Below are 218,070 nucleotides of genomic sequence, written 5' to 3' on the forward strand. Positions count from 1 at the left end.
ATTGATCATTCCTCGCTCCTTTTTTTCATATTCTCATAAAATTGATGCATGACCTTGAAAAAGATGGCCAATTCTTCTTCTGATACGCCAGCCATCATCTTCTGGTCCACTTCCTCAAAGAATTGTTTCATGTCATTCAACTTGTTTTTCACACTGTCTGTTAGGTAGACATACTTGGCCCGTTTATCGGTCGGACTAGGCTCTAAATAAATAAAGCCATTTTTCTCCATCCGCTTGATCAGGTTACTCGTCACTGATTTTGCGATATGAAGTTCCTGCTCAACATCCCGAATCAAGGTCACTTTTCCCTCCTTTTCACGATGAGATAAGAAGCTCAATACCTGACCTTGGGGTCCTGCGCTAAATTCAAGCCCCTGCTTCTTGGCCTCTCTTTCTACCATGAGGTGAATGAGATGACCGATCTTTTTAAATTCTAGTAAAGGTTTGTCCATCATTTCCTCCAAATAGTTCTCTTAAGAACTTTAAAGTTACTATGAGAACTATTTTAACACAAAAAAGATCCCTGTCAAGAAAAAGTTTCCATAAGAACTAAAAAAATGGAGCCGAATCGACTCCATCCTTCATCTTTAGATAATAATGCCTTCTAGATGATCCATTTCATGCTGACAGATCTGAGCCGGAAAGCCTGACAAATGAATTGTTTTTGCTTTCCAATTCACATCTCGATAGGCCACTGAAATCTCCTCATAACGAGTGGTCGGTCGACTCCCCACCAAGGACAAGCATCCTTCTTCTGTTTGATAGGGCTTTTTCTTTTCAAGGAGAACAGGATTAAACAGGACCAAATTTTCACTTCCCATTCGGATAATAATCGCCCGCTTTTTCACCCCGATCATATTAGCCGCTAAACCGACACACTCAAGGAGATGAGCATTTAAGGTGTCCTGCAAATCCAAAGCCAAGGTGCGATCCTCAGGTGTCGCTTCTTCTGACTTTTGACCCAAGAATAAGACATCTTTTACAATATTCTTTTTCATTCCTTCCTCACTTCTTGATAGATAGACGAAAGAAGTGAGTGGGACAGAAATCGATAATTCGTTAGAATTCGATTTCGTCGTCCCACCTCCGCACAGTTGAGTAGGGCTGTATAAGCTGATGAAATCAGCGTAGTAGAGCCCACTCAACCACTGCGTCTTGCTCGACAATCCAAAAATAATTGAGAGGCTAGGACTTTTGTCCCAGCCTCCTCGCTCTTGTTTCTAACCTTTAAGAGACAATTGCTTCTTATTTTTTAAGCTTCTCGCTCACTTCTTTTGCAAGGACAAAGTTCCCCAAGGTCGCTGAACCATTGCCAGCAACTGCAGGTGTCACAATATAATCTCTCACATCAGGTACAGGGAGGTAACCGTTCAAGAGAGCAGTAAATTTCGTGCGAACACGATCTAACATATGTTGTTGAGCCATTACTCCTCCTCCAAAGACAACGACGTCTGGGCGGAAGGTAACTGTCGCATTCACTGCTGCTTGTGCGATGTAGTAGGCTTGAATATCCCATACATTGCTGTTGAGTTCAATGTTTTCCCCACGAATACCTGTACGAGCTTCCAGACTAGGACCAGCCGCAAGACCTTCCAAACAGCCATTGTGGAAAGGACAAACACCCTTGAATTCTTTTTCCACATCCATTGGGTGTTGAGCCACATAGTAGTGCCCCATTTCTGGGTGTCCAGCTCCCCCGATAAACTCGCCACGTTGGATGACACCAGCTCCGATTCCTGTTCCGATTGTATAGTAAACCAAGTTTTCGATATGGCCACCCGCATTATTGCGAGCGACCACTTCTCCATAGGCAGAGCTATTTACATCTGTCGTGAAATAGATAGGTACATTCAAGGCACGACGGAAAGCCCCAACGATATCTACATTGGCCCAATTTGGTTTTGGAGTCGTTGTGATGAAACCATAAGTGTTTGAATTTGGATCGATATCAATTGGTCCAAATGAACCAATCGCAAGCCCAACTAAATCCTCAAATTTTGAGAAAAATTCAATACACTTATCAATCGTCTCAATTGGCTTGGTTGTTGGAAATTGTACTTTTTCCACAACATTATAGTTTTCATCACCAACTGCACAAACAAATTTTGTACCGCCAGCTTCCAAACTTCCATATAATTTTGTCATGTTGGCTCCTTTTTTATTATGAAAAATATCCTGTATTTATTATAGCATATTTTGTAGTCAATCTTTTTCTCTTCTCTAAAGAAAAAACACACCTTTTTTTGAGAAATAAAATTCAAGGACTGGAGATAATAGACCAGTCCTTGAGAACTTATTGTTTCGATTAAGCTTTGACTTCGATGATCGCATCACCCTTCGCAACAGATCCAGTTGCAACAGGTGTGACAGAAGCAAAGTCAGCTGTGTTAGTGACGATCACCATAGTTGTGTCTTCCAGACCAGCTGCGGCAATTTTCGCTGCATCAAATGTACCAAGGACATCACCAGCTTTGACTTTATCGCCTTGAGCTACTTTTTGATCAAATCCTTCACCATTCATTGATACCGTATCAATACCAACGTGGATCAAGATTTCAGCACCATTAGCTGTCTTCAAACCGTAAGCATGACCAGTTGCGAAAGCAATGGTTACTTCAGCATCAGCTGGTGCATAGACAACGCCTTCAGTTGGTTTGATGGCAATTCCTTGTCCCATCGCTCCACTTGAGAAGACAGGATCATTCACATCAGCAAGTGCTACTGTACTACCAACGATAGGAGTTACAATCACTTCATCCGCAAGTGTTGCTTCAACTTCTTCAGAAGCAGCTGCTACTTCTTTGGCTTCTGCTTTATCAGCAGTTTCTGCTGCTGCTACATTTCCTTCAGCCGCAAACACAGCTGCTGCTTTTGTCTTACCATAGAAGTAAGTCAATGCAAAGGCTACCGCAAAGGCAATCACTTCACACAAGAGGTAGAATGGGATGGATGTTGCATTGATTGAAAGGAATCCAAGGAAACCTGCTGATCCAAGGGAAACAGCAGCGACTTGGAGAAGACCCGCAAAGAGGGCACCCACAGCTGAACCGATAAGGGCACAGAAGAATGGGAATTTGTATTTCAAGTTAACCCCGAAGAGGGCTGGTTCTGTAATACCAAGAAGAGCTGACACACCTGCAGAAGATGCAAGACCTTTGGTTTTTTCGCTCTTCGTTAAGAACAAGATGGCAAAAGTTGCAGCACCTTGGGCTACGTTGGCCATTGATGCAACGACGAAGATGAAATCTCCATGACCCGCACCTTTTTGCCAAGCTGAAAGTAATTGTGTTTCAATGGCTGGGAATGATTGGTGAAGACCTGTCATAACGATCAATGAGTAAGTTCCACCAAAGACTGTCATACCGATAAAGCTTGTTGTGTTATACAACCATACAATAGCGTCTGTGATTCCGTTTGACACCAAAAGCATCACTGGACCAACCACTGTAAAGGTAAGGAAACCAGTAATCATCACAGAAAGCAATGGAGTAAAGGTAAAGTCAACAGCTGATGGCAATTTCTTGTGGAAGAATTTTTCCAAATGTGCCAAGATCCAGATCGCTGCTAAGACAGGAATAACTTGGTAGGCATAGTTTGTTTGTGCTACATTGTAGCCAAAGATATCCCAGAATTTAGTAGCCCCACCAAGATCTGGCGTGGTCATGATCATACCGATCGCAGCACCCAAGAAGATGTTTGCTCCAAAACGTTTGGCTGCAGAAATACCAACCAAAATTGGCAAGAACATAAATGGTGCAGCTGACATCAATTGGATCATAGCTGAAAGACCCTTGATAGCTGGGTACATTTCTTCCAATGATTTAGGTCCAAACAAACCAGCTGAAGTCAAGAAGTTCCGAAGGGCCATCAAGAGACCACCTGCAACCAAGGCAGGGATGATTGGAACGAAGATATCAGACAAGAGTTTAATCAAGGCCATCAATGGGTTGAATTTCTTATCTTTTGCAGCGATTTGTTTCAAATCGTCTGTTGATACTTCTTTCAAACCAGTAGCTTTAATTAGCTCTTCATAAACAAAGTTTACATCTCCAGGTCCGATGATGACTTGGTATTGACCATCTGATTTGAAGGTTCCTTTGACATCTGCATTGTTATCAAGTGCAGCTTGATCAACTTTGCTATCGTCTTTCAATACCAAACGTAGACGTGTCGCACAGTGTGCTGCCGCAACAAGGTTATCTTTACCGACTGCTTCGATAACCTCTTTGGCTACTTTATTGTAATCCATAAAGTAAATCTCCTTATATTTTGTAATGTAAACGGTTCACCCGTCTCTACGTTTTTAATTGTACCACGTATTGAAAATATGTCAACCGTTTTGCAGGATTTTTTTGAAACTTTTTTGGACTTTTTGACACCTTTTGACAGTATGAAACTATTTTCACTTCAATAGAGGCCTGGAGCACTGTGTTTGTCTCTTTAAAGCTACTCTTTATTTTCATTTTCTTTCATTTTTTCATGGATTTTCAATTTCTCCTCTTTTCTTCGAGCCGCAAAATAGATGTCAAGCGTTTGACATTTTTTGCCATTTTTTTCATTTATCGCTTGCATTTTTAATAGGAAATCGGTACTATGGAAGTAAGAAAAAATTCGGAGGAATAAAATGGAATGGACAACTGAACGTCGTTACAGACGTTACGAAGACTGGACAAAAGAAGAAAAGCAAGCCATCCAAGATCATATGGCCAAATCTCCTTGGCATACACACTATCATGTTGAGCCAAAAGCTGGTCTCTTAAATGATCCTAACGGTTTTTCCTACTTTGATGGAAAATGGATCTTGTTTTACCAAAATTTCCCATTTGGTGCAGCCCATGGGTTAAAATCATGGGTACAAACAGAAAGTGAAGACTTGGTTCATTTCAAAGAAACCGGTGTAACGCTTCTTCCAGACACAGATCTGGATAGCCATGGAGCTTATTCCGGATCAGCCATGCAGTTTGGTGACAAACTATTCTTATTCTACACCGGAAATGTTCGTGATGCAGAATGGGTTCGTCATCCTTACCAAGTCGGTGCTTTGATGGACAAAGATGGAAAGATTGAAAAATTTGACAAAATTTTGATTGATCAACCAGCTGACTCTACGGATCACTTCCGCGACCCACAGATTTTTAATTTCAAGGGTCAATACTATGCTATCGTTGGTGGTCAAGACCTTGAGAAGAAAGGATTCATCCGTCTCTATAAGGCTGTAGATAACGACTATACCAACTGGGTTCCAGTCGGTGACTTGGATTTTGCAAACGATCGGACCGCTTATATGATGGAATGTCCCAACCTCGTCTTTGTTGGAGACCAACCCGTTCTCCTCTACTGCCCTCAAGGCTTAGATAAATCGGTCCTCGATTATGACAATATCTATCCAAATATGTACAAGATCGGGGCAAGCTTTGATCCAGAAAATGCCAAAATGGTTGATGTATCTGAATTGCATAATCTCGACTATGGTTTTGAAGCTTATGCGACTCAAGGATTTAATGCTCCCGATGGACGTGCCTATGCTGTTAGCTGGCTAGGTCTTCCAGACGTTTCTTATCCAACTGATTCCTATGACTACCAAGGAGCTCTCTCACTAGTCAAAGAATTAACCATCAAAGATGGCAAGCTCTACCAATACCCAGTTGAAGCCATCAAGGACTTGCGAGCTGAGAGTGAGGAATTTGCCAACAAGGCTCAAACCAAGAACTGCTATGAATTGGAATTGCAGTTTGAAAAAGATAGCCAAAACGAAATCGTCCTCTTTACCGATGCAGAAGGAAAGGGCTTAGCTCTCTCATTCGATCTCTCTAAGGGATTGGTCACAGTCGATCGAAGCCAGGTTGGTGAGCAATATGCCCAAGACTTCGGTACGAGCCGTAGTTGCACAATCGCTAACCAAGCAACAACCGCTAATATTTTCATTGACAATTCGATTTTTGAAATCTTTATCAATAAAGGAGAAAAAGTATTTTCTGGTCGGGTCTACCCACATGCAGATCAAAATGGAATCTTGATCAAGTCTGGAACCCCTACTGGAACATACTACGAACTTGATTATGGTCGCAAAGCTAACTGATGTCGCTAAACTCGCCGGTGTCAGCCCTACTACTGTCTCACGGGTTATCAATAAAAAGGGATACCTGTCTGAAAAAACGATCCAAAAAGTCCAAGAAGCCATGCGAGAATTGGGCTATAAACCTAACAATGTTGCTCGTAGCCTCCAAGGAAAATCAGCCAAGTTAGTCGGCTTGATCTTTCCCAACATCAGCAATGTTTTCTATGCTGAATTAATCGACAAACTAGAGCACCAACTCTTCAAACACGGCTATAAAACCATCATCTGCAATAGTGAGCACGACTCCGAAAAAGAGCGCGAATATATTGAGATGTTGGAGGCCAACCAGGTAGATGGCATCATTTCAGGAAGCCATAATTTGGGCATTGAAGATTACAACCGGGTAACTGCTCCTATCATTGCTTTTGACCGCAACCTCTCCCCAGAAATTCCGGTTGTCTCTTCAGACAACTACGCTGGCGGGGTGCTTGCAGCAGAAACTTTAGTAAAAACCGGAGCCCGAAAGATTATCATGATCACAGGGAATGACAACTCCAACTCCCCAACAGGCTTGCGTCATGCGGGGTTTGCATCGGTTCTACCTGAGTCCATGATCATTAATGTTTCCAGTGATTTCTCCCCTATTCGCAAAGAAATGGAAATCAAACAGATTTTAACCCACCACAAACCAGATGCCATTTTCGCCTCCGATGATTTGACGGCGATCTTGATCATGAAAGTCGCTAGAGAATTAGATATTCAGATTCCCCAGGTTTTGAAAGTGATTGGTTATGATGGAACCCAGTTCATTGAGACCTATACACCTGAACTGACAACCATCCAACAACCCCTCGAAGACATTGCTATCCTCATGGTGGATCTTTTACTCCAAAAGATCGAAGGAAAAAAAGTAGCGACTACCGGTTATTTCTTGCCCGTTAGTCTCCACTCTGGAAAAAGTGTCTAAAACAACGATGCTGGGACAAAAGTCCTAGCCTCTCAATTATTTTTGGATTGTCGAGCAAGACGCAGTGGTTGAGTGGGCTCTACTACGCTGATTTCATCAGCTTTTACAGCCCTACTCAACTGTGCGGAGGTGGGACGACGAAATCGAATTCTAACGAATTACCGATTTCTGTCCCACTCTCATATTTTTTTACCAAAAAAAGAGCCAGTAGGCTCTTTTTACTTATTCTTCTGTCACAAATTGACTGAGGACACCGTTGACAAATCGTGAAGAGGTTTCATCCGAAAAAGCCTTGGCCAATTCCACCGCTTCATTGACTGCGACGATCTGTGGCGTATCAAACTCTGTCATTTCGTAAATTCCCAGACGAAGGATGTTTTTCTCTACCAAGGTCAAGCGCTCAACAGTCCAGCCGGTTTTCAAATGTTGACCGATTTGCTGGTCCAGTTGATCTTTGGATTGGTAGACGCCCGTCACGAGATTCATGAGAAAGGCAGGAAGATCGACTTCTTTGTCTTCTGCTAGGTCCTTGTCATGTAGATAAGCAAAGCGACAAGCTTCAACAATGTTTCCATCGTATTCCAAGGCCATCAAGGCTTGGAAGGCGCGCTCACGCAAATCTCGACGTGATTCTAATAAAATTTCATCAGTCATTGAGGAAGTCCTCATTAAACAAATCTTTCAAGTCTGGTTTTGGAGATTTTTCCGTTGCGATACCAACAACGTGAATGTTGACAGCATCCAAGGTTACATCTGCCATATCATAAACTGCAGACTTAACCGCTTTTTGAATGGCTACAGCGACAGATGGTACAGCGACTCCGTACTCCAAATAAAGATAGATGTCTACTGAAACTTGACCATCTTCTTCTGTATGAAGGTAGACGCCACGTCCAAGTGAGCGTTTGGACAAGCTATCTGAAACACTCTTGTTTTCAAGCGAATAGACACCCTCTACTTTTGCTGTCGCAATCGCAATAATTTTTTCTAATACACGTGGTGCAATAACGATGTCACCAAATTGTTCAGTTGCCATAGAAGTTCCTTTCTATTTGACACCCTGAGATGTCTCTTATGCACGAGAAACGTAAGTTCCTTCAGCTGTATTGATAATCAATTTTTGTCCTGCTTCGATGAAGTCTGGAACGTTTACCACAAGGCCAGTTTCCATTGTAGCTGGTTTACCAGAACCTGTCACAGTAGCACCTTTGATAGATGGTTGAGTTTCTGCAACAGTCAATTCAACAGTTGTAGGAACTGTTACACCGATGACTTCGCTTCCGTAGAATTGAATTTTTACTTCTGAGTTTTCAAGGATGTAAAGCAATTCTTGTTCTACGTTCACAACTGGAATTTCATATTGGTCATATGTTTCTGTGTTCATGAAGTAAGCTGTATCATCCATTTTGTACAAGTATTGAGCTGGAACAGTTTCAATAATAGCTTGCTCAAATTTTTCTTCTGGACGGTAGCTTGTATCAAAAGTTGAACCAGTACGGACATCACGCAATTTCATACGCATGATGGTGTTTCCTTTACCTGGTTTGTGGTGGCTAGCTTCCAAAACGCGGATCAATTTTCCATCAGCTGTTTCAAAGGTCATACCAGCTTTCAACTTACTTGCTTCAATCATGTTTTATTACCTCTTTTTAAAAAATAGATTACTCTTTATTGTAACACACTATTTGATTTTTCTCAAACAGCAATTTTCTCTTTTTAGGAAGGCTAGAAGGCGGAGAGAGATTACAGGAACGAGTCCTTAGAATCTCTGTATCTCCAACTCCATCTTCACTATTCCTTATTGGTCCAAGGGCACAATATTGCCATCGGCATCTTTGGTGACATGGACATATTTTCCATCTACTTCAATGTAGAAGGTATGAGGCTTGTCTTGCGCTGGAGAGGCTTGTTTTTGAAGGTCATTGCCAAGGGCTTGACCCAAGTTCATCCCCATAATCATGTTCATGCCATTGCCACCTTCATTTTTAGCAGCTGCGACCAAGGCTTCATTGCGAGCACGACGCTCTTCGATTTCAATGGTATTGTACTTCATCGCTGCCAATTCACTGTCCAGTTTATTGACCTTGGCCATACTGTCTGCATCGTAGCTCAAATCTTCGATGAGGACATTGGTTAATTCGATACCATATAATTCTGTCCACGTTTTGTTGACTTCGCGTTTTGCAACTTCATTGAAGACATCTTGGTCCGCATTGATATTGTAGATGTCTGCCTTATTTTCAGCCGTATATTTTGAAATGGCCACTGCAATTTTTGGTGCTAGATTTTGGCGCAAGGTTCCCTGAGCCACATCTTCCAAGGTAAATGGCTTATCTGCAGTGATTTGACGACTGACTGCACTGATGTAAAAGAGTACAGGATCTACCACTTTAACATCATAAAGACCATAAAAACGAATGCTAAGAAGTTGTTGGTAACGGTCGCTAAAGTACTCGACTGGATTTTGAGTGCCAAATTTATTTCCTGTAAAAGGTTGCATCCGCACAAAAATAATTTCTTGTTGGGTGACCACTTGGCCACCAAATGAGAAGCGATTCTTGAACTGGTCCCAAGTCCCTTTAACGCCACCCTTTTCAAACAACCAGGCATTTTCACCAGCTTGCCATTCGTGGCTACCTGCTTCTAGAAGGTCTCCTAGAAAAGTTCCATTATTGACCAAGAGAGCAACATAGCCTTGAGGAACAATGACGACAGATCCATCTGTCAATAGCCCCGTATTTTGGTTGCTCTGACGAGAGCGTCCATCTGGATCTTTGGTCAAGAGCTGTCCCTTAATGGCCAAAGCTGTTGCCGGAACAGCTTCTGGCAATGTAATGGCTTCCTTAAATTTACTATCTTGAAAACTTGAAATGCCCGCTGAAAGGGCTGCTTTAATAAATCCCATACATTCTCCTATCTGTAGAATTCAATTTCATCCACGACTTCGTAGACATCCAAGACCCAATCTTTTGGATTGTGCTTCAAGGACGCTTGGCAATATTCACACTTGTCGATTGAATCGATCGTCAATGGCGCACCACAGTTCGGACAATGATCACTAACAACTTCTGAATTCTTAATAATCTCTGTCTGAGCTCCATGTTCACGGAGGAAGACCATGCGGTATACCGTAAAGAGATCTTTGGTCGGATCTCCTTCGATCACACGACCCGATTCATCATTTCGGATGTAATCTCTCATCGTCGAAGACAGAATAACTTCAATGCGGTCATTGCCTTCTGGATTTTCGATAAAGTCTTTGATCTTCGAATCTTCCACACACACGCGCTCAAGAACATTGGTTGTTTTGGCACGAATATGCTCTTGCAACTGCGTCAAGTGTTGCTCATAAAGACTGGTACTTTCTAAGTTCCGTACGGAATTCCAATCTTTTTCTGTCCAGGCAGACTGCAATTGAAGATAAACCAGCTTGACTTGCGACAAGAAGCGGTCTTCATCAAACATTGGATCCAGTTTACGGATACGACGAATCGCTTCATAGTTGTTTTCAATTGGTCGACCCGCCCGTTCTTCGGTTGTCCGTTTTGGACCACTATTTGAATAGGACGAATCATCACTCTCATTAGCCTCTTTTGCAATATTATAGACAAATCCAATCAATCCAATGATGGCGACAACTGCTACCGCCCCACCAGAGTCTGATCCAGAACTAGAACTGTAGCTACTGGATCCACCAGACCAGCTGCTACCACCAGACCAGCTACTTCCGCCACCAGACCAGCTGCTACCACCACCACCGCCAGAATGAATAGTGCTACTGCCACCACTATGCGTATTGCCGACACCAGCATGAGCAGAAGGAGCAAATGCAAATAGAAGGGCTACTAGAAGAATTCCCAATACTAAAATTCGTTTTTTCATAGGCCTCATTTCTTATCTTTGTTGGTTACACAGGGGTTAAGAAAATACTGTCTATTTTATAGGACAATCAATTCTTTAGGTGCAAGTGTCAAGACTTCACAGCCTGTTTCTGTGATCAAGAGATCATCTTCGATCCGCACACCAGAGAGACCTTCAATGTAAATCCCTGGTTCATCTGTCAAGACCATCCCTGCTTGAATGGCTTCTTTAGACATTTGGCTGAAGTAGGGTTCTTCATGGATATCAAGCCCAATTCCATGACCGATTCCATGAGTAAAGTATTGGCCATAGCCGGCTGCTTCGATCACATCACGTGGGATTTTATCAAAATCACGGAAGCCAAGTCCATCTTTTGCAGCAGCAATCAAGGCTTGATTGGCTTTCAAAACGGTTTCATAAATTTCTCTTTCCTTGTCGCTGACATGTCCAGCATAGATGGTCCGTGTCATATCGCTGACATAGTGGTCATACAAGCAACCAAAATCAAGGGTCAAGGCATCTCCTGCTGAAATCACCCGATCACTTGGAGTTGCGTGTGGCATGGCAGAGCGTTCACCTGCTGCTGAGATAATATCAAAAGATACACCAGAAGCTCCCAACTCCCGCATTCTAAAGTCGAGGAAAATCGCTGCTTCCAACTCTGTCGTTTTCCCTACCTTGATATAATCCAAAATATCATGGAAGGCTTGGTCAGAGATGCTACAAGCTTTTTTAATGGCCGCAATCTCAGTTTCATCTTTAATCAAGCGCAATTCCATCACAAAGTTCGCTAGGGATTGAAGGCTGATGCCACTGAAAACAGAAGCCATGCGGGCATGGTAGGCTACCGTCACTTCGTCCTCAAAACCAAGTTCTTTGATTTCAAGGTCCTTAACGACCTCTGCCGCTGCAGTCAACTCATCGCGGGTTTCCACAATCTCTACAAAGGGGAAACAAGTCGCATGGGCATGGATGGTGTAGCGCGAATCTGTAAAGAGTACCACGCGTTCTTCTGTCACCAAAGCGGTCCCGTTTGAACCCCAGAAATTGGTCAAATAATAAACATTTTTCAAATTGTTAATCAATACCGCTTTGAGGTTTTGGGCTTTCATTTTGTTTCTTAAGTTGCTGATCCGTTGATTCATTGTAATTTTCCTTTCAAATATTGTCCTGTGTAGCTAGCAGGATTTGCTGCTACTTCTTCTGGTGTTCCGGTCGCAATAATGGTTCCACCACCGACACCGCCTTCGGGCCCTAAATCGATGATATGATCTGCTGTCTTAATGACATCCAAATTGTGCTCAATCACAAGGACCGTATTGCCATCATCTACAAATCGCTCTAAGACTTTGATCAAGCGAGAAATGTCTTCGGTATGGAGTCCAGTCGTTGGTTCATCCAAGATATAGAAGGATTTTCCTGTAGAGCGCTTGTGCAATTCAGAAGCCAACTTCATCCGTTGCGCCTCCCCACCTGAAAGAGTAGTCGCTGGTTGGCCTAGTGTTACATAGCCCAAGCCCACATCTTGGATGGTCTTGAGTTTGCGTTCAATTTTTGGAATGTGCTTGAAGAATTCAACTGCCTTGTTGACCGTCATATCCAGCACTTCTGCAATATTTTTTTCCTTGTAGTGGACTTCAAGGGTCTCACTATTGTAACGACGTCCATGGCAAACTTCACAAGGAACGAAGACATCTGGCAAGAAGTGCATTTCAATCTTGATGATCCCATCTCCTGAGCAGGCTTCACAACGCCCGCCCTTGACATTGAAACTAAAGCGGCCTTTTTTATAGCCCCGAATTTTGGCTTCATTGGTCTGAGCAAAGAGATCGCGAATGTCATCGAAGACGCCTGTATAGGTCGCTGGATTGGAACGAGGAGTCCGACCAATCGGGCTTTGATCAATGTCGATCAAGCGATCGATATGCTCAATCCCCTGAATCGTCTTGTATTTCCCTGGTTTTTCCGAATTGCGGTTGAGTTTTTGAGCGATGGCTTTTTTCAAGATGCCATTGATCAAGGTCGATTTTCCAGAACCGGAAACTCCAGTGACTGCGATGAATTTGCCCAGAGGAAAGCGTGCTGTGATGTCTTGTAAGTTGTTCTCACTGGCCCCTGTTATTTCAATAGAACGACCATTCCCCGAACGGCGCTCTGTCGGAACCGGAATCTTGCGCTTGCCGGACAAATACTGGCCAGTGATGGATTTGCTGTTGCGTGCTACCTGCTTTGGAGTTCCTGCTGCAACGATCTCTCCCCCAAAGACACCGGCACCTGGGCCGACGTCGATCAGGTAGTCTGCCTCTCTCATGGTATCTTCATCATGTTCGACGACGATCAAGGTGTTGCCTAAATCGCGCATCTTCTTGAGACTGGCGATCAGGCGGTCATTGTCCCTTTGGTGGAGGCCGATAGACGGCTCATCCAAGATGTAAAGGACACCAGAGAGGTTGGAACCGATCTGGGTTGCCAAGCGAATGCGCTGGCTTTCTCCACCTGATAAGGTCCCAGCAGATCGTGACAAGGTCAAGTAATTGAGCCCCACATTGTTTAAGAAGGTCAAGCGATCCTTGATCTCTTTTAGGATCGGTCTTGCAATCGTAGCTTCATTGTCTGTTAAGATCAACTGATCTACGGCTTTTAAGTGGTCCGCAATCGATAGATCTGACACTTCCCCGATATGCATCCCCTTCTCCCCGCCGACACGAACAGAAAGAGCCTGGTCATTGAGGCGGTAGCCATGGCAGGTCGCACAGGTCAATTCGTTCATATAAGAGCGCATTTGATTACGGGTGAAATCACTATTGGTCTCACGGAAACGACGGTGAATGTTGTTTACGACCCCTTCAAAAGGAATTTCGATATCCCGAACTCCACCAAACTCATTTTCATAGTGGAAGTGGAATTCCTTCCCGTTTGAACCATAGAGGACCAAGTCCTTTTCTTCTTGAGAAAGATCGGAAAAAGGTCGGTCCATATCAACGCCAAAATGGATCATGGCCTGCTCCAACATCTGTGGATAGTAGTTGGAAGAGATCGGATTCCAAGGAGCGAGTGCTCCTTCGCGAAGGGTTAAGCGATCATCTGGCACCACCAAATCCAAGTCCACCTCTAGCTTAATCCCCAGCCCATCACAATCTGGACAAGATCCGAAAGGCGCATTGAAAGAAAAGAGGCGGGGCTCTAATTCAGGAACGGTAAAGCCACAGACTGGACAAGCATAATGCTCAGAAAAGAGCAATTCCTTGCCATCCATGGTATCAATCACCACATAACCATCCGCAATCCGAAGAGCTGCTTCAATCGAATCAAAGAGCCGCGAGCGGATGCCCTCTTTGATCACGATTCGGTCCACTACTACTTCAATCGTGTGCTGCTTGCTTTTAGACAGTTCTGGAACCTCTGTCACATCATAGATCTCACCATCGACCCTCACCCGGACATAGCCGTCTTTTTGCACCTTTTCAATGATATTCTTGTGCTGGCCTTTTTTCTTGCGAATAATGGGGGCTAGAATTTGCAGGCGTTGGCGCTCTGGTAATTCCAAGACTTGATCGACAATTTGCTCAACTGAAGAAGCTGTAATCGCTCCATGCCCATTGATACAATAAGGCGTCCCTACACGCGCATAGAGCAAGCGCAGGTAGTCATTGATCTCTGTTGCCGTCCCCACTGTAGAACGGGGGTTTTTACTGGTCGTTTTTTGGTCGATGGAAATGGCTGGACTCAAGCCGTCAATGGAGTCCACATCTGGTTTTTCCATATTTCCCAAGAACTGCCGGGCATAGGCCGATAAGCTCTCCACGTAGCGGCGCTGGCCTTCTGCATAGAGGGTATCAAAGGCCAGACTGGACTTTCCAGATCCAGACAAACCCGTCACCACGACTAATTTGTCCCGTGGAATTTCTACATCTATATTTTTTAAATTATGGGCGCGTGCCCCATGAATGACAATTTTATCTTGCATGTTCTTACTCTAATCACCTTTTTGTTAACCTCCATTATAACAAATTTTTTAGTATTCTTTTATCCAAAACCGTCCTTTTTCTGATATAATGTTAAGGTGTAAAAAAACAAGGGGAGGCACCATGAAACAGGTCTTTTTATCGACAACGACTGAATTTAAGGAAATAGAGACGCTGGAACCCGGTAGCTGGATCAACCTTGTTAACCCTTCTCAAAGTGAATCGATGGAAATCGCCTCTGCTTTTAATATCGATATTGCCGACTTACGGGCACCACTCGATGCGGAAGAAATGTCCCGTATGACCATCGAAGATGAATATACCTTGATCATCGTCGACGTTCCCATCAAGGAAGAGCGGAACAATCAGACCTACTACGTGACCATTCCGCTAGGGATTATCCTGACAGAAGAGGCTATTATCACGACTTGCTTGGAGAAATTGCCACTTCTCGATATCTTTATCAACCGACGCTTGCGGAATTTCTATACCTTTATGCGGTCGCGCTTTATCTTTCAGATCCTCTATCGCAACGCTGAACTCTACTTGTCAGCGCTTCGTACCTTGGATCGCAAAAGCGAGCAGATTGAAAGCCAATTGCACAAATCAACGCGTAATGAAGAGCTGATTGAGTTGATGGAGTTGGAAAAAACCATCGTCTACTTTAAGGCCTCTCTGAAAACCAATGAGCGCGTGATCAAGAAATTGACCAGTGCTACTAGTAACATCAAGAAATACCTAGAAGACGAAGATCTGTTGGAAGATACCCTGATCGAAACCCAGCAGGCCATCGAGATGGCAGATATTTATGGAAATATCCTGCACTCCATGACCGACACCTTCGCATCGATCATCTCCAACAACCAGAACAACATCATGAAGACCCTGGCCCTCGTTACCATTGTCATGTCCATTCCGACCATGATCTTTTCGGCCTACGGGATGAACTTCAAGGACAATGAGCTTCCGCTCAATGGCGAACCCCATGCCTTCTGGCTGATTATTTTCATCGCCTTTGCCCTGACCGGGTCTCTCGTCGTCTACCTCATCCATAAAAAATGGTTCTAACCAAACTTGTACATCAAAGGAGTAACTATGTCTCAAACCGACCTTCATCAACTTAGTAAGAAAAATCAAGAATTTATCCGGATCGCCAAACACCAATTGCTTGAAAACGGAAAGACAGAGGAAGAAGCAGAAAGCCTCATCCAAGAAATTCTTCCAGCTATCCATGAAAACCAAGGAAAAGGAATTCCGGCACGGACCCTTTTTGGAGCTCCAACTGTATGGGCGAATTCTTTCAGCGAGAAAGAACGCTATGAAAAAGAGCATCCGAAATTAAACGATGCTCCCTCTCTCATGATTTTGGATTCCTTCCTCTTTATCTTTGGTGTTTTTGCTGCGATTAGCGCCTTTATGAACTTGGTCGCACCGCGTCGTACTGGCTATGGGTTGATCACCTTGATTCTTGGAAGTTTGACAGGGGCCCTGCTCTTGTATCTCATGTACTACTTCTTCTATCAGTATATGGATGGCACCAAAGATCGCAGCGAGCGTCCCTCTCTTTGGAAATCCATGCCGATTCTTGTTGGAGTCATGTTCCTTTGGGTCATTGTCTTGTCCTTTACTTCCCTACTCCCACAGGTTCTCAACCCAACTATTCCAGATGTCCTTGCCATCGTTTTAGGAGCTTTAGCACTTGTCCTTCGCTTCTACCTCAAGAAACGCTTTAATATTAAAAGTTCGAGCACAGCACCCGCAACTCGTCGCTAAAAAGAAACGGATGAAGTTTTCATCCGTTTTTGTTTTACTGTATTTCCCTGTTCAATCTTTTTGAAAAATAGAGGACTAAGTCATCATTGTTTTCACAAGAACTGTAAGGGGCTAAGGGGTGATCACTAAACCAAACCCCAGATCCATCTGGGATATAGCCCCGTTTGACATACAGTCTTTGAGCTGGGCCATAACCCGAGTGTAAACCAACCCCTAAAGTAACAATCTCTGATAGTAGCCGGACTCTTTTTTCTGCCTCCTCTAAGAGTTGATTCCCAATCCCTCGATTTCTAAATGGTTCAAAAACATTAAAATCAGATAGTTCAGGATAGACTCCCACGAAAGGGCCGTGCTTGGCAGCAGGCAATATAGTGATATAGCCTGCCACAAATCCATCCGACTCAGCTACTAATACGTCCCTCTCTCTATTCTCCTGCTCTTGAAAATAGCTAGTCAAGATATCCTCTCTACCTGGCCACCCTTGGTGGATAAAGGCTTGAGAGATGTGCTCAATATCTGCCTTTATCATCCTCCTGATGATTACACCTTCCTTCATGTTGCGCTCCTTGATACCTTTCTCCCCATCATTATAGCATAATTAGAGCTTGGGAAAGGTCAAAGAGCTTCACACGGACCTAACTCACTATCATATTTCTATGCTCGCAAAAAAGATCCAAAAGGGTCTGAAAAAGAGGTCCACTGGACCTCAACTCGCTCTTACATTTCTAGGCTCGTGAAAAAAGATCCGTTAGGGTCTTAATTCGCTCTCTTGTCTTCAAGCTCATGAAAAAAAGACCCTAACGGGTCTTTTTTTAATCTTCGTTTACGAAAGGCATCAAAGCCATTACGCGAGCGCGTTTGATAGCTGTTGTTACTTTACGTTGGTTCTTCGCTGAAGTTCCAGTTACACGACGAGGAAGGATTTTCCCACGTTCTGAAACGAAACGGCTAAGAAGCTCAGTATCTTTGTAATCGACATATTCGATTTTGTTTGCTGCGATGTAATCAACTTTTTTACGGCGTTTGAATCCGCCACGACGTTGTTGAGCCATGTTTAATTCTCCTTTATAGTTTTAATTCGTTAAACCCATTCTTAAAATGGAAGATCGTCGTCTGAGATATCCATTGGATTCGCTCCAAATGGATTTTCTTCACGACCAAAGTTTGGCGCTGCATTGCTTGGTTCAGATCCACCAAAGCTTGGGGTTGCATTTCCAGCAAAACCACCGTTGCCTGATGAATAGCCACCACCTGCATGCCCTTCGCGTGCTGCACGGCTTTCCAATAGTTGGAAGCTGTCTGCTACGACTTCAGTGACATAAACACGTTGACCTTGCTGGTTTTCGTAATTACGTGTTTGAATGCGACCGGTAATCCCAATCAAAGCACCTTTCTTAGCCCAGTTGGCTAAGTTTTCTGCTTGCTGACGCCAGATCACACAGTTGATGAAATCGGCTTCGCGCTCTCCATTTTGACTCTTGAAGTTGCGGTTGACAGCTAGGCTGAAAGTAGCAACTGCTTGATTGCTTGGAGTGTAGCGAAGTTCAGCATCACGGGTCATACGACCGACAAGTACAACATTGTTAATCATAAGTCACCTCGGATGATTTCTTACGCGTCAACTTTTACGATCATGTGACGAAGAATGTCACCGTTGATTTTTGAAAGACGGTCGAACTCGTTAAGAGCTACAGCGTCGTTCGCTTCAACGTTTACGATGTGGTAAAGTCCTTCACGGAAATCTTGGATTTCGTATGCAAGACGACGTTTTTCCCAATCTTTTGATTCAACAACAGTTGCACCGTTGTCAGTCAAGATAGAATCGAAACGTGCTACCAAAGCGTTTTTAGCTTCTTCTTCAATGTTTGGACGAATAATATAAAGAATTTCGTATTTAGCCATTGATAATGTTCCTCCTTTTGGACTAATGACCCCCTGTCTTTGCAAGGGGTAAGTGAGGTTTACTCACAAGAAACTATTATACCAGACTTTGCGAACAAAGGCAAGAATTATCTTTAGGATTTAAAAAATGATTCTGGACGTCCCCTTCGAGAAAAAAGAAAGAAATGTCCTAAAAAATGACATTTTATAGAAGAAACTATTCCCACTCTTCCTCTCCTTTCCTTAAAGAAAACTGATATCAGTTAGCTTTAAGCTTGAGTCTTTATACTAGCTACAACAAATCTCAAGAAACGAGGAACGATTATGAATTATCTTATCATCCCCGCCTATCAACCGGATCTGAATCTTGTCAAACTGGTTCGCTTGGTTCACGCTAAGAGCGATCTCCACATCATCGTCATCGACGATGGGAGTGACGCTGACAAGAAAGTGATCTTTGACAAATTAGAGGGTCTTGCGACAGTTCTGACTCATGAGCACAACCAAGGAAAAGGACAAGCACTCAAGACTGCTTATGCCTACATCCTAGAAAGAGGCACCTATGGAAGCATTGTTACAGCTGATGCAGACGGTCAGCACAAAATTTGGGATATTTTCAGGGTTGTTAACCAATCTCAAGAGCATCCTGGAACACTTATTCTAGGAGCACGCGCCTTCTCTGGAAAAGTTCCTTTGCGTTCTGCTTTCGGAAATAAATTGACTCGTTTCTTGTTTAAGCAACAAACAGGGGTGGCGGTCAGCGATACCCAAACGGGCTTACGGGCTTTCACTACGAATCTCTTGCATTTCATGCTTGAGGTTGACGGTCAGCGTTATGAATATGAAATGAATGTTCTCCTCGCAGCAAGCAAGTCCTTCCCCATCGTGGAAGTTCCCATCGAGACGGTCTACATCAATGACAACGAAGGCTCCCACTTCCGACCTATTCGAGATGGCCTCATGATCTACAAGGACATGTTCAAGTTTGCCCTCTCCTCTCTGAGTAGTTTTATCGTTGACTATCTGGTCTACGCCTTCTTCCTTTTCGTGATGATGGCCGTGCCCATTAGTCTACGTATTCTCCTAGCCAATGGGATCGCTCGTGTGACGAGTTCCATCTTTAACTACTCAACCAATAAGCACCTGGTCTTTAAGAATAAAGACAGTGTCGCTAAAACTGGAAGTGGCTACTTTGGTCTAGCTCTTGGCCTCTTTATTCTCGATACGCTCTTGATTCGACTCTTCTATACTGCTTTCGGGCTCAATCTCCTGATCAGTAAGATTGTCGTCGGCTTCCTCCTCTTTCTGGTCTCATGGGTGATCCAGAAAAAAGTGATCTTCAAAGAAAGGACTGCTACCCACCATGAAATTCTTTAAAAAATCCTACACCTATGCTGCCTGCTTTGGCCTTCTTTTGACCAGCAGTTTTAGCTACTCTATGCTCAAGACCTTTGTCTTATCCGATGCCATCCAAACCGTAAAAGCTACGACTACGGACACCAAGGCAGCCAAAAAAGCAGCTGCATCGGCTACAACGACTGATACTAGCTATTCAGATGACAATATCCAGGTAAGCCTAACAGAAAAAACGGTTGAAAATACCCAGGTTTACATTGCAGATATCACAGTCAGCTCATCTGACTACCTCAAAACAGCCTTTGCACAAAATACTTACGGAACCAACGTGACGGCTAAGACCTCTGTCACAGCTGCCAACAACAGTGCCATTCTAGCAGTGAATGGTGACTATTACGGGGCTAACAGTACAGGATACGTCATCCGAAATGGAGTGGTCTACCGTGATACCGTTCGGGAAGATTCAAGCAATGGTGACCTAGCCATTTACAAGGATGGATCCTTCAAAATTATCTATGAAGATGAGATCTCAGCGGATCAATTGGTCAAAGACGGGGTCGTCAATCTCCTCGCTTTCGGTCCTTCCTTAGTTGAAAATGGAGAAATTACCGTCGATACCAACTCAGAGGTCGGGCAATCTATGGCGTCTAATCCACGGACAGCGATTGGAATCATCGATGAAAACCACTACATTATCGTCGTGTCAGATGGACGGACTTCAGAAAGTGAAGGGCTATCTCTCTACCAATTAGCCGAAGTGATGAAGTCTTATGGCGTTAAAACAGCTTACAACCTGGATGGGGGTGGATCTTCTACACTTTACTTCAATGGCCAAGTTATTAATAAACCAACAACAAATGGTACTATCTCAGAAAGGGCGGTGAGTGACATTGTCTACATCGGTTACTAATCCTATCAAACAACGGTTGAAAAAAACGATTCTCTGGTACACTCTGATTTCAGCTTTCTTCTTTGTCGGAAGTCGCATCTATGAACACTTTAGTTTTGGCGAAACCTCTGCCTTCATGCACTACCTCTTCTTGATTCCTTTGATCGGTGGCGCCCTACTAGTGGCTCTACAGTTGATGGTGAAAGGCTTCTCTCGACTGAGTCTCAATCTTTGGAATTCAGGAGTGGCTACCCTAACAGCCGGAGCCCTCTACCGAGGGATTGTCAACCTCTCTGGTCGATCTACCACAATGGATCAACCCTATTATTACCTTGGAGTTGCCTTTCTAGCACTAGCTCTGATCAGCCTCTTCTTTGTCCGCAATGTCTGGGTGGAGAAAACAGCCTAAGACATCAAAAACGTCCGTTTCTTAAAAGAACGGACGTTTTTTGGGGTAAGTTAACGGATGAACGACTTAGCCTTCACGTTTTTTGCTAGCTACAAATCCTGCTAAAGCTAGTGAGGTCATGCCAAAGAGGCTAAGGACGGTTGAAGCCAATTCATCTTGACCTGTTTTTGGAAGACCAGTTGCTGGTGTAGCAGCTACTTCGGCTTGACCACTCGTATGATAAGTGACAGCAACTGGTTTGTTTGTTGCCACTTCTTTTGTTTCGATTGCAGCTGGTTGAGCTGGAGTTACTGGGCCTTTGGATACCGCTAGTTGGTCTGGGGTCACTGGGGTTTCTGAGTGACGACTTGGCACTTCATCTATCACTAATGTCGGATTTTCTGGTTGAATCCATGGTTCTACAATCGCTCCACTGTGCACCTCTGGGTTTGGCTTGATAACGTCTTTGACCAAAGAAAGAAGATGGTAGTTGATCCGATTGCTCACTTCATAAAGGAAATCATTTTCCGAAACATGATAGCCTGCCGGGAGATCCACATGAACACGATAGGAACCGTTCATCAGCATCGTCTCAAAGCGCAGAAGGTCATAGATGCTTTGTGGGAGAAGTCGGCTGATGCCGTCATTCCCTACCACTTTTACAACCGTTCCGGCTGGGACTGGCTGATCAAATCCAATGGTCAATTTATTTTCATCTAAATAATGGAAGGCAAAGGTTACTTTTGGATGTGGATTCTCAGGTGAAACGGTCACCTTTTTCACCAGCTCTGTTCCCCAATCATAATGGTAATCAGATAGGGTGATCTTGGCTGTATAAGTACCAAAAGGCAAGTCTGGGAAGGTACCACCATTGTAGGAAACATTGAACTCTCCTTCCACTACACGTCCTTGGTCGTCCACCACTTGGTAACGAACGACGGATGGATAATAAGAAATGACTTCGCCACTGCTATCTGTGAAGACGACTTCTAAGGTGCCCTTTTCAGCCTTCAGTTTTTCAGACGCTGTCTCACTTGGTTGTTCATCTGAACCGGCTTCATTCGTCGGAGTCGTTGCCTCTACTTTCTTTCCTTCAATGTCCATCTCAATGGTATTGTAGACCTTATCCCAGATGGTATAACGAACAGTAGAAGGGTCCACTCCTTCCGGAAGAAGATAGCTACCATCCTCTTGGGGTTCCAAGGCCACTGTTTCCCCATCTTTGACGTAGGACAGATAAGTCCCTGCTAAGCCACTACCGGTTTCAAGTACCTTACCTGGGCGGAAAATCCGTGTTGCTGGATCGTACTGAGCACTTCCAGACTCGATGCTTGGAGCCGTATTGTCAATCTTAACCTTAAAGTTAAGCTCTTGTTGCTTGGCCCCTGAAGCAGTTGGACGGTAGGTAATCACAAATTGGTATTCCCCATCTGGTAATTGCTTGCCGTCTTTGTCCAAGCCTTCCCAAGAGATTTCATAAAACTCTTCACTACGATTCCCAATCCGGTAACTCCAGTCTGTCTTACGGTGGACTTCATTTCCGACCTCGTAAATCGGGTTAGTACGAGCTGTGTCCTCCTTCTTGTAAACTGATAGGTGGACATTTTCAACATTGCGAAGCATGACGGCTTTGACCTTGATGCTATCAAAGCTGGAATCATTGTTTGGAGAGAAGTAAAGTTGGTCCCCATCAAAGCGATCCCCATCCTGGCCAAGAGTTTTGGCTACAGATTCTCCATTTTCATAGACATAACTGATCAAAGATGTAAAGTGATTGTCTGGATGACGCTCTGGCGTTTCTGGGACCTTTTCATCTGGATAATCCGTCTTGTCCTTGTAGTAGTAAAACGGCTTGTAGCTACCTGTATATTCGTAGATAGGCTTTTCAATGCCACGCAGATTTTGGTAATCCCCATGGAAACCAACATAAGGGAGGCTGACCAGATGTTTTTGGGTGCTGGCATCTTTAACCAGTACAAAACCTTCTAAGAAATAGCCGTTTGGCATTTGCTTGCTGAGCTCTTCCTTATACTTGCTTGCATCAACTGCTACGTGGATGGTCCGCTGACCATTGGCTGGGATAGTGACCGTTTCCTTACCGTCTAAAGTTTCTAATAGACGAGGATGGAGGGTGAATTTGCCATCTTGAACTTGATCTGTCTGAAGAGTGGTTTCATATCGAACAGACTTATCTTGATTGGAAAGATTGTGGATGGTCACATCAAATTCAAAGGTATCTGTGACATTGCCAAGTGTCAGGCTACTTTTAGCATCTTTTGCCGTCACATAGAGATCACCTAGTGCCGCAGCTGTGACATCCATAACCCCCGCTCCTTGCTGACGAACAGAGGAATAGGCATGCGTTTCCTCATCTACATGAGGGATCGCTGTACTCATAGTCATTTGTTTGACTAGAACCTGTAGTTGTTCTGGGCTAAGATGAGGGAAGCGCTCCTTCAAGGCTTGTTTCACCAGTGCAGTGGCTCCGGCAGCATGAGGAGAGGCCATACTGGTCCCCCTATCCATATAGTACTCTCCATTATTAACAGATGAGTAGATCATCCCTCCTGGAAGGGTGACATCCGGTTTGAGATCCCCATCAGCGGATAGCCCCCAAGAGGAGAAGTCAGATAGTTGATTGGCTGCATCGTAAGGCACCCGTTTGAATTTATTGGCAATATGGAGTTGGTAATCATTGGCATGTTGAGCCAAAACAAGTCCAGCAGCGTGACCAATAACCCCAACCGGGAATCGTTCTCCGAGCCCTTCTAAGTCAAAGCTTACAGGATTATTTCCCTGCTCTTTAGTCTGGTAGAAGATCACCCCTGTAGCACCAGCTCTTTTCAGCTCTTTGACCTTATCCACATCCGAAACTTCGCCACCTCGCTCCGTAAGGACTAAGTGCCCATTGATACTATCAGCTTGGTAGTGGTCGATCCCTCCCTTTTCCACATGGAGATAGCTTTGAGGGATAGTCGTCCGAAAAGCGTCACGTTCTACAAAGGAGTGCATCGGAATTTTGCCCTCTGGGAAGTCTTTTGAATCTTTTAATGCATCTACGGTCAAGCTTGCTTCTGTCGACTCATGCTTGGTCAGACTATTAATAGACGCGACTGAGATGACATTTGGATTGACGGAAGGCGTCCCTGTCATTCCGTAATCTGGTGTGGTGGCCAGTGGCTTGCTGTGCCAGAAGCCATTGGTCGCCATATTGGTAGAGGCGACTGTAATGGTTACTCCCGCCTTTCTTGCTGTATCAAAGGCCTGGCGAGTGATCTCTCCGACATCATAAACAGAGCTTGAAGCTGTTCCCAAACTCATATTGATGGAATCCGCCCCTAATTTGACCGCATCTTCTACCGCTTTAGTGTAGATGAAATTTTGAACTTGACCTCCCTTGGTATCTGAGAAAACACGTAGAAACATCAGTTGGGCTTCTGGAGCAACACCACGGATAATTTCACCATTTGGAGAAGGTTGAGAAGCGTTTCCCACAGCAGTTCCTGCTACGTGAGCCCCGTGTGAAATTGGATCGTCTTCTTTGACATTGTCATCCATATCACTGTAGTTATGAATGTAGACAATTTTATTGTTGTACCATTTGCCATAAGTGATCCCCGCTTTTTTCTTAGCCTCTTCAATTTCCGCTTCACTCTTGTACTTGGCCTTACTGATATCTGTCAGACGAAAAACATCATGAGCAGGGTCCACACCGGAATCAATGATCGCAACTACCTGCCCTTGACCCTTGATTCCCTTATCCCAGAGGGGTTGTAAATTGATCAGACTATTTTCTTCACTGACCTTGGTCGTAGTTGAAGTCGGTGATGCAGGTGTAGGCTGTGTTTCCGCCACTCTGGTCCGACCAAGTGGAGCATAATCTACAGCATCTACACGCGCTAGTCCCCGAATCTTTTTAGCATCTCCATAAGTCGTCTCTAGAGCCAAGCCGTTAAAAAGCAGATTAAAGTCATATAATTTTTTAAATTGAATGGATTGCTTTTCGAGCTCTTTCAAAAACTGTTCATGATCCTGATTGGTTTTTTCGATGCGAGTTTCTTTTGAAGTCGGAGATACTTCTCCAATGCCCTCAGAAACCTTTTCTTTCAAGCGAACCAGCACCTCAACTGGGCTTGTTTCTTCTAAATTTTCCTTTACTGGCTCAATAGAAGTCGTAATTGGAGTAGCAACCCCATTTTCTTTTGGCGCTTCCGCAACAGAAGGCGAAGCCTTCTCTGCTTCTACTTGATTTGTAGCCGAACTGCTTGTATCGATTGAAGATGAAGGTAGAGACTGATTTGTCTTTTCCTTACTCTCAATCTCAGCTGTAGCAAGGTTTTTAGAAGCAGTATCTTCTATAACTGAAGTGGGCATACTGTCCTTAGTAGCCGAAAGTGGTTCTGCTGTTTTCTCATCTGTTGCTGCGGTTTCTGGCACCACTACAGAAGGCTCTACGACAGAGGGTGTTGGTACGATCGTATCAGCTGAAACGGCTGAACCCATTAGAAAGGTACCAATCAAAACAGAAGCGACTCCAATTGCGTATTTACGAATGGAAAAACGCTGTTGTCGATGAAATTCCATAAAAACTCCTTTTTACACACTAGGTTAAGGTAGCTTCACACTACCTTAACCCTTATTTTATTCTTGCAACTAAACTAATAGAAGATTATCCTTGATCTGGACGATTTTTCTTCAAGCGGATAGCACCAAAAGTGAGAAGAAGAACCATCAAACCTACCATCCCTGTTTGTTCATTTTCTTGCCCTGTATTAGGAAGAGAAGGTGATGATTGACTTGAGACCTCTTTAGTCGATGGATCCATTTCTGATACTCTTTCACGATCTTTCTGGAACATTGGACGGATATCTGTCTGTTTCGCGACTATTGGATGCGTCTCGTTTCCATCTGGCCGTTTTCCTTTTTCACCTTCTTGCGTCGTCGTTGACGGTTGAGGAGATGGAATAGGAGAAGATGGGATAATTGGATCTTCTACCTGGTCATCTGAAACTTCGACAAAACTGGTCAAGTAACGATTGATACGCTCACCAACTGTATAGAAGAAGTCGTTTTCCACTGCACGATAACCTTTTGGTAGATCAATATGGATCTGATAGTCTCCATTCTCCAGGATCTTTTCAAAGGTCTTTGGTTCATAAAGAGTTTGTTCCAACTCCACTTTCTGACCGGTCTTTTTATCGATGGCAAAGACGCGGGTACCGTTTGGAAGTTCTTTATCAAAGACGAGATCAAAGCGATTTTTGTCAATATAGTGGTAGACAAATTTGACCACACCTTCTGGATGCTCTTTGCTCAATTCAACTGTTACCGTTGTTGGAGAAGCCCAAGAGTAATTTTGGTCTTGGCTGACAACTTTTACAGTATAGGTTCCAAATGGAAGAGTTGGTAATGGATCTTCATAATAGCTGTTAAATTCCTTGTCAATCCGATTTTCTTTGCTGTCAAACACTTGGTAACGCATCATTTCTGGATATTGATTGGTCGCCTCTCCCTTTTCATTGACAATTTGTACTTCTAAACGGCCGACCGTAGCTTCACTAGTTTCATGTGTTGGACTTGCTTCCTCTGTTCCGGCTTTTTCAGTCGTACTTTCTTCCGAGACAGCCTTTCCATCCAAAGTCAAGGTATTGGTATTATTGACCTGATCCCAAATATAGAAACGCACTGTTTGTAGATCGACTCCTTCAGGGATGAGATAGGTTCCATCTTCGTTTGGAGTGATTTCTACTTCCTGACCATCTTTTTGGTAGGAGAGGTATTTACCAGCTAGCCCACTACCCGTTTCAACAATCTCACCTGGCTTAAAGAGTCGGGTTGTTGGATCATACAGATCCTTGGTGTTGGCCAATTGTGGCACTTGCTTATCGACCTTGACCTTTAAGACAATCTCTTGAGGTTTGGCACCAGGTGTGCTTGGACGATAAGTGACTACATATTGATAGTCCCCATCTGGAACAAGCTGATTGTTATTGTCCTTGCCTGCCCACTGTGTCGCATAAAGAATCTTACTACGATCGTTGATCCGCCAGCCATAATCTGATTTTTTCTGGCTCTCATTGCCTTTTTCAAAAATTGGATGTTCTCTCTTGATGTCATTCGCACGATAAACTGTCAGGTGAATATTGTCCACATTTCTTAAGACCACTGCATTGAGTTTGACACTATCATAGGATCCATCATCATTTGGCGAGAATACGAGACTATTTCCATCGTAATGCCCATCTTTTTCTCCCAGGACAACCTGTACTTCTTTGCCCCCGCGCCAAATAGTGCTGACCAAGGCTGTAAAGTGATCTCCTGAGTCTTTTTCAGGGTGTTCCGCTTTTTCATTTGCGTAATAATAGAATGGTTTTTCATCCCCAGTGAAGGCATAGATAGGTTTTTCAATTCCTGGTAAATCTTGATAGTTCCCTTTAAAACCAATATATGGAAGACTCACTAACTCTTTCTTGGTTTTGGCATCTTTAAAGAAGACAAAACCTTCTAAAAAGTAACCGTTTTTCATTTGATTGGTGAGCTCACTTGTATAGTTACTAGTATTCACAGAAATCGGAACCGTCACACTTCCCATAGCTGGTACATGAATGGTTTTTTCACCTTCTTGATCCAGTAGTTGGCGCATCTTCAAGGTAATACGTCCATTTTCCACTTGATCCGTATTAACGACCGTATGGTAAGTAAATTCTTTTGCTTCTGAACTAAGATTATGCACAGTGACATCAAACGTGAAGGAATCCTTGACATTGCCAAGAGTCAGACTGCTATTTGTTCCTTTTCCACCTGTTACAAAGACATCGCCAAAGGCTGCAGCTGCAGCATCCATAAGACCAGATCCTTGTTGGCGGACAGAGGAGTAGCTCTTGCTTTCCTGATCAAAATGAGGCTTGGCTGTACTCATGACTAACTGGCGTAAAAGCGTATGAATTTGCTCTGGACTATAATTTGGGAATCGTTGTTCCAAAGCTTGCTTGATCAAGGCTGTCGCACCTGCCGCATGAGGTGTCGCCATACTCGTACCTGCATCCATATCATAGGAACCATCTGGAATCGCTGAATAAACCATTCCCCCAGGAAGGGTAACATCTGGCTTGAGTTTTCCTTCAGCAGAAAGCCCCCAACCAGTAAAGAAGAGCATCTTGTTTGCTTCACTATAGGGTACTTTCTTAACTTCTTGATGGAAGGTCAGCTTGTACTCTCCAGCATGAGAAGCTAGCTCTTTTCCGATAGAATGACCAAGTACACTGACAGGATAGAAGGATCCCCAATACCCCATGGAAAGATTTTGAAGAGTATCTCCTTGTTCCTCATTTTGATAAACTAGAACCCCTTTTGCTCCAGCTTGTCTGAGGGCATTGACCTTATCTTCATCTGTTACATCGCCACCACTTTCAACCAGGGCAATTTGGTCTTTTACAGCAGCATTTCGATAAGTGTCTTCTCCGCCTTTTGGTACTGAAACATATGTTTGAGGACCTTCTACTGGGAAGATCAACCGATAAACGTGTAAATCGACCAAGCCGTTTTGGAATTCTTTTTTATCCTTTAAAGCTGGGATTTCAAGGCGAATGGTCGTTTCGTGATTGATATTATTATTGAAGGCGCCAATGGCAAGAACCCCATCTTCAATGGAGGGTTCATCGATCGTTCCTGTATCTGGAGCATCTGCTTTTGGTTTGGCCTGCCAATAACCACTTACAGCATAGTTTCCTGCTGCGGCATTGATAACAACACCGGATTTACGAGCGAATTCAAAGGCTTGACGAGTTAAGGGATTAGTGTCTGCTTCAGACCCATTGACCCCACCAAAACTCATATTGATGGTATCTGCACCTAGTTTAACCGCATCCTCAACTGCTTTGGCTACGATAAATCCTTGTTCCGTCATTCCTTTCTTATCAGAGAAAACACGCATAAAGATAAGCTGAGCTTCGGGTGCGACGCCTTTTAAATATTCACCAGTTGGGACTGGTTTTGTCGCATTCCCCACAGCCGACCCTGCCACGTGGGTCCCATGTGAACGCGGATCATCTTCTCGAATCTCATCGTTCATATCAGAGTAATTGTAGGCATAGACCACCTTATCGTTGTACCATTTCCCATAAGTAATGCCTGCCTTTTTCATTGCCACTTCCATCTGCTCTTTATTCTGGTATTTGGCTTTGCTTTTATCGGTTAAACTAAAGAAATTATGGTGGACGTCAAGGCCTGTATCTAAAACGGCTACCACCCGACCTTGGCCCTTGATTCCTTTGTCCCAAAGGGGTTGCAGATTGATCAATTCATTCTCATCACTCACTTTTGTAGGAAGAAGGGTGTTCTGCTTATTTGAGCTAGGCTCTCCATCCGTTCTAGCCGTCAATGGGGTAATTTCCACCTTTTCAACACGTGCGAGTTGCCGAATCTTCAAAGCATCCTTGTACTTGGTTTCTAAAACGAATCCATTAAAAACCAAATCAAAATCTGCCAATTTTTTGTACTGAATTCCTTTTTCCTTCAATTCATTTAATACAGTTTCCTTGATTGGAGCATTATTCTGGATCTGCTCTGCAATACTTGGAGACGTTGCCGTCTCTTGCTTCTTCGTCTCCAAGCGTACCAAGGCCTGAACAGGGGCTTCATCTGCCACAGTTTCTGAAGTACTTTCTTTATTTTCTACTGGATTCGCTTCTGGAATAGATTGATCCTGCTGCTCTTTCTTTTCAACAGCTTCTTTTTCAGGTATAGGATCCGAGACCGGTTTTGTTGGAGTCTGTGAAGGGGCTATCTCAGGAGTTTTATCAGGTATAGGTTGCTCTTGTGAAGAAGTTTCAATACTGACTTTATCAGTTGGAAGAGCTGCAGCTGAGTCTTTGTCCTGACCAGCTGTCGGATTTACTGCCTGACTTTCTTCTTTTGCTACGATAGCAGGAGTATTCAGTTGCCCTTCCTGCTCCTCAGCCAAAACAGTCGCACCACAAAAAAGGCATCCGACAAGTACCGATACCAAACCGACTGCATATTTACGGAAAGAAAACCGTTGTTGCCTTTCACTTCTCATCTACATGACCTCCTATGTCATTATTATATTTGTAAGCGGTTGCTTGTTTCCATTTTAGCTCTTCTCTCTATCAAAGTCAATAAATTATAGTAAAATTCCTAAGGTATAATAAATGATTGATTCTTCTGAAAATTCCACCCATAAATAAAAAAGGAGCTCCCCGTTGGGAGCTCCTGATTCTTTTTATCGAGAATTTTTTGACCCTTTTTGCTAGTCTCTTTTTCTCTTAACCTTCACGTTTTTTGCTGGCTACAAAGCCTGCTAAAGCTAATGAGGTCATACCAAAGAGGCTAAGGACTGTTGAAGCCAATTCATCTTGACCTGTTTTTGGAAGACCAGTTGCTGGTGTAGCAGCTACTTCTGCTTGACCACCTGTATGATAGGTAACAGCGACTGGTTTGTTTGTTGCCACTTCTTTTGTTTCGCTTGCAGCTGGTTGAGCTGGAGTTACTGGAGTTTCAGGTTGAGGAGTTGGGGTAACAGGAGACACTGGAGCTACAGGATGGACTGGATTTACAGGACTTACCGGATCAACTGGCGCTGGCTGTGGTTGTGGTTCTGGAGTAGGTGTTTCTTCTTCCACTTTTTCCACAAAGGTCTTGTTGCCCAAGATTGAAGCAGACAACTTCTTCCCTGCCTTATTCACATCTTCGATGTATTGGATAAAGACTTCCGTATCTGGATTAATGGCACCGATCAATTTTGTATCACGGAAGACTGAGAATCCATCTCCGCCACCATACAAGAAGTCGTTGATAATTGCCTTGTAGGTCTTGTTGCGATCAATTTCGGTTCCGTCTGCCTTGTAAGCTTTCACGACCTTATATGGATTTTCTTCTGTTGCATCAGCTGGTTTTGTATAGGTGTACTTGATCCCTGCCATTTGCAAGAAGTAGAGCTCTTTTTCATCATATTGTTGGTCCAAAGCTTTGTAGATTTGGTCCCCAGTGATTTCTACTACTTGGAGGATATTTCCAAATGGTTGCACTGCTTGAGCTGCACCCCAAGTTACTGTTCCGTCTGGTTTCACCACGAGGTCTGCACGGATTCCTCCATTATTGGTGAAGGCAAAGTCAACATCTGGATAACCTGATTTTTTGGCAATATCTAGTTGCGCTGCTGTGACCAAATCTCCAACAGCACTTTCTTTTTGTGCATTCAGTTCACGGGTAATATTTTCAGCTTTGTCTGCTGTACCGATTTTTGCTTCTGTTACTTTTTTAACTGTCGCATTGGCATCATCGATGATCGCTTGAACCTTGGCATCTTTTGCTTTGCCTTTCGATGGATCTACAGCAATAATTTTAGCAGTTGGAGCTTTGACAAAGTCAGCTGTATCCGTATCTAGGACCCCACGGACATCCGAGTAAGCTTTCCCTTGAGACGTACCTTGAACGATCAAGGTATTTCCAACCATCCCGTTTGTATATTGGTGGTTGTGACCTGCAAAGACGATATCCACTGAGTTTTCAGGATAGATTTGGTTTAATTTTTTGATCATGTCTGCAGCCGGACCTTCTGCTACACCATTCTTACTAGTGGCAGCAACGTGGGCCAAGACAGCGATCGCATGGACCCCTTGGTCATTTAATTCACGCGCATATTTGGCAATCGATTCTGCTTCATCCAAAACTCGGTATTGTTCATGATTTTTACGCAAAACAAGATTTGGGAATTCTGTCGTAACAACCCCGATAAATCCAACCTTAACGGTCTTGTCATTGACTGGGATTTCTTTGATGGTATAAGGTTTCCAGTCAAATGGGATTTTATTGGTATCTTTGTCAACCAAGTTGGCAATGACAACTTCTTGTTTGGAAGCTTCATGAGGATACTCATCGACGATCTTGTTGAATTGACCAGGTGTTGGGGCTTCTCCCTTCATGATCCGGTTGAATTCACCAAGTCCTTCGTCAAACTCGTGATTACCAAGGGTTCCGTATTCAAAGTTCATTTCATTGAAGACTTTTACAGTTGGTTCATCTTGAAGGAGGGCAGAGTTAGCTGGACTAGCGCCGACCATATCTCCCGCTTGCACACGGATGCTGGCATTAGGCGTTCCTGCATTCTCTGTTTCAAAGTCTTTTTGCGAATCGTTCAAATAGGTTGCCAAAAGCGGGGCTGTTCCTGCGTTTTTCACAGTTTCACCTTCTAAACGAGCTGTCCCTGTTTGTTCCAAGGCACCGTGGAAGTCATTGACGCCCATAAACTGCACGGGCAATTCGTCTGCAAAAACGCTATTGATCGCAAAAACACTAAGACCCGCAGCGACCGCTAGGATACTGCTTTTCAAGATAATTTTTTTCTTCATAGAATACTCCATTTTCTAATGTAGGATACTTCTCCAAAAAGGAGAACGCAGAACAGTTGATTTGCTGCAATCAGCTCTTCCATTTTACTATTTTTTCGTTTTTACTTCAATATTTTCCTGGAAACTCTTACAATTTTATTGGAAAACGCTTGATTTCCGAACATCTATTTTCAGTCTCTTCCTTTTGTTACTTGCTGTTCCTCACAAAAGAGGCTGGGACAAAAGTCCTAGCCTCTCAATTATTTTTGGATTGTCGAGCAAGACGCAGTGGTTGAGTGGGCTCTACTACGCTGATTTCATCAGCTTTTACAGCCCTACTCAACTGTGCGGAGGTGGGACGACGAAATCGAATTCTAACGAATTACCGATTTCTGTCCCACTCTCTTTTCTTATTTATTCACGTTTTCCCATTTCCAGTTTTGAACTTCTGGAATGTCGTCTCCGTTTTCACGGATGTAGTCATGGTGGAAGGCGATTGTTTCATCCATTTGAGCTGCGAATTCAGCTGCTTCTGCTCCAAGAGCTGCATTAGCTGCATCTTGTGCCAAGTGGAAGCGATCCAACTCAGACATCACACGCATATCAAATGGTGTGGTGATATCCCCGTTTTCACGGTAACCATGCACGCGCAAGTTATGGTTGTGACGGTTGAAGAAGATATCACGGATCATGCCTTCGTAACCATGGAAGGCAAAGATGACTGGTTTATCAGTTGTGAAGACTTTGTCAAATTCTTCATCTGAAAGCCCACGCGCATCAACGGATGGGTAACGCAATTTCAAGATGTCGATAACGTTGACAAAGCGGATCTTCAATTCTGGGAAGGCTTTGTGCAAGATTGTAATAGCAGCAAGAGCTTCTAAGTTTGGCTCTGTACCTGCAGCAGCAATAACAAGATCTGGCTCTTCATCTGCTGAAACAGTTGATGCCCAATCGATCACCTTGTATCCTTCACGAACCAATTCTTCTGCTTCAGCTGCTGAGTAGAATTGAGGACGTGGGTGTTTAGAAGAAACGATCAAGTTGATCACATCTTCTCCCTTGAAGGCTTCATCCATTACCGCAAGCAAGCTATTGGTATCTGCTGGCAAGTACTCACGGATGTATTCAGGAGTTTTCTCAGCCAAGTGAGTCAAGATACCTGGATCTTGGTGAGTGTAGCCATTGTGGTCTTGTTGGAAGACCGTTGAAGTTGCAATCAAGTTCAAGGCTGGGTAGTTTTTACGCCATGTTGTATGTGTCTTAGACTTACGCAACCATTTGAAGTGTTGAGTGATCATAGAATCCACAACACGAAGGAAGGATTCGTAAGAGGCGAAGAATCCATGACGACCTGTCAAGACATATCCTTCAAGCATTCCTTCTGCTTGGTGCTCTGACAATTGAGAGTCAATGACACGACCAGCAGGGCTCAAGGCTTCATCGTAGTCTGGTTTCATACGTCCTAACCATTGACGGCTTGTACGAGTGAAGACTTCTTGAAGACGGTTTGATTTGGTTTCGTCTGGACCGAAGATACGGAAGTTATCTGGGTTCGCATCTACCAAGTCTGCCGCATACTTACCAAATTCGATCATGTCTTGAGCCATGATTTCACCTGGTGTGTTAAATTGAAGGGCATGTTTCTTCCAATCAGCTGTGTTCATTGGTTTGATCACACCAGCATTTGTGATTGGGTTCATCGCCATGCGACGGTCACCTTTTGGTGCAATTTCAGCAATTTCCGGAACTAGTTTACCAGTTTCGTCAAACAATTCAGCTGGACGGTAAGATTCCAACCATGAAAGAAGGGCATCGACATGCTCCATGTGGTGAGCATCTACTGGGATTGGAACTTGGTGCGCACGGAATCCACCCTCGATAGGTGTTCCTTCCCATGCTTTTGGACCAGTCCAACCTTTAGGAATACGAGCAATCAAGACAGGGTAAACTGGTTGAGTTGCTTCTTCAGCAGAACCTTTACGAGCTTCTGCTTGGACTTTCTTGATTTCTTCAATTGCTTCGTCTAATTTTTCTGCAAACAAAGCATGAGCTGCTTCGTGGTCGTCAGAAATAGCGGTTACGTCTGCAAAGATTGGTTTCCATCCAAGACCTTCAAAGAAGAGGGCCAATTCTTCGTCTGTTTTGCGTTCGAAGATGGTTGGGTTGTGGATCTTTCCACCATTGAGGTAGAAGATTGGAAGGATCGCCCCATCGTTGACTGGGTTCAAGAAGGTATTTGACAACCAACCAGCCATCAATGGACCTGTTTCTCCTTCACCGTCACCGATAACTGTAGCAGCAATCACATCTGGATTATCCAATACAGCACCTGCAGCGTGAGAAAGGGCATAACCAAGTTCTCCACCTTCGTGGATAGATCCTGGTGTTTCAGGCGCCGCGTGAGAAGCGATTCCTCCTGGGAATGAGAAGATCTTACACAAGTGTTTGAAACCTTCTTCATTTTGTGGGATGTTTGGATTCAATTCAGTATAAGAACCATCTAAGTAAGAGTTCGATACCATTACTTGTCCACCGTGACCTGGTCCTTCAATGTAGAACATATCCAAGTCGTATTTGTTGATGGCACGGTTCAAGTGAGCATAGATAAAGTTTTGCCCTGGTACAGTTCCCCAGTGTCCGATTGGGTGAGCCTTCAAGTCATTTTCAACGACTTTGCGCTTCAACAATGGGTTATCTTTCAAGTACATTTGAGCAGCTGAAATGTAGTTGGCTGCACGCCACCAAGCGTCTACTTTATCCAAGTAAGCTTTGCTGTTATAATCGACAGTCATCTTGTCTCCTCACAATTTCTAGACAGGTCTGTTGAACAACCTGTTCGTTTGATCAATAGTTTAAACAATCTGTTTTCACGACAAACAGATGATATTGAAGAAAATATTCAATATTACTTCTATTCTATCAAGAATTTCCCTTTTTGTACATCAGAAAGTAAGAAAAATATTCTTTGAACGTCAAATTTTAATTTCCCACTAAAGTGGTTCCATTCCCTACAGGGATAGGTTTTAAAAAAAGACTTTGCTGATTTTTGCAAACGAGCAAAGTCCCAAATGAAATGGAGGAGGTTAAATGACTTTTTGACCTTTCTTGTAGACATCTGTCACGAGATTTGTCGCAAAGAAATAGAAGAGATAATCTAGATTAGGTGCATCGTAAATCGTGATGTCTGCCTGTTTGCCAACATCGAAAGAGCCGATTGTTTTAGCACGATCAACTGAATAGGCCGCATTTATGGTCACTGCATTGAGAATTTCTACTGGAGTTAGGCGCATCATGAAGCAACCCAGATGCATGGCAAACTGGAGATTGGCTGTTGGACAAGACCCTGGGTTGCTATCTGTTGTCAGGGTGATGGCCATGCCAGCGTCCAACATCTTACGAGCCGGTGCATAGGTATCTTCCATGAGGCTGAAGGTTGTAGCTGGCAAAAGATTTCCAATCACTTTTGCTGCAGCTAATTTTTGAATGCCTTCATCGGTAATCACCATCAAGTGTTCTGCACTAGTAGATTCCAATTCGGCCGCCACATCCACGCCACCAATGGATTCGATTTCATCGGCATGGATCCGCAGCTTGAAGCCCATCTCCTTAGCTTTTGAAAGAAGATAGCGAGATTCATCTGCTGTAAAGACACCTTTTTCACAGAAGATATCACAGAACTCAGCTAGCTTTTCTTCCTTCACTTTGGGAAGCATTTGCTCCACAATGAGATCTAAATATTCTTGGGAACGGCCCTTGTATTCTATGGGAATCGCATGGGCTGCCATAAAGGTTGATACCAAGTCTATTTGATGATCACGGTCCAGTGCAGCCACAACATCCAACTGGCGTTTTTCAGTTTCCCAATCCAAACCATAGCCACTCTTGGCTTCGACAGTAGTCACCCCATGACGCAACATGTAATCCAACAGTCGTTTGGACTTGTCATAGAGATTTTCAAAAGAAGCTTCCCGTGTCGCCCGAACCGTGCTCAGAATTCCACCGCCTTGGGCGAGGATGTCTAAGTAAGAAACACCCGCTAATTTTTTCGCAAATTCATGTTCCCGACTACCTCCATAGACCAAGTGGGTGTGGCAGTCAATCAGGCCAGGAGTCGCAACTTTTCCTTCACAGGATTTCACTTCCGTATGGTCATCGATCAGTTCAGGGTCTGGTTGACCTGTCCCAACTGCAAGAATCTTTCCATCTTTAATGGCGATATAAGCATCGGAAAGAATTTTTGCCTCTGCCATCTCCTTGCCATAGAGAGGATGACCCAGATCATTCGGACAAAACAATTGGTTAAAGTGGGTTAATAGGATATCAGCAGACATATGAAAACATTCCTTTCTATTTCCATTGTTATTCATTTTACAATTCTACAGGAAAAGCGTCAAAAAAAAGTCAAAAAGTTTTTCCCTCTTTTTTTTTTGCTTTATTAAAAATTATATTTTTTTTTGACTCTTTATTGACGTTTCTTCGATACAATAAAGAAAATATAAATTCACAGTCCAACTATAAGGAGGGTTCTGCTATGTCATTTATAGACGAGAAAGAAATTGCAGCTGCTATGTCTGTCAAACTTGACTTTGATGTCCTACCTGAAAAGGCGACTTTTCAAGAAGGCATCCGTCGTGCACCTGATAGAGGCTTCCGCTTAACGCAAGCTCAGACTGAAATTGCCCTTAAAAATGCTTTGCGTTACATTCCTAAAAAATTCCACCAAGAGTTGATCCCAGAATTTCTGGAAGAACTGAGAACTCGCGGTCGGATCTATGGCTATCGCTTTCGTCCAAAAGATCGGATCTACGGAAAACCAATCGATGAGTACAAAGGAAAATGCACTGCTGCTAAGGCTATGCAGGTCATGATTGACAACAACTTGAGCTTTGAAATTGCCCTTTATCCATATGAATTGGTCACTTATGGGGAAACAGGATCTGTCTGTGCCAACTGGATGCAATACAACTTGATCAAGAAATACTTGGAAGTCATGACAGAAGACCAAACCTTGGTGGTTGAATCTGGTCACCCTCTTGGCCTCTTCAAATCGAAACCAGAAGCTCCTCGTGTCGTCATTACTAACGGTCTCTTGATCGGTGAGTATGACAATATGCGCGACTGGGAAATCGCTGAAGAAATGGGAGTTACCAACTACGGTCAGATGACGGCTGGTGGCTGGATGTACATCGGTCCTCAAGGGATCGTTCACGGTACTTTCAACACCCTTCTTAATGCCGGTCGTCTCAAACTCGGTGTGCCTGATGACGGCGACTTAACTGGTAAACTCTTCATTTCATCTGGTCTCGGTGGTATGAGTGGAGCTCAAGGGAAAGCAGCTGAAATCGCAAAAGCGGTTGCCATCGTTGCAGAAGTGGACCGCTCTCGGATTGAAACCCGTCACTCTCAAGGCTGGATTAGTCAAGTGACAGACAGTGCCGAAGAAGCTGTGAAATTGGCTCAAGCAGCCCTTGAAGCTGGTGAATCAACTTCGATTGCCTACCATGGTAATATCGTAGACTTGCTCGAATATGTCAACGAACACCAAGTCCATGTTCATCTCTTATCTGACCAAACCTCTTGTCACAACGTTTATGATGGTGGCTATTGCCCAGTTGGCATTAGCTTTGAAGAACGGACACGTTTGCTGGCAGAAGACAAAGAAACCTTCCGCCGTTTGGTTGATGAAACCTTGGCTCGTCACTTTGCAGTGATCAAAGCCTTGACAGCTAAAGGTACCTACTTCTTCGACTATGGTAATGCCTTCATGAAATCTGTTTACGACTCAGGCATCAAGGAAATTTCTAAGAATGGCTTGGATGACAAGGATGGCTTCATTTGGCCATCTTATGTAGAAGATATCATGGGACCTATGCTCTTTGACTATGGTTATGGTCCATTCCGTTGGGTCTGCCTCAGCGGTAAACACGAAGACTTGATTGCAACCGACCATGCAGCTATGGAAGCGATCGATCCAACTCGTCGCTACCAAGACCGCGACAACTACAACTGGATTCGCGATGCTGAAAAGAACCAACTGGTGGTTGGTACACAAGCTCGTATTCTCTATCAAGATTGCATGGGCCGTGTCAACATTGCTTTGAAATTCAATGAACTCATTCGCCAAGGCAAGATTGGACCTGTCATGATTGGACGTGACCACCATGACGTATCTGGTACGGATGCTCCATTCCGTGAAACATCAAACATCAAAGATGGTTCGAACGTCACTTGTGACATGGCGGTTCAATGTTACGCTGGTAACGCTGCTCGCGGTATGAGTCTCGTTGCCCTCCACAACGGTGGTGGTACTGGTATCGGTAAAGCCATCAACGGTGGATTTGGTCTCGTTCTAGACGGTAGCCACCGGATCGATGAAATCATCAAGTCTGCCATTGCCTGGGATACCATGGGCGGGGTTGCTCGTCGGAACTGGGCACGGAACGATCATGCTATCGAAACAGCGATCGAGTACAACCGTCTCCATGCAGGAACAGACCACATCACCATTCCTTATCTGGCAGATGAAGATTTGGTCAAAGAAGCCGTTCAAAAATTGTTTTAACATCAAAAAATAAAAACTGAGAAAGGGGAGGAAAATACAAAGACTCCTCCTCCCCAACTTCTCCTATAAAAAGAGGTAATCATATGGCAAAAATTGTTGAGTGTATTCCAAATTTCTCTGAAGGACGCAATCAGGCTGTGATCGACGGATTAGCAGCTACAGCAAAAAGTATTCCAGGTGTTACGTTACTAGACTACTCGTCCGATGCCAGCCACAACCGTAGCGTCTTTACACTCGTTGGGGATGAAGAAAGCATTCAAGAAGTGGCTTTCCAATTGGTGAAATACGCTTCTGAAAACATTGATATGACCAAGCACGAAGGCGAACACCCTCGTATGGGGGCAACAGACGTTTGTCCATTCGTTCCCGTTAAAGATATCACTACAGCTGAATGCGTTGAGATTGCTAACAAAGTAGCCGAACGCATCAATCGTGAATTAGGTATTCCAATCTTCCTTTATGAAGATGCTGCAACTCGCCCAGAACGGAAGAACTTGGCGAAAGTGCGTAAAGGACAATTTGAAGGAATGCCAGAAAAATTGTTGGAAGAAGACTGGAAGCCAGACTACGGTGAACGCAAGATTCACCCAACTGCAGGGGTTACAGCTGTCGGTGTCCGGATGCCACTCGTTGCTTTCAATATCAACCTTGATACAGACGATCTAGAGATTGCCAATAAGATTTCTAAAATCATTCGTGGATCAAGCGGTGGATACAAATACTGTAAAGCGATCGGTGTCATGCTAGAAGATCGCAACATCGCCCAAGTCTCCATCAATATGGTCAACTTGGAACAATTCCCATTGTATCGTGTTGTGGAAACCGTTCGTTTCGAAGCGCAACGCTATGGTGTTCGCATCATCGGAACAGAACTCATTGGACTGGCTCCTGCTAAGGCTTTGATCGACTCTGCTGAATACTACTTACAATTAGAAGACTTTGACTACAGCAAACAAGTCTTGGAAAATCACTTGTTGGGTTAGAAAGGGAGTTCTATGAAACTAGTTGACTTAAGTATTACGGAGTTTGCCAAGGTCCTTGGTTCGGATGCTCCAGCTCCAGGTGGTGGTTCTGCTGCTGCCCTATCCGCTGCAAATGGGATTTCCCTTACAAAAATGGTCTGTGAACTGACCATTGGTAAGAAAAAATACGCTGAATTTGAAGACCACATCAAAGGGGTTCACGAAAAAAGCGCTCAACTCCAAGACCAATTACTAGAAGCCATCGACAAGGATACAGAAGCCTTCAACGTCGTATCAGCTGTCTTTGATCTTCCAAAAGAAACGGAAGAAGAGAAAGCCGCTCGTCGTGAAGCCATGCAAAAAGCTTTGAAACACGCGACAGTATCTCCTTTCTCTATGATGGAGCTCATCGTTGAGGCTCTTGAAACCACCAAAGAAGCTGTTGGCAAGTCCAACACCAATGCGGCTAGTGACCTAGGGGTAGCTGCTCTGAATCTTAAAGCTGGCCTTCAAGGTGCTTGGCTCAATGTCTTGATCAACATTTCAGGAATCAAGGACCAAGACTTCGTCCAAGAATACCATAGCAAGGGACTCGAACTCCTCCAAACCGGTTCTGATCTTGCAGATAACATTTACCAAACCATTTTAGAAAGTCTATCTTAAACCTAGCAAACAAATATAAAGAAAGAAGGGATTCTATGGTTTTATCGGATATTGAAATTGCCAATTCTGTCCAAATGAAGCCCATCACCGATATCGCTGCTGAACTTGGATTGACCGAAGACGATATTTCGCTCTACGGAAAATACAAGGCAAAAATTGATAGCAACCAACTGGAAAAACTCAAGGATAAGGAAGATGGAAAGCTGATCCTCGTGACAGCCATCTCTCCGACACCTGCTGGAGAAGGAAAGACAACCACCTCTGTTGGATTAGTCGATGCTCTCTCAGCTATTGGTGAAAAAGCCGTCATTGCTCTCCGCGAACCTTCTCTTGGCCCGGTCTTTGGGATCAAGGGTGGAGCTGCCGGTGGCGGGTACGCCCAAGTGGTTCCAATGGAAGATATCAACCTTCACTTTACCGGAGACTTCCATGCCATTGGGATTGCCAACAACTTGCTTGCAGCCTTGATTGACAACCATATCCATCACGGCAATGAGTTGGGCATCGATTCTCGTCGCATCACCTGGAAACGGGTGGTCGATATGAACGACCGTCAACTCCGTCATATTGTCGATGGTCTTCAAGGAAAAACAAACGGAGTTCCTCGTGAAGATGGCTTTGACATCACCGTGGCTTCTGAAATCATGGCCATTCTCTGTCTCTCAGAAAATATCCTTGATCTCAAAGAACGTCTTGATCGCATCATTATTGGGTACAACTACCAAGGACAACCGGTCACAGCCAAAGATCTCAAGGCTGGAGGTGCCATGGCAGCTGTCCTCAAAGATGCCATTCATCCAAACTTGGTGCAAACCTTGGAGCATACTCCTGCCATCATCCACGGCGGACCATTTGCCAATATTGCTCATGGCTGTAACAGTGTGCTGGCTACTAAACTAGCCCTCAAATATGCAGACTATGTCGTGACAGAAGCTGGTTTTGGAGCAGACCTCGGTGCTGAAAAATTCATCGATATCAAGTGCCGCATGGCCGGGCTCAAACCTGCTGCCGTTGTCCTCGTCGCAACCATCCGTGCCCTCAAAATGCATGGCGGGGTTGCCAAGGCAGACTTGGCTACTGAAAATGTCCAAGCCGTTATCGATGGTCTACCAAACCTAGACAAACACTTGGCCAACATCCAAGAAGTCTATGGCCTACCTGTGGTCGTCGCCATTAACAAATTCCCACTGGATACAGAGGCTGAACTAGAAGCTGTCTATGAATCTTGTAAGAAACGCCATGTAGATGTGGTCATTTCAGATGTCTGGGCAAATGGTGGAGCTGGCGGCCGTGACTTGGCTGAAAAAGTCATTCAACTGGCTCAAGAAGAAAACCACTTCTCTTATGTCTATGACGAAGAAGACAGCATTGAAACAAAATTGACCAAGATTGTTACCAAAGTCTATGGTGGTAAAGGCATCAGCTTAACACCAGCGGCCAAACGCGAACTGAAAGAATTGGAAGCACTTGGTTTCTCCAACTACCCAATCTGTATGGCCAAAACACAATATTCCTTCTCCGATGATGCCAAGAAGATTGGAGCACCGACAGATTTCACTGTAAAAATCAGTAACCTTAAGGTAGCAGCCGGAGCTGGCTTTATCGTAGCTCTCACTGGTACCATTATGACCATGCCTGGCCTACCTAAAGTTCCTGCCAGTGAAAAGATTGATATCGATGCCCACGGCAATATCACTGGTCTCTTTTAAGAAAGAAGGCGTCCTATGGTGACTCTCCTTCATCTTACCCCCGCAGATTATCAAATTTCTACCTGGTCCGGTGGCCAAACCACCCAACTCTTTCTCTCCCCAGAGGGAGGAAGCTATCCAGATCGGACCTTTGACTTCCGCCTCTCTACTGCAACGGTAGAGGTTGAAAAAAGTAACTTTACCGATCTCACGGGCTACCACCGAATCTTGATGCCCTTGAATGCCTCCATTAGGCTCACCCATCACCATAAAGAAGTGGTTTTGAACCCCTTTCAAAGCTACTTCTTTGATGGGGGAGATCCTGTATCTAGCCAAGGGACTTGTCAAGACTTTAATTTGATTTACAAACCTTCTTATCAGGGGCATATGAGTGCTATATCCCCAAAAGAGAGTGTCAAAAGTCAGAGTCGCTATCAATTGATCTACGCTCTCTGTCCACTAACACTCGAATGGGGAACCAATCATTCTCAAACTCTCCAAACTCACGAGCTCCTGGTGATCGAACAAGCATCTCCTCTTCAAGAGATGACAATCACGTTTTTACCCCATCAGTCTGGGGAGCAACCGATTGCTATCTGGACTGGACTACAATAATGTTCACAAAGGAGAAACATTATGAACGGAGCACATAAACAGTCAATTGAGGAACAAGAAAAAGCGAAATTCAGCTTTAGCGGTGCCACTCTTTACGGTATCAACGCCGTAATCGGATCTGGTATCTTCCTCCTCCCTCAAAAAATTTATTCTGGCCTCGGACCAGCTTCTCTAGCTGTCATGTTCGGAGTTGCCATTCTCGTCATGCTACTATCAGCCTGTCTGGCTGAAACAGCTGGCTACTTCGACAAAAACGGTGGAGCCATGCAATACTCAAAAGCCGCTTTCGGAGACTTCGTTGGCTTTAACGTTGGGATTCTCGGTTGGGCCGTTACTGTTATCGCTTGGGCTGCCATGTTAGCCGGCTTTGCTAAGATCTTCATCATCACCTTCCCAGCATTTGAAGGCTACAACCTTCCGATCAGTATCGGTATGCTGATTCTCTTGAGTCTGATGAACATTGCCGGTCTGAAAACCTCTAAGATGTTTACTCTGACAGCTACTGTTGCAAAATTAATTCCAATTGTCCTCTTCTCACTCTTTGCCATCTTCTTCATTTCCGGTGGCGTGAGCAAAGGCAACTTCACACCTTTCCTTCAATTGGAAAGTGGAACAAACCTCTTCAGTTCTATTTCTAGTACAGCCGTCTACATCTTCTACGGTTTCATCGGATTTGAAACCATGTCTATCGTTGCAGGGGAAATGCGCAACCCTGAAAAGAACGTTCCCCGCGCTATTCTAGGTTCTATTAGTATTGTATCTGTTCTCTACATGTTGATCATCGCTGGAACAATCGCCATGCTTGGTGGTCGCATTATGCAAACCGGTGCACCAGTACAAGACGCATTTGTCGAAATGATTGGCCCTATCGGAGCTCCCCTCGTTTCTTACGGAGCCCTCATTTCAATCGCTGGATTAAACATTGGTGAATCCATCATGGTCCCTCGTTTCGGTGCCGCATTAGCAACTGAAAAACTCTTACCAGAGGGTCTTGGAAAAACAAACTCTAAGAATGCTCCTGTCATTGCCATTATCATTTCTGGTATCTTCGCTTTCTTACTCTTGTTATCTGGCTCTTTTGAATCCTTAGCAACCTTTAGTGTTGTCTTCCGTTTCTTCCAATACATTCCAACAGCTTTGGCAGCCATCAAACTCAGAAAAATGTACCCAGACAAAAAGGTTACCTTCCGAGTACCATTTGGTCCCGTTATCCCAGTTCTAGCCGTTGTGATCAGTATCTTGATGATTGCAGGGGACAACCTAATGAACTTTGTTTGGGGGGCCATCGGTCTCGTGATTGCAAGTGGACTCTACTTTGTTTTCCACGGTGATAAACTACATAAATCGAAAACCCTTCCTCACTAATTTTCTTTACACAGTAGATGGGAACAGAGACGGGAGCGAAGCTCGGTTTTGCTCCCTATCCCATCTAGGACTCCACGAATGTCAAACCTGAGCCCTTTTCTCTATGACTCTTTTCAATTTTTATGATCAATAGACAATGGGCCCATGTTTGGTATTCAAACCGAAGTAAACAACACTACTTCCACAGAACAACTATTCATAATCGGAGGTTTTATATGACTCAATTGATTCATTTAGATGGTAATAGCTTAACACTCGAAGAAGTCATCGCTGTAGCTCGGCACGGTGCCCAATGTGAGCTTGATGAACAAGCCAAAGAAGCCGTTATCGCATCCCGTAAAATCGTTGATGACATTGTCCGGGAAAAACGAGTCGTCTATGGTGTAACCACTGGCTTTGGTTCCCTCTGTAATGTCAGCATCTCTCCAGAAGATACTGTTCAACTGCAAGAAAACCTGATCCGGACTCACTCATCTGGTTTCGGTGATCCACTTCCGGAAGATGCTGTTCGTGCCATCATGCTGATCCGTATCAACTCACTCTTGAAAGGTTATTCTGGCATTCGTCTGTCAACTGTTGAAAAACTGTTAGAATTGCTCAACAAAGGAGTCACTCCTTATATCCCTGAAAAAGGCTCTCTCGGAGCTTCTGGAGACTTAGCACCACTCGCTCATATGGTTTTACCAATGTTGGGTCTTGGACGCGCCTACTACAAAGGAGAACTTCTCAGTGGTCAAGAAGCCTTAGATCGTGCTGGAATTGAAAAGATCCAATTAGCTGCCAAAGAAGGGCTTGCCTTGATCAATGGTACGACTGTCCTAACCGGTATCGGTGCTCTTGCGACTTATGATGGTATCCAATTACTCAAACTCTCTGATATCGCTGGTGCTCTCTCAATGGAAGTTCACAATGGAATTACCAGTCCATTCGAAGAAGACCTTCATTCCATCCGCCCACAAAGTGGACAATTGGCAACTGCTCGCAACATCCGTAACCTTCTTGAAGGAAGCAAGAATACCACTGTTGCGACTCAACAACGGGTACAAGATCCTTATACACTTCGCTGTATCCCTCAAATACATGGAGCCAGCAAGGATTCTATTGCTTACGTAAAAGAAAAAGTTGAAATCGAAATCAACTCTGTCACAGATAACCCAATCATTACCAAAGAAGGACACGTCATCTCAGGAGGTAACTTCCACGGTGAACCAATGGCGCAACCATTTGACTTCTTAGGCATTGCCCTTTCTGAAATTGGGAACGTATCTGAACGTCGGGTGGAACGCTTGGTCAACAGCCAACTCAGTAAATTACCATCCTTCTTGGTCAAACACCCTGGACTCAACTCAGGCTTCATGATTACCCAGTATGCTTGTGCATCCCTTGCATCGGAAAATAAAATTTTGGCTCACCCTGCTAGTGTCGATTCTATTCCATCTTGTGAAAACCAAGAAGATTTCGTCAGCATGGGAACGACTGCCGCTCGTAAAGCAGCAGAAATTCTTAAAAACTCACGTCGCATCGTTGCTACTGAAATCATGGCAGCTTGCCAAGCCTTGGATCTCAAGCCAGAAAATCATGAACTTGGTAAAGGTACAAAACCAGCTTATGAGCTGATTCGTCAAAAACTGAACTTCATTGAATTTGACAAAGATATCGAAATCTTTGAAGAACTTAATAAAGCATCTGCTGTTGTCGAAAGCGAAGAATTCTTAGCAACCATCGAAAAAGCAGTTGACTTAAGCATTCAATACTGATACAGTAAGAATAAAGCAAAACAGAGGCTGGCGATCTTCTCAGCCTCTGCCTGCTTTCAGAAAAATAAGGGAGGCGACAAGCTTGCTCACAAACTACTATCCAATGACCTACAGCTACTACCAAGGTAGCATCGAGGACAATCCCTACACGGCCAAATGGGGAATGGTCACCAAATTTTTAGACCTAAACGACGAGACCCTCACTCCATTTGAGGGTATGACCTTTGGGATCATCGGCTTTAAGAGCGACAAAGGAGTCTATATCAATAATGGGCGTGTAGGAGCAGTCGAGGGTCCTACAGCCATCCGTTCTCAAATCGCTAAACTTCCATGGCACTGGGGAACCAATGTGACAGTGTATGATGTGGGAAATATTGACGGGCCTAACCATTCACTAGAAGAACTCCAAGAAAGTCTCTCACAAGCGATCCAGCGCATGTACCAATTAGGGATCCAACCCATTGTCCTAGGAGGCGGTCACGGAACTGCTTACGGCCACTATCTAGGGATTCAATCCAGTTTAGATAAAGATGAACAACTGGCTGTGATCAATCTGGATGCCCACTTTGATTTGCGACCTTACGACCAAACCGGTCCCAATTCTGGAACAGGTTTTCGTCAAATGGCTGATCATGCTAAAGAAAAAGGTCAGGACTTCCCTTACCTCATCCTGGGGATCCAAGAGCACAATAATAACCTCTTCCTCTTTAATTACGTTGCTAAAACACCAAGCATTGATTTTTTAACTGGCCAAGATCTCTTCCAGATGAGCCACCAAGCCATTCTGGATCGAATCGATCAATTTTTAGAAAACCAAACCGCGATCTATCTGTCTATTGATATGGATTGCTTTGCGGTCGGCTCTGCTCCTGGTGTTAGCGCCATCCAATCGCTTGGTGTCGATCCTAAACTAGCCCTCCTGCTTCTCCAACACATTGCTGCTAGTGGCAAACTAGTCGGATTTGATGTCGTGGAAGTTTCTCCTCCTCATGACATTGATAACCATACTTCAAATCTTGCTGCGACCTTTATCTTTTACTTGACCCAAATATTGGCGCAACAAAAACTGAACTAAGAAGATTTCTACACACGTAAAAAGCATAGAAACACTCATTGCTTGGGTATTTCTATGCTTTTTTCATTTTCAGCACAATGATCTTTGCCTGAAAGGAGGCATGGCCGCTTAGCACTCTCTTATGATTTAGGCAAGAGACACTACAGGTCTTTTAATTTCTTAAGAAACTGGCGATCTCTGTAAGGATTCAAGTGTTGTTCTGCCACCTTCTTGTAGTAATTCTTATCTTCTTTCAAGAAGGTACTCAAGGCAGGAGCGAGCTCTTCTCCCTTCTCCTTTTGATCAGATAAGTAAGCTAATAGATAATGAACCATCCCCTTATCCCGTGAATTAGCAGATGGATTCATCGTCCTTTCTTTTCGAGCCAGATAATCCGCAACCTTCTCCTGATCCCCTTGCTGACAAGCAATCAAGGATTGGTAAAATTCGAGCAATTCTTCCTTCCAAGGGAAACGAACACTGGACAAAATCTTCTGAGCTCTGTCAAAACAGCGGCGAGCTTGGATCAAATCTCCCTTCCAATAATAGGCGATCCCAAGATCAATATCAAAGACGACACGGACGGAATCAACAGCTTGATCCCCCACTAAACGCAGAACCTCTTCTAAGTGGGTGACGGCTACTTGGAAATGACCTCTCACTTGCTCGATTTCAGCGAGGTAGGCCAAAGAAGCCGCAATTTGAATGGCATACTTAGCCTGCATGCTATTGGTCAAACTAAAGCAATCAATGGAGCGATACAGATGCCGGGTTGCCTGCTCCTCATCCCCAACCATCAGGTGATACAAGCCCTTCAAACGCAACTGGATCGCGATGACCTCATGATTATTAGCTTGGATGGCATCTTCCAAAGCTAAATCTGTATAATAGGCCATCTCAGAGATATTTTCCGTTTGAATGCAATAATAAATAATTTGCCGATAACCCTCTAAGAGGAAGTCTAACTGTTTGAGTTCCCGCGCATAGGAGATGACTTTTTGGATATCATGAATCCCCTTTTGATACTCCCCACTTCGAATAAAATAGCGACCTTCTAGGTACAAGTAACGCAGTTGTAAATGCTTGTATTCTCTATCTCTTTGGTGCCTTGAAAAGAGGTTATCTAATTCTTGGCGAATGCGGGATAGCTCTCCAAAAATGTCCAAATGGCTATTTGTACCATCTGATAGGAACCCCTCATCTACCTTGGAATAAATCGGAAACAGCTCATGCTCCAGCTGAAGGATTTCTTCTAAATAGGTCAACTCAAACGATAAGGAGCGCAAGAGATTTTGCGATTGCTTGTATTGGTAGGCAATTTCCTTATAAAGAGGAAGGTCCGTCGAATCTTCTAAAGTTTCTTCCAATTTTTGCGCAATTTGTTGGTGGAAGAGCCGCCGTCTAGCTGGCGAAAGAAGATGGTAAAAGTACATGGCTACCAATTGCTTGCAGAATTGAACCATGAGAGCCTCTCCTTCTTCTACGATTGAGACGATCGCTCTTTCAGATAAAGGCTCGATTAATTCAGTCAAAACAGGAAGCTCTGTAGCGGTCAATTCTGCCAAGATAGACAGGGAGATTGGCTTATGAAAACAAGATAGGTAGTGTAGAAGAGCCTCTTCCTCGCTGCCCATATCCCCAAGCTCCTGAGTAAGATAAGCTTGAATGATATCAGGCAAGGGTTCTAAATTTTCATTTTCTTTCCACTCTTCGATATAGCTGGACAGCAAGAACGGACTGCCTTCACTCCATTCGACCATCTGCTCCATCACTGCCGGCTCTATTGCTCCCAGTTCCCCTTTCAAGAGAGCACGACTTTCACTTGGATCAAAATTGGTCAACTCTAGTTGAGACAGCCTTTTCTCTACCTTCAAGCTCCCCAAGAAGTTGACGAAGGAAGCTGGCAGAGGCTCTTCCGCTGTAAAAATCAGTTGCCATTTCTCCTGGTTTCTTCGCTCCTCTAGTTGTTTCACTTTTTCTAGAGACACTGCATCGATCCACTGGGCGTTTTCAAGCAGGATCAGGAGCGGTTTTTCTTTGCTAAGGCCCTGAAGCTGATTCCATACCGAAATGAGATCATCCTCCTCTTCCAGAAGGGAAATCCCCATCTCATCCCCCAGTTTCTCTAGCGCTTGTCTGAGATCATTCCAGCTGCTTCCTTCGTAGCGCTGACTAGTAGCTTTTCCTTCTACCTTGATAAAGTTAAAACTGCGATTGGACATCAAGACCAACTGCCGCAAGAGACGTTTCTTGCCTGTTCCAGATTGCCCCATCACCAGAAAAGGACCAACCGCTTCACCCGTCTCGACTAAAGAGAGGTATTCCTCGAGTTGCGAGAGTTCTTGTTTCCGACCAAAGAAGGAAAGTTCACGAATATTCAAGCGATTGGTCAGTTTATGAGTTCGTTTGGCTTCCAAAACGGAGTGATAAAGTTCCTCAATCGCTCGACTGGGACGCACACTGAGCTCACGATCCAATAAATCGACCAGCTTATAATAAGTCTCAAAAAATTTTCCTAGCTGGTGATGGAAGCTATAATACTCCATCAAAAGCTGGTAGTTTTTCTCTTCAAATTCATCCAGCTCTACCAAATGATGGAGCAAGAGTTCTATACTAGGATCTGCAAAACCGACCTGCTCAATTTTTTGATAGCAACTTTCGACATAGAGCTTTCTATAAGCATCTCGTTTGCGAGAAGCCCACTGGTCAAAGTCTTCATCATCCTTGACATAGAAGCCCTCTAGAAAGTCTCCCCGATAGAGATCCAAGGCACTTAGTGGATTTCTTTCAAAGAGCTGAACATCCAAAGAAAGACTCAACTCAGGATTAAGAGCCAAACTGCTCCGGCTTGGTGAGACAATGATATCTCCCTCAAAGATTTTATTGGCTTGGTAAACCGTATTCCGTAAGTTTTTGCGAGCTACTTGGTTTTCCTTATCTCCCCAAAGGATACCGGCGATTTCATCACGGTTGACTTGGCCCATGACCGCTAAATAATAAAGCAAGGCCTCCATCTTCGAAAAAGAAAACCGAATAGTTTTCTGATTGAAAACAACCTTAGGGGGTCCAAATAACTTTAACGTGAGATCTTTCTTCATTGCAAGCGCCTCCAAAAACTTCATATTAATACTATAAAAAAAAAGTTGGCTTTTAGCAAGTGATTTATCCAAATAAAAAGAGACTGAGAAATTTTCTTTCTCAATCTCTACACTTCCTACTAAAAGTGTTGATTAATTCACTTCAAAATTCGGTTGATGATCAAATAACGCCTTTGTTGCTTGGTAGACGTGATAAGCGACATCTTCATTGTTCATGGTGTAAAGGTGGACACCTGCCACATCTTGAGTGACCAAATCAACGATTTGATCGACTGCATAGGCAAGTCCTGCTGCTCTGAGTGACTCAGGATCATGCTCATACTTGTCTAGAATGGCTTTAAACTTCCGTGGGATATGAACATTTTCACAAGTCTTAAGGAGACGAAGGGCCTGATTGCGATTGAGAATCGGCATCACTCCTGCATGAATAGGAACATTGATCCCAGCTAAAGTACACTTATCTTGAAAATCATAGAAACGCTCATTGTCAAAGAAAAGTTGAGTGACCAAGCTAGAGCACCCTGCATCTACCTTCTTTTTAAGATTTTGAATATCTGAAATTTGGTTGGGAGAATCTGGGTGTCCCTCAGGATAGCAAGCACCAATCACCTCAAAATGAGGAGCTTCTGTTTTAATAAATTCAATCAGATCTGTTGCATAACGAAAGTCTTTTAAAGGTTCCACACCGGGGATAATATCCCCACGCAGAGCCAAAATCCGATGAACCCCTACTTCATCTAACTCATGAAGAGTATCGGCCACTTTTTCCTTGCTCAAATAGACGGCTGGCAAGTGAGCAATCGTCGGAATAGACAATTCATTTTGAATGTAATTGGCTAAAGCAACCGTCGTCTCTTTGATATTGTATTTATTATTGCTAGCGGTCACACTAATAAAGTGAGGAGCTAGCTCCTGCATATTTGCCAAGGCACGTAAGAGTTTGGCATTGCCTACTTCAGGATTTGGAGGAAAAACTTCAAATGACAGAGACGGTGTGTGTTGTGACATATTCTATCCTTTTCTTTTGTTTTTTTGATCAAGAACTCTGAGCCACTATTTCTAGGATAAGGGAACGATTCGAAAACCCTCTACACGATGATAGAAGGTCCTCGAAACATTTCTTACAAGTGTTCACGCGCTTCTTTAGCAGCATTCACTAGTTTGATCAAGCTTTCTTTTGTTTCTTTAATTCCGCGAGTCTTCAAACCACAGTCAGGGTTGATCCAAACTTTGCCACTTGGTACTTTGGCCAAGATTGCTTCGATGGTGTGATCAATTTCACCGTCTTGTGGGACACGTGGTGAGTGGATATCGTAAACCCCAGGTCCAACTTCTGTTTGGAAGTTTTTGGCTTTCAACTCATCCAAGATTTCAAGGTTTGAACGGCTTGCCTCAAATGAGATAACGTCTGCATCCAAGTTGTCGATAGCAGGGATGATATCTGTAAATTCTGAGTAACACATGTGAGTGTGGATTTGTGTATCTGGCGCTACAGTTGAGTGTACCAAACGGAAGGCTGGAATCGCCCAGTCAAGGTAATCTTCGTACCAGTCGCTACGACGAAGTGGCAATTTCTCACGAAGAGCAGCCTCGTCGATTTGGATGATTTTCACGCCTGCAGCTTCAAGGTCAAGAACTTCATCCTTGATAGCAAGAGCGATTTGAAGAGTAGAATCCTTGATAGAGATATCTTCGCGTGGGAATGACCAGTTAAGAATGGTAACAGGTCCAGTCAACATCCCTTTAACAGGTTTGTCCGTACGACTTTGTGCGTAGCTAGACCATTTGACAGTGATTGGGTTAAGACGAGTCACATCACCCCAGATGATTGGTGGTTTCACCCCACGCATACCGTATGATTGTACCCAACCGTTTTTAGAGAAGAGGTAACCAGACAAGTTTTGACCGAAGTACTCAACCATATCGTTCCGCTCGAATTCACCGTGTACAAGCACGTCAAATCCAACTTCTTCTTGCCATTTGATCCATTCGTCGATCGTTTCAGCAAGGAAGGCATCGTATTCTTCTTGTGTCAATTCACCCTTACGGAAGGCCAAACGTTTGGCACGTACTTCCTTAGTTTGAGGGAAGGATCCGATGGTAGTTGTTGGAAGTGCTGGAAGCTTGAAGGCTTCTTTTTGGATTTCTTCCCGTTCTGCGAAAGCTGGCAAACGAGTGTAGTCTGCTTCTGTCAAAGCTGCGATACGAGCATGAAGTTCAGCATTTGCTCCAACGCGTTCTGTTGCAAAGAGTTCTTTGTTGGCAGCAAGAGCTTCTGCCCCTTGACCATTGCGGATGGCATCCAAGTCACGCAATTCACCCAATTTTTCAACTGCAAAGGCGAAGTGGTTCAAAATAGCTGGTTCAAAATCTTCGTTAGCCGTTGTAAATGGCACATGAAGAAGGGAGCAAGAAGTCGTCAAGACAACCTTTTCAGCTGGAACTTGATCCAAGATTTCCAAGCTCTTTTCATAGTTGTTGCGCCAGATGTTTTTCCCATTGACAATACCTGCATAAAGGGTCTTATCAGCTGGGAAGCCACCTTTCACCAATTCAAGTGTTTTCTTGCCTTCAACAAAGTCAAGACCAATACCATCTACTGGCAAGTTTACAAGGTCATTGTAGACATCACGAACATCACCAAAGTAAGTTTGGATCAAGACTTCAAGACCTTTCTTGTCAGCCAAGAGTTTGTTGTAGAGGTTCAAGAAGAGAGCTTTTTCTTCAGCTGACAAATCTTTGACAAGAGCTGGCTCATCGAGTTGAATACGAGTCGCACCAAGCTCAGCCAATTTGGCAAAGACTTCTTGGTAAGCAGCAACCAAGCTGTCGACGAAGTCCTCATCTTTCACACCATCTTCAAAGTCAGATAATTGAAGGAAAGTGAATGGTCCAACGACTACTGGACGAGTGTTGATCCCCAATTCTTTAGCTTCTTGGTACTCATCAAAAATCTTGTGACCAGCCAATTTCACTTCTGTTGTTTTTTCAAATTTAGGAACGATGTAATGGTAGTTGGTGTTGAACCATTTTTTCATTGGAAGGGCACGTACATCCCCTTTTTCACCTTGGTAACCACGCGCCAAAGCAAAGTATTGTTCAAGGTCTGTCAAATCCAAGTTTTGAACAGATGCAGGTACGACGTTGAAAAGGAAGGCTGCATCAAGGAAATTGTCGTAATGTGAGAAGTCATTTGAAGGAATCTCTGAGATGCCTTGCTCTTTGACAATGTTCCAGTGTTTTGCACGCAAGTCTTTGGCAGCTGCCAAGAGCTCGTCTGCTGAGATTTCTTTTCTAAAGTATTTTTCAGTTGTAAATTTTAATTCACGGAATTCACCCAAACGTGGGAAACCGATAATTGTAGTTGACATGTTGTGTCCTCCAAAAATTCTAATTGACACTATCATATCAGAAGATAGCCATCTTGTATAATTGCTTTTACACGAATTTTGATATAGGCAAAAACTATAACACGGATTTAATAGGCCTTGGGACCAGAGATCAAAAGCAAAAACTAGGACTACTTATAAATATTTCCTATATCCCATGCATCACCGAACCATTTTTGAGCGGATTTCTGAGCGGATTCTGCTAGAAGAACAGTCCCTAAAAAGTAAAGCAGGCCTTCTCAACTGAGAAAGACCTGTGCAAGCATAAACAAATTGCTTCTGTTTACAAATCTAAGAAATTCTATAAAAATGTATTCGTTAGAATGATTCTATCATCTAGTGAAACTTTCCGCCGTGAGAAAAGTGCTAGAAACACTATTGTTTCTAGCACTCGGGAGTTTTGAGAGTAAAACAGTTTGGGAAACTGTTTTAGCCTGAGCCCAGAAATTAAAGAGCGAAGGGGCTCAATACGAATTGAACACGGGCTGCGGATTGTGTCAAAAAGATAAGTTCTCCTAGAATCTAAAGATTCTTCGTCAAACTTCCTATTTTGCCTTTATCCGCAGTCTCCCTTTGTATCTTGATTTAGTCTTGGAACTTCGTAGAAGTTCGCTGACGTCCGTCCTCACCTAAGGAAAGTTTTTTAGATGACTTCGTCCTCATTCTGACAGTCCTTCTCAACTGAGAAAGACCTGCTTCTACGAGGAAGTAATTTCCTCTATTTTTCTTACTTTTATTAGGCTAATTTGACACAGAAGGCATCCCAAGGGGCTAACTTGCCTGATTCGAGGACTTGTTCTACCTTGGTATTGGCAATAAGAACCTCTTCAACCCCATTAACGATCGGCAACTCTTGCTCTTGACTGGAGAGATTGACAACCACCAAATAGGCTTGCTCTCCTTCTACACGCTTGTAGGCAAAAACCTTGTCTGCTGCGTCCACCAATTCATAATCAGCAGTCACAAGCCAAGGATACTCTTTTCTCAAAGCAATGAGGGCTTGGTAGGTATAGAAAATAGAGTCTGGATCTGCTAGGGCAGCCTCCACATTGATCTCTTTGTAGTTTGGGTTGACCGCAAGCCATGGACGACCTGTCGTAAAGCCAGCTTCTGCTTCATCATTCCACTGCATCGGTGTCCGGGCATTGTCCCGACCAATATGGCGGATTTGATCCATGATCACTTCGAGAGGAACCCCTTTTTCTAAGGCTTCATGAGCATAGTTGATCGACTCAATATCTTCTACGTCCTCAAGGCTCTTAAATGGAAAATTGGTCATCCCGATTTCTTCCCCTTGATAGATATAAGGAGTTCCCTTCATCAAGTGAAGCAGAATCGCTAAAGCCTTGGCAGATTTGACACGGTAGTCGCCATCATCCCCCCAAGTTGACACAATCCGTGGCAAATCGTGGTTGTTCCAAAAGAGGGAATTCCAGCCTTCCTCTTCTCCTAATTCCGTCTGCCACTTGGTGAAAATTTCCTTCAATTTAGGCACATCCAATTCCTTAGCGTAGTGCCACTTTGGTTGACCCGGTTGGTATTGAAGGCCTATGTGTTCAAATTGGAAAACCATGGACAATTCTTGATTTTTTGGATTGGAGTATTGCTTGGCAATCTCTGGAGTTGCTCCCCAAGTTTCTCCCACTGTGAGCAGATCCTTATCGCCAAAGGTCGCTTGATTCATTTCCTTCAAGTAAGGATGGAGCATGGGACCATTGCTGATGATTTCCTGATCTGGGATCTTACCGATCATATCGATCACATCCATACGGAAGCCACCAATTCCCTTGTCAATCCAGAAATTCATCATGTCATAGATCTGATGACGGAGCTCCTCATTTTCCCAGTTAAGGTCTGGTTGCTTCTTACTAAAGTTATGCAGGTAGTATTGACCAGAAGCTTCATCGAACTCCCAAGCAGAGCCACTAAAAGCAGAAATAATGCCATTGGGCTCATCGCGCCAAATATAGAAATCCCGCTTTGGACTGTCTGGATTTTCACGCGCCTCGATAAACCAAGCATGCTCATCAGAGGTATGGTTGACCACCAAGTCCATGATGATTTTGATCTTGCGTTTCTGACCTTCTGCGATCAATTCTTCCATATCTTCCATGGTACCAAAGATGGAGGCAATATCCTCGTAATCCGAGATGTCATAGCCGTTATCATCCATGGGACTCTTGTAGACTGGTGAGAGCCAGATGGCTGTAATCCCTAGCTTTTCCAGATAGTCTAGCTTGCTCGTGATCCCCTTGAGATCCCCTATGCCATCGCCATTACTATCCTTGAAACTTTTTGGATAAACTTGGTAAATTACGGCGTTATGCCACCATTTTTGTTCCATTTTTTCTTCTCCTTTATGATTGTGAAATCATTTTCATCATACAAAAATAGGGGTGAAATTGCAAGAGTTTACAAGTCTTCTCCCTCTTCACTGGAATAAATCACTTCAAAGAGACGTTGGCGCAAGCCTTCCTCCAAAGGTGTGATGACCTTCATCAACTGTTTCCAATCCTTCGCTCTTGAACAAGCCGCAAATAATTCATTTTTCCTATCGTAGGCCAGGTTGGCAGATTTCAAGAGTTCAAACATCCGATCTTCTTTTGCAGTAGGACGCGATTGCAGCTCACCCATCGCAATTTCTTGACTTTGATTGTCTACTAAGATAGGGGCTGTCTCTAAGGTATGGAGGAAGAACCGGTGCTGTCTCTTTTCAGGAAGCAAGGCTAGATCACCTGACAGATCCATCCTAATCTTTTTTTCATCCCAATCGACTGTTAGGCGGGTTTCAACCTTGCTAGCTCCTTCTCCTTCGACGAGTACGAAGGAACGATTGTCACCTGGGAAGAGATGCCAGTCCAGCATTTCTGGAAGGTCTACTCCTGTCTGTGGTTGTGCATCCATAGGGATGATGGCTCCTGCACGTGCAAAGACCGGAATATCCTGGCTGGTCCTAAAGACCGTAAGCTTGCCTCTTCCTTCATACTTCCAATCATGGAAGAAATCGTACCAAACGCCGTCTGGGAACCAAACGCTCACAGAAGCACTATGAAAGACAGGATCCAGCGCTTCGGTAATTGGTGCCACCATGAGTTCACTACCAAAGAAATATTGATTCTTCGCTTCATAAGCCTCTTCTTCATTTGGATAGTGGTAATAGAGGGGTTGAACCAAAGGTAGCCCTTCTTCGTGTGTCGCCACATTCATGGTGTAGAGATAAGGTAGTAGGCCATGGCGCAGGCGCAAATACTGCTTCATCAAGCGACAGGTCTCAGGCGAGTAAAACCACGGTTCCTTGCTGTTAAAGGCATTACAAGAACTATGGAGACGATTAATCGGGCTAAAGACCCCAAACTGCAACCATCGAAGAGCCAAGTCTTCATCATAGTAGCCCCGCATATGGCCACCGATATCATGACTCCACCAGGTGTAGCCGATATTGGAAGCTGTGCTAGTAAAATAGGGTTGAAAGGCTAGGGATTCCCAAGTCACAATAGTGTCCCCTGAAAAACCAATCGGATACCGATGGCTACCAGGACCCCCATAACGCGATAAGATGAGACCAGCTTGGCCTTTTCGACAATTGTCTAGATAATGATAGTGATTTAACAACCAAAGGGGATCCATCTTGCCATGACTACCTTGCTGCCAATCAATCCACCAAAAGTCCACTCCTTGATCTTCCAAAGGATGGTGGACATCTTCAAAATAAGCTTCGCGAAAGGCCGGACTATAAAAGTCAAAGCTAGCCGCTTCTTCTTTTTCCGCATCCAGTCCCAAGCGTTTTGCGACCATGGGATAAGCATCTTCGAAGGCGCGAATTCCATCTGCCGGATGGACATTTAAGGTCACCTTTAAACCACGCTCATGCAGGCCATTTAAGAAAGCAGCTGGATCAGGAATCAAATCCCGGTTCCAACTATAGCCAGTCCAACCACTTCCAAAGCGAGCAGGAATCGCCGTCTTGTGCCAATCCATATCGATCACACTGACCGCTAGAGGCACCCCTTCTGCTTTGAAGCGATCCATCAAATCTGTGTACTCCTGACTGGTATAAGGCCAATACCGGCTCCACCAGTTGCCCAGAGCATAACGTGGCAAGAGTGGGGGCTGTCCTGTCAGATGGTAAAAATCTTTTAAGGCACCTAGATAATCGCGCCCATAACCGAAGAAATACAGATCCACTTCTGGATAGGACCGTGCTCTAAAGCCGCTTTCGTCATCATACAAGTAGGAAGCGGAATCGTCTAAAAGAGCATAACCGGCCTTGCTCAAGATCCCATCTTGCAACTCCATAGCCCCATCGACCTCGTCAAGCGTCCGACTGGTCCCCTTTAAGGTCTCCGGCTGATCTCCGTAGTGCCACCGGCTCCCATAGACTGCATACTGACCCTTGAGCTCGATATAAAGCCGATCCGGGGCAAAAGGTCCCTTTTCAAAATGGAGGTGGAGATGCTCTGTATGAAGATCGAGAACAGCTTCTGTCTCTACGACCTCACAGGCAACAGGTCCAAAATCTCGATTTTGTACAACTTGCGTCTGACCATCTTCAAAAATACCATCTTCAGAGTATTCCAAGCGCACCAAAGATTCCGTTAATACGGATATCCGATAGTTTTCTCCCTCTATGACTGATCCTGCCATTTGTCTGTCCTCCTCTTTTTATAGGGCATCTGACTCGCCCTCTTTTCATCTGCTTCGCCTCACTAGGTAAGCGCTTACGATTTTACTATAGCACTCAAAAAAAGGCCTGTCAACACTTGACAGAGCCTTTCCTAAAATTTTATAAGATCAACTTCCCCAATGAATCAAGAGATACATGAGACTCGATCCAAACATATCTGCCAAGGCATGCATGAGGAAAAATGGCAAGAGATTCTTGACGACCTTGAGGACGGACGTTAGGTGAAATTATCCAGTGGATGATTTCAGCAATCCAGGAAGTTCTATGACTAAATTAAGATACAGAGGGCGTCTGCGGAGTAAAAATTAAAAATCATTTTTCTGCAGAATCATTTCACCTATTTCAGTTAAAAAATAGGTGATCAACATTCTGAGGCTGGGACAAAAGTCCTAGCCTCAGAATTGTTTTTGGATTGTTGAGCAAGACGCAGTGGTTGAGCGGACTCTACTACGCTGATTTCATCAGCTTTTACAGCCCTACTCAACTGTGCGGAGGTGGGACGACGAAATCGAATTCTAATGAATTACCGATTTCTGTCCCACTCTCAATTACACGATTAGTCTAACAAGTCTTGGATTCTATCCAGATACTGGTTGTCTGTCACCGCCATCACGCGCACCCCTTCTGGCCAGATAAAGTCGGGAGCAATCTGAATATGAAGCGGTTGATCTTCCGCATCTCGATAACCAATAATGTTGAGATGGTACTCCTCTCTGACAGCCAAGTCCTGAAGACTTTTTCCTACCCAGCTGGATGGAACCGTAAACTCGACTACTACCACTTCTTCATCCAACTGGAAAACTTCAATCCGGTGTTGGAAAAGAACCATTTTAGCGAGGGACATGCCTGCTTCTACCTCTGGCAGGATGACCAAATCAGCCCCAATCTTTTCCAGAATTTCTTTGGTCACTTCATTTTTGACCTTGGCAATGACGTGCTCGACACCTAGTGCCTTACAGTGCATGACAGCCAGCACACTGGACTCCAGGTTTTCACCCGTCGCAATGACGACTGTGTCACAGTTCCCAATATCTGCTGCATCCAAGAGGTCCAACTCCGTAATGTCTCCAACAATTCCAGTCGTAATCATGGATTCATATTGGTTGATCACATCTGCGTGATCATCAATCGCAACAATATCCACATCCTGGTCTTGCAGGGTTTTCAGGACACTCTGTCCAAAAATTCCTAATCCTAAAATTCCAATGGTTCGATTTGCCATAAGTTTCTCCTATCCGATAATGATGTCTGCTTTAGCATATTGCAAGGCATCTGCCTTCTTAGCTTTGTAATTGTTCAAACTGACCATAAGGGTCAAGGGGCCGATCCGACCGATAAACATGAGCACCATGATGATCCCCAAACCTGCTCCATTTAAGGTCGAGGTCACATTGGCTGTCACGCCTACTGTCGCTAGAGCCGATACTGCCTCAAAGACCAGGTACAAAAAGCGTTGACCATCCGGAGTCACGAGACAAAGACCAAAGAGTCCAAGGAGAAAAGTCAACTGGAAAATCACTGCCGTCCCCAAAGAGCGTTGGACCAAGTCTAGTGCGATGGTGCGCTTTCCCAGGTTGGTATGTGGCAAGCCGAGCAACTCTTTGCGCGCTAAGAGAATCAAGACCAAGAAGGTGGTGATCTTCATCCCCCCTGCTGTCCCACCTGGTGCTCCTCCTAGGAACATCTGTAAGAGATAGATAAAGAGCGTTACTGGCCGGACTGCTGTATAATCTAGCGAAGCAAAACCAGCTGTCCGCATACTGACAGTTTGGAAGAAGCTGACCAAGATCTTCTCTCCTAATGGAAGGGACCCAATCGTTGCTGGATTATTAAACTCGGTCAAAAGACTAGTCACTGTCCCAAAGAGAAGGATCGCAGCTGTTAACCAGAGAACCACCTTGGTATGGAAGCGAAGAGTCCGCCGTCCTGATTGATTGCGGGCCTTGGTGGCTAGGTCAAACCAGACCATGAAGCCCAAGCCCCCAGTAATAATAAGGGCAGACAAGGTCAGATTGACCAACCAATCGGTCTGGAAGCTCATCATACTATCACCTCCAAAATTATCAAAGCCCGCATTACAAAAGGCCGAGACCGCAACAAAGATGGAGTTAAAGATCCCATGCCCCCAGCCAAAGCGAGGGATAAAGCGGGTCATGAGGAGCAAGGCCCCCACCCCTTCGATGGTAAAGGTGGTAATAAAGATGGAGCGGACAAAACGGGCCAAGCTCTGGTTATTGCTAAAACTAAAACTGTCTCGAATGGTCTGCCGGTCCTTGTAACTAAGTTTTTGGCGACCTTCCATAAAGAAGAGACCGATAAAGGTCAAGATCCCTAGGCCTCCGATCTGGATCAAGAGCATACAGATGAGTTGCCCCCAGCCATTATAGGTCGAAGCCACCGACTGGGTAAAAAGCCCCGTCACACAAACCATAGAGACTGCTGTAAAGAGGTGATCGATATAGCCTGCTGTTGAGCTTACTTGCTGGACAAAGGGCAAACTCAGTAAGAGCGAGCCCATCAGGATAACCAAGGCAAAGCTGAGAAAGATCCGCCTTGCCGGAGACAGGCGAGTCAGTTTGGCTCGCCATTGTTTAAAATATGATTTCACTAACATAGCTTCATTGTATCATAAAAAGAGAATAGACCTACAAGTAATGAACCATTTCTAGGCATAATTCTAAGGCCTTCTCGAATGCTTCAGAGCCCCAGTCACGCTGGTCATAATTTTCCAGGTCTGCAAGAGAATCTGCGGTAAAGAGGAGCAAGCCCCAAACCGCATCACGAAGCTGGGCGACTGCTGCAAGTGAGGCACACTCCATCTCCACAACACGACACCCTTCTTCAATGCGATAGGCCACCTTGTCAGGTGTTTCCCTATAAAAACCGTCGGTCGACCAGGTCATGACCTCTTGATAAGGAATGGACTGCTGTTTTAGAACTGTTTCAATAGCAGTCAGGGCACGGCCGTCCACCTCTATATAACGGGAGGGCGCCACATAATGGTAACTGGCTCCCTCATCTCGCAAGGCCTTGGTAGGGATCAAGAAGGCATTTTCTTCTATGTCCACCAAGACCCCACAGCTACCTGCCGATATAATCTTCTTCACCCCATAGCCAATCAACCAATCCATGAATTGGGCAGCAGCTGCAGATCCAACTGGCGCTTGGGCCAAGCATATTTCCTCTCCTCGGTGCTCCATAACATAGACCGGATAGGTCTTGGTAGCTGAGACAAAGCTAGCTACTTGTTTGGCTCCAACAACTTCCGCAAAGCGATCAATCTCATCTTCCAAGAAAGCATAAACACTTTTTTCAGGTAGGTGCAGGTCTAACCCCTCATGGGTCGGCATAATGACCGCCTGCGGATTGTCGTCAAACTCTAAAATGGGAATTTCATGTTGATGGATCATTCCTTCTCCTTTTTAACGGGTATTTCTTTAATGACACGGGCTGGGTTTCCTGCAAGGACCACATTGTCTCCAAAGGACTTGGTGACCACTGCTCCTGCGCCAGCAACCACATTGTCACCCAGCGTCACACCAGGAAGAATGGTGACCCCTCCTCCTGCCCAGAAGTTGTCTCCTATCGTAATTGGTGCCCCATACTCGAGACCAGAATTGCGCTCGTCTGGATCCAGTGGGTGTAAGGGGGTCAAAAATTGGCAATTAGGACCAATCATGGCATTCTTTCCGATCGTGATGGGACAGATGTCCAACATGGTCAAATTGTAATTGGCATAGAAATTTTCTCCAATATGGATGTTGACCCCATAATCCACAAGTACTTGACGATTGAGATAGAGGTTTTCACCGGTTGAACCAAACCACTCTTTGATGATAGCTGCCCCTTTTTTAGGATCCACCTCTTGGTTAAAAGCTTCCTGTTTCTCCCGAGAGGCTTTTGCCAAAGCCCGTAATTCAGGGTCCGCAGGTCTATAATAGTCACCTGCAATCATTTTTTCATATTCACTGGCCATAAGGAAACCTCCACGTTATTTTGACATATTATAGCAGAATTTCCCCTTTAAAACAAACGTCAGAATAAGGCTTTACAAGGAAAAAGATCATAAAGGCTTAAAAATAATTAAAAACACTTGCATTAACTTAATAAATGATGTAGAATATAGGCAAGAACAGAAACAAGGAGCGAGCTCATGTATCAGGAACAACGACTCGAAAAAATATTAGAACTCTTAGAAGAGCGAAAACAGCTATCGGCTAAAGAAATGGTCGACTATTTCAAGGTCTCAAAAGATACTATTCGCAGAGACTTCGCTCTCCTTAGTCAACGCCAGCTGGTCCGTAGGACCCATGGTGGACTTCTCCCCTTAAACAAAGAACCTGGCCCTTCTTATCTAGACCGCAGTCAGAAAGACAACAAGGAAAAGACTGCCATGGCTCAAAAGGCCCTGCAATTGATCCAAGATGGACAAGTGATCTTTCTCGACGTTTCCACTTCGATGACCCTGCTTGCCGGCTTGCTTAATAAGGAAGTCACAGTCTATTCGCATTCCCTTGACAATGCCATCCAGCTCAGTAGCCATTCCCAGGTTGACTTTCATCTTTTAGGAGGGAAATTCTACCCTAAAAACCGCTTCTACTATGACGCGAATCAAGCACAAATACTGGACAATCTTCGCTTTGATCTGGCTTTTTTTGGAGCGAGTAGCTTAGCCAATGGAGAAGTCACCTTTGAGGATGCCGAAGACGTTGCCGTCAAATCCCTCGTCTTTGAACGAACTCGTACCAAGATCCTTGTAGCAGAAAGCAGCAAGTTCTCCCAAAATGCCAACTATTATCTCGCTCGTCTCAAGCAATTTGACTATTGGATTACTGATCAAAAACCAAGCCCTGACATCCTGAAACAAGTCGGCAACGAAACCACTATTCTCTATTAGGAGGTAATCTTTATGTCTCACATTCGTCTCATCATCAGCGATATCGATGGCACCATCTTAAATGACCACCATCAGATTGACCCAGAGTTGGCAGCATTGATCCCAGATTTAAAGCGTGAAGAGATCCCTTTCGTGCTAGCCTCTGCTCGCTCCCCCAAAGGAATGGCACCCATTGCCAAAGAACTCGGTATAGAAGACTGCCCCATGGCCTGCTACAACGGGGCCTTGATTCAAAAAGGCGAGCAGGTTCTGTTTGAGCATCCCTTAGACAAGAATGAAGCTCGTCAGTTTATCGACTGGGCCAACCAACACTTCCCTCAAGTTTCGATCAACCTCTATAGCGGAAAAGACTGGATGACCGATCATCTCGACCAATGGAGCCGAGAGGAAGCCCGGATTACAGGGGAAAAACCTCTTATTCTTCCCCTATTGGATCCTTTGCTGGATATGACAAAGCCCCTCCACAAATTGCTCTTAATTGGAGAAGCAGAAGAGATCCAAGCCCTCTATCGTGCTATTTCTGCCGATGACTTCCCTTCTACCGCCTTTTATCTCTCCAAAGCCAACTACCTAGAAGTTACTGCTAAGCACGTCTCTAAAGAGGATGCTCTGGTTGAACTCGCCAACCACTACCACTTGAGCTTAGAAGAAGTCCTCACCATGGGGGACAACTTCAATGACCTTCCTATGCTCAAAAAAGCAGGCATCGGTGTCGCTATGGGCAACGCTCCTCAAGAGGTGAAAGACGAAGCAGCAGTCGTGACAAAGGACAATAATGAAAACGGGGCTGGGCAAGCGGTTGAAACCTATGTGTTGATCTAGTCATCCGTTTAAAAAGGACGTCGAGTATAATACCCGACGTCCTTTTTGACGAATGTATAGCACTAAAACTACATCATTTTCATATAAATGCTATCCCAACAATGTCTGCAGAATTGGAACCACAATCACAAATAAGACTGTGCTGAGAGTGACCACATTCGTTGAAAACTCAACATCGCCTTTACCTTGATTGGCAAGGATAGGAAGAACTGCCAAGGCTGGTGTTGCTGATTGAATCATAAAGGTTCTAAATTCTGGTGCCACCATATTTGGAGAGAAGAACTTCAGAACCAAGAGCATGATGACCGGTGCAAGAATAAAACGACCAACCAGTGTGATAATGGTATCTTTATCAAAGCGAATCGTCTTAAGTCCTGCCTTAGCTAGGACGATACCGATATAGACAAGAGATAAGGGCGTTGTTAAACTACCAATATAAGTCAAGGTACTTTCCGCAAAACTTGGAACAGGAATACGTAACACCAAAAAGACGAGGGCTACGAGAAAACCTAATAAAGGAGCTGGGAAAAGCTTCTTCCAATTAAATTTTTGAGCCTGTTTTGAAGCCCCTTCTTTACTATCAGAAGTCATCAGATAGACACCTAATGTCCAAGTAGATACTGTATTTGTAATATAATAAACCAAGAAGTAAGGAAGGGCTTGATTTCCAAACAAAGCGATATTTAAAGGCAAACCAATAAATATGGTATTGGCATTAACAAAGGTATTAATCATGGTTCCTCGGCGTCCTGGGCGCACTTTAAAAACTTTCACTGCGATAAAGGCCGCTAGGTAACCAAGAATGAAGGCGATAAAGGTATACAACAAACCGCCAGACAAGCTAATCAATTTATCTAAAGTTAAATATTTAAGAACAGAGGTAAAAATTGCAACAGGCATGGCCACGTTCATAATCAGTTTAGATAAGTCATTTCCAAAACTCTCTTGAAACCAACCACGGACTTGCAAGAAATAACCAAGAATGATGATGACGATAATGGGTACAATACTCTGAATTGACGTTAAAAAGATTTCCATAGTCTCCCTTTCTATATAACAGGACATACAAAAAAAGGTGTACGAGGCATCCAGTTGTATTCGTACACCCCATTTCCATTTACTTATTTATATTCTGGATACCATTTCAAATCACGAACTGCTTTAGCCATATCTGTTTCTTGAGCACGCGCAAGACCTTGTTCTTGCGCTTTTTTAGCAACTGCTTCTGCTACTTTGATAGACACATCAGCTACATACTTGAATGGAGGCAAGACTGGTGCTCCTGGTTCGCCTGGATTGACAATACCACTCAATGAATGTGCGGCAGCGCCAATCATTTCATCCGTCAATAGACTCGCTTCAGAAGCCAGCATACCAAGTCCAAGACCTGGGTAAATCAGGGCATTATTCGCTTGACCAATCACATAGTCCACACCTTTATAGGAAACTGTACCAGCTGGAATTCCTGTTGCAACAAATGCTTTTCCGTCTGACCATTCGATCAAATCTTTGGCACTTGCTTCAGCTAGTTTGGTTGGGTTTGACAATGGGAAAATGATAGGACGTTCTGTGTTTTCACACATAGCTTCTACAATTTCTTTTGTGAAAGTATTTGGCTGAGTTGAAGTTCCCACAAGAATCGTTGGTTTAACCGTCTTCACCACTTCAAGAAGGTCTGTCAACTTGTCTGCATTGGCAAAATCAGAACGTTTCTTAGCAAATGGTTTTTGTTGTGGCGTTAAGTCATCCATGTCATCAAAGAGGAGACCTTGTTTATCCACCATAAAGAAGCGTTTATAGGCTTCTTCTTCAGGCAGACCTTCACTAACCATTTCACGAAGGACACGAGAAGCAATCCCTGCGCCAGCAGTTCCACCACCATAGCAGAGGTAAACTTGATCCGTTAATTTTTCACCTGTAATATCCAATGAACCAAAGATACCTCCAAGGGTTACGATACCAGTTCCTTGGATATCATCGTTAAAGGTTGGAATTTGCTTCCGGTATTTTTCAAGGATGTTGGCAGCGTTTAAGCGACCGAAATCTTCCCAGTGCAGATAGAGTTTAGGGAAGAGACGTTCTGCAGTTTGAACAAATTGATCGATAAAATCATAGTAACGATCACCACGTACACGTTCGTGGCGATTTCCCAAGTAATTAGGGTTGTTACGCAATTCTTCACGGTTGGTACCTGCATCAATGACCAAAGGAAGCACCATTGAAGGATCGATTCCTGCAGCTCCAGTATAGACCATCAGTTTCCCAACAGAAATATCGACACCATTTGTTCCCCAGTCTCCAATACCAAGAATACCTTCTGCATCTGTCACAACAATAAGACGAATTTCACGGTCCCCTGCTGCATTTTTCAAAGTTGCTTCGATATTTTCAGGATGATTGATATCAAGATATGCGGCATATTGTGGATCTACAAAGAGGTCGCTATAGCCTTCTATGGTATCGGCAATAGTTGGATCATAAACAATGGGATTAAACTCTTCCAAATGTTGAGCAAATAGGTAGTAAAATAGAGTACGATTTGTATTAAAAATTTCCATTAGGAACAAACGTTTTTCCAAATCATTAACCTTTGTTTGCATTTGCGCATAAGTTTGCGCTGCTTGTTCTTCAATGGTTTGAACGTAAGGTGGTAGGAGGCCAATGAGACCTAGTTGCTTACGTTCCTCTAAAGTAAAGGCAGTTCCTTTATTGAGGAAAGGGTTGTTTAAAATATCATGTGCAGTCATCATGTGACCTCCTTATTAGTTTAATTTATTATACCACTTATTTGCATTAAATGACACTTTGTTCTATATATGATACAATATGAATGAATCACTCAATGAAAGTTCAGGCGATACAACCGAAAATGATGCGATTTCAATAGATAACAAAATAATAGGTTTATCCATCACTTCCTAGATAGTCACGGTCATCTCTTAAAAAAGCCTGTTCCTTTCCACCTTTTAGAAGGTTATTCTCATCAAAAGATCCACTGTTTTCAGGTACTCTTTTTTCCACTTATGATGATCAATACCTATAAAAACCATAGATAATAAATCTAAAATATGTTTGTTATAAAATACTTTGTTTTGTTTAAGGTGTTATTTTTGTCATTTAAAACTTGTATTCTGGTTACATGAAAACAAAACATTATTTACAACGGTATATAGCGCAAAAGGTCAAATATTTGCGAAAAAAACAAAACATGAGTCAAGAGGAGCTATCGGAACGGGCAGATCTTGGATTAAAATACATCAATCAATTGGAAAATCAAAACGTGAATCTGACCATTCACAGTCTTGAAAAAGTCATTTCTGCTCTTGAGTTAACGCCTGAAGAATTCTTCAATTTTGATTCACTCGAAGCGTCTTCAGATCCTACTGACAGCCTTTCACTTAAGAGAGTAAACATGAAAATTAAACAACTTCCAGTTGGAAAAAGGGAAAAGATCCTAACGATTTTTGAAGATCTTTTAGATAGCCTTTAATTGTCCTCTGACTCACCTCAGATTGTAACAAACAAAAAATCATATAGTCAAATTAGCTATCACGGATAATTTTTGCTTATCCATGTCTGTCTATTTAGAAGAGGGAGCCCAATGAATCTTAAGGACTTTTATTATTTTTTTGATCTTAGTCAACAGCAATCCTTTACTGGGGTTGCCCAAAAACACGGGATCAGTCAACCATCCGTTTCCTATGCGATTAAACGACTAGAAAAGGAATTTCACTGCCCATTAATCGCGCACGATCCTTCTCACCGTACTTTCAAATTAACGCCCCAAGGAGAAATCTTGCTACGACATATTCAAAAGGTCCTACCTGAGATTCAAGGAGCTAAAAAAGAGATCCTCCGGAGTCTCTCTCAATTCAATACGATTGGTTTCCCACCAATCATCATTGACTATCTTGTCCGAAAACAACCCGCCTTTATCAGTAATGTTGCAGCTCTTCAAAGTATCCATCCTGTTCAAGAAGGGTCTGTCGAACTTTTGGAATTACTTTCCAAAGGAGAACTAGATGCTAGTTTTTTAGGGAGTTTAGAACCGATTAAAGATCATCGCTTCCAGGTAAGAGAAATGGCCAAACGAGATCTCTTCTATATCCTTCATCACAACCATCCACTAGCCTCAAAAAAAGTATTACAATTTTCAGACGTCATCGATGAAGATTTTATCATTCCAGATGAGCACTTTGTTCATTTAAAAGCCTTTGAACTGTTGAATGAGCGCTATCACCATGAGGCTACGCCCTTCTTTCAGACGGATGATATTCAGCTCCTAAAACAACTTCTTCGTAAACAAGTGGGGATCAGTTTACTAGCAGATCTTGCACTAACAGATGATGAAGAGGAATTGATTGCCATTCCGATGGATGAAGACGAACGGATCAGCTTTTACGTTTCATTAGTTGAACCGAGGGAAAGTAATCTCAAACCGGAGGTCATCCAATTCTTTGAAAAATTACTAAGCTAATCACAACCTCCATTCTTTGTCCTGATTTAGAAACATAAATAAAGTGACTAGCTAGTATTTTTTACGACTAAAAAATATAGTAGAAATGCCGATAAAATAAGGATTCCTGCAAATTTGTGGGAATCCTATTTTCTTTCATACACTTTGTATATTTAAATTGTTTTGTGTATATTTTTCTCATTCAGCTCTTTATCAATAATTAAAGATATAAAAAGCTCGCAAACCCTTGATTATTATACCGTTGACAAGTTTTTCAAAAACCTGTATGATAGAAAAAAGTTTATTAAAAAGGGGACGTATTTTGAAAAAATATACTATTTCACGTAAACAAACTTTAACTTTAGCTTCCGTTGTTTTAGGAACTGTCTTCACAGGAACGACTATTGCTTCTGCTGACGACGTTGCACCTAGCACAAGTCAAGCTGCTCCTGCAGCTACTACAGCCGCAAAATCACCTATCACGGCTGCAACAGAAGAAATCAACGCCAAAGCCAATACACCAGTTGTTCCTGCTGATAAAGCAAAAACTGGGGATATCATCGCTGTGGACGTCAAAAAAACTGGCCCATCTGCTAAAACAGACGGTGCAGACACAACCACTACTTCAACAGCAACTATCAAAACCACTAGCTTAGCCGATCCAAACACACCTGTTGGCACTTCAAAACCAGTCTCTTCTACCAAGACAGCTACATCAACCAAAGAAACAGCTGACTACACTGAGACCACAACAGAAACCGTCAACAAAACAACTGTAGTCGAAGTGACAAAAGAAGCAGATGTGGTCAATAAAAAAGAAGTTCAAGCAACATCAGACATCGTCTTTGTCATCGACAAATCAACTTCAATGGATTCTCACATCAGGGATACGATGAAGAATGTCGAGACCTTCGTTCGCAATCTATCGGCAAAAAATATTCAAGCTCGTTTAGGATTGGTTGAATACGAAAGAGCTAGTGAAGTTAAATACCATGATTTCAATGGATCTAAGTTCACAAGTGATCCAGAAAGTTTCATTTCTGCTTTGAAAACCATCAAAACTAAAGGCTACTATGAAAATGCTACTGTTCCATTGCATCATATTGCTACTTCAGGGGACTACAACTGGGGGGCTGGGGCAAACAACCATCGCTTTGCTTTCTTGATTACAGATGAGGACATTGATCTTACAAAGGATACACCAACCAAAGAAGCGACACTGAAAGCCCTTCAAGATGCTGGTATCTCTTTGACAGTGGTTGGTGAAACACGTGAAAAAAAAGACTTTGATCCATTGGTCAATGGAACAAATGGTCTCTACCTAGATATCGACAAAAACTTTGCTAACTTGTTGAACGTTCAATTTGCCAATAAAGTCGTTGAAACTGTCCAAAAAGGTCGTGTCTTCAAAGTCCAAACAGACAAGTATGAGTTGATCTCAAAATCTCATCGTGTGGCGAAAGCAAAACCACAAACACCTAGCATCCAAACGCCTGCAGCACCGACTCCTACTCCTCAAAAACCGGCTGTTTTAACCCCTGCGAAACCGACTGTATTCACACCTGCTAAAAACGAGCCTGCCAAAACCGCAGTCTATATCGCACCTGCAGCTCTTCCTCAAAAAGAAGCAAGTCTTCCAAATACAGGAAGCAAGACCTCAATTGCCTTGACAACTCTTGGCCTTGGTCTTCTTAGCATGAGCGCTGCCTTTGGCCTCTCTCGTAAAACAAAGAAAGACTAACATGAAAAAGAGAGTGGGACAGAAATCGGTAATTCGTTAGAATTCGATTTCGCCGTCCCACCTCCGCACAGTTGAGTAGGGCTGTAAAAGCTGATGAAATCAGCGTAGTAGAGCCCACTCAACCACTGCGTCTTGCTCGACAATCCAAAAATAATTGAGAGGCTAGGACTTTTGTCCCAGCCTCCTTTTTAGCTCTGTACGAATGATTCCTGTTTGCCATTTTCATCAGGAATGTTAGATTCTTCAACTTCTACCAAGAGATTCTTGTCCTCCGCTATGATATAATGGGGACAGTACAAGGGAGGAAACCAATGTTACAAGAACTAGCCTTTACAGGCCAATGGAGACACTATCAAAAACGCGTTCTCAATAAGAGTGACGCTTTTATGGCGGATGGCCACCTGCATTTGGTAGCAGCTCCCGGCTCTGGAAAAACAACCCTGGGAATCGAATTTATCAGACGCTTTGGCCAGCCAACCCTGATTTTAGCTCCTACAGTCACCATTCGTCAACAATGGGTGGAGCGGATTATCCAGGCATTCCTGAGTGATGAAAGCCAAGCGGAACAACTGATTTCACAAGACTTAAAACATCCTAAGCTGATTACAGTGGCTACCTATCAGGCCCTACACAGCGCTATGAACCAAGTCGTCGGTCAATCACAAGCTGAGGATACCGATGACCAGGCAGAGATTGAAACATTTGATTTCAAAGGTTTTGATATCTTTACTACTTTCAAAGCCATCTCACTTGGGACTCTTTGTTTAGATGAGTGTCACCACCTGCGCAATGAATGGTGGAAGAGTTTGGAAGCCTTTCGTCAAGCCTTCCCTGACTTAAAGATGATCTCTCTTACCGCCACCCCACCCTATGAAGGGGATCCTGCCCTTTGGGATCGCTATATCCGCATGTGTGGTGAGATCGATGAGGAAATTACGGTACCCGAATTGGTCAAGGAAGAGACCCTTTGTCCCCACCAGGACTATGTTTACTTCGCCTTTCCAACCAAGGAAGAGCAAGAGCAATTGGATGCCTTTAGCCAACAAAAGAATGCTCTCTTGCAACAACTGACTTCCGATCCCCTCTTTTGCCAACACCTCCAAAACTGCCAAGCCTTATCTGCTCAGATCAGCGACGATGAATTGCTCAATGAGCCCAAGTATCTCTCTGCTACCCTGATCTTTCTTCGAAGCAAGGGAATTGACTTTCCCAAACGTTTCCAGGACCTTTTAGGAGCCAAGAAACTACCTGCTTTCACCCTGGACTGGCTTGAAATTCTCCTGCAAGGCCTGCTCTTTCAGGTGCCTCACTGGTACAATCTACCTGAGGAATACGAGAAGCAACTGCTTCATGAATTAAAAGCAGCCAGCTTGATCGATCGAAAACAAGTCAAACTGGTCCGCAACAAAAAACAAGACCTTCTGCTCAACCAATCCCTCGGAAAACTAAATGCCGTCCGAGAAATTTTCAAGGCCGAATACCAGGCTCTTGGAAGCCGACTGCGCCAACTGGTGCTAACAGACTATATCCGTCAAGACTTTGAAGTTCATCTAGGAGATAAGGACTCCCAATTCACTCAATTGGGAGTGCTCTCTTATTTCGAATCCATTCACAGGGAAAGCATAGAGCAAGCAACTCCTCCTGCCATCGCTGTTTTGACAGGCAGCATCGTCATCATCCCGACAGTCGCTAAGCCAAGACTAGAAGAGCTACTTGGAGGGAATCGACTGACTTACCAAAACGTCGGCCAATTATCTCCTGATGACTTTCTCAAGGTTCGCTTGGTTGGTTCTCAACATGATTTGGTGACAGCCGTGACCCATCTCTTTCAAGAAGGGCTCATCCAAGTCGTCATTGGAACCAAGTCACTTCTAGGGGAAGGCTGGGATGCTCCTTGTGTCAACTCCTTGATCCTAGCGAGCTTTGTCGGTAGTTTCATGCTCAGCAACCAAATGCGAGGTCGTGCCATCCGAGTGTGGCCCGAAGACCCAGACAAGACCAGTAACATCTGGCACCTGGTCTCCATCAATCTTTCCCTAAAGAAATGGTATGAAAAGTCCGATCTTGAAAAGGAAGAGATCGAAGCCCTCACTGATCAGCTGAAAGAATACAGTCCTGATCTGGAACTCTTAGAAAGGCGGATGAAGCAATTTTTAGGCCTCCATTACAAGGAGCCCTTTATCGAATCCGGTATTGAACGTCTAGCCTTTGACAATATCCGCTATACCAAAAAACAGTTGCAAAAACTCAATGAAGAAACCTTAGAGCGCTCCACCCATCGTCAAGAACTCCGAGACGGCTGGCAAAAAGCCCTTCCGATTCTGGAGAATATGGAGATTGCAAACGAGGTCCAAGTGGATAAACACTTCCTACCCCTGGCCCTATTTTTTGACGCTAGAAAGCTAGCTCGTTGGCTGACGGCCGCCACTTTGACCGATGCTTTCGCCAACCTGATCTACTATTCACATAGAGGAGGATGGAATAAAGCGTCTCTAATTCTTCTAGTCGTTTTAGCTGTTCTCGCTCTCCTTGCTTGGCTCCGCTACTATCTCTATAAGAGTCCTTATAAACAGTTAGAAGTCTTCGGCCAGGCTATCCACCAAGCCCTACTCCGTTCTGGGCAGATCCAGACTCAAGCAACCCGCATCCAAGTCGTACGAGACAGAAAGGATGCCATCAACACGCTAATCTATTTGAAGGGCGGAACCATGCGGGAGAAGGAACTCTTCTCGCAAACCATGATCGAGTTTTTCGCTCCAATTGAAAATCAGCGCTATATCCTGAAAGCACAGGAAAAAGTGTCCGATCAGACAGAATATTTCGCAGTACCAAGCCTCTTTGACAAACGGAAAGAGGATGCCCAAGCCTTTGTGGAACAAATCCGAAAGAGTCTGGGCAAGTATGACCTCGTCTATACCCGAAGTGCCGAAGGCCGTGCCATTCTCCTTGATGCGCGCATCAAGGCCCTAGCCAACAAACAAGAGCGCACCTTCACCAAGAAACAAGTGATGTCGGATTTGAAATAAGATTTTATTTCACTACAAAAAATTCTAGTAGACAGCCTCTACTAGAATTTTTTTGTTAGTCAAGTACAATCATAGCCTTAATAGTCTTACGTTCATCCATGTCCTTATAAGCTTGGTCGATATCTTCCAGTTTATAGCTTGAGGTAAAGACACGACCCGGATTGATATCACCATCAAGGACCGCTTTTAACAAAACTTGTTTGTCATAAGTAGTAACTGAGGCTGCTCCACCTGCCACTGAGATATTTTGAGCAAAGGTCGAACCAAGGGCACGGTTATTGTAATGAGGAACGCCCACAAATCCCATGCGCCCTCCATTATGGAGGACTCCGAGAGCTTGCTCAACAGCTGCTTCTGTACCGACACATTCGAGAGCTGCATCTGCTCCGCCTCCAAGGATTTCACGGACCTTGGCAATCCCTTCTTCACCACGCTCAGCCACAACAGCTGTCGCACCTGACTCCAAGGCCATTTGTTGACGGTCTTGGTGGCGACTCATAAGGACGATTTGCGATGCACCACGCATCTTAGCTGCAATGACAGCACATTGGCCAACAGCACCGTCACCAATAACGACAACCTTGTCACCTTTTTGCACATTAGCTACACGCGCTGCATGGTAACCGGTCGGCATGACATCAGCAAGTGTCAAAAGTGACTTGAGCATGGCTTCTGTATAATCAGATGGTTGACCTGGAATCTTGACAAGGGCCCAGTTAGCATACTCAAAGCGCATGTACTCTGCTTGAACCCCATCAGACCAGTTGGTGCCGATATGGCGGTCACAAGTCCCATCATAGCCAGCACGACAGGCGTCACACTCCCCACAACCATGGGTGAAAGGCGCGATGACAAAGTCTCCTGGTTTGACCGTTGTAATGGCCTCACCGATTTCTTCAACGATCCCAATAGCTTCGTGGCCACTATTTTGATGACCTGCTTCAATATCTGGATTGCGGTAACTCCAAAGGTCTGAACCGCAAACGCAAGTACGGACAATGCGAATAATGGCATCATCTGGTGCTTCGATGTGTGGACGCTCCACTTCTACAAGGCCCACTTGCCCAGCTTTTGTATAGACTGTTTTCTTCATAGGAACAACCTACTTTCTATTGCTTACTTACCTATAGTATACACTTTTTATCGAGCTCTAGCCCACTTCCTGATTTAAAACTCCATCATTTAATCATATTTTTTTCCATACTTCTTTTCTAGCATTTTCTTAATCAGATAGGGCATTTTGACATTTTCGCGGCCTTTCTTGGCAATTAACTTCTTCACAAAATCTGGCATTTGGATATCATTCTCTTCTTCCAAAATCTGACTCGTGCTTGATGGAGCTTCCAACTCATCAAAGGTCTCCAGCTGAGGTTGATAGTCACTATAGTCACCGTCTATATGAGACTGAATTGTCGAAAGAAGTGCCTTGATTAAACGAGGATCGCTATTTGGCATAGGAGGTCTGTGATAGGCTACACCTAGCTCTTGGCAAAGCTCCTTACATTCCACATCATTGTCAAAAAGAACCTCAATATGCTCACTAATAAAGGCAATCGGAACAAAAATATAGTGGTCAGGATGCTCCCTCTCATTACGAAGGTATTCTAAGACATCCGGCTTAATCCAAGGAATACCAATATCACTCTCACTCTGCCAAGTATTGGTGTACTGCTCCTCTTCAAGCCCTAAAATCTCCGCAATCAAGCGACTATTGTCATAAATCTGATCGATATAAGGGTCACCAAAATCTAGTGCCAAAACTGGGACACTGTGGGCTGAAAAAATCACCTTATAACTGTCGTCTCCAATCTGATCTAAAACCTTTTGGATCTCATCAGCCCAATAGTGGAGTAGGTCAGGTTCTCGGTACCAGTCCTTGATAATTTGGAACTTTATCTGACCACTTTCTAAAAATTTTTCATAACCCATGACAGAATAGTAGGAATAATGGGGCTCTAGAATCAAACACAAACACTCTTCAATTCCGTCATTCTCCATCTCTTTAATCGTATCAGTGATGAAAGGACGGGAAAATTTATTAGCAAAGTAGACCGATGCTTGATTTCCAAGAGCAGTAGCAACCAAGTCCACTTCTTCCTTTGTTATCCTTTGGAGCGGCGTTCCACCGATTCGGACATAATTGTCATATAAAGTCTGAATTTCATGCGGTTCAGGACGTACCCCACGGCGTATATTTGTGAAAAATTCCGCTACTCCTTCATAGGTAATCTCTTCTGGCGAACCAAAAGTCATCATCAACACAGCTCTTTTACTCATAATTACTCCTTGTTCCACGTTTGTTCTATTTTATCACGAAAAGGCTTACTTTAGTGAGCTTAGTATCAAAAAAACTCCTAGAGATAAACTCTAAGAGTGAAAATAACTATTCTTAATGGTGATGAATATGTCCATGACTTTGATTCACTTCCAACTCTTCGATCTTGCGTTTGTGAGCTCGGTGAGTTGCCAGGTCTTCATCAACCTCAATGGTAACGTTTTGAAAGCCACAATCTTTGAGCAAGGTGCGAATAGACTCTTTACAGACCTCCATATGGTTGACATGCTCCAGACAAACATGGACAATGGCATTTTTCTCTAAGCCGTCCATGGTCCAAAGATTGAGCTGATTGATACTAGCGACATGGTCCAACTCTGCCAAATCCGTCTTGATCTTCTGGATATCCACTCCTTCTGGTACAGCATCAAGGAATATCTTGAGTGTGCTCCAAAAACGTGGAATGGCTTTTGACAGAATAAAGAAGGAAATCGCAAGAGACAAGAGCGGATCCAGAATATACCAATCGGTAAATCGCAGAACAATCGCCATCAGGATGACGGCCAACCAGCCCAAGGTATCTTCCAAAAAATGCAGGCTGAGAATGGATTCGTTCTTGGTTTGCCCCTTACGAATGACGAGGCTCGCTAGCACATTGATGCTGACGGCAATAATTCCAAGCCAGAGAATCCCCTCATCATTGACAGGTTGTGGGTGAAAGAGTTTCGTTATATTTTCCAAAATAACCAGAACGGACCCTGTCATGAGAATCACAGCTGTTACCATGGCCCCTAAAAGGCTAAAACGCTTGTAGCCCAAGGTATAGTGGCTGTCTTCTTCACGGTTGGAAATACTCTCCAAAAAGGCGGAGATCCCAATAGCGATCGCATCTCCCAAGTCATGGACCGAATCCGCAAGGACTGCGCTGGATCCAAAAATCCCTCCTGCAATAAACTCAACAATGGCATAACTCAAATTCAAGAAAAAAGCGATCCAGACCGCATGTTTTGTACTCATTTTTCCACCTTCCTTTGGTATAATAGTAGTAGAATGATCCCTTTCACTAGTATTATCTCTAACTCTAAAAGGAAAGGATAGAAGCAAACTGTTTAGGCTGTCCGTTACTGAACAGTTTGTTCAAAGTGTCCATATGACAGCACAGGATCGTCGCATCACCAAAACTCGAAAAGCTATCTATCAAGCTTTTTTACAATTACTCAACCAAAAAGACTACGAGCCCATCACGGTTCAAGAAATCATTGACTTAGCCGATGTGGGGCGATCAACCTTTTATAGCCATTACGAAAGTAAGGAATTATTGCTAGATGAACTCTGTCAAAAGCTCTTTCACCATCTCTTCGAGCGTGCTGAACACCTCTCCCCACAAGACTACCTGGCCCATATCTTTCAGCATTTCAAGAAAAATCAAGACCATGTAACCAGTCTCTTGCTCTCTAAAAACGATTATTTTATCCGGCAACTGCGAAAAGAGCTGGAACATGATGTCTACCCAATGGTAGCAGATGAACTCATCAAGGCCCATCCAACTCTCCCTCACTCTTACCTCAAACACTTGGTCGTCAGCCATTTCATCGAAACCCTCAGCTGGTGGTTGAAAAAAGGCAAGTCCTACACCGAACAAGAAGTGATTCAGTTTTATTTGGAGATACTGAAAGTGGGTACTAACTAAGAACCGACTTCACATCATTTATCATAGAAAGGAAACCCTATGTTCTTCCCCATTCTTATCGGCTTTTTTACAGTCTTCTTTGCCCTTGCTTTTGTTCTTCTTCACTTATTGGCTTCTCTTTCTGAAGTTAAAAAAGGGAATCACACTCTAGGAAATACATTTCTCCTCATCGGAAGTAGCCTTGCGACCTTATCACTCATCCTCTACTTCTTTTTACCGATTGTCGCTCTAGTCCTTTGGCTGATCGGCTGTGGTTTGATTTGCTACGGGGCCTATTGGAATGGGAAACACAAAGGAAACCTCCATCCAGCCCACCACCTGATTCGGATGGGCATCGTTCTGGTCCTTACCATCTTGTTAGCCTTGTTATAAGAAAAGCTCAAGTTTGCAGAAAAACTTGAGCTTTTGTTTTTTCTATTTGTTAAGCCATCAACAGCATGAGAAAAGGAATCACCACCATGGTTGCAAGGGTCGTCTCTGTCACCATGACGGCTGCATAATCACTATCAGCTCCGTAGAGTCTGGCAACAACTGGCGCATTGGTCATCACAGGCATGGCAGACTGGATGATAAAGACTTGCTTCATCAGGCTTGGAAGAGGCAACCAGTAGACGATGGAAGCCATCAAAAGAGGGGCAACCAGGAAGCGACCTAGTAGAATCAATAGCTGATCTTTTCCCAGAACCAACTGCTTCACACCTACATGAGACACTGACAAACCGATAAATATCATGGATAAAGGGGTTGTTAAATTACCCAGATACTGCAAATCACTGGCTAGAAAGGCTGGCAACTTGATCTGCAGCATCACCATGACTAGCCCCAAGAGAAAGCCCATCAGGGGCGGAGAAAAGACTTTCTTCAGACTCGTTTTGAGATCAAACTGCGCTTCTCCCTCACCATCTCGCTGAATCAGATAGGTCCCCAAGGTCCAGAAAAAGGTCGTATTGCACATGTAATAGATCAAAACATAGGGAATGCTGGCATCCCCGAAAAGGGCCTGGTTGATGGGGAGCCCCACAAAAATCGTATTGGAATTAAAAAACATGGAAATAAAGAGGCCACGGCGGTCCTGCCTCACTGCAAAGATCCTTGCTACTGCTGTCGCGATGCCAAGTAAAATGACCATAGACAGGGCAGGAAACCGCAAGGCTGGCAACATTATAAGTAGATCCGCTGCTGTGAAGCGCTGCGTGATGGTGTAGAGCATATAGCAGGGAAGAGCAACTTGAGTGACCAATTTAGCGAGTAGGCCACGTGACTTGTCATCAAACCAGCCTTTTTCACCAATGACAAAGCCCACTAAAATCACGCCCAGGATGACGAGGATCCCCGATATGCTCCTCAAAAAGATGTCCATGTTCTCTCCTTTTCTTTTTTAAATTTGAACTAAAAAAATCATTTTTTACAAGGCTCAAAAACTACTCTAGTATATCATAAAAAGAGGTGGGGCAACATGCCCAACCTCATGTATTTTATTAATTGTCACTAATACCCCTTCTTAGCAGCTTTCGTCCATTGGTACCAACCAACTAGACTGTTGATAAGGTAAATAAAGAAAAACCAATAAAATGGTGGGGACTATGGCGAAAATAGATGATTCAGTTAAAAAGAAAGTTCCAGAATTGCGATTTAAAGGATTCACGGATGAATGGGAACAGCGTAAGTTGGGAGACGAAGTTCGAATAGTGATGGGACAGTCTCCTAATTCAGAAAATTATACTGATGATCCTAATGGGCGCTAAAAATGCGAAGACCTATTTTGTATTAGTCAAACAAAAGATCCAAAATAAATGGTATATGATTATGACCATGAAACAAAGTAAAACCAAACCGAGTGATCTGAGGAAGCACCCGATGATCATGAAACGTTATTAAACACAAAAGTCACCCATGTGAGTTCTTGCCAGAAGCTGAAGTTAATCCTTCAACCTGGAAAACCCGCAGAGGTGACTTTTTCTATACATCTCGATTTTTCTGGCAATAATCATTAACCGATAAATATGTCTGTGAATCACCCAGCGACTCCGCTATGTCCATAATCCGCGGTGGTAGTAATCCCACTCGCTGGACAAGTTCGCGATCGCTGAACAATTCCCGTGGACTGCCGGCGAAGCTAAACTTCCCGTGTTCCATAACATACACCGACTCAAACTCGGCGGCGACCCAATCCATGTCATGGGTGATGGTCACAACTTGGTGGCCCGAATCAGCCAACTGATGGAAAATTGCGGTCAACTTGCGCCGGCTTTCCCAATCAAGCGACATCATCGGCTCATCAAATAAATAAATCGCCGGATCCACTGCCAAAACTGTGGCAACGCTCAACAGCTTGCGTTCCGACAATGACAGGTCATATGGACTTTCAGCTATTTTATCATCCAAGCCAACTCTTTTTAGGGCCGCTAAAGCCCGCCTCGTAATCGTGTCGTGGTCATCCATGACCTGCGCGACACTCCACTCCACCTCTCGTTGAACGGTCGGGTTGAAAAGCTGATCGTCAGGATTCTGAAAAGTAATCCCAACCTTCAGTAACTTTTCGACTGGTTTAAGATCATTAAAATTTTCTCCATCGATCTTAATCACACCGGTTTGTGGTGTCAGCAAGCCCGTCAACAATTTGAAGAGCGTTGATTTGCCGGCACCATTTTGGCCAACAATCGCCACCATCGGATCGGCGAAGTGTTTGTCTTCAACATCCAAGCTAAAGGACCGTTCCGGATAAGTGAACGTCAGGTGGTTCAGTTCAATTGTGGACATAAAAAACCTCCTTCAGTTCAGCGTCATTCACCGGATACCGGCCATCAGCCAAGTGCCAATCCATTTTTTGAGCAAGTTGCTGGATTGTCGGGGCTGGAATCTGCCAGTCAGCTGCCAAATGATTAAACACCTCACCCGGCCTGCCCTGGGCTACCATTTGACCCTCGTGCAGCACCCACACAACGTCGGCGACTTCGCACAAATCGTCAATTTCACTGGTGACAATGAAGACAGTCGTCTCTTTGACTTGGGCCAACCATTGGAAAAATTGTCGGCGGCCAAGGGGATCCATCTGACTGGTCGGATCATCCATAATCAAAACAGCCGGGTTAGCCGCAATCGCCGTGGCAATTGCCAACCGCTGGATCTGACCACCGGAAAGGCTCTCGGGACGCGAATTCAGCTGTTCAATCAGCCCCATTTGCATGGCAACTTCTTCAACCCGTTTTTGAATCAGTCCTTCAGCCATTCCCTGATTAATCAAGTCAAAGGCGATTTCATCGGCAACCGTTTCTGCCAACCCGCTTAGTTGGCCAGCTGGATTTTGCAGTACAACTCCATTCATGGCATTATAAACGGGCCAATTGTCGGACACTCGCTGGCCAAACATGTGCCAGTCGCCCTCAATCTCAGCAGACACAATTTTGGGAATGACCCCTGCCAGCACACGGCACAAAGTCGATTTGCCGGAGTGGCTATTCCCGATAATCCCAACCACCTGGCCGGTATGAACCTCCGCGTTAATCTGACGCAGTTGTGGTTGCTCAGTACCCGGATAACGGGTGGTCAAATTTTCAATTACAATCCGTTTATCTTCGTCCATATCTTCCACCCAATCAATAAAATTGCCAATCCAGTCAGACCAATGTGCAGCGTCCGCGACAGGCGATACACGCGCTGGGAGGTTCTGACAGTCCGGTTGGGATTATCAAAACCTCTCAGTTGGAGAGAAATCGACCGCGCCATCGATTGGTCCAAGGTCTTAATCACCAATGGAATTAGAACCGGCAGGACTGACTTTAATTTCTGAATCAACGTTTTTTGCGGATTGGTTCCGCGAACTTTTTGTGCCTGCTGGATTTTCCTCATATTGCGCATCATTTCCGGCAAAATATAACACACCGACATCAGAACGTAGACGGTTTTATAAGACAATCCGGACAGTTCCAAATAGGCCGCGTTTTCTGAAATACTCGTGGTCACCATAAAAAAGCCACTGGTCAAAATAATCACCAATACTCGACAACCCAGAGTGGTGGCGTAAATCAGGCCTTCTTTGTAGAACGACACCCCAAGCACAGAAAACAGCAAAGTTTGATTCCGACTGTAAAATAACCCTTGGATGATCAGCATGGTGCAAATCAGAAACAGGCTGAATCCCAGCGCCTTAAAGATGGTAGAACTCAATTTGGAAAATAACAATAGCAGTGTTGCGACAAGAATTAATCCGGCCTGAAGCAATAAATTCATACTGGCAAAGCTCAACAACGTCATGTCCAAGATGAACAAGAGCTTAGTAATCGGATCGATCACCTGGTACCACTTGAGCTTGACCCGTGGCGCTCCAGAAATCAATGTTTGATCAGTCATCATTTATCACCGCTAAAGAAGTGCACCATCCGCTTCGGCAGCTGACGATAGATGAAGAATGCCAGGTAGGCCACGCAGACTTTATCCAAAATATCCAAGACAAACTCATCGGTAAATGAGGCCAGCCACACTGGTGCATGATTGGCGACCATTACCGCAAACAATGAGTCACCCCAAGCGATACCGGTCTGACCACCCCAAAAGATGACGTTGAGTGGCGTTGAAATGGCAGCTGAAACGATGGCAATAATAATAGCAGAAACAAATACTCGTCGCGCTGACGAGAACCACCCATTGGCGTGCAAAACTCCGACAGCAATCCCAATTCCGATGCTGGTAATCGCATACACGGTTGAAATTGGCGATAAGGTCAGCCCATAGATCACGTTGTTGATGAAACCACTGATGGCACCGGCAACCGGCCCAGCCAACATGCTGGCAAGAAAGGTTCCCAAAGACCCCAGCCAAACGGGCAACTTTAACCCCTCCGCCAAGGCTTTGGCAACATAGTTAATCCCCACGGCAGCGGGAATCAAAGTCATGGTGGCAGCACTTAACTTAAATTTCCACATACTGGTACGATGAATCGGTTCTGTTTTCATAATCTTCTCCTTTTGTTTTTAAAGAGCCGTGTCTGTTTAGACTTTCGGACGCAACGCTCTATAGATTTTTATGGTTGAACTGCCTTCATTCTAGCAGAATCACCTTAGTCGACATCGGATCTTCTCCTTTAAAATGCTTGTTCAACAGTTCACAACTAATCATACTCCTATTTTCATGGAAGTCAAGAATTTTCTGAAATTTTTTTGGAAACGTTCGGGAATTGAAAAATAGAGCAAGCGCCCATGAGAATGATCGCTAGACGATTAAAAGAGGCTACTATAAAAAAACAAACACCATCTCTGGTGTTTGTTTCATTTTATAAAGGAAGCACTAGCTTATTTTTTCTTTTTCTTCAAAATATAAGCTGCAATGCTTGCCAAGACAAAGGCTAAAACAAGGCTAATAATAGAGATGGTCGTACCTGTATTTGGTAAGAATCCTAAGATCTTGCCTGGTTTCTTCGGCTCTGGTTGGCTTGGTTTTTTAGGTTCAGGTTGACCCGGTTTCTTTGGTTCAGAAGAACTTGGAGGAGTTGGTTGTTTTGGAGTTTCTTTTGGAACATGCTTGTTAGTAATCACAACATTTCCTTTACCATCCTCGTCGTTACGAGCTTCATAGCCCTTTGGAACACTGACTTCTCTCACTGTATAAGTGATGGTGTTTCCATTTGCTTTTTCATCTAAATCTGCAAAGGTATGGGTCCACTTGTTTTCAGCTGACAATTCTACTTCTTGACCGACTTTTTGATCATTGGCATAGAGTTGAACGCGAATACTCTTCGGACGAATTCCATCCTTGTCATTCTCATCATCCCACTTCTTAGTGACCGTGACGCTTGTCTTACCAGGTGCATGGGTATTGGTAATGGTATAAGCAGCCTGATCAATTGTAGTCGTATATTCAGCTACCTTCTCTTCTTGAAGAGTATAGACGATTTCTTTTCCATCCTTGAATTTTGGTAGACCTGTGAAGCTTTCTTTCCAATCTGTCGCATTGGTGAGTTCTTTTTGAGCAACTTTTTCACCATTGGCAAGAAGGTTCACCACGATACTTGCTGGACGAAGACCATCTTGATTGTCTTGGTCATTCCAAATCTTGGTCACTGGAATATCGATCACCGCTGGCGTATGCGTATTGGTCAAGATCGTGTGAGCAGCATCAGAGGTATCAGCAGTGACTTGGTAGCCTTCAGGAACAGCGACTTCTTCCACACGGTAGCTGATAGCTTGACCAGCTTTCTTTTCAGCTAATTTGCTAAAGGTATGAGTCCACTGATTGTCCGCTGACAATTCAACTGGATCCCCTACTTTTTCATCACCAGCGTAGAGTTGAACCTTGATCGATTTTGGACGAAGACCATCTTGGTCGTTGGCATCTTCCCATTTCTTCGTAACTTTCATCTCTGTAAGAGCTGGTTCATGCGTATTGGTCAAGACAACATTGGCCTTGTCCTTATCATTTACCGTCACCTTGTAACCATCTGGAACAGCGACTTCTTTCACCGTATAAGTAATTGCTTTTCCAGCTGCCTTGGCATCAAGGTTTTCAAATGCACCTTTCCAGTCATTCGCTGCTGAAAGTTCTACCACTTGATCCGTTGCAAGGCCATCTTTGTACAATTGAACTTGAATGCTGGCTGGACGGAGACCATCTTGGTCGTCTCCATCTTCCCACTTCTTGCTCACTTCTACTTTGGTCTTTTCTGGTTCGTGCGTGTTGGTCACGACTACTTGACCTGGGTTGCTTGCTTCGACGGCTTGTGTGTAGCCTTCTGGAACATCGATTTCTTTGACTGTATAGTTGATAACTTGGCCAGCTTTCTTCTCATCTAGGTTTGAGAAGGTATGGGTCCATTTGTTATCTGCTGACAATTCAACAGCCTTACCAACCTTTTGATCACCAGCATACAATTGAACCTTGATTGTTTTTGGACGAAGGCCATCTTGGTTATTGGCATCCTTCCAGTTTTTCGTAACAGTCAGGCTTGTCTTACCTGGTTTGTAAGTATTGGTAATTGTAGTGCCATCAATCTTAGTGGTGTAATTGTCCACTTTGTCTTCTGTCACTGTGTAGACAACTTTTTGTCCATCTTTATAGACTGGTAGATCTGAGAAGGTATGAGTCCATTCATCTCCTTCACCAGTCAGATCAAGAGCTTGAACCTCTGTTCCATTTGCCAAGAGGTGAACTTTGATGGTAGATGGGCGAAGACCATCTTGGTTTTGTGCATCATCCCAGACTTTCTTGACTGTAACCGTCGTGGTCTCAGGAGTGCGCTTGTTAGTGATGGTGGCTTTTCCATCTGTGAAGCTAGCTTCTTCTGTATCGACCGTATAATGAGTCGGAACTTTCACTTCCTTAACAGTGTAAGTATTGAGCTTGCCATCACTGTCTTTATCTGGAAGATTCGTAAAGTGGGCTTTCCAGTCTGTTGCGGCTGAAACCGTGACTGGTTTTCCTTGAGCTTTGCCATTCTTATAGAGTTGGAATTCCACACTTTCTGGGCGAAGCCCTTCTTGGTTGTCTTGGTCATCCCAAACTTTTGAAGCTTCAAGATCAATATACTTGATATCTGCTTCATTAGCGATCTCAACTGGGACTGCTTTTGATCCAACCGCTTTTCCATCCACCGTGACGTGGTAAATTTGTTTGTCCGCATCATAGGTGACAATCACGGCATGTTCTGTTTCATCCAACTTATAGTTTGCAGGTGCTTTGCTTTCTTTGAGCGTATAGGTTCCTTCTGTTAAGGTGTTAAAGGAAAGTTCTCCATTTTTATCAGAAGTTGCCGTCGCAACAACCGCACCATTCGCATCAGTTAAGGTAAATTCAGCGCCTTCAAGGACTTTCTTCGGATCATCCTTGTCTACCTTCTTGACTTGGAAAGCAGCCGAGAAGATTTGTGCAGTTACGGTATTAGACTCACGATTTCCTTCGTGACCTTTCGCCTTGTAACCAAACTGGTTATGAGCTTGAACAAGACCGGAACGACCGCCGTTGTCTTCATTATCTTTGGTGCGTTTTTGCATCAAGGCCTTGACTTCATCGGTCAATTCACTTGGATTCACGACTGGGACACCAAAGCTGGCTTCACCACGCGCAGGAATCGTAGTACCAGCATTTGCAACTAACTTGATTCCTGTTACTTGACTGTAATCAGACACAGCTGTCGTCCAGATATCCTTGTCAGCAGCCTGTGCCATGGTATCTGTCGTAACGCTTGTATCAGTTGTATAGTAGACCGTCCATCCTTCTGGAGCAGTTACTGGTCCACGAAGACTAACCGTATATTCTGTCATTCGACCAGATCCATCTAAAGTGTTGACATCTTTGACTTTTGGCAATATATCATAGATGACTCCATCTTCTACTGCCTTATCCGTATTATTTTTAATGGTGAGTTTGTAGTTAAAGGTTTCACCTGGTTTGAAGGTACGTGTCACAATCGAAGCGTCTGACAGGTCATCATTTTTAGCAATGTATTTCCGTGCATAGATTCCCTCAGCAGCCACAATTGTATAGTTTGATTGGGCATATGGAATCTTATCTGTTGTTGAACCATTCCCATTCAGATCGTAAACGTCTTCCGTTACCCGATCAGGGTTGGCATTTTCAAGATCGTGGATGCCGTTTCCAGCGACATAGACTTTATTTGTGAAGGTACCACCATCATCTTTCCCTTTCAGATCAGCCACGATAAACGGTAGACGCACGCGATTAAGATCTTTAAGAGAAGCTTTAATAAACTCTTTTTGATCCAAATGCATGATGAGAGCTGTCCGTCCAGAATTGTGGTAGTTTTCAATGACATCGTAGCTCTTTAAGAATTTCATACCTTTTTCATTAGAGGCAAGGTTTCTTTCAAAATCTTTATAGTCGACTTTAAGGGTATTTGGATCATACAGATCAATGATTCGCAGGTCTCCATAATCCTTATCAGGATCCAAGACCACTTTGGTTGCCATCAAACCAAAACGAATATTTTGTCCATCAGTATAACGAACATTATTATAATCCGTCGTTTTTGAAATCTCAAAGCTTTCCTTCAAAGGAATCAGCTTAAAGGTCCAATTTGATGTTTGGTCTTTTGCAACATTTGATTGTGTTTGATAAGTGACACGACCCGTATTCTTGAATTCATTCTTGGTCGCATCATTTTCATCGTAACGAGTCTTTTCTGGATCTTTGAAGCTTGTATAGGTATTGAGGCGAATTCCTTGACCAGATTGAAGGACAAAGTCATCCTTCATTTCCATCCGCCAACCGACAACTGTTCCATACTTGGTTAAATCGATCAAGCCATTGCCGTCTTTATCAGTTTCTGGCTGAATTTTTTTTTTACTACCATCGTCCAAAGTAAGGATCAAGCGTTTCACATATTTGCTAACAAACTCGCCATTTCCATAATTCCCTTGCATGAGACGAGCGTAATCAATTTTGGTAAATTTTAACCGAGAGTCCACTGTCTCATCATAGAAAACAAAATTCTTTTGTGGTGAAGGAGTTTTGTTATCAAAAGCGATGATCCACTTATAGTTTGCTGCTTTATATTCAGTTGAATCATAGACATCACCATCTGCTTTTTTGGCAAAACTTCCAGCCCCTTCCAGGTCACGAGAAGTCAAGCGGAAAATGAGAGAATCTTCAGCTGTAATATCTGGTTCTCCCTCTCCACGGTTAGCAGGGATCCCAACAACACTACCTGCATTTGTCAAATCCTTACTGAGAACATCCTTCAGCGTTTGATCCTTCTCTAATACCAAATCCGGGAATTTCAAGTAGAGGTAACTTGAATTCTTGATTTGAGTCATCAGATCTATGTGATACGTTGCTGGATTATCATTTGCTACGGCTGTAAATGTCTTCGAAACCGTTCCATCTCCATTGTCTACCCAACCTTCAGACTTAGCTGTATCTAGAACTGCTGTCCGGGTATTGCCATTTTTATCTGTATAGGTTGGTAACTTATCGGTGATGGTTGCTGACTCCAATTGACGGTATTGACCTTCATACTGTCCTTGCATTCCCTCCAATTGAAATGCAAATGGGACAGATGATGGCGTTTCAATATAATTTTTCCCGTCAGCCCCTTTGACCACTCCAGGCATGGCTTCCGCATAGTCCTTGGACATGGCTTCATTCAAGTTTTGGTTGATATACTTGGTCAAACGGTAGTCATTGTACTTGGGTTTCCAAATGATATCATTGAGCTTCGTTTCTTGCCCATTGATATTCAATGTTCCTGTAATATCCAATGAATAATTTGTTGGTGCATAACCAAGCTTAAATTTTCCAATAAAAGGCAGAGTTAAGACTTCTGACTTTTGATAGTTGTTAAATCGGAGAGTAACTTGGTAATCATCACCAACTTTTGTAACCGTCGGTTTATCGTGTGCTGAGGCACTATTGAAGTCAGGAATACTAACTTCTCGTAGGTACTTCCCAGGAATATTTAAGGTGACCGTTACCTCATTAATATCCGTTGTCAAATTCTTAGGGGTGATCTGGATATAACCAGACATGGTATCCCCTGTATAATAGGACATTCCACCTGGATGATCTTGTTTATCCCCATACATAAGGGTAACATCCAAGGCCCCATTATCCCCGACTGCTAGCTCATTGGCAAAAGCCGTGATAGCCCCTTGACCAAGCTGACCTAGCATCATGAAAATTGTTAAAATGGCAAAACCTTTTTTCAAAAAGTCTTTCCATAATGAACGAAGCTTTTTCATGTCTTATCTCCTTTACTTTTGTTAGCCTTCCAAAAGGCCCGCCCTTTAATTTTATCACTTATTTTTTAAAATATCCTTTGCTATTCAAATTAAATCATCACTATTCAATAATATAGACATTATTTACAATGATGTCTATATTATAAATCACTATCTGGTACTGATTTCCCCTTTCTTCTATTTCTTATTCTTCCTTGATTTTCTTCATACAAAAAAACTCAAACACATCTGCTTGAGTTTTGTACACCCTACTATTGGTTGATTATTTTATCTAACTCTTCACCATTTGAAGGAATCTTTTGTTTTTCCCTTCTCTCTCGTACCCACAGCATAGCTAGTCCAAAAAGGTGACTACCAAACAAGGCAGTCACAAAAATCAGCTTGCCCCTGTCTGGATAAGAGAGAGGGAGGCTGCTAAAGCCATAGCGAGCCCACTCGATAAAGATCGGATGCGAAAAGTAAAGAGCTATACTCATTTGCTTTAAATACTGTAAATTATAGCTTTTCAAAAAGGACGATCGCAGGCAGGCATTGACAAAATAAACGGTCACAAAAGGAAGAAGAAAGAAAAAGTTCTTATCAATTCCTTGGTGTTGAAAAATAATGATCCCTTCTAGACAGAGCAATCCAAAGGCAAGAGCTAGCTTTTGCCAACGGTGAATTCTAAAAGTTTGTGCATGAAAATGGTCATACAGATAATAACCCATATAAATAAAAATGGGCGTGTAAAAGAGACCATTTCGCGCTGTAAAAAATAAATTGCTGTAGAGCTGGTAACCTTTGAGAAGACTTGTGGTGTCCAGATAAGCCGAATAGGTCTCGATCAAGCCCCAGCAGTAAAGAAGAAAGGTGATCACCCCCGTCCAAACCATACCTAGGTGTTTGACCAATTGATTGACCAAAAACAAACCCAGCAAAAAGGCTGGGATATACCAGAGTTGGTAGCACATCCCCAGATAGATCAGTGCAATGAGAACACCTGCTGGAAAAAGATAGATAGGAAGATGGAGACTAGAGAAAAAGAGCCAGGCATAAGGAAGGTAAACAAAACTCCAAAACAAATAGGTTTTTACGATTTTGGCCAGATAGGTCTTCATTTTCTTAGAATTCCCTAGTGATTGCTTGAGGAAAAAGCTGGCACAGACGATAAAAAATGGCACTGCTAGCCGGCCAAGCATACTCTTGAGACCAAAATGCAGTGGCTCATAAGAGGTCAAGCGACCACTATGCACCAAAATCACTGCAATCGCAAAGAGGTATTGAAAAAAGCTGATACTAGAGGTGTTATAGAGGGGATTCTTTTGCATAGTCCTACTCCTTGCCCAAAGCAGTTTCTATGGTTATTTTAGCATGAAAGGGAAGGCCAAGCAAGGAATCTTACATCCTTATCTACCTTTTTTCCTCTATTTTTGATATACTCAAAGCATGCATAAACAAACCATTATTGATTTTAAAGAGCTTGGATTGCGACACCTTTTCACCAAGCCCATAAAGGAATTAAAAACTAGAAACCTCGACCAGGTAGAGGCTCTTCTTAGAGAAGTCGAAGCATACCAGGAGCAAGGCTTTTATGCGGTTGGCTATGTCAGCTATGAGGCTGCTCCTGCTTTTGAGAAGAAGTTTGCTGTCCATCCAGCACCTCTTATGGGAGAGTATCTCCTCTATTTTACGATCCACGAGGAGGTCGAAACCCTTCCTTTTCCAGAGGACTATGAAGCTGTGGATCTTCCAGCCAATTGGAAGGAAGAGGTAGAGGCACCTGCTTATCAAGAAGCCATCGAGACCATCCATCACCATATCCGCCAGGGAGATACCTACCAGGTCAACTACACTGTCCAGCTTTCTCAAGAGCTAAAGTCTGACCCTTTGGCCATCTACAACCGCTTGGTGGTTGAGCAGAAAGCCCATTACAATGCCTTCATCCAGCACGATGATGTCTCCATCCTCTCCATCAGCCCTGAGCTCTTTTTTGAGCAAGACGACCGGCTACTGACCACGCGCCCTATGAAGGGAACGACGCGCCGTGGTCTCACTAACCAAGAGGATCTTCAAGAAGCTGCTTGGCTAGAAGCCGATCCAAAAAATCGAGCAGAAAACATGATGATCGTGGATCTCCTCCGCAATGACATGAACCGGATTTCGGAGATTGGAAGTGAGCAGGTGACCCGTCTTTGCCAAGTCGAGCAATACTCCACCGTTTGGCAGATGACCTCGACTATTGAAAGTCGCTTGCGAGCTGAGGTCGACCTGGTCCAAACCTTCCGAGCTCTCTTTCCTTGTGGCTCGATTACAGGAGCACCGAAGATTTCTACTATGGAAATCATCCAAAAGACAGAGGTTACTCCTCGTGGCGTCTACTGTGGAACAATCGGTATCCTTCTTCCAAGAGGGAAACGGATTTTTAATGTAGCCATCCGGACCCTTCAAATGCAAGGTAATCAAGCCATCTATGGTGTGGGAGGAGGCATCACTTGGGACAGTAAATGGGAAAGTGAATACCAGGAAACCAAGCAAAAGTCTGCTGTTCTCTACCGTCAAGAGCCTCGCTTTGAGCTCCTGACGACTGGCCGCATCCATCAAGGAGAGCTGACTTTCCTAGAGCAACACCTGATCCGTTTGAGAGAGGCCAGCCGCTACTTTGCCTATCCTTTTGACGAACCAAAACTCCTGAACGACCTTCAAGAAGAGCTCGCTCATGTAGATCCTAGCCTTGACTACCGTTGTCGCATTGCCTTGCAGAAAAACGGAAGCTTCCAACTGACGATCACCGAGCTGACAGACTTGCCAGCTAGCTATCTGCAGACCCAACTGACCGAACAAAAGCTTGATCTAGCAACTCCGTTTACCTATTTCAAGACTAGTCAGAGAAATCATCTAGCAGCTAACCATCACGAGCAGATCTTCTATCTGCCAGACGGAAGCTTGCTAGAGACGACGATTGGCAATCTTGTCCTTGAAATCAAAGGCAAGCTCTATACCCCACCAGCTCATCTCCCATTATTAGATGGCATCTACCGGCGCCATCTTCTTGAGACCCAGCAGGTGGAAGAAAAACTCTTAACTCTGAACGATTTAACAGACGCTGATCGTATTTATGCCTGCAATGCTCTTCGTGGTCTCTACGAACTCAATTTTCAAAGAAAGGATTCCTGATGAAACTTATTTTTTTACATGGACTAGGGCAGGATGTCCTCTCTTGGCAAGGAGTCCAATTTGCACTTTCACCCTTGCACTCCAAAACTTTTGATATTTTCTCCCATCCAAAAGAAAGCTATCAGGAAGTCAAAGAAAGGTTGATGGAGCGCCTCCAGCAAGAAAGCGAACCCTTTATTCTGGTAGGACTCTCACTAGGTGGCGTGCTCGCTCTGGATCTCTCCAGACAAGACTTCCCGCAACTCAAGGGCTTGGTCCTTGCGGGAACTCAATACAAACTCAACACCAATCCCCTCTATCGGCTCCAGATTCTCCTTTTTCGTCTGCTTCCCAAGCATGTCTTTGAAAAACAAGATGCCAATAAACAACAGATGCTTCAAATCTTGACGGAATTAAAAGGGCTCAATTTAACCGATACCGTTAAAGTTTGCCCTCTTCCTAGCTTGGTGATTTGTGGTAGCAAAGATTGGCCAATCTTCTTCTAAAAAATTGGCCAATCTCCTGCCAAAAGGCCGCTATCAAGAAATCGCAGACGGAGGCCATCTACTCAATACCGAGAAACCCTATGAACTCGCGCAAGCCATCAAGGAGTTTGTCGCTGAATTTTAAAATGAAGAGGCTGGGACAAAAGTCCTAGCCTCTCAATTATTTTTGGATTGTCGAGCAAGACGCAGTGGTTGAGTGGGCTCTACTATGCTGATTTCATCAGCTTTTACAGCCCTACTCAACTGTGCGGAGGTGGGACGACGAAATCGAATTCTAACGAATTACCGATTTCTGTCCCACTCTCTTTTTTTAGAAATATTTGAGAATTGCTTGATAGTTATTTGAAAAGCAAGCTGTATACTAAGAGTGTAAAGAAAACAACTAGTCATTTGGACGAAGGAGAAAACCATGGAAAAAGTATTAGAAATTTCCCATTTGAGTAAAAAATTCGGTCATCAATACGCCTTAAATGATGTGAATCTCACCATTCGCAAAGGCGACGTCTACGGACTGATCGGTAAGAACGGAGCTGGGAAAACCACCCTCATCAAGGTCATCACCCAACTAATTCAGGAAACAGACGGAAGCGTCTCTCTCTTTGCTTCTACAAGTCGCTCCCAGTGGACGCAAGCCCTAAAACGGGTTGGTTCCGTCATTGAGAGTCCCGTGGCCCATAAGCATATGACCGCTTATCAAAATCTGGTCTACTATTGCAAGGCTCGCCATATCCCCAATCCCGACCAGGTCATCAAAGAAACCCTGAACTATGTTGGCCTGAATAATACGGGTAAGAAGAAATTCCGTGATTTTTCACTCGGGATGAAACAACGGTTGGGAATTGCGATTGCTCTCATTGCTAAGCCAGATTTCCTTATTCTGGACGAACCCATCAATGGCCTTGATCCAGTCGGAATCAAGGAATTCCGTCAGATGATCAAACGCCTCAATGATGAACTCGGCATGACCATCCTCATTTCCAGTCACATCCTCTCCGAACTCTATCTGGTTGCCAATCGCTTTGGCATTGTCGACCAAGGACGCCTGATCAAAGAAATTAGCAAGGCTGAATTCGAAGAACAAGGAGAAGACTACATCATCCTCAAGACAAGTCAGCTAGCCCTTGCGAGTCAACTGATCCAGGATCAACTCCATCACCGCATCAAGGTCATCGATAAGGATGGAGAAATCCATATCTTCGGACAGACTCACGATATTAAAGTCATTGTCAAAGCCCTCGTTCAAGCCGATATTGACGTGGACGAAATCTACTATGCCCGCCAAGATCTGGAAAAATTCTTTACGGACTTGGTAGACTAGTCCAATCACCGTCTTCCTCTATTACCTATCCCACATATTTCATTTAGGAGATTTATCATGTTGCATACCATTCAAGCAGATTTTTACAGACTTTTTCGCTCCAAAGGTTTTTGGATTACAGAAGCCATTCTCGTTCTCAACATCCTGTCTGGAGTCATCTTTGGAGCTACTGGCCACGTCGGCGTCAATACGGAATCCAAATTGCCCCAAGCGACCGAAGTTTGGACAGGCTTTAAAGCTTTGACCAACTACTCTTCCAGCATCAGTGTGACTATCCTCTTTACCATTATTGTCATCACCTTGGTCCTGGGAACAGACTTAACGCAAAACTTATACAAGAATAGTCTGGCCTATGGCGTTTCGCGCACCAGTTACTACTTTGCCAAAAGCGCCGTTGTTCTGACCATTGCTCTCTTCCAATTTCTTGTTTCTTATGGTCTCGTCTTCTTGATCGCGACGCTCTACAATGGACTTGGCACCATGCCAGAGCACTTCCTTGCTCATTTTGGACTGACCGTGCTGATTCAGTTCCTTTCCACCTTGGCTTGGGTCAGCATCATTTCCTTCCTTCTTTATGCCAGCCAATCCATCACCTTGGCCTTCGTTGGCTACTTCATTGGAAATATCCTCTTAAGCCTTCCTGCGCTCTTCCTTAAAGATATTGATATTCTCCACTATCTAAACTTGGAATTCCAATATTCCATGGTACAGAGCACAACAGCAACAACCAACACCCTCTCGATCGCCCTTGGATTCATCCTTGTTTTCGGCTTCCTAGGACTGGCTACTTTTAAACACAAAGATTTATAACAAAAAGACTTGAGCAGTGCTCAAGCCTTTTTTCTTAGTGTAATGGTCAAGATAAACCAGTCTGCCTCCGTTGCCAGTTGCAAGTCCCCGCCTAAGATCTCTACAAAATTTTGAATGATATAGAGACCCAAGCCAGATGACTCTTCTGTATCCGAGAGATTTTCAGAGTAGAATCGACTAGCCAATTGGTCTAAGTGCTGGATCGGTTGTTGCACAATATTGCGCAGCTCGACTCGAATCGTGTCCGCGTCTGAGGTCAAGGTCAAACGGGCCTGCTCCTTTCCATGCTTGAGGACATTGCTGAGCATATTTTGCAAGAGGCGCTCCCAAAGCTCAGGATCGGTAGCATAATGGAGATGCTCTTCTAGCTCTACCTCTAGGGCAATCCCCGCCTCAGTCAAGCTATCGTAATACTGGAACAACTGCTGGGTCAGGACTTGGCTGAGATCGACGTCTGAAAGCCGAGGCTGAATAGCTCCCTCCATCAAGCGTCTGTATTCCAAGAGAGATTCCAGGCGTTTTGAGACGACTTGAAGATTGGAAGCAATTTTCTTCAGCTTTTCCTCTTCCTGCGTCCCACCCTTGATGATTTGTTGGGTATAGCCCGATGCAATGGTCAAAGGCGTCCGGATATCATGAGCAATATTACTAATGGCCATATCCAAGGTCTTTTTCTCTTGAAAGGCAATCCGATTGGTCCGCTCGATCTGGTCAAAGAGATCACTGACCTGCTTGGTCAAGGCGACCAATTCTTTTTTTGAGACCTGAGAGGTCAGCCGTACCCCACTTCCGCTTTGGAGCTTCTTTTGAATCTGCTCCTGCAAATCCTTTAAGGCAGAAAGCAAGCGAGCATAGCCCAAACCCAAGAAAAGGACAAGGACGACAAGAATTAGAACTAAAACCCACATTACTTGTCTCCTTTCAAGCGAACACCCAAGCCCCAGACCGTTTCAATATAGTCCTCATCTGGATCAAGCTGGGCAATTTTCTTTCGGAGATTGCTCAGTTGGGCATTGAGAGTATTGTCTCCTGGCAGATAGACTTCTTCCCAGACCGCCTCATACAATTCTTCCTTGGTAAAAATCTTCTTTGGATGCGCCAGCAAGGTCTCAAAAATTTGAAATTCTTTTTTGCCCAAGCGAAGCGTCTGTTCGCCGGACTCCAGTTCAAAGGTTTCTGGATTTAAAACCAAATTCTTAAAGGATAGCTTTTGCGATACTTGAGATTCCTGTGCTACCGTTGTTTGATTTCGCAACTGCACCGTCACCCGAGCGGCCACTTCGTCCAGATTAAAGGGCTTGACAATATAATCATTGGCACCTGCAAGGAGATACTGGCTAATGAGGTGTTTGTCTCCCAGAGCCGTCATCATGATAACCGGCACCTGACTCTGCAAACGGATCTCCTCCAGGACCTGGTCCCCATTCTTCCCTGGAAGCATGATATCCAGAAGAACCAAATCAACGGCTTCTTGCTGGAAGAGCCGCAGCCCTTCTGTACCCGAAAAGGCTTGAAGCACCTCATGGTCTTCGCTTAACAAACTATACAAAATTTCTTGGATATCATTATTGTCCTCGATTAATAAAACCCGTGCCACTTGCCTCACTCCTTTTTTCTTTTCTTGCGAAATCAGTTCTATTCCCCTAGCCTATCAAATAAAAGCTCCTTCGTCAATGAAAATCTGACTAAAAGCCTATAGTCCCCAGGTAGATCTGCATGTTAGATCATCACAAGATGAACTTGACGATCCTTTCTTTCAAAGGGTATAATAGGACCAATGACACAATAGGGAGACTCATCTATGAAAAATAATGCTAAAACTAAAATCAGTCTTGTATCCATCCTTGTCATCCTGGGCGTTGCTGCAAGAATGATGCGAGTCATCCACCGACAACAAATCAGGGAGCAAAACAAACAAACCATCCAAACAACTAAAAAGGTTGCAGAGTTTCAGAAAACACTAGACGAGGAAGAAACGAAGAAACGGAACGAAACCTTCAACAAGATTTATAATGAATCCCTTGTTCGGACAAAATTTGAGAACTGGCAAAAAGTCGATGAACTACATGGTTTGGGACAAAGAACTGGGCAATTTTATATCTATAACTTTGAAAAAAAAGAAGAGATTCTCTTAGAGAATACAGATCAAGCATTTGTTCTACCCATTCGAGACAAGAGCAATAACGTCACATTTGAGGCCATCTTTGCCCACAAGGACGGTCAGTGGCACATCATGAAGCCAGACGGAAGTTCTCAGTTGCAACTAGGAGCAGCCAACATTTCCGCTGAATCTAAGTTTGTCATCGAGAACAATGTCTTAGATTACGACCAGTAAATCCGTAATGACTTGGCTAAACTACATACAAAAAGCTTAGAACCCCAGCTTGTGGTTGGGATTCTAAGCTTTTTCGTTTATAGGAGAGAGTCGGCCAGCAAGTACCGAAAACTTTTATTCAACAGAAGCTCCATTGGTCGCAATGACTTCTTTGTACCAATAGAAGGATTTCTTACGGGAGCGCTCCAAGCTTCCCTTGCCTTCGTTGTCCCGATCGACATAGATAAAGCCGTAGCGCTTCTTCATTTCTCCTGTCCCAGCAGAGACCAGGTCAATACAACCCCAAGTCGTATAGCCCCAGAGGACAACGCCATCTTCATGGATGGCCTCCCGCATGGCTTTGATGTGGGCTGCTAAGTAGTCAATCCGGTAGTCATCCTCAATCTCCCCGGCTTCATTTGGTGTATCAACTGCCCCTAGTCCATTTTCAACGATAAATAGAGGCTTTTGATAACGATCCCAGATGGTGTTGAGGGTAATGCGGAGACCAAGAGGGTCAATCTGCCAACCCCATTCTGTGCTTTCTAGGTAGGGATTCTTCAGAGAGGCAAAGATATTGCCCGCTGTTTTTTCCCTTTCAGCTGGATCCCCTGAAGCGACCCGACTGGCATAGTAGGAGAAGGAAATAAAGTCTACCGTGTGTTCTTTCAACAATTGCAGGTCCTGCTCCGTCATCTCAACTGTGATTCCCTGACGCTCCCACTCTTTCTTGGCATAGTTAGGGTATTCCCCACGCGCCTGCACATCGATAAAGAAATAGTTCTTACGATCTTCTTCTAGACCAGCCCATACATCCCGCGGAGCACAGGTATGCGGATAGTTTTGCCCAGCTGCCAACATACAGCCGACCTTGTTGTCAGGATCAATCTCATGGGCTAGCTTGGTGGCAATGGCTGAAGCGACCAATTCATGGTGAGCCGCCTGGTATTTGACTTGCTCCTCATTCTCCCCTTCTTCAAAGCAGAGACCCGCTCCCATAAAAGGCGCATGAAGGATCATATTGATTTCATTAAAGGTTAGCCAGTATTTGACCAAGCCCTTGTAGCGAGTGAAGAGGGTCCGGCAAAGACGTTCATAACATTCCAACATCTTGCGACTACGCCAACCTCCATACTCGGTAATCAAATGCATGGGACAGTCAAAGTGGGTAATGGTCACCAAGGGCTCAATGCCATACTTGCGACATTCCTTAAAAAGATCTTCATAAAACTGTAGACCTGCCTCATTCGGCTCTAGTTCATCTCCTTGTGGGAAGATCCGAGACCAGGCAATGGACAAACGATAGGTTTTAAAGCCCATTTCCCCAAAGAGAGCAATGTCTTCCTTGTAGCGATGGTACATATCAATGCCATCCTTAGCCGGATAAAAATAGCCCTCTTCAAAGTCAAACATCTTTTTCTGACCCGTAATAATGGCGTGACGATCAGGCCCAATCGGCACCACATCCACATTGGCCAAGCCACGGCCATCTTCATTATAAGCTCCCTCACACTGGTTGGCAGCTGTCGCCCCACCCCAAAGGAAACCATCTGGAAATTGAAGTTTGTCGGTCATCTCTCTACCTCACTTGATTTGATAGTTCTATTATACCCTTCTCTTTCCAAAAAATCCTACAAGATCCTATGAAAAACTAAACCTATTCTAAGGTAACTCCTACACTTGGGAACATAAAAAGACCGGATAACTCCGATCTTTTTATGTTCCACTCCAAGAACGTTTAAATTTTTTGATAATAGAATTACCTACTTCATACGATAAAAATCAAGCACTAGACCAGCTGGGCCTTTAACTAGCAGGCTTTCGGTTCCCCAATCGGTTACAACTGGACCGTTTAAAACCTGGATACCAAGATCTTTCAACCGTTTGTAGCTCTGCTCTACATCCTCAACCTCGATATGAAGAATGATTCCTGACTGAAAGTTTTCCAAAGGAATCAAATGGTTTTGGGATAACATGAGACAGTGACTGCCAATCGTGAACTGAGCAAAATTTTGGTCAACATAGTCCGCCTTTTTGTCCAAGATACGTTCCAAGCTAGCACAGACTTGAGGAACATTTGAAACGATGATATCTAACTGATTTAAATTCATTTACTATCCTCCATAAAAAGACCGGATTGCTCCGATCTTTTAAGTTTCTCTCTACAAAATCAAAGAATATAATCTACAATATTTACATTTGATTTTCCACGAGAGGAATTATTTGATTGCGCGTGATTGCAACCCTTCTTCTTCCAAGAAGAGGCGGAATGGTACAAGCTCTTCAGCTTCGTATTTTTCTTTGAAGGCTTTGATTGCTTCTTCTGAGTGTTGTTTTGGATCCAACTCAAGAACTTCCACTGGAAGTGGACGGTGTTGCGTGATGCGAGCATCGATGACAACTGTCTTACCTTCTTTGTTCAATTTAACAGCCTCAGCAACGACTGTGTCGATGTCTTCGATACGGTCAACTGTAAATCCAACAGCACCTTGCGCTTCAGCGATTTTTGCATAGTCAGCATTAGGGAAGTCACAACCAAACAAGTGTTTGTTTGTGTCTTCGTATTTGTCCTTGATGAAGGCATATTTACCATTTGAGAAGACAACGTTGATAACTGGAAGGTCGTATTGAACGTTAGTGATCACGTCTGGGTAGCACATGTTGAATGCACCGTCACCCATGATGTTCCATACTTGGCGATCTGGATTGTCTTTCTTAGCAGCGATACCACCAGGAAGGGCAATACCCATTGTCGCAAAGAGTGGAGATGTACGCCACATGTTCTTAGGTGTCATGTGAAGGTGACGAGTAGATGTTTGAGTAGTGTCACCTACGTCGATTGAATAGATAGCGTCTTGATCAGCATGTTTGTTGATTGCATTGTAAACTTGATACAATTGCAATTCACCCTCAGTTTTACCTTCGAGTTTGTTCATGTAATCACGCCAGTTTTGGTTATTCTTAACGTTTGCACGCCACCATGGAGTAGATTCAACTGGATTCACTTTGTCAAGGATTGCTTTGGCTGCTTGACCTGCATCCCCAAGGATTGAAGCGTCTAGGGCATGACGTTTACCAAGTTTGTAAGGGTCGATATCGACTTGGATGAATTTTTCAGTATTCTTGAAGGCTTCGTAAACTTCAGCAAATGGGAAGTTTGAACCAAGGAAGAGAACTGTGTCTGCTTCAAAGACTACTTCGTTGGCTGGTTTCCAACCAACACGGTAAGCAGAACCTGTCAAACCTTCGTAGTTCCATTCGAAAGCTTCAAAGTTTTTACCAGTTGTGATGATTGGTGCTTTGATCTTACGAGACAATTCAGTGATCACATCACCAGCACCAACACCACCGAAACCAGCGTAGATCACTGGGCGTTCCGCATTGTTCAAGATTTCAACAGCTTTATCGATTTCCACTTCGTTCAAGGCAGGAGCGATAAAGTGACGTTCATAAGAACCTGATCCGTAGTAAGAGTTTTCGTCGATTTCTTGGAAACCAAAGTTTACTGGAATTTCAACAACGGCTGGACCTTTTTTAGAAACGGCAGCACGGCAAGCTTCGTCGATTACTTTTGGTAATTGTTCTGCGTAAGCTACACGTTTGTTGTAAACAGCGATACCGTTGTACATTGGGTTTTGGTTCAATTCTTGGAAGGCATCCAAGTTCAATTCGTTAACTGGACGTGATCCAAGGATAGCAAGGAATGGAGTGTTATCCATAGCTGCATCGTAAACACCATTGATCAAGTGAGTCGCACCAGGTCCACCTGAACCAACTGCAACCCCGATAGAGCCACCAAATTTAGCTTGCATAACCGCTGCAAGAGCACCAGTTTCTTCGTGACGAACTTGCAAGAAACGGATATCTTTGTCTTCAGCCAAAGCGTCCATAAGTGAGCTAAGTGTTCCAGATGGGATACCGTAGATCGTATCTACGCCCCATGTTTTCAATACATTAAGCATTGCTGCAGATGCAGTAATTTTTCCTTGAGTCATTCTAACTCTCCTTTAATTCTATTTTGATCCCTTAAAATGCAGCATAGCGCTTCTACTTCATCTTTGCGATCATCTCGCCTTGAAAATGAGTTTTTTCTGACTTTTCTCATGAAAACGATTTACAAAACGATTACAGTATTAATTTATCACAAAGAGATTCACATGTATAAGGATCTGCTCAGAGATGCTCAATCCCTATTCCATAACAGATCCTCTTTTTGAGAAATTTTCACAAACTATCCTACAATAGGGTATTTTACTATAGTTTTATACCCATCCCTTTTCCTTGTCGTTCTAGGAAAAAGAGAAAAAGAGTGATACAGAATTCTGTACCACTTCTTATTTTCATTAATCAATCTTCGCGACATTGAGAAGCAGTGAGCTAGTCAAAACAGACACAGAACTAAGGGCCATAGCAAGACCTGCTAGTTCTGGATTGAGGGTCAATCCCAGTCCTACAAAGACTCCAGCAGCAATTGGAATCCCAAGGATATTGTAGATAGAGGCCCAGAAGAGATTGAGTAAGATCCGACGGAAGGTCTTTTGACTCATGTCAAAGGCGCGCACAACGCCAAGCAAATCATTTTGCGTGAGCACGATGCCACCGGACTCAATCGCAATATCCGTTCCAGATCCCATAGCAATTCCGACATCGGCGATCGAAAGAGCTGGAGCATCATTGATCCCATCTCCCACAAAGGCTACCTTACTGCTTTCTTGCAGTTTTTGGATGGCGCTAGCTTTTTCTTGAGGGAGCACATCAGCGATCACGGTATCAATGCCCACTTGCTTAGCAATAGCTTGGGCCACCCGTTCATTATCCCCTGTTAACATGACCGTTTTCAAGCCCCGTTCTTTGAGCTTTTTGATCGCTTCTTTTGAGCTGGCCTTCGGAGCATCTTGAATGGCAATCAAGCCAATCACTTGCCCATCCACAGACAAACTGATCACTGTTTTGGCCTGCTCTTGCAACTCTACCATCCGTTTTTCAAGCTCCGGATCCATCAATGTCCCGTCATGAAGTTTGCCATTTCCCAAGGTCACCAACTGCTGGTCGATCTGACCTTGGACCCCTTTTCCTTCAATCGCTTGGAAGTTTTCCACAGGGGTTAGCACCAAACCTTTTTCTTCTGCTCGTGATAAGACCGCTTGCGCTAGGGGATGTTCTGAAAAAGTTTCAAGACTAGCAGCCAGTGTCAAGACACGCGCTTCATCTCCTACAACATCGGTTACAAGTGGTTGGCCAATGGTAATAGTCCCTGTCTTATCAAACACAACGGTTTGAATCTTTTGCACTTCTTGAAGAACGGTTCCATTTTTAATCAGAACCCCCATCTTGGCACTACGGCCGGTTCCGACCATGAGGGCTGTTGGGGTTGCTAAACCAAGGGCACAAGGACAGGCAATAATGAGGACAGAGACTGCGTAGAGCATGGCCTCTTGAAGCGACGCACCCAGAAGCACGGACCAAACCCAGAAAGTCGCAATGGCCAAAATCGTCACCACTGGAACAAAGATACCTGAAATCTTATCCGTCAAATCTTGAATAGGAGCACGACTGGATTGGGCCATTTTGACAAAGTCCACAATTTGAGATAAGAGGGTCTCACTACCGACTTTTTCAGCCTTAAAGAGAATGGTCCCATTGCTGTTGATAGTGGAGCCGATAACTGCATCACCAACTGATTTTTCCACAGGCAAGCTTTCACCTGTCACCATCGACTCATCAATGGTCGTACTTCCTTCTACAATCGTCCCATCAACCGCGATCTTTTCCCCAGGACGGACCCGAATCAAGTCATCAATTTGGATATCTTCTGCCGCCACCTCGACATAGTTCCCATCACGGAGAACTTGAGCCGTTTTTGCCTGCAAATCCAACAACTTTTCCACAGCCTCGGAGGCATTGTTACGCATCCGTTCCTCAAAGACTTGTCCTAAGAGGATAAAGAAGATGATAAAACCCGCAGCCTCAAAGTATACTGGCTGACCAGTAAAAAGGGCAAATACACTATAGACATAGGCTACCAGGGTTCCAAGAGCTACCAAGGTATCCATATTGGAATGGTGCTTCTTAAATGAGGCCCAGGCACTCTTGATAAAAGGAACTCCTGCTACCAACATGATCGGTGTTGTCGCTAGAAAAGTCCCCCAGCGACTGACTGAATGGGATACAAATCCTGCCATCATCCCGATCATCAAGATCAATAAAGGAAGAGTAAAGATACTAGTAATCCAAAAGCGACCCAGTAAACCTAAGACACGACGGCGTTTTTCCACAACCGTGTAGGAACCCTTTTGCATCTTCATTCCACATGAAAACTCGAAGTCCCCTGTTTCTGTCGGGGTAAAGGATATCACCTTATCCACACCGACTTCCAAAGGCTCTAAAATCCCCTGATCTTCAAACAAAATTTCCTTGTAACAGCCGGAAGGATTGACCCGATGGAAGGTGATTTCAGCAGGGATCCCTTTTTGAAGTTGAAATTCTTTGGGACTATAGCCCTTTTCTGCTGTAATACGGATCTTTTGCACTCCGTTTTCCACAACTGCTTTTTGTTTTTCTACCATACCTACTCCTTTATTCCACAATCATATGACCATGCATCATGTTCATTCCACATGAATAACCATATTCGCCCGCTTTTTCTGGCGTAATTTCAATGACATGTTTTTCACCCAAAGGCAAAGCTTCATGCACCCCAAAGTCTGGAAAGATCACTTGATCCAGACATGAAGATGGATCCTTGCGATTAAAGATGATCCGGGCTGGAACATTCTTTTTCAGGACAATGGTTTCAGGCGAATAGCCCCCCATGACTTCGACTTCAATTTCTTGATAACCTGATTTCTGACGAGCGTGGTCGCTTACCTTTTCATGCTCTGCAAAGAACCACCAAGCAATAAAAGCAACCCCAAGTAAACAAACAATACTAATTAACAATCCAAACATTGAAATTCCTTCTTTCTATTACATACAATTGCAAGGGACTGTTTCGACAGCCTCTGCTTTCTTTTCTTCCAGGACCTGCTGCAGCTGATTAAGATCTGCAAGCGTAAAGTCACTCTCCTGAATCAAGTTTTCAAGCACCTGGACAATTCTTTTTGAGCAAACCTTGTCTTTCACATCCTCAACCACCAAGTCTAAACTTTGGTCCTGCTTCAACAAAGCCGAGTAGACAAAGGCTTTGCCAGATTTTTCTCTGGTCAGACAGCCTTTCTCCACCAAGCGCGTCAAGAGGGTCTTGATGGTCGACTTCGACCAGTCAAAGCGCTCGGACAAGACGGCGATCAAATCCGTGCTGGTCTGCTTGCCTTCCATCCAGATAATCTTCATGACGCGCCATTCCGCATTGGAAATTTGCATGGCTTCTCCTTTCTGAATCTACATTTGTAAATCTTATGATGCTATTTTACACCTAAGATTTACATTTGTCAACCAAAAGTTTTTAAAAAAACAAATCTTCCTTTGAAGATTTGTCTGGTTGGGCTTTTTGCTATATCATTCGTATCTCTTCTACATGGAATTTAGAAGGGATTTTCGGAAGACTCTTGAAGTGAATACAAATATAATTATTTCAAAATGGGACAAATTATGATATAAGTTTATTAATGGAAATTATGGAGATAATCCAGGTGATGCTCAGATGATTCAAGACGGAATTAACGACTATAAGGAGACTCACAAATGAGCATGAAGAAAAAATCGAATTGGAATTTAGGTTGTAGTTTAGTACTTGTTGTAGTCATAGTAGCTAGTTTTCTGTTTTATCTATGGGCACAAAAGCTTGGTAAATATACTCTGCAGCCAGGAGAGTCGGTAAACTTTACAGTAAATCCTCGGATACAAGATGTAGAATACTACTCAGAATTAATCTTGAAAAAAAAAGATACTAATAGGCTTAAATTATCAGGTTCAGGAGTTTGGTTTGAGATGCATGGCGATATTTTTTATGATGTTGAAGGGCAAAAACTTGTTCGAAGCCATCAGTCAGAAGATGCTGATGAAGAGTTGCCCAATAATCAAAAAGGTATCCATTTAGTTCATAATGGAATTGTTGTCAGTTACCAGGGGGAAAAAGTTTTTAATGTAACCAATAACAAGCCCTATACAATAACCATCACCAATGTAGACGACAAGCCAGCTAACTTTGAAGCGCGAGTGGTGGATCGGTAACTTTCTAGAAATTGCAAACAGTTGATCCACAAGTTTCTTATTCTAGTTACAAGAAAGGAAGACAAATGATAACACCCCTGATATTTATTATTTCTCTCGTCTTACTTTTACATCGTTTTAAAAGCAAACGTTCACGAAAGATCATTGGATTCTTATGTGCTTCATTTGCAGTTTGGTTTGTTTATTCGATCTTTACTTATGGGAGCTATACCCTCCAGCCTGGTCAAAGCGTTCAATTTAAAGTTTATCCTAATACGGAACAGCTAGAGTATAGTTCGGAATTGATTTTAGAAAAGAAGGATGATCAAAAAATTAAATTATCTGGAATGACTGTTTGGTCTGAACAATTTGGTGATGTGTTATTTGAAGTAGAAGGACAAAAAGTCGTGAAGATCGGTGATACTGAAAATGGTTCTATGGAGATTTCTAACACTCAACAGGCTATTCAATTGGTAGAAGATGGGATTGTCGTCAACTACCTAGGTGAAAAAGTTTTTGATGTCACGAATAATAAGAAATTTACCATCACCATTACAAATGTAGACGATAAACCAGCACACTTTAAAGCTCAAGTGGTGGATCGGTGAACTTGAGAGGCCGTAATTTGCCCGAAGAATAGATGCGTGTGAGAAGAATGATGAAGAAAAAAAGACTACTACTTATTTCAATTTTTATAGCCTTGTGTTTATCTTTTGGTGGCTTTCAGTACTATAAGCATCAGCGGATTCACAATATTTTTGATGAAATATATTATGAGAAGAGTGATTACCAGAATATTGAATTTTTATGGCGTAAAAGTGTGTTTAATAATTTAAATGATGTCCATATTACGGATAATGATTCAAAGGATGTTTATAAACATAGTGTTGAATACACAGCATCATCCTTGCCTAGAAACATTGGGAAATTAGGTTATCAATTTTATTTTTCGAATTATAGAGCACCTGAAGTTTTTATTTTTATGAGAATAAAACTCCCTGAGACAAAAAATACAATAAATGTAAGTTATACATATAGTGTAACAAATAAAAAAATAGAACGCTATATGTGGTATCAGGATGAGAATAGCGTGAGATATTATCAACAGTCTCAAGTGGAAGCCTTTCTGGCAGAGCATGGAAAGACTATTGAAGGCATTCGCAAGGAAGCAGATGATGTCCTCCGCAATAAAGTCCTGAAAGATTGGACCTCCATCTACTCTAGTCGCTTCAGCCCAAAGAATTGGGGGGATGTGACCGTCAAGGATATTTGGAGAGATGATTTATCTAAAAACTAGAAAATAAGTTATTTCTTTCATAACAGAAAAAGCGAGCTTTGTCATGAAGCCCGCTTATTTGTATGTATAAAAAATTGGGTGAACTCTAATTATTTACAAGCCAAAAACCATGTAAACTATGGCTTTTACTGTTAACGCTAGTTGCCTGCTACAGACGTTTTCTCTATAACGTCTCCTGCAGAGCTTGGGCTAGGATGCGGTAACCAGCCACACTTAAATGAAGTCCATCTGTCGTATAGGCTTCTGCCAACTGCCCCTTTTCATCCAATAAAGACGAATACACATCGACATAGCTGACCTGTTGGTAGGCCTGGGCCAATTCGCGATAGGCCTGGTTGAGGGCCTGAATTTTTTCATTGGTCCGCACATAGACCTTTTGTTTGTAGCGCTCTTCTTGACTCACCGGTAAAACCGAGATCAGGTTGATGTGGGTCAGCGGAAAGTCCCTCATAATTGCTTGTAAGACCGCTTCTACATTGTCTAAGGTTTCCTTTTGAGGAATTTCTTTTCCGATATCATTGGTCCCGATCAAGAGAAAGATCTGATCCACCGCCGTTCCAAAGACATGGGCGTCTAGATGCTCACGAAGAAGACCCGTCTTATAGCCTCGCACTCCTCGATTGACCATGTGCTTGGGACTTTGTAATAGTTCATGAATGGGAAAATACTCTACGATGGAGTCTCCGATAAAGATCAAACCAGGCTCTTTCAGAGGGGCTTGATTGAGCTCCCGATAGGTTGTTATGATTTTCTCCTGCTCCTTTAAGAGCCAGTCTTCTAACAGTTGTACTGCCATCTACTTCTTTCCTTTCACTTGTTCCCAGGGGGTCAATCCTAGATACTCTTCGATCACCTGGTAGACACCACCTTCCTGATGACTCGGTGCTAGATGTTTGGCAACAGCTTTGACAGCTTCTTCTGCATTAGCCACAGCATAGGAATGACCTGCCATTTCAAGCATTTCGATGTCGTTTCCACTATCCCCAAAGGCCATGACCTGGCTGGCATCAAGCTGCCACATCTCCATTAATTGAGCCAGACCCCAAGCCTTGTGAATGCCTGCTTGTAAGAGATCCATGCTGCCAAAACCGCTCGAAACCGCCATGAGCTGATCTCCAAAAGCCTGCTGGACTTCCCGACGCACTTGATCGAGACGATCCAAGCCAACAACCAAGCTCATTTTAAGCACCTGATCAAATAGATCTGCTGTCAATTCGGGGACAAACTTCATCCGCTTGTACAAGGCTTCAATCACTTCCGGCTGCATGAATTTCTCAACTTCTGTAAAGAACGTGCCTTCCTTGACAAAGCCACCATTAACTGCTGACACAACCAGCTGGTCTGAAATTTCCCGCCCCTTAAAAAAAGCAAGAACCGCCTCTACTAGTTCTCGATCCCAGAATTTTCCTAGAATCATCTGGTCATCCTCAAAAATCCGAGCTCCGTTGGCTACGACCAGAGTCACCCGCTTGACCAAAGGACCCAAGAGCTGGCGCATGCGATGGATTTCATTTCCCGTCGCAATGACAAAGCGAATCCCTTTTTGATCCAAGTGGTCCAAAAGCCTTTCCAGACGCGGAAGATCCACCTCTCCTCGCTCATCTAATAAGGTTCCATCCATATCTGTAGCAATCAACTTAATCATACAATCTAACCTTTTCCCTTTCAAAGGGTGTAAATTATCTGGTTCCATTATACCACAGATCAAGCAAGTCAAAACCACCCGCGAAAACAGGTGGCTTCCTCTTGGGCTGAAGGTTGCTACTGATGGCCAAGGGATCTTATGAATATAAGCCCTTCTCCACACTTTCCTGAATTAACTCTTCCGTCAGTTTCCACAACTCTTTGGATTCACTTTTTATGAACTTTTTCTTTTCTAATACCATCTCTGAACGGATATGATCGGGATTATAATCGACTTCTGACACTTCCAAGTGATTGATCAGTGGTACCAATGCGTCAATCACTCTTGCATATCTTGCCTCAGGACTCTGCTCTTTTTCAAACTCCAACCACGAATTTTTCATACTCACATATGTTACTTCTGGAAGAAGGCTCATTGTTTTTTCTATAGATGCTAGCTCTCTATCATGAGCATGAAGCTTTTTTTCATCATCAAACACCCAAGTATCTCCGGCATAAATCTCACCTAAATCATGGATCAGTAACATAGAAATCACCTTTTCCATATTCAATTTTTCAGGATAATAATCTTGCAGAACCATCGCAGCTATCGCACCCTGCCAAGAATGCTCGGCACTATTTTCAAACCGTCCATCAAGAGTTCTATTAAACCTTGTTACTGACTTCAATTTCTCTATTTCTTTAATAAATTCAACTGTCTGATTCAAATCACTCATGGCGACTCCAACCTCCCTATTCGAAATTACGACTATCATACCAAAAATCAGGTTTTCCATAAATGAATTCCCGTATTTGCAAAAGAAAAGGAAAATAATTCAGATTGGATACAAAATCATCTTAGAAACTTTCCGTTGTGAGAAAAGTGCCTGAAACAATAACGTTTCAGGCACTCGGAATTATTGAGACCTTAGGCTCAATAATTAGTCATGGAACTTCTTAGAAGTTCGCTGACGTCCGTACTCACCTAAGGAAAGTTTTTAATATGACTTTGTCTTAAATCTGAAACTACTGCTTAGCTTCTATTTTTCACCCAACAAAAGCCCAAATAATGGCAATCAGCACTGCTGGAAGGAGATTGGCGACCTTGATCCGTTTACCCCAGATGAGATTGATCCCTACACAGAGAATGAGGCTGGAGCCAACTAGTGACAGATTCGAAAGGGCTTGTGGAGTCATGATCGGTGCGATCAAATGAGCCAACAGCGTGATCAAACCTTGAAGGATCACGAGTGGTACCACCGCAAAGATTGCGCCCTTTCCTTTTGAAACGGTCAAGACTAGAACGATGACCATATCCAGAATAGCCTTAGCCAACAAGGTCGAGGTGTCACCTGTCAAGCCATCCTGGACTGCTCCGACTACCGCCATAGCCCCGATACAAATGGTCAAGGCCGTGGTCATAAAGGCATCGACAAAGCTGGAATCGCCTTGGTTGCCCGTCTTTTCCTTCAGCCAGGTTCCCAGTCGCTCAAAACCCTCCTCAATCTTCAAGAGTTCCCCGATAACGGTCCCGATTACTAGACTCAGAATCAACATCATACTGCCGTGACTCTCCACATGACTTCCATGCACCACCAGCATCTTTTCCAAGGACCCTGCAATACCCAAGACAAAAACAGCAACTCCTGTCACTTTCAGAAGGGTCTCATGAAAATCTTCTGATAAACGTTGACCAATGAGCAGTCCTAAAAGCCCACCAAATACGACCCCTAAGGCATTATAGAGGGTCCCTAAACCGATCATTAACAAACTCCTTCGTTCATTTTCATTCTTTTTTAATTTCTTTCAAAGACCAGTGGCCCGTCTCTTCATACTGGTCAATCAAGTCCTTGGCTGTTTGCGTAATCTCCTCTGGATAATGCAGGCTTTCTAGGGTATTGACCGCATTCTTAGTCACGGCTGACCCTGGCTTGATCTGGTAGTCAAAGACGATCTTGCCATCCACATAGCGACTGTCAAAATGGTAATTATCATTGACTTCACCGGAGGCTGCGACCAGCTCAATATCATGACTGGAAATCATGTAGAGACAGTTTTGAACAGCCAACCAGCGGACAATCCCAAGGCCTGATCCGATCCGCTCGATGGTATTGGTCCCCTTAAAGAGCTCGTCAATAAAGAAATAGTGAAAACCAGGCTTTTTCAGATGCTGAATCATACGTAAAATAGCTTTACTTTCGGTGATGAAGTAACTATCTCCAACTTCAATGTCATCGCTCACATCCATAGCCGTTAGCACATGACCATAGGGAAGGGCTAATTTTTCTCCATAGGCAAAGCCTAACCCTTGAGCCAGAATGGCATTGATGGCGACAGTTTTCAAATAGGTCGATTTCCCGGAAGCATTGTCCCCACTGATGACCATATTTTTTTGAAAATGCACATCATTCGCAATCGGATTAGACAGCAAGGGATGATAGAGCGTCTCGCCCTCAATGCCACCCGTCTCTGTAAAGACTGGCTGACAGACTACTTCTAGGTCTCGCTTGTGGCGCAAGAGGCTAATAGCAACTTCCATCTCTCCAAGGAGATCCAGAAGCTTCTGGGCCTCTTTTTGATGAGCCTTCACCTGATTGTAAATATAAACCTGAGCGATCTGCGGGAGTAAAAAGAGGACGTTGAGGTAGAGGAGAACAATTTCCATCTCAGAGGTCCCCGTTGGACTCTGCAAGACACTGGCAAGGATCCGCGTTTTCTTAAAGGGTTTGACCGCTTGCTTTAGTTCTTCTTGTTGTGGCAAGGCTAGATCGCTCAAGCGTTCAGCCGAAGCAAAGATGCGAACCAGATAGCTAACATTATCCAGACGGATTTTATTGGACCAATTGCGCAAACTCGAAAAGACAATATTAAAGACCACACTGATAACCAAGAGGGTAATGGCACCGACTGGCTCAAAGGGGATGGCAAAGAGACAGACAATGGGAAGGCAGGCCAAGGCTAGATAGAGGGGCAAACCTGCATAATGCTTGCCGGGATTTGCGACAATGCTCCGCGCCATGTTGTGGTTCTTCTTGCCCAGTTGGTTGAAAATGACCTGGACCTTGAGGCGCAAATCAGGATGCTCTTCAAAGAAGGCTTCTAAGTCATGAAGCTGGTCCTGAGGCTGGAATTCCAGCAGGCGCATTTTTTGATAGAGAGCCTCTGCCCCAAGGCTCGATTGGGTATAGTTGAGCTGATCAAAGACCGCATCCAAAGCCAAATCATGCCAGGTCTGATCATCCACTTGGCTATCGATCGTCCTTCCCTTAGCTGGATAAGTCAGACTATCTATCAAACTTTCTTCTGTGTCTTTCTTGCGAAAGAAAGGCGCTCCATCCCAAGCCTTCTTCAGCTTTTGCTTGAGGCGGATAGCCGTAAGAAATTTGGTTGCCCAAATCACCACTATCAATCCTAGGATCCCAAGCGGGATCCAGTTCACATTTCCTTCCATGCTCTATTCCTTTCCACTCTGAGGCCAGTCCAAGTGAACATGTTCCTTCATTTCTCGGTAGGCCGTATCCACTCTCTCCTTGGTCTCCTCATCCAGCTTGTCGCGGTATTTGCCACCCTGGATAAAATCTTCCAAAATATAGGTCTGGTACTTGTACAAGTCATAGCCTTCAGGAGAATAGGTGCCCTTCGGAGTCCGACTGACCCAGGTTGGATGAGCAGTAGCCGTCTTAATCCGTGTCTTGCGACCAACCTTTTCGATGGTCACATCCATCAAGACCCCTCGCTCTGTCCATTGGGCAGTCTCTACATCTTCCATGGTTTCCAGACGCTGATTGGAAAGGAAATTCCCCATTGAGTAGATGATAAGCTTGTTTTGACCATCTTTATTGACCACTTCAGCAGGCTCTACAACATGGGGATGACCGCCAAAGACGATATCAGCTCCCCAAGAAACCATCTTGTGATAGAGCTCTTTTTGCTCTTCTGTCGGCTCCAACTGGTACTCGATTCCCATCTGAGGCATGACAATAGTAATATCTGCCTCTTGCTCTGCCTTTTGGATCTCCGCCTTCATCCGCTCTTCATCCAAATCAGACAAGACATCCGCCTGCTCTTCTGGAGTGAGCGTCGTTTCCATCCCATTAAAGCCGTAAGCATAGGCTAGAATAGCAATCTTGATGCCATTCACTTCCTTGATCACCAAGGGGGCCTGGCCTCTCTTTTCATGCGTGTAGACACCGACAGGTGTGATGCCTGCATCTTCAAAGGCCTTGGCTGTCGAATAGACCCCTTCTAGACCTGAATCCAGGATGTGGTTGTGTCCCAAATCCATGACATCATAACCAGCATCCTTGATGGCTGGTACGACTTCGCTCGGCGCATTAAAAAGAGGATATCCTGACAAATAATAATTCGGGTTAATGGTTCCCTCAAAATCGCCCAAGGCTAGATCCGCTTTTTGTAGCCAGGGTTTGACATACTCATAATTTTCATGAAAATCATAGCTTCCATCTTCTTTTTGCGCGCTCATATAAAGCAAATCATGGTAGAGCTGGTCTCCATTAGCCATGATCCGCGCTGTATGAGGAATCTGATCAGCCGGTGTTTTTGCCTTGTACACAACCTCTGGCCGTTCGGTTGCGGTAATCGGAAAGCCTTGAAACTTTTGCACCCACAAAATGGCATTGGCCACGATAAAAACGACAGACAAGAGCACATAGACAAACTGTTCATTGGTCAGTCGAATCTTTGAAAAAAGACGATCAAAAGCCCAATCAAAGGCTGCCGATAGCTCTTTTCCCATCGTTTTGATGGTTCCTTTCACACTCTCCCACTTCTCTAACATTCCTACCTCTTCTTCGTACCTAGTTTCTCCAATGATCCGCCAACAGATTGAGCTGTCATTGAAATACTTTCTCTTCATTGTATCACAATTTTTAAGAGGAGAAAAAAAGTTCTGCAAAACAGAACTTTTAAATGATTAATTACTTGAAAAAATAGCTTCGTCACACCAAATAATGCCAGTAGATATAATTGTAGACGAATATCCAAATTGGTTTCCAGTAAACTAAGAAATTACTGAAACTATGTAGGAGGATCACCAATCGTAGATCTCTGTGCTTTTTATAAACTGCTGCTAAGAACACCCCAAAAATAAAATAATCAGTCAACATAATCGGATCTCGAAATCGATAAACAAAATGAGCAGCAGAAAACAAGAAAGCGGATAACAGAATATCGAAGTGAAATCGATTATTTTTAAAGAAACAATTCATTAAATAGGAACGATAAAATAATTCCTCACTGATTGGAGCGATAATGATGGATACTGCAAAATCCAATATTATTGAAATCCCCAACCCTTTTAAATACACCGAATCCGGTAGCTTGATCAGAACAGTTTCTGGTGCAAAAACAATCCGGTCCTGAAATGTAGTTATAACCCACTTCGACACCATACTATATAAAATAACCAGAAGGAAATAAAACAGATAAGACCATTTCCATTTCGAACTATAAAAATTTACGAGAATCCCTTTCTTTTTCATCCACAAAACAAGAGCAAGGATCAACAAAATACGAAGAGCCATTTGAATACAAATAAATAAAGAGGCACTCCCATTAAATAAGGTTGTAATACCAACTGCCGCGAGTTCTAAAACAAATAGATCAAAAAATTCAAAAAGAGTGATCGACAATATAGCCTTCAAGAATTTCGTCATATCCTCACCTCATTCATCTAATCGTATGCTAAAATATAAAGATTTCTCAATCCCACTATTTTATAAAGCAATCTTTATTATAGCACAGCTCACCTACCTTGAGAACACTTCATTTTAATTTCTTTTATCAAAATTATAGGAATTATAGGATAGAAAAAAGAGGCTTCCTCCCCTTAGAATGCAGAGGAACTTTTTGACATAAATCATCTGCAGTAAACCGCCGGAAAACATCATCACGATTTTCAACTGGTGCAAGCATCTACTGAAACTTTCCGCTGTGAGAAAAGTGCCTGAAACATAATTGTTTCAGGCACTCGGGAGTTTTGAAACCTTAGGTTCAAAACTAAGTCATGGAACTTCTTCGAAGTTCGCTGACGTCCGTACTCACCTAAGGAAAGTTTCTAAGATGCTTTTTCTATTATCTCAAAACCTTTAACAAATACCCATAACCTTCTTGCTCCATTTCCTCTTTTGGAATAAAGCGCAGAGAGGCCGAATTGATACAATAGCGAAGGCCACCTTGGTCTTTGGGTCCATCGGTGAAGACATGGCCGAGATGGGCATTGCCTGAGCGGGAACGAACTTCGATCCGCTCCATTCCATGGCTATGATCCTGGTAATAGTGGACGACATCTTTGGCAATGGGACGGGAGAAACTTGGCCAGCCACAGCCAGATGCAAACTTATCCTTGGCAAAAAAGAGTGGCTCCCCAGTCGTAATATCCACATAGATGCCCTCTTCAAAGGTCTGATCATAGGCATTGTGGAAAGGACGTTCCGTCGCACTTTCTTGAGTGACTTGGTACTGTTCTGTTGTCAGTTTCGCTTTTAAGGTTTCTTGATCTGGCTTCTGATAAGCTGCCGGATCAATCAAGGGTTGGGCTGCATCCGTCACATCGATATGGCAATAGCCTCCAGGATTCTTCTTGAGGTAGTCTTGGTGGTAGTCCTCAGCTAGGATGTAGTGGCGCAAAGTCTCTAGCTCAACCGCTATTTTGCTGCTCAGTTGCTTCTCTTCTTCCGCAAACACTTGGACGATCACTTCACGATCTGCCTCGTCTAGGTAATAGACACCGGTCCGATATTGGCGTCCTCGATCATTTCCCTGCTTGTTAATAGACAAGGGATCGATCACACGGAAATAGTAGAGCAGAATCGATCGTAGGGTAATTTTATCTGGATCGTAGATGACCTGAACAGTTTCTGCATGATCCGTTTCCTTGATCAGTTGGTAATTGGTCGTTTCTACCTGGCCATTGGCATAGCCCACCGTCGTCTCTTCTACACCGGGGATCCGTGAAAAATATTCCTCTAAGCCCCAAAAACAGCCACCTGCTAGATAAATCTCTGCCATCTTTTTTCCTCGCTTCCTGCATTCCCCACAGGGAACGCTTGACATCTATTAGCTCCATCATAATCCAAGAGCCTCAGATTTTCAAGGATTCTGCATCAAAAAACCCTTCTACTATACTAGTAAAAGGGATAAAGGCATTCCCACTTATTTTTCAAATAAGAAAAAGAGCGAGTAATAAAAATTCCAAAACGATAGGGTTAACTGATGTAGAAAATCATGAAGGACTACCATGACCAACACCTCCTCTGAATATCTGTGGACAAACTCAAGGCACATCAACTACAAAACCACCGTCGGTCCATAGACCTGTAACTGAGGCTTCACAACCTCGTAATGCCAGTGATCATAAGCTCGCCAAGCTTGAAAGGCCTCTTCGTTCAAAGCTAGCCCACCCAGACCAATCAATAAACTGGCGGTCTGATAAAACTTTTCCAACTCAATCAACAGACGATTGTCTATTCGCTTAGCCTTTGATAAAACTCTTAAAATCCAATCTAGATTTTCCTCAAATCGAAGGGCATCTGGACTGGAGGTGAATCCTTTAGAAAAGGCTGTTTGAAGAAGGGTGATCGTCGTCCTTGCCTCTTGAATCACGTCCCTTTCTTCCATAGAAATCACCTTCCTTTTCACCTCCATTGTACACCTTTTTCTCTCTATAAAAATGGAAAATTCCTAAAACTAGGAACAGAATGATCTCTCTTGATAAGAAACCATAAAAAACTTCCCCAAGTTTCCACTTGAGGAAGTTCTTTTCGAAAGATTAGTCAATGTAGTGCAATTTCCCACGGAAGTCTTCCAGGCTTTGGTAGCCTTTTTCTTCCATGATGGCTTTGAGCTCCGCAGTGATGCGGTCAAAAGCTCCTACTCCTTCTTTATGGAGTGTCGTTCCGATTTGCACCATACTAGCCCCACAAAGAATATGCTCAAAAGCATCGCGACCAGTCAAGACGCCCCCTGTCCCCACAATCTGAATTTCTGGGTTCAGACGTTGGTAAAAAGCATGGACATTGGCGAGAGCCGTTGGTTTGATGTATTCTCCACCAATCCCACCAAATCCGTTTTTAGGACGGATCACCACGGATTCATCCTCGATGTAGAGGCCATTTCCGATCGAATTGACGCAATTGACAAACTTGAGCGGGTATTTGTTAAAGATCGCTGCCGCCTGATCAAAATGAACGATATCAAAATAAGGTGGCAACTTGATGCCAAGAGGTTTGGTGAAATAGGCAAAGACCTCGGACAAGATCCGATCTGTCGTATCAAAATCATAGGCAATCTGAGGTTTTCCAGGGACATTGGGACAAGATAGGTTCAACTCTGTCAAGCCTTTAAAGTCACTGTCTTGCACCTTTTTCAAGATGGTATGGGTTTCCTCTGGAGACATGCCGACGAGAGATAAGAAGAAGGTCCGATCGGGATCTGTTTCTTGCAACTCCAATAGGTAATTCAAATAATAGTCCAAGCCTTGGTTAGGTAGCCCCATCGAATTGATTGAGCCCAGTGGGACATCTTGGTAGCGTGGCTCTGGATTGCCAGCACGGAATTCTAAGGTCGCTGTCTTGGTCACAAACGTCCCAGCAACTGAGTTCTTCACTTCTTCTAATTCCTCAGTGGTCATACAGGCTACACCTGCCGCATTCATCAAGCAGTTGTCAAATTCAAAACCAGCAATTTGCGTTTTTGTCGATACCATCTTGTACTCCTTTTTTGAAACACCACCAACAGAATCGTTCGGGATGCTCTCTATTTTCTTCTTTCATTATACCATCACTTGGAAGCTTCCGGACAATCAAAGCTAAAAATTCTTCCAAACATTCGGACTTTCCTAGTCTCGATAAAGTTTTCAGAAAATTCAACTTTTTTCTTTACAAGCCAAAAAAAGTCTGCTATAATGATCCATGTAATAAAACATGACATTGTTTGTCAACTGTCTCAAAGCCACTCCCCTAGCGGGTTTGCTGGTTTTCGTTTCATTCACAAAGGAGAATTAACATGACAACTGCTAAAGAATATATCCAAAGCACCTTCGAAACTGTAAAAGCTCGTAACGGCCACGAAGCTGAATTCCTTCAAGCTGTTGAAGAGTTCCTCAGCACTTTGGAACCTGTTTTCGAAAAACATCCTGAATACATCGAAGAAAACATTTTGGCTCGTATTACAGAACCTGAACGCGTGATTTCTTTCCGTGTTCCTTGGGTTGACCGTGAAGGAAACATCCAAGTAAACCGTGGTTACCGTGTTCAATTCAACTCTGCTGTTGGTCCTTACAAAGGTGGTCTTCGTTTCCACCCAACTGTTAACCAAGGGATCTTGAAATTCCTCGGTTTCGAACAAATCTTCAAAAACGTCTTGACTGGTCTTCCTATCGGTGGTGGTAAAGGTGGATCTGACTTCGATCCTAAAGGAAAAACAGACGCTGAAGTGATGCGTTTCTGCCAAAGCTTCATGACGGAATTGCAAAAACACATCGGTCCTTCTCTTGATGTCCCAGCTGGTGATATCGGGGTTGGTGGACGTGAAATCGGATACCTTTACGGTCAATACAAACGCCTTCGCCAATTTGATGCTGGTGTCTTGACTGGTAAACCTCTTGGTTTCGGTGGTAGCTTGATCCGTCCAGAAGCAACTGGTTATGGTTTGGTTTACTACACTGAAGAAATGCTCAAAGCAAATGGCGACAGCTTTGCTGGTAAGAAAGTCGTGATCTCAGGTTCTGGTAACGTTGCTCAATACGCTCTTCAAAAAGCAACTGAACTTGGTGCAACTGTTATCTCTGTATCTGACTCAAACGGTTACGTGATCGACGAAAACGGTATTGACTTCGACCTTCTTACAGACGTCAAAGAAAAACGTCGTGCACGTTTGACTGAATACGCTGCTGAAAAACCAACTGCTACTTACTACGAAGGTTCTGTATGGACTTATGCTGGTAACTATGATATCGCTCTTCCATGTGCAACTCAAAATGAAATCGATGGCGATGCTGCAAAACGTTTGGTCGCTCAAGGTGTAAAAGTTGTCTCTGAAGGAGCAAACATGCCAAGTAACATCGATGCCATCAACGTATACAAAGAAAATGGTATCCTATACGGACCTGCTAAAGCAGCCAATGCTGGTGGGGTTGCTGTATCTGCTCTTGAAATGAGCCAAAACAGCCAACGTCTTTCATGGACACGCGAAGAAGTGGACGGACGTTTGAAAGACATCATGACCAACATCTTCAACACTGCTAAAACAACTGCAGAAACTTACGGTCTTGGTAAAGATTACCTTGCAGGTGCCAACATCGCTGCCTTTGAAAATGTCGCAAACGCGATGATTGCACAAGGTCTTGTATAATCAATCGATATTTTTCTTTAAGACCTTCGGGTCAAAGCCTCTCAACTCCTGAAACCAGTATGTTTCAGGAGTTTTTTTATAGCTACCAGCCTCTGTCAAGACAACCCGACCAAGGGAGGAAAGCCATTTTTAAGACAAGGGACTCGACCGTCTCTAGTGAGGAGATGTGAGCCATCTCTTTTTCTGTATCTTTTTCTAAAAAAATTTTATTTTTTTTACTTTTTCCCCTTGCATTTTTAATAAATTAGTATTAAACTGTAGCAAAAGGAGGTGTGCTTATGTTTCTTTTAGCTCAAGAAAAATCAGATACGATCGAATTCCTTAAGTCTGAATTGGTCCAATTACTCTCCAATATGCGACAAGAAATCGCAGCTAGCCGTCAATCACAGACCGGTGCAGCTTGCCATCATATTGAATATTGCATGAATAAGATCCAAAGGGCAAAAAGTTCCGTAGCCATTGCCCTCCCGATCGAATCATTAAATCTTGAAATCACGACTATGCTACGCAAGCAACTCATCGTCTTGCCACCAGAGGCTCGAAAAAATTGGGACCAGATTAAAAAGCTGGACTTCAAATACTGCCACTTAAAATAGACCAAAAAAGAGAGTGGGACAGAAATCGGTAATTCGTTAGAATTCGATTTCGTCGTCCCACCTCCGCACAGTTGAGTAGGGTTGTAAAAGCTGATGAAATCAGCGTAGTAGAGCCCACTCAACCACTGCGTCTTGCTCGACAATCCAAAAATAATTGAGAGGCTAGGACTTTTGTCCCAGCCTCTTTTTTGTGTTAAAAAATATAAAAAATTGGTTCATAAATTAATTTATTCGATAGAATGATTCAATCGTCTACTTAAACTTTCCGCTGTGAGAAAAGTGCCTGAAACAATAACGTTTCAGGCACTCGGGAGTTTTGAGAGTAAAACAGTTCGGGGAACTGTTTTAGCCTGAGCCTAAAAATTAAAAAGCGAAGGGGTTCAAAACGAATTGAACACGGGCTGCGGATTGTGTCAAAAAGATAAGTCCTCCTAGAATCGAAAGATTCTGCGTCAAACTTCCTATTTTGACTTTATCCGCAGACGCCCTTTGTATCTTGATTTAGTCATGGAACTTCTTCGAAGTTCGCTGACGTCCGTTCTCACCTAAGGAAAGTTTCTAAGAGGATCTTATCTACATTCTAATTTCTGAGCTTTTCTTATTACATGATCCCGTTCTTTCCTGTCGGTAGGCTAATCCCTGCTTCCATCAAGGCATCATGGTAGAGTTTATAGTAGGTATGATAGACAGTTGTCTGGGTTCCATTTTGCGCAGTCATAGCAATGCGGAAGGAATAACGACCATTTTTTTCAATCTGTGGGCCTAATATCGTAGGACCTGTCAACACTTCTGGGTGTTTGTCTTGTTGAGACTGATTAACCTGAGCAATCACCTGATAGATCTTGTCGAGATCGGTATTCGCATCTAGCGGAATATCCACCAGCACGCGCATATCACCACGTGAGAGATTGCTGACGACGGTGATATTGCGATTCGGAACAAAGTGGAGAGTCCCATCAAAGTCCCGCACCTGGGTCGTCCGAATCCCGACACTGCTGACGATTCCGGCAATATTGATAGACCCATTCGTGAGACGAACATTGTCTCCCACGTCCAACTGGCGTTCTAAAAGGATAAAGAAACCATTGACCAAATCGGAAAGAAAGCCCTGGGCTCCCATCCCAATCGCCACCCCAGCAATCCCAGCACCAGCCAAGAGACTAGAGACTGGAAGACCCAGAATCGACAAAATCCAGTAGATCAAGATGAAATACAAACAATAGTTTAAAAGGCTCTCAATCAAACGGAGAATCGTATTTTTACGGGCTTCATCCTGCACCGTATATTTAAAGGAAGGAGCTAAAATCCGCTTGACCAGACTATGGATGACCTTTTTAGCGATAAAAAATAAGAGAAAGACAAAAATCAGAGAGATGCATTTTGACATCAGATCATCAAAAATCTTTGTCCAGTCCATTTTACTGAAATAACGTTGGAAAGCTTGACTCATTTATTCGGGCCTTTCTAACAAAGAATAGTATGATTATATCAAATATTCGGAAATAAGGCTATTTTTTGAAAATGTCATTGCTTTTCGTCCTTAACTATCGTATAATATTCCTTAATTATTTTTTTAGGAGTTCTTACATGATTCATCGATTGATTACCACTTGGAATAAAACCAACCTTATGAAAAGGATCGCAATCGGGATTGTACTTGGAGTCATCCTAGCCCTTATCTTCCCGAAAGCAACTGGCATTGGACTCTTAGGAGAGTTCTTTGTTGGAGGGCTCCGTGCGATCGCACCCCTTCTGGTCTTTGCGCTCGTCGCAAATGCCCTCTCCCAACACCAAAAAGGGACAGAGACCAATATGAAAAAGGTCATCGTCCTCTATCTCCTAGGAACCTTTGCAGCTGCCTTCGTCGCTGTTTTGGTCAATTACATTTTCCCTATCACCATTACCCTGACTGGAAAGGCCGCTGAAGGATCCTCTCCAAACGGGATTGGCGAAGTGATTAGTAACCTCTTGCTCAAGATCGTCGACAACCCGGTCAACGCCTTGCAGCAAGCCAACTACATTGGGATCCTTTCTTGGGCAACCGTCTTTGGGATTGCCATGAGAGAGGCGAGTGAACATAGTAAAGACCTCCTCCAAACTCTAGCAGACATCACTTCAAAAATTGTTGAGTGGATTATCAACCTAGCTCCATTTGGGATCTTAGGCTTGGTCTTCACGACCATCGCTGGCCAAGGACTCAGTGCCCTTAGTAACTACGGGATTCTCTTACTTGTTTTGGTTGGTACCATGGCATTTGTAGCCCTGGTCATCAATCCATTGATCGTCTTTTTCATGATTCGCAAGAACCCTTATCCCCTTGTTTTTAAATGCCTCCGTGTCAGTGGGGTAACAGCCTTCTTCACGCGAAGCTCTGCAGCCAATATCCCTGTCAATATGCGTCTCTGTGAAGAGTTGGGGCTGAACCCAGACACCTATTCTGTCTCCATTCCACTTGGTTCAACTGTAAACATGGCAGGCGCAGCCGTGACGATCAATATTTTGACGCTCGCTGCTGCCAATACCCTGCACATTCAGGTTGACTTTGGAACGGCGCTCATTCTGAGTGTGGTAGCGGCTATCTCTGCTTGTGGAGCATCTGGAGTTGCGGGAGGATCTCTCCTTCTCATCCCTGTTGCTTGTAGCCTCTTTGGTATCACCAATGATTTGGCCATGCAAGTCGTCAGCGTCGGCTTTATCATCGGGGTCATCCAAGACTCTTGTGAAACAGCCCTCAACTCTTCGACAGATGTGCTCTTCACTGCCATCGCCGAAATGAGCAGCTGGCCAAAAGAAAAACGCTATTAAATGTTCCTATCTCACATAGACAAGAAAACCCAGACCTCGCGATCTGGGTTTTCTTATTTCTTAAAGTATTGTTTGCTTTCTTTGATGATGACAGGGGAGAGGGCTAAGAGGGCAATCAGGTTGGGCAAAGCCATCAGCCCATTAACAATATCCGCAATCACCCAGACCAGATCCAGTTTAAGGAAACCTCCCAGTCCAACCATAAAAACAAAGAAGGTCCGATAGAGGTTGATATGTTTAACACCAAATAGGAATTCAAAACACCGCTCTCCGTAATAAGACCATCCAAGAATAGTCGTGGTCGCAAAAAGCACCAAACATAGGGTCAGAATGATGCCTCCGACTAGGCCAAAGACGCCTGTAAACGTATCCTGAGTCAGGGTACTAGTGCTGCCCTTAGCCATCCACTCACCTGAAACCAAGAGCGAAAGTCCTGTCAAACTACAGATGATAATGGTGTCAATAAAGGTTCCTGTCATGGAGATCAAACCTTGCTCGACGGGCTCATTGGTCTTCGCTGCGGCGGCTGCAATGGGTGCAGATCCGAGACCAGATTCATTGGAGAAAACCCCACGCGCCACCCCTTTTTGGATAGCCATTTTGACCGTTGCTCCTGCAAAACCTCCCATGGCTGCAGTCCCTGTAAAAGCACCCGAAAAGACTGCTTTTAAGGCTGGAAGCAATTGGTCCAGATGCAAGGCAATGATCGTAACAGTCGCAAAGATATAGGCAGCAGCCATAAAAGGGACCACTTTTTCAGAGACTTTGGAAATCCAGTGAATCCCTCCAAAGATGATGGTCGAAACCACCAGCGCAATCACTACACTAGCCACTTCTGGAGCTATTCCAAAACTTGCTTGAAGGGATCCCGTAATGGAATTAACCTGGGTCATGGTTCCGATCCCAAAGAGAGCTACCAACACTCCTGCAACCGCAAAGAAAATAGCCAGTGGTCGCCACTTCTCTCCCATCCCGTGAAGAATGTAGTACATCGGACCACCCGAGATGTGACCATTGTCATCCTTGGTCCGATAACGAATGGCTAAGAGCCCTTCTGCATACTTGGTCGCCATTCCAAAGAAAGCAGCCATCCACATCCAAAAGAGGGCACCTGGGCCACCTGTCTGAATCGCTGTAGCTACCCCTACAATATTCCCCGTCCCTACAGTAGCCGCTAGAGCTGTCGCAAGTGCTCCGAAACTCGAGATATCCCCGTGTCCCTCATCTTCTGTAAAGATCAAGCGAAAAGCTTTTGGAAGGTAGCGTATCTGAAGCAAACCCAAGCGAAGGGTCAGGTAGATCCCTGTTCCTACCAAGAGCACCAATAACGGGGCGCCCCACACTAGATTATCGAGTTGTTGAAAAAACTGCAATACATGATCCATTTTCTGTCTCCTTTTTCATCGACCGCTCGACAGAAAAGAGAAAAAGAAAGAGCACATGTCAAACATGTACTCTGGTCCTGCTTAAAATAGGGGGCTTTCCCTATCTTTCGCTCTGTCCTTTTACCTGAGAGTTTGAGTAGATGTATCCTCTACCTTGCCCCTTCGGTGCCATTTCTGGTCTCTCCAGAGTTCCGTCCATTCACAGTTACTCACGCTCCTGCAAACTTCATTCGGTCGTATGTAATTTTCTCTATTTTAATCGATTTTCAAAAGTTTGTCAATCATTTCTGAAAATATATTGTAAACCACCTGAAAATTTACGGTTTTTAATCACTCAAGGAGAAGTGATTGGTCATGAGGTTGCTAGCATCGAGCAAAATCTTGTCCAAGAGTTGATCTGTCGCTTCCTGGATTTGATCACTCATGGCTTGGTTTTCCGCTTCAAAATCAACGGTTTCACCTGCTGCAAGTGCACGATCGACTTTCTTGATGCGCGCATGTCCCCAGGCCATTGTCGTTTCTTGGTAATCGTCCAAATCACCAACATGGTGAGCATAGTGAGAATCTGCCAGTCCCGCAATAATCCGGTTGGCCCAGTAGAAGGAATCCGTTGTTACCTTAGCCGTCGTATTGGCAAAGTAGTCTGGCGTTGTATCCACTTGGGTAAAGAAAGGAACAGCTGTATTGTAAGGCATGGAGCCATAAGAAATCCATTGGATGCCTGTCGTTTCTTGTGGTTTATTGGGACGCAATTGCAGAATCGCTGTCTGGCTGGTCCGGTTGATCCCGATCGTCCGGAAGGTCCGCTGACTCACGTGATCTCCTTCAGGACCATAAGGATCGTAGATAGTGTCTTGGTAGTGGTTGCTCAAGATATATTTGACATCTTCAATCGTTACCTTACGATAAGGTTTTTGACACCAAGGAATCTCAAAGCTCCGTGGATCCTGCTCGATTTCAGGATTGAGGAAACGCTGGATGGCCCAAGCCCGCGGTGTATTGTAGTGACGGTCCTTGTCTTTTTGGCTACCAAAGGCATAGCGTGGATTAAAACCTTTCCCTTCTTGATCCAGAATCAAATGGTACTCTGTGACAAAATGTTCAAGATCCGGGTCACAAAGAAACTCATCTGGATTGCCAAATTCAAAATAATCACTTCCCAGTTGGTTCGGGTTAGTCACATAGGCATCATCAGGGACACGGCGCGCCATCCAGTGGTGACCTCCGATGGTTTCCAACCACCAGATTTCATTCACATCTGAAATCGCGATCCCGTTAGACTCATAAGTTCCGTACTCTTCCAAGATCTTCCCGAGACGCAAGACCCCTTCGCGGGCAGTCTTGACATAAGGCAAGACCAAGGTCAACATGTCTTCCTCACCGATGCCACTCTCTACAAGAGGATCTGCCCCTAGCACACGGCTATTGGTCGTAATGGTCTCTGTCTCACTCATAGCTACATTGTAGACATTGATCCCAGCTTCTCCCCAGATCCCGTCTTTAGGAATCGCATCTGGAACCGCTGTATAGCGAACTGGATTACCTGGTAAGTCGATTTCAAAAGTTGATAAAACAGACTTGTAATGACGCGGTTGATCTTCTGGTTTGACCACGATCAATTTCTTGGGCGTAAAAACGCCATTTTGAGAATCCTCCGTTCGAGCTACAATGGTCGAACCATCATAGCTAGCATTTTTTCCGACTAGAATCGTTGTACACGAATCTGCACTTTCACGTTTACGCATGCGTATCCTCCCAAATCATTCATTGCCTCTATTATAGCACTTTTAAAAGGGAGGACCTACTGAAAATCAGATTTAAAAGCGAATCCTTTTCAACAACTTTCAATCATTTTCATTTTATAAAATTTTAAAAACCCTAGCTGATAAACAGCTAGGATTTAGAATGTAGATAAATTTTTTTACTTAAAACAACTTAAGTGATATGGAATAATTAAAACTGATACATACTAATAGGCTCATTCAAACATATACTGAAACTTTCCGCCGTGAGAAAAGTGACTGAAACACAATTGTTTCAGTCACTCGGGAGTTTTGAGAGTAAAACAGTTTGGGGAACTGTTTTAGCCTGAGCCTAAAAATTGAAAAGGGAAGAGGCTCAAAACGAATTGAACTCGGGCTGCGGATTGTGTCAAAAAGATAAGTTCTCCTAGAATCAAAAGATTTCGCGTCAAACTTCCTATTTTGACTTTATCCGCAGACGCCCTCTGTATCTTAATTTAGTCATGGAACTTCTTCGAAGTTCGCTGACGTCCGTACTCACCTAAGGAAAGTTTCTAAGATAACTTTTTCTTCAATCTGAATCTAGCTAATGAAAAGCTAGGGCTTGACTTATCCTTTAAACGTAACAATAGTCGCGCCACTTCCGCCCGCATTTTGGGGGGCATATTCAAAACTTTTGACGTGTTTGTTGCGGCGGAGGTACTTGGTCACCCCTTCACGGATAACTCCCGTCCCGATTCCGTGGATGATATCGACTTGGGCCATGTTGTTGAGCAGAGCCTGATCAATAAAGCCATCTAGCTCTTGCATGGCTTCTTCATAGCGTTTTCCACGAAGGTCTAGACGCGCTCTCGGCCCACTCGTGTTCGAGCGTTTGACGACATTCACCTGGCGTTTCTTAGGTTGAGTCGCTTCTTTTTCAGCCTTGATGAGGTTGAATTCTTTTTCTTCCAAGGTCATCTTGATCAAGCCAACTTGTGCCTCCCAGCGACCATCTTTGAGTTGCTTGACCAGGGTTCCACGTTGGCCATAGCTGATAACCAAGATTTCATCTCCTACCTTAGGAGCACGCGCCTTTTTGGCTTTTTTCAAAACCTTATTTTTAGAAAGGTCAACGATCTCAGGAGCGAGTTTTTTCAACTGAGCCTTGGCTTCAATGATTTCATGTGGTTTCAACTGGGATTTAGCGTGAAGGCCTTGAAGGATGCGGTCACTCTCTGAGAGGGCCATGTCCACAATTTCCTTGGCTTCTTCCCTCGCCTTATTGAGCTCTGTTTCTCTCTCTCTGGTCAGTTCGTTATAGAGTTTTCGAAGAGCACGATTGAATTTGAGATTTTCTTGCTCGACCTCTTGAATGGTATCCAAGCGCTTGCGACTTTCTAAGGTCTGCGCCTCCAATTTTTCAATAATTTGATTGACATCGTTATCCGTATTGGTCATCTTCATGGCATCCTGGATAATGGTCTCAGACAAGCCCAAACGGCGGGCGATCTCAAAGGCATTGGAGCGACCAGGAACTCCTTGCATGAAGCGATAGGTCGGACGCAGACTCGCGGTATCAAATTCCATACTGGCATTTTGCACTCCTGCAGTCTCAATTCCATAAGCCTTGAGCTCTGGATAGTGGGTTGTCGCCATGGTCTTAATCCCGCGTAAGCGCAGGTCTTCTAGGATAGCAATAGCAAGGCCAGCCCCCTCTTGAGGATCGGTTCCAGCCCCCAACTCATCCAGAAGGATCAAGGAGGCGGTATCCACTTGATTCAAGATAGATACGATATTGGTCATATGACTGGAGAAGGTCGACAAGCTCTGCTCGATCGATTGTTCATCTCCAATATCTGCAAAGACCTGTGAGAAGATGCCCACACGACTACCTGGATCTGCTAGGATGGGAAGACCAGACTGGGCCATAATTTGCGCTAATCCCAGCGTTTTTAGCATGATGGTTTTCCCCCCTGTATTGGGACCGGTAATCACGATTTCTGTCAAGTCCTCGGTAAAATGTAGGTCATTCGCGACAGCATTTTCAATCAAGGGATGACGTAGTTGCAAGAGCTGAATAGAGCGATTGCTGCTAACCTCTGGTACCACTGCCTTACAATCGCGCATAAACCGATACTTGGCTTTGATCAAGTCCAAGTGACCGATAATCCAAGCGTTATTTGCAATCTCTGCCGCATGAGGGCGCAGGGTGTCAGACAATTCCTCCAGAATCTGAATGATTTCATATCGTTCATCGGCTCGATGGTTGGCAATTTCTTCATTGAGATTGACGACTGCCCGAGGCTCGATATAAACGGTATTTCCGCTGGCTGAGATATCGTGGACCACCCCTGCAATGCGGTTACGATAGGTGTTTTTTACTGGTAGAACATTGCGGCCATTCCGACTAGCAATCACAGCATCCGCTAACATATCGGCCTTGCTTTTCAGCAGGTCTTGGAGAATCTCTCTGACCTGGTGTTCATTTTCCTGGATTCGACGGCGGATTTTGGCCAATTTTTCACTGGCAAAAGACTCGACAAAGCCTCCTTCGTTGATAGCTTGAAGCCCACCTTGTAGGCGTGGTAAATCCACCAAATTGTCAAAGAGGCGATTGAGCCTTTCCAGACGGACATTTTCCAAGTTGTCGTAGAAATCCTTGAGCTCATGTGTCACCCGAAGGACAGCTTTTAGCGCTAGTAATTCATCGATATTGAGAGATGCCTCCATCTCCAAACGCTTGGCCACTGGACGGACATCTTGAATGGTCGACACGGCAAAGCGAGGCTCTTCCAAGAGGATCTGCTCCATATCTTCCAACTCCATAAAGGCCGTTTCGATGCTTTCTTTTTTATCAGTTGGAGTAAGGGCTACTAGCTCCATCTCCCCTTGTTCTGTCTGTAGATAGGGTTCAAAGAGTTGCTTGACCTTGTCAAACTCCAGAATATCTAAGATTTTTTTATTCATGTTTCTCCTACAAAAAAAGTGAGCGTCCTTCCTTGAATCGGACTTGTCTCACTCCTTTCTTCATTTTTGCTCCTTAAGCTCCGATAATCGCAGTCACCCACAAGTTGTGGAACAGACTGGAACTGATCGGGGTATGAAGGATAATAAAGCGGATCAATCCACTTGCATTTAGTCTATTTTGGATGGAAGCCATGGGAACTGTCGAGAGGACAGTCAAGCCCATCTGGATGACCAAGAGAGTTATCACGACGGCGATCACACCCGCTCCGATTTGATACTTGCGATCCTCCAGTTTTTCTGGCTGAGGTACCAAGTGCATAAAGATCCCAATCACACGACCAATCAGGTAGATCATCGCAAAAATCAACACATAAGCTAAACCTGCATAAAAGATGTCATCTAATTGAAATAGGTAGCGGTTGGCATAAAAATAATTCACCGATTGCCGAGTAGGACTCGAAAAAGGAACCCATAGAGACAACACCTTGGCCAGCCCCTTGTAGCTACCACCTGCAATCAAGAGGGCCACTAAGGTCACTAGAAAATAATAGGACTGGAGAATAATCCCTCTTGCATAGCCAATATAAAAGCTCCATGCCAAAATCAATAAGATTAAGAAAGTTAACATGTATCTCCTCTTATTTGGATGATTTATCCTTTAAGTCGTCTAAAGCCTTGCGACGAAAATCATCTAATTCTTTTTCTTTGTCGTCAAACTCAATCTCGCGATTCAGTTGCATGGACAAACTGTTTACTGCCAATAAGATCGCGATGGTTTCATCATCTGCCTCTGGCATTTGTTCCTTAATTGCTTGGTATTTTTCTTTCGCAACACGTTCGACTTCTTCCATAAACAAATTATCATGGTTGGTTGTTAAAGTGAGCGCTTTGTTTCCAAATGTAAATTTATATCTATTTAAGCTCGCCATAAAAATCACCTCACGGTATTATACCAAAAAAGGCTAGCTTTGTCAGTAGCAAAGCCCCTCTTCACAGGGATTTTCCAGTGGATTCTTTCTTTCTTTTTGCTCCCTCTCTCCCTGAATTTGTGGTACAATAGTGGTTATGGAAAGTATGACACTCACTCCAACACAGGAGCAAATTCTTGATTTTGTCCATACCTATCGCAGTTCTCTCACTCAAAGCAAGAATCCTCATATGGATTATTTCTTTCGACTAGAGGGAGCGACCGTTTCGATCTACAAGTCTGGAAAAGTCTTGCTTCAGGGCAATGACCTTACTCCTTACCTGGCCTTTTTCGGGCAAGATGCTGGGAACCCTAAGCCTTCTACTTCATCTGCACGACAAGATCTAGCCATGATCGGAACCGACGAGGTCGGAAACGGCTCTTATTTTGGTGGACTCACCGTCGTTGCATCCTTTGTCACACCTGACCAACACGACTGGCTTAAAAAACTTGGCGTGGGAGATTCAAAGACCTTGGATGATCGAAAAATTCAGCAATTGGCTCCTCTCCTTGAGGAAAACATCCAGCACCAAGCACTCTTATTGTCCCCTAAGAAGTACAATGAAGTCATCGCTTCTGGTTACAATGCTGTTTCGGTCAAAGTGGCCCTACACAATCAGGCCATCTATCTTCTATTAAATAAAGGAGTCCAAGCAGAGCGAATTGTGATCGATGCCTTTACGACGGCTAAAAACTACCAAAAATACGTGAAAGCTGAAAAAAATCAAGTCTCCCAAGCCATTGAGTTGGAAGAAAAAGCAGAAGGTAAGTATTTAGCCGTTGCGGTTAGTTCCATCATCGCCCGCAATCTCTTCCTTCAAAATCTGGAAGATCTGGGCAAGAAACTGGGCTATAATCTCCCTAGTGGTGCAGGGGCGAAGTCAGACCAAGTCGCTGCTAAATTGCTTCAGACCTACGGGATGAAAGCTCTGGATTATTGTGCCAAACTCCATTTTAAAAACACAGAAAAAGCAAAGAAATTACTAGAAAGATAAGTTATGTCAAAAAGAAGTTCAAAACATTCATCTAGCTCACCAGTGGTGAGCTTCCTTAAAGAATGGGGCCTCTTCAGCATCATTGTTGGTCTCATCATCGCCTCACGTATCTTCCTTTGGGCTCCGGTCAAGGTGGATGGCCATTCGATGGATCCAACCCTAGCTGATAGCGAGTACCTCCTTGTGGTCAACCACCTCTCGATTGATCGTTTCGACATTGTCGTTGCCAGTGAAAAAGACGACGATGGCAAAACCAAGGACATCGTCAAACGGGTCATCGGTCTTCCTGGAGATACCATTCAATACGATAATGATACCCTGTATATCAATGGGAAAAAGACCAATGAGCCCTATTTGAAAGACTACATCGCTCGTTTCAAAAAAGATAAATTGCAATCGACCTACACTGGAAAAGGGTTCGAAGAAAACGGAGAACTCTTCCGCCAATTGGCCAATACAGCTCAAGCTTTTACTGTAGACAAGGACGGCAATCCTAAATTTACCTTGAAGTTGCTCGACGATGAATACCTCTTACTCGGAGATGACCGGATCGTTTCAAAAGATAGCCGTCAGGTCGGAGCTTTCAAGAAAGAACAAATCAAAGGGCAAGCCGTCTTTAGACTATGGCCTATCTACCCTTTCAAAACTTATTAGTATAGATCAAAAAACTAAGGCTGAGGCAATACGTCCCAGCCTTGCTTTATAAAAAGGAAAGAAACGATGGAATATTATTTTTCTGGTACTATTGAGCGCATTATTTTTGAAAATCCTAGCAGTTTTTTTCGAATCCTCTTACTCGACATTAGCGATACAGATGCAGAAGACTTTGATGATTTTGAGATCATTGTGACAGGCACCATGGCAGATATCATGGAAGGCGAAGACTACACCTTCTGGGGGGAGCTGGTCCATCATCCTAAATACGGAGAACAACTCAAAATCAGTCGCTATGAACGTGCCAAACCCTCTAGCAAGGGCTTGGTGAAATATTTTTCCAGCGATCACTTCAAAGGAATTGGTCTCAAAACGGCTCAAAAAATCGTGGACCTCTATGGGGACAATACCATTGACAAAATTTTGGAAGCTCCTGAAAAATTAGAAGAAATTACTGGTCTCTCCAAGAAAAACCGCCTAGCTTTTGTGGAAAAACTTCGTCAGAATTACGGAACGGAACGCATTCTCGCCCAACTAGCCAATTATGGCATTCCCAATAAATTGGCCTTTCAGATCCAGGATTTCTACAAGGAAGAAACTCTCCAGATCGTGGAGCAACAGCCCTACCAATTGGTGGAAGACATCCAAGGTATGGGCTTTAAAATCGCGGACCAACTAGCAGAAGAATTGGGTATTGCAAGTGACGCTCCCGAGCGTTTCCGAGCGGGTCTGATCCACAGCCTCTTTAGCTACTCTATCGAGACTGGAAATACCTATATCCAAGCCAAGGACCTCCTGCGCTATACCATTGACCTTCTAGAATCAGCTCGTCCAGTAGAATTGGATCCTTCCACTGTCGCCCAAGAATTAGGCCACCTCATCGAGGAAGACAAGGTCCAAAACGTGGACACCAAGATCTTTGACAACAGCCTTTTCTTTGCGGAGGAAGGGATTCGCAGTCATATTGGCCGATTGCTGGAGAAGGGTAAAAAAGCTTCGTTTGACCCTGAGAAAATCAACCAGGCGATTGAGGATGTTGAAAAAGATTTGGGGATTCGCTACGATGCGATTCAAAAAGAGGCGATTCACCAAGCTATCCAAAACAAGGTCTTTATCCTCACCGGGGGACCAGGGACAGGAAAGACTACCGTTATCAATGGGATGATCAGCGTCTATGCCCAACTCCACCAGCTGGATCTTCGGAAGAAAAAAGACCTTCCGATCCTGCTGGCTGCCCCAACGGGACGAGCAGCTAGGCGCATGAATGAGCTGACAGGACTTCCGAGCGCCACTATCCACCGCCATTTGGGGATGACTGGGGATGATGACACCAGCCACTTAGAGGACTATCTGGATGCAGACTTTATCATTGTGGATGAATTTTCCATGGTTGATACCTGGCTGGCTAATCAATTACTTAGCAACATCGCAACAGATACGAAACTCTTGATTGTGGGGGATGCCGACCAATTACCTTCCGTCAGCCCTGGTCAGGTCTTGGCTGATCTCTTGCAGATCCCAAGCATCCCTCAGACCAAACTCGAACATATTTTCCGTCAGAGTGAGGACTCGACCATTGTCTCACTAGCAGGAGACATTCGCCAAGGCAAGCTTCCTCAAGATTTCACAGAACGAAAAGCTGACCGCTCTTATTTCGAAGCCGGAAGCGAACACATCCCTAAGATGATCGAACAAATCACTTCTGCTGCCCTTCGTAGTCAAATCCCTGCTCGAGATATCCAAGTCTTGGCACCCATGTACAAGGGCCAGGCCGGCATTGACAATATCAATACGCTCATGCAAGACCTTCTCAATCCAGCTGTCAAAGATCAGGTTGTTTTTGACACGCCAGACTGCCAATACCGCGATGGAGACAAGGTCATCCATCTGGTCAATGATGCAGAAAGCAATGTCTTTAACGGAGATATTGGCTACATCACCGATCTTCTCCCAGGAAAATATACAGAATCCAAGCAAGATGAATTGACCATCCAATTTGATGGCAATGAAATCGTCTACCCGCGCAATGAATGGTACAAGATTCGCTTAGCCTTTGCAATGAGTATTCACAAATCGCAAGGAAGCGAGTTTCCGGTGGTGATTCTACCCATTACCAATCAAAGCCACCGGATGTTGCAACGTAATTTGATCTATACTGCCATCACGCGCTCTAAGAGCAAGCTGATTCTCTTAGGAGAATACAGCGCCTTTGATTACGCCACTAAAAATACTGGTACTGCGCGCAAGACCTACTTGGTGGAGCGTTTCAGGGACCTGGACGGAGGCGAGGCAACCAAGAACTCTTCTTCATCCGTTGACACCGCTTCTGCTACAGTCGAATCTGCACGAAGCAAGGAAGAAACTGTTGAAACGAAAGCAGAGACGTCTAAGCCTACTGTCTATCGACTGACTGAAGACAATCTCCACACCATCTCTCCAATGATCGGACTGACTGAAGAAGAGATTGCAGCCTTTTTTGATGTCAAACAACTTAATTGATACCCCAAAAATTAAAATAATATATTTTTTAAGGCTCATTCAAATACAACTGAAACTTTCCGCCGTGAGAAAAGTGCTAGAAACACTGTGGTTTCTAGCACTCGGGAGTTTTGAAACTTTCGGTTCAAAACTAAGTCATGGAACTTCGTAGAAGTTCGCTGACGTCCGTACTCACCTAAGGAAAGTTTCTAAGATGACTTTGTCATAAATCTTAGGCGACTAGTGAACAAACTAGTCGTTTTCTTTTTCTTCCACCAAAGGCAACTCGGTATGATCGACGAAATTGGTCATGGTGACACCCAAGAGGCGGATTCCAGTATTTGTCGATTCAATTTCTTGAAAAATATGGCGAGCGGAACGATTGATCCGCTCAGCCTCTCGTGTTGGCTCCGTCAGTGTCATTCGCTTGGTCAGGGTGGTGAAGTCTCCATAGCGCACTTTTAAGACCAAGGTCTTTCCTTGCTTGCCGTGTTTTTCCAGCGATTGGGCCACCTTACTGGACAGATTGGTAATTTCTTCTAAAATATCATCTTCAGCATAAAGGAGCTTGCGGTAGGTCCGCTCTTTTCCGATCGACTTGCGGATGCGATGACTCTTGACAGGGCTATTGTGAATCCCTCGCGCCTTACGAAAGAGATCATAGCCAAAGCGCCCAAATCGATCAATCAAGGTCATCTCCGGGATAGCTAAAAGATCCGCGCCAGTATAGACACCCATCTCATGCAGGCGCTCCACTGTCTTCTTTCCTACCCCGTGAAATTTGGCAATGTCCATCTGGCTCAGGAAATCCTCAGCATCCTCCGGCAAGACCACCGTTAGGCCACGGGGTTTTTGGTAGTCACTCGCCATCTTTGCCAAAAACTTATTATAAGAAACACCCGCTGAAGCTGTGAGATGCAGCTCTTCCCAGATCGCATGCTGAATCAAGCGAGCAATCTTGACAGCTGATTTGCTCTGGATTTTATTTTCCGTCACATCTAGATAGGCTTCATCAATACTCATGGGCTCGATCACATCTGTATAACGCTTGAAAATCTCACGAACCTGCTCGCCCACTTCTCGGTATTTCTCATAATTTCCAGAGATAAAGATCGCTTGGGGACAAAGATCCAGCGCTTCTTTGGAACTCATAGCCGAATGAATGCCATATTTCCGTGCTTCATAGTTACAGGTCGAGACCACACCTCTCCCTCCTGATTGACGAGGGTCCTGGCCAATTACGACAGGCTTCCCCTTTAAACTAGGATTGTCTCTTTCTTCGACAGCAGCAAAAAATGCATCCATATCAATATGAATAATCTTGCGACTCGTATCATTCAACAATGGAAATATCAGCATTTTTCACCCTCCTTTTTTCTATTATAAGAAGAAAATTTTAGAATTGCAAAAATCGGCCCCTCCTAAAAACATGAAAATTGATGGAAATTCGTGTTCATTTTCAAAAATGTAGTACAGTATCGCAGAAGAGTTGAAACTGTATTATAAAAGAATCTGCTATTTTTCGCAATTTCTCTTTGTGTAACCGGTTTCTGTATGGTATACTACTATTGTAAGTGCAACAGATATAGTTGCTAGAAAGACAATAGAGGAAAATAAAAATGGTTGTTAAAACAGTCGTTGAAGCACAAGATATTTTTGACAAAGCCTGGGAAGGCTTCAAAGGTGAAGATTGGAAAGAAAAAGCAAGTGTTTCTCGCTTCGTTCAAGCTAACTACACACCTTATGATGGAGATGAAAGCTTCCTAGCTGGTCCAACTGAACGTTCTCTTCACATCAAGAAGATTGTTGAAGAAACAAAAGCTCATTACGAAGAAACTCGTTTCCCATACGATAACCGTCCAACATCTATCGCTGATATCGCAGCTGGATATATCGACAAAGAAAACGAAGTCATCTTCGGTATCCAAAATGATGAATTGTTCAAATTGAACTTCATGCCTCGTGGTGGTATCCGTATGGCGGAAACTACTTTGAAAGAAAATGGATACGAACCAGATCCAGCAGTTCATGAAATCTTCACAAAATACGTTACAACTGTAAACGATGGTATCTTCCGCGCTTACACTTCTAACATCCGTCGCGCTCGTCACGCTCACACTGTAACTGGTCTTCCAGATGCTTACTCTCGTGGACGTATCATCGGTGTTTATGCACGTCTTGCTCTTTACGGTGCTGACTACTTGATGGCTGAAAAAGCAAACGACTGGAACTCTATTACTGAAATCGATGAAGAATCAATCCGTCTTCGTGAAGAAGTAAACCTTCAATACCAAGCACTTCAAGAAGTTGTTAAATTGGGTGACCTTTATGGTGTAGACGTACGTCGTCCTGCCTTCGATACAAAAGAAGCGATCCAATGGACAAACATCGCCTTCATGGCTGTCTGCCGTGTGATCAACGGTGCTGCTACTTCTCTTGGACGTGTGCCAATCGTTTTGGATATCTACGCTGAACGTGACTTGGCTCGTGGTACTTACACTGAATCAGAAATCCAAGAATTCGTTGATGATTTCGTTATGAAATTGCGTACTGTTAAATTTGCTCGTACAAAAGCTTACGACGAATTGTACTCAGGTGACCCAACCTTCATCACAACATCAATGGCTGGTATGGGTAACGACGGTCGTCACCGTGTTACTAAGATGGACTACCGTTTCTTGAACACTTTGGACAACATCGGTAACTCTCCAGAACCAAACTTGACAGTTCTTTGGACTGACAAATTGCCATACAACTTCCGTCGCTACTGTATGCACATGAGCCATAAACACTCTTCTATCCAATACGAAGGTGTAACAACAATGGCGAAAGACGGATACGGTGAAATGAGCTGTATCTCATGTTGTGTATCTCCACTTGACCCAGAAAACGAAGAACAACGCCACAACATCCAATACTTCGGTGCTCGTGTTAACGTTCTTAAAGCTCTTCTTACTGGTTTGAACGGTGGTTACGACGATGTTCATAAAGACTATAAAGTATTTGACATCGATCCAATCCGTGACGAAGTTCTTGAATTCGAATCTGTTAAAGCAAACTTCGAAAAATCTCTTGACTGGTTGACGGACACTTACGTAGATGCTTTGAACATCATCCACTACATGACTGATAAGTACAACTACGAAGCTGTTCAAATGGCCTTCTTGCCAACTCACCAACGCGCTAACATGGGATTCGGTATCTGTGGATTCGCTAACACTGTTGATACTTTGTCAGCAATCAAATATGCTACTGTTAAACCAATCCGTGACGAAGATGGCTACATCTACGATTACGAAACAATCGGTGAATACCCACGTTGGGGTGAAGATGACCCACGTTCTAACGAATTGGCAGAATGGTTGATCGAAGCTTACACTACTCGTCTTCGCAGCCACAAACTTTACAAGAACGCTGAAGCAACTGTTTCACTTCTTACCATCACTTCTAACGTTGCTTACTCTAAACAAACTGGTAACTCACCAGTCCACAAAGGGGTATACCTCAACGAAGATGGTTCTGTGAACTTGTCTAAATTGGAATTCTTCTCACCAGGTGCTAACCCATCTAACAAAGCTAAAGGTGGATGGTTGCAAAACTTGAACTCACTTGCTAGCCTTGACTTTGGTTACGCAGCTGATGGTATCTCACTCACTACTCAAGTATCACCACGTGCTCTTGGTAAAACTCGTGACGAACAAGTTGATAACTTGGTAACCATCCTTGATGGATACTTCGAAAACGGTGGACAACACTGTAACTTGAACGTTATGGACTTGAACGATGTTTACGAAAAGATCATGTCAGGTGAAGACGTTATCGTTCGTATCTCTGGATACTGTGTAAACACTAAATACCTCACTCCAGAACAAAAAACTGAATTGACACAACGTGTCTTCCACGAAGTTCTTTCAATGGATGATGCCTTGAACTAAGATTCAAATAGGTCTTAAAAACCAGTCGGAAACGGCTGGTTTTTTCATCCCCATCGCAAGAGTATTCTGAATTTTGAAAGAGTTTAAGAGCCTACTATATAGAGTTTGACAGCGCTTTCTCCAAGTGTTATAGTAGAGCTGTAAATAATATAGAAGGGGTGATCCTATGTTTTTAACATTTATTTTCGCTATTATTTGGCTCTTTATCCTGATTGCACTGATCTTTTTAGCAACCCTTCTCGTCCAGGATAGCACCGTGCAGCACCACCACCCGAGTTAACGAATGATAAGCCTAAACAATAGCTATTCTAAGCGAATTCAGAAAGGATAAGAAACAAACTAGAATTGTCAGATTTTAGTTCTGTCTCTCGTCCTTTTTTGCTATAATAGAAACAGATTATTTAGTAAGAAGGAAATTATGGAAGAGTCAAAACAGATCAACCAAGTGATCGACGTCCTGATGTTAGCTGGAACCCTCCTGATAGAGAGCGGTTCTGAGATTCACCGGGTCGAAGATACCATGATCCGGATCGCCCATTCACAGGGAATCGTCGATTGTAATGTTTTAGCGATGCCAGTCGCTATTTTCTTTTCAATTGAGAATGCCAATGTCACGCGCATGAAACGGATCTTGCGGACTAATTATAATATTGAAAAGGTCTGTGATGTCAATCAGATCTCTCGTCAACTCGTCTCTGGAGAGATCGATCTCGAGCAAGCCTACCAAGCCCTGAGCGAGTTGAAAATGAAGCGCGTTCCTTATACCAATCTCCAGTTGACCATTGCGGCAACCCTCAGTGCTCCTTTCTTCTCCATCATGTTTGGAGGAAATTTCTATGATGCGATTGGAGCAGGTATTGCGACTGTCTTTGCCTTTGCTTTTTCTCTTGTCGTTGAGAAATACGTTCGCATTCCTTTTGCCACTGCCTTTGCGGCCGCCTTTGTCTTTGGCTTTTTGGCCCATATCTGGACGCGCTATAGTGGTTTTCCTTCCAATACCGATCTCATTATCGCAGGCTGTGTCATGCCCTTCGTTCCTGGAATCGCTATGACTAATGCCGTCCGAGATCTGATGAATTACCACCTCAACTCTGGGATGAGCAAACTCTTTGAGACTCTCCTCATTACTCTTGCACTTGGTGCCGGTACAACCGTTGCCCTCGTCCTTATGAAATAAAATCATGAACCTAACTGAATTTTTAATCCAAGCGGTGGCCAGTTTGATTGCCATCATCACCTTTTTAATTGTCCTAAATGTGCAGCGCTCCATGTTGATTCCTGGAGGAACCTTAGGGATGGGCATCTGGCTACTTTACTATATCCTGAAAGGGCCTACCAATGTCATCGTTGCAACCTTTATCGCCGCCATTGTCGGCTCCTGTATCAGTCAGATTTTAAGTATCATTCTCAAGACGCCTGTCGTGGTCTTTATGTTGTCCATTCTCGCACCCTTGGTTCCTGGATATATTTCCTATCGCACCACTTCCTTCTTTGTCAGTGGTCAATATCGCCAAGCAGTGACCAGCGTGACCCTAGTTGTGATTCTGGCCTTGGTCATCTCCATCGGGATGGCTAGTGGATCTGTCGTCTTGAAACTCTACCATTCCTACCAACGCCATCAAAAAAGAAAAATGACCAATGCCAACTAGCATTGGTTGTTCAATTTTTATGAGTGTCATCGCTTGCATTTTCCACATAAAAGAATACAATAAAAGTGAAAAAACAAATCCTTTAAAGTATGCGAGGTGCTGTATGATGATAAACAAGTATATCAAGTATCTTCCTTATATAATTCTAGGAGCCCTCTCCTCCTATCTATTAGCGACTGATTATGCCCGTAATTCATTTGACTTGTTCTATCTGACCTTGAACTTTATGATTGTGAACATCGCTATACTCGTCTTCTACGAAAATGTTCTAAGAGACAAATGCAAAGAACTCTTCATACGAATCATGAGCAATCCTAAAAAGATAAGCAAGGATAAGAGTTGAAAAGCCATCTGAGGATGGCTTTTTCTTATAGATTCTCTATTTTTCTTTGAAACATTGCAAAATCGGTCCCGAGAATGATTTCCTTGCTGATCTAGCTTTTTCAAAGGAGTTTTACCCTTAAATATGGTAAAATAGTAACGAAATATACTAGTAGATATCAAATAAAAAAGAGGTTAAGAATGACAATTGGGATTGATAAGATTGGTTTTGCGACGAGCCCTTATGTCTTGCGTTTAGAAGATTTGGCCGCTGCTCGTGATACTGATCCCGAAAAACTGAGCAAGGGTCTTCTCTTAAAAGAACAAAGTGTTGCACCGATCACAGAAGACATCGTCACATTGGCTGCTACTGCAGCAGATGATATTTTAACAGACGAAGATAAAGAAGCGATCGACATGGTGATTCTTGCGACAGAATCTGGAATTGACCAGAGTAAGGCTGCTGCTGTTTTTGTCCATGGCTTACTAGACATCCAGCCTTTCGCTCGCTCTTTTGAGATGAAAGAAGCCTGTTATGCTGCGACTGCTGCCTTGGATTATGCTAAACTCCATGTTGAAAAATTTCCACAGAGTAAGGTTTTGGTCATTGCCAGTGACATTGCTAAATACGGAATTGGAACTCCTGGAGAACCAACACAGGGGGCTGGAGCGGTTGCTATGCTGATCAGCCAAAATCCTCGTATTCTATCTTTTAACGATGATAATGTTGCCCAAACACGCGATGTCATGGATTTTTGGCGTCCAAATTATGCGACAACTCCCTTCGTGAATGGGATTTATTCAACGCAACAATATCTAGATTCTCTGAAAACAACTTGGGCGGAATACCAGAAACGGACTGGCCTTACCTTGACAGACTTTGCGGCCGTCTGCTTCCATTTACCTTATCCAAAATTAGCTCTCAAGGGCTTGAAAAAAATCTTGGATAAGTCATTATCAGAAGAGAAAAAAGATCAATTACAATACAACTTTGATCAATCGATTCTATACAGCCAACGCGTGGGAAATATCTACACTGGATCTCTTTTCCTAGGCTTGCTGTCACTACTGGAAAATGACCCCCAACTCAAAGCTGGGGACCGAATCGCCCTCTTTAGCTATGGAAGTGGAGCGGTTTCTGAGATCTTTAGTGCCAACCTTGTTCCTGGTTTTGAGCAACTCTTAGATCACAAACGCATGGGAAAACTGGACCAACGTATGGTTCTTAGTGTTGCTGACTACGAACGACTCTTTTATGAGGAAGTAGATCTAGATCCTAGTGGCAATCAAGTGTTTGAGCCTGCTACGCATCAAACTTTTGCTTTGACAGAGATCAAGGAACACCAACGCACTTACCAGAAAGTAGAAAAATAATGGCACGATTACCAGGTTTTGCAAAACTTTCTCCCACAGAACGCATAGAGGCCTTACTGAAGGAAGGCCTCTTAACTTGGGATGAAGCACAGATCTTAAAAGAACAAAAGGGACTTCCCCTTTCTATTGCAGATCAATTGACGGAAAATGTCTTGTCGACTTTTGACTTGCCCTTTAGCCTTGCTCCTTATTTCCTGATCAATGGTCGTGACTATGTCCTTCCCATGGTCACAGAAGAGCCTTCCGTGGTAGCAGCTGCCAGCTTTGCGGCCAAGCTCATTCAACATTCAGGCGGTTTCACCACCCAGGTGTACCAACGCCAAATGATCGGTGAGATTACTCTGACGGATGTTGAAGACATGGAAGTTGCTAGCAAGCGTATCCTAGAAGACAAGAAAACCCTTCTTCAGCTCGCTAATGAAGCCTATCCTTCTATCGTTAAGCGTGGAGGTGGAGCGAGAGATCTTTGGGTCGAAAACAAGGGGGATTTTCTTATTGTCTACTTGGCCGTCGATCCCAAAGAAGCCATGGGAGCCAATATGCTCAACACCATGCTGGAAGCTCTGACCGATCGCATCCAGGAACTCTCTGGTGGTCAGGCCTTGATGGCAATTTTATCCAACTTGGCTACTCGCTCTTTAGTGAGTGCACGGTGTGCCATCGATTTTAAAGCACTGAGTCGAAATCCTGATGAAGCCATTGAGATTGCCCACCGGATGGAGCTAGCTAGCCAACTGGCTCAAGTGGATCCTTACCGTGCGGCTACTCATAACAAGGGAATTTTTAACGGGATTGATGCCCTAGTCCTTGCGACAGGCAATGACTGGCGGGCCATCGAAGCAGGAGCCCATGCCTATGCTGCACAAAGTGGTTCTTACAAGGGTTTGAGTCACTGGACAAGTCAGCCGGAAGAGAAAAAACTCTATGGAGAGATCACCCTACCAATGCCGGTTGCGACAAAAGGAGGCTCGATTGGCCTCAACCCAACGGTTCAAGTCAGCAACCGTTTGCTAGGAGAGCCTTCTGCTATTGAATTAGCAGGTATCATTGCGTCGCTCGGTTTGGCGCAGAATTTCGCGGCCCTCAAAGCCCTAGTCACCACAGGAATTCAAGCAGGACATATGAAACTCCAAGCACGCTCCCTAGCCCTTCTAGCAGGAGCAAAGGAAGAGGAAGTTCCCCGATTGGTCAGCCAACTCCTTGAAAACAAACCCTTTAACTTAGAGAAGGCACAAACACTCTTACAAGAATTGAGAAAATAAAAGAACTAAGACAAACTAATTCTTTAGTAAATTAGGTCAAGTGATTCTGCAAAGAAATAAAAATGAGTTCTAATTTTTTAAATGAATCGAGAATATAATGAAACTTTCCGCCGTGAAAAAAGTGCTAGAAACACTTTTGTTTCTAGCACTCGGAATTATTGAGACCTTAGGCTCAATAATTAGTCATGGAACTTCTTCGAAGTTCGCTGACGTCCGTCTTCACCTAAGGAAAGTTTCTAAGATGATTTTATCTTCACTTTGAGAACTAAGACCCACGTCTTAGTTCTTTTGTGTTTGAAAAAATTTTCTTATTGTTTTAAAAATGGCAGATCGGGCTTTTTCTTGGTATAGAGCACCACTTCGATAAAGGTCCCTACTTGGACGGCAAAGAGCAGTCCGACGAGAAGATTAATCCGATGGTCTGTTTCATAAAACGGAGAGTTCCATAAGAAGTGATTGGCTACTGTCGAGAGAACACACCAGAGCCCAAAGAGTTTTTCCTTTTGCTGGGTCACTTGAGACAACAAGAGGAAGACACCAACTGATACAACAGCTGTATAGAGGGCATGTGAAGCTAATCCACCAGATATCCGGTTAATGGCCTCAGTAACCGCGGCTAATTGGCTGGTTTTGGTTTGGCGGGCAACGTACCCTAAATCCTCAATGATTTGAAAACCAAAGCCAGAGCCCAAGCCTGCAATTAGAATCGTTTTTAGATCTTTCTTGCCAACCATCAAGACAACCCAAAAGGCAACTAGAGCTTTAAAGAATTCCTCTGAAAATGGGGCCGTCAAGGCATCAGTCCACTTGTTAAAGACAGTGGCATCCTTGATCACATGGCTATTCATAATATCAATCAAGCTATTGCCTGAAAAGCTCAACCAGCCTGCTACGAAGGCACCTCCAAACATGGCAATCCATAAGACATAAGTTGGGACAGATAACTGCTTGGCCAATCGTTTTGAAAAGAGATAGAGCGGGATAATAATTGCAGCTAAGACAGACAAGTTTAAGACCAAATCTCTGCCGGCAGACTGACTAAATTCTTGTTGAGAAAGATGACCGAGTTCAAACTCCAAGCCAATTCCTGCAAACAGTAGAAAAAGATAGATAGAGGCTCTTTGAATTTTAGTCATCTTGTTTTCCTCCCTTTTGTTTCTTTGAGCGAATCAGATAGATCACAATCGCTAGAAGGGTTGCCCCGAACAAGCCTGCTGCTAGAATGTAATCATAGTCAAAATCAACGAGATCAATCTTCTCTTCATAAGCAGCATCTTCTTCGTCATCTAGATCCTGCAGGGCACTTTTCCCGTGTTCATCTGCCACCTTTTGTTCTGCTTCTTTTCTGATTTCTTGCAAGCGTTCGAAGGTCTTCTCAGCTCTTGCTAAGCTTTCCTCTGTTGCCTTCTTACTAGCTTCTTCAGGCTGAGAAGCAAGAGCGATTTGTTCCTGATCACTCAGATCTTGTTCGACCATCCACTGAGACTCCAATCGTTCCATTTCAGTACGAATCGCCCCATCTTCGAATAAATCTGGATACTTGGCCACAAGGTCATTGATTCTTGAAATGGTCCAATACCAAGAGCGATCATTGTAATGATCCCCTAATTCTTGGTAGGCTTGATAGGTGTTGAGAATATTGCCATAGTACGGTAGGTATGGAGCATTTCGTGGACTGCCCATCGACAGCCACATGGTACCTCCACCTGCACTCGCTGGGACCTCATCTTTCAGTTGGAAAATATGGGCCTCCATGACATTTGGATTGGAAATGGGGTATTTATAAACCGCATCAAACTCTCCTTTTTTCGGAATGCCTTTTCCATCCAGCTCCATTTGATCCTGTGGTTTATATTTGGTTCCTTCCAAACGATTGCGTTGGAGATTCATGGCATCGCGAAGGGTTAATTTTCGATCGGTTGTATGAAGAAGGTCAAAGGACGCATCGTCATATTTAACAGGAGAGCTTGGGTCTAGCGATTTGATTCCCGACCAAACCCGAGAGCGGTCTGCTTCTTGCAAAGGCGGATTATAGGATTGAGAAACGTGGAATTTTCCGTCCACTTCCTTATAGCTATTGGCTTCTTTGGCGACTTTTTCAAGATCTTTTGAGGCAATCGTGCGTTCGGTATCTGACAGATCTACATGCCCTAAGAAAAAGGTATTTGGAAAGACCGCAAACCGATCCTCTGGGAAGAGAATCGCCGCATATTGATGGCCAGATAGGATTTCCATATACCAGACGCCTTCTTTATCGGCAATGGTCACAATATTTCCTTCTGCAGCGCCTTTTTCTTCGACGATTTTAGCAATGAGTTCAACCCCTTCTCTTGCGGTTTTCACACTTGGGAGAACGATACTGGTCAAACCCGATTCTGCGAGGCCATCCTTGACATAGGGATCCACCTTTTGGATCTTGTCATTTGCTGAAGCAGATACAGTGGCAGAAATGGAAACTCCATATTCATTGAATCCTGCTTCGTCAAAAATCCCTTGATCAGGGGTGACATCCGGGACCGCTGTATACTTATAGCTAATCTCTGGCAAGGGATATTGAAAACCGTTGGCAGCATCTTCAAAAATGGCTCCTTTTTTATTGTAGACACGCTCTCTGACCACAAAATTTTTATTATGGTTGGGTTCTAAATCTTCGGTACGCCCTACCAAGGTCGAACCGTCGGCAGTCAGTTTCTTCCCGATGATGAACCCTGTACAAGCCTCAACAGGTTGAGCAATCAACAAAAGCGGAAGCAAAGCTGCTACAGCTGATCGAAAATAGTGCTTCTTCATCCTAAACTCCTTTTTAAAAATGTTTTTCCTTATTTAGTATACTCTTTTACAAGCCTGTTTTGCAAGCGATTCCAGCAACCGTAAACGATTCGTAAACTATCAGAATTTTTGAGGGAAACACTTTTTCAAAAAAGAAGAGGCTGGGACAAAAGTCCTAGCCTCTCAATTATTTTTGGATTGTCGAGCAAGACGCAGTGGTTGAGTGGGCTCTACTACGCTGATTTCATCAGCTTTTACAGCCCTACTCAACTGTGCGGAGGTGGGACGACGAAATCGAATTCTAACGAATTACCGATTTCTGTCCCACTCTCTTTCATTTTCTCCGCTGATTCGCTTGCCATAATTTTCCATAGAGGAGATAGTCGACTTCACGGAGCTCTTTCAGGTTCTGACAACCGAGCGCACAAAGGAGCAATCTGAGATCTTCTTTCCAGCCTTGGACAAGTACGATTGCTTCTTCAACGCTCTTAGTCTCTACCATCTCAAGAAAAACGCGGGATAGTCCTACGCCACGCGCTCCAAGGACCAAGGCCTTGACCATATCAAGGGGATGACGGATGCCCCCACTTGCGAGGATCTCAACCTGATCTATCTGATCCTGTAACTGTAAGAGACACTGCGCAGTTGATTGTCCCCAATCATCCAGATAAGCGCGATTGCCACCACGACGATTCTCAATATAGGCAAAACTAGTGCCACCGCGTCCAGAAATATCAACGGTTGTGATTCCAGCATCTAGCGCCGCCTGGACTGTTTTAGGATCCATGCCAAAACCGACTTCCTTCAGGACTACAGGTACAGGAAAGCCCTGCCCATAGCTCTTGAGATGGTCTTTCCAAGTGTGGAAAATACGCTCCCCTTCGGGCATGAGCAACTCTTGCATCAGATTCACATGAACTTGAAGAAAGAGGGGTTGTAGCTCTTCCACTGTTCGCAAGCCCAAATCTGGCTCTTTATCGATGCCAATGTTGGTCGCTAAAAGTAGATGAGGATGGTCTTTTTTGACCGCATACGATTGATCGCTCGAATCCTTCAGCCCTGCGCTGTAAGAACCAGTCACAAAGAGAATCCCACAGGCTTCAGCTACTGCTGCCAGCTTTTGATTGATCTCTTTGGCCCGTTTACTCCCACCTGTCATGGCATTGATGTAAAAAGGAAACTCCCAATCACGCCCTGCGAAATGGGTTGTCAAATCAATCTCCGCTAGATCCACAAGGGGGAGGGATCGGTGAATCAGCTCGATCTCATCAAAGCTATTATAGGAGGAGCTTTGCTCCAAGGCATAGCGAATATGCTGGTCTTTTCGATTTTCGCTCACGAATCTCCCATCCTTTCTTGGTAAATGACTTCAATATTCTTTTCCTTCCAGCGGTCTATCAAGGTCTGAGTCTCAACTGGGTCAAAACTAAGGGCGATTCCACAGTCGCCTCCTCCAGCACCACTAGATTTGGCACAGGCAGAAAGACCCTCTGTCGCTTCTTGCAGAACTTTCAGAGCTGGGGTATAGATCAAAGGGTTCAAAGACTTTAGGTTCTTATCGGCACGTTTGATACTGGTCTCAATTTCTTTTTGGTTCCCTTCACGGAGGCCTTTTTCAAGATTCTTCACTGCGCTCTGGCTCTCCTGAAGAAATTCTTCCTTGATCGCTCCCTTGACCTGACGGATCAAATCACTTGAAATCGCTGGTTCCTTGGTCCAACCAACCAGAAAATCATAAGCGATGGCTGGCTGGATCGAGCAGATCTGGTAGTCCCAATCCAGGTCTAAAACTTGTGACAGGGGCTGAGAAGTCAAGACTTCATGCAACCAAGCCCGATCAAAGGATTGGTAATAAATCAAGTCCTCGTAGGCAATACAAGCCAAATCGCCCATGGAACCATTGTCCCCTCTTTGCACCAAGACCACTGCTGCTAGTCGAAAGAGCAGGTCCGGATGTAGGTCTAGTTCATACAGAGCGGCCACGGCCTTGATCACGAGCAAGACCACACTTCCGCTGGAACCAATCCCATACTTTTTCCTCTCTTCGCCCAACGTCCCTCTTAGGTGAAGATCAAACGGTTTAGGGGCTATCCCCTGATCTTTCAGCCACTTTTCCATGAGCTGAATGGTCTCTTGAATCAAGGCGTAGTCCTTATTTGGGGTCAAATCCACCTGGTAACCAAAGAGATCTGAGACTAGCTGATAGCTTCTAGATTCTTGGATAGTAGCTGACAGATAAATGGGAATAAACTGAATCACGGCTCCATAGCCAGGCGTTAGCACTGCGTATTCTCCAGCTAGATAGAGCTTGCCTCCAGTCTGTACCTGATACTTAGTCTTCATCTTGAGGGTCCTTTGTCTTAGATACGATGGTCCGATAGCGGGCATCAAATAAAGGTACCAGCTGATCCAAGTCTTCTTCTAAACAGAGAACCTTAACATTCGGCCCTGCATCCATAGTAAAGTAACAAGCATGGCCTGCAGCGCGAAGCTCACGGACAAAGTCCATAGCTTTATGGCTTTCTTCTGTCAAGTAGCTAAAAGCTGGAGTGGCTGTTCTAGTCGTCGCATGCATAGCAAGGGCATTGCGCTCTGTCAGATGACCGACCCGTTCAAAATCATTGGCAACTAGATAGCCCAGCATGTCCTTATAATCTTGTCGAGACTCTTCGATCCATTCTTTGAAATTAGTCGAAGTCTCCATGCAGCGTTTCATCCCTTCGCGGCTGGAAACAGGCTTTTGCTTGTCATTGAGGACCAGCATGATCATCGCGAGTTTTAGGTCTGTTTGGACCTTATAAATTTCTCCACTTTCTTTGTCCCAGGCTGCTAAAGGGCCAAAGAAAGACCGCGAAGAAGAGCCCGAAGCAAACTTGGCTTTTTGAGCTAATTCCTCCTGGGTCAAGCCCAAATCATAGTACCGATTACAAGCCTTGACGAGAGCAGAGAGCCCGCTCGAGCTAGAGGACAAGCCTGCGGCGGTTGGCATGTTGTTGCTGGTATCCACCCGAACAAATCCTGCTTCATCTGCTGGCTTCAAGCCATCAATCACAGCTCCAATTTTGGCTTGCTCAGCTGGATTTTGGAATTCCCCATCGATGTAAAATTCATGCGCAGTCGCATCTGCTGGCAAGGGAGAGAGACTGGTCTCTGTATACATATTCTCTAAGGTCAACGAAATCGAACTGGTCGAAGGGACCATCTGTTTGGCATCTTCTTTTCCCCAGTATTTGATAATCGCGATATTGGCATAGGACTTAGCCTTTACAGGTTTTCGATCCATGTATGGTGCGCTCCTTCTTTTTCTAATGCATGGGCAATGGTTTCTGCTTCACGAGAATCCTTGACGAGGGCAATCACACAGCCTCCAAGACCGCCCCCACTCATTTTAGCCCCTAAGGCCCCATTTTCAAGGGCAACGGCGACCAGGTGATCTGCTTCTTTACAGCTGACACCAACGGCTCTCAAGTGGTCATGACAAGCTGTAAGAGCCTGCCCAAGGCCAATGAGATCTTTTTCTTTCAGAGCCGCTTCTACCTGCTGGGTCAACTGACCAATCTCATGGAAATGGGACAAAACTTCCTGCCCTTTAGCTTCAACCTTTTGAATCGCCTCACGGGTATTGCCGTGAATCCCCGTATCCGCAATCACCAAACTCGCTTTTATACCCAGCTCCAGCGGGTAAAAGCCGACATTCCGGATGAATTTAATGGCTTGATCGCTCAGACAAGTCTTGGCATCCAGACCGCTTGGATTCATATGGGCAATGGTTTCTGCTCGATTGACCAGGATTTCTAAGGTCTCATCGTCCAGCTCCTCTTGATAATAGTCAAAAACTGCACGAATAGCTGCGATACTGACCGCCGCAGAGGACCCCATCCCCCGTTTTTCCGGTACCATAGACTGAATCCGACAGCGAATCCGGGCCTCACGAATCCCGAGGTGCTCAAGAGACGCAAAAACCGCCATGGACAATGTGTCATCTTCAAACAAAATCCATGGACTGTCTGCCGGGATGATCTGGCAGATCACTTCGATATGATGGAGTGGCAGGGCAATAGCCGGATAACCATAAACCACCGCATGCTCTCCAATTAAGATAATTTTACTATGCGCCTTTCCGACGCCTATCTCTTTATGCATATTCATCTCGCTCTACTAAGGTCATTACTATTTTAATATAAATCAGCCAAAAAAGCGATGCTTTTGAAGGAAATCCAACCTAAGACGGAGTCCAAAAATGAATCACCCAGAAGAGCTCCTTCTTATGGACAGACAAGAAAAGGCCGGGATCCGTCATCCCAGCCATCCATTTCTATTTTTCACATTCTTGTTTGATCAAGTCCATCAAAGAGTTGCGGTCTAAGATCCATTGGGCCCGTTCGTCCTTCTCATAGGTCCGGTTAGACAAAAAGATCACAGCTTCCTGCCTCTTTCGATTGTACATGATGAAGGTTCCAGTATAGCCCGTATGATCCAACCAGTCACCCTCTAGATTCCATCCGAGAGCGCGGGTCTTGCCCTCTTCACGCGCAAAATTCTGAGACAAGTCACGCGCAAAATCATCCTTCAGATAATGCTCTAAGAAGCGCTCTAGATCAGCAACAGTTGAAAAAAGTCCAGCACTTCCCGCATGACAGCCCAATACTCTCGCTTTGGGATCATGAACACTTCCAGAAGCAAGGCCACGGACCGTTGGCACCGCCTTTTCGACCGGTCCAAACCGTGTCTCTGTCATCTTCCAAGGTGTAAAGATCAGCTCTTCAAATAAACGATCCAAGGGCTGGTGAAACCTGTCTTCTAACCAAAAGCCCAGCAGAAGAAAATTGACGTCGGTGTAATGAAAACTCTTGTCTTCTTTCAACTGCAAATTTTCAAGAGCTGTTTTCAACTGTCTCGCATCCAATTGATCCCGGTTGGGGATAAAAGGATCCAGCCCAGAAGTATGGGTCAAGAGTTCCCGGATGGTCGTCTTCTCATGAGCAAAACGCGGGTAAAACTCTTTAAAGGGACGATCGAGCGGAAGCTCCCCTTTCGCATACAAAAAAGCACAGATGGTAGCGACTCCGACGACCTTGCTGACACTGGCCAAATCATAGACCAGATCAGCCTCTACTGGCTCACCTTTTTCAGGGTCCGCAAGTCCTAGATAGTGCTCACTCCACTGACCATTGCGGTAAAGCGCAAGAGAGGCACCTGGATAGATGCCTTCTTGGATTTGTTCGGTAATTTTTTCGATGATTGCCTTCACGCTCATCACTCCATTCTTATTCTTCATAAGAAATATGGACCTGATCTTGATTGGCTTCAAACCAGAGTTCGATCTGGCTTAGATCCTTGGCAATCAAGAAAGTTCCCTTACGGTGCACAAAATCGACAGCTTCTCCCAAGCGTTCTTTCAAGTCTTCCACATCAAAAGATGCCAATTCGACCTTGATCATGCTCAAATCCCAAGTCACCTTGTTCTCCACTTGGAGATCTTCTCCCTGGGCTTCCTGCAAATGGATAAAGCGGGCAAGATCTGGCAAGCGTCTGTAAAGCTCCTGAGATTGGGCCAGATCGGCCACATTGACTTCAAGAAAGTCCACATCAAAGCTGGTCAAACCCTTGAAATCTTCTGGAAGCTCAACAAGAGGCGCTTTCTCCAAAGGCTCTAGACTTTCAAGATTTTCTTCAGCATGCACGAAAACGGTATCTCCTTGAGGAGACACAACTTCAAAGGCGCGACCAATAGCTCCTTGGTAAAGGGCGCTTGTTTCTGGCTGGCGGGCTAATAAATAATCAATTTCTTGAGCTTGCGCCACTTTCACCACAATTCGACCCAATTTCTTTGGACCTTCGACCTTACGCGAACGCATACTCGGTGACTCTTCTAAGACAATTTTCTCTACTTTTGAGGCATCTCCTAAAGATAGGAGAGCTCCTTCTTCCACTAATACTTTCATTCCCAATGTCTCTTCATAAAAGCGTTGATTGACATTTCGGTTATTCACTTTCAAGACTGGGATCACTCTTACGATCTGATTTGCTGTCATACTTTCCTCCAAGCACTTTTTATTGTAAAAGATTTTCTGGCTTTTTACAAGAAATCTTGTGCAAAAAAGACAGATTTTTCAAAAATAAAAATCTGTCTTTCTTTTTTTAGTATACTGTTCGTGTATGGACCCGCCCGTTTGGAGCTTCAAATTCGTATTCTAAGTAATCCTGATAGGTCCCTGGTGCAATCACTCCACGCACATCTAATACAGCCGTTCCTGCCTGTCCCACAATGGAATCTGCTAACAGGCAGCAATTAGTAGACAGAACAAAGTAAGATTTAAAACGCGAAGAAGTAAATTTATATAGCTCAGCCCCTAAATCATATTTCAATTTGTAAGCGTAGGTCGGCTGACCGTCTTCCAGTAACCTCCTAGGTGGATCCCAAGGTTCTAACAACTGATCAATTTCAGCTAGACGCTTCTCTACTGCCTGATTCTCTTCTTCGGTAAGGGATAGGCTGTAGCCAAACAGCGTCTTTTGACTCTCTTTTTTACATAGTTCGATGTATGGTTCCTTATCCACTTTAAACAGTACGCCATCCCCAATCGTCCCAAATAGACGCTCTGAAAAGGGATCGTAACTTCCGTAAGAAATGACCTTCCCCTGATAACAAATATCTACATGCCCAATCGCTCCAAATAAGTTGCTGTCAGAAGTATGAACCAAAATTTCTAATTCCCTTGCCTCTTCTTCTTTTTTCACCAATCGATAAGGGCCTGTGTGTCCCGCCGAGCTCCCTTTTTGAAGAAACTGGTTAAACCGTTTTAACTCCTTAGCAGGGATAAAGGCTGCAAAGATAACCGGTAGGCTAATACGAAAGCGACGTTTTAACTCTTGGCCTTGTTGGTCTTTGTCAAATAAAATACCATCTCGAATATTAGAAATCCCCAACAAGACCAGATAAGCCCCCAAGAGGATAAATTGGAAGTGCCCATCTGAACCAGGTTCCAAGACAGTTGCTAGACCAAGCCCACCGTTTAAAAGCGCATCCCATAAATAGAGCCAGCCTCCTTTTACCCGATTGGCCTTATAAAGCCAAAATGTGATCCCATAGACAATGGCACTCCCCAACTGATATGCCCCTAAACAAATCACAACTAAGTTTACGGGCAGACTACTCAGTCGATTCAACCAGATCAACGCAAGTGAAAGAAAAATAAACCAAATAGAGTGGCTATAGGAAATAGACTTGCTACGTAACAAAAAGCGAAGAAGAAAGCTTCCTAGTCCATCAACTAAAAAGTAAATGGCTAATAGATCCAAGGAAAATTTGGTGAAACCAACGCCGTTTCGAAAAATGAGAATCCCAAAAATGACGGCAAGAACCCCAAACAATAAGGTCCGTCTTCTTGCAACTTGTTCAAAAGATATTTTTTTCAATATTCCTTCTCCTTATAGACGAAAGGTCTTTAGACAAATACTATTTTATCAAGTATAATATAAGAAGTAAAGAAAAAAGAAACTGATAAAAGGAGCAGTCTATGAAATACAATCAATATAGCTATCTATCTGTTGACCAAAAAGACATTCTTAAGGAACTAAAAGAAATTGGGTTTGACCTTCCCACCCACCTCCCAGAAAAAGAACTGTTTGAATGGTTTGTCCGCAAGGTTTACTTCACCTATAAAGATACAGATTATCCCCTCTCTAACCTAGTGGTGGATTCTAAAACAGACTTTTTAACGTATATCCAATCTGACTGCGAATGGTCTCCGAACATTTTTTACACAGTAGCCCTCCAATTACTCGGTTTCCGCTATTTTATTGATTTTGAAGATACGGATAGCTTCTTGAAAGAAGTCCAATTTCCGATTGAGTATGGAAACTTGGTAGAAAACCTCTATCACCTTCTCAATACTCGAACAGTAAAAGGAAATTTACTCATCGATCAGTTGGTCAGCGATGGCTTGATTCCTGAAGATAACCAGTATCACTATTTTAACGGCAAGAGCCTCGCAACCTTTACGAGCCATGATGCCATCCGCGAGGTCGTCTATGTGGAAAGTCGGGTCGATACCGACAAAGATGGTCTGCCAGACTTGGTCAAGGTCAGCATTATCCGTCCTCGCTATGAAGGCAAGATTCCAGCTGTTATGACCGCAAGTCCTTATCACCAAGGGACCAACGATAAGGCCAGCGACAAGGCCCTCTACAATATGAATGTCGACCTCGAGGTCAAAGAACCTCATACCATTCAAGTAGAAGTACCTCAATTAGAATTGGTGGATCCTGTCGGTTCAGCTGAGCTAGTCGATGAAGCTGAAGAAACTCTCACCCATATCAATTCCAGCTATACCCTCAACGACTACCTCCTTCCACGCGGCTACGCTAATCTCTACGTATCTGGAGTGGGGACAAAAGATTCGCAAGGCTTGATGACCAATGGAAATTACCAACAAATCGAAGCCTACAAGAACGTTATCGACTGGCTCAATGGCCGTTGCCGGGCCTTTACAGATCACACACGCAAACGCCAAGTCAAAGCTGATTGGTCTAATGGAAAGGTCGCAACCACCGGGATCTCTTACCTTGGAACCATGTCTAACGGCCTTGCGACCACAGGTGTGGACGGTCTTGAAGTCATCATTGCAGAGGCTGGGATCTCTTCTTGGTACAACTACTACCGCGAAAACGGCCTCGTGACAAGTCCTGGTGGCTATCCAGGTGAAGATTTCGATTCCCTTGCCGAATTGACCTACTCGCGCAACCTTCTAGGTGGAGACTATTTGCACCATAATGCAGCCCACCAAGCCGATCTAGACATCGTGAAAAAAGAGCTGGACCGCGCTTCTGGAGACTACAATCAATTCTGGCACGACCGCAATTATCTCTTACATGCTGATCAGGTGAAGGCTGAGGTGGTCTTCACTCATGGTTCGCAAGACTGGAACGTGAAACCTCTTCACGTCTTTAATATGTTCCAGGCTCTTCCAACAAGCATCAAGAAACACCTCTTCTATCACAATGGTGCCCATGTCTATCTCAACAACTGGCAATCCATTGACTTCCGCGAAAGCATGAACGCCCTCCTCTCTAAAAAATTGCTGGGCTACGATTCAAGCTATGAATTGCCTACTGTCATCTGGCAGGACAATACAGGAGAACAAAGTTGGACTTCCTTGGATGATTTTGGCAACCAAACAAATCAGCGGACCTTCTCCCTGGGAGACGACGAAAAAGTCATCCAAAACCGCTACGAGACAAAAGATTACGAGCGCTATGGCAAGGCTTATCCGACCTTCTTAACGGACCTCTACCAGGATAAGGCGCAACAGGTGACGATCGACCTTCCAATCGAAGAAGACCTACACCTCAATGGGAAAGCTCGCCTTCACCTGCGACTTTACTCCAGCACCAATAAAGGCCTGCTTTCAGCCCAACTCTTAGAGCTTGGAAGCAAGAAATACCTCCAACCCTATCCTGCTGTCTTGTCGGTCCGTACGCTGGATAACGGTCGCTACCATATGCTAGACAATTTGACTGAGTTGCCTTTCAAAGAAGCTGGCCAACGAGTCATTTCTAAAGGTTATCTCAACCTCCAAAATCGTCATGACCTCTTAGAGGTTGAGGCTGTGACGCCAGGCGAGTGGATGGAATTTGACTTTGATCTTCAACCAACCATCTACAAGCTCGAAAAAGGAGCGACCCTTCGCCTGGTCCTTTACACAACGGACTTTGAAATCACTGTGCGCGATCAAACCGATTACCAACTCACCATTGACTTAGCACAATCAAGCCTCCATCTTCCTGAAATGACAGAGGCCCACTAATCGTGGTATCAAGGCGTAGCCTTTCTTTCCTTCATTTGACAGCTTAGCCTACTTATGTTACTATCTAATAGAGTATTTCATAGAAAAAGATATTAGAGGAAGTTATGGCGATTGAAAAAACTGTCAGCGAAATTGCTGAAATTTTAGGAGTCAGCCGCCAGGCGGTCAATAACCGTGTCAAGGCGCTGGCTCCAGAAGATACCCAAAAAAACGAAAAAGGGGTTACCGTTGTAACCCGTAGTGGCTTGATCAAGCTCGAAGAAATCTACAAAAAAACTATTTTTGAAGATGAGCCAGTCAGCGATGATGTGAAGCAACGCGAATTGATGGAAATTTTGGTGGATGAAAAAAATGCTGAAATCGTCCGTCTCTACGAGCAACTCAAAGCCAAAGACGAGCAACTCGCTAAGAAAGATGAACAGTTGCGCGTGAAAGACGTTCAAATTGCTGAAAAAGACAAGCAATTGGACCAACAACAACAATTGACTTTACAAGCAATGAACGATCGCGATACCTTGAAACTTGAACTCGAACAAGCCAACGAAAAAGTTCAAGAGCAAGAAAGCAAAGGTTTCTGGGCACGCGTTTTCCGTCGATAATCCGGGGCTGGATCCTACCAGTCCCTTTTCTTTTCTACCACAGGAGATTTCCCATGAAAGCATTAGAAGATTATATCGCCTTCGATCTCGAATTTAACCAATACGAAGGGGCCTATCAGATTATCCAGGTGTCTGCCGTGCGTTTTACGGACGGTAAAGAAGTCGATCACTACGACTCCTACGTCTACACCGATAAGCCCCTAAAAAGCTTTATTAACGGCCTGACTGGCATTACCCAGGACAAGATCCAAAATGCCCCACAACTCGAACAGGTCCTCAGCGAATTCAAGGCCTTCGTTGGAGATCGACCCTTGATCGGATACAATGCCCTGAAGAGCGACCTTCCCATCCTGCTTGAAAATGGCTTAGATTTAGAAGACCAGTACGCCGTTGATGTCTTTGACCAAGCTTTCGAGCGTCGTCCATCTGACCTCCACGGCATTAAAAATCTCCAACTCCACACCGTTGCAGAATTTTTGGGAGTCGCAGGAAAATCACACGATAGCTTAGAGGACGCCCGCATGACAGCTCTTGTCTACGAACAATTCCTCGAATTTGATCAAGGCCGCACCCTCCTTGACGAGCAAGAGAACTTCTCCACCAACCCCTTCGGAGGCTTGGACTTATCCGGATTTTTTGATGAATAAAAAGAGAGAGTGGGACAGAAATCGGTAATTCGTTAGAATTCGATTTCGTCGTCCCACCTCCGCACAGTTGAGTAGGGCTGTAAAAGCTGAAGAAATCAGCGTAGTAGAGCCCACTCAACCACTGCGTCTTGCTCAACAATCCAAAAACAATTAAGAGGCTAGGACTTTTGTCCCAGCCTCTTTTGAGTTAATGAAAACTTCCTTTGCTTAAAATGGTAATTTCCCTGCGAAAGCACCGAGTTTTTTCTTGGTTGCAGCATCAATTTCTTCAATGGCAGCATTGATGGCTTGAACCGTCATATCAGAAAGAGTTTCTGTATCTTCAGGATCGACCACTGCAACATTGAAATCAATGGAGACGACCTTCTTATCACCTGTAAGAGTCGCGACAACCAAATCTTGAGCAGATTTTCCGACAAATTGAGTTGCAGCTAGCTCCGCTTGGCTTTGCTCCATTTGCTTTTGCAATTTTTGAGCTTGCTTCATCATATTTTGCATATTCATCATAGCAATAACATTCCTTCCAAATTGTGAAATTTACAGTTCATTATACCATTTTTTAGACGCTTGGAAAAGCCTAGGTGAGGGAACTCTGACATCATGCCTGCTGTTTCAGGCAATTTCATGAAGAGAGAAAAGAGTTTTGAAATCTGTGGGCCTCATCTTCCCTTAAAAGCCAGAATGTTCTTTCAAATACTCCTCTTCTTCCTTGGTCGAAGGCCGTCCTAAGATGGCATTCCGATGTGGATAACGCCCAAATTGTTGAAGAATGTCCATGTGCATCTTCTCATACTTCAAACGCTTTTCTAAGCCCGGTTGATCAAATAGGCGCAGAGCTTCTTCATGAATGGTTAACGATTCCGAATGCATAAAAGGCATGTAGAAAAATCCTCTTTGTACAACTGGTAGATCCAAGGCTTGCTCTAAGCCTTCTTGGGCCAAGACCAAGGCCAGGGAATCTGTCGCAAAAGCTTGGGCAGTCCCTCGAAAAATATTGCGAGGAATTTGGTCCAAGAGCAAAATCTCTGCTAAACGCCCTTCTGCCGTAGCCCGCCAGTGAAACAATTCCCCACGACTGGCCTTCCAATAAAGTTCCTCAAAGCGCTCCCGCATTTCTTGATCCAGTGCTTCTGATTTTTTGAACCAATCCTCTGGCTTCAACTCTTCGAACCAGAACCTTATCACTTCCTTCATTGCTTAACCTGCCATAATTTTTTCTTTTGTTTTTTCATCCAATGCATCATTCATCCGGCCGTACTTATATCCAGCCAAATCCAAGGCTACATAGGTAAATCCGATTTTTTTCATGTAGTCATTGATCTTGTCATGCAGTTGGATGGCTTTAAGCAGATGGTCTTCTTCCACTTCGATGCGCGCCAAGTCTCCATGCACACGCACACGGACTTGCTCAAAGCCAAGTCCTACAAGGAACTCTTCCCCTTCAAAAACCCGTTGTACATTTTCTGAAGTGATTTTCACTCCGTATGGGAAGCGTGAGGCAACGCTACAAGATGGCACCTTATTCCAATTGGAGACCCCTCTTTCCTTGGCCAATTGACGAATTTCTGTCTTATAGAGGCCGGCTTCTTGCAAGACACTGCGGACACCCGCTTCGTCCCGAGCCTTGATACCAGGTCGAAAATCGTCGATATCATCCATAATATTGCCGTCTACCAATTGCTTAAAGCCCAGTTCTGTAACTGAATCCTTAATAGTTTGGTACATCAATTGTTTGGTGTAATACCAAATATTGGGCGTATTGGCAGCAATCCGTGGATCACTCAATTCTCTCATTTCCAGTCCAAGCACAGGTGCTCCTAGCTGATCGGCCAAGTCGAGCGCTAGATCGAATTCTTCATTTGAAAACATCTCAGAGTTCACGACGGCCGCAATAACATTGTCAGGTCCCAAGGTATCCAAGGCCACCTTCAAGAGATAAGAGCTGTCAATCCCACCTGAATAGGTAACGGCTACCTTTCCGATTTTTCGTAAAATATCTTGTAATTTTTCTTCTTTTTCTTTTCTGATTTGTGCTTCTGTTGCCATGTTAGAATGTTTCCCTTCCAATAAATTCTTCGATTCGTTCGATGTCCAAAATAACGATCTTTTGCTGTCGAATGTCTAAAACTCCCTCCCGCTTTAATTCGTTCAGTATGCGGTTGACACTGTTTCGGGTTGAGATCCCACAAAAACCAGCAATATCTTCATTGGTAATATTAAAATCAATCAAGATACCATCGTCCTGCTCTACCCCAAACAAACTGCACAGCTTTTGTAGGTGAAAACAAACTGCGCCTTTTTTCCCATTCATCATCATGTACTGCTGGGATTCCATACTCTCAGACAGTTTATTGCGATAATAATCCCGTACGTAATCTTGCAGTTCCTTTTTCTCTTTGACAAAGGTCCAGAACTTGACCCGAGGAATCCGGTAAAAACTAGCCTCAGCTGTCTCGACGCGCACGTTAAAAGGCGAGTCCGTATAATTGGATACCTCATCCCGTAACAAGGATACAATATCGGTCGCTTTTAAATAGGAAAAGTTAAATTCTCGACCATCACGCATGATGACACTGGTCTTGACAACCCCTTCTTTTAAAATATAGATATAGTCCTCTTTAATCCCGCGATAAGAGAGGTAGCTGTGGTATTTTTTCTTGATAATGGGCGTTCGCCTCTCTTCCAAAAATTTCACTAAAAATTCTGAATTCACGACGGTTTTTCCTCCCCATCTGCTCTTTCTTGAAATCACACTAATGATACACCTGTTCTTAAACAATATAGTTAACATTTGTTGACATCAATTGGTGCACACCTCTTTTTAAAAAGAATTATACTATAAGTATCAGTATTAATAAAGGAGATCGCAAATAATGGTAGAAATTAAATTACCGTACGACAAAAAATCGATTGTTGCAAAGATTCCAGATGAAAACTTTGCAGGATTGTTAGAGTCTAAGGCGGAAAACTTCCATAACCCACTGTCTGAAGAAGAAACTGTTGAACGTTCAATGTACAACCCTATCGGCAGCCCTACTTTGGAAGAACTTGCTAAAGGCAAAAAAGACATCGTGTTGATCAGTTCTGACCACACTCGTCCCGTTCCTTCTCACATCATCACTCCAATCATTTTGCGTCGTATTCGCTCAGTTAACCCTGATGCACGCGTGCGTATCTTGGTTGCTACTGGTTTCCACCGTCCTTCAACTCGTGAAGAATTGATCAACAAATACGGCCAAGAAATCGTTGACAATGAAGAAATCGTTATGCACATTTCAACAAACGACGATGACATGGTTAAAATCGGTCAACTTCCTTCAGGTGGGGATTGTATCATCAACAAGATTGCTGCTGAAGCTGACTTGTTGATAGCAGAAGGATTCATCGAATCTCACTTCTTTGCTGGATTCTCAGGTGGACGTAAATCAGTCCTTCCAGGTATTGCTTCATACAAGACTATCATGGCGAACCACTCAGGTGACTTCATCAATTCTGATAAGGCACGTACTGGTAACCTTGACCACAACCCAATCCACGAAGATATGCTTTACGCTGCTCGTACTGCAAACTTGGCCTTCATCGTCAACGTTGTATTGGACGGCGAAAAACACATCATCGGATCTTTCGCTGGGGACATGGTTGAAGCCCACAAAGTTGGTTGTGAATTCGTTGCAGACTTGGCACATGTGTCTAAGATCGAAAGCGACATCACAATTTCAACAAACGGTGGTTTCCCACTTGACCAAAACATCTACCAAGCTGTTAAAGGGATGACTGCAGCCGAAGCTTCTAACAAAGAAGGCGGAACAATCATCATGGTGGCTGGATGTGCAGATGGTCACGGTGGAGAAGGTTTCTATCGCAACCTTGCTGACGTAGAAGATCCAAAAGAATTCTTGGAACAAGCCATCAATACACCTCGTTTAGAGACTGTCCCAGACCAATGGACTTCTCAAATCTTGGCACGTATTTTGGTACACCACCATGTTATCTTTGTATCTGACCTTGTAGATCCTGAATTGATCACAGGTATGCATATGGAACTTGCAACTTCATTTGACGAAGCGCTTGAAAAAGCCTTTGCTCGTGAAGGAAAAGATGCTAAAGTAGCAGTTATCCGCGACGGACTTTCTGTCGTTGTTGAATAGAATCTACCATGGATTTTCAACCCAATCTAGAACAAACACTCCGTTCTTTGCAAGCAGGTCATCTCTCCGTTGAGGATGCGCTGGAGCAAATCAACGGGGTTAAAGAACTAGGGTATGCAGCAATTGATACTGACCGGCAACGTCGCAACGGCTTCCCTGAAGTCGTATACGGCGAAGGAAAGACAGTTGAGCAAATTGAAGGAATCCTGCAATTTCTTTCACAAAAAGAATTGCCGATCCTCACAACAAGAGTCTCTCTCCAAAAGGGAGAGGCTCTTTCTCAGCGCTTTCCGACTGGCCACTATTATCCAGAAGCCCGCTGCTTCGTTCTCAACTCTAAAAAGGAAGAAGCCGATCCTGAACACTACATTGCGGTCGTCACAGCAGGGACAAGTGATGTTCCTGTTGCAGAAGAAGCTGCAGTCACTGCAGAAACCTTTGGCCATTCGGTTCGCCGAATCTATGATGTGGGAGTCGCCGGCATCCATCGCCTCTTCAATCGCTTAGAAGAGATCCAAAAAGCCAGTGTGATCATCGTGATTGCTGGTATGGAAGGAGCTCTTGTCAGTGTCGTAGGAGGCCTTGTGGATGTCCCCGTTATTGCCGTTCCGACTAGTATTGGATACGGAAGCAACCTTCAAGGGCTAACGACCCTGATGAGTATGTTGACCTCTTGCGCTTCTGGCGTAACGGTCGTCAACATTGATAACGGATTTGGTGCAGCTTATTCAGCATGTATGATCAATCGACTCAACCACAATCGAAAGGAAAACTGATGACCAGTCTATTTTTAGAACCTTTTTCTGGAATAAGTGGCGATATGCTCAATGGTCTTCTTGTGGACCTTGGGGCAGATGTCGAGCTTCTTCACACAGAACTCGAGAAACTGGGAGTGGATGGTTTCCACCTCCACGTTCATCGCGTCGCAAAAAGCGCAATTTGGGGAACTGATTTCGATGTTCACCTTCACCACGGGGAGAAAGATACGGGGATTGAAGGTGATTTTGATCACGATCATGAACATCATCACGATCATGAACATCATCACGATCATGAACATCATCATGATCACGAACATCATCATGATCACGAACATCATCATGACCATTCCCATGCGGATGCTCGCAGTTATGCGGATATCCACGGTTTAATTGCCGCTTCACAGTTGAGTCCTTTTGTAAAACAAAAAAGTCTGGAAGTTTTTCTTGATATCGCAAAGGCCGAAGCAGCTGTGCATAACATGCCTGTCGAACAGATTCATTTCCATGAAATTGGAGCAATTGACTCCATCGTCGACATCGTTAGCTTTTTCATCCTAGTGGAATCGCTCGGTATCGATACAGTTTACTCCACTCCTCTCACTGAGGGAAGTGGGACCATTTCAGTTGCCCATGGAGAAATGCCTGTTCCGGTTCCCGCTGTGATGCAATTGAGAAAAGGAACGACTATTCCGATTACTCAAGACTTCACAGTCAAAACGGAGTTGATTACTCCAACAGGGTTAGCCCTCCTTAAAGCATTGTCCCCAATCTTTGAACCAATCCCCTCTCACCTTTCTATCGAAAGTGTGGGCTATGGATTTGGTAAAAGAGAGACTGGAAAATTCAATGCTTTACGCGGTTCGCTATTGAAAGAAGACACCTCTCACAGCACCACTGTTGTTCATCGCACGGAAGATCAAATCGTTGAGATCACTACTACGATCGATGATCAAACTCCAGAGCAACTCGGTTATATTATCCACCGTTTCCTGGATGCTGGAGCTTTAGATGTCTACTATCGTAGCGTCGTAATGAAAAAGAATCGCCCTGGCTTTGAGTTGATTCTCTTGATTCAAGGAAGTCAGTTGGAAGATTTTTCAACCCTCTTGTTCAAAGAAACCAGTACCATTGGTTTTCGATACCAACAAGTTGACCGCAAGGTCATGCAACGTCGGTTTGAACAAATCGATACGGAATTTGGAACCGTTACGGTTAAAATCAATCAGTACGGATCCATCACTAAGAAGACGCTTGAATACGAAGACTGTCAGCGTATTGCTACGGAGATGCAGTTGTCGATTCAAGAGGTTTATCACCAATTACAAAAATACATTTATTAATTTAGGAGACATTTATTAACATGACACATCAATTACTTGCAGAAGTTATGAGTACAGCTTTGATGATTATCTTCGGGGTTGGCGTACACTGTGACGACGTTTTGAAGAAAACAAAATATGCTGGAACTGGACACTTATTCGCGATCACAACATGGGCATTCGGTATCACTGTCTGCTTGTTCGTCTTTGGCGGCGTTTCAATGAACCCTGCTATGGCTTTGCTTAAAGTCCTTCTTGGTAAATTGACAATCGCTCAATTCTTCCCAATCGCAATCGCTGAATTCATCGGTGCCTTCCTTGGAGCAGTCATTGCTTACTTTATGTATGCAGATCACTTCAAGATTTCTGAAGGTCAAATTGATGGTGTTGCTATCCGTAACATCTTCTCTACAAACCCTAACTGCCGTAACCTTCCACGTAACTACTTCGTCGAAGCGTTCGCAACATTTATCTTCTTGACATCTATCATGGCTGCTGAACACGCCAACGAAGCAATGCTTCCATTCACTGTTGGTTTGATCGTTTGGGCTATCGGTATGGGTCTTGGTGGTACTACAGGTTTCGCCATGAACCAAGCGCGTGACCTTGGACCTCGTTTCGCTTACCAAATCTTGCCAATCAAAGATAAAGTAAACAACGACTGGCAATATGGTCTTCTTGTACCAGGTACTGCTCCATTTGTTGGTGCTGTCCTTGCCTTCTTCTTCATCCGTTACTTCCTTGGAATCATGTAATAAGTTGATCGAAGAATCATTCAAAAGCAAGCATCGAAAGATGCTTGTTTTTTTGATTCCTTCATTTTCCGAAGCCGTCCATAAAATGATATAATGGACAAAGCAAATCATGAAAGAAACAAAAGAAGGAAGAACGACATGACTCATTTTCACACCATTGTTATCGGCGGTGGCCCAGCAGGTATGATGGCGACCATTGCCAGCGCCTCTTATGGCCAACCTACGCTACTGATCGAAAAAAATAAAAAGCTGGGTAAGAAACTTGCAGGTACCGGAGGGGGGCGCTGTAATGTCACAAACAACGGGACCTTAGACGATTTGATGGCCGGTATCCCTGGAAATGGCCGTTTCCTTTACAGTGTGTTTTCCCAATTTGATAATCATGATATCATCCAATTTTTTACCGATAATGGCGTCAAGTTAAAAGTCGAAGACCATGGCCGGGTCTTTCCTGTTAGTGATCAATCTCGCACCATTATTCAAGCCTTAGAAAATAAGATTCTTGAGCTTAGTGCTAGCATTGCCACCAACTGTGAAGTGGTCTCTGTCACCAAGCCAGAAGACGTCTTCATCGTCAAATCAGCTGAAAACACTTGGACAGCTGATAAGCTGATCGTTACGACTGGAGGCAAATCCTACCCTTCTACCGGCTCTACTGGCTACGGACACGAAATTGCCCGTCACTTCAAACATAACATTACGGATCTAGAAGCGGCAGAAAGCCCTCTTTTGACAGATTTCCCACACAAGGCCCTCCAAGGTATCTCTCTGACAGATGTGACCCTCAGCTACGGCAAACACATCATCACACACGACCTTCTCTTTACCCATTTTGGACTTTCTGGCCCTGCAGCCCTTCGGATGTCCAGCTTTGTTAAAGGCGGCGAAATCTTATCTCTGGACCTCCTTCCGACTACCTCTTCTCAAGAGTTAAAAGACTTTCTAAAAGAGCATCGAGAAAAGGCGATTAAAAATAGCCTCAAAGCCCTTCTTCCTGAACGATTAGCTGATTTCTTGGCGCAAGGATTCCCTGAAAAAGCCAAGCAACTCACTCCTCCTCAGACAGAAGAGCTCATTCAAAACATCAAAGAGATGCCTATTCCTGTTACTGGGAAGATGTCTCTAGCTAAGTCCTTTGTCACCAAGGGCGGCGTCAGCCTCAAAGAAATCAATCCTAAAACCCTAGAAAGTAAGCTAGTTCCTGGGCTCCACTTTGCAGGAGAAGTCCTCGATATCAATGCCCATACAGGCGGTTTTAATATCACATCCGCCCTCTGTACCGGTTGGGTAGCAGGGATCCTTCATTATTAAAAAAAACGAACTCGATTTTCCATCGAGTTCGTCTTTTTATTGTTCTTTGGTTAATGAAAAACGGAAATCATTGTATTTGGTGTAGTCAAATTCTGTATTGACAGGCGCTGTGAAAACAATCGGGGTATAGTGTCCTTCTTCTAAGACAAAACCTGGCTCCAGTCGGAAGTTGGCTACACCTAGCCCTGTGATCCCAGGAAGCAAGGCATCCGCTCCATCAAGACCTTCAGCATCCCAATAGTAGATATTTCCAGTTGCTTTGACAGCTCTAGCCGTATAGGTCGCTGTCCGAGTCGGTTCGCTATCATTTTTGAAGCTAACCACTGTTGTCACATCTCCATTGGCATCCACAGTCATTTTAATCGCATCCGCTTGTGGGCTAGATCCTACCCAAGTTCCCACCAGTTCTGCAGGGACAGTAGCTTGCGTCGTAGTAGACGCATTCTCGGTCTTACCAGAGTCTTTTGAAGCTGTCGCGCTACTGGCTTGAGTCGAAGAGCTAGCTGTATCGTTTGCCTGAGAGGAAGATGCCGCACTCTTTTTGCTATTACTTTTAGCTTTTTTCTCTACCTTGCTGGTAGATGCTTTTTCGGATGAGGAAGCTGTTTTTTTATCCTTAGCACCACAACCACCGAGAGCTAGACCAAGTGAAGCAGCCACCAGAACAGCGGCACTCCAACGGAAGATTGATTTTTTCATACGATCACCTCTTTATCTTTCTGACTACCATTATACTCCAATTGTTACAAAAATCAAGTTTTTTTGTAACAATTGTAATTTTTTTGTAACATATTTTTCCATTTAAAACACCAATCGTAATAGGGCGATCAAGACAATTCCAAACAAAACAGTTCCCATAAGGTTTTTGTAACGAAAGGCTACAAAGAGACTGGGAATGGTCACCACTAGGTCCAACCAGTGAAACTGCGGGAGGCTTCCAATTTTCCCATCTACTAAGCTTGATAAAACCAAGGCAAAGATAATGGAAATAGGCAGGTATTTGAGAAAGCGAGTTACAGGAGCCGGCAGTCCCTTGTATTTGACTAAGAGGAAGGGCAAGATCCGAGGAATCCAGGTAACGAGGGCTGAGGCCAGAATGGCCATGAAGATATAACTATTCACGCGCATCACAGACCACCCCCACAAAACAGCCGATCAAGGTCGCAGCTAACACTGCTAGAGGTTGCGAAACAAAAAAGAGTAAGAGAAAGAAACTCACTGCTACTGCTAACAGCACCATGAGCATGGTCTTGGTCTTTTCTGTTAGTTGCATTCCTTGAAACTGGGCTGCAAAAATCCCAATAAACATAGCCACTAAGGCAAAATCAAGCCCAAAAGCCTTTGGATCAGGTAGGAGAGATCCCAGAGCTGTTCCGATAACCGTCGCACTGATCCAAGCCACATAGCCTACTAGATTGTTCCCATGCATCCAAGGAACTGTAATGGTATCCGTCTTTAACTTCTCACTCAAGTAGACCCCATAACTCTCATCGGTCAGGAGACTTCCAATCCCAATGGTATGAGCAAGGCTCGCATCCTTAAAATCCGTGGACGTATGCAGACTCATCAACATATTCCGGAGATTGATCAAACACACCGTCAAGGCCATATTCAGAATCGAAGAGTGGGCCGCAATCAGAGAGAGCATCGCAAACTGAGCTGCCCCAGCATAGACCAAGACACTCATCAAGGCCATCTCCAAAGGAGAAAGATAGGGAGACGCCACCACACCGCAAGCTAGGCCAATACTGATATAGCCCAAAGCAGTCGGTAGCGCGTCCCTCACCCCCTGCCAAAAATCTTTTTCCACTCTCTCACTCCTTTCTGAATCATTGACCTCTATTATAACACAAGAAAAAAAGTTGAAAAGGGACCAATGAGAGAGAATGGATAAGCCTCGATATATTTCTATCTCTCCCCTAATGATTCACTTTTAAATCCGACATCTCTAATGACATCTTTTCTTCTTGTGTCATGCTCTCGACAATTTGTTTTTGCTCGCTGGATATTGGCAAGATCAAAATCGTAGCAGATTGATCCGGCAATGCTCCACTGTCACTAATTTTATAGCCAATCCGTTGATGTTGATAAATGAATTGCCCATCATATTTCCAATTTAATGAAAAGTCAAAATCCTTATCAATTTGAAATCCAGCTTTGTTAATCAATAGAAAAACGGCATATTCTTGTTGATTAGATGAGAAAGTTGCTCCAGTATAGTTGATCGATAGGCTTCCTTTATTTCCAAGTTCTGGATGTTCCTTGGTTAATTTCTTCCCTAATTCAATTACATTTGATTCTTTTCCTTCATACTGTGGTCCCACCACAAACTGCAAGCCTTTTTCATTTTTAACAGTTGAAGACTCTTTTGAAATCTGCTCCGTTTTGCTCTGCGAAGAATCTTTTGATTCCTGTCGAGACTGGACGCATGCTGTTAATGATAGAAGCGCTACTAACAAAACGATCGTTTTTTCATCATTTCTACTCCTTTTTCTTGTCCATTTCATTCTAGTTACTTTTTTCGATGACTATCTCTTCTACACTATCAAACTGTAAATTCCCTGTTTTAGCTCCTAAAAGAACTGGAACTTTACCAAATTCAAAGGTCAATAGAAAAGCCGTAAGAATACCGCCTATCACCAAAAAGATCCCCTCTTGTCCATTATTGTTGAATAAATACATGGCTAAACAGGCCAGTAAGACAACATTTAATAGATGGGCATCAAAAATTTGCTTTCTTTCTGGTATCGGCTTGAAAGTCACCCTGTATCTCTTCCTCGCTGTAGGAAATAGATTCTTAACTTTTTTACGAGCCTTTGCTATAGAAAATCGAAAGAACGCAAAAGATATAAGCATGGCAACCATGAATAAGACCATCTTTAGAAAAATTTGCTGACTAATATCATACTCACTGAATAGATTTTGTAAGAGTCTATAAACCACTCCAACAAATGGCTGGACTATAATGGCTGCTGTCCCTCCTTTTATTTTATTGATGGGTGTGCCTGGAATTTCAACTTTTTTATTTACTTCCATCATCTCAACAGTGATAGCTTCCGTTGGCATCCCCCAATAATAGAGCTTAGGCTTCATGGTACTAGCATCTAACAGAAATTTTTTGCCATTGTACTCTACCAGTTGGTGACAGAAAATACTTGTTTCTTTATATTCTAACATCCTATTTACTTCCTACATGCTTTCAACATAGCGTCCTAGACGGTACTAACCTGATCAAATCCAGCTTTCTTCTCCCAACCTTCCAGATGAGGCTTTACTCAGCCAATTCACCACCTTTTCCATTGTAGTATTGTTTAAACTCATCATAAGAACGAATTTCATGTTCTTGACCATCTATTGAGTACCGAGCTTCAATTTTTACACCAGGTAAGGTGTCCTGTCCTTTAGGTGCAAACCAGTGAAGAAGAGTATCAAACCATTCCTTACTACTTAACAACTGTAATCTAGGTTCAATCCAGTACTCACCACTCAACATTTTCTCTTTGAATTCCGGATAAATTACAAATAAATTGATATCTGTATTTACATTCTTAGCCTGTTTCTGAAATTTAAATCCTGCTTGAAGGTCAAAACCGGTATTCTTATCGATTAATTCCATTAAATTTGTATAGTCTATTATTTTTTCCTTAACTGCACTGCCCTCTGGGATGGCATATTTGCTATAGTATTTCTGTTCATCCAACTTGTAATAAATATTTTTCCCATTTCCAATACTACGTTCCATTGCGCTACGAGAATCAAAATAGATTAGATCTACAACACTTACTCCACTATTAACATTTATTTGATAATCATAAATAAAGGCTTTTGGTGCTGTCTTACGAATCTCATCTAAAGCATTTACGGTTGTTTCTTTAAAATGATTGTCAATCTCGTAATATCGGAATCCGACATACTCCCATTTTATTCTGTCATCGGTTTTTACATAGTCAAAACCAACCAGATACTTCCCATCAACCAAGGTCAGATCCTTACTCAAAACAAATTGATTTTTCTCACCAAATAGCTGAACATCCTTGAGATTCCCTTCATGAATGATTTTTGTTGAGCTAGGTCTCTTTTCGATAGGTTTTTTCTTAGTCTCTGAAGGTTTAAAATAAAACACCAAACCAACTATAACACCCAATATGAAAACCAGTTTCAAACTTAAAATTTTTTTCAATACATCCACCTACTTTTCAAAATCCTCTTGACCATCAGAGATTTTCTTACTTACCATTTTCCACTTCTTGAGATATGATCTCTATCATATAAGGCCATTTGGATAATTGGTAATCAAATTTAAACATAAATATCACTAAAAAACTAATGAGCAAAAAGAGGACTGCAATGGTTTCATTGCCAATCACAAACAAAAGAATCGCGGCTACAGTTAGGAGTCTAAAAAGATTAAGGATACAGGTGAAGTACACCCTTCGTCTCTTCAAGGACCTGATCAATTTTTTTCCTTGATCCTCCTCTAACTTGGATGGCTGTAATTTCAGACTCGCATGGTAATATCGAATGATCCACGCCGCAAGAAAGTAGGAGAAGACACCTAAAATTGGAATCGTTCCAAGTCGTACCAACTGATTGTCAAATATTCCAGCCTCCGCTAATCCATCCGAAATTTTGTTGATAATAAATAATGTAATAGGGAGCAGTACATAAGACCAGTAGTTAGGAGAAGATGTCTCTTCTAGTATGACTTTTTCCTCCCAATCAAAATGGAAATTCTTGTTCTCCCATATTCCTAAATTAATCATTGTTTGCATAACAACCTCTTTTTCACTCTCCTTGTATGTTTTCTAAAAATTCTCTCAGTATCAATATGAAAAAGATTTACCGTTATAATACTTTTGAATCTCGTCGAACTGAGAGATTTTCGTATCCTTATTTTCTATACTCAGTTCTTTAGGTAGGTAAGCATGATCGTACACAGAAGAACCTAATTTAAGAAATTCTGATTCAAGATCTATCAATTCTTTTCCATTCGTAATGGCACCATTCTCAGAATTGATCACTTTATACGCAAAACCTTCTGGTTTTGAAAAGAGTTTAAATGCTGTCGGATAAGATGCTCTTAAATTGATATCCCCTTTGAAAGATTTTTCCTTCCAAAAATAATTATCAAACGGAAGAACTCCAGCAGTGTAGCCTTTACGGGTAGAAATGGAGAGATACACTCTATTTTTCTCATTAACTTCTTCTTCCGTTATTTCTTTATCGATTTTAAGGGTTTTAAGATTAAGCAAGAAATAACGTGACTGAGTTTGCTTCATAATTTTAATGATAGCGTAGTCATTCCCATTCATTTTTCGAAGAGTAGGGAAAGGACTATAGAGCTCAAAATCATCGTTTTTTACATACTCCACCATCATCTTCCAAAGATCGACTTCCTTTCGTTTCGCCTTACTCCCTGTCAAATCATAAATCTCTAAATGGGCAAATTCATCTGATTTCATTTTTTTCGATGGAATAATACCTCTTACTCTGTTCCTTTGTCTAACCAAATAATTAGAGTTCACCTCAACCCAATCTGATGAATCAGGAGACTTCAAAGATTTCTTCCGTTCTTTTTCATCAAACTTCCATTCGACCACAAGCCCATTTTTTGCACGGATAAATTGAAAGTCTTTAATATCAGATTTCGCATTATAGACCGAGAATTCGTAAGACTCTTTATCTTTGTCACTTTTTTCAATTTTCTTTTTTGATTCACATCCTGCAACCAGTAGCAAACAGACAGCAAAGACAAGAATCGTACCAATTCTATATTTATAGCTCTTCTCTTTCTTCATATCTATTCTCTTCCACCTCAGTTTCATTCCTTCTATCATACCGAATTTTCTTTCACCTCGCAAATCCGCTACTAGTTGGTGAGATTCCAGCAAAAAAGCCATTGGACCTTGCACATCCAATTGGCTCCTTTTTCTTATTCAATTCCTTCAAAGGCCAAGCTTGGTTTGGCATTGAGGTCCCAGCCTGCGAAGTTTTCTTTGTTCCATTCACTAACGCTAGCATAGGCAATCATCCCTGCATTGTCCCCGCAGAGACGCAGAGGCGGAATGATGACCTTAACATCCGTGATGTCAGAAGCCAAGCGTTCACGGAGACCTTGGTTGGCTGCGACCCCACCCGCAACGACTAGAGTCTTGACTGGATATTTCTCCAAAGCCTTCTTGGTCTTGGCCATGAGAATGTCTAAGACGGCTGCTTGGAAACTCGCTGACAGGTCCGCATTAGAGAGACTTTCCCCTTTTTGCTGGGCATTGTGGTGCAGATTGATAAAGGCCGATTTGAGCCCTGAAAAAGAAAATTCCAGATTGTCTTCTTTGATCATGGCCCGTGGAAAATCATAAATATCAGCCCCTTGGTGGGCTAGCTGATCAATCTCACGTCCTGCTGGATAGGTCAAGCCCATCACGCGCCCGACCTTGTCATAAGCCTCTCCTACAGCGTCATCACGGGTCTCTCCGACGATCTTATAATCCCCCGCTTCACTGACATAGACCAACTCGGTATGTCCTCCACTCACCAGCAAGGCTAAGAGCGGAAATTCTAAGGGCTCGACGCTTTGAGCGGCCATCAAGTGCCCCGCCATATGATTGACAGGAATCAAAGGAAGGCCGTGCACCCAGGCAAAGGCCTTAGCTGCAGCCAAGCCGACTAAAAGAGCCCCAACCAGGCCTGGGCCGTAAGTAACGGCTACAGCAGTGACCTCGTCTTCTGTGATGCCGGCTTCTTCTAGGGCTTCTTCAATACATGCCGTGATGACTTCCACATGGTGACGAGAGGCTACCTCAGGCACTACTCCACCAAAACGCTTGTGACTTTCGATTTGACTGGCAATGACATTGGATAAGAGTTGGTCGTCATTTTTCAAGACAGCCACGCTGGTCTCATCACACGATGTCTCAAAAGCCAAAATATATCTATCTTTCATTTGGGTTCCTCTTCATGATCACGGCATCCTCTATCGGATCGTGATAGTAGTTTTTCCTCCGTGCAATTTCTTCAAAATGCATTTTTTTGTATAGGCCTTGGGCCGGTTGATTGGACACGCGCACTTCTAAGAAAATCTCTTTTTGGTCCGGCAACTGCGCGAGTAACTGCTGAGCTAGGCCTCGGCCCTGAAAGGCGCGCTTGACCGCAATCTGCAAAACCTCTGCTTCATAGAGAGTATCTTGAATGGCGACAAACCCAAGGACTTGTCCCTCATCCACAGCTAGGAAATAGGAGATCGATTCCTGCTCTAAATCGGCTTCGATCTGCTCCAACTTCCAGGGACTAGCTTCATAGACATCTTCCATCACAGAGAGAATAGCGGCTGCATCCTGAATTCGCCCCTTTTTGATTTCTACTTTGATCATAGACGCTTGATGTAGGAGGTCGTTGTTTCCGTGTGGTCTTTGAGCCAGTTTTCCTCCGCTTCGACCCGTTTGAGATAATTGGGGACAAAATCATGGAGGCTAGCAGGTACTTGTTTGAGGCCGAGACGTCCGATTTTCACTGCATCTGGCAGTGTTTCAGAGCAAGTAGCACTTGGCAGGCTAGAGGCAATCTGCTCCTTAAAAGCCGTGACCTCTCCGACAAAGGTGACCTGCTCACTCGTTGCTGCACGCTCTAGGACTTCCTCAAATGGAAAATGCCCTTCTGGCGCGACCAGCTGATCTCCTTGGTAAAAACCCGCATAGACGTTGTTCCGACGGGCATCCATGACAGGTACTACCAAACCTTCTAGATCATCCGGCACTAGGGCTAAGAGGCTTGAAACCCCGACCAATTCAATCCCTAAAGTATGAGCCAAGGTCTTTGCGGTTGCGACTGCAATGCGCAGCCCAGTATAGCTCCCAGGACCTTCTGCCACCACGATGCGGTCCAAGTCCTTGGGTGTCAAGTCGATTTGTTGCATCAAAAAATCGATGACCGGCATCAAGGTGATACTATGATTCTTTTTAATGGTTAAAGTTGTTTCTGCAAGTAGAGTCTCATCTTCTAAAATCGCTACAGAAAGAGCCTTACTCGAGGTATCAAATGCTAATAATTTCATTTCCTACTCCTCTTGAACTGGATTATATTATACTACAAATTCCCTTCAAATCCCAGCGAAACTTTCCCTTAGAGTGCAGGATTTTCATATCCAAAACCTCTCAAAAGCTTCTCTATTATAGGTCTTTGCCTCTCTGACTTTTCCAGTCTATCTTTTACTTACAGGCGAATTTATGATATAATGATAATTAATTGTATCGAATCAGGTCCACTAGTTGCGAGTAGAAAACTCTAGTGATTGCACTCCTTCGCAGCTAACAAATAGACCGAAATAATGAAAGGAAAATTACTTCATGATTTACAAAGTTTTTTATCAGGAAACAAAAGAACGGAACCCTCGTCGTGAAACGACGCATGCACTTTATCTCGATATTGATGCACCGAATGAACGCGAAGGACGCATCCAAGCACGTCAATTGGTTGAAGCAAACACAGATTTCAACATTGAATTTATCACACCACTTTCTGAGCAACATCTTGCTTACGAGAAAGAGTCAGGTGCTTTTGAACTAACGGAGTACTAATCCATGGCTTATACCTTAAAACCTGAAGAAGTTGGTGTATTTGCCATTGGTGGACTTGGAGAGATCGGAAAAAATACCTACGGGATCGAATACCAAGATGAAATCATCATTGTCGATGCCGGGATCAAATTTCCAGAAGATGACCTCCTTGGGATCGACTATGTAATCCCAGATTACTCTTATATCGTTGACAATATCGATCGCGTCAAAGCGGTCCTCATTACCCACGGGCACGAAGACCACATCGGTGGGATTCCTTTCCTTTTGAAGCAAGCCAATGTCCCTATCTATGCTGGGCCTTTGGCGCTTGCCTTAATCCGTGGAAAATTAGAAGAGCATGGTCTTCTTCGTGATGCTAAACTCTACGAAATCAATCAAAACACTGAGCTTCAATTTAAAAATCTTAAAGCAACCTTCTTCCGTACGACTCACTCGATTCCAGAACCTTTAGGGATTGTGATTCACACCCCTCAAGGAAAGATTGTTTGTACCGGAGACTTCAAATTCGACTTCACACCTGTTGGGGAACCAGCTGACCTCCATCGTATGGCAGCTCTTGGAGAAGAAGGCGTTCTCTGCCTGCTTTCAGACTCAACCAACGCGGAAATCCCAACCTTTACCAACTCTGAAAAAGTGGTTGGCCAATCCATCATGAAGATCATCGAAGGGATCCACGGACGCATCATCTTTGCTTCCTTTGCTTCGAATATCTTCCGTCTCCAACAAGCTGCTGAGGCTGCTGTCAAGACCGGTCGCAAGATCGTCGTCTTTGGACGCTCGATGGAAAAAGCCATCGTCAATGGAATCGAGCTTGGCTACATCAAGGTCCCCGCTGGAACCATTATCGAGCCAAATGAGATCAAAGACTATGCGGCCAATGAGATCCTGATCATGTGTACAGGAAGCCAAGGAGAGCCAATGGCAGCCCTCTCTCGGATTGCCAACGGAACGCACCGCCAAGTGCAACTCCAACCAGGAGATACTGTGATCTTCTCTTCTAGTCCAATTCCTGGAAATACAACCAGTGTGAATAAATTAATCAATACGATTTCTGAAGCGGGTGTAGAGGTCATTCACGGGAAGATCAACAATATCCATACTTCTGGACACGGGGGGCAACAAGAACAAAAACTTATGCTCCGCTTGATCAAACCAAAATACTTCATGCCTGTCCATGGTGAATACCGGATGCAGAAGATCCACGCAGGACTTGCGCGTGATTGCGGAGTGGAAAAAGACAATATCTACATCATGAGTAATGGTGATGTCCTCGCTCTAACAGCCAACTCTGCTCGGATCGCAGGAAGCTTCAATGCTCAAGATATCTATGTCGATGGAAATCGTATCGGTGAAATCGGGGCTGCTGTCCTTCGTGACCGGAGAGACCTTTCCGAAGACGGTGTCGTGCTTGCCGTTGCGACTGTTGACTTCAAATCGAAGATGATCCTGGCTGGACCAGACATCTTGAGCCGTGGTTTTATCTACATGCGTGAATCAGGAGATCTGATCCGTGAAAGCCAACGCATCCTCTTCAATGCAATTCGCATCGCCTTGAAGAACAAAGATGCCAATATCCAAACCGTCAATGGTGCGATTGTTAATGCCCTCCGCCCATTCTTATACGAGAGCACGGAACGTGAACCTATCATTATCCCAATGATTCTCACACCAGATGACGAAAATTAAAAAAACAACCAGTTGAGACCACTGTTTCAACTGGTTTTATGATGACTTTTTGAGGATCAAAAAGAGAGTGGGACAGAAATCGGTAATTCGTTAGAATTCGATTTCGTCGTCCCACCTCCGCACAGTTGAGTAGGGCTGTAAAAGCTGATGAAATCAGCGTAGTAGAGCCCACTCAACCACTGCATCTTGCTCGACAATCCAAAAACAATTGAGAGGCTAGGACTTTTGTCCCAGCCTCTTTACTCTTGTTTCTTAATAAAGATCTAAATAGTTGTCTACTTCCCATTGGGATACGAAGGTCGCATAGCTTGCCCATTCGATTCGTTTGGCTTCAAGAAAGCTGGTGTAGATGTGTTCACCCAAGGCAGCTTTCACCACTTCGTCTTCTGTCAAGGCTTTCAAGGCATTGTGAAGGGTAGAAGGTAGATCTGTGATTCCAGCTGCTCTACGTTCTTCCGGTGTCATCACATAGATATTTTCTTCGATCGGAGCAGGTGCTTCGATTTTATTTTCAATCCCGTGAAGGCCGACTTCAAGCAAGACTGCCAAGGCTACATAAGGATTGGCCATTGGGTCTACGGAGCGCAATTCCAAACGAGTTCCCATACCACGTGATGCTGGCACACGTACCAATGGGGAACGGTTGCGACCTGCCCAAGCGATATAAACGGGAGCTTCATATCCAGGAACCAAACGTTTATAAGAGTTGACAGTCGGGTTGGTCACGGCTGTAAAGTTGTAGGCATGCTTGATCAAACCACCCAAGAAGTGATAAGCTGTTTCTGACAATTGCATTCCACGTGGATCTTCCGGATCAAAGAAGGCATTGTTGCCATCCTGGTCAAAGAGAGACATATTACAGTGCATACCTGATCCGGCAATTCCAAATTTTGGTTTGGCCATAAAGGTTGCATACAAGCCGTGTTTACGAGCGATAGTTTTCACGACAAGTTTAAAGATTTGGATCTTGTCACAAGCGCGGAGAACTTCGTCATACTTAAAGTCGATTTCATGCTGACCAACGGCTACTTCGTGGTGACTGGCTTCTACTTCAAAGCCCATCTTGGTCAAGACATTCACGATTTCACGACGAGTGTTATCCGCAAGATCTGTTGGAGCCAAGTCAAAATAGCCACCTTTGTCGTTTACTTCAAGAGTTGGATCTCCATTTTCGTCCAACTTAAAGAGGAAGAATTCTGGTTCTGGTCCAAGGTTAAAGGATTTGAAGCCAAGTTTTTCCATATGACGAAGGGCACGTTTCAAGTTGCCACGTGGGTCTCCTGCAAATGGTTCCCCTTCTGTCGTATAGACATCACAGATCAAGCCAGCTACGCTACCATTTTCATCTCCCCAAGGGAAAACTGTCCATGTATCTAAATCTGGGTAAAGATACATGTCTGACTCGTTGATACGGACAAATCCTTCGATAGAAGAACCATCAAACATGGCTTTGTTTGAAAGAACCTTGTCCAGTTGCTCATCGGTAGCTGGAATTTCGACGTTCTTCATGGTTCCCAAAATATCAGAGAACATCAAGCGAATAAAAGTAACATTTTTTTCTTTTACTTCACGGCGAATATCTGCAGCAGTAATTGACATTTTTGTCTCCTTAAAATAGATTACAAGCTTATGAAATGATCAACGAAATTGACCATATGGCGATGGGGAAGATGTGAAGCGACTTTGCTGAAGAATGTCACGATGAAGAGCCTTACGGATCTCTTCTTGACTGACAACCTTGGTTTGCTCTTGCTCTTTTTCCGCATATTTCTTCTTAATATCCGCAATATTGAAGCCATCTGAGATATAATCTTTGATCTCAAGCAGGCGGTCCATATCGTCCAACGAATACATGCGGCGATTGCCTTCTGTCCGATCAGGAGAAATCAATCCCTGATCTTCATAATAACGAATCTGGCGAGCTGTCAAGTCGGTCAGCTTCATAACACTTCCAATTGGAAAAACTGCCAGCGAGCGTCGTAATTCCTTTTCCTTCATACCATTCCTCTTTCTATTCTATTATATCGAAAAAAAAATCTATGTCAAGATTAAATGTTATATAATCTTACATAGGTTTTTTGTGTTTCTTGAGAAAATCGCGAATGCGATCCACATCCGAATTGACCAAAATCGCAACGAAAACGCCAATAAAGGTCTCAAATATTCGGGCAAAAACATACAAGAAGGTTTCTCCGTTAGGAATCGAGAGGGTAATGATCAGCATTGCCGAAACTCCTCCAATAATTCCTGCTTTGTTATTCATAGCGACATTTGTCATAATGGTTAACATGGTCGCAATGGGTACAAAAATAAGAGTCACCCAATACGCCCCATGAAAGAGCGTTTTTAAAAGGAAGAACAATACAGCATAAAAACCTCCGATACTGTTGCCCATGACACGCGAAGCCCCAAAGTGGACACTCTTATCAAAGTCTTCCCTCAAACTAAAAACAGCTGTCAACGTCCCGATCTGAAGGCCTCGCCAGCCAAATATTCCAAAAATAAGTAGTACAATAAAAACGGCAATCCCTGTTTTAAAGGTTCTCATCCCCAAACGGAATTTGGACCAATCAAATTTGTGTCGTTTAAAGTAATCCATGGTCACCTATCTTTCTATTTCTATTATTCTACCATATTTTCAGAAAGGAGAGAACAGATATAAATAGAAAGAAAAAAGAGAGCGGGACAGAAATCGGTAATTCGTTAGAATTCGATTTCGTCGTCCCACCTCCGTACAGTTGAGTAGGGCTATAAAAGCTGATGAAATCAGCCTAGTAGAGCCCACTCAACCACTGCGTCTTGCTCGACAATCCAAAAATAATTGAGAGGCTAGGACTTTTGTCCCAGCCTCTTTCATTCTATTTAGATTATTTGTCTGTAAGAGCAGCCAATCCTGGAAGTTCTTTACCTTCAAGGAGTTCCATAGAAGCACCACCACCAGTAGAGATCCATGAGAACTTGTCTGCACGGCCAAGGTTGATCGCAGCAGCAGCTGAGTCACCACCACCGATGATTGATTTAACGCCTGGTTGTTTCACGATAGCGTCCATCACACCGATTGTACCAGCTTGGAAGTCAGGGTTTTCAAATACACCCATAGGTCCGTTCCATACAACTGTTTTCGCACCAGTCAATTCTTGGTCGAATTTAGCGATTGATTTAGGACCGATATCAAGACCAAGGAATCCTGGATCTACTGCTTCACCTTCAGTGTCTTTCACTTCAGTGTAGTCAGCAAATGCGTTCGCTTCTTTTGAGTCAACTGGCAAGATCAATTTGCCGTTTGATTTTTCAAGAAGAGCTTTCGCCACATCCAATTTGTCTTCTTCTACAAGTGAGTTACCGATTTCGATACCTTGTGCTTTGTAGAATGTGTAAGTCATCCCACCACCGATAAGGACTTTATCAGCTTTTTCAAGCAAGTTTTCGATAACACCGATCTTGTCAGATACTTTAGATCCACCAAGGATAGCTACGAATGGACGTTCTGGAGCTTCAACTGCTTCTTTGATGTAAGCAATTTCGTTTTCAAGAAGGAATCCAGCAACAGCTTTATCAACGTTTGCAGAGATACCAACGTTAGATGCGTGTGCACGGTGAGCAGTACCGAAGGCATCGTTTACGAAAATACCATCTCCAAGTGATGCCCAGTATTTACCAAGTTCAGGATCGTTTTTAGATTCTTTCTTGCCATCAACATCTTCGAAACGAGTGTTTTCAACCAAGAGAACTTGTCCATCTTCAAGAGCGTTAACAGCTGCTTCCAATTCAGCACCACGTGTAACACCTGGGATAAATTTAACTTCTTGACCCAATTTAGCAGCCAAGTCAGCAGCTACAGGAGCAAGTGATTTACCTTCTTTATCTGCTTCTTCTTTTACACGTCCAAGGTGAGAGAAGAGGATTGCACGTCCACCTTGTTCAAGGATGTACTTGATAGTTGGAAGAGCTGCAGTGATACGGTTATCGTTAGTGATCACGCCATCTTTTACAGGAACGTTGAAGTCAACACGAACGAGAACTTTTTTCCCTTTCAAGTCAACGTCTTTAACAGTCAATTTTGCCATTAGATATGACTCCTTCTTTTTTTAATACATGATAATTATATCACAAAAGCTGTAAAAGAGGTAGAAAAATCCAATGCTTTTCCCCTCTAATTCACAGGATCCGAACGACACTTCTAAATACAAGATCAAACCTCTCTGGTTTTCACCAGAGAGGTTTTTTGAGAGTGACTTTTTAAGTGAACGAAAGAATCCTGTAAAAGACTTACTCTTCTTTCTTCTTACCAGCCAAGAGGAAGCTGCCTAAGGCTGCTAGGAGAACAGCTTCAGCTGCATAGGAAGCTTCTAGGCTTGCCGTATTTGGCAAGTGTTCCGATTGACTTTCTTTGCTGGCATCTTTTGTTCCTTGCTGAACTGTTGGCTGTGAGTTCGCTCCTTGGTGGGCACTTAACAACTGATGGATCTCTTGATCGACCATATCCTTGTGTTCTTCCTCCTGATGACCCGCTTGAGTAGAAGTCGTTGGGGCCAACTGATCCACTTGAGAAGACTCTGTAGGCTTCAATGGATTAGCTGGATCCGGAGTTACTGGGGCAGCTGGTTGGACTGGTTGATTTGGTTGAGCTGGTTGAACAGGCTGATCAGGTTTAGCCGGTTCCTCTGGTTGGATCGGTTGATCTGGTCCTTCCGTTTGTGCTGGTTTATAGACAATCGCATAGTGAGTAAAGTGAGGAGCTGTAAAGATGACTACATCTCCAACTCTCTCAAAGGCCAAGGATTGAGGAGCTTGACCTTCTGGGAAGAAGAGAACTTGCTCCACTTCTTTATCCTTATCCACAGGGATTTTCACAAGGGATGGATGGTGGGTATCAATATCTTGACCGCTGGCATCCACGCCTTCAATATCAAAGACGATTCCTTCTCGACCCTTCAGCTCTTCTTTTTCTGCCTGATTGGCTTCAACTTTTGCGACTTTCAGTCCTTTGACAACGGTTGGCTCTAAGTTGGAGAATTGAACTTCGACTCCAGTCGCAGGGTCTATAAAGACCGCTGGCTTATCTTCTTTCAGGAGCGCAATCAAGGTCTCTAGACCTGTCTTAGCTGTTCCAAGCGCTTCAGGAGTGAGCTCTGAAGAAGCTAGGAGTTCTTTATTTTTCTCCAGGAGTGCCTGCAAAGCGTCACCAGAAGGGTGATTTGGCTTGCTTGCTAATAGAGCGGTCGCTTCAGTTGTTAGGGCAGAAAGAGCTTCTTTTTCTTTTGTTAGATTGGCTTGACCATCCAAGGCTTTCAAGAGAGCGGTCAATTGGTTCAACTGCTCATTGACTTGATCTTGTGTGCTGGTATCATGCTCTTTCAAGACTTTTTCAGAAGCAACCATTCCAGCTAGCAAAGCTTCTTTGACTTCAGGAGTCGCAAAAGTAAAGTCTACTTTGGCTTTTGCAGCTTCAGCTTCAGCCAATTTTTGCTTAAGGTATTCATCGTTGAGAGCTGGTTTTGGATTCACGAGGACATCAAAGCTTGTGCTAGCTCCTTTGTAATGGACCGTGATGGTTTGACGACCTTCCTTAGTCGTATCAAAGCCAGTTACTTCCACACCTTCATCTGTCAAGGCATGCGTTTCGGTCGTTTCATCTTCAAAGACGACTGTAAAGCGTCCGCCTTCTTTCTCCAATGCCTCTCCGACAATATATTCCACTTTTGGTTTGTCGGTCAATTCTAGACCAGCAACTGCTTTTTCACCTGCTTCTTCTGCACTGACCACAAAAACAGTGAGGGTCTTATCCAATTTCTGACCAAGGTAAGAGACTTCTAGGTGTTGTTCTCCCAGCTTGCTACTATCAAATCCATGAATCTCTACACCTGAGTTGGTGAGGTTGACCAGCTGATCTGCTTGGCCATCTTTATAATGAACGCGGAGAGTTGCCCCTTTCAAGGAAAGGGCATCGCCTTCCCGGTAGACCTTCTTGGTCAATCCATCTTCAAATTGAAGTCCCGCAATTTCTTTATCATTCTTTGGAACTTCGATCGCCAAAACATTACTGATATCTTTACCAGGAACTTGCGCGCGATAGTAAAGAAGAGATGGGGTTGATTCAAAAGCGAGCGGTTTAAATATGAGATTTCCAGCTTGATCGGCTGTCATAGTCGCAATTGGACTAGTGGCTTCTTTATCGGCATAAAGAGTCAGAGTAGTATTAGCTGGAACATCTTTGAAACCGACTTGGACAAAATGATTACCTAAGTTTTGCGCTGCAGCATGTTTCATCGAGATGTTGACCGTTTCAGTATCCAGACTTTCATACATCTTCCAGTTGTAAATCCGGATGGCTTGCCATGGGGTGCCGTTATCTGCTGTAATGACATGGAGACGCCAGTCTTGAGCCTTGATCGGATGATCCAGTGTAATGTCAGATACATGGGCTTTATTGCCACGAACTTCCTTGGCCAATTTCCACTCACCGGCTTCGTCCTTGTAGTAAAGGTCGAAGTCACGGGTATTCATCTTGCCATCATCGACAGATTCTCCACCAGCACCAGCATGGTCCATCACCCAACGAACAATGGTTCGAGGTTGTGTCAAGCGGATATCGACGGTTCCACTCAATTGAGCAGAAGACCATTTATCTGAAAGACTGGTAATGGTCCCATTTAACATGCCTTCAATGCCTTCACTACCATCCGCATCTGGGAAGCTCGAACCGATCACTTTGGCTCCAATGACTACGTTTGGCGCTAAAGCTTTTGGTAGACTGGTATCTGACACGGTCATGCCCCAATCAAAAGCTACAGTTCCCGCATCTGAACGTTGACCATTCTTTCCAACTGCCACAACCTTGAGTTCCTGAGTGGTTCCTTCAGCACTTGCTGAACGGCTAACTTTTGGAAGATAGACGGTTGTCGCAGAAGACCCTGTTAAAAGACGCCAGTTGTCGCCATCTTTTTCATAGACTTCATAATAATCCGCATCTGCTACCCCTTTAAAATTGAGGACTGCTTCTGCTTCTTGCGCATTTTGTAGACGTTTTGCCCGAACGGATACTTCTGCTGGAGTAGCTGGTTTCTCTTGGTTGGACGTAATCGACAATTGGCCGAGATTAAATTTGTAGTCTTTAACATCCGTATTATGGTCAAAGAACATCTTCACAGCATAAATGGTCTTGCCAGCCAAACTTCCCAAATCAAAGGTTTGAGTAGACCAATCCGCACTCGGTGTCAATTCTTTCCATTCGTATTCAGAGTAGTCTTCTTTGGTGGCAACAGCTACCCAGGCAGTAGCTCCGATCCCACCTTTATGACTGACGCTCAATTTTGTCGTTTCTGTCACAGGAATCTTGGTCGAATAGAGCATGACATTTTGACTGCTATTGGCTTTTAAATCTCCTTCGAAGGCTAGAGAATTTCCTCCATTGTAGGCTTGATCAAAATCATAGTGGCCTTTCAATGGCGTACTATCTTCACTATGCTCTACCCACCAACGCCAGGTCGGAAGGTAGCCAGAAACAGAACGGTAGTTCCATTCCCCTTCTTTAGAAATCTTGCCATCGACAAACCAGTGTTTTCCGTGACCAGTATTGAAGGAAGTATTGAAATCTTCACTTGTAATAGGAGTTTTGTCCACTACTAGATTGGACATACCGTACCAAGATTGGTCTGCTGGTTTTCCTTTAGTCGGATCTCCTTGGAAACCTGTCCAGAATAGATCTTCATGGGTATGGTATCCTTCTCCAGTCTTTCCTAGACCTGTAATGGTATCTGGCGCATAAAGACCAAGAGATAGACGCAACTTGCCATGTTCATCTAAAATGGCATTCCAGTCTACATTAGTCTTATAAGAGCCTCCTTTTTGGAGCTCAAGTCCAGCTAGAACATCATAAGGATTCCGATGAATCCATTTGGCTGTACTGATGGAATAATCCACTTCTGATTTGCCCCAGTTAAAGTTAGCAAAGAAGGTATCAACTGGATTTTCCCCATTTTCTGGCTGCATGAAATTGTAGTTGTATTCTCCCAGCGCATTCTCATGGTAACGGCCATATTCATAGGTCATAGCATCATACCAGGAATACTTAATCGGATAGTTCAGACTCTTCGCATATTCCTTGGTATAAAGAAGAAAATCTCTCAATTTTGGCCCCAATGGTTCTACAAGATTTCCGGTTGTTTCTTGGTTGATAAAGTAACCATCAAAGCCATAGTACTTAGCAAGTTCAACTAATTTACGGGCGATCGGGAAAGTTTTAGAGCCTTCACTATCTTCTTTCAAGGTTTCTGCAAAATGTTCTTGATCCTTGATGCTGCTAGACCAGTTATAAAAGATTGTTCCATAAATAGGAACCCCATTTCGGTGTGCAGCATCGATCACATCTGCTGATGGAACCAGCCCTTCCCAAAAGACCATGGAATCCAAATATTGCCAGTAATCAAAAGCGTAGGCCTTAAATTCTTCCCCGCCGACAGACGCATGATCCTTGGCTTTGGAGTTCATGTTTGACAGTGCTTGGATCTTCGCTTCAGGGTTGGCTTGTTCGTTAATTTGCTTCCCTTGAAAACGACTCGCAAGTGGGACGCTTGCTCTGTTCATATCGTCATCCACTCGTTTTCCTGGTTCCCACTTCAAGAGATCGTCCCAGGTATCGAACTTAACTTCTTTGGGTCTTAATTGTTTTTCTTCATTGGTTGGTAAATCAGCCACTTTTTCTGCAGCAGCTTTCGGTTTTTCAGTCTCTGAAACTGCTGGATGATCTGTAGTTGTCGAGCTAGCTTCTGTACTTGTAGGACTAGCCTCCGGAGTGACCGCTTCTGCGGCTGGTTTTTCCGTTTCTGCAGAAGGTAAGGCCGCATCTGCAGTATAGACGCCAGCTTCTCTCACTAGATGATTGACGTCTTCGGTCGTTGCTGAAGAGCTTTCCAAGGGTTGTTCACTAGTAGAAACCGCCTCATCTGCAGAGACAGCGCCTGTTCCCAAAAATGCTAACCCAATCAATGCGGAGCAAACTCCCACACTGAATTTTCGTATACTAAATCGTTCTTTCTTTTCAAATAGATGACCTTTCATCTTGACCTCCTTGTATGGTTTTTTTCTTTTTCTTGAGCGATTTCCATTGGCTCCTTCCTCCACGATCTGTAATCGCTTTCATTTTCTTGTATTAGAAATCTCCAATCAAGGATAGGATACCCTAATCTATTTAGCACTGTCAATCAATTTTAGCAATTCCTATAATATGATGAGAAAGCCCTAAAAAAAGTACAAAAAAAGAGGAGGTTTCCCTCCTCTCATCATACGCATGAATTATTTAGCAATTTTTGCGAAGTATTCAAGAGTACGAACAAGTTGTGCAGTGTAAGACATTTCGTTGTCATACCATGAAACAACTTTAACCAATTGTTTACCGTCAACGTCAATAACTTTAGTTTGAGTTGCGTCAAACAATGATCCGTAAGACATACCTACAACGTCTGAAGAAACGATTGGATCTTCAGTGTAACCGTATGATTCGTTTGAAGCTGCTTTCATAGCTGCGTTCACTTCATCAACAGTAACGTTCTTGTCAAGAACAACTACCAATTCAGTAACTGATCCAGTTGGAACAGGAACACGTTGTGCAGCTCCGTCCAATTTACCGTTCAATTCAGGGATAACCAAACCGATTGCTTTAGCAGCACCAGTTGAGTTAGGAACGATGTTAGCAGCACCAGCGCGTGCACGACGAAGGTCACCTTTACGGTGTGGACCGTCAAGGATCATTTGGTCACCAGTGTAAGCGTGGATAGTAGTCATCAATCCTTCAACAACACCGAAGTTATCTTGAAGAGCTTTAGCCATTGGAGCCAAGCAGTTTGTAGTACATGAAGCACCTGAGATAACTGTTTCAGTACCATCAAGAATATCGTGGTTAGTGTTAAATACGACTGTTTTAACATCTGATCCACCAGGAGCAGTGATAACAACTTTCTTAGCACCACCAGCATGCAAGTGTTTTTCAGCAGCTGCTTTAGTAGCAAAGAAACCAGTTGCTTCAAGAACGATTTCTACACCGTCGTTAGCCCAGTCGATTTGTTCTGGATCACGTTCAGCGGAAACTTTAATGAATTTACCGTTAACTTCGAATCCACCTTCTTTAACTTCCACAGTACCGTCGAAACGACCTTGAGTTGTATCGTATTTCAACAAGTGTGCAAGCATAACTGGATCTGTAAGGTCGTTGATGCGTGTAACTTCAACACCTTCTACGTTTTGGATACGACGGAAAGCAAGACGTCCGATACGACCGAAACCGTTAATACCAACTTTAACTACCATTCGTGATTTCCTCCTTATGAAAATCAAAAAAATTTTTTGTGAAAAGAGTAACTTGACACAGCGCCAAACATCTTTTAACAGTCTCTATTATATACTTTATTGCATTAAAAAGCAACTATTTCCCCACGAAAAGCAAGATTTATCATAGATCACCACCTCTTTTATTGAAGTTTTTCACAAAGTCTTGTTTGCTAGGAAGAGCACTTTTTTACTTGTATTCACTTTTGGAACAAAGAAAAACTCTTCCCAAAGTGGGAAGAGTTTTTAAGCATTGGTAAATTAAGCTTCACCTTTAGCTTTTTTAATGATTTCTTCTTGTACTGATTTTGGTACATCTTCGTAGTGGTCAAATACCATCATGAAGGTACCACGTCCTTGAGTTGCAGAACGAAGGACAGTAGCGTAACCGAACATTTCAGCAAGTGGTACATATGCACGAACGATTTGGCTTGCACCGTGTGCTTCCATACCATCTACACGTCCACGACGAGCAGTTACGTGACCCATAACATCCCCAAGGTTTTCTTCAGGAACTGTGATGGTTACAAGCATCATTGGTTCAAGGATAGCTGGTTGTGCAGTCTTAGCAGCTTCTTTAAGTGCAAGAGATGCAGCGATCTTGAAGGCAGTTTCAGATGAGTCGACATCGTGGTATGAACCATCGTAAAGCTTAGCTTTCACGTCAACCATTGGGTAACCAGCAAGAACACCGTTCGCCATAGATTCTTGAAGTCCTTTTTCTACTGCAGGGATGAATTCACGTGGAACCACACCACCGACGATCGCATTTTCGAACTCGAATCCTTTACCTTCTTCGTTTGGAGTAAATTCGATCCAAACATCACCAAACTGACCTTTACCACCAGATTGACGTTTGAAGAATCCACGTGCTTGTGTAGAAGCGCGGAATGTTTCACGGTAAGATACTTGAGGAGCACCAACGTTAGCTTCAACCTTGAATTCACGTTTCATACGGTCAACAAGGACATCCAAGTGCAACTCACCCATACCAGAGATAACTGTTTCACCAGTTTCAGGGTTTGTTTCAACGCGGAATGTTGGATCTTCTTCAGCCAATTTTTGAAGGGCGATACCCATCTTGTCTTGGTCCGCTTTAGATTTAGGCTCAACCATCAATTGGATAACTGGTTCTGGAACTTCGATTGATTCAAGGATGATTTTTGCTTTTTCATCTGTCAATGAGTCACCAGTTGTAGTATCTTTCAAACCAACGGCAGCAGCGATATCTCCAGAGTAAACTGTTTCGATTTCTTTACGAGTGTTGGCGTGCATTTGAAGGATACGTCCGATACGTTCACGTTTACCTTTAGAAGTGTTCAATACGTATGAACCTGAGTTCAAGACACCTGAGTAAACACGGAAGAATGTCAAACGACCTACGAATGGGTCAGTCATGATCTTGAAGGCAAGAGCTGCAAATGGCTCTTCATCAGATGCTGGACGTTCTTCTTCTTCGTCTGTATCTGGGTTTACACCCTTGATTGCAGGGATATCAAGTGGGCTTGGAAGGTAGTCAAGGACTGCATCCAACATCAATTGAACCCCTTTGTTCTTGAAGGCAGAACCACAAAGTACTGGGTAGAATTCAACGTTGATTGTAGCTTTACGGATACCAGCTTTCAATTCTTCGTTAGTAATTTCTTCCCCTTCAAGGTATTTCATCATCAAGTCTTCATCAGTTTCAGCAACTGCTTCAACCAATTTTTCACGGTATTCTTGAGCTTGTTCAAGGTATTCAGCTGGAATATCTTCTTCAAGGATATCTGTACCAAGGTCGTTAGTATAGATTTCAGCTTTCATCTTGATCAAGTCAATGATTCCGCGGAAGTCATCTTCAGCACCGATTGGCAATTGAATTGGGTGAGCGTTTGCTTGAAGACGGTCATGAAGTGTGCTTACTGAGTAAAGGAAGTCAGCACCGATTTTATCCATCTTGTTAGCGAATACGATACGTGGAACTCCGTATTCAGTTGCTTGACGCCAAACTGTTTCAGTTTGAGGCTCAACACCTGATTGTGAGTCAAGAACGGTTACAGCACCGTCCAAAACGCGGAGTGAACGTTGAACTTCGATAGTGAAGTCCACGTGTCCTGGTGTGTCGATGATGTTTACACGAGTGTCTTTCCATTGAGCTGTTGTAGCGGCAGATGTGATAGTGATACCACGTTCTTGTTCTTGCTCCATCCAGTCCATTTGTGACGCACCTTCGTGAGTTTCACCGATTTTGTGAATCTTACCAGTGTAGTAAAGGATACGCTCAGTTGTAGTTGTTTTACCAGCATCGACGTGAGCCATGATACCGATATTACGAGTTTTTTCAAGTGAAAATTCGCGTGCCATGAGGTTTGTTTCTCCTATATTTTTTATTTCTATATTCTATTATAACATGATTTAATAAAAACGGATAGGCAGGACCTACCCGTTCTCAGTGTTTTCATGCTAAGTTTTGGTTCCAACTTGTAAGAAGAGTTGAATTGGGTTCAAGAGCTGACGAAGCTTAATTGAACTCGGGCTAAAGTTAGTTAGCCGATTTGAGCCGGAACGGGATGCTGTGTGAAAAAGATAAACTTCCTTGTATTCATCGAATACTGCGTCAGTTTCCTATTTTCACTTTGCATCCTTGCCGTTCCTAGCATCATGATCTTACCAGCGGAAGTGTGCGAATGCACGGTTAGCTTCAGCCATACGGTGAGTATCTTCACGTTTCTTAACAGCTGCACCAGTGTTGTTCGCTGCATCCAAGATTTCTTTTGCAAGACGATCAACCATTGTGTGTTCACCACGTTGACGAGCGATTGTTACCAACCAACGAAGTCCAAGTGTTGTACGACGTTCTGGACGAACTTCAACTGGGACTTGGTAGTTAGAACCACCGACACGGCGAGCACGTACTTCAAGTACAGGCATGATGTTTTCCATAGCTGTTTCGAATACTTCAAGAGCATCGTTTCCAGTAGCTTCTTTAATTTGTTCGAAAGCTCCGTAAACGATTGAAGCAGCTGTACCACGTTTACCATCAAGCATAACGCGGTTGATAAGACGAGTAACTAATTGTGAATTGTAAAGCGGATCTGGCAATACATCGCGTTTAGGCGCACGGTTTTTACGACTCATTTTTCTTTATCCCCTTTCCTTATGCTTTTGGTTTTTTAGTACCGTATTTAGAACGGCCTTGTTTACGATCGTTTACACCTGCAGTATCAAGTGCTCCACGGACGATATGGTAACGTACCCCTGGAAGGTCTTTTACACGTCCACCACGAAGAAGAACCACGCTGTGTTCTTGCAAGTTGTGTCCGATACCTGGGATATAAGCAGTTACTTCGATCAAGTTGCTCAAACGTACACGGGCAAATTTACGAAGGGCAGAGTTAGGTTTTTTAGGTGTCATTGTTCCAACACGAGTTGCAACACCACGTTTTTGTGGTGAAGAAACGTTTGTTTGAACTTTTTTATGACTGTTGTAACCAACGTTCAAAGCTGGTGATTTAGATTTTTCTACTTTTGATTTACGCGGTTTGCGAACCAATTGGTTAATTGTAGGCATCTACATTCTCCTGTGAAATTTTTTATTTTTGGTGATGGTACACTTGGTGACAGCTACCATCTGTGTGTACTTTTGCAACATTTGTCAGCACGTCCCTGTACACTCTTGAGAGACCAAAAGTAAAAAGTACCGTCTATTATTATAACATGACGGCACTTTGATTGCAAGATGTTTTTTTATTTTTTAAAGAAGTCGAAAAAGTTCATTATTGACCAGGTTCAGCAGGTACTTCTGCCCCTGCATCTGCAGCCGGAGCATACTGTTGTTGCTGTTGTGGTTGAACTGTCGCATTGGCTTCAGCTACTCCAGCGTTGGCATTAGCGTCTGTTTGAGTCTGCTGCGTTGCCGCTGTGTCACTCTCATAGGTCAGTCCATAATAGTTAGCGATGTATTGGATACGGGCATCAAGCGATTGCTTTTGAGTCGCATCTTTGACTTTCTTCACAGCAGCTTGGGCAGCGTTCACAGAATCTTGACTTGGGGTTGTTTCCATTTGAACGACTGCTTTTTCAGCAGCTTCTGTATTTTTCTTTTCTTCCTTCTTTTCTTTTTCTTCCTTTGTTTCCTTTTTCACTGGAAGGGAACCTGTTTTTTTAGCAGGTTGAATTTCTGTCGTTACCTGGGCAGCCGTATTCTTTTTAACGGTATACAAACCAGCTACCAATATAAAGGATAGAGACAGAACTGTCACCAAGCGAATCCACAAAGGGCTATTATCAAATCGATCTAAAATTCTTTTCACTTTTTGATCCTCCTTTGCTGCTCTTAATCAAAGATATTCCCAACTTCGACACTCAATTTATTTTCTTTTACATCGATGTTGGTAACGCGCAATAAGGATTTGTGTTCAAAGAATTCACGGTCGGTTGCAGCATTATCCGCAAAGACAGCTACTCCTGCTAATTCAGAATCAAATTCAGACAAGAGGCTGACCATCCCGTTAATCGTTCCGCCACCTTTAAGGAAGTCATCGACAATCAAGACCCGGCTTCCTGCTTTTAGGCTCCGTTTTGAAAGGAACATTTTCTCAATGCGATCCCCACTTGAGCCTGAAACATAGTTGACACTAACGGTTGACCCTTCTGTGATTTTCAAATCACGACGGACAATGACGAATGGAACATTCAAGACATTAGCTACTGCATTGGCTAGTGGAACTCCCTTGGTCGCTACGGTCATGACAGCATCAATCTTCTTATCTCGGAAGGCTTTGGCAATGATGCGTCCGATCCGATTCAAAATCTTCGGATTGCTCAAAAGATCAGACAAGTAAATGTAGCCACCAGGAAGGATACGATCACTTTCAGACAGTTGCTTGCAAAGATCCTCAACGATTTCTTTGGATTCTTGATCTGAGATAGACGGTGTAAAGATCACGCCTCCACCAGCTCCTGTAATGGTCTCAATATTTCCGATTTCCATCTCTTCAAAAGCCCGCTTAATAATCACGATATCTTCTGAGATGGAAGACTTGGCAGACTCATACTTTTCCGCAAACGTATTGAGGCTAGTCAATTCATAGGGATGGTTGATCAAGTAATTAGAAATTACGACCATCCGTTCACTTCTTCTTAATTTCATTTTCTCACCATGTAGTTTTTTCTATCATTATACCATAAGAAGCGAAAAAAACGAACATTCTGATTTACAGAAGGCCGTTTTTTCCTGATTATTTTATTTTTGGCAGAATCATTCCCGTATTTATCTCTGTTTTTACTAGTCGAGATTCGGTTTATAGAAGGAACGATTTTCCATAGCGAAGATTTTATTGGTCATCTCGCCAGGACCAATTAAGCCAAGTGCTGTTGTCATCATCATCATTTCCGCATCCAAATTATCGATCATATGAATAATCTCTGCTTCCATGATTTTTGGACGAACGGGACTACCGTATTCGAGCAAGCCATGGTGACTCAAGATCACATGGCGAAGGACGATCACTTCTTCTTTTTGATCATCAATCTTCAAGTCTTGCAAGACCTTGGTGATTTCTTCATCGATCAGTGCAATGTGGCCGATGAGGTTGCCTCGAACAGTGTATTCTGTATTTTCAGGTCCCGTCAACTCAATCACTTTGGCCAAATCGTGTAACATAATCCCTGCAAAGAGCAAGCTCTTATTCAACTGAGGATAGATATCGCCGATACTATCTGCCAAGCGGACCATGGTCGCTGTATGATAAGCGAGACCTGCTTCAAAGGCATGATGGTTGGTTTTAGCAGCTGGATAGCTATAAAACTCTTTCTCATATTTCTCATAGAGGGCACGGACAATCCGTTGCCAAACTGGATTTTCAATTTTGAAAATCATGTTTGACAGGTATTCATGCAATTCCTTGGGATCTACTGGTGGTTTTTCCTTGAAGTCTGCTGGATTGTTGGGCTCTCCTGCTTGTGGCAAGCGCATATTCAATTGATTAACTTGCGGAGTATTATTGTAGACCTCCCGACGACCAGCCATATGGACCACGCGCCCAGCTGTAAAGCTCTCTACATTGTGAGGTTGGGCATCCCATAGTTTACCTTCGATTGTACCGGTCTCATCCTGGAAGACAAAGGCGAGGTAGTTTTTCCCGGCCCGCGTTTGACGCACTTCTGCTGACTTGATCAAATAGAATCCTTCGAACAATTCATCTTTTTTCATTTGGTTAATTTTGACCATCATCTTCTCCATCTTCTATATATACATCTAGTCCCAGCAGGTCCTCATCGCTTTCGATTTGGCGGAGTGTCCGCTCGATGGCACTGGTCCGTCTGGTTAGCAAATCATCAATATTATTGGAAGCATTCTTTAAATGGCGCTGAGTCTTGGCCAGAATCCCTCCAAACTTATGGAATTCTGATTTGACCGATCCCAACACCTTGCTAATGTCATCTGCACTCTTTTGGATGTTGAGCGTTTTAAAGCCAACAGACAAGGAGTTCAAGAGGGCTGATAGCGTACTTGGCCCAGCCACTAAAATTTGTTCGTCCCGACGCAAGCGATCGAAGAATTCTGGATTGCGAACCACTTCGGAATAGAGGCCTTCAGTTGGCAAAAAGAGAATTCCGAAATTCGTTGTCGCTGGTGGAAAGAGGTATTTTTGTTGGATATCCTTAGCAAAACGCTTGATACTAGCAAGAAGGGCCTTGCGGTAACGCTCGATCTCCTCTTTCTCTCCTGATTCATAAGCTTCTTCCAGACGATAGTAGTCTTCCAGTGGGAATTTAGAGTCAATCGGCAGATAGACTGGCTCCTCTCCTTGTCCTGGAAGCTTAATAGCATACTCCACGCGCTCACTGGATTGGGGAACGGTGACAAACTCCCGCTCATACTGGGCTGGGGTCAAGATATCTTCAATGATTTGACCCAGCTGCAATTCGCCCATAATCCCACGCGTCTTGGTATTGGAGAGAACTTTATTAAGGGTTCCGACATCCCGCGCCACCGTCTGCATTTCTCCTAGCCCTTTGTTGACCGACTCCAATTGTTTTGAAACCGTCTCAAAGGAGGTCTGTAAGCGGTGCTGCAAGGTTTTCTCCAATTTTTCTTCTACCGTTTGGCGCATCTGTTCTAGCCGCACTTCATTGGACTCTTGGATCTGGCGCATGCGCTCATCTGTTTTGTCCCGATTTTTAGTAAAGTGCTCGTTCATCTCAGCGCGCAGAGCCGTCGTCTGCTGGTGGATCTCCACTCGCATCTCGGTTAAACGATCTGTCAGAGCGATCTCTAACTGCTGATTGGCAATCTGGCTTGCTTGTCTTTCTTTTTCAAAACGATAGTCCAACTGGTCTGTCAAATGATCCTCATGGTCTTCCAGCAACTCTCTTAAAGCCGGTCTTGTATCATCTGACCGTTGCAAGAGATAGATGAGGAGGCCCAGATTGAGCAGGCCAATCAGAAGCAGAATGATATTCATATTAACCTCTGTCTTTACTATAAACAATGACAAGATAGCCACGGTCAAGACTCACTTGAATCGGTTGATCCAAAAATTCATTGGAGCCATACATGGCCTTCAAAAAATAATTCTCCTGATGGAGCGGATACTTGGCTCCTGTAATCTCTAGGTGGCCTTGTCCGACAGGCATAAAGCCAACATAAGACATGGCTGGATCTGGCTGAATCTCATGGCAACCAGCTGGTCTGTAGATCAAGCGATTTTGACCATCGACTAATTGGATCTGCTCCATGTAGGGAGCTAGGTCTGGATCGGTCGGCAAAAAGATATTGGACAAAAAGTGATCCAAGCGACCACCAAAGGCACCGTAAACAGTGACAACAGCATCTGGATAGGCCTCAAAGACCGCTTTCAAGGCCAATTCCAAATCCGTATCATTCTTTTCAGGAACGGACTGAACAACCTGCTTGGCTTGGGTTCGGATCTGATGCAAATCAGTCTCAGAGACAGAATCGAAATCCCCCACAGCTATATCTAAAGGCAGGCCTTGTTCCAGTAACTTCAAACAGCCACCGTCGACACCTACGTAAAGCTCTTGATCTTTTGGCAAGAGCGTGCTGTCACCTCCTGCCAGTATTGCGATGTTACCCATTTACAGCATCTCGGAGCGTTTGAACGCGCTCATTGACCTCCCCATTAAAGACATAAGAGCCCGCTACAAAGACATTGGCCCCGGCTTCTTTTGCTTGGGAAATACTTTGAGCATCAATTCCACCATCCACTTCGATATCAAAGTCTAAACCTTTTTCTTCACGAAGAGCGACTAATTCGCGCACCTTGTCCATGGTTTCAGGCAAGAAGGCTTGGCCACCGAATCCTGGATTAACGGTCATAACCAAGACTTGATCCACCAAGTTCAAGACATGTTTGATACTGTCTACAGGAGTCCCTGGGTTGATCACGACACTAGCCTTCACACCCGCTTGACGAATTTTTTGAAGAGCTCCGTGGATATGAGGAGTAGCTTCCACATGGATGCTGATGATGTCAGCACCTGCACGGGCAAATTCTTCGATATGGTGTTCGGGATTGGTGACCATCAAGTGGCAATCAAAGACCAACTTGCTATGCGGACGCATGCTCTCTACGACACCAGCTCCAAAGCTGATATTGGGCACAAAATGGCCATCCATGACATCGATATGGGCATAGTCAGCTCCAGCTGCTTCTAAGCGTTTCAATTCACTTTCAAAATTGGCATAATCTGCACTCAAAATTGAGGGTGCAATTTTCATTGTTTTCATCGTTGTAGTGTCTCCTATTTTGGCATTTTTTTCGAAACTTTTTTATAGGTTTCGCGACGGTTTTCAATCTCACTTAGAAATTGCAAGTAATCCTCATAACGGAAAGGCGCAATTTCCTCTCTTTCAACGGCTGGTTTCACCGCACAAGCGGGCTCATGCGTGTGGGTACAGGTACGAAATTTACAAGAGTGGCTCACATCGGCGATCTCTGGGAAGGCTTGATTTAAGTCTTCGCTGGTCGTCACTTCATAATCGAGGGAGGAGAAGCCAGGCGTATCTGCGATCTTTCCTCCATTTAAATGGTAAAAGCTGACAGCTCGGGTCGTGTGTCGACCGCGCCCCAGACTATCTGAAATCTCACCCGTTTCAAGCTCCAGATCCGGAGCGATTTTATTGAGCAAGGTCGATTTTCCTACACCGGTCTGTCCCATAAAGACCGTGGTTTGATTGGTCAAAAGGGGCAAGAGTTCCTCAATCGACAAGACAAAGTCGTAGCCAATAGCCTGATAGATTCCTTGGTAGTATTGGATGTCTTCCATATCTTCTAACAAGTCCAGTTTTGAAATATAGACAATGGGATGAATCCCCTTGTGCTCCAAAAGAACCAGAAAACGGTCTAAAAGATTGGCATTGAAATCCGGCTCCTTCGCTGACATGATCACTACTGCCTGATCAATATTGACAATAGGAGGACGCACGAGGCTATTTTTTCGAGGCGCAATGCTCAAAATGTAGCCTTCCGAATTCTCTTCAGCAGAGAACTCCACCTGATCCCCCACATAAGGAGTCTGTCCTTTTTTTCTAAAATTTCCACGAGCCCGTGTCTGGTAAATGTGACCGTCTGACTCCACGTAGTAGAAGCCAGCCAAGGCCTTGACGATTGTTCCTTGCAAATCGCACTCCTTTGAGATTAATACTATCTATTATACCAAAAAATGAGAAATAAGGCTGGATTGCTTGATAATAAAAAACGAAAAGTGAACCTCTCCGAACGCTTTTAGAAACGAATAGGTTCGTTTTTTAAACGGATAGAAACAGAAGACGGAGTATCCGTTATGACTTGTCTTTTAGCAGAATTCGGGAAAGGGCACCTTCCTTTTTTTCCTTGGCATTTTTCCTAAAAAGTGTATAATAGAACTATGCGGAGGTGGTGGAACGGCAGACACGCATGCTTCAGGCGCATGTGCCCCTTCGGGCGTGAGGGTTCAAATCCCTTTCTCCGCATCTTGGAAAGGTGGCCCAGCTCGGTACGGCACCGGACTCGAAATCCGGCAAGTGGATTTTTATTCACGCGCGGGTTCAAATCCCGTCCTTTCCTTCTACAAAAACAAGACATGAGCTACGAAGCTCATGTCTTTTCTGTTATTTTATTCCTACTTCTAGAAGGCCATCTGCTAGGCGAGCGAAGTCTTCTAAGCTCAGAGCTTCTCCTCGTACAGAAGGTTGCAGGCCTGCAGCTTGGATTCCTGCTTCCAGTTTGGCTTTGATTTCTTCGGTCTTGCCAAAGCGACTAGTCAAGTTGTTCCAAAGTGTTTTGCGGCGGTGGACAAAGCTAGCCTTGCTGACAGAGAAGAAGAAATCTTCATCCTTGACAGCTACTGCTGGTTCTTCGCGACGGACCATCTTCAAAATGGCAGAGTCGACGTTTGGTGCTGGCACAAAGACGGTGCGAGGCACGATAAAGGCTACCTTAGCAGTCATATAGTATTGGACTGCAATGGATAAAGAACCATAAGCCTTGGTGTTGGGCTCAGCCGAGATGCGGTCTGCCACCTCTTTTTGCATCATGACCACAAATTCTTGGAAAGGAATCTTGGATTCGATCAAGTGCATGAGGATGGGAGTTGTGATGTAATACGGAAGGTTAGCCACCACCTTGATCGGAAGGTCTGGATTTTTAAACTCTGCGATGTACTGGTTGAGGTCTACCTTGAGGATGTCTTGGTTGACAACTGTGACATTATCAAAATCCCGTAAGGTATCCGCCAAAATAGGAACCAAGCGGTCATCGATCTCAAAGGCCATGACTTCTGCGGCATTTTCTGCCAAGAACTCAGTAAGTGCCCCAATCCCAGGACCAATTTCGATGACATTGACCTGCTTATCGATCTCTGCCGTATCCACAATTTTTTGAAGGATGTTGGTATCGGTCAAAAAGTTTTGACCGAAGGATTTTTTAAAGGTAAATCCGTGACGCTCCAGCACTGCCTTGGTCACGCTATAATCTGCAATTCTCATTTTTTCTCTTTTCTAATCAGTTTAGAGGTAAAGAATCCCCTCTACTTCCGTCTTAATAACTAGCCATCGCCTCTTCGACTTGGGCCAAACTAATTCCAAACAATTCCAAGCGTTTGATCAATTGCTTGCCATTGCAGTAGCCGATGCGCAAGGCTTCTCCTAGATATTCCCGCCGTTTGCGACTATCGCTTCCCATCAAAAGTCCAAGCCGCATCAAGTCAGTCTTTGTGATATCAAAGAAATTATCATCTTCGTAAGACCCGACCAGTCCAGCTAGGGCTTTTTCTAAGTCTTCAAAGCTGGCATGTTCTACTCCAAGAGAACGCCCCTTGGTCTTGGATTTGGGGACTGCTTCACCACGATTTAAAAAGGCATGTTTGGCCTGGGGCACCTCTTGCATAATGATCTTGCGAATTCGCTCACCATTATAGTCTGGATCGGTAAAGACAATGACCCCACGCAACTCTTGCAAGGTAGCAATTCGTTCCAAGTCATCTTGATCGATCGCAGAGCCTCGCGTTTCATAGGTATCCACCTCATAAAAACGACGGAGATTGGCTGTGTCATCCTTGCCCTCCACGATAATCACTTCCGGTATTTTTCTTTTCTCAGTCAAGGCCAAATACCTTTCTTGCATTGTCATAGGTTGCCTGAGCCACTTCTTCTGTTGTTAAGCCACGTAGTTCTGCAATAAAATCTACCACATAACGAGTGTAGGCTGTTTTATTTTCTCGACCACGTTTGGGAACTGGTGCCAGGTAAGGAGCATCTGTTTCAACCAAGATCTTGTCTAACGGAAGGCCAGCTGCCGCTTCTTGGACATCTGTGGCTTTCTTAAAAGTGACCACTCCAGAAAAGGAAATCATCATCCCCAGATCCATGAAGCGTTTCGCTTCTTCTAAACTTCCTGAGAAAGAATGCATGATCCCACCGCGAGAACCGACTCCTTCACTCTTGATGATGGCATAAGTATCTTCTAAAGCATCGCGTGTGTGCACCACAAAGGGGAGGTCCAAGTCTTTAGACAATTGAATCTGACGACGAAAAACCTTTTCTTGGACGTCTTTCGGTGCCGTCATCCAGTGGTAATCGAGACCGATTTCTCCGAGTGCGACGACTTTGGGATGTTTTAGCTGTTCAAGTAAATAGGCCTCCACTTCAGGAGTATAATCGCCTGCCTCAGTGGGGTGCCAACCAAGCGTGAGATAGAGTTCTGGGTACTGGTCTGCCAAGGCTATTCCTCGCTCAATCGTCGGTTTGTCAAAACCAACGATATTGTGGGCTACAACACCCATTTCCTTGGCCAAGTCGAGCTCTTCTTGTTCTTTTCCTGCGAATTCTTCCACATTGAGATGGGTGTGGGTATCAAAAATCTGCATGATCTTCCTTTTCTTCCGAGTTTTTCTTCTTTCTATTATAGCAGAAAGCGACTCTAAATTCACTTTCGGACAAAACAAAAACCAGTAGTCTCGAGTTTCTACTGGTTTTTAGGTTTTTATCTGAATTAGGCAGCCAAAACTTTGCGTCCTTTACGACGACGAGCTGCCAATACGCGACGACCGTTTTTAGTTGCCATACGGTGACGGAAACCATGTTTGCGCGCACGACGAAGTTTACTTGGTTGATAAGTACGTTTCACGATGAATACCTCCTCATAGATTTTGTATTCGTTTAGCCGGCTAGTTGTGATCAGTTACTAAACATACTTTACTATTCTATCGGATTCGACTCTATTTGTCAATAGCTATGGCAAAATTGTTGCAAATACAGGTCGGAGAAAACTTTTCTACACCTGACGGGTTGCCAAGTAATAGGGTTCCAGCGCCACCAGCGCCTCTTGCAACTGATCCAGGATATCCTCAAGAGAACCTTCCTCAACTAGAGAAACATCGTATTTGACGAGGACCTTACGAACCGCCCCTTCTGCTACTGCTTGTAACAGATCATGGCGATTCTTTTCTGTTCCTTCTACCCTTTGACTCTCCCCATTTTTCTGGGCGAAATAATAAACTGGCTGAGAGATAGGAAGGGTGAGAACCATGTGTTGCTTTTGAAGGCTCTGCTCATCTTTTTTTCGCTCGATAAAACTCACCTCTAAGGAAACTCCAAAATCAACTGCATCCCCATAAAGTCTCAAGGCAAACATGGGCTCTGCCATCGTCCCTTCTCCTTTTAGATAGGCCCAAAAATGAGGCCGCAAGACCTGAGCCTGGTTCATCCATTGGCTAGTCCGATCTTGCTCCAAATAGGGGTGACGCTTCTGAAAGGCTGAGACTAAATCAGTGAATTCCTTACGAGCCGCCTGAGCTAGGGCACGATACTGCTCCATCTCCGAGGCTAGCACCCCTGCCTTTGCTGGGGCCTGGTAGTGGATTCCTTGAAACTTTAAAAACTCTCGAATCGCTGCAAATGCCATCTGCTTCCTTTCTAAACCTAAAAAAGGAGAGATCGGCTCAATCCCGTCTCTCCCTTATGGGAAATAATAGCTTGATTATCCTTCGATGTCTACCACTACGTAACGGTTTGGTTCTTCCCCTTCAGAGTAGCTAGTGACTCCTTCCATCTTAGAGACAATACGGTGAATGATTTTGCGTTCACTGTTTGACATCGGATCTGTCTGTTGGGCTTGCCCATCTTCGAGGGCACGCGTTGCCAACTTCTGAGCATAGCTTTGAAGAACTTCCGCCCGGTGTTCTACATAGTCATTAACATTAATGGTAATGTAAAAATTCTTTGAGTAGCGGTTATAGAGGTAATTTTGCGCCAAAAGTTGAAGAGCCTTCAAGACTTTTCCGTGGTATCCAATGACACGTCCCGGTTCATTGGTATCAATTTGCATATTGACCGTACGGCGGTTGTGACTGCTTGAGATGGTCGCATCCACATCCATTTCATCGACCACTGTTTGAACATAGGCTGTCACATCATCTACGACTTCTTCGATGTTGTAGTTTTCCTCTACCTCGATACCAAGGTTTGAGAAATCAGATTCGCTTGATTCTTTTATCGCTGGTTCTTTGACTTTTTCAAGGATATGTTCATGCCCTTTTTCTTCAAGAACGGTATCTGCTTCTTTGTCATGTTTCAGGATTTCTGTCTTGATTTCTTCAGAGACAACTTCTCCTTCTTCTTCGACCTTTTTGATCGCTGCTACGACGCGTCCGAGATCGACCGTTGCTTCGCTCACCGTCTTAACCGGTTCGTTTTGTGCATTGATCTCATCTGGGACACCTTTGACAGCTTTTTGATTGGCTTTCACAACAGTTGTTTCTGCAATGGGTTCAATCTCTACTTGGGCTGGTTTTTTCCCAAACAAGCCAAGAAAACCTTTCTTTTCACGCGCTACAACCGTAATATGTGCCTTCATACGAGGAATATCTAAATCGTTCAGACCTTTTTGAATCGCTTCTTCAACAGTTGCTCCAGTATATAGGACCATATGTCCACCTCTTTCTTATTTTTTCTTTTTCTGTGCTTTGTTTAGGGCACGGCGTTTTTGTTTTTCCATGTCGCGCGAAGCTTGCTCTTTTGCTTCACGCTCTGCAATAATCTTGAAGGGGTTGTTCAAGAGATAGGTTTGCCCGACTTGGTAAGCATTGGAAGTCACCCAGTATAGTGCGACCCCGCTGGCTGAGAACAAGGCAAAGAAGAAGATCATCACAGGCATCACATACATCATGGTTGTCGCACTACCATTGCGCTCTGGCATGGCTTTATTTGTCAACCAACTGCTGAAAAATGTGAAGAGTGCTGCAAGAACCGGCAAGATATAAGTCGGGTCGATCGCACCAAGGTCCAACCAAAGGAAGTGACCGACTTTAAGGAATTCGACACGGCTCAGCGCTTGGAACAAGGCCATCAAGACCGGCATCTGGATCAAGAGAGGAAGGAAGGCTGAAGACGTTTTGACGCCTTTTTCCTTGTAAAGGGCCCGCATCTCTTCAGAAAGCTTAGTCCGGCTATCGAGATCCTTCCCAGGATACTTAGCTTGCAATTCCTTGAGGAGGGGTTGAATTTCCTGCATTTTGCGGGTTGAATTCATTTGATATTGGAAGAGAGGCAAGAGGACCGTCCGAATCACAATGGTAAAGACGATAATCCCTACACCGATACTTCCGCCAAAGGACAAGAAGCGGATGGCTTCTGCAAAGAAGTAGACGAAGCGTTCCCAACCACCTGTCGACTGAGCTGTCACTTGAGAAGTTCCACAAGCTGTCAAGACCAATAAGGCCGCTCCAAATAATCCAGTTAACTTCAGTTTCTTTTTCACATTATTCCCTTTCTTGGTAGACATGCGCTAATTTTAAGACATGTACAAGATTTTTCTCTACTTGATGAAAGTCGAGCTCCTCCACTCCTTTACGAGCAATGACAACAAAATCATCGGTCGTAAGGAAGGCTTGGTGTTTGATCAAAACATGGCGAATCAAACGTTTGATGCGATTTCTGGTCACAGCATTTCCCAGTTTCTTACTAACAGACAGGCCGACTCGAAAATGCGGTTGGTCTTTGCGCAAGCGGTAAACAACGAATTTCCGATTGGCAACATTTTGACCACTTTTAAAAATAGCATTAAAATCTTTGTCACGTTTGACGCGGTAGCTTTTTTTCAAACCTCAACTCCCTCTTTTAAATTTATTCTATTATACCATATTTTCAAAAAAAACCAATCTCACTCAGGAAATCGGTTGCTACTTAAATACAGATAAAAGTAAAGGCAAGGTGTAGTAGAGATTGAGCAAGATATGAGCCAAAATAGGGGCAAGGAGCGTCTTGCTCCGATAATACAGGATCCCAAAAATCACACTCGGCAGGAGATAGATGATAGAAGCTCCCAGCGAAAAGGGATTGTGGAGAAAATGTAAGCCACTGTAGATGAGGGCTGGAAGCCAAATCTCAGCATAGAGTTTCCAGCCTTTGAAGTAGGCATTCACCAAGGCTCCACGAAAGATCAGCTCTTCTGTCACCGGCCGTATGATAACCATTGCGATCACTAGGATAAGCACCCCTGTGGGGCTAATTTCCCGTGGAAAGAGACTCAAAACGGCTGCCCGTCCTTGAACAAAACCACTGATGAAGTAGTCCAACCAGTAGACCAAACAAGCCGCAAAAACGGCTTCTATCAGAGCTTGAAGGGGGTTCTTTCCCAGCTTAAACTGCGCTTTTTTAGAAAAACGGTAGACCAAAAATCCTGTAAAGACTGCATAGAGGCCTTCTAGGCCAAATAAGGTCCAATAATAGCTATTGGCGCTTGCTACACTGTTGGAGACATACTGGGCCAAGGGGCGAAATTGAGACCGAACATAAAAATAAAACAAGAGCAGAAAGAGGGGATACAGCAGTGAGAGCTTTCCTTTGATGAATTTCATAGATACCTTTCCTATAAAGTATGACAAATCGTATAGTGCATCTTACCATAATCGTGACAAGGTTTCAATGAAAAAGGATGCCTTCCTACTCTCTGAGATAGGCCACATAACCACCTAGGACAGCGACTAAAATCAAGAGACAAAGAAGAGTTTCCAGCCATACGAGAGCTGTCAAGAAAGGTAGTTGCAACAAGCCTTGGGCCATTTTCAAAGAGGTCGCTGTGATGACTGTTGGAAAGGTCAGGGCTGAAAAAGCAGGTTGAAAACCTTCTGTGATCATTTTCGGTAGGCGCGTCAAAACAAAGAAATAAAAACCTTGCGAGGCCACCACCATGATCAGTAAGAACCAGGTGGGCAAGCTCGCTCCACCCACACGAACCAGGGCTGCTAAAAGAAGAGAAAAGGGAGCACAATAGATGCCTTCTTGCCCCAACAGATGACTGGGTAAGGGGGACTGCTTCAAATCATGATAGATAAGGGGATAAAGAAGAAAGGTCAAACCAAAACCAATCACTAAAGCGAGATAAGCAATCTCCCTTATTCCCACAACGGGATAGGTCAAAGCTGCTACTGCAATGCCCACATAGAGAACGGTCCAACTGGGAGTGGCATTGGCTCTTGGTCGCGCTAGGACATGGGTCTTGGTAAAATAGAGAATTAAGCCCAGATCCAAGAGAAAGGCAGACCACCAGACCAACTGTGATAGACCCCCAAAGGCGGGAAAGAGGCGCAAAAGATAGGTGGATAAAATCATCCCTGCCATGGGAAAAGTCGCCATCCCAGATAAAAGAGCTGGTTGTTGGAATTCTATCTTGGTTTCTTGCCAGCGAATCGCATGATAAACTACAAAGAAAAACCAGAAGAACAAACCTGTCAGACTAAAGGCGTGAGCAAGGAAGGGTAGCGAGTCTGCAAGAAGGTTTCCAGCGCCAACCAGTCCTAACAGACAGCCTGAAAATACTAAGGGGATCTTTTTCATCGGGAGCTCCAATCATGTTGTCGCTTTCAGTATACCATAAAAGAGAAGGAAGCAGGATAAAAAAAGAGAGTGGGACAGAAATCGGTAATTCGTTAGAATTCGATTTCATCGTCCCACCTCCGCACAGTTGAGTAGGGCTGTAAAAGCTGATGAAATCAGCGTAGTAGAGCCCACTCAACCACTGCGTCTTGTTCGACAATCCAAAAATAATTGAGAGGCTAGGACTTTTGTCCCAGCCTCTTCAAATTGTAGATATCTCTTTAATTTTTTAAGTATCATTTAGGTTGCATTATGTAAGAAACAGATGGATTACATTCTAAAAGAAGTTGGAGAATACCAACTTCTTTTTATCCATTCTATTAAAGACTAGGCCTGTACGACCATCATATAAAGAAATAAAGATAGGAGAAAGACGATACTAACAACAAGAGTCGCTAGCTTGAGTCCACGGTGGGAGCGCCAGTAACTTGGTTTTCCTAGGTTACTGGTCGCATCTGTTGAGAGCGATTGTTGTTGGCGAGGCTGCAGGGTGATCAGAACCACAAGAGCGAGGGATAAGATCGAGATCCCGATTGCAAATACCATTTCCATCTTAGGATCCTCCTAACACTCTGAAGAGGGTAAAAATAACTCCCAGCAGAATCACCAAACCAATGATCACATTAAAAGTGACATTGATCTTTTCAGAACGTGTCGTCTTTTCTTTTTCGGCAGGACGGCGTTTGAGAGACTCCATCCGTCCTTCTACTTCTTTGTAAAATAAATCTTTCTTACGATCACTCACTGTATCCACCTATCCCTTCTTGCAAGCGAGCTTTGAAAACAGCTGGCTCAACGCTACTTGATTGGGCAATTTGTTGCGCGACGGCTTCTCTGTAATTATCCACAGATTGGTAGATTTCCTGGATACGGGCCACCATATCTGCTTCTTTTCCTTGATCAAAGATATTGGCTTGTGCGAGGAAGTGGCGGTCATGCAGGGTATGGCTAAAGGCAAGGATGACTTGCTGGTGTTCGAAGGCCTTGCGAACAATGCCTTGCACCTCTGCATAGTGGTTGATATCCAGATAAATACTAGAGACCTTAAGTAACTCTTTGATCCGCTCTTGACTGATATTTTGGTACAAGACCACATTTGGGTAGCGGACCATAGACAAGAGGCTCGCAGACATCTCCGTCAAAGCTGCTACACGGAAGGTCACATTCGGCAAGTTCTCTACTAGGTAGGTCAAGGCTTCGATCTGATCCGAATTGGTCAAGACAAAGGCGTCTTTACGGATATCGTCTTTCACCTTGAAATCATACAGGTAGCCAAGAGGACCAAAATAACTATGCTGGTCTTGCGAGGTCAACTGCAAAGCACGATGATAGGTCGCGTTTTGCGGAATCAAGATCTTCTTGGTCCGGATTTCTGGGTTCTGTAGAATCAACTGCATATTCCCAGGAAGGCTGTCGTGAAGAGGCTCTTGCCACACCAAGACGTCGCGCCCTTTGATGCCTTTATTGCCTAGCTGGAGACTAATGCTAAAGGAGGTAGCCAGCGTATTGTAGACCAAACCATCTAGATCAAAACCACGATACTCTAGATAAAAGACAAAGTAATCTAAGCGATTCTTGAAAATCCGCATGGGTTGATGGTCCAAGGTCAAGATCAAATCCCCTGTTTGGTGATTCTCTGTCAAGCGCTCGATATCCCCTTCAAAATAAGTGGTCACCAAATACTGTCCCTGATCGCCACAAGTCGTTACAGCAATCTTACGACCGTATTGGTCATAGTGCTCAACCATGACCACTTGCCCTTTGCCATCTAACCACTCTAAGCGCTCGACGATGCGTTTATAAGAAGCAGCATGGTAAACAATCCGAGCCTTTTCTTGACCATAGTAGGTCACTTTCCCCGAACTGTTGTCCCCAGAAACTTCCCAGAAATCAGGCACTGGAACTTCATTAAAGTAGCGTCCCCGCTTCTCCCCTTTTGCTTGTCCTAAGAAATAGATAAAGGGAGACTCGACACCGTCTGGTAAGAAACCATTTGGCTCCAAAATAACGGTCGGATGGTCAAAACCAGACTCTTTCATGGAGTGGAGCAGGTCTTGGCTTTCACGAGAATAACTATCAAATACGTTCAGCATGTGTCACCTCTTCTATCAATTGTGCCCAAGCTTCTTCTACTCGGCTGGTCAAAAAGTCTTCTGCACGCGCATAAGATGCTTGACGCATGCTGGCTAGATCATCTTTTTTGTATAGCTGGATCATTTTTTCCGCAAAGGCAGAAGCAATCTGGTCGACCACTTGATCTGCTGAAGGCGGAATGAGATAGCCATTTTTACCTTCTGTAACAAAGGTCTGGTTGCCATAAGGAACGTCAAAACCGATTATCGGAAGACCAGAACCAATCGCCTCCATCAAGGTCAACCCAAAGCCTTCACTGGTCGACGCTGACAGGTAAACCTCATAGTTCTTATAAATTTCCTCTAAATTGGCATGCCCTTTGAGGTGGATATAATCTGCTGCCCCCAATTCATCAATTAGAGAACGCAACTTGCCTTCTTCTCCACCTTTTCCATAGATGTCAAAAGACAGTTCTGGCAATTCTTTTTTGGCGCGAACCACTGCTCGCACCAACCAGTCAATATGCTTTTCTGTCGCCAAACGAGAGGCAGTAATCATAGAAAATGGGGTGCGATTTTCGTTTTGTGGCAAGCTTGCAAGACTCCCAACTGGAATGGTATAGATAGCTGGCTGATGGTTGGTGTATTTGGCAAACTGCTCGGCCAAGATTTCTTTTTGGCGGTCAGTCGCGACAATAAAGAAGTCCACCTTGTCTGCATTGGTAAATTGGTACTCGTAGTAGTTGTTCCACAGGATATACTGATCATCAACATTATTGGCACTGAAGTGCTCGGCGTGAACGACCACACCCAGACGGGCTTTTTGCGCTTCTTCAAAGATAGGCTGACCGATATTAGTTTCCCGATCCAAAATTACCAGATCTTGTTTGGTCAATTGAAGAGTTTGCATGAAGTAGCGGATCAATTCTTGGCGACCAACTAGGTAGCGATCTGGAAAACGATAAATTTCGCGGCCATCTGCCATCTGCATGCTGTAGGCAACCGTCCCGTCTTCATTGTAAAAACGGCGCTCAATCAAGTTGGCTTGATTGTTTTTGGGAATGAAGTACTCAGTACAATAGCGGGTATAGGAGAAATAATCCTTTCTCACCAAAATTCCTCTAGACACGTACTCGCAACGTTCAACATAGGGACTGTTTTCTGCGCACAGGTAGCAGGTCAAAAAGTTGTCCTGGTCCTCATAAAAGAAACGCTTGATCTTACCATCGACTTCTTCACGAGTCGGTTTCCCGGCAAAACCTGCTAAGACCTGATCAATGGTATAGGTCGTTGGCGCAATTTTTATATCTGTAAAATGGCTATAGAGCCAGATGATTTCATCATTTTTAAAACCGATATTTTCTGTTAAATGTTGGATATTATCGGCTAGAATCATATCCATAAAGACAAACTTGGCTGGTTGATGGATATTGCGTAACAACTGGGCACGGTAGGCCTGGGCATACTCAACACCACTGCTGGCCCAACCGATTCCAAGGTTGATATTGTATACTGTCATAATGTCCTCTTTTATGGGAAATGCAAGACAATTTCCCCTTTTTTATTGATTTCTACTCGACTCAGTAAGAGATTGCGGACCATTTGTTCTTTGGCCGCCTCTTTCATTCGTTCAAAGGATTGGTAGGCTTCTTGGAAAAATTCTACCAAAGGGTTTTTCTGACTGGTGTACTGACCAGAGAGCGCCATGCGCAATTGTTGCAGATAGTCTACCTGCTCTACCCAGTTTTCATCGATAGCTTTTAGGATCGCCATGCGCTGGAATTGGGCGATCACCTCATCGGTGCCTAAGATCTCATACTTAGCTTCCAACTCGCTTTTAGCAATCTCCCATAAGAAATTCTCTTTGGTTTTCTTGCTACGGAAGGTTTGGTGGGCCTTTTCCGGATCTACTTGGTAGCTCACATTGTCTAACATATAGCGATAAAAAGCTACCGGTTCCTTGTATTCTTTTTTATGGGCTACACTTGAAAAGACGGAACGAAGCACTTTTTCAACGATATCATCCAAGCGTCCTTCTTGTTTAATCAAGCGGTCGCGCTCTTCGTAGACGATGGCACGCTGAATATTCATGCTTTCCGCAAATTCTAGTGTCATCCGACGACTGGCCTGACCAGAACTTTCACTAGCATTTTGAGCTCGCTCCACCAAGTTTCTATACTTGCGCTTGGTCAGAGCTTTGGCTGAACCAATTCGCTCATCCACATCATAGTCTTGATAGGTATCCTGGATCCAGTCTGGCCCCCAGTTTTTCATCAAATCGTCTTCCAAAGAGACGAAGAACTTGGTCAAACCGGGATCTCCTTGGCGACCTGAACGTCCCCGAATTTGAAGGTCAATCCGCTGGTTCATCATCCGCTCAGTCCCAACAACCACCAAGCCACCTAACTCAGCGACTCCTGGTCCCAACTTGATATCGGTTCCCCGACCGGCCATTGAGGTCGCAACCGTCACAGCTCCTTTTCGACCTGATTCCTTAATGATCTGGGCCTCTCGAGGAGCATTGTTGGCATTAAGAAGATTGTGTGGAATCCCTTCCCGCAAAAGAAGATTCGAGTAAAGAATCGACATCTCAACGGATCCGGCAAAGACCAGAATCGGATTGCCCTTTTCGTGGATCTTCTTCACATAATCCAAGGAAGCCACGATTTTCTCTGGCAAGGTCTGATAGATTTCATCTGGCAAATCCTTGCGGATCTTCTTGCGATTGGTTGGGATCTTGATCACTGACATGGCATAGGTATCAAGAAACTCTGCCTCAGCGACCTTCCCAGTCCCAGTCATGCCACCCAACTTCCGAAACATCTTAAAGAGGTTTTGGTAAGTAATAGAAGCCATGGCCCGTGTTTCTTGGGTGAGCTTGAGACCCTCTTTGGCTTCAATCGCCTGGTGGAGTCCTCCTTGCAAACGGGTCATTTCCATCAAGCGCCCCGTCGCCTGGTCTAGTAAGACAATCTCCGGTTGCCCTTCGACATTGGGATGGATGACATAATCCTTATCCTTAATAAAGTTTTTATTGGCCTGCAGGGCTAAGCTGATATGGCGGACCAAGTCACGGTATTGGGGATCATAGAGGTTGGGAATGGCTAGAAAGGCTTCTGCTGCATGAGCTCCTTTTCGAGTCAACCAAACTCGTTTCTTTTCTTCATCAAACTTGAAGTCTTCCCCTTCTTTGAAGGTTTGGATCAGGGTATCAATAATCCCATAAAGGTTGGACTGAACCCGAGGAGAACCAGAAATAATCAAGGGAGTCTGAGCACTATCAAGGAGCACCGAATCAATCTCATCAACAATGGCGTAATTGAAGTCTGCCAAAAATTGGCCATCTGCAGAAGCCGTCAAGTTCTCTGTTAAATAGTCAAAGCCCAAACTGGTATTGGTCGTATAAATGACATCTGACCGGTAAATCTCCCGTTTGACTTCTGGATCTAATTCTTCGTCTTCTGATTGTTTCAAGGGAACTCCAACAGTCAAGCCCAAAAAGCGGTAGACCTGTCCCATCTCTTCTGCATCCCGAGTTGCCAGATAGGTATTGGTCGTAATAACCATGACCCCTTTGCCCTCTAAGGCATTGAGATAAACCGGCATAGTTGCCGTCAAGGTCTTTCCTTCACCGGTATTCATTTCAGCGACATTGCCTTGGTGGAGGACAATCCCTCCCATGACTTGCACGTCATAAGGAAACATGCCCAAGACCCGTTTATCAGCTTCCCGCGCAACTGCAAATGCTTCCGGTAAGAGATCATCCAAGGTCTCACCCTCTGCTAGACGTTCCCGAAATTCCACAGTCTTCTCCTGTAGTTGTTGATCCGTCAAGCGGGCCATGTCATCCTTCCAGCTATTGACTTCTTTTAAGATTTTTTTGATGTTTCTTAATTTAACGTAATCCAATGTAATCCTCTTTTTTTGCAGTGATGTTCGTCTATTCGAGAACTTCTGCTCCCTCAGACGATATTGGTTGAATCGTGAAATAGTGGAAGGTAAACTCTTGCAAACCTGCACTGAGCAAGCGTACTTCATAGGCGTATGCTTGATCTGGATAGGTAAACGGCAAGCGACCTTCTGCGGTTACTCGACGGCCAACGACCTCTCCAAAGCGATCTTTGAAGACGATTTCTACCATAACGGTATGAGCCGGAGTCGCTTCCATCGTGATAACCAGTTCATAATCTTGCTCTCTTTTGAGCAGAGGCAGACTAGGAATTTGACGAGTTGCGCCAAAATTTGTCTGCGAATGCCAAGTTTTCAGCACTTGACCAGATGGCATGAGGGGGTTCTGAAACTGAACGCTTCCTTGGGCAGTCGCCTGAATGGTCGACCCCCAAAGATAATCTGCTAGAACAGTATCGCCCCAGTAGATTCGTCTGCTTTCATTTTCTTTTATTTTTATCATTGGTTTCTTCCAAAGTCTCTTTCCATGATTTCTTTGTACTGGGTCACAAACCACTCAATGATCGGACCACTCGCATCATTGTGTCGACCGGCGCGGCTAGTACTGATAATACGAACCGGCAATTCATACAAGGCCTCTAAAATATCTGGATAAGCTTGCTGGTCGTAGTCATCATCCCTCATATAGGCAAGGGCTAAAATCGTATCCTTGAAATCTGCCTGGTCAAACCGGTCCCAGAAACGTTGATTGAGCTGACCGATCCCTTCTTGCGACACTTGACCAATGATCAACTGCATCATGTCTAGGGATGTTCCAAACTCATCTGGGCGTTTAAATTTCAGGTTGGCAGCGACATCCCCCAGGTTGACAATGGGTTTTCCGACCAAGATCGCATGAGGAGAATAAAGAGCACCATAGTAAAGGGCACCAAAGGTCCCCATGGACAAACCAGAGAAATTCATATCTTTTGGCTCAAAGCCGAGCAAGTCCAAGTGCTGGTCAATAAAGGCAGTGATTTGATTTTCCAACTCTTCTGAGCCCATATAGAAGGATCCACCTTCTAACCTAGGGTCCGAAAAGAGAATAAAGGGACTACCCATAGCACGCATCATCCCAAAACCTTCAAATCCTTCGGCCGGACGATACCCAGAAAAGTAAATGTTTAAAGGCGGCTTCATATCGCCAGGATGGAAATAAGCAAAAATTTCTTGGCGTTTGTGGTCCCGTAGCGTCTTAGCTCCTACGGTCATCTCTCCTAAAGGACCATGTGACAAGCGCTTATGCAAGGCTCCGATCGTAAGCGTCCCTTCTCCTTTTGCTTCCAGCGAAAAGGCTAGGTAATAAGCTTCTGCTCCATCCAATTCTAGTGGTTGCTCCATCTCTTTTTCTGAAAAGACTGCATCTTTGACCCACTCTCCCAGTGCACCAAAGCGGTAAAATTGAATCCGCAATTGTAGCTGACAGCTTGGATCTTTTTCATATTCCAACCAAAAATTGATGGGACGACTAGCATCATACACGTAGTTGTAGACCCACTGAGCAATCGGTGTAAACTCTTCACCGTATGGGCCATCCAGCTTCAGAAAATGTTGCCCCAGCACCGTTTGCTGGCCAGCAAAATCCGGTCTCACCCGCAGGTCACGAACTGTAAAGGCATCTCCATATTGATTGTCGTATAAAAAGCGGTCTAAGACATAGAGAAATTGATGCTTGTTTGAGAAATCCCAGGGTCTTGCTTGCTTGAGCCTTAAGAGGTGAGCCAATTCTTCAGAAGGCACCTCTAGTTCATGGCTTTGATCATAAAAAACGGTATACGGCTGGAAATAAGCCAGGTCTTCTCCTAAAGCTAATAAATCTTCTGGCTTTTCCAGAATCAAGGCTTTGAATTTGGAGATTTCCTCTTCTTCCATATATTCTTTGAGCGATGGAAGAGCGGTAGCTTGAAAAAAGTGCCAGCCTAGTCCAGCAGGAAGCTCCACCTGATCCTGCCAACTACTTGAGCCGATTTGGAGAATATGGGGTATTTGTAGTTTTTTATCCATGACGTTCTTTCATCCATCCTTCCCATTTCTCGATCAAGCGTTGACCGGTGTATTCTTGAATTTTTTCGATCGAGTAGACCAAGGCTTCGTTCCAAGGCTTCAATTCCAATAAGAAGTGCGTGATTGCCTTCTCTAATTCCTTATCTCCCTTTGATAAGACATAGCCATTTTTCAAATGATCGACATATTCTGTCTGGACGCGGTTGACCTGTGGAATTCCAGCAGAGATCCCTGCAATCTGCGTATAGAGGTTGGGTTCCTCGCTTAAATCTACGATCAAGCGTGTTTTTTCCAATTCTTGAATAATGTCATTTTCATTTGAAAAATTCTTAACTACAAAACGGTAGTCCGGTGCGTCTTGTACGGACTCTTCATCGATGATCTGGTTTTCCCCAAGTCCTTCCATTTGGGCTGGTGATTGAACCAGATGAAAGTCCTGCTCGCTAGCGATCAATTCCTCGAGTTGCCCTTCTAATTCCTTCACCCGCTCCGGTGATCCATTGTAAAATGCAAAAACAACTTCAAATAAGGGATGTTGCGCTAAAATTTCCAGAACCTTCTTGAGCTGGCTCTTACTTGGAAGCTCGGCTTCGTTGACATAAAAGTAAATCTTCGATTCCTTGCGCTCCTGACTAGAGCCTAAACGAAGACGGGAGTCAAAAGAGGTAATCCGGTGTGTCTTTTGAGCCAGGCTAGGGGAAAAGCCTCCAATCGCTTTTTTGGTTTTTTCACTATCTGTAATCAAGAGCTGGGCATCAATCATATCAAAATAGAGGGTAAAGTTTTCAGCAGATAAGGGCTGACGATCTCCATAGAAGGACAAGACTTTCTTGACACTACTTGCTGTATCCTGTAAAAAAGCCAAATTTGCTGGATGAGCTGCCAGTACCAACTGATCTCGTCCTGGTACCAAGGCTGCCAACTGTTCCTTCATCTTTTCAGCGACAACTTCTCCCATATCGGAATAGCTTTCTTTTTTGAAGGCAGGAAAGAAAGCTTCATTGACCATAACAGAGTGGTTCTCTTCGATCAACATTTCTCTCAAAACCCATTGTCCATCAAAACTCAAGTACTCTTGAAAATAAGGTTTCCTCTCATTGTAGTAAATCCTACTAGAGATAAAGCCGCGATCATCTAAGTACTCGATGTAGCTGATCTCATCATTCTTATAACGAGTCAAAGAGAGAATGTTTCCATCTACTCCCATATCAATTTTTGCTATGAGGTGACCCTTTCGAAATGCCATTACCAAAAAGGGAGTGTAGGAAAAAGTGGTCTCACTCGGCCATTCGATGTCCCGAAGCTGAACTGGGTGCATCGCCAAACTAGACGGAACCTTTTGGATACGATCAAAAATTGAGAGCACATCTGTCTCTAACAAATCTTGGCGGTGTAAAAAATAGCGCAGTTGCGGACTATATTGAGGCAACAATAAGATCCGATCCATTTCTGCTTCTTGAAAAATACGAACTTGATTAATGGTATCATCAAATTCAATGGATTCTCGCATCCAGTACCAAGGGGTAGCTGTTTGCTGCCAGATGCGGTCCGTTCCATACCAGGCTGGTACAAAATAATACATGGTTACTCCTAGAATATTCTTGTATAACGTTGATTGACACGAAGAGCACGAATTTCTTCTCGGATATTGTAAATCATCCCGACAAACATGAGGAAGGTTCCTGGAATCATGGTCAAGCGCAAAAGATCTTTATCCCATAACAAGAGGGAAAAAGGAAGCGCCGTAAAGAGGATCAGATACAAGGTCCCAAAAACCGTTAAGCGTAGCACAATTTTATTGATATAGCGACGTGTATCTGCTCCAGGATAGACATGATCGATATACTCGGACGCCTTCATCATCTTATCTGCAATTTCTTCTCCATTCACATTGACAAAGGCAAAAGCAAAAGAGAGAAGGGCGATCATGAGAATGTAAAGAAGAATCCAAATCGGATCTCCCATCACCAAGTGTTTGGCTAAATGAGCGGCCCACTTGGCATTGGAATCCATAGACAAGATCAACAGCATCGCGTACTGAGGAATGGACACCAAGGTCATGGCATACATGAAGGGCATCCCTCCTGCTGGGTTGAGCTTGATATCCAAAAAAGTATAACTTTTCAAATTGTTGTGGATTCCTAATTTATTGACAGGAATCTGGTACTTGGAATATTCCACCAAGACTGCCACATAGACAAAAATCAAGATAAAAATCACGCCCAGAACATAAGCGATCTCTGGTATATTATTGACACTTGAAAGAGTCTGCATCACGTCTTCTGGAAGATACATAACCATCCCAGCCATCATGATCACCACAGAACTTCCAAGCCCCAAGGCAGCATTTAGATCTGAGAGCCAAACTAGAAAGAAGGCTCCAGCTACCATAATCATGGTATTGACTGCAATGACAAGGCCTGAATTCAGTCCTGTTTTCAATGGCAAATACATAGCCACTGCCAAGGACTGGACGATGGCGAGCACCAAGGTCACGTACATCTTTCGCCGCTCCACAATCTCCGAACTGGTTTTTTCGAGGTTAAAGCGTTTTGAAACGGTAAACATCCTCCACAAAATCATGGAAGACATCCATGGGGATAGACCGATCGAAAAGATCGACATCCCACGGAGATTCCCCCCCATCACAGCACTTGAGAGCTGTAAACCGGTTGTCGTTCCCTCATTGAGTCTCAAGGCCTTTGATAAGTCAACAAAAGGCAAGGAAATTTTACTTCCCAAAACATAAATAAAGACGAAAAATATCGTCCAACAAAATCTCTTTCCTACTTCAGATCGTTTTAACATTTCTTTTAAACTTTCTCTTACTCATTTTGGCTGGTTCACTTGAGAAATAGCCTTTAAAGATGTGTGTCTATAGTACATTATCTCAACTTATTTTACCATAATTTGCTTATTTTCTAAACATATTTGTCACTAATCCTTAATATTGTAAAAAAATATGAATTTGATACCGTATTCAATAAAAAATTCTTCAGATTTATGTCTGAAGAATTCTTTTTTATCCTATTTATTTCTCTAAAGCCATAATACTATCAATAAATAATTTCTTTGTAAAATAGCCATTGCGGATCAAATAAGAAGTATATTGAGCCTTTTGGACCATTTGGGCATACTCTTCTTCTGTGCAGTCTTGAACCAGACGATTAGCTTCTTCAAGACTAGATGCTACAAAGCCAAGCCCTTTTTCTCGAATATAGTCTGCATTTGACAAATAGTCTGGCACTACTACCGGAAGACCTGCAGACAGATAAGTCGATAATTTGTAGGAAATATTTTCTTTGTAGTAATCCCGCTCATCCTCAGGATTCTCTGAATTTCCCCAGACAAGTCCAAAACCACCCTTAGAAAGCTCCAAAAGCAACTCTTGCTTGGTCCGCCAGCCTTCAATATGGACCTTAGAATAATCAACTCCTTCAACTGGTTCGGTATAGACATGAAGGGGAGTATCATATTTCCAGTCGATGATATGAGGGAAACGCGAAGGATTTCCTGAGAAGATCAACTTTTTCTCAAATTGCGGAGTGTAGAGTTCCAAACTGTGGGTCAAATCCCACAACTTTTGGACCACATATTTTTTAACTGTAAGCCCTTCTGATACTAGACGATGGTACATCTGTTCTGATGGGACAACAACAAGGTCGCTCTTATTATACATCTCAATATAAGCAGGCATGAGATAATAATTACTTTCAAACATGAGAGGTGGGACATCATGGATGAACATGACTAGTTTCGTCTGAAGAAGTTTTAACTTATCCACCAAACGATTATCCCACTCAATTCCGTTCCAAGAAGGTGATTGAACGAAGACGATATCTCCAAAAGCTACACCTGCTAAAATACCATCCATCCGTGAATTCAACTCACCAGCCGGTTCATTCGTTTGATCATAAAAATAGATTCCAAGTTCATTGACCCCAAGTTCACGAACCACATTCATAATATCATTTTGCGCCATCAGAGCAACACTTTGCGAAGATTGCCCGAATAAATTTGTAAAATGGATTTTCATTTCTTCCCTCTAACTCTTCTTTTTGATCTATATTCGTAATTCCATATAGCAGGGATAAACTTTCGCAAATACCCTTCCCTATATCGTTTTACCGAAAACTTCCTTGACCATTATAACATATTTTACAACTTCTTTAACCTTTTTAATCAATAAAAGACCGGTGGTATCCCGATCTTTTATCATTACATTTAATACCTTATTTGCTATCTTTTTTCCGGAAGCCAAATAGAGCAAAGCCTGAGAGGAGAAGTGAAACTATCCTAGCAAGGATACTAGATGAAGAAACTGTTCCTGTCTTTGGCAAAGCAGATTCTGAAGTATGTAACGAACTTGGCGATCCATCCTCTGAAAGGAATGTCGTATGAGGTGTATTCTTTACAATTTCCGAATGGCTTGTCACAGGAGAGAAGCTAGACGCATAAGATACGTGGACCCATTCAGAAGTTTCATGCAACAGGGATTGACTCTCCAACGCCAATGTGCTTATAGATTCTGAAGAGCTGGTCAAAGGTAATTCAGATGTTGACACTAAAGATTCTGAATGAGATGTCCATTGTGAAGTAGATAGGCTCTCAAAAATAGATTGAGAGCGAGAGTTCGATCTGGACTCTTGGAACTGCGATTTTAATTGACTAGCTGAAATCGATGCTTGAACCTGAGATTCTGATTGACTTGCTGAAACGGATTTCTGAACCAAGGAGTCTGATTGACTGGCGGAAACGGACGCTTGAATCAACGAGTCAGACTCACTTGCAGAAACTGAGGCTTGAACCTGAGAGTCTGATTGGCTCGCTGAAACGGATGCTTGAACCAGCGACTCTGATTGGCTAGCCGATACAGATGCCTGAACCAAGGAGTCAGACTGACTGGCTGACACGGATTTCTGAACCAAGGATTCGGATTGACTGGCGGAAACAGAGGCTTGTACCAACGAATCTGACTGACTGGCCGAAACGGAGGCTTGAACCTGAGATTCTGATTGACTTGCAGAAACTGAGGCTTGAATCAATGAGTCTGATTGACTGGCTGACACGGATTTCTGAACCAAGGAGTCTGATTGACTGGCGGAAACGGATTTCTGAACCAAGGATTCTGATTGACTGGCGGAAACGGACACTTGAATCAACGAGTCTGACTCACTTGCAGAAACAGATGCTTGAATCAATGAGTCTGATTGACTGGCTAAAACGGATTCTTGTACCAACGAGTCTGACTGACTTGCAGAAACCGACTCTTGAACCAACGAGTCTGACTGACTTGCGGATACTGAGGCTTGAACCAGCGACTCTGATTGGCTAGACGATACAGATGCCTGAACCAAGGAGTCTGATCGACTGGCCGAAACTGATTCTTGGACTAACGACTCTGATTGACTCACTGAAACTGAGGCTTGAACCAAGGAGTCTGATTGACTTGCTGAAATTGAAGCTTGGACTTGCGATTCGGACTGACTGGCGGAAATTGATTCTTTAACCAGCGATTCAGATTGACTCGTAGATGTTGAAGCTTGAACTAACGATTCGGATTGACTTGCAGATACAGATGCCTGAACCAAGGAATCAGACTGACTTGCAGAAACTGATTCTTGTACCAATGACTCAGACTGACTTGCAGATACAGATTCCTGAACCTGCGAGTCTGACTGACTTGTGGAAATCGAAGCTTGAACCAACGACTCAGATTGGCTTTCGGAAATCGAAGCTTGAACCAACGACTCAGATTGGCTTGCTGAGATTGAAGCTTGGACCAACGACTCGGACTGACTTGCTGAAATCGATGCTCGTACTTGTGAGTCTGATTGACTCGTGGAAATTGATTCTTTAACCAGTGATTCTGATTGGCTCGCAGAAACTGATTCTTGTACCAACAATTCAGACTGGCTTGCAGAAACTGATTCTCGAACCTGTGATTCTGATTGGCTTGCTGAAATCGATGCTCGTACTTGCGACTCTAACTGACTCGTGGAAATTGATTCTTGAACCAGCGATTCAGATTGACTCGCAGATGTTGAATCTTGAACCTGTGACTCAGATTGACTTGCTGAAACTGATGCTTGAACCAACGATTCTGATCGGCTTGCTGAAATCGATTCTCGGACTTGCGATTCGGACTGACTCGCGGAAATTGATTCTTTAACCAACGATTCTGATCCGCTTGCTGAAACGGACTCTTGTACCAAGGACTCAGATTGGCTAGCGGAAACCGAGGCTTGGACCATCGAGTCTGACTGGCTCGCAGAAACTGACGCTTGAATCAAGGAGTCTGATTGACTCGCGGAAACGGACTCTTGTACCAAGGACTCAGACTGGCTTGCTGAAGTCGAGGCTTGGACTTGTGATTCAGATTGGCTTGCTGAAGTCGAGGCTTGAACCTGTGACTCAGACTGACTTGCTGAAATCGAAGCTTGAACCAAGGATTCTGACTGACTCGCAGAAAGTGATTCTTGAGCTTGTGATTCTGACTGATTCACTGAAAGCGATTCTTGAACCTGCAACTCTGACTGGCTCACTGAAAGCGATTCTTGAACCAAGGATTCAGATTGACTCGCCGATTCTGAGGATTTAACCAAGGATGTTGATTGGCTCGTAGAAAGCAATTCTTGAGCCAACGATTCCGATTGACTAAGGAAAATTGATGTTTGAACTAAGAAATCAGACTGGCTCGCGGAAAGTGATTCTTGAGCCAAGGACTTCGATTGACTCGCAGAAAACATAGCTTGAATTAAAGAATCAGACTGGCTCGCAAAAACCGAGGCTTGAACCAAGGATTCTGACTGACTCGCAGATAGCGATGCTGGGTCCAAGGATTCTGACTGAGATCTTGAAATAGACTCAAAGGTTGGTGACTCACTCTCAGAGATGGAAGATGAAGTTGAAAAACTTTGTGACTGTGAGGCAGACTCAGATGCCGTCATCTTCCGATAATAGTAGTTCACACTCGTCATTGGATTAGCATAATAGTTATCCTTAATCGTATGCTTGAAACGAGAGAAGCCATCGGCTCCTTGAGGAGTCGCATCTTCTCCTACAACCATCGTTGTATTTTTTGAAAGGGAAGGTGATTTTGGAACAGCTGTGAATGGTTTTGGAACCGTGTACGCTATTCCCGTCTTTTCATCAGTATAGGTCACTGTTTCATTGGCGGAAAACCAACCTGTTACGTCCAGTTCAAAGTTATGTGCATCCACACGTCTTGGAGTAACGTTTAGGAAATAATCCTTATTTTTACTTTCAATTTTACGCGTTCCACCTAAGTCAGACAATTGGCCTGGAACGTCGTGTTTAAAAGTTTTTTCATAAACAAGAGTATACTTATCAAATACTGGTTCATTTCCTGTATCCCGAGAGGTCAATGAATATATTTTAGAAGGATCCAAGACGTAATAGCGAAGAATGTAGTCCCCATTTTGATTCGTTGGGACAACTTCACTTCTTATAAAATGCTCACGCGCATTTCCATACAATTCTACACGTCGATCTCCAACTGTACTATTATCAAAAGTTCCTGTTGTTACATTTTGAGAAGTACTTACTACTGGTACCTGTACGTAACCTGCAATATCACGCGCATTTGAAGCCGTATACTGTTGTCCCTCAATCCCAGATTGCCTGTATTCAGCAAGGATCTCTTCCTCACCAGTTGGTTTATACAGTCCATTTTGCCATTTACCCTTTGGATCCACCAAACGATACAAGGTAGACTGTTGAGACCACATGGTTGGTACTTTAACCTGGAAGAACTCATTTAATATTTGACCTTGACGTGAAGGTTCCATGACATCATAGACATCTCGGAGCATAACACTTCTGGCTGGAACCATAATACTAGGAAAAGATTGTAGGGTCACATAAGGAGGTTTACTTGCGTCTCCGAAAGAATAGATAAAGTTGTTGCCTGCTGGAGAATCGGCAATCAAGACTTCTTTAGGAAGTCGTATAGGGCTATTCAATCTCTCATTGGGGTGGAATGTTTGAGAAAAGACTTCTGATCCATCTGATTCCTTCACAATTCGGAAATAAACATTCTTCGGATCACGAATATCTGGATTCGTTTCGCTACGATCAACAGATAGTGTCGCATAGTAGCCCAAGGATTCCTCATTTCGGTCAACAAATTCCCAAATTGCAAAAGTATAACGATTCAAATCGTGATCTTTTGAATACTTTGCAAGCTCTTCTGGAGTTAACAAAGCATTTTTATCTAGGTTCGGGTCTTTGGCAACATTCGAGGTTGGTAGTGGCGCATCTACCACATTGGCGCCATGGCGATCATCCATCTCGGGTGAGATGGATAGATCTTCATCACTACTTCTAGCCTCTTCACTAATTGGAGCCAATTGAGCTGAGATAGCTGGTTTCCCATTTATATTGGAATTTCCCACAAAGCCTGCAGCCGTTAAGGTGGTCATCATCTCATCAACTGCTTTGCCCAAGCGATCGCGTTGCTCGGCATAAGCTTGCGCACCAGCATTTGTATGGATCAAGTTATTGCTTGCAATCACTTCAGCCTGCACTTTGTTAATGACCGCTTCGACCACTGCTTGACGATCAGTGTCCGTCATTGTAGATGCGTAGTCCCCTGCAATTTTTTGGAGCAATTCAGCTTCAGAGGTATTTTGTTCTAAAACAGTGGCTTCTTCTAAACTAGTCGGCTCTTCAATACCTGCTTCTGACTCTAGATCTTGAGAAGACTCGCTAAGTGCAGTTGACAGTGCAGTTGATCCAACTTTGCTCAAGGACAAAGAAGCAGATTCACTTATTGAAGTCGACGCACTCTCAGATGTAGAAAGGCTAGTGGATTCTGAAACCGAGATAGATTCTGAAGGCTGGCTTGAAGTTTTCGCTAAGACCACACTGTCCACTTCTGCCAAGGTTTCCTCTTTTGTCTCAGAAACCGTTGGTGCAAGTGATGTTGCATCCTCCGCCTTAGCAGTCGTAGCAAGTACAGCACCTCCAAAAACAGTTCCTACCGCAATCAAACCTTTTAAGAAGGCTTGGCTATTCTTTTGACTTTCTATTTGATCTTGCTGCACGTTAGCAATGATGGCCTCCTCCACTTGCCCACGTACCACACGAAAGAGACCTAGAGCTGCTGTTGATGCTCGAAGCCAATTTTTTCCTGATTTAATTAATTTGAAGCGTACGACACGATCTGTTTCACGAAAGTTTCCTTTTGAACGCTTAAATTGCATGATATTCCCCTTACATTGTAGTCATTATTCATTATACAGGAATACTACGTAGATTCAAGTAATTTGCTATGAAAAACTTATTTATTGTTGTTTTTGTTTTCGAATTTTTTGCAAGAAATTAAAAACACTTCATTCTACTAGTAAAAAAGAGAGTGGGACAGAAATCGGTAATTCGTTAGAATTCGATTTCGTCGTCCCACCTCCG

181 protein-coding genes, 2 tRNA genes, 2 pseudogenes and 1 riboswitch (1 of these 186 cut by a window edge) are annotated in these 218,070 nt (G+C 43.8%); of the genes and pseudogenes, 56 read left to right on the forward strand and 129 right to left on the reverse strand.

Features of this window, described 5'->3' with window-relative positions; all coding sequences use genetic code 11:
- The 5 genes from HMPREF1195_RS05585 to HMPREF1195_RS05605 form a co-directional block, all read right to left on the reverse strand.
- Positions 1-9, reverse strand: partial view of an ABC transporter ATP-binding protein gene (locus HMPREF1195_RS05585; RefSeq protein WP_023918991.1) — the start only. The gene continues 1,794 nt to the left of window position 1, outside the view; only the first 9 of its 1,803 coding nucleotides appear in the window; it begins with the start codon at positions 7-9; its stop codon lies beyond the left edge, outside the window.
- Positions 6-452, reverse strand: a complete 447-nt coding sequence (locus tag HMPREF1195_RS05590; RefSeq protein ID WP_023918993.1) for a MarR family winged helix-turn-helix transcriptional regulator — start codon at positions 450-452, stop codon at positions 6-8. Before HMPREF1195_RS05590 ends, HMPREF1195_RS05585 begins: the two co-directional genes overlap by 4 nt.
- A gap of 135 nt (positions 453-587) precedes the next feature.
- The gene (locus HMPREF1195_RS05595; protein ID WP_023918995.1) at positions 588-998 is read right to left on the reverse strand and encodes a peptide deformylase; all 411 of its coding nucleotides are present in this window, start codon (positions 996-998) and stop codon (positions 588-590) included.
- Positions 999-1,245: 247 nt separating this feature from the next.
- Positions 1,246-2,145: a fructokinase ScrK gene (scrK, locus tag HMPREF1195_RS05600; protein WP_023918997.1), complete on the reverse strand. Its 900-nt coding sequence runs from the start codon at positions 2,143-2,145 to the stop codon at positions 1,246-1,248.
- A gap of 160 nt (positions 2,146-2,305) precedes the next feature.
- Entirely contained in the window at positions 2,306-4,249 is a 1,944-nt protein-coding gene (locus HMPREF1195_RS05605; RefSeq protein ID WP_023918999.1) for a sucrose-specific PTS transporter subunit IIBC, read from the reverse strand.
- Between the two features lie 375 nt (positions 4,250-4,624).
- On the opposite strand from HMPREF1195_RS05605, the gene HMPREF1195_RS05610 reads away from it, so the two are divergent.
- Together HMPREF1195_RS05610 and HMPREF1195_RS05615 are read left to right on the forward strand one after the other, a co-directional pair.
- Positions 4,625-6,079, forward strand: a complete 1,455-nt coding sequence (locus tag HMPREF1195_RS05610; RefSeq protein WP_023919001.1) for a sucrose-6-phosphate hydrolase — start codon at positions 4,625-4,627, stop codon at positions 6,077-6,079.
- Positions 6,060-7,025, forward strand: a complete 966-nt coding sequence (locus HMPREF1195_RS05615; protein ID WP_023919002.1) for a LacI family DNA-binding transcriptional regulator — start codon at positions 6,060-6,062, stop codon at positions 7,023-7,025. Before HMPREF1195_RS05610 ends, HMPREF1195_RS05615 begins: the two co-directional genes overlap by 20 nt.
- Before the next feature lie 222 nt (positions 7,026-7,247).
- On the opposite strand, the gene nusB is transcribed toward HMPREF1195_RS05615, so the two are convergent.
- From nusB to uvrA, 7 genes are all read right to left on the reverse strand, one after another.
- A complete protein-coding gene (nusB, locus tag HMPREF1195_RS05620; protein WP_023919004.1) occupies positions 7,248-7,679 on the reverse strand; it encodes a transcription antitermination factor NusB in 432 nt (143 codons plus the stop codon).
- Positions 7,672-8,061, reverse strand: coding sequence for an Asp23/Gls24 family envelope stress response protein (locus HMPREF1195_RS05625; protein ID WP_003005404.1), 390 nt, complete (start codon positions 8,059-8,061; stop codon positions 7,672-7,674). The genes nusB and HMPREF1195_RS05625 overlap by 8 nt, the downstream gene beginning before the upstream one ends.
- A gap of 36 nt (positions 8,062-8,097) precedes the next feature.
- Positions 8,098-8,658, reverse strand: coding sequence for an elongation factor P (gene efp, locus HMPREF1195_RS05630; protein ID WP_023919007.1), 561 nt, complete (start codon positions 8,656-8,658; stop codon positions 8,098-8,100).
- A 165-nt stretch (positions 8,659-8,823) separates the two neighbouring features.
- Positions 8,824-9,930 carry an SPFH domain-containing protein gene (locus tag HMPREF1195_RS05635; protein ID WP_023919009.1) on the reverse strand — a complete coding sequence of 369 codons (1,107 nt, stop codon included), beginning with the start codon at positions 9,928-9,930 and terminating at the stop codon, positions 8,824-8,826.
- Between the two features lie 8 nt (positions 9,931-9,938).
- Positions 9,939-10,907, reverse strand: coding sequence for a TIM44-like domain-containing protein (locus tag HMPREF1195_RS05640; RefSeq protein WP_023919011.1), 969 nt, complete (start codon positions 10,905-10,907; stop codon positions 9,939-9,941).
- A 56-nt stretch (positions 10,908-10,963) separates the two neighbouring features.
- Positions 10,964-12,031, reverse strand: coding sequence for a M24 family metallopeptidase (locus tag HMPREF1195_RS05645; protein WP_023919013.1), 1,068 nt, complete (start codon positions 12,029-12,031; stop codon positions 10,964-10,966).
- Positions 12,028-14,853: an excinuclease ABC subunit UvrA gene (gene uvrA, locus HMPREF1195_RS05650; protein WP_023919014.1), complete on the reverse strand. Its 2,826-nt coding sequence runs from the start codon at positions 14,851-14,853 to the stop codon at positions 12,028-12,030. The genes HMPREF1195_RS05645 and uvrA overlap by 4 nt, the downstream gene beginning before the upstream one ends.
- A gap of 121 nt (positions 14,854-14,974) precedes the next feature.
- Between uvrA and HMPREF1195_RS05655 the strand changes: the two genes are divergently transcribed.
- Together HMPREF1195_RS05655 and HMPREF1195_RS05660 are read left to right on the forward strand one after the other, a co-directional pair.
- The gene (locus tag HMPREF1195_RS05655; protein WP_003005422.1) at positions 14,975-15,919 is read left to right on the forward strand and encodes a magnesium transporter CorA family protein; all 945 of its coding nucleotides are present in this window, start codon (positions 14,975-14,977) and stop codon (positions 15,917-15,919) included.
- Positions 15,920-15,946: 27 nt separating this feature from the next.
- Positions 15,947-16,624, forward strand: a complete 678-nt coding sequence (locus HMPREF1195_RS05660) for a DUF1129 domain-containing protein (protein WP_003008618.1) — start codon at positions 15,947-15,949, stop codon at positions 16,622-16,624.
- Positions 16,625-16,658: 34 nt separating this feature from the next.
- Here the strand turns inward: HMPREF1195_RS05660 and HMPREF1195_RS05665 are convergent, their stop codons facing one another.
- The 4 genes from HMPREF1195_RS05665 to rpsF all read right to left on the reverse strand — a co-directional run bounded on the left by HMPREF1195_RS05665 (position 16,659) and on the right by rpsF (position 18,526).
- Positions 16,659-17,180, reverse strand: a complete 522-nt coding sequence (locus tag HMPREF1195_RS05665; RefSeq protein WP_023919016.1) for a GNAT family N-acetyltransferase — start codon at positions 17,178-17,180, stop codon at positions 16,659-16,661.
- Positions 17,181-17,436: 256 nt separating this feature from the next.
- Positions 17,437-17,676 carry a 30S ribosomal protein S18 gene (gene rpsR, locus HMPREF1195_RS05670; RefSeq protein WP_000068664.1) on the reverse strand — a complete coding sequence of 80 codons (240 nt, stop codon included), beginning with the start codon at positions 17,674-17,676 and terminating at the stop codon, positions 17,437-17,439.
- A 41-nt stretch (positions 17,677-17,717) separates the two neighbouring features.
- A complete protein-coding gene (locus tag HMPREF1195_RS05675) occupies positions 17,718-18,215 on the reverse strand; it encodes a single-stranded DNA-binding protein (protein WP_003008622.1) in 498 nt (165 codons plus the stop codon).
- Positions 18,216-18,235: 20 nt separating this feature from the next.
- Entirely contained in the window at positions 18,236-18,526 is a 291-nt protein-coding gene (gene rpsF, locus HMPREF1195_RS05680) for a 30S ribosomal protein S6 (RefSeq protein WP_003005040.1), read from the reverse strand.
- A gap of 303 nt (positions 18,527-18,829) precedes the next feature.
- On the opposite strand from rpsF, the gene HMPREF1195_RS05685 reads away from it, so the two are divergent.
- The 3 genes from HMPREF1195_RS05685 to HMPREF1195_RS05695 are packed head-to-tail and all read left to right on the forward strand — an operon-like array spanning position 18,830 to position 21,159.
- Entirely contained in the window at positions 18,830-19,882 is a 1,053-nt protein-coding gene (locus HMPREF1195_RS05685) for a bifunctional glycosyltransferase family 2/GtrA family protein (protein ID WP_023919019.1), read from the forward strand.
- Positions 19,869-20,771 carry a phosphodiester glycosidase family protein gene (locus HMPREF1195_RS05690; protein WP_021153798.1) on the forward strand — a complete coding sequence of 301 codons (903 nt, stop codon included), beginning with the start codon at positions 19,869-19,871 and terminating at the stop codon, positions 20,769-20,771. Before HMPREF1195_RS05685 ends, HMPREF1195_RS05690 begins: the two co-directional genes overlap by 14 nt.
- The gene (locus HMPREF1195_RS05695; protein ID WP_037599496.1) at positions 20,752-21,159 is read left to right on the forward strand and encodes a hypothetical protein; all 408 of its coding nucleotides are present in this window, start codon (positions 20,752-20,754) and stop codon (positions 21,157-21,159) included. The genes HMPREF1195_RS05690 and HMPREF1195_RS05695 overlap by 20 nt, the downstream gene beginning before the upstream one ends.
- Before the next feature lie 66 nt (positions 21,160-21,225).
- Here the strand turns inward: HMPREF1195_RS05695 and HMPREF1195_RS05700 are convergent, their stop codons facing one another.
- The 5 genes from HMPREF1195_RS05700 to hutI form a co-directional block, all read right to left on the reverse strand.
- Positions 21,226-25,722, reverse strand: a complete 4,497-nt coding sequence (locus HMPREF1195_RS05700) for an SGO_0316/SGO_0317 family LPXTG-anchored serine peptidase (RefSeq protein WP_023919023.1) — start codon at positions 25,720-25,722, stop codon at positions 21,226-21,228.
- Positions 25,723-25,807: 85 nt separating this feature from the next.
- Complete coding sequence (locus HMPREF1195_RS05705) at positions 25,808-30,196, reverse strand: SGO_0316/SGO_0317 family LPXTG-anchored serine peptidase (protein WP_023919025.1); 4,389 nt, start codon at positions 30,194-30,196, stop codon at positions 25,808-25,810.
- 226 nt (positions 30,197-30,422) lie between these two features.
- Positions 30,423-32,507, reverse strand: a complete 2,085-nt coding sequence (locus HMPREF1195_RS05710; protein WP_023919027.1) for a surface-anchored 5'-nucleotidase — start codon at positions 32,505-32,507, stop codon at positions 30,423-30,425.
- 389 nt (positions 32,508-32,896) lie between these two features.
- Positions 32,897-35,281 carry a phosphoketolase family protein gene (locus HMPREF1195_RS05715; protein WP_023919029.1) on the reverse strand — a complete coding sequence of 795 codons (2,385 nt, stop codon included), beginning with the start codon at positions 35,279-35,281 and terminating at the stop codon, positions 32,897-32,899.
- 291 nt (positions 35,282-35,572) lie between these two features.
- Complete coding sequence (hutI, locus tag HMPREF1195_RS05720; protein WP_023919031.1) at positions 35,573-36,820, reverse strand: imidazolonepropionase; 1,248 nt, start codon at positions 36,818-36,820, stop codon at positions 35,573-35,575.
- 200 nt (positions 36,821-37,020) lie between these two features.
- Between hutI and HMPREF1195_RS05725 the strand changes: the two genes are divergently transcribed.
- The 8 genes from HMPREF1195_RS05725 to hutG all read left to right on the forward strand — a co-directional run bounded on the left by HMPREF1195_RS05725 (position 37,021) and on the right by hutG (position 47,176).
- A complete protein-coding gene (locus tag HMPREF1195_RS05725) occupies positions 37,021-39,051 on the forward strand; it encodes a urocanate hydratase (protein ID WP_023919033.1) in 2,031 nt (676 codons plus the stop codon).
- An 83-nt stretch (positions 39,052-39,134) separates the two neighbouring features.
- Positions 39,135-40,034: a glutamate formimidoyltransferase gene (gene ftcD / locus HMPREF1195_RS05730; RefSeq protein WP_003008641.1), complete on the forward strand. Its 900-nt coding sequence runs from the start codon at positions 39,135-39,137 to the stop codon at positions 40,032-40,034.
- A gap of 12 nt (positions 40,035-40,046) precedes the next feature.
- Positions 40,047-40,676, forward strand: a complete 630-nt coding sequence (locus tag HMPREF1195_RS05735; protein ID WP_023919035.1) for a cyclodeaminase/cyclohydrolase family protein — start codon at positions 40,047-40,049, stop codon at positions 40,674-40,676.
- 35 nt (positions 40,677-40,711) lie between these two features.
- Positions 40,712-42,385, forward strand: coding sequence for a formate--tetrahydrofolate ligase (locus tag HMPREF1195_RS05740; protein WP_023919037.1), 1,674 nt, complete (start codon positions 40,712-40,714; stop codon positions 42,383-42,385).
- 15 nt (positions 42,386-42,400) lie between these two features.
- Positions 42,401-42,979 carry a HutD/Ves family protein gene (locus tag HMPREF1195_RS05745; RefSeq protein WP_003013270.1) on the forward strand — a complete coding sequence of 193 codons (579 nt, stop codon included), beginning with the start codon at positions 42,401-42,403 and terminating at the stop codon, positions 42,977-42,979.
- A gap of 21 nt (positions 42,980-43,000) precedes the next feature.
- Positions 43,001-44,344: an APC family permease gene (locus HMPREF1195_RS05750; RefSeq protein ID WP_003008649.1), complete on the forward strand. Its 1,344-nt coding sequence runs from the start codon at positions 43,001-43,003 to the stop codon at positions 44,342-44,344.
- Positions 44,345-44,559: 215 nt separating this feature from the next.
- Positions 44,560-46,101, forward strand: coding sequence for a histidine ammonia-lyase (hutH, locus tag HMPREF1195_RS05755; RefSeq protein ID WP_003008651.1), 1,542 nt, complete (start codon positions 44,560-44,562; stop codon positions 46,099-46,101).
- An 82-nt stretch (positions 46,102-46,183) separates the two neighbouring features.
- The gene (gene hutG / locus HMPREF1195_RS05760; protein WP_023919039.1) at positions 46,184-47,176 is read left to right on the forward strand and encodes a formimidoylglutamase; all 993 of its coding nucleotides are present in this window, start codon (positions 46,184-46,186) and stop codon (positions 47,174-47,176) included.
- A gap of 140 nt (positions 47,177-47,316) precedes the next feature.
- Here the strand turns inward: hutG and HMPREF1195_RS05765 are convergent, their stop codons facing one another.
- The 10 genes and pseudogenes from HMPREF1195_RS05765 to HMPREF1195_RS05805 form a co-directional block, all read right to left on the reverse strand.
- The gene (locus tag HMPREF1195_RS05765) at positions 47,317-50,253 is read right to left on the reverse strand and encodes an ATP-binding protein (RefSeq protein WP_023919041.1); all 2,937 of its coding nucleotides are present in this window, start codon (positions 50,251-50,253) and stop codon (positions 47,317-47,319) included.
- Positions 50,254-50,385: 132 nt separating this feature from the next.
- Entirely contained in the window at positions 50,386-51,261 is an 876-nt protein-coding gene (metF, locus tag HMPREF1195_RS05770; protein WP_003005168.1) for a methylenetetrahydrofolate reductase [NAD(P)H], read from the reverse strand.
- Between the two features lie 113 nt (positions 51,262-51,374).
- Entirely contained in the window at positions 51,375-53,624 is a 2,250-nt protein-coding gene (gene metE / locus HMPREF1195_RS05775; protein WP_021153812.1) for a 5-methyltetrahydropteroyltriglutamate--homocysteine S-methyltransferase, read from the reverse strand.
- 754 nt (positions 53,625-54,378) lie between these two features.
- Positions 54,379-55,986, reverse strand: coding sequence for an alpha-glucosidase (locus HMPREF1195_RS05780; protein ID WP_023919043.1), 1,608 nt, complete (start codon positions 55,984-55,986; stop codon positions 54,379-54,381).
- A 68-nt stretch (positions 55,987-56,054) separates the two neighbouring features.
- Positions 56,055-58,286 (reverse strand): glycoside hydrolase family 31 protein, encoded by a 2,232-nt coding sequence (locus HMPREF1195_RS05785; protein WP_023919045.1) that lies wholly within the window; start codon positions 58,284-58,286, stop codon positions 56,055-56,057.
- A 147-nt stretch (positions 58,287-58,433) separates the two neighbouring features.
- Positions 58,434-58,529: pseudogene (locus tag HMPREF1195_RS11295) on the reverse strand (CPBP family intramembrane glutamate endopeptidase); the annotation flags it as partial.
- A gap of 353 nt (positions 58,530-58,882) precedes the next feature.
- A complete protein-coding gene (locus HMPREF1195_RS05790; protein WP_023919047.1) occupies positions 58,883-59,548 on the reverse strand; it encodes a potassium channel family protein in 666 nt (221 codons plus the stop codon).
- 9 nt (positions 59,549-59,557) lie between these two features.
- Complete coding sequence (locus tag HMPREF1195_RS05795) at positions 59,558-60,940, reverse strand: TrkH family potassium uptake protein (protein ID WP_023919049.1); 1,383 nt, start codon at positions 60,938-60,940, stop codon at positions 59,558-59,560.
- 31 nt (positions 60,941-60,971) lie between these two features.
- Complete coding sequence (locus HMPREF1195_RS05800; protein WP_023919050.1) at positions 60,972-61,736, reverse strand: nucleoside phosphorylase; 765 nt, start codon at positions 61,734-61,736, stop codon at positions 60,972-60,974.
- Positions 61,733-62,302 (reverse strand): sugar O-acetyltransferase, encoded by a 570-nt coding sequence (locus tag HMPREF1195_RS05805; protein ID WP_023919052.1) that lies wholly within the window; start codon positions 62,300-62,302, stop codon positions 61,733-61,735. Before HMPREF1195_RS05805 ends, HMPREF1195_RS05800 begins: the two co-directional genes overlap by 4 nt.
- 177 nt (positions 62,303-62,479) lie before the next feature.
- Between HMPREF1195_RS05805 and HMPREF1195_RS05810 the strand changes: the two genes are divergently transcribed.
- Together HMPREF1195_RS05810 and HMPREF1195_RS05815 are read left to right on the forward strand one after the other, a co-directional pair.
- On the forward strand, positions 62,480-63,223 hold the full coding sequence (locus HMPREF1195_RS05810) for a DeoR/GlpR family DNA-binding transcription regulator (protein ID WP_023919054.1): 744 nt from the start codon (positions 62,480-62,482) through the stop codon (positions 63,221-63,223).
- Positions 63,224-63,235: 12 nt separating this feature from the next.
- On the forward strand, positions 63,236-64,045 hold the full coding sequence (locus HMPREF1195_RS05815; RefSeq protein ID WP_023919056.1) for a Cof-type HAD-IIB family hydrolase: 810 nt from the start codon (positions 63,236-63,238) through the stop codon (positions 64,043-64,045).
- A gap of 90 nt (positions 64,046-64,135) precedes the next feature.
- Here HMPREF1195_RS05815 and HMPREF1195_RS05820 read toward each other — a convergent pair whose 3' ends face one another.
- Together HMPREF1195_RS05820 and HMPREF1195_RS05825 are read right to left on the reverse strand one after the other, a co-directional pair.
- A complete protein-coding gene (locus tag HMPREF1195_RS05820) occupies positions 64,136-65,083 on the reverse strand; it encodes an AEC family transporter (RefSeq protein WP_023919058.1) in 948 nt (315 codons plus the stop codon).
- Between the two features lie 83 nt (positions 65,084-65,166).
- A complete protein-coding gene (locus tag HMPREF1195_RS05825) occupies positions 65,167-66,792 on the reverse strand; it encodes a malolactic enzyme (RefSeq protein WP_023919060.1) in 1,626 nt (541 codons plus the stop codon).
- A gap of 392 nt (positions 66,793-67,184) precedes the next feature.
- On the opposite strand from HMPREF1195_RS05825, the gene HMPREF1195_RS05830 reads away from it, so the two are divergent.
- The 4 genes from HMPREF1195_RS05830 (at position 67,185) to HMPREF1195_RS05845 (ending at position 73,268) form a co-directional block, all read left to right on the forward strand.
- Complete coding sequence (locus tag HMPREF1195_RS05830; RefSeq protein WP_023919061.1) at positions 67,185-67,535, forward strand: helix-turn-helix domain-containing protein; 351 nt, start codon at positions 67,185-67,187, stop codon at positions 67,533-67,535.
- A 111-nt stretch (positions 67,536-67,646) separates the two neighbouring features.
- Positions 67,647-68,522, forward strand: coding sequence for a LysR family transcriptional regulator (locus tag HMPREF1195_RS05835; protein WP_023919063.1), 876 nt, complete (start codon positions 67,647-67,649; stop codon positions 68,520-68,522).
- A gap of 301 nt (positions 68,523-68,823) precedes the next feature.
- Positions 68,824-70,242 (forward strand): VWA domain-containing protein, encoded by a 1,419-nt coding sequence (locus HMPREF1195_RS05840; RefSeq protein ID WP_037599398.1) that lies wholly within the window; start codon positions 68,824-68,826, stop codon positions 70,240-70,242.
- Positions 70,243-70,553: 311 nt separating this feature from the next.
- Positions 70,554-73,268 carry a DEAD/DEAH box helicase family protein gene (locus HMPREF1195_RS05845; protein ID WP_023919067.1) on the forward strand — a complete coding sequence of 905 codons (2,715 nt, stop codon included), beginning with the start codon at positions 70,554-70,556 and terminating at the stop codon, positions 73,266-73,268.
- 55 nt (positions 73,269-73,323) lie between these two features.
- Here the strand turns inward: HMPREF1195_RS05845 and HMPREF1195_RS05850 are convergent, their stop codons facing one another.
- The 3 genes from HMPREF1195_RS05850 to HMPREF1195_RS05860 all read right to left on the reverse strand — a co-directional run bounded on the left by HMPREF1195_RS05850 (position 73,324) and on the right by HMPREF1195_RS05860 (position 76,560).
- Positions 73,324-74,361: a zinc-binding dehydrogenase gene (locus HMPREF1195_RS05850; protein WP_023919069.1), complete on the reverse strand. Its 1,038-nt coding sequence runs from the start codon at positions 74,359-74,361 to the stop codon at positions 73,324-73,326.
- Positions 74,362-74,450: 89 nt separating this feature from the next.
- Positions 74,451-75,545 (reverse strand): ferrochelatase, encoded by a 1,095-nt coding sequence (hemH, locus tag HMPREF1195_RS05855; protein WP_023919071.1) that lies wholly within the window; start codon positions 75,543-75,545, stop codon positions 74,451-74,453.
- A 112-nt stretch (positions 75,546-75,657) separates the two neighbouring features.
- Complete coding sequence (locus HMPREF1195_RS05860) at positions 75,658-76,560, reverse strand: cation diffusion facilitator family transporter (RefSeq protein WP_023919072.1); 903 nt, start codon at positions 76,558-76,560, stop codon at positions 75,658-75,660.
- Between the two features lie 133 nt (positions 76,561-76,693).
- Between HMPREF1195_RS05860 and HMPREF1195_RS05865 the strand changes: the two genes are divergently transcribed.
- On the forward strand, positions 76,694-77,233 hold the full coding sequence (locus HMPREF1195_RS05865; protein WP_023919073.1) for a TetR/AcrR family transcriptional regulator: 540 nt from the start codon (positions 76,694-76,696) through the stop codon (positions 77,231-77,233).
- A 39-nt stretch (positions 77,234-77,272) separates the two neighbouring features.
- On the forward strand, positions 77,273-77,605 hold the full coding sequence (locus HMPREF1195_RS05870; protein ID WP_023919074.1) for a hypothetical protein: 333 nt from the start codon (positions 77,273-77,275) through the stop codon (positions 77,603-77,605).
- Positions 77,606-77,654: 49 nt separating this feature from the next.
- Here the strand turns inward: HMPREF1195_RS05870 and HMPREF1195_RS05875 are convergent, their stop codons facing one another.
- Positions 77,655-78,593: an AEC family transporter gene (locus tag HMPREF1195_RS05875; RefSeq protein ID WP_023919075.1), complete on the reverse strand. Its 939-nt coding sequence runs from the start codon at positions 78,591-78,593 to the stop codon at positions 77,655-77,657.
- 223 nt (positions 78,594-78,816) lie between these two features.
- Between HMPREF1195_RS05875 and HMPREF1195_RS11230 the strand changes: the two genes are divergently transcribed.
- Positions 78,817-78,978: a hypothetical protein gene (locus tag HMPREF1195_RS11230; RefSeq protein ID WP_001062367.1), complete on the forward strand. Its 162-nt coding sequence runs from the start codon at positions 78,817-78,819 to the stop codon at positions 78,976-78,978.
- A 214-nt stretch (positions 78,979-79,192) separates the two neighbouring features.
- Here HMPREF1195_RS11230 and HMPREF1195_RS05885 read toward each other — a convergent pair whose 3' ends face one another.
- The 6 genes from HMPREF1195_RS05885 to HMPREF1195_RS05910 all read right to left on the reverse strand — a co-directional run bounded on the left by HMPREF1195_RS05885 (position 79,193) and on the right by HMPREF1195_RS05910 (position 89,228).
- Complete coding sequence (locus tag HMPREF1195_RS05885; RefSeq protein WP_023919076.1) at positions 79,193-79,993, reverse strand: energy-coupling factor ABC transporter ATP-binding protein; 801 nt, start codon at positions 79,991-79,993, stop codon at positions 79,193-79,195.
- Complete coding sequence (locus HMPREF1195_RS05890) at positions 79,980-80,816, reverse strand: ABC transporter ATP-binding protein (protein ID WP_023919077.1); 837 nt, start codon at positions 80,814-80,816, stop codon at positions 79,980-79,982. The genes HMPREF1195_RS05885 and HMPREF1195_RS05890 overlap by 14 nt, the downstream gene beginning before the upstream one ends.
- On the reverse strand, positions 80,792-81,583 hold the full coding sequence (locus tag HMPREF1195_RS05895; RefSeq protein ID WP_173018872.1) for an energy-coupling factor transporter transmembrane component T: 792 nt from the start codon (positions 81,581-81,583) through the stop codon (positions 80,792-80,794). The genes HMPREF1195_RS05890 and HMPREF1195_RS05895 overlap by 25 nt, the downstream gene beginning before the upstream one ends.
- Complete coding sequence (locus HMPREF1195_RS05900; protein ID WP_023919079.1) at positions 81,583-82,185, reverse strand: hypothetical protein; 603 nt, start codon at positions 82,183-82,185, stop codon at positions 81,583-81,585. Before HMPREF1195_RS05900 ends, HMPREF1195_RS05895 begins: the two co-directional genes overlap by 1 nt.
- A gap of 336 nt (positions 82,186-82,521) precedes the next feature.
- A complete protein-coding gene (locus HMPREF1195_RS05905; RefSeq protein WP_023919080.1) occupies positions 82,522-87,921 on the reverse strand; it encodes a Cna B-type domain-containing protein in 5,400 nt (1,799 codons plus the stop codon).
- Positions 87,922-88,172: 251 nt separating this feature from the next.
- The gene (locus tag HMPREF1195_RS05910; protein WP_023919081.1) at positions 88,173-89,228 is read right to left on the reverse strand and encodes an acyltransferase family protein; all 1,056 of its coding nucleotides are present in this window, start codon (positions 89,226-89,228) and stop codon (positions 88,173-88,175) included.
- 118 nt (positions 89,229-89,346) lie between these two features.
- Between HMPREF1195_RS05910 and pabB the strand changes: the two genes are divergently transcribed.
- From pabB to HMPREF1195_RS05930, 4 genes and pseudogenes are all read left to right on the forward strand, one after another.
- Positions 89,347-91,074 (forward strand): aminodeoxychorismate synthase component I, encoded by a 1,728-nt coding sequence (gene pabB / locus HMPREF1195_RS05915; RefSeq protein WP_023919082.1) that lies wholly within the window; start codon positions 89,347-89,349, stop codon positions 91,072-91,074.
- A pseudogene (locus HMPREF1195_RS05920) lies at positions 91,074-91,683 on the forward strand (alpha/beta fold hydrolase). Before pabB ends, HMPREF1195_RS05920 begins: the two are co-directional and overlap by 1 nt.
- Positions 91,684-91,968: 285 nt before the next feature.
- Positions 91,969-92,877 (forward strand): ABC transporter ATP-binding protein, encoded by a 909-nt coding sequence (locus tag HMPREF1195_RS05925; protein WP_023919084.1) that lies wholly within the window; start codon positions 91,969-91,971, stop codon positions 92,875-92,877.
- A gap of 57 nt (positions 92,878-92,934) precedes the next feature.
- On the forward strand, positions 92,935-93,687 hold the full coding sequence (locus HMPREF1195_RS05930; RefSeq protein WP_006595651.1) for an ABC transporter permease: 753 nt from the start codon (positions 92,935-92,937) through the stop codon (positions 93,685-93,687).
- A gap of 20 nt (positions 93,688-93,707) precedes the next feature.
- On the opposite strand, the gene HMPREF1195_RS05935 is transcribed toward HMPREF1195_RS05930, so the two are convergent.
- Together HMPREF1195_RS05935 and HMPREF1195_RS05940 are read right to left on the reverse strand one after the other, a co-directional pair.
- Positions 93,708-94,595 carry a sensor histidine kinase gene (locus HMPREF1195_RS05935; protein ID WP_023919086.1) on the reverse strand — a complete coding sequence of 296 codons (888 nt, stop codon included), beginning with the start codon at positions 94,593-94,595 and terminating at the stop codon, positions 93,708-93,710.
- Positions 94,595-95,284 carry a response regulator transcription factor gene (locus tag HMPREF1195_RS05940; RefSeq protein WP_023919088.1) on the reverse strand — a complete coding sequence of 230 codons (690 nt, stop codon included), beginning with the start codon at positions 95,282-95,284 and terminating at the stop codon, positions 94,595-94,597. The genes HMPREF1195_RS05935 and HMPREF1195_RS05940 overlap by 1 nt, the downstream gene beginning before the upstream one ends.
- A gap of 204 nt (positions 95,285-95,488) precedes the next feature.
- Between HMPREF1195_RS05940 and HMPREF1195_RS05945 the strand changes: the two genes are divergently transcribed.
- On the forward strand, positions 95,489-96,022 hold the full coding sequence (locus tag HMPREF1195_RS05945) for a hypothetical protein (RefSeq protein WP_023919090.1): 534 nt from the start codon (positions 95,489-95,491) through the stop codon (positions 96,020-96,022).
- A 114-nt stretch (positions 96,023-96,136) separates the two neighbouring features.
- On the opposite strand, the gene HMPREF1195_RS05950 is transcribed toward HMPREF1195_RS05945, so the two are convergent.
- From HMPREF1195_RS05950 to HMPREF1195_RS05975, 6 genes are all read right to left on the reverse strand, one after another.
- Positions 96,137-97,576 carry a 6-phospho-beta-glucosidase gene (locus tag HMPREF1195_RS05950; protein ID WP_023919092.1) on the reverse strand — a complete coding sequence of 480 codons (1,440 nt, stop codon included), beginning with the start codon at positions 97,574-97,576 and terminating at the stop codon, positions 96,137-96,139.
- Between the two features lie 188 nt (positions 97,577-97,764).
- Positions 97,765-98,112 carry a VOC family protein gene (locus HMPREF1195_RS05955; protein ID WP_023919094.1) on the reverse strand — a complete coding sequence of 116 codons (348 nt, stop codon included), beginning with the start codon at positions 98,110-98,112 and terminating at the stop codon, positions 97,765-97,767.
- Between the two features lie 108 nt (positions 98,113-98,220).
- The gene (gene spxB / locus HMPREF1195_RS05960) at positions 98,221-99,996 is read right to left on the reverse strand and encodes a pyruvate oxidase (RefSeq protein WP_023919095.1); all 1,776 of its coding nucleotides are present in this window, start codon (positions 99,994-99,996) and stop codon (positions 98,221-98,223) included.
- Positions 99,997-100,344: 348 nt separating this feature from the next.
- Positions 100,345-102,567, reverse strand: coding sequence for a heavy metal translocating P-type ATPase (locus tag HMPREF1195_RS05965; protein ID WP_023919097.1), 2,223 nt, complete (start codon positions 102,565-102,567; stop codon positions 100,345-100,347).
- 10 nt (positions 102,568-102,577) lie between these two features.
- Positions 102,578-102,949, reverse strand: a complete 372-nt coding sequence (locus HMPREF1195_RS05970; RefSeq protein ID WP_023919099.1) for a cupredoxin domain-containing protein — start codon at positions 102,947-102,949, stop codon at positions 102,578-102,580.
- An 18-nt stretch (positions 102,950-102,967) separates the two neighbouring features.
- The gene (locus tag HMPREF1195_RS05975; RefSeq protein WP_023919101.1) at positions 102,968-103,363 is read right to left on the reverse strand and encodes a CopY/TcrY family copper transport repressor; all 396 of its coding nucleotides are present in this window, start codon (positions 103,361-103,363) and stop codon (positions 102,968-102,970) included.
- A 321-nt stretch (positions 103,364-103,684) separates the two neighbouring features.
- Here HMPREF1195_RS05975 and HMPREF1195_RS05980 point away from each other — a divergent pair, with 321 nt between their 5' ends.
- From HMPREF1195_RS05980 to HMPREF1195_RS05990, 3 genes are all read left to right on the forward strand, one after another.
- A complete protein-coding gene (locus HMPREF1195_RS05980) occupies positions 103,685-104,173 on the forward strand; it encodes a hypothetical protein (RefSeq protein WP_023919102.1) in 489 nt (162 codons plus the stop codon).
- 65 nt (positions 104,174-104,238) lie between these two features.
- Positions 104,239-104,760: a hypothetical protein gene (locus HMPREF1195_RS05985; RefSeq protein ID WP_023919104.1), complete on the forward strand. Its 522-nt coding sequence runs from the start codon at positions 104,239-104,241 to the stop codon at positions 104,758-104,760.
- A gap of 50 nt (positions 104,761-104,810) precedes the next feature.
- Positions 104,811-105,449, forward strand: coding sequence for a TipC family immunity protein (locus tag HMPREF1195_RS05990; protein WP_023919106.1), 639 nt, complete (start codon positions 104,811-104,813; stop codon positions 105,447-105,449).
- 163 nt (positions 105,450-105,612) lie between these two features.
- On the opposite strand, the gene HMPREF1195_RS05995 is transcribed toward HMPREF1195_RS05990, so the two are convergent.
- The 10 genes from HMPREF1195_RS05995 to HMPREF1195_RS06040 form a co-directional block, all read right to left on the reverse strand.
- Positions 105,613-106,245, reverse strand: coding sequence for an SGNH/GDSL hydrolase family protein (locus HMPREF1195_RS05995; RefSeq protein WP_023919108.1), 633 nt, complete (start codon positions 106,243-106,245; stop codon positions 105,613-105,615).
- The gene (locus tag HMPREF1195_RS06000) at positions 106,246-107,094 is read right to left on the reverse strand and encodes an HAD family hydrolase (protein ID WP_023919110.1); all 849 of its coding nucleotides are present in this window, start codon (positions 107,092-107,094) and stop codon (positions 106,246-106,248) included.
- Positions 107,095-107,230: 136 nt separating this feature from the next.
- Complete coding sequence (locus HMPREF1195_RS06005; protein WP_023919112.1) at positions 107,231-107,809, reverse strand: HD domain-containing protein; 579 nt, start codon at positions 107,807-107,809, stop codon at positions 107,231-107,233.
- 310 nt (positions 107,810-108,119) lie between these two features.
- A complete protein-coding gene (locus tag HMPREF1195_RS06010) occupies positions 108,120-108,836 on the reverse strand; it encodes a DUF554 domain-containing protein (protein ID WP_023919114.1) in 717 nt (238 codons plus the stop codon).
- Between the two features lie 22 nt (positions 108,837-108,858).
- Positions 108,859-110,523 carry a MutS-related protein gene (locus HMPREF1195_RS06015; RefSeq protein ID WP_023919116.1) on the reverse strand — a complete coding sequence of 555 codons (1,665 nt, stop codon included), beginning with the start codon at positions 110,521-110,523 and terminating at the stop codon, positions 108,859-108,861.
- A gap of 3 nt (positions 110,524-110,526) precedes the next feature.
- A complete protein-coding gene (locus tag HMPREF1195_RS06020; RefSeq protein ID WP_023919118.1) occupies positions 110,527-111,870 on the reverse strand; it encodes a CapA family protein in 1,344 nt (447 codons plus the stop codon).
- A gap of 160 nt (positions 111,871-112,030) precedes the next feature.
- Entirely contained in the window at positions 112,031-112,747 is a 717-nt protein-coding gene (locus HMPREF1195_RS06025) for a CPBP family intramembrane glutamic endopeptidase (protein ID WP_023919120.1), read from the reverse strand.
- 418 nt (positions 112,748-113,165) lie between these two features.
- The gene (gene msrB, locus HMPREF1195_RS06030) at positions 113,166-114,101 is read right to left on the reverse strand and encodes a peptide-methionine (R)-S-oxide reductase MsrB (protein ID WP_023919122.1); all 936 of its coding nucleotides are present in this window, start codon (positions 114,099-114,101) and stop codon (positions 113,166-113,168) included.
- Positions 114,102-114,380: 279 nt separating this feature from the next.
- On the reverse strand, positions 114,381-114,737 hold the full coding sequence (locus tag HMPREF1195_RS06035) for a hypothetical protein (RefSeq protein WP_023919124.1): 357 nt from the start codon (positions 114,735-114,737) through the stop codon (positions 114,381-114,383).
- Between the two features lie 124 nt (positions 114,738-114,861).
- The gene (locus HMPREF1195_RS06040; RefSeq protein ID WP_023919126.1) at positions 114,862-115,797 is read right to left on the reverse strand and encodes a dihydroorotate oxidase; all 936 of its coding nucleotides are present in this window, start codon (positions 115,795-115,797) and stop codon (positions 114,862-114,864) included.
- 299 nt (positions 115,798-116,096) lie between these two features.
- Between HMPREF1195_RS06040 and gdhA the strand changes: the two genes are divergently transcribed.
- Positions 116,097-117,443 (forward strand): NADP-specific glutamate dehydrogenase, encoded by a 1,347-nt coding sequence (gene gdhA, locus HMPREF1195_RS06045; RefSeq protein WP_003004977.1) that lies wholly within the window; start codon positions 116,097-116,099, stop codon positions 117,441-117,443.
- Positions 117,444-117,721: 278 nt separating this feature from the next.
- Positions 117,722-118,039 carry a hypothetical protein gene (locus HMPREF1195_RS06050; RefSeq protein WP_023919128.1) on the forward strand — a complete coding sequence of 106 codons (318 nt, stop codon included), beginning with the start codon at positions 117,722-117,724 and terminating at the stop codon, positions 118,037-118,039.
- Positions 118,040-118,640: 601 nt separating this feature from the next.
- Here HMPREF1195_RS06050 and HMPREF1195_RS06055 read toward each other — a convergent pair.
- Positions 118,641-119,489, reverse strand: a complete 849-nt coding sequence (locus tag HMPREF1195_RS06055; protein ID WP_023919130.1) for a mechanosensitive ion channel family protein — start codon at positions 119,487-119,489, stop codon at positions 118,641-118,643.
- Between the two features lie 137 nt (positions 119,490-119,626).
- On the opposite strand from HMPREF1195_RS06055, the gene sstT reads away from it, so the two are divergent.
- Entirely contained in the window at positions 119,627-120,844 is a 1,218-nt protein-coding gene (gene sstT, locus HMPREF1195_RS06060; protein ID WP_023919132.1) for a serine/threonine transporter SstT, read from the forward strand.
- Positions 120,845-120,897: 53 nt separating this feature from the next.
- Here sstT and HMPREF1195_RS06065 read toward each other — a convergent pair whose 3' ends face one another.
- From HMPREF1195_RS06065 to HMPREF1195_RS06085, 5 genes are all read right to left on the reverse strand, one after another.
- Positions 120,898-122,229, reverse strand: coding sequence for an alanine/glycine:cation symporter family protein (locus tag HMPREF1195_RS06065; RefSeq protein WP_023919134.1), 1,332 nt, complete (start codon positions 122,227-122,229; stop codon positions 120,898-120,900).
- A 102-nt stretch (positions 122,230-122,331) separates the two neighbouring features.
- Positions 122,332-122,426, reverse strand: a riboswitch (glycine riboswitch).
- Between the two features lie 129 nt (positions 122,427-122,555).
- The gene (locus HMPREF1195_RS06070) at positions 122,556-123,974 is read right to left on the reverse strand and encodes a C69 family dipeptidase (RefSeq protein ID WP_023919136.1); all 1,419 of its coding nucleotides are present in this window, start codon (positions 123,972-123,974) and stop codon (positions 122,556-122,558) included.
- A 606-nt stretch (positions 123,975-124,580) separates the two neighbouring features.
- A complete protein-coding gene (locus HMPREF1195_RS06075; protein ID WP_023919138.1) occupies positions 124,581-126,920 on the reverse strand; it encodes an endonuclease MutS2 in 2,340 nt (779 codons plus the stop codon).
- A 73-nt stretch (positions 126,921-126,993) separates the two neighbouring features.
- Positions 126,994-127,548, reverse strand: coding sequence for a CvpA family protein (locus HMPREF1195_RS06080; protein WP_023919139.1), 555 nt, complete (start codon positions 127,546-127,548; stop codon positions 126,994-126,996).
- Between the two features lie 10 nt (positions 127,549-127,558).
- Positions 127,559-127,849 (reverse strand): hypothetical protein, encoded by a 291-nt coding sequence (locus HMPREF1195_RS06085; RefSeq protein WP_003005477.1) that lies wholly within the window; start codon positions 127,847-127,849, stop codon positions 127,559-127,561.
- Positions 127,850-127,985: 136 nt separating this feature from the next.
- On the opposite strand from HMPREF1195_RS06085, the gene rnhC reads away from it, so the two are divergent.
- From rnhC to recD2, 3 genes are all read left to right on the forward strand, one after another.
- Positions 127,986-128,882, forward strand: a complete 897-nt coding sequence (gene rnhC, locus HMPREF1195_RS06090) for a ribonuclease HIII (RefSeq protein WP_037599402.1) — start codon at positions 127,986-127,988, stop codon at positions 128,880-128,882.
- Positions 128,883-128,885: 3 nt separating this feature from the next.
- The gene (lepB, locus tag HMPREF1195_RS06095; protein WP_023919143.1) at positions 128,886-129,536 is read left to right on the forward strand and encodes a signal peptidase I; all 651 of its coding nucleotides are present in this window, start codon (positions 128,886-128,888) and stop codon (positions 129,534-129,536) included.
- Positions 129,537-129,602: 66 nt separating this feature from the next.
- Positions 129,603-132,035: an SF1B family DNA helicase RecD2 gene (recD2, locus tag HMPREF1195_RS06100; protein ID WP_023919145.1), complete on the forward strand. Its 2,433-nt coding sequence runs from the start codon at positions 129,603-129,605 to the stop codon at positions 132,033-132,035.
- A gap of 231 nt (positions 132,036-132,266) precedes the next feature.
- Here the strand turns inward: recD2 and dinB are convergent, their stop codons facing one another.
- On the reverse strand, positions 132,267-133,373 hold the full coding sequence (gene dinB, locus HMPREF1195_RS06105; RefSeq protein WP_023919147.1) for a DNA polymerase IV: 1,107 nt from the start codon (positions 133,371-133,373) through the stop codon (positions 132,267-132,269).
- A 260-nt stretch (positions 133,374-133,633) separates the two neighbouring features.
- Between dinB and pflB the strand changes: the two genes are divergently transcribed.
- From pflB to HMPREF1195_RS06135, 6 genes are all read left to right on the forward strand, one after another.
- Positions 133,634-135,949, forward strand: a complete 2,316-nt coding sequence (gene pflB, locus HMPREF1195_RS06110) for a formate C-acetyltransferase (RefSeq protein WP_003005386.1) — start codon at positions 133,634-133,636, stop codon at positions 135,947-135,949.
- A 418-nt stretch (positions 135,950-136,367) separates the two neighbouring features.
- Positions 136,368-137,126 carry a threonine/serine exporter family protein gene (locus HMPREF1195_RS06115; RefSeq protein WP_023919150.1) on the forward strand — a complete coding sequence of 253 codons (759 nt, stop codon included), beginning with the start codon at positions 136,368-136,370 and terminating at the stop codon, positions 137,124-137,126.
- 4 nt (positions 137,127-137,130) lie between these two features.
- Positions 137,131-137,598, forward strand: coding sequence for a threonine/serine exporter family protein (locus tag HMPREF1195_RS06120; protein ID WP_023919151.1), 468 nt, complete (start codon positions 137,131-137,133; stop codon positions 137,596-137,598).
- A 106-nt stretch (positions 137,599-137,704) separates the two neighbouring features.
- Positions 137,705-137,941: a hypothetical protein gene (locus HMPREF1195_RS11300; RefSeq protein WP_037599499.1), complete on the forward strand. Its 237-nt coding sequence runs from the start codon at positions 137,705-137,707 to the stop codon at positions 137,939-137,941.
- Between the two features lie 179 nt (positions 137,942-138,120).
- Positions 138,121-139,293, forward strand: a complete 1,173-nt coding sequence (locus tag HMPREF1195_RS06130) for a hydroxymethylglutaryl-CoA synthase (protein ID WP_023919155.1) — start codon at positions 138,121-138,123, stop codon at positions 139,291-139,293.
- Complete coding sequence (locus HMPREF1195_RS06135; protein ID WP_023919157.1) at positions 139,293-140,555, forward strand: hydroxymethylglutaryl-CoA reductase, degradative; 1,263 nt, start codon at positions 139,293-139,295, stop codon at positions 140,553-140,555. Before HMPREF1195_RS06130 ends, HMPREF1195_RS06135 begins: the two co-directional genes overlap by 1 nt.
- A 308-nt stretch (positions 140,556-140,863) precedes the next feature.
- Here HMPREF1195_RS06135 and HMPREF1195_RS06140 read toward each other — a convergent pair whose 3' ends face one another.
- The 9 genes from HMPREF1195_RS06140 to HMPREF1195_RS06180 form a co-directional block, all read right to left on the reverse strand.
- Entirely contained in the window at positions 140,864-141,691 is an 828-nt protein-coding gene (locus tag HMPREF1195_RS06140; RefSeq protein WP_023919160.1) for a PrsW family glutamic-type intramembrane protease, read from the reverse strand.
- Entirely contained in the window at positions 141,684-143,345 is a 1,662-nt protein-coding gene (locus tag HMPREF1195_RS06145; protein ID WP_023919162.1) for a C69 family dipeptidase, read from the reverse strand. The genes HMPREF1195_RS06140 and HMPREF1195_RS06145 overlap by 8 nt, the downstream gene beginning before the upstream one ends.
- Positions 143,346-143,658: 313 nt before the next feature.
- Complete coding sequence (fni, locus tag HMPREF1195_RS06150; RefSeq protein ID WP_023919163.1) at positions 143,659-144,663, reverse strand: type 2 isopentenyl-diphosphate Delta-isomerase; 1,005 nt, start codon at positions 144,661-144,663, stop codon at positions 143,659-143,661.
- The gene (locus HMPREF1195_RS06155) at positions 144,660-145,667 is read right to left on the reverse strand and encodes a phosphomevalonate kinase (RefSeq protein WP_023919165.1); all 1,008 of its coding nucleotides are present in this window, start codon (positions 145,665-145,667) and stop codon (positions 144,660-144,662) included. The genes fni and HMPREF1195_RS06155 overlap by 4 nt, the downstream gene beginning before the upstream one ends.
- Positions 145,657-146,607 (reverse strand): diphosphomevalonate decarboxylase, encoded by a 951-nt coding sequence (mvaD, locus tag HMPREF1195_RS06160; RefSeq protein WP_023919167.1) that lies wholly within the window; start codon positions 146,605-146,607, stop codon positions 145,657-145,659. The genes HMPREF1195_RS06155 and mvaD overlap by 11 nt, the downstream gene beginning before the upstream one ends.
- The gene (gene mvk / locus HMPREF1195_RS06165; protein WP_009731693.1) at positions 146,589-147,467 is read right to left on the reverse strand and encodes a mevalonate kinase; all 879 of its coding nucleotides are present in this window, start codon (positions 147,465-147,467) and stop codon (positions 146,589-146,591) included. The genes mvaD and mvk overlap by 19 nt, the downstream gene beginning before the upstream one ends.
- Positions 147,468-147,639: 172 nt before the next feature.
- Complete coding sequence (locus tag HMPREF1195_RS06170; RefSeq protein WP_037599403.1) at positions 147,640-148,581, reverse strand: serine hydrolase domain-containing protein; 942 nt, start codon at positions 148,579-148,581, stop codon at positions 147,640-147,642.
- Positions 148,582-148,591: 10 nt separating this feature from the next.
- Positions 148,592-149,359, reverse strand: a complete 768-nt coding sequence (locus HMPREF1195_RS06175; protein WP_023919171.1) for a CppA N-terminal domain-containing protein — start codon at positions 149,357-149,359, stop codon at positions 148,592-148,594.
- 106 nt (positions 149,360-149,465) lie between these two features.
- The gene (locus HMPREF1195_RS06180; protein ID WP_023919173.1) at positions 149,466-150,743 is read right to left on the reverse strand and encodes an HdeD family acid-resistance protein; all 1,278 of its coding nucleotides are present in this window, start codon (positions 150,741-150,743) and stop codon (positions 149,466-149,468) included.
- A 101-nt stretch (positions 150,744-150,844) separates the two neighbouring features.
- Between HMPREF1195_RS06180 and HMPREF1195_RS06185 the strand changes: the two genes are divergently transcribed.
- From HMPREF1195_RS06185 to HMPREF1195_RS06195, 3 genes are all read left to right on the forward strand, one after another.
- Positions 150,845-153,133: a Xaa-Pro dipeptidyl-peptidase gene (locus HMPREF1195_RS06185; RefSeq protein WP_023919174.1), complete on the forward strand. Its 2,289-nt coding sequence runs from the start codon at positions 150,845-150,847 to the stop codon at positions 153,131-153,133.
- A 104-nt stretch (positions 153,134-153,237) separates the two neighbouring features.
- Positions 153,238-153,732 (forward strand): DUF536 domain-containing protein, encoded by a 495-nt coding sequence (locus HMPREF1195_RS06190; RefSeq protein ID WP_003008835.1) that lies wholly within the window; start codon positions 153,238-153,240, stop codon positions 153,730-153,732.
- A 53-nt stretch (positions 153,733-153,785) separates the two neighbouring features.
- Positions 153,786-154,379 carry a 3'-5' exonuclease gene (locus HMPREF1195_RS06195; RefSeq protein ID WP_023919176.1) on the forward strand — a complete coding sequence of 198 codons (594 nt, stop codon included), beginning with the start codon at positions 153,786-153,788 and terminating at the stop codon, positions 154,377-154,379.
- A gap of 207 nt (positions 154,380-154,586) precedes the next feature.
- Here HMPREF1195_RS06195 and HMPREF1195_RS06200 read toward each other — a convergent pair whose 3' ends face one another.
- The 4 genes from HMPREF1195_RS06200 to HMPREF1195_RS06215 all read right to left on the reverse strand — a co-directional run bounded on the left by HMPREF1195_RS06200 (position 154,587) and on the right by HMPREF1195_RS06215 (position 157,092).
- Positions 154,587-154,916: a YbaB/EbfC family nucleoid-associated protein gene (locus tag HMPREF1195_RS06200; protein ID WP_298615012.1), complete on the reverse strand. Its 330-nt coding sequence runs from the start codon at positions 154,914-154,916 to the stop codon at positions 154,587-154,589.
- A 132-nt stretch (positions 154,917-155,048) separates the two neighbouring features.
- On the reverse strand, positions 155,049-155,573 hold the full coding sequence (locus tag HMPREF1195_RS06205; protein ID WP_023919178.1) for a DUF924 family protein: 525 nt from the start codon (positions 155,571-155,573) through the stop codon (positions 155,049-155,051).
- A 3-nt stretch (positions 155,574-155,576) separates the two neighbouring features.
- A complete protein-coding gene (gene larE, locus HMPREF1195_RS06210; RefSeq protein WP_023919180.1) occupies positions 155,577-156,425 on the reverse strand; it encodes an ATP-dependent sacrificial sulfur transferase LarE in 849 nt (282 codons plus the stop codon).
- 1 nt (position 156,426) lies between these two features.
- Positions 156,427-157,092, reverse strand: coding sequence for a Crp/Fnr family transcriptional regulator (locus HMPREF1195_RS06215; RefSeq protein WP_023919181.1), 666 nt, complete (start codon positions 157,090-157,092; stop codon positions 156,427-156,429).
- Positions 157,093-157,252: 160 nt separating this feature from the next.
- Between HMPREF1195_RS06215 and larA the strand changes: the two genes are divergently transcribed.
- From larA to HMPREF1195_RS06240, 5 genes are all read left to right on the forward strand, one after another.
- The gene (gene larA, locus HMPREF1195_RS06220; protein ID WP_023919183.1) at positions 157,253-158,527 is read left to right on the forward strand and encodes a nickel-dependent lactate racemase; all 1,275 of its coding nucleotides are present in this window, start codon (positions 157,253-157,255) and stop codon (positions 158,525-158,527) included.
- 8 nt (positions 158,528-158,535) lie between these two features.
- Complete coding sequence (gene larB / locus HMPREF1195_RS06225; RefSeq protein WP_023919185.1) at positions 158,536-159,303, forward strand: nickel pincer cofactor biosynthesis protein LarB; 768 nt, start codon at positions 158,536-158,538, stop codon at positions 159,301-159,303.
- Positions 159,303-160,628 (forward strand): nickel pincer cofactor biosynthesis protein LarC, encoded by a 1,326-nt coding sequence (gene larC, locus HMPREF1195_RS06230; protein ID WP_023919187.1) that lies wholly within the window; start codon positions 159,303-159,305, stop codon positions 160,626-160,628. The genes larB and larC overlap by 1 nt, the downstream gene beginning before the upstream one ends.
- A 20-nt stretch (positions 160,629-160,648) precedes the next feature.
- Positions 160,649-161,362, forward strand: a complete 714-nt coding sequence (larD, locus tag HMPREF1195_RS06235) for a D/L-lactic acid transporter LarD (protein ID WP_021153955.1) — start codon at positions 160,649-160,651, stop codon at positions 161,360-161,362.
- A 138-nt stretch (positions 161,363-161,500) separates the two neighbouring features.
- Complete coding sequence (locus HMPREF1195_RS06240; protein ID WP_023919189.1) at positions 161,501-162,673, forward strand: aminoacetone oxidase; 1,173 nt, start codon at positions 161,501-161,503, stop codon at positions 162,671-162,673.
- A 36-nt stretch (positions 162,674-162,709) separates the two neighbouring features.
- On the opposite strand, the gene HMPREF1195_RS06245 is transcribed toward HMPREF1195_RS06240, so the two are convergent.
- The 11 genes from HMPREF1195_RS06245 to tsaB form a co-directional block, all read right to left on the reverse strand.
- Positions 162,710-163,372 carry a hypothetical protein gene (locus HMPREF1195_RS06245; protein WP_023919191.1) on the reverse strand — a complete coding sequence of 221 codons (663 nt, stop codon included), beginning with the start codon at positions 163,370-163,372 and terminating at the stop codon, positions 162,710-162,712.
- A gap of 102 nt (positions 163,373-163,474) precedes the next feature.
- Positions 163,475-163,801, reverse strand: coding sequence for an AzlD domain-containing protein (locus tag HMPREF1195_RS06250; RefSeq protein WP_023919193.1), 327 nt, complete (start codon positions 163,799-163,801; stop codon positions 163,475-163,477).
- On the reverse strand, positions 163,788-164,483 hold the full coding sequence (locus tag HMPREF1195_RS06255; RefSeq protein ID WP_023919195.1) for an AzlC family ABC transporter permease: 696 nt from the start codon (positions 164,481-164,483) through the stop codon (positions 163,788-163,790). Before HMPREF1195_RS06255 ends, HMPREF1195_RS06250 begins: the two co-directional genes overlap by 14 nt.
- A 109-nt stretch (positions 164,484-164,592) precedes the next feature.
- Positions 164,593-165,180, reverse strand: coding sequence for a hypothetical protein (locus HMPREF1195_RS06260; RefSeq protein ID WP_023919197.1), 588 nt, complete (start codon positions 165,178-165,180; stop codon positions 164,593-164,595).
- Position 165,181: 1 nt separating this feature from the next.
- Positions 165,182-165,850: a DUF443 domain-containing protein gene (locus HMPREF1195_RS06265; protein ID WP_023919199.1), complete on the reverse strand. Its 669-nt coding sequence runs from the start codon at positions 165,848-165,850 to the stop codon at positions 165,182-165,184.
- A gap of 94 nt (positions 165,851-165,944) precedes the next feature.
- Entirely contained in the window at positions 165,945-166,862 is a 918-nt protein-coding gene (locus tag HMPREF1195_RS06270; RefSeq protein WP_225305912.1) for a hypothetical protein, read from the reverse strand.
- 37 nt (positions 166,863-166,899) lie between these two features.
- Entirely contained in the window at positions 166,900-167,445 is a 546-nt protein-coding gene (locus tag HMPREF1195_RS06275; RefSeq protein ID WP_023919203.1) for a hypothetical protein, read from the reverse strand.
- Positions 167,446-167,496: 51 nt separating this feature from the next.
- A complete protein-coding gene (locus HMPREF1195_RS06280) occupies positions 167,497-168,585 on the reverse strand; it encodes a hypothetical protein (protein WP_023919204.1) in 1,089 nt (362 codons plus the stop codon).
- Between the two features lie 20 nt (positions 168,586-168,605).
- Positions 168,606-169,616, reverse strand: a complete 1,011-nt coding sequence (gene tsaD / locus HMPREF1195_RS06285) for a tRNA (adenosine(37)-N6)-threonylcarbamoyltransferase complex transferase subunit TsaD (RefSeq protein ID WP_023919206.1) — start codon at positions 169,614-169,616, stop codon at positions 168,606-168,608.
- On the reverse strand, positions 169,606-170,043 hold the full coding sequence (gene rimI, locus HMPREF1195_RS06290; RefSeq protein ID WP_023919208.1) for a ribosomal protein S18-alanine N-acetyltransferase: 438 nt from the start codon (positions 170,041-170,043) through the stop codon (positions 169,606-169,608). Before rimI ends, tsaD begins: the two co-directional genes overlap by 11 nt.
- The gene (tsaB, locus tag HMPREF1195_RS06295; protein WP_023919210.1) at positions 170,040-170,723 is read right to left on the reverse strand and encodes a tRNA (adenosine(37)-N6)-threonylcarbamoyltransferase complex dimerization subunit type 1 TsaB; all 684 of its coding nucleotides are present in this window, start codon (positions 170,721-170,723) and stop codon (positions 170,040-170,042) included. Before tsaB ends, rimI begins: the two co-directional genes overlap by 4 nt.
- 292 nt (positions 170,724-171,015) lie before the next feature.
- Here tsaB and HMPREF1195_RS06300 point away from each other — a divergent pair, with 292 nt between their 5' ends.
- Positions 171,016-171,246: a DNA-directed RNA polymerase subunit epsilon gene (locus HMPREF1195_RS06300; RefSeq protein WP_021153967.1), complete on the forward strand. Its 231-nt coding sequence runs from the start codon at positions 171,016-171,018 to the stop codon at positions 171,244-171,246.
- A 3-nt stretch (positions 171,247-171,249) separates the two neighbouring features.
- On the forward strand, positions 171,250-172,932 hold the full coding sequence (gene rnjA, locus HMPREF1195_RS06305; RefSeq protein WP_023919212.1) for a ribonuclease J1: 1,683 nt from the start codon (positions 171,250-171,252) through the stop codon (positions 172,930-172,932).
- A gap of 252 nt (positions 172,933-173,184) precedes the next feature.
- Here rnjA and glnA read toward each other — a convergent pair whose 3' ends face one another.
- The 16 genes from glnA to rsgA all read right to left on the reverse strand — a co-directional run bounded on the left by glnA (position 173,185) and on the right by rsgA (position 192,882).
- Complete coding sequence (glnA, locus tag HMPREF1195_RS06310; RefSeq protein ID WP_023919214.1) at positions 173,185-174,531, reverse strand: type I glutamate--ammonia ligase; 1,347 nt, start codon at positions 174,529-174,531, stop codon at positions 173,185-173,187.
- Between the two features lie 39 nt (positions 174,532-174,570).
- Entirely contained in the window at positions 174,571-174,930 is a 360-nt protein-coding gene (locus tag HMPREF1195_RS06315; protein WP_003008872.1) for a MerR family transcriptional regulator, read from the reverse strand.
- A gap of 67 nt (positions 174,931-174,997) precedes the next feature.
- Complete coding sequence (locus HMPREF1195_RS06320) at positions 174,998-175,531, reverse strand: FUSC family protein (RefSeq protein ID WP_003008874.1); 534 nt, start codon at positions 175,529-175,531, stop codon at positions 174,998-175,000.
- 268 nt (positions 175,532-175,799) lie between these two features.
- Entirely contained in the window at positions 175,800-176,999 is a 1,200-nt protein-coding gene (locus tag HMPREF1195_RS06325) for a phosphoglycerate kinase (protein WP_003008876.1), read from the reverse strand.
- 202 nt (positions 177,000-177,201) lie between these two features.
- Entirely contained in the window at positions 177,202-181,992 is a 4,791-nt protein-coding gene (locus HMPREF1195_RS06330) for an endo-beta-N-acetylglucosaminidase (RefSeq protein WP_023919218.1), read from the reverse strand.
- A gap of 234 nt (positions 181,993-182,226) precedes the next feature.
- On the reverse strand, positions 182,227-183,237 hold the full coding sequence (gene gap, locus HMPREF1195_RS06335) for a type I glyceraldehyde-3-phosphate dehydrogenase (protein WP_023919220.1): 1,011 nt from the start codon (positions 183,235-183,237) through the stop codon (positions 182,227-182,229).
- Positions 183,238-183,516: 279 nt separating this feature from the next.
- On the reverse strand, positions 183,517-185,598 hold the full coding sequence (gene fusA / locus HMPREF1195_RS06340) for an elongation factor G (protein ID WP_003003071.1): 2,082 nt from the start codon (positions 185,596-185,598) through the stop codon (positions 183,517-183,519).
- Between the two features lie 303 nt (positions 185,599-185,901).
- Entirely contained in the window at positions 185,902-186,372 is a 471-nt protein-coding gene (gene rpsG, locus HMPREF1195_RS06345) for a 30S ribosomal protein S7 (RefSeq protein WP_003003105.1), read from the reverse strand.
- Between the two features lie 19 nt (positions 186,373-186,391).
- The gene (rpsL, locus tag HMPREF1195_RS06350; protein WP_003003125.1) at positions 186,392-186,805 is read right to left on the reverse strand and encodes a 30S ribosomal protein S12; all 414 of its coding nucleotides are present in this window, start codon (positions 186,803-186,805) and stop codon (positions 186,392-186,394) included.
- 205 nt (positions 186,806-187,010) lie between these two features.
- Positions 187,011-187,547, reverse strand: coding sequence for a hypothetical protein (locus HMPREF1195_RS06355; RefSeq protein ID WP_023919222.1), 537 nt, complete (start codon positions 187,545-187,547; stop codon positions 187,011-187,013).
- Between the two features lie 23 nt (positions 187,548-187,570).
- Positions 187,571-188,386, reverse strand: a complete 816-nt coding sequence (purR, locus tag HMPREF1195_RS06360; protein WP_037599408.1) for a pur operon repressor — start codon at positions 188,384-188,386, stop codon at positions 187,571-187,573.
- Positions 188,387-188,521: 135 nt separating this feature from the next.
- Positions 188,522-189,466 carry a 3'-5' exoribonuclease YhaM family protein gene (locus tag HMPREF1195_RS06365; RefSeq protein WP_023919226.1) on the reverse strand — a complete coding sequence of 315 codons (945 nt, stop codon included), beginning with the start codon at positions 189,464-189,466 and terminating at the stop codon, positions 188,522-188,524.
- Entirely contained in the window at positions 189,453-190,703 is a 1,251-nt protein-coding gene (locus tag HMPREF1195_RS06370) for a DNA recombination protein RmuC (protein ID WP_023919228.1), read from the reverse strand. Before HMPREF1195_RS06370 ends, HMPREF1195_RS06365 begins: the two co-directional genes overlap by 14 nt.
- A gap of 1 nt (position 190,704) precedes the next feature.
- Positions 190,705-191,337: a thiamine diphosphokinase gene (locus tag HMPREF1195_RS06375; protein ID WP_023919229.1), complete on the reverse strand. Its 633-nt coding sequence runs from the start codon at positions 191,335-191,337 to the stop codon at positions 190,705-190,707.
- Entirely contained in the window at positions 191,330-191,989 is a 660-nt protein-coding gene (gene rpe, locus HMPREF1195_RS06380) for a ribulose-phosphate 3-epimerase (protein ID WP_023919231.1), read from the reverse strand. The genes HMPREF1195_RS06375 and rpe overlap by 8 nt, the downstream gene beginning before the upstream one ends.
- Positions 191,990-192,003: 14 nt before the next feature.
- Positions 192,004-192,882 (reverse strand): ribosome small subunit-dependent GTPase A, encoded by an 879-nt coding sequence (gene rsgA, locus HMPREF1195_RS06385; RefSeq protein ID WP_023919233.1) that lies wholly within the window; start codon positions 192,880-192,882, stop codon positions 192,004-192,006.
- A gap of 248 nt (positions 192,883-193,130) precedes the next feature.
- On the opposite strand from rsgA, the gene HMPREF1195_RS06390 reads away from it, so the two are divergent.
- Both HMPREF1195_RS06390 and HMPREF1195_RS06395 read left to right on the forward strand, forming a co-directional pair.
- Positions 193,131-193,213, forward strand: a tRNA-Leu gene (locus HMPREF1195_RS06390).
- 4 nt (positions 193,214-193,217) lie between these two features.
- Positions 193,218-193,307, forward strand: a tRNA-Ser gene (locus HMPREF1195_RS06395).
- 44 nt (positions 193,308-193,351) lie between these two features.
- Here the strand turns inward: HMPREF1195_RS06395 and rsmA are convergent.
- From rsmA to HMPREF1195_RS10510, 21 genes are all read right to left on the reverse strand, one after another.
- Positions 193,352-194,227, reverse strand: coding sequence for a 16S rRNA (adenine(1518)-N(6)/adenine(1519)-N(6))-dimethyltransferase RsmA (gene rsmA / locus HMPREF1195_RS06400; RefSeq protein WP_023919235.1), 876 nt, complete (start codon positions 194,225-194,227; stop codon positions 193,352-193,354).
- 52 nt (positions 194,228-194,279) lie between these two features.
- Positions 194,280-194,864 (reverse strand): ribonuclease M5, encoded by a 585-nt coding sequence (rnmV, locus tag HMPREF1195_RS06405; protein ID WP_037599409.1) that lies wholly within the window; start codon positions 194,862-194,864, stop codon positions 194,280-194,282.
- A complete protein-coding gene (locus tag HMPREF1195_RS06410) occupies positions 194,836-195,606 on the reverse strand; it encodes a TatD family hydrolase (RefSeq protein ID WP_023919238.1) in 771 nt (256 codons plus the stop codon). The genes rnmV and HMPREF1195_RS06410 overlap by 29 nt, the downstream gene beginning before the upstream one ends.
- A 125-nt stretch (positions 195,607-195,731) precedes the next feature.
- Positions 195,732-195,866, reverse strand: a complete 135-nt coding sequence (gene rpmH / locus HMPREF1195_RS06415; protein ID WP_003003086.1) for a 50S ribosomal protein L34 — start codon at positions 195,864-195,866, stop codon at positions 195,732-195,734.
- Between the two features lie 147 nt (positions 195,867-196,013).
- Positions 196,014-196,643 (reverse strand): hypothetical protein, encoded by a 630-nt coding sequence (locus HMPREF1195_RS06420; RefSeq protein ID WP_023919240.1) that lies wholly within the window; start codon positions 196,641-196,643, stop codon positions 196,014-196,016.
- 75 nt (positions 196,644-196,718) lie between these two features.
- A complete protein-coding gene (jag, locus tag HMPREF1195_RS06425; RefSeq protein ID WP_023919242.1) occupies positions 196,719-197,666 on the reverse strand; it encodes an RNA-binding cell elongation regulator Jag/EloR in 948 nt (315 codons plus the stop codon).
- A gap of 15 nt (positions 197,667-197,681) precedes the next feature.
- On the reverse strand, positions 197,682-198,497 hold the full coding sequence (locus HMPREF1195_RS06430; protein WP_037599411.1) for a YidC/Oxa1 family membrane protein insertase: 816 nt from the start codon (positions 198,495-198,497) through the stop codon (positions 197,682-197,684).
- A 1-nt stretch (position 198,498) separates the two neighbouring features.
- Positions 198,499-198,840 (reverse strand): ribonuclease P protein component, encoded by a 342-nt coding sequence (rnpA, locus tag HMPREF1195_RS06435; protein WP_003002960.1) that lies wholly within the window; start codon positions 198,838-198,840, stop codon positions 198,499-198,501.
- Positions 198,841-198,918: 78 nt separating this feature from the next.
- Positions 198,919-199,596 carry a CPBP family intramembrane glutamic endopeptidase gene (locus HMPREF1195_RS06440; RefSeq protein ID WP_023919246.1) on the reverse strand — a complete coding sequence of 226 codons (678 nt, stop codon included), beginning with the start codon at positions 199,594-199,596 and terminating at the stop codon, positions 198,919-198,921.
- 85 nt (positions 199,597-199,681) lie between these two features.
- The gene (locus tag HMPREF1195_RS06445; protein WP_023919248.1) at positions 199,682-200,575 is read right to left on the reverse strand and encodes a TDT family transporter; all 894 of its coding nucleotides are present in this window, start codon (positions 200,573-200,575) and stop codon (positions 199,682-199,684) included.
- 366 nt (positions 200,576-200,941) lie between these two features.
- A complete protein-coding gene (gene asp5, locus HMPREF1195_RS06450; protein WP_003012425.1) occupies positions 200,942-201,166 on the reverse strand; it encodes an accessory Sec system protein Asp5 in 225 nt (74 codons plus the stop codon).
- Between the two features lies 1 nt (position 201,167).
- On the reverse strand, positions 201,168-201,359 hold the full coding sequence (gene asp4, locus HMPREF1195_RS06455) for an accessory Sec system protein Asp4 (RefSeq protein WP_003003066.1): 192 nt from the start codon (positions 201,357-201,359) through the stop codon (positions 201,168-201,170).
- Positions 201,352-202,707, reverse strand: coding sequence for an accessory Sec system glycosylation chaperone GtfB (gene gtfB / locus HMPREF1195_RS06460; protein ID WP_023919251.1), 1,356 nt, complete (start codon positions 202,705-202,707; stop codon positions 201,352-201,354). Before gtfB ends, asp4 begins: the two co-directional genes overlap by 8 nt.
- Positions 202,691-204,205 (reverse strand): accessory Sec system glycosyltransferase GtfA, encoded by a 1,515-nt coding sequence (gtfA, locus tag HMPREF1195_RS06465; protein WP_023919253.1) that lies wholly within the window; start codon positions 204,203-204,205, stop codon positions 202,691-202,693. Before gtfA ends, gtfB begins: the two co-directional genes overlap by 17 nt.
- A gap of 11 nt (positions 204,206-204,216) precedes the next feature.
- Positions 204,217-206,601, reverse strand: coding sequence for an accessory Sec system translocase SecA2 (gene secA2, locus HMPREF1195_RS06470; protein ID WP_080674705.1), 2,385 nt, complete (start codon positions 206,599-206,601; stop codon positions 204,217-204,219).
- Between the two features lie 25 nt (positions 206,602-206,626).
- Positions 206,627-207,097, reverse strand: a complete 471-nt coding sequence (gene asp3 / locus HMPREF1195_RS06475; protein ID WP_023919257.1) for an accessory Sec system protein Asp3 — start codon at positions 207,095-207,097, stop codon at positions 206,627-206,629.
- Positions 207,094-208,638, reverse strand: coding sequence for an accessory Sec system protein Asp2 (gene asp2, locus HMPREF1195_RS06480; protein ID WP_023919259.1), 1,545 nt, complete (start codon positions 208,636-208,638; stop codon positions 207,094-207,096). The genes asp3 and asp2 overlap by 4 nt, the downstream gene beginning before the upstream one ends.
- On the reverse strand, positions 208,631-210,220 hold the full coding sequence (asp1, locus tag HMPREF1195_RS06485) for an accessory Sec system protein Asp1 (RefSeq protein ID WP_023919260.1): 1,590 nt from the start codon (positions 210,218-210,220) through the stop codon (positions 208,631-208,633). Before asp1 ends, asp2 begins: the two co-directional genes overlap by 8 nt.
- Before the next feature lie 8 nt (positions 210,221-210,228).
- On the reverse strand, positions 210,229-211,446 hold the full coding sequence (secY2, locus tag HMPREF1195_RS06490) for an accessory Sec system protein translocase subunit SecY2 (protein ID WP_023919261.1): 1,218 nt from the start codon (positions 211,444-211,446) through the stop codon (positions 210,229-210,231).
- Positions 211,447-211,669: 223 nt separating this feature from the next.
- Positions 211,670-212,674: a sugar transferase gene (locus tag HMPREF1195_RS06495; RefSeq protein WP_023919263.1), complete on the reverse strand. Its 1,005-nt coding sequence runs from the start codon at positions 212,672-212,674 to the stop codon at positions 211,670-211,672.
- A 196-nt stretch (positions 212,675-212,870) separates the two neighbouring features.
- Entirely contained in the window at positions 212,871-217,865 is a 4,995-nt protein-coding gene (locus HMPREF1195_RS10510) for an accessory Sec-dependent serine-rich glycoprotein adhesin (protein ID WP_023919265.1), read from the reverse strand.
- Positions 217,866-218,070: the final 205 nt, after the last annotated feature.

Origin of the sequence: Streptococcus parasanguinis CC87K (assembly GCF_000507765.1) — a bacterium.
Taxonomy (GTDB): domain Bacteria; phylum Bacillota; class Bacilli; order Lactobacillales; family Streptococcaceae; genus Streptococcus; species Streptococcus parasanguinis_J.

Bases quoted from the DNA above. Each gene is read 5' to 3' on its own strand.
- HMPREF1195_RS05590 (WP_023918993.1), bottom strand. From the start codon at position 452: ATGGACAAACCTTTACTAGAATTTAAAAAGATCGGTCATCTCATTCAC.
- HMPREF1195_RS05595 (WP_023918995.1), bottom strand. From the start codon at position 998: ATGAAAAAGAATATTGTAAAAGATGTCTTATTCTTGGGTCAAAAGTCA.
- scrK (WP_023918997.1), bottom strand. From the start codon at position 2,145: ATGACAAAATTATATGGAAGTTTGGAAGCTGGCGGTACAAAATTTGTT.
- HMPREF1195_RS05605 (WP_023918999.1), bottom strand. From the start codon at position 4,249: ATGGATTACAATAAAGTAGCCAAAGAGGTTATCGAAGCAGTCGGTAAA.
- HMPREF1195_RS05610 (WP_023919001.1), top strand. From the start codon at position 4,625: ATGGAATGGACAACTGAACGTCGTTACAGACGTTACGAAGACTGGACA.
- HMPREF1195_RS05615 (WP_023919002.1), top strand. From the start codon at position 6,060: ATGGTCGCAAAGCTAACTGATGTCGCTAAACTCGCCGGTGTCAGCCCT.
- nusB (WP_023919004.1), bottom strand. From the start codon at position 7,679: ATGACTGATGAAATTTTATTAGAATCACGTCGAGATTTGCGTGAGCGC.
- HMPREF1195_RS05625 (WP_003005404.1), bottom strand. From the start codon at position 8,061: ATGGCAACTGAACAATTTGGTGACATCGTTATTGCACCACGTGTATTA.
- efp (WP_023919007.1), bottom strand. From the start codon at position 8,658: ATGATTGAAGCAAGTAAGTTGAAAGCTGGTATGACCTTTGAAACAGCT.
- HMPREF1195_RS05635 (WP_023919009.1), bottom strand. From the start codon at position 9,930: ATGGGATTTATTAAAGCAGCCCTTTCAGCGGGCATTTCAAGTTTTCAA.
- HMPREF1195_RS05640 (WP_023919011.1), bottom strand. From the start codon at position 10,907: ATGAAAAAACGAATTTTAGTATTGGGAATTCTTCTAGTAGCCCTTCTA.
- HMPREF1195_RS05645 (WP_023919013.1), bottom strand. From the start codon at position 12,031: ATGAATCAACGGATCAGCAACTTAAGAAACAAAATGAAAGCCCAAAAC.
- uvrA (WP_023919014.1), bottom strand. From the start codon at position 14,853: ATGCAAGATAAAATTGTCATTCATGGGGCACGCGCCCATAATTTAAAA.
- HMPREF1195_RS05655 (WP_003005422.1), top strand. From the start codon at position 14,975: ATGAAACAGGTCTTTTTATCGACAACGACTGAATTTAAGGAAATAGAG.
- HMPREF1195_RS05660 (WP_003008618.1), top strand. From the start codon at position 15,947: ATGTCTCAAACCGACCTTCATCAACTTAGTAAGAAAAATCAAGAATTT.
- HMPREF1195_RS05665 (WP_023919016.1), bottom strand. From the start codon at position 17,180: ATGAAGGAAGGTGTAATCATCAGGAGGATGATAAAGGCAGATATTGAG.
- rpsR (WP_000068664.1), bottom strand. From the start codon at position 17,676: ATGGCTCAACAACGTCGTGGCGGATTCAAACGCCGTAAAAAAGTTGAT.
- HMPREF1195_RS05675 (WP_003008622.1), bottom strand. From the start codon at position 18,215: ATGATTAACAATGTTGTACTTGTCGGTCGTATGACCCGTGATGCTGAA.
- rpsF (WP_003005040.1), bottom strand. From the start codon at position 18,526: ATGGCTAAATACGAAATTCTTTATATTATTCGTCCAAACATTGAAGAA.
- HMPREF1195_RS05685 (WP_023919019.1), top strand. From the start codon at position 18,830: ATGAATTATCTTATCATCCCCGCCTATCAACCGGATCTGAATCTTGTC.
- HMPREF1195_RS05690 (WP_021153798.1), top strand. From the start codon at position 19,869: ATGAAATTCTTTAAAAAATCCTACACCTATGCTGCCTGCTTTGGCCTT.
- HMPREF1195_RS05700 (WP_023919023.1), bottom strand. From the start codon at position 25,722: ATGGAATTTCATCGACAACAGCGTTTTTCCATTCGTAAATACGCAATT.
- HMPREF1195_RS05705 (WP_023919025.1), bottom strand. From the start codon at position 30,196: ATGAGAAGTGAAAGGCAACAACGGTTTTCTTTCCGTAAATATGCAGTC.
- HMPREF1195_RS05710 (WP_023919027.1), bottom strand. From the start codon at position 32,507: ATGAAGAAAAAAATTATCTTGAAAAGCAGTATCCTAGCGGTCGCTGCG.
- HMPREF1195_RS05715 (WP_023919029.1), bottom strand. From the start codon at position 35,281: ATGACTGTCGATTATAACAGCAAAGCTTACTTGGATAAAGTAGACGCT.
- hutI (WP_023919031.1), bottom strand. From the start codon at position 36,820: ATGTCTGCTGATATCCTATTAACCCACTTTAACCAATTGTTTTGTCCG.
- HMPREF1195_RS05725 (WP_023919033.1), top strand. From the start codon at position 37,021: ATGTCATTTATAGACGAGAAAGAAATTGCAGCTGCTATGTCTGTCAAA.
- ftcD (WP_003008641.1), top strand. From the start codon at position 39,135: ATGGCAAAAATTGTTGAGTGTATTCCAAATTTCTCTGAAGGACGCAAT.
- HMPREF1195_RS05735 (WP_023919035.1), top strand. From the start codon at position 40,047: ATGAAACTAGTTGACTTAAGTATTACGGAGTTTGCCAAGGTCCTTGGT.
- HMPREF1195_RS05740 (WP_023919037.1), top strand. From the start codon at position 40,712: ATGGTTTTATCGGATATTGAAATTGCCAATTCTGTCCAAATGAAGCCC.
- HMPREF1195_RS05745 (WP_003013270.1), top strand. From the start codon at position 42,401: ATGGTGACTCTCCTTCATCTTACCCCCGCAGATTATCAAATTTCTACC.
- HMPREF1195_RS05750 (WP_003008649.1), top strand. From the start codon at position 43,001: ATGAACGGAGCACATAAACAGTCAATTGAGGAACAAGAAAAAGCGAAA.
- hutH (WP_003008651.1), top strand. From the start codon at position 44,560: ATGACTCAATTGATTCATTTAGATGGTAATAGCTTAACACTCGAAGAA.
- HMPREF1195_RS05765 (WP_023919041.1), bottom strand. From the start codon at position 50,253: ATGAAGAAAGATCTCACGTTAAAGTTATTTGGACCCCCTAAGGTTGTT.
- metF (WP_003005168.1), bottom strand. From the start codon at position 51,261: ATGTCACAACACACACCGTCTCTGTCATTTGAAGTTTTTCCTCCAAAT.
- metE (WP_021153812.1), bottom strand. From the start codon at position 53,624: ATGTCAACTACAATTATCGGTTTCCCACGTTTGGGTGAATTCCGTGAA.
- HMPREF1195_RS05780 (WP_023919043.1), bottom strand. From the start codon at position 55,986: ATGGAACAAAAATGGTGGCATAACGCCGTAATTTACCAAGTTTATCCA.
- HMPREF1195_RS05785 (WP_023919045.1), bottom strand. From the start codon at position 58,286: ATGGCAGGATCAGTCATAGAGGGAGAAAACTATCGGATATCCGTATTA.
- HMPREF1195_RS05790 (WP_023919047.1), bottom strand. From the start codon at position 59,548: ATGGCAAATCGAACCATTGGAATTTTAGGATTAGGAATTTTTGGACAG.
- HMPREF1195_RS05795 (WP_023919049.1), bottom strand. From the start codon at position 60,940: ATGTTAGTGAAATCATATTTTAAACAATGGCGAGCCAAACTGACTCGC.
- HMPREF1195_RS05800 (WP_023919050.1), bottom strand. From the start codon at position 61,736: ATGATCCATCAACATGAAATTCCCATTTTAGAGTTTGACGACAATCCG.
- HMPREF1195_RS05805 (WP_023919052.1), bottom strand. From the start codon at position 62,302: ATGGCCAGTGAATATGAAAAAATGATTGCAGGTGACTATTATAGACCT.
- HMPREF1195_RS05810 (WP_023919054.1), top strand. From the start codon at position 62,480: ATGTATCAGGAACAACGACTCGAAAAAATATTAGAACTCTTAGAAGAG.
- HMPREF1195_RS05815 (WP_023919056.1), top strand. From the start codon at position 63,236: ATGTCTCACATTCGTCTCATCATCAGCGATATCGATGGCACCATCTTA.
- HMPREF1195_RS05820 (WP_023919058.1), bottom strand. From the start codon at position 65,083: ATGGAAATCTTTTTAACGTCAATTCAGAGTATTGTACCCATTATCGTC.
- HMPREF1195_RS05825 (WP_023919060.1), bottom strand. From the start codon at position 66,792: ATGACTGCACATGATATTTTAAACAACCCTTTCCTCAATAAAGGAACT.
- HMPREF1195_RS05830 (WP_023919061.1), top strand. From the start codon at position 67,185: ATGAAAACAAAACATTATTTACAACGGTATATAGCGCAAAAGGTCAAA.
- HMPREF1195_RS05835 (WP_023919063.1), top strand. From the start codon at position 67,647: ATGAATCTTAAGGACTTTTATTATTTTTTTGATCTTAGTCAACAGCAA.
- HMPREF1195_RS05845 (WP_023919067.1), top strand. From the start codon at position 70,554: ATGTTACAAGAACTAGCCTTTACAGGCCAATGGAGACACTATCAAAAA.
- HMPREF1195_RS05850 (WP_023919069.1), bottom strand. From the start codon at position 74,361: ATGAAGAAAACAGTCTATACAAAAGCTGGGCAAGTGGGCCTTGTAGAA.
- hemH (WP_023919071.1), bottom strand. From the start codon at position 75,545: ATGAGTAAAAGAGCTGTGTTGATGATGACTTTTGGTTCGCCAGAAGAG.
- HMPREF1195_RS05860 (WP_023919072.1), bottom strand. From the start codon at position 76,560: ATGAGTACAAAACATGCGGTCTGGATCGCTTTTTTCTTGAATTTGAGT.
- HMPREF1195_RS05865 (WP_023919073.1), top strand. From the start codon at position 76,694: ATGACAGCACAGGATCGTCGCATCACCAAAACTCGAAAAGCTATCTAT.
- HMPREF1195_RS05870 (WP_023919074.1), top strand. From the start codon at position 77,273: ATGTTCTTCCCCATTCTTATCGGCTTTTTTACAGTCTTCTTTGCCCTT.
- HMPREF1195_RS05875 (WP_023919075.1), bottom strand. From the start codon at position 78,593: ATGGACATCTTTTTGAGGAGCATATCGGGGATCCTCGTCATCCTGGGC.
- HMPREF1195_RS11230 (WP_001062367.1), top strand. From the start codon at position 78,817: ATGGCGAAAATAGATGATTCAGTTAAAAAGAAAGTTCCAGAATTGCGA.
- HMPREF1195_RS05885 (WP_023919076.1), bottom strand. From the start codon at position 79,993: ATGTCCACAATTGAACTGAACCACCTGACGTTCACTTATCCGGAACGG.
- HMPREF1195_RS05890 (WP_023919077.1), bottom strand. From the start codon at position 80,816: ATGGACGAAGATAAACGGATTGTAATTGAAAATTTGACCACCCGTTAT.
- HMPREF1195_RS05895 (WP_173018872.1), bottom strand. From the start codon at position 81,583: ATGACTGATCAAACATTGATTTCTGGAGCGCCACGGGTCAAGCTCAAG.
- HMPREF1195_RS05900 (WP_023919079.1), bottom strand. From the start codon at position 82,185: ATGAAAACAGAACCGATTCATCGTACCAGTATGTGGAAATTTAAGTTA.
- HMPREF1195_RS05905 (WP_023919080.1), bottom strand. From the start codon at position 87,921: ATGAAAAAGCTTCGTTCATTATGGAAAGACTTTTTGAAAAAAGGTTTT.
- HMPREF1195_RS05910 (WP_023919081.1), bottom strand. From the start codon at position 89,228: ATGCAAAAGAATCCCCTCTATAACACCTCTAGTATCAGCTTTTTTCAA.
- pabB (WP_023919082.1), top strand. From the start codon at position 89,347: ATGCATAAACAAACCATTATTGATTTTAAAGAGCTTGGATTGCGACAC.
- HMPREF1195_RS05925 (WP_023919084.1), top strand. From the start codon at position 91,969: ATGGAAAAAGTATTAGAAATTTCCCATTTGAGTAAAAAATTCGGTCAT.
- HMPREF1195_RS05930 (WP_006595651.1), top strand. From the start codon at position 92,935: ATGTTGCATACCATTCAAGCAGATTTTTACAGACTTTTTCGCTCCAAA.
- HMPREF1195_RS05935 (WP_023919086.1), bottom strand. From the start codon at position 94,595: ATGTGGGTTTTAGTTCTAATTCTTGTCGTCCTTGTCCTTTTCTTGGGT.
- HMPREF1195_RS05945 (WP_023919090.1), top strand. From the start codon at position 95,489: ATGAAAAATAATGCTAAAACTAAAATCAGTCTTGTATCCATCCTTGTC.
- HMPREF1195_RS05950 (WP_023919092.1), bottom strand. From the start codon at position 97,576: ATGACCGACAAACTTCAATTTCCAGATGGTTTCCTTTGGGGTGGGGCG.
- HMPREF1195_RS05955 (WP_023919094.1), bottom strand. From the start codon at position 98,112: ATGAATTTAAATCAGTTAGATATCATCGTTTCAAATGTTCCTCAAGTC.
- spxB (WP_023919095.1), bottom strand. From the start codon at position 99,996: ATGACTCAAGGAAAAATTACTGCATCTGCAGCAATGCTTAATGTATTG.
- HMPREF1195_RS05965 (WP_023919097.1), bottom strand. From the start codon at position 102,567: ATGGTAGAAAAACAAAAAGCAGTTGTGGAAAACGGAGTGCAAAAGATC.
- HMPREF1195_RS05970 (WP_023919099.1), bottom strand. From the start codon at position 102,949: ATGTTTGGATTGTTAATTAGTATTGTTTGTTTACTTGGGGTTGCTTTT.
- HMPREF1195_RS05975 (WP_023919101.1), bottom strand. From the start codon at position 103,363: ATGCAAATTTCCAATGCGGAATGGCGCGTCATGAAGATTATCTGGATG.
- HMPREF1195_RS05980 (WP_023919102.1), top strand. From the start codon at position 103,685: ATGAGCATGAAGAAAAAATCGAATTGGAATTTAGGTTGTAGTTTAGTA.
- HMPREF1195_RS05985 (WP_023919104.1), top strand. From the start codon at position 104,239: ATGATAACACCCCTGATATTTATTATTTCTCTCGTCTTACTTTTACAT.
- HMPREF1195_RS05990 (WP_023919106.1), top strand. From the start codon at position 104,811: ATGAAGAAAAAAAGACTACTACTTATTTCAATTTTTATAGCCTTGTGT.
- HMPREF1195_RS05995 (WP_023919108.1), bottom strand. From the start codon at position 106,245: ATGGCAGTACAACTGTTAGAAGACTGGCTCTTAAAGGAGCAGGAGAAA.
- HMPREF1195_RS06000 (WP_023919110.1), bottom strand. From the start codon at position 107,094: ATGATTAAGTTGATTGCTACAGATATGGATGGAACCTTATTAGATGAG.
- HMPREF1195_RS06005 (WP_023919112.1), bottom strand. From the start codon at position 107,809: ATGAGTGATTTGAATCAGACAGTTGAATTTATTAAAGAAATAGAGAAA.
- HMPREF1195_RS06010 (WP_023919114.1), bottom strand. From the start codon at position 108,836: ATGATCGGTTTAGGGACCCTCTATAATGCCTTAGGGGTCGTATTTGGT.
- HMPREF1195_RS06015 (WP_023919116.1), bottom strand. From the start codon at position 110,523: ATGGAAGGAAATGTGAACTGGATCCCGCTTGGGATCCTAGGATTGATA.
- HMPREF1195_RS06020 (WP_023919118.1), bottom strand. From the start codon at position 111,870: ATGTTAGAGAAGTGGGAGAGTGTGAAAGGAACCATCAAAACGATGGGA.
- HMPREF1195_RS06025 (WP_023919120.1), bottom strand. From the start codon at position 112,747: ATGACGAAATTCTTGAAGGCTATATTGTCGATCACTCTTTTTGAATTT.
- msrB (WP_023919122.1), bottom strand. From the start codon at position 114,101: ATGGCAGAGATTTATCTAGCAGGTGGCTGTTTTTGGGGCTTAGAGGAA.
- HMPREF1195_RS06035 (WP_023919124.1), bottom strand. From the start codon at position 114,737: ATGGAGGTGAAAAGGAAGGTGATTTCTATGGAAGAAAGGGACGTGATT.
- HMPREF1195_RS06040 (WP_023919126.1), bottom strand. From the start codon at position 115,797: ATGGTATCGACAAAAACGCAAATTGCTGGTTTTGAATTTGACAACTGC.
- gdhA (WP_003004977.1), top strand. From the start codon at position 116,097: ATGACAACTGCTAAAGAATATATCCAAAGCACCTTCGAAACTGTAAAA.
- HMPREF1195_RS06050 (WP_023919128.1), top strand. From the start codon at position 117,722: ATGTTTCTTTTAGCTCAAGAAAAATCAGATACGATCGAATTCCTTAAG.
- HMPREF1195_RS06055 (WP_023919130.1), bottom strand. From the start codon at position 119,489: ATGAGTCAAGCTTTCCAACGTTATTTCAGTAAAATGGACTGGACAAAG.
- sstT (WP_023919132.1), top strand. From the start codon at position 119,627: ATGATTCATCGATTGATTACCACTTGGAATAAAACCAACCTTATGAAA.
- HMPREF1195_RS06065 (WP_023919134.1), bottom strand. From the start codon at position 122,229: ATGGATCATGTATTGCAGTTTTTTCAACAACTCGATAATCTAGTGTGG.
- HMPREF1195_RS06070 (WP_023919136.1), bottom strand. From the start codon at position 123,974: ATGCGTAAACGTGAAAGTGCAGATTCGTGTACAACGATTCTAGTCGGA.
- HMPREF1195_RS06075 (WP_023919138.1), bottom strand. From the start codon at position 126,920: ATGAATAAAAAAATCTTAGATATTCTGGAGTTTGACAAGGTCAAGCAA.
- HMPREF1195_RS06080 (WP_023919139.1), bottom strand. From the start codon at position 127,548: ATGTTAACTTTCTTAATCTTATTGATTTTGGCATGGAGCTTTTATATT.
- HMPREF1195_RS06085 (WP_003005477.1), bottom strand. From the start codon at position 127,849: ATGGCGAGCTTAAATAGATATAAATTTACATTTGGAAACAAAGCGCTC.
- rnhC (WP_037599402.1), top strand. From the start codon at position 127,986: ATGGAAAGTATGACACTCACTCCAACACAGGAGCAAATTCTTGATTTT.
- lepB (WP_023919143.1), top strand. From the start codon at position 128,886: ATGTCAAAAAGAAGTTCAAAACATTCATCTAGCTCACCAGTGGTGAGC.
- recD2 (WP_023919145.1), top strand. From the start codon at position 129,603: ATGGAATATTATTTTTCTGGTACTATTGAGCGCATTATTTTTGAAAAT.
- dinB (WP_023919147.1), bottom strand. From the start codon at position 133,373: ATGCTGATATTTCCATTGTTGAATGATACGAGTCGCAAGATTATTCAT.
- pflB (WP_003005386.1), top strand. From the start codon at position 133,634: ATGGTTGTTAAAACAGTCGTTGAAGCACAAGATATTTTTGACAAAGCC.
- HMPREF1195_RS06115 (WP_023919150.1), top strand. From the start codon at position 136,368: ATGGAAGAGTCAAAACAGATCAACCAAGTGATCGACGTCCTGATGTTA.
- HMPREF1195_RS06120 (WP_023919151.1), top strand. From the start codon at position 137,131: ATGAACCTAACTGAATTTTTAATCCAAGCGGTGGCCAGTTTGATTGCC.
- HMPREF1195_RS11300 (WP_037599499.1), top strand. From the start codon at position 137,705: ATGATAAACAAGTATATCAAGTATCTTCCTTATATAATTCTAGGAGCC.
- HMPREF1195_RS06130 (WP_023919155.1), top strand. From the start codon at position 138,121: ATGACAATTGGGATTGATAAGATTGGTTTTGCGACGAGCCCTTATGTC.
- HMPREF1195_RS06135 (WP_023919157.1), top strand. From the start codon at position 139,293: ATGGCACGATTACCAGGTTTTGCAAAACTTTCTCCCACAGAACGCATA.
- HMPREF1195_RS06140 (WP_023919160.1), bottom strand. From the start codon at position 141,691: ATGACTAAAATTCAAAGAGCCTCTATCTATCTTTTTCTACTGTTTGCA.
- HMPREF1195_RS06145 (WP_023919162.1), bottom strand. From the start codon at position 143,345: ATGAAGAAGCACTATTTTCGATCAGCTGTAGCAGCTTTGCTTCCGCTT.
- HMPREF1195_RS06155 (WP_023919165.1), bottom strand. From the start codon at position 145,667: ATGAAGACTAAGTATCAGGTACAGACTGGAGGCAAGCTCTATCTAGCT.
- mvaD (WP_023919167.1), bottom strand. From the start codon at position 146,607: ATGGATCGAAAACCTGTAAAGGCTAAGTCCTATGCCAATATCGCGATT.
- mvk (WP_009731693.1), bottom strand. From the start codon at position 147,467: ATGCATAAAGAGATAGGCGTCGGAAAGGCGCATAGTAAAATTATCTTA.
- HMPREF1195_RS06170 (WP_037599403.1), bottom strand. From the start codon at position 148,581: ATGAGCGTGAAGGCAATCATCGAAAAAATTACCGAACAAATCCAAGAA.
- HMPREF1195_RS06175 (WP_023919171.1), bottom strand. From the start codon at position 149,359: ATGACAGCAAATCAGATCGTAAGAGTGATCCCAGTCTTGAAAGTGAAT.
- HMPREF1195_RS06185 (WP_023919174.1), top strand. From the start codon at position 150,845: ATGAAATACAATCAATATAGCTATCTATCTGTTGACCAAAAAGACATT.
- HMPREF1195_RS06190 (WP_003008835.1), top strand. From the start codon at position 153,238: ATGGCGATTGAAAAAACTGTCAGCGAAATTGCTGAAATTTTAGGAGTC.
- HMPREF1195_RS06195 (WP_023919176.1), top strand. From the start codon at position 153,786: ATGAAAGCATTAGAAGATTATATCGCCTTCGATCTCGAATTTAACCAA.
- HMPREF1195_RS06205 (WP_023919178.1), bottom strand. From the start codon at position 155,573: ATGAAGGAAGTGATAAGGTTCTGGTTCGAAGAGTTGAAGCCAGAGGAT.
- larE (WP_023919180.1), bottom strand. From the start codon at position 156,425: ATGGCAACAGAAGCACAAATCAGAAAAGAAAAAGAAGAAAAATTACAA.
- larA (WP_023919183.1), top strand. From the start codon at position 157,253: ATGGTAGAAATTAAATTACCGTACGACAAAAAATCGATTGTTGCAAAG.
- larB (WP_023919185.1), top strand. From the start codon at position 158,536: ATGGATTTTCAACCCAATCTAGAACAAACACTCCGTTCTTTGCAAGCA.
- larC (WP_023919187.1), top strand. From the start codon at position 159,303: ATGACCAGTCTATTTTTAGAACCTTTTTCTGGAATAAGTGGCGATATG.
- larD (WP_021153955.1), top strand. From the start codon at position 160,649: ATGACACATCAATTACTTGCAGAAGTTATGAGTACAGCTTTGATGATT.
- HMPREF1195_RS06240 (WP_023919189.1), top strand. From the start codon at position 161,501: ATGACTCATTTTCACACCATTGTTATCGGCGGTGGCCCAGCAGGTATG.
- HMPREF1195_RS06245 (WP_023919191.1), bottom strand. From the start codon at position 163,372: ATGAAAAAATCAATCTTCCGTTGGAGTGCCGCTGTTCTGGTGGCTGCT.
- HMPREF1195_RS06250 (WP_023919193.1), bottom strand. From the start codon at position 163,801: ATGCGCGTGAATAGTTATATCTTCATGGCCATTCTGGCCTCAGCCCTC.
- HMPREF1195_RS06260 (WP_023919197.1), bottom strand. From the start codon at position 165,180: ATGAAATGGACAAGAAAAAGGAGTAGAAATGATGAAAAAACGATCGTT.
- HMPREF1195_RS06265 (WP_023919199.1), bottom strand. From the start codon at position 165,850: ATGTTAGAATATAAAGAAACAAGTATTTTCTGTCACCAACTGGTAGAG.
- HMPREF1195_RS06275 (WP_023919203.1), bottom strand. From the start codon at position 167,445: ATGCAAACAATGATTAATTTAGGAATATGGGAGAACAAGAATTTCCAT.
- tsaD (WP_023919206.1), bottom strand. From the start codon at position 169,616: ATGAAAGATAGATATATTTTGGCTTTTGAGACATCGTGTGATGAGACC.
- rimI (WP_023919208.1), bottom strand. From the start codon at position 170,043: ATGATCAAAGTAGAAATCAAAAAGGGGCGAATTCAGGATGCAGCCGCT.
- tsaB (WP_023919210.1), bottom strand. From the start codon at position 170,723: ATGAAATTATTAGCATTTGATACCTCGAGTAAGGCTCTTTCTGTAGCG.
- HMPREF1195_RS06300 (WP_021153967.1), top strand. From the start codon at position 171,016: ATGATTTACAAAGTTTTTTATCAGGAAACAAAAGAACGGAACCCTCGT.
- rnjA (WP_023919212.1), top strand. From the start codon at position 171,250: ATGGCTTATACCTTAAAACCTGAAGAAGTTGGTGTATTTGCCATTGGT.
- glnA (WP_023919214.1), bottom strand. From the start codon at position 174,531: ATGTCAATTACTGCTGCAGATATTCGCCGTGAAGTAAAAGAAAAAAAT.
- HMPREF1195_RS06315 (WP_003008872.1), bottom strand. From the start codon at position 174,930: ATGAAGGAAAAGGAATTACGACGCTCGCTGGCAGTTTTTCCAATTGGA.
- HMPREF1195_RS06320 (WP_003008874.1), bottom strand. From the start codon at position 175,531: ATGGATTACTTTAAACGACACAAATTTGATTGGTCCAAATTCCGTTTG.
- HMPREF1195_RS06325 (WP_003008876.1), bottom strand. From the start codon at position 176,999: ATGGCAAAATTGACTGTTAAAGACGTTGACTTGAAAGGGAAAAAAGTT.
- HMPREF1195_RS06330 (WP_023919218.1), bottom strand. From the start codon at position 181,992: ATGAAAGGTCATCTATTTGAAAAGAAAGAACGATTTAGTATACGAAAA.
- gap (WP_023919220.1), bottom strand. From the start codon at position 183,237: ATGGTAGTTAAAGTTGGTATTAACGGTTTCGGTCGTATCGGACGTCTT.
- fusA (WP_003003071.1), bottom strand. From the start codon at position 185,598: ATGGCACGCGAATTTTCACTTGAAAAAACTCGTAATATCGGTATCATG.
- rpsG (WP_003003105.1), bottom strand. From the start codon at position 186,372: ATGAGTCGTAAAAACCGTGCGCCTAAACGCGATGTATTGCCAGATCCG.
- rpsL (WP_003003125.1), bottom strand. From the start codon at position 186,805: ATGCCTACAATTAACCAATTGGTTCGCAAACCGCGTAAATCAAAAGTA.
- purR (WP_037599408.1), bottom strand. From the start codon at position 188,386: ATGAAATTAAGAAGAAGTGAACGGATGGTCGTAATTTCTAATTACTTG.
- HMPREF1195_RS06365 (WP_023919226.1), bottom strand. From the start codon at position 189,466: ATGGTCAAAATTAACCAAATGAAAAAAGATGAATTGTTCGAAGGATTC.
- HMPREF1195_RS06370 (WP_023919228.1), bottom strand. From the start codon at position 190,703: ATGAATATCATTCTGCTTCTGATTGGCCTGCTCAATCTGGGCCTCCTC.
- HMPREF1195_RS06375 (WP_023919229.1), bottom strand. From the start codon at position 191,337: ATGGGTAACATCGCAATACTGGCAGGAGGTGACAGCACGCTCTTGCCA.
- rpe (WP_023919231.1), bottom strand. From the start codon at position 191,989: ATGAAAACAATGAAAATTGCACCCTCAATTTTGAGTGCAGATTATGCC.
- rsmA (WP_023919235.1), bottom strand. From the start codon at position 194,227: ATGAGAATTGCAGATTATAGCGTGACCAAGGCAGTGCTGGAGCGTCAC.
- rnmV (WP_037599409.1), bottom strand. From the start codon at position 194,864: ATGCAAGAAAGGTATTTGGCCTTGACTGAGAAAAGAAAAATACCGGAA.
- HMPREF1195_RS06410 (WP_023919238.1), bottom strand. From the start codon at position 195,606: ATGCAGATTTTTGATACCCACACCCATCTCAATGTGGAAGAATTCGCA.
- HMPREF1195_RS06420 (WP_023919240.1), bottom strand. From the start codon at position 196,643: ATGGCATTTGCAGCGATTCGAGAGTTTTTAAAGTTTCAAGGAATCCAC.
- jag (WP_023919242.1), bottom strand. From the start codon at position 197,666: ATGGTCCTATATACTGGAGCAACTGTTGAAGAAGCGATTCAAAAAGGT.
- HMPREF1195_RS06440 (WP_023919246.1), bottom strand. From the start codon at position 199,596: ATGAAATTCATCAAAGGAAAGCTCTCACTGCTGTATCCCCTCTTTCTG.
- HMPREF1195_RS06445 (WP_023919248.1), bottom strand. From the start codon at position 200,575: ATGAAAAAGATCCCCTTAGTATTTTCAGGCTGTCTGTTAGGACTGGTT.
- asp5 (WP_003012425.1), bottom strand. From the start codon at position 201,166: ATGGAAATGGTATTTGCAATCGGGATCTCGATCTTATCCCTCGCTCTT.
- gtfB (WP_023919251.1), bottom strand. From the start codon at position 202,707: ATGCTGAACGTATTTGATAGTTATTCTCGTGAAAGCCAAGACCTGCTC.
- gtfA (WP_023919253.1), bottom strand. From the start codon at position 204,205: ATGACAGTATACAATATCAACCTTGGAATCGGTTGGGCCAGCAGTGGT.
- asp3 (WP_023919257.1), bottom strand. From the start codon at position 207,097: ATGATAAAAATAAAAGAAAATGAAAGCAGACGAATCTACTGGGGCGAT.
- asp2 (WP_023919259.1), bottom strand. From the start codon at position 208,638: ATGGATAAAAAACTACAAATACCCCATATTCTCCAAATCGGCTCAAGT.
- asp1 (WP_023919260.1), bottom strand. From the start codon at position 210,220: ATGTATTATTTTGTACCAGCCTGGTATGGAACGGACCGCATCTGGCAG.
- secY2 (WP_023919261.1), bottom strand. From the start codon at position 211,446: ATGTTAAAACGATCTGAAGTAGGAAAGAGATTTTGTTGGACGATATTT.
- HMPREF1195_RS06495 (WP_023919263.1), bottom strand. From the start codon at position 212,674: ATGAAAATCCATTTTACAAATTTATTCGGGCAATCTTCGCAAAGTGTT.
- HMPREF1195_RS10510 (WP_023919265.1), bottom strand. From the start codon at position 217,865: ATGCAATTTAAGCGTTCAAAAGGAAACTTTCGTGAAACAGATCGTGTC.